At 73.9% G+C, this 227231-nt stretch carries 205 protein-coding genes, 13 pseudogenes and 1 riboswitch (1 of these 219 running past the window's edge); of the genes and pseudogenes, 122 read left to right on the top strand and 96 right to left on the bottom strand.

What is annotated here, in order from left to right:
• The 4 genes and pseudogenes from ABEA77_RS04755 to ligD form a co-directional block, all read left to right on the top strand.
• On the top strand, positions 1–51 hold the end of the coding sequence (locus ABEA77_RS04755) for a transketolase (RefSeq protein ID WP_345641572.1). It extends 1794 nt beyond the left edge of the window; the window shows 51 of its 1845 coding nt (coding positions 1795–1845); its start codon lies beyond the left edge, outside the window; the stop codon is at positions 49–51.
• A 236-nt stretch (positions 52–287) separates the two neighbouring features.
• The gene (locus tag ABEA77_RS04750) at positions 288–1685 is read left to right on the top strand and encodes an NADP-dependent succinic semialdehyde dehydrogenase (protein ID WP_345641569.1); all 1398 of its coding nucleotides are present in this window, start codon (positions 288–290) and stop codon (positions 1683–1685) included.
• Between the two features lie 56 nt (positions 1686–1741).
• Positions 1742–4123: a phosphoketolase family protein gene (locus tag ABEA77_RS04745; RefSeq protein WP_345641566.1), complete on the top strand. Its 2382-nt coding sequence runs from the start codon at positions 1742–1744 to the stop codon at positions 4121–4123.
• A 37-nt stretch (positions 4124–4160) separates the two neighbouring features.
• A pseudogene (gene ligD, locus ABEA77_RS04740) lies at positions 4161–5094 on the top strand (non-homologous end-joining DNA ligase).
• Here the strand turns inward: ligD and ABEA77_RS04735 are convergent.
• Positions 5095–5418 (bottom strand): tetratricopeptide repeat protein, encoded by a 324-nt coding sequence (locus ABEA77_RS04735; protein ID WP_345641666.1) that lies wholly within the window; start codon positions 5416–5418, stop codon positions 5095–5097. It abuts the pseudogene before it with no gap.
• Between the two features lie 184 nt (positions 5419–5602).
• Here ABEA77_RS04735 and ABEA77_RS04730 point away from each other — a divergent pair, with 184 nt between their 5' ends.
• Positions 5603–6568 (top strand): pirin family protein, encoded by a 966-nt coding sequence (locus ABEA77_RS04730; RefSeq protein WP_345641563.1) that lies wholly within the window; start codon positions 5603–5605, stop codon positions 6566–6568.
• A 45-nt stretch (positions 6569–6613) separates the two neighbouring features.
• Here ABEA77_RS04730 and ABEA77_RS04725 read toward each other — a convergent pair whose 3' ends face one another.
• From ABEA77_RS04725 to ABEA77_RS04710, 4 genes are all read right to left on the bottom strand, one after another.
• Complete coding sequence (locus ABEA77_RS04725) at positions 6614–7306, bottom strand: aspartate/glutamate racemase family protein (RefSeq protein ID WP_345641560.1); 693 nt, start codon at positions 7304–7306, stop codon at positions 6614–6616.
• A 77-nt stretch (positions 7307–7383) separates the two neighbouring features.
• Positions 7384–8157 carry an AroM family protein gene (locus ABEA77_RS04720; protein ID WP_345641557.1) on the bottom strand — a complete coding sequence of 258 codons (774 nt, stop codon included), beginning with the start codon at positions 8155–8157 and terminating at the stop codon, positions 7384–7386.
• 65 nt (positions 8158–8222) lie between these two features.
• On the bottom strand, positions 8223–9956 hold the full coding sequence (locus ABEA77_RS04715) for an OPT family oligopeptide transporter (RefSeq protein WP_425588192.1): 1734 nt from the start codon (positions 9954–9956) through the stop codon (positions 8223–8225).
• A 135-nt stretch (positions 9957–10091) separates the two neighbouring features.
• Positions 10092–11105: a DUF1177 domain-containing protein gene (locus tag ABEA77_RS04710; protein ID WP_345641554.1), complete on the bottom strand. Its 1014-nt coding sequence runs from the start codon at positions 11103–11105 to the stop codon at positions 10092–10094.
• Between the two features lie 253 nt (positions 11106–11358).
• Here ABEA77_RS04710 and ABEA77_RS04705 point away from each other — a divergent pair, with 253 nt between their 5' ends.
• Both ABEA77_RS04705 and pepE read left to right on the top strand, forming a co-directional pair.
• Entirely contained in the window at positions 11359–12201 is an 843-nt protein-coding gene (locus ABEA77_RS04705) for an IclR family transcriptional regulator (protein ID WP_345641551.1), read from the top strand.
• A 67-nt stretch (positions 12202–12268) separates the two neighbouring features.
• The gene (gene pepE / locus ABEA77_RS04700) at positions 12269–12994 is read left to right on the top strand and encodes a dipeptidase PepE (protein ID WP_345641548.1); all 726 of its coding nucleotides are present in this window, start codon (positions 12269–12271) and stop codon (positions 12992–12994) included.
• Between the two features lie 44 nt (positions 12995–13038).
• Here pepE and ABEA77_RS04695 read toward each other — a convergent pair whose 3' ends face one another.
• The 3 genes from ABEA77_RS04695 to ABEA77_RS04685 form a co-directional block, all read right to left on the bottom strand.
• Positions 13039–13950, bottom strand: coding sequence for a LysR family transcriptional regulator (locus ABEA77_RS04695; RefSeq protein ID WP_345641545.1), 912 nt, complete (start codon positions 13948–13950; stop codon positions 13039–13041).
• A gap of 126 nt (positions 13951–14076) precedes the next feature.
• The gene (locus ABEA77_RS04690) at positions 14077–14712 is read right to left on the bottom strand and encodes an NADPH-dependent FMN reductase (protein WP_345641542.1); all 636 of its coding nucleotides are present in this window, start codon (positions 14710–14712) and stop codon (positions 14077–14079) included.
• 109 nt (positions 14713–14821) lie between these two features.
• Positions 14822–16153, bottom strand: coding sequence for an NtaA/DmoA family FMN-dependent monooxygenase (locus ABEA77_RS04685; RefSeq protein WP_345641539.1), 1332 nt, complete (start codon positions 16151–16153; stop codon positions 14822–14824).
• Between the two features lie 259 nt (positions 16154–16412).
• Between ABEA77_RS04685 and ABEA77_RS04680 the strand changes: the two genes are divergently transcribed.
• From ABEA77_RS04680 to ABEA77_RS04670, 3 genes are all read left to right on the top strand, one after another.
• Complete coding sequence (locus ABEA77_RS04680) at positions 16413–17435, top strand: iron-siderophore ABC transporter substrate-binding protein (RefSeq protein WP_345641536.1); 1023 nt, start codon at positions 16413–16415, stop codon at positions 17433–17435.
• Entirely contained in the window at positions 17375–18472 is a 1098-nt protein-coding gene (locus tag ABEA77_RS04675) for an erythromycin esterase family protein (RefSeq protein WP_345641534.1), read from the top strand. The genes ABEA77_RS04680 and ABEA77_RS04675 overlap by 61 nt, the downstream gene beginning before the upstream one ends.
• Positions 18473–18545: 73 nt before the next feature.
• Positions 18546–19028: a hypothetical protein gene (locus tag ABEA77_RS04670; RefSeq protein ID WP_345641671.1), complete on the top strand. Its 483-nt coding sequence runs from the start codon at positions 18546–18548 to the stop codon at positions 19026–19028.
• A gap of 96 nt (positions 19029–19124) precedes the next feature.
• Here the strand turns inward: ABEA77_RS04670 and ABEA77_RS04665 are convergent.
• The 3 genes and pseudogenes from ABEA77_RS04665 to ABEA77_RS04655 all read right to left on the bottom strand — a co-directional run.
• Positions 19125–19452 (bottom strand): annotated as a pseudogene (locus ABEA77_RS04665) (uracil-DNA glycosylase family protein); the annotation flags it as partial.
• A gap of 45 nt (positions 19453–19497) precedes the next feature.
• Positions 19498–20331: an Fpg/Nei family DNA glycosylase gene (locus ABEA77_RS04660; protein WP_345641532.1), complete on the bottom strand. Its 834-nt coding sequence runs from the start codon at positions 20329–20331 to the stop codon at positions 19498–19500.
• A gap of 68 nt (positions 20332–20399) precedes the next feature.
• On the bottom strand, positions 20400–20954 hold the full coding sequence (locus ABEA77_RS04655) for a Dps family protein (protein ID WP_345641530.1): 555 nt from the start codon (positions 20952–20954) through the stop codon (positions 20400–20402).
• 188 nt (positions 20955–21142) lie between these two features.
• On the opposite strand from ABEA77_RS04655, the gene ABEA77_RS04650 reads away from it, so the two are divergent.
• The 14 genes and pseudogenes from ABEA77_RS04650 to ABEA77_RS04590 all read left to right on the top strand — a co-directional run bounded on the left by ABEA77_RS04650 (position 21143) and on the right by ABEA77_RS04590 (position 29899).
• On the top strand, positions 21143–21685 hold the full coding sequence (locus tag ABEA77_RS04650; protein ID WP_345641527.1) for a cysteine hydrolase family protein: 543 nt from the start codon (positions 21143–21145) through the stop codon (positions 21683–21685).
• Between the two features lie 125 nt (positions 21686–21810).
• Positions 21811–21987, top strand: coding sequence for a hypothetical protein (locus tag ABEA77_RS04645; protein WP_345641525.1), 177 nt, complete (start codon positions 21811–21813; stop codon positions 21985–21987).
• 138 nt (positions 21988–22125) lie between these two features.
• Positions 22126–22353 carry a DUF2267 domain-containing protein gene (locus ABEA77_RS33910; RefSeq protein ID WP_425588191.1) on the top strand — a complete coding sequence of 76 codons (228 nt, stop codon included), beginning with the start codon at positions 22126–22128 and terminating at the stop codon, positions 22351–22353.
• A pseudogene (locus ABEA77_RS33905) lies at positions 22350–22648 on the top strand (DUF6328 family protein). The gene ABEA77_RS33910 and the pseudogene ABEA77_RS33905 overlap by 4 nt, the downstream one beginning before the upstream one ends.
• Before the next feature lie 248 nt (positions 22649–22896).
• The gene (ctaD, locus tag ABEA77_RS04635) at positions 22897–24576 is read left to right on the top strand and encodes an aa3-type cytochrome oxidase subunit I (protein WP_345641660.1); all 1680 of its coding nucleotides are present in this window, start codon (positions 22897–22899) and stop codon (positions 24574–24576) included.
• The gene (gene ctaF / locus ABEA77_RS04630; protein WP_345641522.1) at positions 24573–24962 is read left to right on the top strand and encodes an aa3-type cytochrome oxidase subunit IV; all 390 of its coding nucleotides are present in this window, start codon (positions 24573–24575) and stop codon (positions 24960–24962) included. The genes ctaD and ctaF overlap by 4 nt, the downstream gene beginning before the upstream one ends.
• Positions 24963–25022: 60 nt before the next feature.
• Complete coding sequence (locus ABEA77_RS04625; protein WP_345641520.1) at positions 25023–25295, top strand: hypothetical protein; 273 nt, start codon at positions 25023–25025, stop codon at positions 25293–25295.
• A 92-nt stretch (positions 25296–25387) separates the two neighbouring features.
• A complete protein-coding gene (locus tag ABEA77_RS04620) occupies positions 25388–25564 on the top strand; it encodes a hypothetical protein (RefSeq protein WP_345641518.1) in 177 nt (58 codons plus the stop codon).
• Positions 25561–26043, top strand: a complete 483-nt coding sequence (locus tag ABEA77_RS04615; protein WP_345641516.1) for a monovalent cation/H+ antiporter complex subunit F — start codon at positions 25561–25563, stop codon at positions 26041–26043. The genes ABEA77_RS04620 and ABEA77_RS04615 overlap by 4 nt, the downstream gene beginning before the upstream one ends.
• Positions 26036–26377, top strand: a complete 342-nt coding sequence (locus ABEA77_RS04610) for a Na(+)/H(+) antiporter subunit B (protein ID WP_345641513.1) — start codon at positions 26036–26038, stop codon at positions 26375–26377. Before ABEA77_RS04615 ends, ABEA77_RS04610 begins: the two co-directional genes overlap by 8 nt.
• Positions 26374–27156: an MnhB domain-containing protein gene (locus ABEA77_RS04605; RefSeq protein ID WP_345641510.1), complete on the top strand. Its 783-nt coding sequence runs from the start codon at positions 26374–26376 to the stop codon at positions 27154–27156. The genes ABEA77_RS04610 and ABEA77_RS04605 overlap by 4 nt, the downstream gene beginning before the upstream one ends.
• 10 nt (positions 27157–27166) lie before the next feature.
• Positions 27167–27514, top strand: coding sequence for an NADH-quinone oxidoreductase subunit K (locus ABEA77_RS04600; RefSeq protein WP_345641507.1), 348 nt, complete (start codon positions 27167–27169; stop codon positions 27512–27514).
• Positions 27511–29286: a complex I subunit 5 family protein gene (locus tag ABEA77_RS04595; protein ID WP_345641504.1), complete on the top strand. Its 1776-nt coding sequence runs from the start codon at positions 27511–27513 to the stop codon at positions 29284–29286. Before ABEA77_RS04600 ends, ABEA77_RS04595 begins: the two co-directional genes overlap by 4 nt.
• A 76-nt stretch (positions 29287–29362) precedes the next feature.
• Positions 29363–29899, top strand: a complete 537-nt coding sequence (locus ABEA77_RS04590) for a GNAT family N-acetyltransferase (RefSeq protein ID WP_345641501.1) — start codon at positions 29363–29365, stop codon at positions 29897–29899.
• A 37-nt stretch (positions 29900–29936) separates the two neighbouring features.
• Here ABEA77_RS04590 and ABEA77_RS04585 read toward each other — a convergent pair.
• The 3 genes and pseudogenes from ABEA77_RS04585 to ABEA77_RS04575 all read right to left on the bottom strand — a co-directional run bounded on the left by ABEA77_RS04585 (position 29937) and on the right by ABEA77_RS04575 (position 32167).
• Positions 29937–31005 (bottom strand): annotated as a pseudogene (locus tag ABEA77_RS04585) (cytochrome P450).
• A gap of 210 nt (positions 31006–31215) precedes the next feature.
• The gene (locus tag ABEA77_RS04580; protein WP_345641498.1) at positions 31216–31590 is read right to left on the bottom strand and encodes a hypothetical protein; all 375 of its coding nucleotides are present in this window, start codon (positions 31588–31590) and stop codon (positions 31216–31218) included.
• A 154-nt stretch (positions 31591–31744) separates the two neighbouring features.
• On the bottom strand, positions 31745–32167 hold the full coding sequence (locus ABEA77_RS04575) for a PPOX class F420-dependent oxidoreductase (protein ID WP_345641495.1): 423 nt from the start codon (positions 32165–32167) through the stop codon (positions 31745–31747).
• 272 nt (positions 32168–32439) lie between these two features.
• Between ABEA77_RS04575 and ABEA77_RS04570 the strand changes: the two genes are divergently transcribed.
• A complete protein-coding gene (locus tag ABEA77_RS04570) occupies positions 32440–32877 on the top strand; it encodes a hypothetical protein (protein ID WP_345641492.1) in 438 nt (145 codons plus the stop codon).
• Between the two features lie 34 nt (positions 32878–32911).
• On the opposite strand, the gene ABEA77_RS04565 is transcribed toward ABEA77_RS04570, so the two are convergent.
• Together ABEA77_RS04565 and ABEA77_RS04560 are read right to left on the bottom strand one after the other, a co-directional pair.
• A complete protein-coding gene (locus ABEA77_RS04565; RefSeq protein ID WP_345641489.1) occupies positions 32912–34594 on the bottom strand; it encodes an ABC-F family ATP-binding cassette domain-containing protein in 1683 nt (560 codons plus the stop codon).
• Between the two features lie 356 nt (positions 34595–34950).
• Positions 34951–35808 carry a chitosanase gene (locus ABEA77_RS04560; protein WP_345641487.1) on the bottom strand — a complete coding sequence of 286 codons (858 nt, stop codon included), beginning with the start codon at positions 35806–35808 and terminating at the stop codon, positions 34951–34953.
• A 426-nt stretch (positions 35809–36234) separates the two neighbouring features.
• Here ABEA77_RS04560 and ABEA77_RS04555 point away from each other — a divergent pair, with 426 nt between their 5' ends.
• The gene (locus tag ABEA77_RS04555; RefSeq protein ID WP_345641485.1) at positions 36235–38010 is read left to right on the top strand and encodes a M4 family metallopeptidase; all 1776 of its coding nucleotides are present in this window, start codon (positions 36235–36237) and stop codon (positions 38008–38010) included.
• A gap of 266 nt (positions 38011–38276) precedes the next feature.
• A pseudogene (locus tag ABEA77_RS04550) lies at positions 38277–38639 on the top strand (BlaI/MecI/CopY family transcriptional regulator); the annotation flags it as partial.
• 397 nt (positions 38640–39036) lie between these two features.
• On the opposite strand, the gene ABEA77_RS04545 reads toward ABEA77_RS04550, so the two are convergent.
• The gene (locus ABEA77_RS04545; protein ID WP_345641483.1) at positions 39037–39906 is read right to left on the bottom strand and encodes an LLM class flavin-dependent oxidoreductase; all 870 of its coding nucleotides are present in this window, start codon (positions 39904–39906) and stop codon (positions 39037–39039) included.
• 140 nt (positions 39907–40046) lie between these two features.
• On the opposite strand from ABEA77_RS04545, the gene ku reads away from it, so the two are divergent.
• Positions 40047–41264 (top strand): non-homologous end joining protein Ku, encoded by a 1218-nt coding sequence (ku, locus tag ABEA77_RS04540; RefSeq protein WP_345641480.1) that lies wholly within the window; start codon positions 40047–40049, stop codon positions 41262–41264.
• Positions 41265–41513: 249 nt separating this feature from the next.
• Here ku and ABEA77_RS04535 read toward each other — a convergent pair whose 3' ends face one another.
• The 5 genes from ABEA77_RS04535 to ABEA77_RS04515 all read right to left on the bottom strand — a co-directional run bounded on the left by ABEA77_RS04535 (position 41514) and on the right by ABEA77_RS04515 (position 47861).
• A complete protein-coding gene (locus ABEA77_RS04535) occupies positions 41514–42896 on the bottom strand; it encodes an NtaA/DmoA family FMN-dependent monooxygenase (RefSeq protein WP_345641477.1) in 1383 nt (460 codons plus the stop codon).
• The gene (locus ABEA77_RS04530; RefSeq protein ID WP_345641474.1) at positions 42893–44158 is read right to left on the bottom strand and encodes an LLM class flavin-dependent oxidoreductase; all 1266 of its coding nucleotides are present in this window, start codon (positions 44156–44158) and stop codon (positions 42893–42895) included. Before ABEA77_RS04530 ends, ABEA77_RS04535 begins: the two co-directional genes overlap by 4 nt.
• Positions 44159–44228: 70 nt before the next feature.
• Positions 44229–44795: an NADPH-dependent FMN reductase gene (ssuE, locus tag ABEA77_RS04525; RefSeq protein ID WP_345641471.1), complete on the bottom strand. Its 567-nt coding sequence runs from the start codon at positions 44793–44795 to the stop codon at positions 44229–44231.
• A gap of 7 nt (positions 44796–44802) precedes the next feature.
• Entirely contained in the window at positions 44803–46875 is a 2073-nt protein-coding gene (locus ABEA77_RS04520; protein ID WP_345641468.1) for an FAD/NAD(P)-binding protein, read from the bottom strand.
• Positions 46872–47861, bottom strand: a complete 990-nt coding sequence (locus ABEA77_RS04515) for an amino acid ABC transporter permease (RefSeq protein WP_345641465.1) — start codon at positions 47859–47861, stop codon at positions 46872–46874. The genes ABEA77_RS04520 and ABEA77_RS04515 overlap by 4 nt, the downstream gene beginning before the upstream one ends.
• Before the next feature lie 731 nt (positions 47862–48592).
• On the opposite strand from ABEA77_RS04515, the gene ABEA77_RS04510 reads away from it, so the two are divergent.
• From ABEA77_RS04510 to ABEA77_RS04495, 4 genes are all read left to right on the top strand, one after another.
• Complete coding sequence (locus tag ABEA77_RS04510; RefSeq protein WP_345641463.1) at positions 48593–49726, top strand: LLM class flavin-dependent oxidoreductase; 1134 nt, start codon at positions 48593–48595, stop codon at positions 49724–49726.
• Positions 49726–50733 carry an ABC transporter substrate-binding protein gene (locus ABEA77_RS04505; RefSeq protein WP_345641461.1) on the top strand — a complete coding sequence of 336 codons (1008 nt, stop codon included), beginning with the start codon at positions 49726–49728 and terminating at the stop codon, positions 50731–50733. The genes ABEA77_RS04510 and ABEA77_RS04505 overlap by 1 nt, the downstream gene beginning before the upstream one ends.
• Before the next feature lie 9 nt (positions 50734–50742).
• Positions 50743–51531 (top strand): amino acid ABC transporter ATP-binding protein, encoded by a 789-nt coding sequence (locus tag ABEA77_RS04500; protein WP_345641458.1) that lies wholly within the window; start codon positions 50743–50745, stop codon positions 51529–51531.
• 128 nt (positions 51532–51659) lie between these two features.
• Positions 51660–52724: an LLM class flavin-dependent oxidoreductase gene (locus ABEA77_RS04495; RefSeq protein WP_345641455.1), complete on the top strand. Its 1065-nt coding sequence runs from the start codon at positions 51660–51662 to the stop codon at positions 52722–52724.
• A 40-nt stretch (positions 52725–52764) separates the two neighbouring features.
• Here ABEA77_RS04495 and ABEA77_RS04490 read toward each other — a convergent pair whose 3' ends face one another.
• The 8 genes from ABEA77_RS04490 to ABEA77_RS04455 form a co-directional block, all read right to left on the bottom strand.
• Positions 52765–53616, bottom strand: a complete 852-nt coding sequence (locus tag ABEA77_RS04490; RefSeq protein WP_345641453.1) for a glutathione S-transferase family protein — start codon at positions 53614–53616, stop codon at positions 52765–52767.
• A 416-nt stretch (positions 53617–54032) separates the two neighbouring features.
• Positions 54033–54512: an acyl-CoA thioesterase gene (locus ABEA77_RS04485; protein WP_345641450.1), complete on the bottom strand. Its 480-nt coding sequence runs from the start codon at positions 54510–54512 to the stop codon at positions 54033–54035.
• 192 nt (positions 54513–54704) lie between these two features.
• Entirely contained in the window at positions 54705–55634 is a 930-nt protein-coding gene (gene rbsK, locus ABEA77_RS04480; protein ID WP_345641447.1) for a ribokinase, read from the bottom strand.
• 452 nt (positions 55635–56086) lie between these two features.
• The gene (locus ABEA77_RS04475; RefSeq protein ID WP_345641444.1) at positions 56087–56338 is read right to left on the bottom strand and encodes a hypothetical protein; all 252 of its coding nucleotides are present in this window, start codon (positions 56336–56338) and stop codon (positions 56087–56089) included.
• Positions 56339–56441: 103 nt separating this feature from the next.
• On the bottom strand, positions 56442–57596 hold the full coding sequence (locus ABEA77_RS04470; protein ID WP_345641442.1) for an NAD(P)/FAD-dependent oxidoreductase: 1155 nt from the start codon (positions 57594–57596) through the stop codon (positions 56442–56444).
• Between the two features lie 284 nt (positions 57597–57880).
• Positions 57881–58900 carry an ABC transporter substrate-binding protein gene (locus ABEA77_RS04465; protein ID WP_345641439.1) on the bottom strand — a complete coding sequence of 340 codons (1020 nt, stop codon included), beginning with the start codon at positions 58898–58900 and terminating at the stop codon, positions 57881–57883.
• Positions 58901–58927: 27 nt separating this feature from the next.
• Positions 58928–59755: an ABC transporter permease gene (locus ABEA77_RS04460; RefSeq protein WP_345641436.1), complete on the bottom strand. Its 828-nt coding sequence runs from the start codon at positions 59753–59755 to the stop codon at positions 58928–58930.
• A 1-nt stretch (position 59756) separates the two neighbouring features.
• Positions 59757–60671 carry an ABC transporter ATP-binding protein gene (locus ABEA77_RS04455; protein ID WP_345641433.1) on the bottom strand — a complete coding sequence of 305 codons (915 nt, stop codon included), beginning with the start codon at positions 60669–60671 and terminating at the stop codon, positions 59757–59759.
• A 150-nt stretch (positions 60672–60821) separates the two neighbouring features.
• On the opposite strand from ABEA77_RS04455, the gene ABEA77_RS04450 reads away from it, so the two are divergent.
• From ABEA77_RS04450 to ABEA77_RS04425, 6 genes are all read left to right on the top strand, one after another.
• A complete protein-coding gene (locus ABEA77_RS04450; RefSeq protein ID WP_345641430.1) occupies positions 60822–62282 on the top strand; it encodes a UbiD family decarboxylase in 1461 nt (486 codons plus the stop codon).
• Positions 62279–62881 carry a UbiX family flavin prenyltransferase gene (locus ABEA77_RS04445; RefSeq protein ID WP_345641427.1) on the top strand — a complete coding sequence of 201 codons (603 nt, stop codon included), beginning with the start codon at positions 62279–62281 and terminating at the stop codon, positions 62879–62881. Before ABEA77_RS04450 ends, ABEA77_RS04445 begins: the two co-directional genes overlap by 4 nt.
• A gap of 82 nt (positions 62882–62963) precedes the next feature.
• Entirely contained in the window at positions 62964–63413 is a 450-nt protein-coding gene (locus ABEA77_RS04440) for a cupin domain-containing protein (RefSeq protein ID WP_345641425.1), read from the top strand.
• Between the two features lie 90 nt (positions 63414–63503).
• Positions 63504–64184 (top strand): ABC transporter permease, encoded by a 681-nt coding sequence (locus ABEA77_RS04435; RefSeq protein WP_345641422.1) that lies wholly within the window; start codon positions 63504–63506, stop codon positions 64182–64184.
• Positions 64181–64855 carry an ABC transporter permease gene (locus ABEA77_RS04430; protein ID WP_345641419.1) on the top strand — a complete coding sequence of 225 codons (675 nt, stop codon included), beginning with the start codon at positions 64181–64183 and terminating at the stop codon, positions 64853–64855. The genes ABEA77_RS04435 and ABEA77_RS04430 overlap by 4 nt, the downstream gene beginning before the upstream one ends.
• Complete coding sequence (locus ABEA77_RS04425; RefSeq protein ID WP_345641417.1) at positions 64852–65844, top strand: ABC transporter substrate-binding protein; 993 nt, start codon at positions 64852–64854, stop codon at positions 65842–65844. The genes ABEA77_RS04430 and ABEA77_RS04425 overlap by 4 nt, the downstream gene beginning before the upstream one ends.
• A 22-nt stretch (positions 65845–65866) precedes the next feature.
• Here the strand turns inward: ABEA77_RS04425 and ABEA77_RS04420 are convergent, their stop codons facing one another.
• Positions 65867–66838 carry an acetylxylan esterase gene (locus ABEA77_RS04420; protein ID WP_345641414.1) on the bottom strand — a complete coding sequence of 324 codons (972 nt, stop codon included), beginning with the start codon at positions 66836–66838 and terminating at the stop codon, positions 65867–65869.
• Positions 66839–67283: 445 nt separating this feature from the next.
• Positions 67284–68447, bottom strand: a complete 1164-nt coding sequence (locus ABEA77_RS04415) for an ABC transporter ATP-binding protein (protein ID WP_345641411.1) — start codon at positions 68445–68447, stop codon at positions 67284–67286.
• Positions 68448–68627: 180 nt separating this feature from the next.
• Between ABEA77_RS04415 and ABEA77_RS04410 the strand changes: the two genes are divergently transcribed.
• The 5 genes from ABEA77_RS04410 to ABEA77_RS04390 all read left to right on the top strand — a co-directional run bounded on the left by ABEA77_RS04410 (position 68628) and on the right by ABEA77_RS04390 (position 72666).
• Entirely contained in the window at positions 68628–68888 is a 261-nt protein-coding gene (locus ABEA77_RS04410) for a DUF5133 domain-containing protein (protein ID WP_425588190.1), read from the top strand.
• A gap of 150 nt (positions 68889–69038) precedes the next feature.
• On the top strand, positions 69039–70004 hold the full coding sequence (locus tag ABEA77_RS04405) for an NADPH:quinone oxidoreductase family protein (RefSeq protein ID WP_345641408.1): 966 nt from the start codon (positions 69039–69041) through the stop codon (positions 70002–70004).
• Positions 70004–71209, top strand: coding sequence for an acyl-CoA dehydrogenase family protein (locus ABEA77_RS04400; protein WP_345641406.1), 1206 nt, complete (start codon positions 70004–70006; stop codon positions 71207–71209). Before ABEA77_RS04405 ends, ABEA77_RS04400 begins: the two co-directional genes overlap by 1 nt.
• Positions 71206–72330: an acyl-CoA dehydrogenase family protein gene (locus ABEA77_RS04395; RefSeq protein ID WP_345641654.1), complete on the top strand. Its 1125-nt coding sequence runs from the start codon at positions 71206–71208 to the stop codon at positions 72328–72330. Before ABEA77_RS04400 ends, ABEA77_RS04395 begins: the two co-directional genes overlap by 4 nt.
• A gap of 141 nt (positions 72331–72471) precedes the next feature.
• Positions 72472–72666, top strand: coding sequence for a hypothetical protein (locus ABEA77_RS04390; protein ID WP_345641403.1), 195 nt, complete (start codon positions 72472–72474; stop codon positions 72664–72666).
• 52 nt (positions 72667–72718) lie between these two features.
• Here the strand turns inward: ABEA77_RS04390 and ABEA77_RS04385 are convergent, their stop codons facing one another.
• From ABEA77_RS04385 to ABEA77_RS04375, 3 genes are all read right to left on the bottom strand, one after another.
• Positions 72719–73255, bottom strand: coding sequence for an EF-hand domain-containing protein (locus tag ABEA77_RS04385; protein WP_345641400.1), 537 nt, complete (start codon positions 73253–73255; stop codon positions 72719–72721).
• 264 nt (positions 73256–73519) lie between these two features.
• A complete protein-coding gene (locus ABEA77_RS04380; protein WP_345641397.1) occupies positions 73520–73894 on the bottom strand; it encodes a DUF779 domain-containing protein in 375 nt (124 codons plus the stop codon).
• Between the two features lie 151 nt (positions 73895–74045).
• Entirely contained in the window at positions 74046–74303 is a 258-nt protein-coding gene (locus ABEA77_RS04375; RefSeq protein WP_345641395.1) for a hypothetical protein, read from the bottom strand.
• A gap of 296 nt (positions 74304–74599) precedes the next feature.
• On the opposite strand from ABEA77_RS04375, the gene ABEA77_RS04370 reads away from it, so the two are divergent.
• The 5 genes and pseudogenes from ABEA77_RS04370 (at position 74600) to ABEA77_RS04350 (ending at position 79851) form a co-directional block, all read left to right on the top strand.
• Positions 74600–75718 carry a polyprenyl synthetase family protein gene (locus tag ABEA77_RS04370; RefSeq protein WP_345641392.1) on the top strand — a complete coding sequence of 373 codons (1119 nt, stop codon included), beginning with the start codon at positions 74600–74602 and terminating at the stop codon, positions 75716–75718.
• Between the two features lie 111 nt (positions 75719–75829).
• Positions 75830–76753, top strand: a pseudogene (locus ABEA77_RS04365) (ABC transporter ATP-binding protein); the annotation flags it as partial.
• Between the two features lie 381 nt (positions 76754–77134).
• Positions 77135–78088, top strand: a complete 954-nt coding sequence (locus ABEA77_RS04360; protein WP_345641389.1) for a MetQ/NlpA family ABC transporter substrate-binding protein — start codon at positions 77135–77137, stop codon at positions 78086–78088.
• Between the two features lie 34 nt (positions 78089–78122).
• Positions 78123–79190, top strand: coding sequence for a methionine ABC transporter ATP-binding protein (locus ABEA77_RS04355; RefSeq protein ID WP_345641386.1), 1068 nt, complete (start codon positions 78123–78125; stop codon positions 79188–79190).
• A gap of 1 nt (position 79191) precedes the next feature.
• The gene (locus ABEA77_RS04350; protein ID WP_345641383.1) at positions 79192–79851 is read left to right on the top strand and encodes an ABC transporter permease subunit; all 660 of its coding nucleotides are present in this window, start codon (positions 79192–79194) and stop codon (positions 79849–79851) included.
• Positions 79852–79855: 4 nt separating this feature from the next.
• On the opposite strand, the gene ABEA77_RS04345 is transcribed toward ABEA77_RS04350, so the two are convergent.
• Complete coding sequence (locus tag ABEA77_RS04345) at positions 79856–80293, bottom strand: MarR family winged helix-turn-helix transcriptional regulator (protein WP_345641380.1); 438 nt, start codon at positions 80291–80293, stop codon at positions 79856–79858.
• 62 nt (positions 80294–80355) lie between these two features.
• Here ABEA77_RS04345 and ABEA77_RS04340 point away from each other — a divergent pair, with 62 nt between their 5' ends.
• On the top strand, positions 80356–81162 hold the full coding sequence (locus ABEA77_RS04340; RefSeq protein ID WP_345641377.1) for an alpha/beta fold hydrolase: 807 nt from the start codon (positions 80356–80358) through the stop codon (positions 81160–81162).
• A gap of 29 nt (positions 81163–81191) precedes the next feature.
• Here ABEA77_RS04340 and ABEA77_RS04335 read toward each other — a convergent pair whose 3' ends face one another.
• From ABEA77_RS04335 to ABEA77_RS04295, 9 genes are all read right to left on the bottom strand, one after another.
• Entirely contained in the window at positions 81192–82148 is a 957-nt protein-coding gene (locus ABEA77_RS04335) for a LysR family transcriptional regulator (protein WP_345641374.1), read from the bottom strand.
• 111 nt (positions 82149–82259) lie between these two features.
• Positions 82260–83501 (bottom strand): vWA domain-containing protein, encoded by a 1242-nt coding sequence (locus ABEA77_RS04330; RefSeq protein ID WP_345641371.1) that lies wholly within the window; start codon positions 83499–83501, stop codon positions 82260–82262.
• Positions 83498–84460, bottom strand: a complete 963-nt coding sequence (locus ABEA77_RS04325; RefSeq protein ID WP_345641368.1) for an SRPBCC family protein — start codon at positions 84458–84460, stop codon at positions 83498–83500. Before ABEA77_RS04325 ends, ABEA77_RS04330 begins: the two co-directional genes overlap by 4 nt.
• Positions 84457–85380, bottom strand: a complete 924-nt coding sequence (locus ABEA77_RS04320; protein WP_345641365.1) for an AAA family ATPase — start codon at positions 85378–85380, stop codon at positions 84457–84459. Before ABEA77_RS04320 ends, ABEA77_RS04325 begins: the two co-directional genes overlap by 4 nt.
• Positions 85377–85961 (bottom strand): nucleotidyltransferase family protein, encoded by a 585-nt coding sequence (locus ABEA77_RS04315; RefSeq protein WP_345641362.1) that lies wholly within the window; start codon positions 85959–85961, stop codon positions 85377–85379. Before ABEA77_RS04315 ends, ABEA77_RS04320 begins: the two co-directional genes overlap by 4 nt.
• Positions 85962–85963: 2 nt before the next feature.
• Complete coding sequence (locus ABEA77_RS04310) at positions 85964–86944, bottom strand: XdhC family protein (RefSeq protein WP_425588194.1); 981 nt, start codon at positions 86942–86944, stop codon at positions 85964–85966.
• Between the two features lie 82 nt (positions 86945–87026).
• On the bottom strand, positions 87027–89423 hold the full coding sequence (locus ABEA77_RS04305; protein WP_345641357.1) for an aerobic carbon-monoxide dehydrogenase large subunit: 2397 nt from the start codon (positions 89421–89423) through the stop codon (positions 87027–87029).
• Positions 89420–89974: a (2Fe-2S)-binding protein gene (locus ABEA77_RS04300; RefSeq protein ID WP_345641354.1), complete on the bottom strand. Its 555-nt coding sequence runs from the start codon at positions 89972–89974 to the stop codon at positions 89420–89422. The genes ABEA77_RS04305 and ABEA77_RS04300 overlap by 4 nt, the downstream gene beginning before the upstream one ends.
• 2 nt (positions 89975–89976) lie before the next feature.
• Positions 89977–90876: an FAD binding domain-containing protein gene (locus ABEA77_RS04295; protein WP_345641352.1), complete on the bottom strand. Its 900-nt coding sequence runs from the start codon at positions 90874–90876 to the stop codon at positions 89977–89979.
• A gap of 287 nt (positions 90877–91163) precedes the next feature.
• Here ABEA77_RS04295 and ABEA77_RS04290 point away from each other — a divergent pair, with 287 nt between their 5' ends.
• Both ABEA77_RS04290 and ABEA77_RS04285 read left to right on the top strand, forming a co-directional pair.
• Entirely contained in the window at positions 91164–92261 is a 1098-nt protein-coding gene (locus ABEA77_RS04290; RefSeq protein ID WP_345641350.1) for an XdhC family protein, read from the top strand.
• Positions 92262–92363: 102 nt separating this feature from the next.
• Positions 92364–93140 carry an SAM-dependent methyltransferase gene (locus ABEA77_RS04285; protein WP_345641347.1) on the top strand — a complete coding sequence of 259 codons (777 nt, stop codon included), beginning with the start codon at positions 92364–92366 and terminating at the stop codon, positions 93138–93140.
• A 69-nt stretch (positions 93141–93209) separates the two neighbouring features.
• Here ABEA77_RS04285 and ABEA77_RS04280 read toward each other — a convergent pair whose 3' ends face one another.
• On the bottom strand, positions 93210–93860 hold the full coding sequence (locus tag ABEA77_RS04280; protein WP_345641344.1) for a TetR/AcrR family transcriptional regulator: 651 nt from the start codon (positions 93858–93860) through the stop codon (positions 93210–93212).
• Positions 93861–94080: 220 nt separating this feature from the next.
• On the opposite strand from ABEA77_RS04280, the gene ABEA77_RS04275 reads away from it, so the two are divergent.
• Positions 94081–94857, top strand: coding sequence for an SDR family NAD(P)-dependent oxidoreductase (locus ABEA77_RS04275; protein ID WP_345641341.1), 777 nt, complete (start codon positions 94081–94083; stop codon positions 94855–94857).
• A gap of 97 nt (positions 94858–94954) precedes the next feature.
• Here ABEA77_RS04275 and exaC read toward each other — a convergent pair whose 3' ends face one another.
• The 6 genes from exaC to ABEA77_RS04245 form a co-directional block, all read right to left on the bottom strand.
• On the bottom strand, positions 94955–96478 hold the full coding sequence (gene exaC / locus ABEA77_RS04270; protein WP_345641651.1) for an acetaldehyde dehydrogenase ExaC: 1524 nt from the start codon (positions 96476–96478) through the stop codon (positions 94955–94957).
• A 109-nt stretch (positions 96479–96587) separates the two neighbouring features.
• Positions 96588–98183 carry a GMC family oxidoreductase gene (locus ABEA77_RS04265; RefSeq protein WP_345641339.1) on the bottom strand — a complete coding sequence of 532 codons (1596 nt, stop codon included), beginning with the start codon at positions 98181–98183 and terminating at the stop codon, positions 96588–96590.
• Positions 98184–98313: 130 nt separating this feature from the next.
• On the bottom strand, positions 98314–99879 hold the full coding sequence (locus tag ABEA77_RS04260) for an APC family permease (protein ID WP_345641336.1): 1566 nt from the start codon (positions 99877–99879) through the stop codon (positions 98314–98316).
• Positions 99876–101345, bottom strand: a complete 1470-nt coding sequence (locus ABEA77_RS04255) for an aldehyde dehydrogenase family protein (RefSeq protein WP_345641333.1) — start codon at positions 101343–101345, stop codon at positions 99876–99878. The genes ABEA77_RS04260 and ABEA77_RS04255 overlap by 4 nt, the downstream gene beginning before the upstream one ends.
• Positions 101346–101548: 203 nt before the next feature.
• Positions 101549–102802 (bottom strand): GAF domain-containing protein, encoded by a 1254-nt coding sequence (locus tag ABEA77_RS04250; RefSeq protein ID WP_345641330.1) that lies wholly within the window; start codon positions 102800–102802, stop codon positions 101549–101551.
• A gap of 100 nt (positions 102803–102902) precedes the next feature.
• Positions 102903–103919: an acetamidase/formamidase family protein gene (locus ABEA77_RS04245; RefSeq protein ID WP_345641328.1), complete on the bottom strand. Its 1017-nt coding sequence runs from the start codon at positions 103917–103919 to the stop codon at positions 102903–102905.
• A 326-nt stretch (positions 103920–104245) separates the two neighbouring features.
• On the opposite strand from ABEA77_RS04245, the gene ABEA77_RS04240 reads away from it, so the two are divergent.
• Together ABEA77_RS04240 and ABEA77_RS04235 are read left to right on the top strand one after the other, a co-directional pair.
• Positions 104246–105346, top strand: a complete 1101-nt coding sequence (locus ABEA77_RS04240; protein ID WP_345641325.1) for a fatty acid desaturase family protein — start codon at positions 104246–104248, stop codon at positions 105344–105346.
• 62 nt (positions 105347–105408) lie between these two features.
• Entirely contained in the window at positions 105409–105591 is a 183-nt protein-coding gene (locus tag ABEA77_RS04235; protein WP_345641322.1) for a hypothetical protein, read from the top strand.
• Between the two features lie 113 nt (positions 105592–105704).
• Here the strand turns inward: ABEA77_RS04235 and ABEA77_RS04230 are convergent, their stop codons facing one another.
• From ABEA77_RS04230 to ABEA77_RS04220, 3 genes are all read right to left on the bottom strand, one after another.
• Entirely contained in the window at positions 105705–106613 is a 909-nt protein-coding gene (locus ABEA77_RS04230) for a hypothetical protein (protein WP_345641319.1), read from the bottom strand.
• Positions 106614–106747: 134 nt separating this feature from the next.
• Entirely contained in the window at positions 106748–107404 is a 657-nt protein-coding gene (locus ABEA77_RS04225; RefSeq protein WP_345641317.1) for a class I SAM-dependent methyltransferase, read from the bottom strand.
• Positions 107405–107458: 54 nt separating this feature from the next.
• Positions 107459–107842: a CGNR zinc finger domain-containing protein gene (locus ABEA77_RS04220; protein ID WP_345641315.1), complete on the bottom strand. Its 384-nt coding sequence runs from the start codon at positions 107840–107842 to the stop codon at positions 107459–107461.
• On the opposite strand from ABEA77_RS04220, the gene ABEA77_RS04215 reads away from it, so the two are divergent.
• Positions 107835–108155: an SDR family NAD(P)-dependent oxidoreductase gene (locus ABEA77_RS04215; RefSeq protein WP_345641312.1), complete on the top strand. Its 321-nt coding sequence runs from the start codon at positions 107835–107837 to the stop codon at positions 108153–108155. The genes ABEA77_RS04220 and ABEA77_RS04215 overlap by 8 nt on opposite strands.
• A gap of 138 nt (positions 108156–108293) precedes the next feature.
• Here ABEA77_RS04215 and ABEA77_RS04210 read toward each other — a convergent pair whose 3' ends face one another.
• Positions 108294–108722, bottom strand: a complete 429-nt coding sequence (locus tag ABEA77_RS04210; RefSeq protein ID WP_345641309.1) for a PPOX class F420-dependent oxidoreductase — start codon at positions 108720–108722, stop codon at positions 108294–108296.
• Between the two features lie 144 nt (positions 108723–108866).
• Between ABEA77_RS04210 and ABEA77_RS04205 the strand changes: the two genes are divergently transcribed.
• The gene (locus ABEA77_RS04205) at positions 108867–109277 is read left to right on the top strand and encodes a roadblock/LC7 domain-containing protein (protein ID WP_345641306.1); all 411 of its coding nucleotides are present in this window, start codon (positions 108867–108869) and stop codon (positions 109275–109277) included.
• A 163-nt stretch (positions 109278–109440) separates the two neighbouring features.
• Positions 109441–110280 (top strand): DUF6397 family protein, encoded by an 840-nt coding sequence (locus ABEA77_RS04200; protein ID WP_345641302.1) that lies wholly within the window; start codon positions 109441–109443, stop codon positions 110278–110280.
• A gap of 12 nt (positions 110281–110292) precedes the next feature.
• Here the strand turns inward: ABEA77_RS04200 and ABEA77_RS04195 are convergent, their stop codons facing one another.
• The gene (locus tag ABEA77_RS04195) at positions 110293–111264 is read right to left on the bottom strand and encodes an NADP-dependent oxidoreductase (RefSeq protein ID WP_345641299.1); all 972 of its coding nucleotides are present in this window, start codon (positions 111262–111264) and stop codon (positions 110293–110295) included.
• Positions 111265–111455: 191 nt separating this feature from the next.
• Here ABEA77_RS04195 and ABEA77_RS04190 point away from each other — a divergent pair, with 191 nt between their 5' ends.
• Together ABEA77_RS04190 and ABEA77_RS04185 are read left to right on the top strand one after the other, a co-directional pair.
• Positions 111456–111848, top strand: coding sequence for a winged helix-turn-helix transcriptional regulator (locus tag ABEA77_RS04190; RefSeq protein WP_345641297.1), 393 nt, complete (start codon positions 111456–111458; stop codon positions 111846–111848).
• 181 nt (positions 111849–112029) lie between these two features.
• Positions 112030–112824, top strand: a complete 795-nt coding sequence (locus ABEA77_RS04185; protein WP_345641294.1) for an SDR family NAD(P)-dependent oxidoreductase — start codon at positions 112030–112032, stop codon at positions 112822–112824.
• Positions 112825–113051: 227 nt separating this feature from the next.
• Here ABEA77_RS04185 and ABEA77_RS04180 read toward each other — a convergent pair whose 3' ends face one another.
• Positions 113052–114071, bottom strand: a complete 1020-nt coding sequence (locus ABEA77_RS04180; RefSeq protein ID WP_345641291.1) for a LacI family DNA-binding transcriptional regulator — start codon at positions 114069–114071, stop codon at positions 113052–113054.
• 264 nt (positions 114072–114335) lie between these two features.
• The gene (gene rhaI, locus ABEA77_RS04175) at positions 114336–115505 is read right to left on the bottom strand and encodes an L-rhamnose isomerase (RefSeq protein WP_345641288.1); all 1170 of its coding nucleotides are present in this window, start codon (positions 115503–115505) and stop codon (positions 114336–114338) included.
• A gap of 314 nt (positions 115506–115819) precedes the next feature.
• On the opposite strand from rhaI, the gene ABEA77_RS04170 reads away from it, so the two are divergent.
• From ABEA77_RS04170 to ABEA77_RS04135, 8 genes are all read left to right on the top strand, one after another.
• A complete protein-coding gene (locus ABEA77_RS04170; protein WP_345641285.1) occupies positions 115820–117340 on the top strand; it encodes a sugar ABC transporter ATP-binding protein in 1521 nt (506 codons plus the stop codon).
• The gene (locus tag ABEA77_RS04165; RefSeq protein WP_345641282.1) at positions 117337–118380 is read left to right on the top strand and encodes an ABC transporter permease; all 1044 of its coding nucleotides are present in this window, start codon (positions 117337–117339) and stop codon (positions 118378–118380) included. The genes ABEA77_RS04170 and ABEA77_RS04165 overlap by 4 nt, the downstream gene beginning before the upstream one ends.
• Positions 118370–119434 carry an ABC transporter permease gene (locus ABEA77_RS04160; RefSeq protein WP_345641279.1) on the top strand — a complete coding sequence of 355 codons (1065 nt, stop codon included), beginning with the start codon at positions 118370–118372 and terminating at the stop codon, positions 119432–119434. Before ABEA77_RS04165 ends, ABEA77_RS04160 begins: the two co-directional genes overlap by 11 nt.
• A 101-nt stretch (positions 119435–119535) precedes the next feature.
• Entirely contained in the window at positions 119536–120621 is a 1086-nt protein-coding gene (rhaS, locus tag ABEA77_RS04155; RefSeq protein WP_345641276.1) for a rhamnose ABC transporter substrate-binding protein, read from the top strand.
• A gap of 298 nt (positions 120622–120919) precedes the next feature.
• A complete protein-coding gene (locus ABEA77_RS04150) occupies positions 120920–122344 on the top strand; it encodes an L-fucose/L-arabinose isomerase family protein (protein ID WP_345641273.1) in 1425 nt (474 codons plus the stop codon).
• Positions 122344–123378: a LacI family DNA-binding transcriptional regulator gene (locus tag ABEA77_RS04145; protein ID WP_345641271.1), complete on the top strand. Its 1035-nt coding sequence runs from the start codon at positions 122344–122346 to the stop codon at positions 123376–123378. The genes ABEA77_RS04150 and ABEA77_RS04145 overlap by 1 nt, the downstream gene beginning before the upstream one ends.
• A gap of 139 nt (positions 123379–123517) precedes the next feature.
• Positions 123518–123994 carry a tyrosinase family oxidase copper chaperone gene (locus tag ABEA77_RS04140; RefSeq protein ID WP_345641268.1) on the top strand — a complete coding sequence of 159 codons (477 nt, stop codon included), beginning with the start codon at positions 123518–123520 and terminating at the stop codon, positions 123992–123994.
• A gap of 23 nt (positions 123995–124017) precedes the next feature.
• On the top strand, positions 124018–124884 hold the full coding sequence (locus ABEA77_RS04135; RefSeq protein ID WP_345641266.1) for a tyrosinase family protein: 867 nt from the start codon (positions 124018–124020) through the stop codon (positions 124882–124884).
• A 126-nt stretch (positions 124885–125010) separates the two neighbouring features.
• Here ABEA77_RS04135 and ABEA77_RS04130 read toward each other — a convergent pair whose 3' ends face one another.
• The gene (locus ABEA77_RS04130; protein ID WP_345641263.1) at positions 125011–125307 is read right to left on the bottom strand and encodes a chaplin; all 297 of its coding nucleotides are present in this window, start codon (positions 125305–125307) and stop codon (positions 125011–125013) included.
• 294 nt (positions 125308–125601) lie between these two features.
• On the opposite strand from ABEA77_RS04130, the gene ABEA77_RS04125 reads away from it, so the two are divergent.
• From ABEA77_RS04125 to ABEA77_RS04100, 6 genes are all read left to right on the top strand, one after another.
• Positions 125602–126090 carry an Lrp/AsnC family transcriptional regulator gene (locus tag ABEA77_RS04125; RefSeq protein WP_345641260.1) on the top strand — a complete coding sequence of 163 codons (489 nt, stop codon included), beginning with the start codon at positions 125602–125604 and terminating at the stop codon, positions 126088–126090.
• A gap of 120 nt (positions 126091–126210) precedes the next feature.
• Positions 126211–127056 carry an oxidoreductase gene (locus ABEA77_RS04120; protein ID WP_345641257.1) on the top strand — a complete coding sequence of 282 codons (846 nt, stop codon included), beginning with the start codon at positions 126211–126213 and terminating at the stop codon, positions 127054–127056.
• Between the two features lie 34 nt (positions 127057–127090).
• Complete coding sequence (locus ABEA77_RS04115) at positions 127091–127696, top strand: TetR/AcrR family transcriptional regulator (protein ID WP_345641254.1); 606 nt, start codon at positions 127091–127093, stop codon at positions 127694–127696.
• Positions 127697–127895: 199 nt separating this feature from the next.
• Positions 127896–128870, top strand: coding sequence for a PAS domain-containing protein (locus ABEA77_RS04110; RefSeq protein WP_345641251.1), 975 nt, complete (start codon positions 127896–127898; stop codon positions 128868–128870).
• Positions 128792–129517 (top strand): PP2C family protein-serine/threonine phosphatase, encoded by a 726-nt coding sequence (locus ABEA77_RS04105; protein ID WP_345641248.1) that lies wholly within the window; start codon positions 128792–128794, stop codon positions 129515–129517. The genes ABEA77_RS04110 and ABEA77_RS04105 overlap by 79 nt, the downstream gene beginning before the upstream one ends.
• 211 nt (positions 129518–129728) lie before the next feature.
• Entirely contained in the window at positions 129729–133181 is a 3453-nt protein-coding gene (locus tag ABEA77_RS04100) for a phosphodiester glycosidase family protein (RefSeq protein WP_425588189.1), read from the top strand.
• 26 nt (positions 133182–133207) lie between these two features.
• Here the strand turns inward: ABEA77_RS04100 and ABEA77_RS04095 are convergent, their stop codons facing one another.
• The 4 genes and pseudogenes from ABEA77_RS04095 to ABEA77_RS04080 all read right to left on the bottom strand — a co-directional run bounded on the left by ABEA77_RS04095 (position 133208) and on the right by ABEA77_RS04080 (position 136070).
• Positions 133208–133777 (bottom strand): DUF1349 domain-containing protein, encoded by a 570-nt coding sequence (locus tag ABEA77_RS04095; RefSeq protein WP_345641646.1) that lies wholly within the window; start codon positions 133775–133777, stop codon positions 133208–133210.
• 69 nt (positions 133778–133846) lie between these two features.
• Positions 133847–134516, bottom strand: a pseudogene (locus ABEA77_RS04090) (GNAT family N-acetyltransferase); the annotation flags it as partial.
• Between the two features lie 109 nt (positions 134517–134625).
• Complete coding sequence (locus tag ABEA77_RS04085) at positions 134626–135597, bottom strand: dioxygenase family protein (protein WP_345641245.1); 972 nt, start codon at positions 135595–135597, stop codon at positions 134626–134628.
• Between the two features lie 35 nt (positions 135598–135632).
• Positions 135633–136070 (bottom strand): response regulator, encoded by a 438-nt coding sequence (locus tag ABEA77_RS04080; protein ID WP_345641242.1) that lies wholly within the window; start codon positions 136068–136070, stop codon positions 135633–135635.
• A 689-nt stretch (positions 136071–136759) separates the two neighbouring features.
• Here ABEA77_RS04080 and ABEA77_RS04075 point away from each other — a divergent pair.
• The 7 genes from ABEA77_RS04075 to ABEA77_RS04045 all read left to right on the top strand — a co-directional run bounded on the left by ABEA77_RS04075 (position 136760) and on the right by ABEA77_RS04045 (position 143687).
• Positions 136760–137893, top strand: a complete 1134-nt coding sequence (locus ABEA77_RS04075) for a type III polyketide synthase (RefSeq protein ID WP_345641239.1) — start codon at positions 136760–136762, stop codon at positions 137891–137893.
• 1 nt (position 137894) lies between these two features.
• Positions 137895–139127 carry a cytochrome P450 gene (locus ABEA77_RS04070; RefSeq protein WP_345641236.1) on the top strand — a complete coding sequence of 411 codons (1233 nt, stop codon included), beginning with the start codon at positions 137895–137897 and terminating at the stop codon, positions 139125–139127.
• Positions 139128–139164: 37 nt separating this feature from the next.
• Positions 139165–139722 carry a cupin domain-containing protein gene (locus ABEA77_RS04065; protein WP_345641233.1) on the top strand — a complete coding sequence of 186 codons (558 nt, stop codon included), beginning with the start codon at positions 139165–139167 and terminating at the stop codon, positions 139720–139722.
• A gap of 173 nt (positions 139723–139895) precedes the next feature.
• Positions 139896–140840 carry a methylenetetrahydrofolate reductase [NAD(P)H] gene (gene metF, locus ABEA77_RS04060; protein WP_345641230.1) on the top strand — a complete coding sequence of 315 codons (945 nt, stop codon included), beginning with the start codon at positions 139896–139898 and terminating at the stop codon, positions 140838–140840.
• A gap of 54 nt (positions 140841–140894) precedes the next feature.
• Positions 140895–141887, top strand: coding sequence for an aldo/keto reductase (locus ABEA77_RS04055; protein WP_345641227.1), 993 nt, complete (start codon positions 140895–140897; stop codon positions 141885–141887).
• 256 nt (positions 141888–142143) lie between these two features.
• Entirely contained in the window at positions 142144–142347 is a 204-nt protein-coding gene (locus ABEA77_RS04050; protein ID WP_345641225.1) for a cold-shock protein, read from the top strand.
• A gap of 245 nt (positions 142348–142592) precedes the next feature.
• Entirely contained in the window at positions 142593–143687 is a 1095-nt protein-coding gene (locus ABEA77_RS04045; protein ID WP_345641222.1) for a hypothetical protein, read from the top strand.
• Between the two features lie 81 nt (positions 143688–143768).
• Here the strand turns inward: ABEA77_RS04045 and ABEA77_RS04040 are convergent, their stop codons facing one another.
• Both ABEA77_RS04040 and ABEA77_RS04035 read right to left on the bottom strand, forming a co-directional pair.
• Positions 143769–145256, bottom strand: coding sequence for an MFS transporter (locus ABEA77_RS04040; RefSeq protein ID WP_345641220.1), 1488 nt, complete (start codon positions 145254–145256; stop codon positions 143769–143771).
• A 204-nt stretch (positions 145257–145460) separates the two neighbouring features.
• Positions 145461–146105, bottom strand: a complete 645-nt coding sequence (locus tag ABEA77_RS04035; RefSeq protein WP_345641218.1) for a histidine phosphatase family protein — start codon at positions 146103–146105, stop codon at positions 145461–145463.
• 301 nt (positions 146106–146406) lie between these two features.
• On the opposite strand from ABEA77_RS04035, the gene rpmG reads away from it, so the two are divergent.
• The 8 genes from rpmG to ABEA77_RS03995 all read left to right on the top strand — a co-directional run bounded on the left by rpmG (position 146407) and on the right by ABEA77_RS03995 (position 155278).
• Positions 146407–146571: a 50S ribosomal protein L33 gene (gene rpmG, locus ABEA77_RS04030; RefSeq protein WP_345641216.1), complete on the top strand. Its 165-nt coding sequence runs from the start codon at positions 146407–146409 to the stop codon at positions 146569–146571.
• Positions 146572–146641: 70 nt separating this feature from the next.
• The gene (locus tag ABEA77_RS04025) at positions 146642–146914 is read left to right on the top strand and encodes a type B 50S ribosomal protein L31 (protein WP_345641214.1); all 273 of its coding nucleotides are present in this window, start codon (positions 146642–146644) and stop codon (positions 146912–146914) included.
• A 387-nt stretch (positions 146915–147301) separates the two neighbouring features.
• Complete coding sequence (locus ABEA77_RS04020) at positions 147302–148750, top strand: acyl-CoA synthetase (RefSeq protein ID WP_345641643.1); 1449 nt, start codon at positions 147302–147304, stop codon at positions 148748–148750.
• A gap of 51 nt (positions 148751–148801) precedes the next feature.
• The gene (locus ABEA77_RS04015; RefSeq protein ID WP_345641211.1) at positions 148802–149791 is read left to right on the top strand and encodes a DUF2510 domain-containing protein; all 990 of its coding nucleotides are present in this window, start codon (positions 148802–148804) and stop codon (positions 149789–149791) included.
• Between the two features lie 85 nt (positions 149792–149876).
• The gene (locus ABEA77_RS04010) at positions 149877–150836 is read left to right on the top strand and encodes an SDR family NAD(P)-dependent oxidoreductase (RefSeq protein ID WP_345641209.1); all 960 of its coding nucleotides are present in this window, start codon (positions 149877–149879) and stop codon (positions 150834–150836) included.
• A gap of 136 nt (positions 150837–150972) precedes the next feature.
• Complete coding sequence (locus ABEA77_RS04005) at positions 150973–151329, top strand: VOC family protein (RefSeq protein ID WP_345641206.1); 357 nt, start codon at positions 150973–150975, stop codon at positions 151327–151329.
• 199 nt (positions 151330–151528) lie between these two features.
• On the top strand, positions 151529–152974 hold the full coding sequence (locus ABEA77_RS04000) for a GH1 family beta-glucosidase (protein ID WP_345641203.1): 1446 nt from the start codon (positions 151529–151531) through the stop codon (positions 152972–152974).
• A 345-nt stretch (positions 152975–153319) separates the two neighbouring features.
• Positions 153320–155278, top strand: coding sequence for a S53 family peptidase (locus ABEA77_RS03995; protein WP_345641200.1), 1959 nt, complete (start codon positions 153320–153322; stop codon positions 155276–155278).
• A gap of 155 nt (positions 155279–155433) precedes the next feature.
• On the opposite strand, the pseudogene ABEA77_RS03990 reads toward ABEA77_RS03995, so the two are convergent.
• From ABEA77_RS03990 to ABEA77_RS03980, 3 genes and pseudogenes are all read right to left on the bottom strand, one after another.
• Positions 155434–155898 (bottom strand): annotated as a pseudogene (locus ABEA77_RS03990) (anion permease); the annotation flags it as partial.
• 389 nt (positions 155899–156287) lie between these two features.
• Positions 156288–156914 carry a hypothetical protein gene (locus ABEA77_RS03985; protein ID WP_345641197.1) on the bottom strand — a complete coding sequence of 209 codons (627 nt, stop codon included), beginning with the start codon at positions 156912–156914 and terminating at the stop codon, positions 156288–156290.
• A 387-nt stretch (positions 156915–157301) separates the two neighbouring features.
• Complete coding sequence (locus ABEA77_RS03980; protein WP_345641194.1) at positions 157302–158030, bottom strand: class I SAM-dependent methyltransferase; 729 nt, start codon at positions 158028–158030, stop codon at positions 157302–157304.
• Positions 158031–158559: 529 nt separating this feature from the next.
• On the opposite strand from ABEA77_RS03980, the gene hemC reads away from it, so the two are divergent.
• The 9 genes and pseudogenes from hemC to ABEA77_RS03935 all read left to right on the top strand — a co-directional run bounded on the left by hemC (position 158560) and on the right by ABEA77_RS03935 (position 169528).
• Entirely contained in the window at positions 158560–159495 is a 936-nt protein-coding gene (gene hemC / locus ABEA77_RS03975; RefSeq protein WP_345641191.1) for a hydroxymethylbilane synthase, read from the top strand.
• A gap of 108 nt (positions 159496–159603) precedes the next feature.
• A pseudogene (gene mptB, locus ABEA77_RS34065) lies at positions 159604–160064 on the top strand (polyprenol phosphomannose-dependent alpha 1,6 mannosyltransferase MptB); the annotation flags it as partial.
• 825 nt (positions 160065–160889) lie between these two features.
• On the top strand, positions 160890–161858 hold the full coding sequence (locus ABEA77_RS03965; RefSeq protein WP_345641642.1) for an aldo/keto reductase: 969 nt from the start codon (positions 160890–160892) through the stop codon (positions 161856–161858).
• 56 nt (positions 161859–161914) lie between these two features.
• Positions 161915–162571 carry a peptide deformylase gene (locus ABEA77_RS03960; protein ID WP_345641187.1) on the top strand — a complete coding sequence of 219 codons (657 nt, stop codon included), beginning with the start codon at positions 161915–161917 and terminating at the stop codon, positions 162569–162571.
• Between the two features lie 85 nt (positions 162572–162656).
• Positions 162657–163532 (top strand): helix-turn-helix domain-containing protein, encoded by an 876-nt coding sequence (locus ABEA77_RS03955; RefSeq protein WP_345641184.1) that lies wholly within the window; start codon positions 162657–162659, stop codon positions 163530–163532.
• A 108-nt stretch (positions 163533–163640) separates the two neighbouring features.
• Positions 163641–164528: a carbon-nitrogen hydrolase family protein gene (locus ABEA77_RS03950; RefSeq protein ID WP_345641181.1), complete on the top strand. Its 888-nt coding sequence runs from the start codon at positions 163641–163643 to the stop codon at positions 164526–164528.
• On the top strand, positions 164525–165910 hold the full coding sequence (locus ABEA77_RS03945) for an APC family permease (protein ID WP_345641178.1): 1386 nt from the start codon (positions 164525–164527) through the stop codon (positions 165908–165910). Before ABEA77_RS03950 ends, ABEA77_RS03945 begins: the two co-directional genes overlap by 4 nt.
• 100 nt (positions 165911–166010) lie before the next feature.
• On the top strand, positions 166011–167312 hold the full coding sequence (locus ABEA77_RS03940) for an MFS transporter (protein WP_345641176.1): 1302 nt from the start codon (positions 166011–166013) through the stop codon (positions 167310–167312).
• A 671-nt stretch (positions 167313–167983) separates the two neighbouring features.
• Positions 167984–169528, top strand: a complete 1545-nt coding sequence (locus tag ABEA77_RS03935; RefSeq protein WP_345641173.1) for an alkaline phosphatase D family protein — start codon at positions 167984–167986, stop codon at positions 169526–169528.
• Positions 169529–169593: 65 nt separating this feature from the next.
• Here ABEA77_RS03935 and ABEA77_RS03930 read toward each other — a convergent pair whose 3' ends face one another.
• The gene (locus tag ABEA77_RS03930) at positions 169594–170631 is read right to left on the bottom strand and encodes a peptidoglycan-binding domain-containing protein (protein WP_345641172.1); all 1038 of its coding nucleotides are present in this window, start codon (positions 170629–170631) and stop codon (positions 169594–169596) included.
• Between the two features lie 244 nt (positions 170632–170875).
• Between ABEA77_RS03930 and ABEA77_RS03925 the strand changes: the two are divergent.
• Positions 170876–172759, top strand: a pseudogene (locus tag ABEA77_RS03925) (Na+/H+ antiporter NhaA); the annotation flags it as partial.
• A gap of 57 nt (positions 172760–172816) precedes the next feature.
• Here ABEA77_RS03925 and ABEA77_RS03920 read toward each other — a convergent pair.
• The 3 genes from ABEA77_RS03920 to ABEA77_RS03910 are packed head-to-tail and all read right to left on the bottom strand — an operon-like array spanning position 172817 to position 176767.
• A complete protein-coding gene (locus ABEA77_RS03920) occupies positions 172817–174310 on the bottom strand; it encodes an ATP-binding protein (RefSeq protein ID WP_345641641.1) in 1494 nt (497 codons plus the stop codon).
• 14 nt (positions 174311–174324) lie between these two features.
• Entirely contained in the window at positions 174325–175986 is a 1662-nt protein-coding gene (locus ABEA77_RS03915; protein ID WP_345641170.1) for an NAD(P)/FAD-dependent oxidoreductase, read from the bottom strand.
• Positions 175987–176041: 55 nt separating this feature from the next.
• Positions 176042–176767, bottom strand: a complete 726-nt coding sequence (locus ABEA77_RS03910) for a glycoside hydrolase family 16 protein (RefSeq protein WP_345641167.1) — start codon at positions 176765–176767, stop codon at positions 176042–176044.
• 174 nt (positions 176768–176941) lie between these two features.
• Between ABEA77_RS03910 and ABEA77_RS03905 the strand changes: the two genes are divergently transcribed.
• A complete protein-coding gene (locus tag ABEA77_RS03905; RefSeq protein ID WP_345641164.1) occupies positions 176942–177442 on the top strand; it encodes a metallophosphoesterase family protein in 501 nt (166 codons plus the stop codon).
• Between the two features lie 68 nt (positions 177443–177510).
• On the opposite strand, the gene ABEA77_RS03900 is transcribed toward ABEA77_RS03905, so the two are convergent.
• Together ABEA77_RS03900 and ABEA77_RS03895 are read right to left on the bottom strand one after the other, a co-directional pair.
• Complete coding sequence (locus ABEA77_RS03900; RefSeq protein ID WP_345641162.1) at positions 177511–177798, bottom strand: DUF6295 family protein; 288 nt, start codon at positions 177796–177798, stop codon at positions 177511–177513.
• A complete protein-coding gene (locus tag ABEA77_RS03895; protein ID WP_345641159.1) occupies positions 177798–178535 on the bottom strand; it encodes a dienelactone hydrolase family protein in 738 nt (245 codons plus the stop codon). Before ABEA77_RS03895 ends, ABEA77_RS03900 begins: the two co-directional genes overlap by 1 nt.
• Positions 178536–178764: 229 nt before the next feature.
• Here ABEA77_RS03895 and ABEA77_RS03890 point away from each other — a divergent pair, with 229 nt between their 5' ends.
• Positions 178765–179568, top strand: a complete 804-nt coding sequence (locus ABEA77_RS03890; protein WP_345641158.1) for an HAD family acid phosphatase — start codon at positions 178765–178767, stop codon at positions 179566–179568.
• A 37-nt stretch (positions 179569–179605) separates the two neighbouring features.
• On the opposite strand, the gene ABEA77_RS03885 is transcribed toward ABEA77_RS03890, so the two are convergent.
• The 4 genes from ABEA77_RS03885 to ABEA77_RS03870 form a co-directional block, all read right to left on the bottom strand.
• Positions 179606–179815 (bottom strand): hypothetical protein, encoded by a 210-nt coding sequence (locus ABEA77_RS03885; protein WP_345641157.1) that lies wholly within the window; start codon positions 179813–179815, stop codon positions 179606–179608.
• Between the two features lie 57 nt (positions 179816–179872).
• On the bottom strand, positions 179873–181237 hold the full coding sequence (locus ABEA77_RS03880) for an NAD(P)/FAD-dependent oxidoreductase (RefSeq protein ID WP_345641155.1): 1365 nt from the start codon (positions 181235–181237) through the stop codon (positions 179873–179875).
• A gap of 168 nt (positions 181238–181405) precedes the next feature.
• On the bottom strand, positions 181406–182005 hold the full coding sequence (locus tag ABEA77_RS03875) for a class F sortase (protein WP_345641152.1): 600 nt from the start codon (positions 182003–182005) through the stop codon (positions 181406–181408).
• A gap of 142 nt (positions 182006–182147) precedes the next feature.
• Complete coding sequence (locus ABEA77_RS03870) at positions 182148–182741, bottom strand: hypothetical protein (RefSeq protein WP_345641149.1); 594 nt, start codon at positions 182739–182741, stop codon at positions 182148–182150.
• A gap of 245 nt (positions 182742–182986) precedes the next feature.
• Here ABEA77_RS03870 and ABEA77_RS03865 point away from each other — a divergent pair, with 245 nt between their 5' ends.
• Entirely contained in the window at positions 182987–184144 is a 1158-nt protein-coding gene (locus ABEA77_RS03865; RefSeq protein ID WP_345641148.1) for a sialidase family protein, read from the top strand.
• On the opposite strand, the gene ABEA77_RS03860 is transcribed toward ABEA77_RS03865, so the two are convergent.
• From ABEA77_RS03860 to ABEA77_RS03840, 5 genes are all read right to left on the bottom strand, one after another.
• On the bottom strand, positions 184119–184937 hold the full coding sequence (locus ABEA77_RS03860) for a GNAT family N-acetyltransferase (protein ID WP_345641146.1): 819 nt from the start codon (positions 184935–184937) through the stop codon (positions 184119–184121). The genes ABEA77_RS03865 and ABEA77_RS03860 overlap by 26 nt on opposite strands.
• Positions 184938–184939: 2 nt before the next feature.
• Positions 184940–185749, bottom strand: a complete 810-nt coding sequence (locus ABEA77_RS03855; RefSeq protein WP_345641143.1) for a class I SAM-dependent methyltransferase — start codon at positions 185747–185749, stop codon at positions 184940–184942.
• Between the two features lie 139 nt (positions 185750–185888).
• Entirely contained in the window at positions 185889–187034 is a 1146-nt protein-coding gene (locus tag ABEA77_RS03850; protein WP_345641140.1) for an aminotransferase class V-fold PLP-dependent enzyme, read from the bottom strand.
• A 48-nt stretch (positions 187035–187082) separates the two neighbouring features.
• Positions 187083–188411 (bottom strand): pyridoxal-phosphate dependent enzyme, encoded by a 1329-nt coding sequence (locus ABEA77_RS03845; RefSeq protein WP_345641137.1) that lies wholly within the window; start codon positions 188409–188411, stop codon positions 187083–187085.
• Entirely contained in the window at positions 188408–189934 is a 1527-nt protein-coding gene (locus ABEA77_RS03840; RefSeq protein ID WP_345641134.1) for a type III PLP-dependent enzyme domain-containing protein, read from the bottom strand. The genes ABEA77_RS03845 and ABEA77_RS03840 overlap by 4 nt, the downstream gene beginning before the upstream one ends.
• Before the next feature lie 182 nt (positions 189935–190116).
• Between ABEA77_RS03840 and ABEA77_RS03835 the strand changes: the two genes are divergently transcribed.
• The gene (locus ABEA77_RS03835; protein WP_345641131.1) at positions 190117–190842 is read left to right on the top strand and encodes a ribonuclease H family protein; all 726 of its coding nucleotides are present in this window, start codon (positions 190117–190119) and stop codon (positions 190840–190842) included.
• A 48-nt stretch (positions 190843–190890) separates the two neighbouring features.
• Positions 190891–191469, top strand: a complete 579-nt coding sequence (locus ABEA77_RS03830) for a helix-turn-helix transcriptional regulator (protein ID WP_345641128.1) — start codon at positions 190891–190893, stop codon at positions 191467–191469.
• A 19-nt stretch (positions 191470–191488) separates the two neighbouring features.
• On the opposite strand, the gene ABEA77_RS03825 is transcribed toward ABEA77_RS03830, so the two are convergent.
• Entirely contained in the window at positions 191489–192097 is a 609-nt protein-coding gene (locus ABEA77_RS03825) for a TetR/AcrR family transcriptional regulator (protein WP_345641125.1), read from the bottom strand.
• A 165-nt stretch (positions 192098–192262) separates the two neighbouring features.
• Here ABEA77_RS03825 and ABEA77_RS03820 point away from each other — a divergent pair, with 165 nt between their 5' ends.
• Positions 192263–193396 (top strand): FAD-dependent oxidoreductase, encoded by a 1134-nt coding sequence (locus tag ABEA77_RS03820; RefSeq protein WP_345641122.1) that lies wholly within the window; start codon positions 192263–192265, stop codon positions 193394–193396.
• A 995-nt stretch (positions 193397–194391) separates the two neighbouring features.
• Here the strand turns inward: ABEA77_RS03820 and ABEA77_RS03815 are convergent.
• Positions 194392–194739, bottom strand: a complete 348-nt coding sequence (locus tag ABEA77_RS03815) for an SH3 domain-containing protein (RefSeq protein WP_345641119.1) — start codon at positions 194737–194739, stop codon at positions 194392–194394.
• Positions 194740–194945: 206 nt separating this feature from the next.
• Entirely contained in the window at positions 194946–195950 is a 1005-nt protein-coding gene (locus ABEA77_RS03810; protein ID WP_345641116.1) for a glycoside hydrolase family 16 protein, read from the bottom strand.
• 1048 nt (positions 195951–196998) lie between these two features.
• Between ABEA77_RS03810 and ABEA77_RS03805 the strand changes: the two genes are divergently transcribed.
• The 12 genes from ABEA77_RS03805 to ABEA77_RS03750 all read left to right on the top strand — a co-directional run bounded on the left by ABEA77_RS03805 (position 196999) and on the right by ABEA77_RS03750 (position 212351).
• A complete protein-coding gene (locus ABEA77_RS03805; RefSeq protein WP_345641113.1) occupies positions 196999–199125 on the top strand; it encodes a DUF8189 domain-containing protein in 2127 nt (708 codons plus the stop codon).
• A 144-nt stretch (positions 199126–199269) separates the two neighbouring features.
• On the top strand, positions 199270–200562 hold the full coding sequence (locus ABEA77_RS03800) for an ABC transporter substrate-binding protein (protein ID WP_345641110.1): 1293 nt from the start codon (positions 199270–199272) through the stop codon (positions 200560–200562).
• Position 200563: 1 nt separating this feature from the next.
• Positions 200564–201463: a carbohydrate ABC transporter permease gene (locus ABEA77_RS03795; protein WP_345641107.1), complete on the top strand. Its 900-nt coding sequence runs from the start codon at positions 200564–200566 to the stop codon at positions 201461–201463.
• Complete coding sequence (locus ABEA77_RS03790) at positions 201463–202368, top strand: carbohydrate ABC transporter permease (protein WP_345641104.1); 906 nt, start codon at positions 201463–201465, stop codon at positions 202366–202368. Before ABEA77_RS03795 ends, ABEA77_RS03790 begins: the two co-directional genes overlap by 1 nt.
• Positions 202365–204491, top strand: a complete 2127-nt coding sequence (locus ABEA77_RS03785) for an alpha-galactosidase (protein ID WP_345641102.1) — start codon at positions 202365–202367, stop codon at positions 204489–204491. The genes ABEA77_RS03790 and ABEA77_RS03785 overlap by 4 nt, the downstream gene beginning before the upstream one ends.
• 59 nt (positions 204492–204550) lie before the next feature.
• A complete protein-coding gene (locus tag ABEA77_RS03780; RefSeq protein ID WP_345641639.1) occupies positions 204551–205309 on the top strand; it encodes an SDR family NAD(P)-dependent oxidoreductase in 759 nt (252 codons plus the stop codon).
• Between the two features lie 129 nt (positions 205310–205438).
• Positions 205439–206197: a FadR/GntR family transcriptional regulator gene (locus ABEA77_RS03775; protein WP_345641099.1), complete on the top strand. Its 759-nt coding sequence runs from the start codon at positions 205439–205441 to the stop codon at positions 206195–206197.
• Positions 206194–207339, top strand: a complete 1146-nt coding sequence (dgoD, locus tag ABEA77_RS03770) for a galactonate dehydratase (RefSeq protein WP_345641097.1) — start codon at positions 206194–206196, stop codon at positions 207337–207339. The genes ABEA77_RS03775 and dgoD overlap by 4 nt, the downstream gene beginning before the upstream one ends.
• On the top strand, positions 207333–208148 hold the full coding sequence (locus tag ABEA77_RS03765; protein ID WP_345641094.1) for a hypothetical protein: 816 nt from the start codon (positions 207333–207335) through the stop codon (positions 208146–208148). The genes dgoD and ABEA77_RS03765 overlap by 7 nt, the downstream gene beginning before the upstream one ends.
• Positions 208149–208218: 70 nt before the next feature.
• Complete coding sequence (locus ABEA77_RS03760) at positions 208219–208860, top strand: bifunctional 4-hydroxy-2-oxoglutarate aldolase/2-dehydro-3-deoxy-phosphogluconate aldolase (protein WP_345641091.1); 642 nt, start codon at positions 208219–208221, stop codon at positions 208858–208860.
• A gap of 62 nt (positions 208861–208922) precedes the next feature.
• Positions 208923–209840, top strand: coding sequence for a sugar kinase (locus ABEA77_RS03755; protein WP_425588193.1), 918 nt, complete (start codon positions 208923–208925; stop codon positions 209838–209840).
• Positions 209841–209897: 57 nt separating this feature from the next.
• On the top strand, positions 209898–212351 hold the full coding sequence (locus ABEA77_RS03750) for a glycosyl hydrolase family 95 catalytic domain-containing protein (RefSeq protein WP_345641086.1): 2454 nt from the start codon (positions 209898–209900) through the stop codon (positions 212349–212351).
• Between the two features lie 48 nt (positions 212352–212399).
• Here ABEA77_RS03750 and ABEA77_RS03745 read toward each other — a convergent pair whose 3' ends face one another.
• The 3 genes and pseudogenes from ABEA77_RS03745 to ABEA77_RS03735 all read right to left on the bottom strand — a co-directional run bounded on the left by ABEA77_RS03745 (position 212400) and on the right by ABEA77_RS03735 (position 214985).
• Positions 212400–213209, bottom strand: coding sequence for an SAM-dependent methyltransferase (locus ABEA77_RS03745; RefSeq protein ID WP_345641084.1), 810 nt, complete (start codon positions 213207–213209; stop codon positions 212400–212402).
• A 125-nt stretch (positions 213210–213334) separates the two neighbouring features.
• A pseudogene (locus tag ABEA77_RS03740) lies at positions 213335–214120 on the bottom strand (discoidin domain-containing protein); the annotation flags it as partial.
• Positions 214121–214229: 109 nt separating this feature from the next.
• Positions 214230–214985 (bottom strand): SDR family oxidoreductase, encoded by a 756-nt coding sequence (locus ABEA77_RS03735; RefSeq protein ID WP_345641081.1) that lies wholly within the window; start codon positions 214983–214985, stop codon positions 214230–214232.
• 143 nt (positions 214986–215128) lie between these two features.
• Between ABEA77_RS03735 and ABEA77_RS03730 the strand changes: the two genes are divergently transcribed.
• Entirely contained in the window at positions 215129–215563 is a 435-nt protein-coding gene (locus ABEA77_RS03730; protein ID WP_345641079.1) for a hypothetical protein, read from the top strand.
• A gap of 69 nt (positions 215564–215632) precedes the next feature.
• Here ABEA77_RS03730 and ABEA77_RS03725 read toward each other — a convergent pair whose 3' ends face one another.
• The 4 genes and pseudogenes from ABEA77_RS03725 to ABEA77_RS03705 all read right to left on the bottom strand — a co-directional run bounded on the left by ABEA77_RS03725 (position 215633) and on the right by ABEA77_RS03705 (position 220454).
• Positions 215633–216565, bottom strand: coding sequence for a glycoside hydrolase family 18 protein (locus ABEA77_RS03725; RefSeq protein ID WP_345641076.1), 933 nt, complete (start codon positions 216563–216565; stop codon positions 215633–215635).
• A gap of 248 nt (positions 216566–216813) precedes the next feature.
• Entirely contained in the window at positions 216814–218064 is a 1251-nt protein-coding gene (locus ABEA77_RS03720; RefSeq protein ID WP_345641073.1) for a chitinase, read from the bottom strand.
• A 143-nt stretch (positions 218065–218207) separates the two neighbouring features.
• Entirely contained in the window at positions 218208–219227 is a 1020-nt protein-coding gene (locus ABEA77_RS03715) for an LLM class flavin-dependent oxidoreductase (protein WP_345641070.1), read from the bottom strand.
• A gap of 118 nt (positions 219228–219345) precedes the next feature.
• A pseudogene (locus ABEA77_RS03705) lies at positions 219346–220454 on the bottom strand (Rieske 2Fe-2S domain-containing protein).
• Between the two features lie 374 nt (positions 220455–220828).
• On the opposite strand from ABEA77_RS03705, the gene ABEA77_RS03700 reads away from it, so the two are divergent.
• Positions 220829–221764, top strand: coding sequence for a glycosyl hydrolase family 18 protein (locus ABEA77_RS03700; RefSeq protein WP_345641063.1), 936 nt, complete (start codon positions 220829–220831; stop codon positions 221762–221764).
• Positions 221765–221829: 65 nt separating this feature from the next.
• Here the strand turns inward: ABEA77_RS03700 and ABEA77_RS03695 are convergent, their stop codons facing one another.
• Complete coding sequence (locus ABEA77_RS03695) at positions 221830–223236, bottom strand: purine-cytosine permease family protein (RefSeq protein ID WP_345641061.1); 1407 nt, start codon at positions 223234–223236, stop codon at positions 221830–221832.
• A riboswitch (TPP riboswitch) is annotated at positions 223228–223322 on the bottom strand. It overlaps the preceding gene by 9 nt.
• A 55-nt stretch (positions 223323–223377) precedes the next feature.
• Positions 223378–224229: a helix-turn-helix transcriptional regulator gene (locus ABEA77_RS03690; protein ID WP_345641058.1), complete on the bottom strand. Its 852-nt coding sequence runs from the start codon at positions 224227–224229 to the stop codon at positions 223378–223380.
• Positions 224230–224332: 103 nt separating this feature from the next.
• Between ABEA77_RS03690 and ABEA77_RS03685 the strand changes: the two genes are divergently transcribed.
• The 4 genes and pseudogenes from ABEA77_RS03685 to ABEA77_RS03670 all read left to right on the top strand — a co-directional run.
• Positions 224333–225025, top strand: coding sequence for an SDR family NAD(P)-dependent oxidoreductase (locus tag ABEA77_RS03685; protein ID WP_345641055.1), 693 nt, complete (start codon positions 224333–224335; stop codon positions 225023–225025).
• A 71-nt stretch (positions 225026–225096) separates the two neighbouring features.
• Positions 225097–225717 (top strand): L-threonylcarbamoyladenylate synthase, encoded by a 621-nt coding sequence (locus tag ABEA77_RS03680; protein WP_345641052.1) that lies wholly within the window; start codon positions 225097–225099, stop codon positions 225715–225717.
• Between the two features lie 109 nt (positions 225718–225826).
• Positions 225827–226012 (top strand): hypothetical protein, encoded by a 186-nt coding sequence (locus ABEA77_RS33900; RefSeq protein ID WP_425588188.1) that lies wholly within the window; start codon positions 225827–225829, stop codon positions 226010–226012.
• 75 nt (positions 226013–226087) lie between these two features.
• Positions 226088–227231, top strand: a pseudogene (locus ABEA77_RS03670) (IS256 family transposase); the annotation flags it as partial.

Below are 227231 nucleotides of genomic sequence, written 5' to 3'. Positions count from 1 at the left end.
GAGTCCGTCGCCGCGGGCGTACGCCTGCTCGCCGAGAAGATCATCCGCTGACACCGGGACGCGCCGCCGGTGTCCGCGCCGCGCGGTGTCCGCGCCGACAGGTGAGAAGCCCGGCCGAGTGGATACCCGTCCCGTGCGGGCGCGGCTCCCAACCCTTCCCGGGAGGGTTCGGCAGTGAGCCCCCGCTCCGCCGCCCCTCGGCCACGCCGGTGGGCGGCGGAGTCCGTGTTGCGCGGCCCACCGGCGCACCCCAGGCTCATCACCATCGACTCCAGGAGGAATCGGCCATGCCGATCGCAACGGTGAACCCCGCCACGGGGGAGACGCTCAGGACGTTCGACCCGATCGGCCCTGAGGAGACCGAGCGCAGGCTCAGCACCGCGTACGCCACCTTCCGCACCTACCGCACCACCTCCTTCGAGGAGCGTGCCGCGCTCCTCGGCCGCGCCGCCGACCTGCTCGACAAGGACGCCGAGGAGATCGGGCGCACCATCACGGAGGAGATGGGCAAACCCCTCGCGCAGGCCCGCGCCGAGGCAGCCAAGTGCGCCAAGGCGATGCGCTGGTACGCGGCGCACGCCGAGGAACTGCTCGCCGACGAGCACCCGGCGCAGGCCGACGTGCGGGACTCGGGCGCGGACCGGGCCCGGGTGGTGTACCGGCCGCTCGGCGTGGTGCTCGCGGTGATGCCGTGGAACTTCCCGCTCTGGCAGGTCGTACGGTTCGCAGCCCCGGCCCTCATGGCGGGCAACACCGGCCTGCTGAAGCACGCGTCGAACGTGCCGCAGACCGCCCTCTACCTGGAGGACCTCTTCCGCCGCGCCGGCTTCCCCGAGGGCTGCTTCCAGACCCTGCTGGTCGGCTCCGGCGCCATCGAGGGCATCCTGCGGGACCGGCGGGTCGCGGCCGCCACCCTCACCGGCAGCGAGCCCGCCGGGCGCGCGGTCGCGTCCGTGGCGGGCGACGAGATCAAGAAGACCGTGCTGGAGCTCGGCGGCAGCGACCCGTTCGTCGTGATGCCGTCGGCCGACCTCGCCGGGGCCGCGAAGACCGCGGTGACCGCGCGCGTGCAGAACACGGGCCAGTCCTGCATCGCCGCGAAGCGGTTCATCGTCCACGAGGACGTGTACGACGCGTTCGCCGCGCTGTTCACGGACGCCATGCGCGCCCTCACCGTCGGCGACCCGCTGGACGAGGGCACCGACGTCGGCCCGCTCTCCAGCGAGCAGGGCCGCGCCGACCTGGAGGAGCTCGTCGACGACGCGGTCCGCCACGGCGCCGCCGTGCTGTGCGGCGGGCGCCGCCCGCCCGGCCGCGACGCGGGCTGGTTCTACGAGCCCACGGTGCTCGCGGGCATCACCGGGTCGATGCGCATCCACCGCGAGGAGACGTTCGGACCTGTCGCCACCCTCTACCGGGTGGCCGACGTGGACGAGGCCGTCGCCGTCGCCAACGACACCTCCTTCGGCCTCAGTTCCAACGTGTGGACCCGCGACGCGGGCGAGACGGAGCGGTTCACCCGCGACCTGGAGGCGGGCGGCGTCTTCTTCAACGGCATGACGGCCTCCCACCCCGCCCTCCCGTTCGGCGGCGTCAAGCGCTCCGGCTACGGCCGCGAACTGGCGGGCCACGGCATCCGGGAATTCATGAACGCCACCACGGTCTGGTACGGCCCGGCAGACTGACACCCGTCGCGCGGCCCGGGGCGGCCGGGCGCCGGGAGACGAGCAGGGAGAGGCACATGCGCAAGGCGAAGACCGCGGCGGGGCAGCTCACCGACGCCGACCTGGCGGCACTCGACGCGCACTGGCGGGCCGCCAACTACCTGGCGGTCGGCCAGATCTACCTGATGGCCAACCCGCTCCTGCTAGAGCCGCTCGCGCCCGAGCACATCAAGCCGCGGCTGCTCGGGCACTGGGGCACCTCGCCCGGCCTCAACCTCGTCCACACCCACCTCAACCGGGTCGTGCGGGACCGGGGTATCGACGCGCTCGCCGTCTGGGGGCCCGGCCACGGCGGGCCCGCCGTCCTCGCCAACTCCTGGCTGGAGGGCTCCTACTCGGAGACGTACCCGGACGTGAGCCGGGACCGGGCGGGCATGGAGCGGTTGTTCAAGCAGTTCTCCTTCCCCGGAGGCGTGCCCAGCCATGTCGCGCCCGAGACGCCGGGCTCCATCCACGAGGGCGGCGAACTCGGCTACTCCCTGGCCCACGCCTACGGCGCCGCGCTCGACCACCCGGGGCTGCTCGTCACCTGCGTGGTCGGCGACGGCGAGGCCGAGACGGGCCCACTCGCCACGTCCTGGCACGCCAACAAGTTCCTCGACCCCGTACACGACGGCGCCGTCCTGCCCGTCCTCCACCTCAACGGCTACAAGATCGCCAACCCGGCCGTCCTCGCCCGGCTGCCCGAGGAGGAACTCGACGCGCTCCTGCGCGGCTACGGACACGAGCCGATCCACGTCACGGGCGACGAGCCGATGGCCGTCCACCGCGCCCTGGCCGCCGCCATGGACCGCGCCCTCGACACGATCGGCGAGATCCAGCGCGCCGCCCGCGAAGGCGGCGAGACCGTGCGCCCCCGCTGGCCGATGATCGTGCTGCGCACCCCCAAGGGCTGGACCGGCCCTGCCGAGGTGGACGGCCTGCCGGTCGCGGACACCTGGCGCGCCCACCAGGTGCCGCTCAGCGAGGTCCGCACCAACCCCGACCACCTGCGCCAACTGGAGGGCTGGCTGCGCTCGTACCGCCCGGAGGAACTGTTCGACGCGACCGGCGCGCCCCGGCCCGAGGTGCTGCGCTTCGTGCCCGAGGGCACCCGGAGGCTGGGCGCCACGCCCTACGCCAACGGCGGCCTGCTGCTGCGCGAGCTGCCGCTGCCGCCGCTGACCCGGCACGCCGTGCCCGTCGAACGGCCCGGGACCGTGATGCACGAGCCCACCCGGGTGCTCGGCGCGCTCCTGGAAGACGTGATGGCGGACACCGAGGGGCGCCGCGACTTCCGCGTCGTCGGCCCCGACGAGACCGCGTCGAACCGCCTCGAAGCGCTGTACGGCGCCACCGACAAGGCGTGGGACGCGCTCACCCGCCCCACCGACGAGCACCTGGCGCGCGGCGGCCGGGTGATGGAGGTGCTCTCGGAACACCTCTGCCAGGGCTGGCTTGAGGGCTATCTGCTGACGGGCCGCCACGGCCTGTTCTCCTGCTACGAGGCGTTCGCGCACATCGTCGACTCGATGGTCAACCAGCACATCAAGTGGCTGCGCACCTCGCGCCGGCTCGCCTGGCGCCGGCCCATCGCCTCGCTCAACTACCTGCTCACGTCGCACGTGTGGCGCCAGGACCACAACGGCTTCTCCCACCAGGACCCCGGGTTCGTGGACCACGTGCTCAACAAGAGCCCCGAGGTGGTGCGGGTCTACCTGCCGCCGGACACCAACACGCTGCTGTCGGTGGCCGACCACGCCCTGCGCAGCCGCGACTACGTCAATGTGATCGTGGCGGGCAAGCAGCCCACGTTCGACTGGCTCACCATGGACGAGGCGATCGCCCACTGCACGCGCGGCGCCGGCGTCTGGGAGTGGGCGGGGACCGAGGACGGCACCCGCGAGCCGGACATCGTCCTCGCCTGCGCGGGCGACGTGCCGACGCAGGAGACGCTGGCGGCGGCGGGACTGCTCCGCCACCACCTTCCGGAACTCGCCGTGCGCGTGGTGAACGTGGTCGACATGGCCAGGCTGCTGCCGCACGAGGAGCACCCGCACGGCATGACCGAGTCCGAGTACGACGCGCTGTTCACCCGGGACAAGCCGGTGATCTTCGCCTACCACGGCTACCCCTGGCTGATCCACCGGCTCACCTACCGGCGCCTCGGCCACGCCAATCTCCACGTGCGCGGCTACAAGGAGGAGGGGACCACCACCACGCCGTTCGACATGGTGGTCAGGAACGACCTGGACCGCTACCGGCTGGTGATGGACGTGCTCGACCGGGTACCCGGCCTCGGGGTACGGGCGGTGTCGGTGCGTCAGGCCATGGCGGACGTCCGCACCCGGCACCATGCGTGGATCCGCGAGCACGGCACCGACCTGCCGGAGGTCGCAGACTGGACCTGGCAGGGCTGAGGCCCGGCCCGGCACGTACGGCGGAAGGGAGCACGCGGTGAGCGGTGGACGCACGGGCGGCGACGTCCGCACGGTACGGGCGGGACGCAGGAACATCGGCGTCCACCGCCCGGACAAGGTCCTCTTCCCCGACCACGAGCCCCCGCTGACCAAGGCGGACCTGGCCGGGCACTACCGGGACCTCGCCCCGCACATGCTGCCCGAGCTCAGGGGGCGGCCGCTGATGCTTGAGCGCCACCCGGACGGCGTCGGCGGGCCGCGCTTCATGCAGAAGAACACGCCGGAGTCGTACCCGGAGTGGATCCGCCGCGCCGAACTCCCCAAGAAGGGCGGCACGGTCACCCATGCGGTCTGCGACGACACGGCGACCCTGCTCTACCTCGCGGACCAGGCGTGCGTGGCCTTCCACCGCTGGCAGTCGCGCGCCGACAGGCCCGACCACCCCGACCGGCTCGTCTTCGACCTCGACCCCGCCGAGGGCGGCGGTTTCGAGCAGGTCAGGGTGGGCGGCCAGGCGGCTCGGCGAACTCCTCGAAGAGATCCGCCTGCCCGCCGCCCTGATGACCACGGGCTCCCGCGGGCTGCACGTCCTGGTGCCGCTCGACCGGGGCGCCGCCTTCGACGAGGTGCGCGCCTTCGCGGGCGAGGCGGCCGAACTGCTCACCACGCGCGACCCGGACCACCTCACCACCGAGATGCGCACCGACGCGCGCGGTGGGCGCCTCTACCTGGATCTCCAGCGCAACGCCTACGCGCAGACCTCGGTCGCCCCCTACTCCGTGCGCGCGAAGCCGGGCGCCCCGGTCGCCACCCCGCTGACCTGGGACCAGCTGGACGACCCCACGGTCCACGCCGGGCGCTGGAGCGTGGGCGACGTGCTGGAGCAGGCCCGCAGCGGCCCCTGGTCGCACCTGCCGACCAGGGGCCGCGGCCTCGGACCCGCCGCGCGCCGGCTGCGGGCCCTGCGCTGATCAGCGCACCGTGACGCCGGCCGGCGCGGTGCCGGGCCCGTCAGGCGGCTCGCCCGCGAACGCGGCGGCGATCCGCAGGTGCGTGGCGGCCTCCCCGTCCCGGCCCTGGCGCTCCAGGGTCCTGCCGAGCATGAGGTGCGCGTACGCCTCGACCGGGTCGCGCTCCAGGACGGTGCGCAGCTGCTCCTCGGCCCTGCCGAGCCGGGCGGAGTGGTAGTAGGCGCGCGCCAGCAGCAGCCTGGGTCCCACCTGCTCGGGCGCCTCCTCGACGAGCCCCAGCAGGATGCGGGCGGCCGTCACGTACTCCTTGGCGTCGAAGAACATCTGCGCCCGGTCCCAGCGCTGCGCCGGGGTGCCGTACTCGAAGTAGCTCGACTCTTCCACGGGGCCTCCTCACGGGCCGGGTTGCTCGGACGTGCGCGTCAACCCGCATGGTTAGTTGAATATTCCACAAGCTTTGGGCGGGTGCCGGTGCGCGGCCCGCGCCCCCGGGCTTACGTTGGGCGCCATGAGTAATCTGGAGCGCCGGGCGACCGTCACCACCTGCGGCGGCCGGCAGGACGTGGGCGCCGCGCCGGTCCGTGAACTGCTGAGCCCGCGCCGGGTACGGCTCGGCGAGTCCACCGAGGTCCGCAGGCTGCTGCCCAACCTCGGGCGCCGCATGATCGGAGCCTGGGCTTTTGTCGACCACTACGGCCCCGACGACATCGCGGACGAGCCCGGCATGCAGGTGCCGCCCCACCCGCACATGGGCCTGCAGACCGTCAGCTGGCTGCACGAGGGCGAGGTACTGCACCGCGACAGTCTCGGCAGCCTGCAGACGATCCGGCCGCGCGAACTCGGCCTCATGACCTCGGGCCGGGCCATCGCGCACTCCGAGGAGAGCCCCCGCGACCACGCACGCCTGCTGCACGGCGCCCAGCTCTGGGTGGCGCTGCCCGACGCGCACCGCCACGTCGAGCCGCACTTCGAGCACCACGCCGAGCTCCCCGCCGTCACCGCACCGGGCCTCGCGGCCACCGTGGTCCTCGGGAGCGTCGACGGTGCCGCGTCGCCCGGCACCACCTACAGTCCGCTGATGGGCGCCGACCTCACCCTCGCCGCGGGCGCCGCGCCACGCGTCCCCGTCGAACCCGACTTCGAGTACGGCGTGCTCGCCATGGCGGGCGAGGCGGAGGTCGACGGGGTCACCGTGCTGCCCGGATCGATGCTCTACCTCGGCGCGGGCCGCCGCGAACTGCCGCTGCGGGCCGCCACGGACGCGTCCCTGATGCTGCTGGGCGGCGAGCCCTTCGAGGAGAAGCTGCTGATGTGGTGGAACTTCGTCGGCAGGACCCAGGATGAGATCGCGCGGGCCCGCGAGGACTGGATGGCGGGCGACCGCTTCGGCGAGGTCCGCGGCTACGACGGCGCACGCCTGCCCGCCCCCGCGCTGCCGCCCACCCCGCTGAAGGCGCGCGGCCGGGTGCGCTGAGCGCGCACCCGGCCCGGTACGGCGCGAGGACCGGCGCCCGGCGGCTCAGGCCGTACGGCGGTAGGCGGCTACCAGGCCCGCCGCCAGGACCGGGTCCACGACCGGCACCCCGAGCGCGGCCTCCAGGCGGCTCCTGACCCCGATCGAGGTCAGGCCCGTGCAGGCGAGGAGCAGGGTGTCGGCGCCGCGCTCCACCAGACGCGCCGCGGCCGCCACCGCGGCCTCCGCGCCCTCGGGGGTGCGCAGGTCCCGCGTGCCGCGCACGCCCTCGGGCCGCGCCGACCCGGCGAGCCGGGTCCCGAGCAGCGCGGCCACGGCGGGCGGCGCCTCCTCGCGGATGCCCAGCACCCCGATGCGCCGCCCCAGCCCCAGGGCGAGCGCGGCCGCGGCCGAGCCCGCGCCGACGACCGGCACGCCCACGGCCGCGCGCGTCTCGTCGAGCGCCGGATCGGCGGCGCAGCTGATGACGATCGTGCCGACGCCCTCGGCGGCCAGCTCGCGGGCGAGCGCGACGATCTTGGGCTCGGCCGTCCGGTGGGTCGCGTCGTCGTGGATGCCGTCGGGCTGGTCCGGGATGCAGCGGGAGACGGTGGGGAAGCCGTACCGCTCGGTCAGCAGCCGCCCGTGGTCGTTGACGAGGGCCGGGTCGCCGCTGGTGAGCACGCGGATCACCCCGACGGGCGCGGTGCGTTCCCCGGTGTCTGCCGACGGGGCCTGGAAGGGGCGTGCTGTGGTCACGGGCATCTCCTGCATGCGGGCCGGGAACCCCGGCGTGCGGGTCGGTTGTGGGCGGGTGGGGGACCGGGCGGTACGGGTCAGCCGTGGGCGGCGACGGCCTCGCCCGCGGCCCTGACCGCCAGCGAGCGGGCGAGCAGGACGGGGCGGCCCGCGGCGCGCGCGGCGGCGCGCCGCATCTCCTCCGTGTAGCCGATGCAGTCGAGGACCAGCCAGCGGGCACCGGCGCCCACCAGCTCTCCGGCGGCCTCCGCGACCAGGCCGACCGCCTCCTCGCGCGGCGCGTACGGGTCCGCGCCCGCGGCGGACACCCGGCCGGGCAGCAGCCCGGCCCAGCGCTCGCCCACGTCCAGGGCCTGGTCGTCACGCGGGCAGACGAGCCCCACAGGGTCGCCGCCCACGAGGGCGGCCACGGCGTGCTGCACCAGCGGTTCCGCGTACAGCAGCGGCCGCGCGGAGGGCACGGAGGGGAAGTGCCCGGTGCACAGCACCAGGGTCGCCGCGGCCCCGTCCCGCTCGGCGCGCGCGACGGCGCGCGCGATCCTCGGCACCACGGCGCCGTGGCCGAGCACCACGGAGCGGCCGTCGCGCAGCCGCGAGACGAGGGGCGCCTCGCCGGGCTCAGGGGCCAGCGCCCTGCGGGTCTCCGCCTCCGCGTTCCCGGAGAACACCTCCTCGTCGAGCGCGCCGTGCTCGATCAGCCGCACGCCGGGCAGCAGCGGCTCCGCGTCGGGGCGCAGGTCGTCGCGGGGCGCCTGGCCGATCGTCACCAGGCCGAGCGCGGCGCCGGGGCGCCGTGCGCACCCGGCCGCCGCGGCGGCGTGTTCCCGCTCGGGGTCTTGCACGGTCTTCATCGGGACCTCTCCAGGGGGCGGCGGCCGGTGGTGCGGGCCGGCCGGGTACATGGTCTGCGCCGTTGTCACAGGGCCTTCGTCAGCTGGCCCAGGTCGTTGAGCGAGCTGCCCGCCACAAGACCCGCGCCGACGAGGGACAGCTCGTTGTCGGCCTCCTCGTCACTGCGGCGCCGCTCGGCCGCGTCCCGGGCGCCGCGGCGGCGCCAGCGCACATAGCCGTAGCGCACGGCGAGGGCGCCCAGCACCATCCAGCCCGCCTGCGGCGTCGCCACCAGCAGACCGGTGGCGAGCAGCACGCCGAGCTGCCGGGACGAGCCGCCGGCCAGCTGGATCAGCGCGCCGGGGATCGCCCACAGCAGCAGGGTGCGCATGACGTCGGGGTCGAGGCCCGTCGTGATGGTCGTGACGTAGACCTTGGAGACCGGGGGGACGCGGCCGTCGGTGAAGAACGAGTGCCAGGCGACGGCGACCACGACGAGCGCCACGCCGAAGCCGAGCAGCTGGGCGATGTACTGCTGGCGCCGCCCGTCGAGCTCGAACGGCTGCCACGGCACGGCGTCCCTGCGCAGCAGCCAGCCCGCCTTGAAGTCGTAGCCGAGGTCGGCGAAGGCGGGCCCCGTGGAGGCCGTGTATCCCACGAGCAGCGCGAGCGGCACGGTGGGGATGTGCAGGAACAGGCCGACGATCAGCACGATCAGGGTCACCGCGAACGCCGGGAACCACCCCGAGTGCATCGCGGCGAGCCCCACGATCAACTGGTGCGCGACAGCGGCCACCCCCGCGAGTGCCACCCAGCCGGCCAGGGCGGCGGGCGCCATGCCGCCCATGAGCCCGCCGGTCAGGGCGACCACCAGCGCGCCGACGAGGAAGAGGCCCATCCCTTCGAGCAGCCCGCGGCGCAGCCGCCCGGTGCCGACCGTGGGCCCCGGCAGCCCTGCGGCGCCCGCCCCGGGAGCCGCGGGGGCGCCGTCCGCGCCCGCATCCTCCGCGCCCGCCCCGCCGCCCTGCACGTCCGGTTGCTTGCCGCGGCCCCCGCGCATCAGCCTGATCGCCTGGCCCAGCGCCACGAGGCCCGCGCCGATCATCAGCCCGTGCGGCACGTGCGCCGCCGACAGGTCGGTGTGCAGCACGGTGGGCGCGTACTGGGCGACGAGGAGCCCGACGCCGAACATCAGCAGCGCCCAGATGTTGCCGAGGAACGCGACGCCCGCCGCGCTGGTCGGCAGCTTGAGGGCCGCGCCGACGAGTCCGACGAGCGCGCTGACGCCCAGCACGGCGGCCTTGCGCCCGCCCGAGTCGCCCGCCTTGATGGTCTCGGCCGCCGCGATCCCGGCGGGCCAGGCGTTGGACGCGGGCAGCAGTCGGGAGTCGAAGACCCGGTAGAGCACCCAGCTGTCCACCGCGAGGCCGATGACCGCGCCGCCCAGCATCGGCCACACCAGGTCGGTGCGGCCCAGGGCGAAGGGCACCGCGATCGGCGTCATCAGCGAGTTGGCCGCGGCGAACGTGGATCCTGAGACCGCGGACTGCACGAGGTTCTGCCGGTGCGGCGAGCGCATGCCCCGCAGCACGCGCAGCGGCACGCGCCCGATGACCATCGCGACCAGGGCGCCGATCACGGCCGTGTTGGGCGAGACGCCGAGCGAGGTGATCAGCACGACGCCGATCAGCGCGCCGAGCACCGACAACAGGACGGTGAGCACGGCGGTGACCGGTTCGAGCGCACGCGGATGCCTGGGGGGCACCGCCGCGTCGGTGTCGGACGCGGCCGGCGGGCCGGTCGGGGCTGTGGGTCGCACGGGTGCCTCCTGGGCCTGGTCGGTGGATGCGGGGGTGTGCGGGCGCCGCCCGCGGAAGAGGGTCCTGTGGCCGAGCGGCGGAAACCCCCCGGCCGGTCGCGGGACGAGGGCGCCCTCGCGGGCGGCCCCAGGGCGTCAGCCGGCCGCCGCCTGGAGCCGGGTCATCGGCCCGTACAGCTCGACGAGCCGCGCGAACTCGGCCGGGTCGAGGAAGCGCGCCGCGCCCCTGCCGAACTCCTTCGCCGTCTCGACGGCGAAGCGCGCCGCCGCCGCGATGTCCGTCTCGTGGCTCGCGCCGGTCGCGCATCCCGCCACCGCCGTGCCCGCCGTGACGGCGAGCCCGACGACCGGGGCGGCGGTGGCGACCGCGGGCTGGAGCAGCGAGTTGATGTGGTGCACGCCGTTGCCGTACGGGGTGATGTCCTGTGTCGTCACCGCGAGGACCCTGGCCTGCTCTCCTGTGACCGTCTCCAGCACGGAGAGCAGATCCTCGCTGACCCGCAGGATCCAGCCCTGGCAGACGGTCGGCGTCAGCGCCACGCCCCGGTGGCTGAGCAGCCTGTTGCCCTTGGTGGTGTCGATGGACACGATCGCGTCCATCGCGTCCGAGACCTCCTCGCGGTTGCACGTCAGCACGTCGACGGGGGAGTCCATGAAGGGCACCGGGTCGTGCGGCCGGGTGGGTGCCCAGCCGCTGACGTGCGTGGAGACGACCACGTCGCCGTCGAGCACATCGCCCCGCGCGTGCATGTCGAGCAGCTTCGCCGCCGAGGCGAGGGCCGCCACCGCGCCGTCCGCGTCCGAGACCAGGCCGATCCGCTCGGGGCGCGCGCCCACGCCGCCGAGCCGGCCGAGGACGCCGAGCGTGGGCGCGTCGCCGCCGGCGAGCCGGCCGCGGCTGCCGGGGACCGTCACCGAGACGAAGTCCGTGCCGCCCTTCTCGCCCGAGACCTCCCGCACCTCGATCACCGGCTCGCCGCGGCCCGCCCGTACGGCCTTCGCTGCCCCGGGGACGGTGCCGGAACCGACCGCCTCCGCCGTCTCCTGGCGGGCCGCGGCGAGCACGGAGCGCAGATGGGCGGCGAGCAGTTCGCCGCTGGTCTGGGGGCGGTCGAGGAGCCGGATGACATCGAGGACGTGCTGCAACAAGGGAAACGCCTTTCTGAGGGACCGGACCCGCCGGGTACGGCCGCCGCGGTGGAACGGCCGGGCGGACCGGTGTGCGGCGCCGGACAGGGAGGGCACTCCCGCCCGCCGCCGCGCCGGGCACGGCCGTGGACCGCGCACACGGCGGCCTACCACAGATGGCCGCTCTCCGGTTCGCCGGTGCGCCCAGAGTTCCCCGGGCAGCGCGCTGAGCGCAATTGATTCCCGATATACGAGAACTGTTACGCTGCGTGTCATGTCCGACAACCGCCCCGCAACGTCCGGGCCGCCGCCGGGGGCCGCGCAGGCCCCGCGCCCCCCGCTCCAGACCGCCGACCGGCTGCTGAGCCTGCTCCAGTCGTTCGACCGCGACCGGCCGGAGTGGGGCGTCTCCGACGTGGCGAAGGAGTTCGGCCTCGACAAGTCCGTGGCGCAGCGGCTGCTCGCCGCCCTCGCCTACCGCGGCTTCCTCGTCTCCGACCCGCGCTCGCGCCGCTACCGGCTCGGCCCGGCGGTGTGGGACCTGGCCAGGGGCTGGGAGCGGGACGGGGGACTCGCCGGGCTCGTGATGCCGGTCCTCCAGAGGCTGGCCGACGAGTCGGACGCGAGCGCGCTGTTCGCGGTGCCCGACGGCATCCACCTGCGCTGCGTGGCCGCGGCCGACGGCGTGCACGGCCCGCTCAGGGTGCACGGCCTCGCGGGCGAGCTGTACCCGGCGCACGCGGGCGCCACCTCCCGCGCCTACTTCGGCATGCTCCCGCCCGAGGACCGGGCCGCCCTGCTCTACAGCCGTCCCATGGGCCGCTTCGGCGGGCGCACGCTCACCGACCCCGCCGCGCTCGAGGAGCGCTTCGCCGAGGTCAGACGCGTCGGCTACGCGTACTCGGAAGGGGAGTACGACCCGGAGACCGCGGCGCTCGCCGCGCCCGTCGCGGTGGGCCGCCGCGCCGTGGGCACGCTCTCCGTCGTCGGCTCCCACGAGGCCCTGCGCAGCCGCCGCGCCGGCCTGGTCGCCCCGCTGCTGCGCAGCGCCGCGGACCTCGGCAGACTGCTCACACCGCGCCGGCCCCGCACCGTACGCGGCGGCGAGGCGCGCTGAGCCGTCCGCTCGCGGCCCGCCGGCCCGCCCCCTCGCCCACCTATCCGCACCACGACACAAGGACGCCATGAAGCTGCTGCTCCTCTCCAACTCGACCGCACCCGGCCGCCGTTACCTGGACCACGCCAAGGAGGAGATCCGCGACGCGCTCGGCGGCGCCGCCGACCTCCTCTTCGTGCCGTACGCGCTGGCCGACCACGACGCGTACACCGCGCAGGTCGCCGCCGCGCTCGAACCGCTCGGGATCCGCGTCACGGGCGCCCACACCGCGGCCGACCCGGCGGCCGCCGTCCGCGCGGCGGGCGCGGTCTTCGTCGGCGGCGGCAACAGCTTCCGGCTCCTCAAGGCGCTGCACACGTTCGGCCTCGTGGCCGCGATCCGGGAGCGCGTCGGGGCAGGCGCCCCCTACCTGGGGTCGAGCGCGGGCACCAACATGGCCTGCCCGACGCTGCGCACCACCAACGACATGCCGATCGTGCAGCCGCCGTCGTTCGACGCGCTCGGCCTGCTGCCGTTCCAGATCAACCCGCACTACCTGGACGCCTCGCCGGACAGGGCCCACATGGGTGAGACCAGGGCCCAGCGGCTGGCGCAGTTCCTGGAGGAGAACGACGTGCCCGTGGTGGGCCTGCGGGAGGGCACCTGGCTGCGCCGCACGGACGGCAGCCTGACCCTCGGCGGCACACCGGCGGGCGCGGTCGTCTTCCGGCGGGGCCGGCAGCCCGAGGAGGTGCCGACCGGCCACGACCTGAGCGAACTGCTCACCTACGAGGCCCGCTTCGACCGCCGCTGAGGGCGCGGGCGGTGGTACCCGGGGCGGTGCGCGCCCCCGGGGTGTCACCGCCCGGCGAGCAGCGAGCGCGCCGTGTCGTCCAGGATCTCCAGCAGTTCCCGCAGCGGCGTCCCCGCCCCGGGGTCCGTGAGCGTCAGCGCGGTCACCCGGCGCGCGGGGGCCGGCGGCGCGAGCCGCACCACGGCGATGTCCTCGCGGTGCGGAAGCAGTGAGAGCGCGGGGGCGAGGCTGATGCCCATCCCCGCGGCCACCAGCCCCTGCAGCGACTGGTAGTCGTCGGTCCTGAAGGCGACGGCGGGCGCGAACCCGGCCGCCGCGCACATCGTCTCGTACGCCTCCGCGTACGGCGCGCGGTGGGCGCGCACCACCCAGCGCTCGTCGGCGAGGTCCGCGAGCGGGATCTCGTCCCGGCCGGCCAGCGGGTGCCCGAGTGGCAGGACCGCGCGCAGCGGGTCGTCCGGCAGGTGCCACTGGACGAGCGCCCGGTCGGCCGTCTGCGGCGAGAAGTCGTACTCCCAGGTCAGCACGGCCTGGAAGAGACCGTCCCGCAGCCCGGCCTGCGGGGCGTCCGCGTGCACGGAGTTCAGCAGCACCCGCACGTCGGGGCGGCCGGCGCGGAAGGTGCGCAGCGCCAGCGGCAGCAGCTCCACCCCGGCGCTGGCGAACGCGCCGAGCCGGATCTCCCTGGACCCCCCGGCGAACGACCTGATCTCCTCCTCCACGGTGGTGAGCCGTCCGAACAGGTCCCTGGCGTGTCCGGCGAGCGCCGCGCCCGCCGGGGTGAGCCGGACCCCGCGGGCCACCCGGCGCAGCAGCGGCACGTCCAGTTCCCGCTCCAGCGCCTGCACCTGCTGGGAGACGGCCGACTGGGTCAGGTAGAGGCGCTGCGCCGCGGCCGTGACGGAACCCTCCTCCGCGACCGCGAGGAAGATCTGCAGACGGCGTACGTCGAGCACGCGGCTCCTCCCTTTCCGCTCCGGCGCCGGACCGCTCCATCATCGCCGGTCGGCGCCTGGCCCGGCAGGGGCGGTACCCGGTCCGGCCGCGCCACCGCGAGGCGGTGCGGCCGGACCGGGTACCGCTCACACCAGGTGCGCGGCCCGCATCCTGGCGAACGACGCGACCTGCCCGCCGAGCGCGGCGAGCTGGCCCGCGACCTTCGGGTCGGTGCTCTCGCCGTCAGGACCGAAGGGCTTGTCGGAGGAGTTGACGACGACACCCAGCGGTGTCGGCCAGCCGCGCAGCGCGTGCACGGTCGAGCGCAGCGACGTCAGCGTGGTGGCGCCGGCCTGCCAGCCCGCCGTGGTCACGACGCAGCCGACCGCCTTGCCGTCCACGTAGGGCACCGGGTCGCCCGCGAGCTCCTGGAGGTAGTCGAGGGCGTTCTTGAGGAGGCCCGAGGTGCCGCCGTGGTAGCCGGGGCTCGCGATGACGATGCCGTCGGCCCTGCGCACCGCGTCGAGCAGGCGGTGCGCCCGCGCGGTCAGCGGCCGGTGGCCCGGGTCGTACATGGGAAGTTCGAGCTCCGTGGCCGTGATGACCTCCGTGCGGGCGCCGTGCTCCCCGGCCGCGCGCAGCGCGAGGCGGAGCGCCTGTTCCGAGGTGGAGCCGGGGCGCAGCGTGCCGCCGAGTCCGAGGACGGTCGGGGTGTACGCGGTGTCCGTCAGGGTCGGTGTCCCGCTCGGGGCCAGGTCGTTGGTCATGTCGGTCCTCGTCATCCGTTCCGTCCTCGTCGTCCGTCCGGTCGTCAGTGTCCGTGCGGCCTGTGTCTTTCCGGTGGTTCGGCTGGTTCGGGTCGTGCGCGCCGCCTGGCGGACGGACGGCGCGTCACGCGGCGGCCGTGGCCGGGGCGGCGGCCTTCGGGGCGGGGGCGGCCGGGCCGAGGCCCAGCGTGTCGCGCAGGGTGGTGTGTTCGTACTCCTGGTGGAACAGGCCGCGCCTGCGCAGTTCCGGCACCAGCAGGTCGACCACGTCGTGCAGTCCTGAGGGCAGCATGTCGATCATCAGGGTGAAGCCGTCGGCCGCGCCCGCCGCGAGGCGCTCCTGCATGTCGTCCGCGACCTCCTCGGCCGTGCCCACGACCTGGTGGTGGCCGCCGCCGTACTGGGCGATCAGCTCCCGGACCGTGAGGTCCTCGGTGACCGCGAGGTTGACGATGCTGCGGCGGAAGCCGATGGACCCCTTGAACTCCTCGTCGGGGCCGAGCAGATGGGCGGGGAACTTCTCGTCGAGCACCAGCGCCTCGACCGGCAGGCCGACCCGCTTGGCGAGTTTGCGCAGGTTCGGGCCCGTGCCGAAGACCTCGTCGAGGCGGTCCTTGCGCCGCTGCGCCTCGTCCCGGGTGCGCCCGAGCACCAGGGAGATGCCGGGCAAAATCTTGAGGGAGTCGGGGTCGCGGCCGTACGCGGCGGCGCGCTCGCGCATGTCCGTGCGGAAGTCGACGGCGTCCTGCAGGACGTGCTGGGCGGTGAAGACGACGTCCGCGTACTTGGCCGCCTGGTCGCGCCCGCGCGGCGAGGAGCCGGCCTGGAAGATCACCGGCCTGCCCTGCGGTGTGCGGGGGAAGGGCAGCGGTCCGCGCACGGAGAAGTACGGGCCGACGTGGTCGATCTCGTGGACGAGGTCCTCCCGGGCGAACACACCGGACTCCTTGTCGCCGACGAGCGCGCCCTCCTCCCAGCTGTCCCACAGCCGCAGCACCACGTCGATGAACTCGTCGGCGCGCGCGTAGCGCTGCTCGTGGTCCAGGCTCTCGCCGCCGCCGAACTGCTCGACGACGGTGGGGTTCTGGGTGGCGATGGAGTTCCAGCCGACCCGGCCGCCCGTGAGGTGGTCGAGCGTCGCGAACCGCCGCGCCAGGTCGTAGGGCTGGTTGTACGTGGTGGACGCGGTGCCGACCAGGCCGATGCGCTCGGTGACCCCGGCCATCAGCGCGAGCACGGTCGCGGTGTCGAGGGCGCCGCACGGCCGCTCGGTGCCGACCTCCTGATTGGTCATCTGCTCGGCCAGGAACAGCGCGTGGAGGCCACCGGACTCGGCGGTGCGGGCGATCTCCTTGTACATCGCCGCCGACAGGTAGTCGGACGCCGCGCCGTCCCGCGCCAGCCAGGCGCCGGTGTGCATGCCGAGTCCGTGCATGAGTGCGGCGGTCAGGATCATCGGGACCTCTTCCCTCGTGGGTCGTGGACGGCCGTGGGCCGCGGGGGTCCGGGACCGCTCACGGGCGTCCCGGCCGCGCTCGTACGGCCTTTCGGGACACGACGCTACGAGCACCGCGGGCACCTCACCAGGGACGGCTTCCTACTGCCACTCTTCAGCAGAACTGATGCATGGGAAACGGCCCGGCAGGGCAGCGGCCCTGCCGATGACCGGCGGGCCGGTCTCGAAAGCCCACTATAACTTAGGTAAGGTTTACCTTATGAGAATCGGGCTCGGTCGTATCCTTCCCGCCGTCGCGGCGCTCTGCCTGACTCTCGCCGGGTGTTCCGGCGGGGCGCGCGAGTCCCCGGGGCCCGCCGGCTCCCCGCCGGCGTCCGGCGGGGGTGCGGGCTTCCCCGTCACCATCGGCTCCGCCGTGGGCAGCGCCACCGTCCCCGCGCGCCCGAAGCGGGTGGTCACGATCGGCTGGGGCAGCCAGGACGTCGCGCTCGCCCTCGGCGTCGTGCCCGTGGGCATGCAGGACATGAGCGACAACACCGCGGACGGATCCGGCGTCCTGCCCTGGGACAAGCAGAAACTCCGGGGCGCCACACCGGAGTTGCTCAAGTACACCACCGGCGAGGTCCCGTACGAGCGGATCGCGGCGCTGCGTCCCGACGTCGTCCTCGCGGTGGACTCGGGACTGACGGCAGAGCAGTACAAGCAGCTCAACCGGATCGCCCCGACGGTGGGCTACCCCGGCAAGCCGTGGCTGACCTCCTGGCAGGACCAGCTGCGCCTGGTCGGAAAGGCGCTGGGCAGGGTGCCGCAGGCCGCCGCGCTCGAACGCTCCACCGACCGGCTGATCGCCGGGGCGAAGGCCGAGCACCCGGAGTTCGCCGGCCGCACCGTCGCCTTCGGCTCCGGTACCACCGCGGGCAGCTACAACCTCTACCTGGCCTCCGACTCCCGCGTGCAACTGCTGCGCCGGCTCGGCTTCTCCGTCTCGCCGAGCCTGCCCGCCACGGCCTCCTCGTTCGCCGCCCAGGTCAGCCTGGAGAAGCTGGACACGATCGACTCGGACGTCCTGGTCTCCTGGTACGCGGGCAAGCCCGTGCGGCGGAAGCTGGAGTCCAGCGCGCTGTTCCGCCGCATGCCCGCCGTGCGGCGCCATGGATACGTGCCCCTGACCGACCCCGCGATGGTGTACGCGACGAGCGCCGTGTCCGTGCTCAGCCTGCCGTGGATGCTCGACCGGTATCTGCCCCTGCTGAGCGCCGCGGCGCGGGGGGAGGCATCCTGAGCGGCCACGGCGGCTCCCCCGCGCGGACGGCCGCCGCCGTCGCGGACGGAGAGGTCCCCGCGCTCGGGGGACCGGCCGCGGAGCTGGTCGACCGACTCGCCTCGGGTGCCAGGGTGCTCGGCTGGTCCGAGGGCGTCCACCTGCGCCGCGAGTACCTGGTCGCACGCAACGCCGTCCTCCGTCACCTCATCGGCCACCACCGCGTCGCGGCGGTGGCCGCGGAGTCCCACTTCGGCCGCTCCCGCGCCGCCGACGCCTACATCCTCGGCGCAGGACCCGACGAACCCCCGCGCGCCGCGGTCGGAGGCGTCTGGTCCTGGGCGCGGTCGGCCGCCCTCGCCGACAACCGGGCACTCCTGCGGCTGCTGCGCCGGCACAACGCCGGCCGCGCGCCGGCCGAGCGGGTGCGGTTCTACGGCCTTGAGATGTACGGCTCGGGCACGGTGGAACCGGCGCACGGCGGCCCGGCGTTCGAGGGGCCGGCCGGCCCGGACGACACGCGGCACGCCGAGTGGCTGGGCCGCAGGCTCGCGGAGCACCGCGCGGCCGGCGGCGACCACCGCGACCTGGCGGGACGCGACGCCGCGCAGTACGCCACCCTGTGCGAGGTCGCACGCCGCCACCCGGAGGGGCTGATTCTCCTGTTCGAACAGGTGGAGCACCTCGACCGGCGCGTGCCCCACGCGCTCGGCGCGCGCCTGGCGCGCGGCGGTCTCGGCGCCTGCCGCACAGTCGGCGCCGTCTGGCGCGACGGCGACCCCTCGGTCGCCTACCCGCTCGGCCGCTACCGGGACCTGAGCCGGCACCTCGCGGAGCGCGCGGCCACCGGCGGACCCGGGCTGCTCGCGGCGCCCGGCGGCACCTCGCTCCTCGACCTGCGGCCGTGGCGCACCGCGCGGCCCCCTGCCCAGGGCGGCAGGGCGCCCGGTGCCGGTGAGCCGCCGCTCGACGCGGTGTTCGCCGACGCCGCGTCGGCCTTCGACGCCGTCCTCTACGCGCCCTCCCTCACCCCGGCGGCGCGGATCGCGCCCTCTTGACGAGTACGCGACTCCCACGGTCTCGTTGCGCCTAGATTTTGCTATTGCGTAAAACTTGCAGAAAGGAGGCGCGGTGCCGGCCACAGCCAGTCGACGCGCACTCCTCGGCCCGGCAGGCGCCCTGGCAGCGACGGCCGCACTGGGCGCCTGCGCAGGGCAGCCCGGGAGCGGCCCCGCGGCCGCGCCGCGCAGGGGCGGCACGCTCGGCGCCGCGTTCCCTGGCTTCGGCGCACGGCAGACCATGGCCCCGCAAGTCGGCCGCCTCGGCCTCAACCTCCTCGCCGACCGGCCCCGCCTCGTCGACGTGGTGCCCGGCGGACGCGGCGCCGTCGCCAACGACATGCACGGCAAGGGCTTCGCCTACTACCCCGAGGGAGTGCCCCAGCGGGAACGCGGCGGTCCGCTGGGCGGCGCACCGGCGTCCCGGGGGCCGCCCGCCCCGGTGCGCTTCAGGAGCGTTCGCGCCGGTGCGCCGCCGGGCGCCTGCGCGGCGCGCGGGGCTCGTCGGCCGCCCGGTCGCGGGCCACGGGACGTGGCCCGGCCCCGCGGCCCGTAAGACCCGCCAGGGCGGGGCAGGCGCCCGTCGTTCTCCGCCATGTCCGTGAGCAGGCCGGTGGCGCGGGTGACCGCACCGCTCACCCGGTCGGCGAGGCCTCCCGTTGCCCGGGCCGCGCCGCTCGTCCTTGGAGTGCTTGACGGCGTTGGTGAGACAGGCGCCCTCCACAGGCAGCCACGCGTCCGCCATGGCGCGGCGCGGCAGACGGCCCGCGGGACCCCGAAGGGGAGCCCCTGCCGGTCCTCCTGATCACCCGGCTCCTCGCCGACCACCATCAGCCGCGCCGTCGACGTGCCCGTGCCGAACACGGTCTGCGTCGCGGGCCCGTACAGGGGGCAGCCGCGGCACTCGGCAGCTGCGCTGCGTGCGCGGGCAGTCCGCCGCGGCCTGGCAGATACGGCCGGGCGTCGTACGGTCCGTCCATGGCGACCTCCCGGGGGTCGGGCCGACCCGGCCCTCCATCGTGTGGTCACGGCTGGCACACCGGGCACCACACGGTTCTGCGGCCCGAGACCCGGCCCGAGCGCAGACGGCTGCCGCAGCGGGGGCAGTGCGGGTCGCCGTCGTCCCTGCGCCCGGTCAGCCACCCGCGGCGCGGCGGCACGCGACGGTCGTGCACGGACGTCTTGAGCACGCGGCCCATCGCGGTGTGCACACCGCGCAGCGTCCGCTCGTCCATGTCCCGTGCCGCGGTGCGGGGAGCGACGCGGGCCCGCCAGAGGATCTCGTCGCGCAGCAGGTTCCCGAGGCCCGCGATCACCGACTGGTCCATCAGCTCGCTCTTGACCGTGCCGCGCCGCCCCGCCAACGCGTCCCTGAACTCCGGCTTGTGCACACTCAGGGCGTCGGGGCCGAGCCCTTCACATATCCGGTCGACGCCCGCGGCGTCCGTCAACCTGACGCCCTGCAGCTTGCGTTGGTCCCGGTAGCGCAGGGACCTCGGGCCGTCCAGCGTGAACACGATGCGGTCGTGCGGTGCGGGCGCCTCGTCCCGTGCGCAGCAGCGCAGCGACCCCGTCATGCCGAAGTGGAAGGCGAGCACGGGCCCTTCGGCCCCTGCAGCGCCCTCACGCCGAGGCGCCACGCCCCGGGCCGGCCCGCCGTCCTCCACCGGCACGAACAGCCACTTGCCGTGCCGCCACGGGGTACCGAGCCGCCGTCCCTCCAGCACGCTCCGCAGCCGCGGCGCGCTCACACCGCGCAGCACTCCCGCGTCCCGCACCCGTACACCGGTCACCCGGCACCCCCGGCCGCAGGACAGCAGCACCTGCCGGAAACCCTCGACATCGGGAAGCTCGGGCATGGCCTCGTGCCCTCTCTCGGGGTGGAGCGGTGGTGCGGGCCGCCGCGGCCGGCGGCTGCGCCACCCGGTCAGCCGGCCTGGCGCGCGGCGTCGTTCTCGGTGTGCGCACCTGCGGTGCGCAGGTCACCGCCGGCCGTTTCGAGGTGGGCGCGGACGAACCACTGGAACTGTTCGAGGTCGCGCAGCTGCCCGATGAGCAGGTCCTCGGTGGCGGTGTCGAGCGGGCCGATGTGGTCGATGGCCTTCCTGAGGTCCTCGACGATGCCCGTGTACACGAGGTCGAGTGCGCCGAGGTGGGCGATGGCGTCGGCGCGTCCGACGCTGTAGTCCTCCCAGGTGCGCTCGGCCACCAGGGTCCCTGGCGTGCCCTGGGCGACACCGCCGAGTGCCGCGATCCGCTCCGCCACGTCGTCGGCCATGTCGCGGACGCGGTCGACCTGCGGGTCGAGCATCTCGTGCACGGCGATGAAGTGCGGACCGACCACGTTCCAGTGGATGTGCTTGAGGGTGAGGTGCAGGTCGTTCAGGGCGTGGAGGCGGGTCTGCAGGTGGCCGATGATGTCGCCGGCCTGCTCGACGCCGACGCCGGGGACGGTGTAGCTCGGAGTGCGATTCTTCGTCACGGTGTGCCTCCTGTCGCACGGTGTGCTCGGTCTCCCCGCCGAGTACCCGACTGCTCCCTGTTCATGACGCGTCCCTCGCGGCGGTTCACCCGGCCGTGGCCGGTCTCACACGGGGCGGGGCCGCGCGTCCGCGTCCGCGCAGGTGGCGCGGGAGGGGCCGGAGCGGCGCATGGGGCACCATGGAAGCCATGCGCAAGACGGCCGTCATCGTCATCGACATGATCAACACGTATGACCACGCCGACGCGGAGCTGCTGCTGCCCTCGGCCCGCAGGGCCGTGCCCGCGGTGGTGCGGCTGATCGAGCGCGCGAGGGAACGCGGCGCCCCCGTCATCTACGCCAACGACAACTTCGGCGAGTGGCGCTCGCACCACGGCGAGATCGTCGACACGGCGCTCTCCGGCGCCCACGCGGACCTGGTCGAGCCGCTGCGCCCCGACGAGCAGTCACTGTTCGTGATCAAGGCGCGCCACTCGATCTTCTACGAGACCCCGCTCGCGTACCTGCTCACCCAGCTCGGTGTCGGCCGCGTCGTGCTGTGCGGCCAGGTCACCGAGCAGTGCGTGCTCTACTCCGCGCTCGACGCGCACATCCGCCACCTCGACGTCGCCGTGCCCAGGGACGCGGTCGCGCACATCCACCGGGAGCTCGCCGACCCCGCCCTGCACATGATGGAGCGCAACATGGCCGCCGAGATCACGACGGCCGAGGCCGTGACCCTCGCGGACTGACCCCGGCGGCGGGGCCGCGCCCTGCCCCGCGTCCCGCCCCGCCCCGCGCGACGCACCGGCGGTCATGACGGGCGCCTTCCGGGGTACTGGGACGGGGCCGCGCACCACCAGTGGGGAGTGGACCCGTGACACCCAAGGACGACTTCTGCACCCACGACCGCCCGCAGCACCCGACGCTCCCCGAGGACCGTCCACGCGGCGGCCCCGCCCAACCCGCCAAGGGCCGGAAGGGCTGGGGTGTGGTCGCGGTCGTCGTGGTGGCGGTCGTGCTCGTGGTGCTCGGGATCGCCCTGTTCCCGTGACCTGCGGCCCCGCGCGCCCGGGGTGCTCCCGGGCCCCCGCACGCCCGGGTTCCCCGGCCGCCGTACCCGCCCGTTTCGGCGGACAGCGGCCGGTTACCCGACGGGGGCGGCAGTGCAGGAAGGGAGCACACGCCGCTCATGCGGTACGACGAGTTGATCGGCCACGTACAGGCGGGAGCGGCCCTGCCGGACCGGCGGGCGGCCACCCGGGTGACGCGCGCCGTCCTCGCCACCCTGGCGGAACGGCTGCCGGACGGCACGGCCCGCCACCTCTTCGCGCAGCTCCCCGCCGACCTGGTGGCCCTCATCGAGGGCGCTTCGGTCAACTCTCCGACGGTGAAAGGACGTTGTACACCGTCACCGTGACGCTTGGCGCGGCGGCCACCGGTGCCCTCGCGGGCCCCGTGTCACTGCACCGGATGCTGACAGCCGCCGGCTGAAGCCGGAGACGGTCCTCTGGGCGTCCCGCTTCACCGTGGCGGGACTCGTCCTGCTGGTCTGCACGATGGCGTCGGCCCTGCTGCTCGTGCTGCGGGTGGCGGGCAGCGACACCGTCGCCGTGTGGCTGGTGGTGGCGATGGCCGTCTGGTTCGGCTTCGCCTGGTTCGTGCTGCCCGCGGTGGCCTGGCACCGCGCCGTCACTCCCAAGAACCGTGAATGAGCCCCGGCGCGTGAGCGGGCCGCGTCCGAGGGGGCCGATCGTGTCCCCGCACGGCCCCGCGTCCTTGTGCCGGCCGCACCGGAGGCGGACACTCCGACACCCGGGAGGCGGGACACCGGCCCCGCAGGGGCGCCCCGGGCGGGCCGGCGGCCGCGTACCGGGCCTTGAAGCAAGGGAGTACGGCTGTGACGGAAGCCGACCAGCGGTCAGGCCTCCCCGAGGGCGGGGCCCCGCCGCGCACACCGAGCGTGCCGGGCCGTGCGGCCCGCCTGCCACCCACCCGCGTCGGCGGGCGGCTCGCGGGCTGGCTCACCACCACCGACCACAAGACGATCGGCCTGATGTACCTGGCCACGTCCTTCTGCTTCTTCCTCGCCGCCGGCCTGATGGCCCTCGTGATGCGGGCCGAACTGGCCAGGCCGGGACTGCAGATCGTCTCCCAGGACCAGTACAACCAGCTGTTCACCGTCCACGGCACCATCATGATGCTGCTGTTCGCGACACCGACGTTCGTCGGGTTCGCCAACGTCGTCATGCCGCTGCAGATCGGCGCGCCCGACGTGGCCTTCCCCCGGCTCAACGCCTTCACCTACTGGCTGTTCCTCTTCGGCGGCCTGCTCGTCGTGGCGGGCTTCCTCACGCCGGAAGGGGCCGCGTCCTTCGGCTGGTTCGCCTACGCGCCCCTCAACAGCGCTGTCCACAGCCCCGGCATCGGCGGCGACCTCTGGGCGATGGGCCTGGTCGTCTCCGGCCTCTCGACCATCCTCGGCTCGGTCAACTTCATCACCACGATCATCTGCCTGCGGGCCCCCGGGATGACGCTGTTCCGCATGCCGATCTTCACCTGGAACACGTTGTTCACGTCGATCCTGGCGCTGTTCGCCTTCCCCGTGCTGACGGCCGCGCTGCTGGCCCTGGAAGCCGACCGCAAATTCGGCGCGCGCGTCTTCGACGCGGCGAACGGCGGGGCGCTGCTGTGGCAGCACCTGTTCTGGTTCTTCGGCCATCCCGAGGTCTACATCGTCGCCCTGCCGTTCTTCGGCATCATCTCGGAGATCATCCCGGTGTTCAGCAGGAAGCCGATCTTCGGGTACGTCGGCCTCATCGGCGCCACCGTCTCCATCACGGGCCTCTCCGCGATCGTGTGGGCGCACCACATGTTCGCCACGGGCGCGGTGCTGCTGCCTTTCTTCTCGCTGGCCTCGTTCCTCATCGCGGTGCCCACGGGGGTGAAGTTCTTCAACTGGATCGGCACCATGTGGCACGGCTCCCTCTCCTTCGAGACGCCGATGCTCTGGTCGATCGGGTTCCTCGTCACCTTCCTCTTCGGCGGGCTCACCGGGGTTCTGCTGGCGTCCCCGCCGGTCGACTTCCACGTCACGGACTCGTACTTCGTGGTGGCACACCTGCACTACGTGCTGTTCGGCACGGTGGTGTTCGCGATGTTCGCCGGCTTCTACTTCTGGTGGCCGAAGTTCACCGGCAAGATGCTCGACGAGCGCCTCGGGCGCGTCCACTTCTGGACCCTCTTCACCGGCTTCCACCTGACCTTCCTCGTACAGCACTGGCTCGGCGCCGAGGGCATGCCGCGCCGCTACGCCGACTACCTGGCGGCCGACGGCTTCACCGGGCTCAACACCCTGTCGACCATCGGCGCGTTCCTGCTCGGCACGTCGATGCTGCCGTTCCTGTGGAACGTCTGGCGCACCGCCCAGTACGGGAGACCCGTCGGCGAGGACGACCCCTGGGGCTTCGGCCGCTCCCTCGAATGGGCGACGTCGTGCCCGCCGCCCCGGCACAACTTCACCTCCCTGCCGCGCATCAGGTCCGAGTCGCCCGCCTTCGACCTGCACCACCCGCAGGTGCGCGGCGTCGAGGAGGCCACGCGCGCCCGGATCGACGCGGCGGACGAGGGGGGTGGCCGGTGAGGCGCGAGGCCCTGCTGTTCGCGGGCGTGACCCTGTTCTTCGCCGTCGCGGCGGCGGTCTACGGCGGGTGGTCGCGCGAGCCCACCGGCACGGCCGCCCTGATCGTCGCCGCGCTGATGGCGGCGCTGATCACCTTCTACCTCTGGTACCAGTACCGGCACACGGGGCTGCGGCCCGAGGACCTGCGGGACGCCGAGGTGGTGAACGGCGCGGGTCCCGTGGGCTTCTTCCCCCCGGACACCGCGTACCCGGTTTTGACCGCGGCGGGCATGGCCGTCACCGCCGCGGGGGTGGTGCTCGGCCTGTGGCTGTTCCTGATCGGGGCCGGGGTGCTGCTGGCCGGGGTGTGCGGCTTCGTCTTCCAGCCCGTCGACCACGGGAACTGACGCCACGTCAGGTACGCGCCGCCCGTCCGAAGGACGCCGTTGCTCCGACACGCCCCCCGCGTGGTTTCGCGACCGCGTATCGGCTACCCCAGATCGGTTCCCCATGACCAGGGCGAACGTTCCGAGGGCCCCGCGCCCGGGGACGACGCCTTCGGCGCGCGCGACGCCAAGGCGGGGGGCGGCGGCGGAGCCGTCGCCCCCCGCGTCGTGCTGATGGTCAACGAGGCGTACCGCCACGCGAAGCCGATCGGCGGCTGGTCGGGCGCGGACGCAGTGCTCGACGCCGCGGCCCCGGGCCGCCGCCGCCCCCGGCGCGGCCCGGCCGGCCGGTGAACACGGCGCCCCGCGCGCGTCACTCGTCCCTGCCCGGTCTCCGCGATGCTTTCATGGCCGTTCCCCGGGTAGCCGCGAGCTGAGGTGAGGGCATGGGCCGCAGAGGTGCGTACGCCGCGGAACTCGCGGCCTGGTGGGCGGTGCTCGTCGCGCTCTGGCTGACACTGGTCAGCCGTGTCGACCGGGTCGAGTGGGCCGTCGGAGTCCCGGCCGCGCTGCTCGGCGCCCTCGCCGCGTGCGGGGCCAGGCGCGCGGTGGCCCGGCGGTGAACGGCTGGCTGCTCGCCGCGGCCGCCGGCCTCGTGGGCGGGGTGGCCCCCGCGCTGTGGGGAGCCGCGACCGGTCCCGTACGCCGCAGGGTCGGTGCCCAGAACACCGCCACCCTGCTCGTGTGCCTCGTGCTGATGCTGCTCGCCCAGGGGTACGCGAGGCCGGGCGCCTACCTGGACGCCGCGCTGCTGCTCGCGCTCCTCGGCCCCGCGGGCACCCTGATCTACGCCCGGCTGTTCGCCGCGGAACTCGCCGGGGACCCGCCGCGCGGCCGGATCACCGGCGCCCTCTCCGTGCTCGCCGCGGCCGCTGTCGTGACCGCGCTGTGCGCGGTGACGCCGCCGGGCCGGGCGACGGTGAAGACCGTGCTGATCGGCGCGTTGCTGGTGGCGGGCAACCTGGTCTCGACCGCCGCGCTGCGCCACCCGCCGGGCGGCCCGGACCGCGCAGGCGAGGCGGAGCGGGTGCGCCATGGCTGACACGGTGATCGTGGTGGCGCTGCTGCTGGTCGCCGCCGCGGCGACGGCCGCCGTCCTGGTCCGCGACCCGGCCAGGCAGGCGCTGGTCCTTTCGATGCTCGGCCTGTGCCTCGCGGTCGTCTTCCTGGTGCTCCAGGCCCCCGACGTCGCCCTGTCCCAGCTCGCGGTCGGATCCGCCCTGACCCCGCTGCTGTTGCTGCTGTCCGTGCGCAAGGTCCGCCACGGCGTGCGCCGCGCCCCCCGGGAGCGCGCCGGCGCCCGGGGGGAGACCGGGAAGACCGGAGGAACCGGGCGGCCCGGGGGGACGGGGGACGACCCGGGCGGGGCCCCGTGAGCCGCGCGGCCAGGCTGCGGCTGCTCGCTTTCGGCGCGCTCGGCGTCGCGGCGCTGCTGGTCTGGGCGTACACTGGCCTGCCGCACTTCGGACAGCCCCACCACCCCTACGGCGACCGTGCCGTGCACGCCGCCCTCGCCCGGCGCACCGCCAACGTCGTCTCCGCGGTCAACTTCGACCAGCGTGCCTTCGACACCATGGGCGAGGAGTCGATCCTCTTCGGCGCGGTCCTCGGCACCGTCGTCCTGCTGCGGCAGACCCGCGACGAGCGCGAGGCGCCGCCCCGGCCCGCCCTGGTGCGCCCCGCGGTGCGCCGCTACGCGCTGCGCCTGCTGCCCGTCACCCTGGTCGCCGGCCTCTACATCGTCGCCCACGGGCAGCTCAGCCCCGGCGGCGGCTTCCAGGGCGGCGTGGTGGTCGCCACCGGACTGCACCTGCTGTACATCGCCGTCGACTACCGCGCCCTGGAGAAGATCAGACCCCGGGGCCCCTACGAACTCGCGGACGCCGTGGGGGAGGGCGCCTACCTCGTGGTCGGCCTCGCGGGGTTCGTCGCAGCGGGCTCGTTCCTCGCCAACGCCCTGCCGTACGGCACGTTCAACAGCATCGCCTCCGGCGGATCCGTGCCGCTGCTCAACGCCGCGGTCGGCATGGAGGTCGCCTCCGCGGTGGTCGTGCTCCTCGCCTGCTTCCTCGACCAGGCGGTGGAGATCGCCCGGCGGCCCGCCGGGCCCGGGGCGGGCCGCCGGAGACCCGCGCCCGGGGACAACGGAAAGTGAGCGGTGCCCCATGACCCTGCTGCCCTACCTGATCGCCGCGTGGATCTTCCTCGTCGGCGTCCTCGGCCTCGCCACCAGCAGGAACCTCATCCACGCCGTGGGCTGCCTGAGCGTGTGCCAGGCGTCCACGTATGTGCTGCTGCTCGCGGTCGGCTACCGCGGCGGGGGCACCGCCCCGGTCTTCTCCGATCTGAAGCCGGGCAGCCGGCCGCTCGTCGACCCCGTCGTGCAGGCGCTGGCCCTCACCGACGTCGTCGTCGGCGCCACCCTCACAGCCCTGCTGCTCGCACTGGTCATCCAGATCGACAAGCGCGCCGGCACCGTCGACCCCGACCGCCTCTCCGAGCTGCGCGGATGAACGGACTCCTGCCGCTGCTCGTCGCGGTGCCGCTGCTCGGGGCCGCGCTGCTCGTCTCCCTGGGGCGGCGGCTGCCCAGGCGGGCCGCCGAGCCCCTCGCCCTCGCCGTGGCCGCGGTGCCCGCCGTCCTCGCCGGGCTGCTGCTCGCGGGCTCGCGGGCCGGAGCCCCGCTGACCGCGTGGGTGGGCGGCTGGACCCCGGTGCGCGGCCACAGCGTCGGCATCGTGCTGCGCGGCGACCACGCGGGCCTCGGGCTCACCGCCCTGGTGTCGCTGCTCGTCGTCGCCGTGCTCGTCTACTCCTGGCGGTACTTCGCCGAGCCGCCCGGCCGGCACGCGGGGGCGTTCCCCGCGCTCGTCCTGCTGTTCCAGGCGGGGATGTGCGGGTTCGCGATCACCGGCGACCTCTTCAACGCATTCGTGTTCTTCGAGCTGATGAGCGTCGTGGCGTACGCGCTGACCGGCTACCGCGTCGAGGAGGCGCGGGCCGTGCAGGGCGCGTTCACCTTCGGCGTGGTCAACTCTCTCGGCGCGTACGCCACCCTGACCGGCATCGTGCTGCTGTACGCCCGTACCGGCGAGCTCGGCATGCGGGCCGTGGGCGCCGCGCTCGACCGCCAGGGCCGCCCCGACGGGCTGGTGCTCGCGTCCTTCGTGCTCGTCCTGACCGGCTTCCTTGTGAAGGCGGCCGCCGTACCGTTCCACTTCTGGCTGCCCGACGCCCACGCCGTCGCCCCGACCCCCGTCTGCATGCTGCTCTCCGGCGTGATGGTCGAACTCGGCGCGTACGGCGTGTGGCGCGTGTACTGGACGGTCTTCGGCGGCCCCGGCGGGGTGCCGCACGACGACGCCCGGCGGGCCCTGGTGACGCTCGGCGTGCTCTCCGCGCTCGTCGGCGCCGTCATGTGCTGGCAGCAGCGGCACGTCAAGCGGCTGCTCGCCTTCTCGACCGTGTCGCACACCGGCGTCTTCCTGATCGGCCTCGGGATCCTCACCCCGGCCTCGGGCACCGGCGTCGCGCTGTACGTCGTCGGGCACGCGGGCGCCAAGGCAGCGCTGTTCGCCTGCTCGGGCATCCTCCTCGACCGCTACGGCAGCGTCGACGAGCGCGAACTCCACGGCAAGGGACGCGACGTCCCGGTGGTGGCCGGGCTGTTCACCGCGGGCGGCCTCGCCCTCGCGGGTCTTCCGCCGTTCGGCACGGCGCTCGGCAAGGCGCTCACGGAGGAGGCGGCGGGGCCCTGGCTCACGGCCGTCCTCGTGGCGGCGTCTGCCGTCACCGGCGGCGCGGTGCTGCGGGTCGCCGCCCGCGTCTTCGGCGGCTGGGGCGCGCCGCCCACCGGCGGGGAACCGTACGAGACCAGCGGCGAGGACGAGGAGCCCGAGTCCGCCACCGTCCTCGCCCGGGTCCCCGCCACCATGGGGGCGGTGCCCGCGGCCCTGCTGCTCGGTTCTCTTCTCGCCGGGGCGCTCCCCGTCGCGGCGCGCGCCGCGGGCAGCGCCGTCGAGCGGGCCCAGCCGCACACCGGCGGCGCCGGGGCCGCCGGATGGGCACCGCCCGGGATGCTCCTCGGCCTCCTTTCGGCGGGCCTCGCCGCCGGGCTCGCCCTCTACGCCGTGTACGGGCTGCGCGGCCGCACACCGGTACGCGACGCGACCACCGCGCTGCGCCGCCTGCACTCGGGCCACGTCGGCGACTACGTCACCTGGATGCTCGTCGGGATGGCCCTGCTCGCCGCCCTCGCGCTGCCCGGCGTGGTGCGCGGCAGCTGAGGCGCGGGTGGCACCGCGCCCCTGACCTGCACGGCGGCCGTCCGGTGCCGATCCGGGGGAGCGTACCATGGCCCGCGTGGACATACGTCACGCCTCCTTCGGGGACCCGGACGCCGTACGGCTCAACGACCGCGTGCAGCGGGAGTACGCCGAGCGGTACGACGACGAAGGCGACCTCACGCCGCTCGACCCGGGCATGTTCGAGCCGCCCCGCGGCCTCTACCTGATCGCCTACGACGGCACCGGCACCCCGGTCGCCACCGGCGGCTGGCGCGCCAAGGACGCCGACGGATGCGGCTACCGGGACGGCGACGCCGAGATCAAGCGCATGTACGTCGTCCCCGAGGCCCGCGGCAGGGGACTCTCCCGGACCCTGCTGGCCGCGCTTGAGGACGACGCGCGCGCCGCGGGCCGCACCCGGATGGTGCTGGAGACCGGTACCAAGCAGCCCGAGGCCGTCGCGCTGTACGAGTCGAGCGGCTACGAGCCCTGCGAGAAGTTCGGCTACTACCGCTTCCACGAGGAGAGCCGCTGCTACGCCAAGCCGCTGGCCCGCCCCGCCGCGGCTCCCGCCGTACGCCCCGCGGACGCGGAGGGCGCCCCGGTCGCCTGAGCGCGGCCCGCGCGTCACACCGCGGCGGCCCGCGCTGTCACACCGCGGCTGCGCCTTCCCGCGAGCGGACCACGCGGACCTCGGAGACCTCCATCAGCCCGTCGAGTTCGACGGTGCCCGCACTCCGCCCGGGGTCGACCGTCAGGCCGTCCCTGCGGACGAGGCCGAGCAGCCGCTCGGCCGGCGGAAGCACCATGTGGCGCCCCCAGCAGCGCTCGTTCACATGGCCGAACGGCAGATAGCCGGGGTGGGGGCTCCGGATCGAGCTCCGCCCACCGCTCGGGAAGGAAGGCGTCGGGCTCCTCCCGCAGTCGCGGATCGCGGTGGCTGAGCAGCGGCAAAAGCAGCAGGTCGTCCGCCGCGCCGATCCGCGCGTCCACCGCGGGGAACACGGGGGACGCGGTGCGCAGGATGTTCCACGACACGGGCAGCAGCCTCCTCGTGGATGATGTGCCGGTTCGGCGTCGCGTCGTCGAACGGCGCGCCCGGCCACATCGCGTTGCTGACGGGCGCCGCCACGGTGAAGCACACCGGCGCGGCCACCCGGCGGTGGAGGTACATCGCGTAGCGCCGGTTCTCGTAACCGGCCGCGTCGAGGACCAGCGAAGCGAGCTTCGACAGCGGCACCTCGCGCCCCGGCCTGCGCAGCAGCGCGGCGCCCGAGGTGACGGCCGACCAGGTGAGCCTGGGGGTGAGTTCGAGGCTCCGGTCCACGAGGACGCGGAAGCGCAGCCGCTGCCTGCGGCACACGAGGTCCCTGAGGCAGGTGTGCGGCACCCCGCGGCCAGGGACCGGTCAGGTCGACGTCGTCCTCCAGGGGCCGCCGCAGGGCGACGCGTACGTCGGCGGACACCGTCTGCATGAACGTCGAGGCGTCGGTCCTGGTGACCCGGCGCGCGCACGGGCTTGAAGGCGGGCCGCTCCTTCGCGTCGGCCGGCCTGCTGCGCAGCAGCGCGTCCAGGAGCGCGGGCCCCGCGACGCCGATGGTGTCGGGTGCGAGGCGGAACAGGTCCGACCCGGTGTGCCGGGTCAGCAGCGCGTCGATCCCGGGCGCGAACCGCACCGTCCTGCCGCCGTGGCCTGCGACACCCGAGCGCTCGGCCAACGCATACCTCGGTGGGCGGGGAGGCGGCCGCGTGGCGGGCCGTCGCCGGCCCGCCACGCGGGCTGCTCTGGGACGGGGGGTCGGTGCGTTCTGGGTGGATCGCGGCGGGTGCGGGCGGGAGGCCGGCGCGCGTCGACGGCACCGGCGGGCAGCCCTCGGTCTGCCAAGAACTGACGGCCCGTTGACCCGGGGGCCGCGGCGGGGTGCGGCCTACTCGCCACCGTATCCGCCGCCGGTGGCCGCGGTGCCCCGGGGCGGGTCGGGGACCCGGGAGACGCCGGCCGACGCGCCTGCGCCGTCGTCGCCGCGGACCGTGGCTCCCGACGGGTGCTCCTCCTGGCATTCGGCGTCGAAGAGATTGCACGTCGGCTGTGCGGAGGCGGGACCGGCCGAAGCGGCAGGGGAGGCGCCGGACGGCGGTACGGCGGGGGCGGTCGGCGCGCTGCGGGGGCGCGGCGCCTTGGAGTCGGTGGTGCCTGCGCGGCCGTCGAGGGCCGTGTAGGTGGCGAACAGGACGGCGGCGACGGCGAGCGCGGAGCCGACGGTCAGACCGACGGAGCGTGCCGTGGGGGACGAAGCAGACATGGGGGGATCTTCCCGCAGCAGTGCGGCGGGGAGGCGCAGCGAGCGCCGTCCCGCGCCCCTCGTGTCGCGGGGGGCCTTCGTTCGGGGGACCCGTACACCCGCGGGCGGCGCGACGGGCCCCCGGCGCGGCGCGGGACGCGGGCGGCCCGCCGGGTCAGCCGGTCTGGTCGCTGTCCTTGAGGCTGCCCCAGCCGTGCCAGCGCTCGACCTCGATCCACGCGTTGTACCGGGTCCTGTCGCGGCGTGGGTACTCCTTGCCGGTGTAGTGGCGCGACAGCCGGTCGATGCCCGCGAGAGCGGTGTCCTCCGTGACGCCGGTGACCCGCCCGATGAGGCTGACGTGGGTGTACCAGTCGTCGCCCGCGAGCACGGTGAGGCTGACGCGCGGGTCGTTGCGCAGGTGGCGCAGCCGTACCCGCCCCTCGTCCAGGTTGATCAGCACGCGGCCGTCGTCCTCCCACAGGTACCAGGTCGCGGTGGACACCGGATGGCCGTCCGACCTGAGGGTGCTGATGACCGCGGGGTTCGGCTTCCGCAGCAGGCTCACGGCGGTCTCGGGCAGCGGGGGCTGGGACACGGTTTCTCCTTCTCGTCCTGTCACGGCGTGGCGTGGCGTGGCGCCGCCTCCGCGTCCTACCCGTGCGGGCGGCGGTGACACGGCCACCGTAGTGCGGGGGAGCACCCGCCCGGCCGAGCGCCGCCCCGAGGCCGCGCGGGGACGCCCGTACGGGACGACCCGGAGAAGCCCCCCAGCCGTGGGACGCCCCGGTTCGTCCCAGCGGCCGAAGAACCCCCGCCCCGGCGCCCCGACGATGGTGGACGACCGCATCCGACGAGAGAGGGGCCGGCATGGACGCGCGCGGCGACACCGAAGGCCCGTACCCCATCGCGCAGCCAGGCGCCGCCGCCGCGCTGCGCGCCGCGAAGCTGCTGACGGGCTGCTACCTCGCGGTGAGCGCGCTCACCCTGTCGGCCGTCGTCCTGCTGCGCCACGACAGCGCGGCGGTCGACGACGCCGTGTGGGTGCGCGGCACCCTCGTCCTCGTCAGCTCCCTGGTGGCGTTCCTGTGCGCGGTACGGGCCGCGCGCGGCGAGCGCGGCGCCTACCGCAGACTGCGGATCATCTCCGCGGTGACGGTCGTCGCGATCGCCGTGATCATCGCGCTGCCCGGCACTCTCCCGCTGTGGATGAAGATCGACCAGGGTCTCAGCGGGGTCCTGCTGATCGGGGTCCTCATCGCCTCGGGGGGCCGCCGGGTGCGCGGGTCGTTCGCGCCCCGCAGCTGAGGCCGCGCGGCGGGGCGCCGTCGGGCGCGGCGGGTCAGTGCCCGCCGTCCTCCGCCCGGCGCCCCCCGCTCCCCGCGAGCAGGTCCGCCACCCCGTCCTCGTCCGTCTCCCGCAGCTCCTCGTCGAGCAGCAGCCAGCGGGTGACCCCGACAGACCGCAGGAACGCCAGGTCGTGGGCGGCGATCAGCAGCGCGCCCCGGTACGCGTCGAGCGCGCCGGTGAGCCGGCGGACGCTCGCCATGTCCAGGTTGTTCGTCGGCTCGTCCAGCATCAGCAGCTGGGGCGCGGGCGCGGCGAGTACGGCCGCCGCGAGTGCCGCCCTGAAGCGCTCGCCGCCCGAGAGCGTGCCGGCCGGCTGCTCGGCCCGTGCCCCCTTGAAGAGGAAACGCGCGAGCTGCGCCCTGATCTCGTTGTCCGGCACACCGGGGGCGGAGCGCGCCGCGTTCGCCGCGACGCTGAGCCCGTCGTCCAGCACGTCGAGCCGCTGCGGCAGGAACCGGAGCGGTACGTGCGCCCTGGCCTCGCCCGCGCGCGGGGCGAGTTCACCCGCGAGGATGCGCAGCAGCGTCGTCTTGCCCGCGCCGTTGCGGCCGACGAGCGCCACCCGTTCGGGGCCGTGCACCGTGAGGGTGGCCTCCCGCAGCCGGCCGTACGGGAGCCGCAGCGCGTCGAGGGTGAGGACCGTACGGCCCGCGGGCACCGCGGTGCCCGGGAGCGAGACGCGGATCTCGGCGTCCTCGCGGATCGCGTCCGCGGCCTCGGCGCGCCGCTCACGCGCCGCGTCGAGCCGGTCCTCGTGCAGCCCGCGGAGCTTGTCGCCCGACTCCTGCGCCGACCGCTTGCGCGCGCCCGCCACGATCCGCGGCGCGCGGCGCTGCGCGTCCAGCTTGCCGCTCTGCCGCCGCCGCTTCGCGACCTTGGCCTTCGCCTCCTCCAGCTCGCGCCGCTGCCGCTGCACGTCGGCCTCCGCGGCGCGCAGCGCGCGGCCGGCCGCCTCCTGCCCGGCGGCCAGCGCCTCCTGGTACGCGGACCAGCCGCCGCCGTACCAGGTGACGGAGCCCGAGCGCAGTTCCGCGATCCGGTCCACGCGTTCCAGCAGCTCTCGGTCGTGGCTGACGACGAGGAGGATGCCGCCGCGCCAGGTGTCCACCGCCTCGTACAGCCTGCGGCGCGCGAACAGGTCGAGGTTGTTGGTGGGTTCGTCGAGGAGCAGCACGTCGGGGCGGTCGAGCAGGAGGGCGGCGAGCCGCAGCAGGACCGTCTCGCCGCCGGACATCTCCCCGACGCTGCGATCGAGGCCGAGGCCGCCGAGGCCGAGCGAGCCCAGGGTCGCGAGGGCGCGTTCCTCGACGTCCCAGTCGTCGCCGACCGCCTCGAAGTTCGTCTCGCTCGCGTCGCCCGCCTCGATGGCGGCGACGGCGGCCCTGCGCCCGGCGATGCCGAGTGCCTCGTCGACCCGGAGCGCGGTGTCGAGTGTGACGTCCTGCGGCAGGTGGGCCAGGCGGCCGCCGGCGGAGACCGAGCCCGCGGCGGGCCGCAGCCCGCCCGCGAACAGCCGCAGCAGGGTTGACTTGCCGCTGCCGTTGCCGCCGACGAGGCCGGTGCGGCCGTGGCCCACGGCGAGGGAGAGCCCGTCGAAGAGCGTGGTGCCGTCGGGCCACCTGAACGACAGGGCGGAACAGGTCAGAAAGGCGCCGGGGGCGCTGTGGTCGTGCATGGCTTCTCGCAGTCGGGAGCGCGGTGGGAAGGGAGCTTCGTGTGCGAGCACCACGCGGCAACCGGACCGGGGGAGAACCGGCGAGAAGGCGAGGGGGCCGGGACCGGGGAAGGGGATCCGGTCGGAGCAAAGGAGGGACGGCTCCCGCGCCGAGGTCGCGTTCCACACGGGCGTCACCGGCGGCACAGGGGCCTGCTCGGGTGTGACGTACGTACGGCCGCACGGGCCGTACCGCGTGGTGGTCGCGGACCTCAGATGCGCAACGTCCACCTCGATCGGAGACGACAGGGACACCGGCAAGGTAGCGCCCCCGGGCGGGGGAGGCAAAGCGGTTTGCGCCCGGGGGCGCGGCGCGGTCAGCCGCCGATGTGGTAGCTGTCGCCGTAGACCTTCCAGTCGAGGGGCGGGTCGAGGTCCAGGTTGCCCTGCTGGAGGAAGACGCGCTGCTCGGTGTCGACGCGGCTGGTGTCCTCGTGGGCCTCTTCCTGCTTCATGGCCCACACGCGGGCGTCGAGGAAGGCGTTGAGGTACGCCGTCTCGTCGCCGCCCTGCGACGGCGGCTTCGCCTGCCCGAGCGCCCGCTCGCGGATGCCCCCGAAGCTGGTGCCGTCGTCGCCGGGGCCGTGCATCACGATGGCGTCGTAGTAGATGAACTGGCCCAGCGTGCCGAGGCCGTCCGACTCCGCCTGGCTGACGGCGGGGTTGAAGTACACCCGGTCCCGCTCGTCGTTCTGGGCCGTCTGGAAGGCCGGGTCGGCCCCCGCCTGCTGCCAGGCCGAGGTGAAGGCGGCGCCGAGGCCGCTGTGCGAGTCGGTGCCGTTCACCTTCCTCAGCGCGGGCAGGAACGGCGCGAGGGGGTTGTCAGGCTCGCGGTCCGTGTAGAGCTGGACGAGCTCAAGCATGTCGCCGGTGCCCGAGCAGAACCCGATGATGCCCGCGGTGTAGCCGCGGCCGTCGCCGATGTCCTCGATGTACGTGTACTGGGCCTTCCAGTCCAGTGAGGAGTTCTCCGCGCTGGAGACCAGCTCCATCGCGATCTCCTTCTTCGCCGGGTCGTCGAGGCCGGCAGCCGCCGCGGGGACCGCGGCGTGGCGGGCGGCCCCGGCCGGTGCGGGGACGGCTCCCTGGGCACCGGCGACGGCGGGTACGGCGGCGAGCGCCAGGCCGAGCAGCGCGGCCGGCACCAGGCGCAGCGCGCTCTTACGGGGGTTCATCGGGCCTCCAGTGGGGTGGCGGCAATCTGTTAGGAAGCTTTCCTATCAGGGGTCGATGCCGCCGTACACCCTTGCGGCGGCGGGAAGTCGGGGCGCGCCGCGTGCTGCTCCTTCCGCTCGCGGTGGGGCGCGGGGGGCCGACGGCCCCGCACCCCCACCGGGCCGAGGAGGCGCCGGGCGCCGGGCGGGCTTGCGGGGTGGGGGGTGCTCCGCGATCCAGGGGGTTCGCGGTGTTCGGCGGAACGCGCCGGGCGGGGCCGGTCGAGAGGCCCTGCGGGACGCCCCGGTGGCGGCGGACGGAATGTTCCTTTGCTGATTCGTGATCAGTGAGGGCGCGCATGCATGTCATGCTCATGTCGAGATCAAGCGGGGCGGCCCGGATGCGGGGCCCGCCCCGCTCAGCATGCCCCCCAGGAAGGACCTTCCATGCGCGCACCGCTCATGTCCAAGCTGGCCATGGCAGTTGCCCTGGCGACCGCGGCCTCGGCGTCCGTCGCCGGAACCGCCTTCGCCGGGCCGGCCGGGAGCGGCTCCACCCCGGCCGCCGCCCCCACGGCCTCCGCCGTCGTGGCCGCCGCGCGGACGGCGGCGACCCGCCACGCCGCCGCGACCGGCGTCGGCCCGGCGACCGGACTCGTCCCCACCGACGTCATGGCCGACCCCGACGGCAAGCGGCACGTGCGGTTCTCGCAGACGTTCCACGGGATCCCCGTCGTCGGTGGTGACATCGTTGTCCACCTCAACTCCGCCTCGCAGTACCTCGGCGTGACCCGTGCCGCGAGCGGCGCGGTGTCCGTGCCCGCCGTCACCGCCAGGCTGACGGCGGGCCAGGCGGAGGCCAAGGCGAGAGGCGCCGTCACGGGCGGCACCCCGGCGCACGCGCGGCTGGTCGTGCGCCACCAGGGCAGCACCTCGAAACTCGCCTACGAGATACCGGTGGCCGGGGCCAAGGGCGACATCGAGAAGGCCCGTACGGTCCTGGTCGACGCCGCCTCGGGCGCGGTCCTCAGCAGCACCCCGGTCGCGGACGACTTCATCTCCCCTGAGGTCATGGCCAAGCTGCGCGCCCAGGGCAGGCCCGCCACCCCGACCACGGACGGCACCGCCGCCCCCGCCGCCCCGGAGGCGCGCCCCGCCGCGACCTTCCCCGCGCCCGCCACCGGCACGGGCGCCTCCCTGTTCTCCGGGACCGTCACGCTCAACACCACGCAGACCGCGGCCACCACGTTCACCCTGGTCGACACCACCCGCGGCAAGAGCGAGATCAGGGACGCCAAGCACTCAAGCAGCCTCGGCACCTCCACCTTCGCCAACGCGTCGGTGCTCAGCGACAGCGACGACAAGTGGGGCGACGGCACCACCTCCGACAGCGTCACCCCGGCGGTCGACGCCCAGTACGGGCTGACGTCGACGTTCGACTTCTACAAGAAGACCTTCAACCGGCTCGGCACCGACGACGACGGCGCCGGCCCGCACGGTGTGGTCCACTTCTCCACGGGCTACGCCAACGCCGCCTGGGTGGACGAGTGCCACTGCATGATCTACGGCGACGGCGACGGCCAGACCTTCACCAAGCCGCTGGTGCAGCTCGACGTCACGGGCCACGAGCTCACCCACGGCGTGGTCTCCGCGACCGCCGGCCTGGAGACCCAGGTCGATCCGGCCACCGGCAACCAGATCGGCGAGCCCGGCTCCCTCAACGAGTCGCTCGCCGACATCTTCGGCAGCGCCGACGAGTTCGCCACCGCCAACCCCAAGGACCCGGGCAACTACCTGATGGGCGAGCAGCTCGGCCTCGCCCAGGGCTTCCTGCGCCGCCTCGACCACCCGTCGCTCGACAAGCTGGAGGGGACCGTCGACTACTGGTCGGCAGACGCTCCCAAGACCGAGGTGCACGCCGGTTCCGGCGTCTCCTCCCACGCCTTCTACCTGCTGGCCGAGGGCAGTGGCGCCAAGACGGTCAACGGGGTCTCGTACAACTCGCCGACGGTCGACGGCTCCACCGTCACCGGTATCGGCAGGGACAAGGCCATCAAGATCTTCTACCAGGCCCTGACCCGGTACATGGTCTCCACCACGGACTTCCACGACGCCCGCGAGGCCACCCTGAAGGCCGCGGCCGACCTCTACGGCTCCGACAGCACCGAGTACACCACCGTCGACAAGGCGTGGGCTGCCGTGAACGTCACCGCCTCCAACTGACGCCCCGCCCGGGGCCGGCAGGACGCGCGCCACGCGTCCTGCCGGCCCCCGCGGCCGTGCGCGGCCCCGCGGGGGCCGGCCCCCGCTCACCCGCTCCGAAGCAGCGCGCAAGACGGCGCGCGCGAGGAGGCACCGACCCGTGACGACGTGCGGACCACTCGCGCCCACCGGCCCGTCCGGCACACCGCGTGGCCGATAATGGGGCCCCGTAAGGTTGCGGCACAGCCGGACCCGGCGACGCGGCCGGCGGCACGAAGGGGGTCCCCTTGTCTGGAACGAGCCCGGAGCGGCGCCCCATGGGGGAGCTTGAGGCCGCCGTCCTCGCGGTGCTCTGGGCCGCGGACACCCCGCTGACCGCCCGCCGTGTCCAGGACGCCCTGCCCATGCGGCTGGCGCGGACCACGGTCGCCACGCTCCTCGCCCGCCTGCACGACAAGGGCGCCGTGGTGCGGGAGCGCGCGGGCCGCGGCTACGCCTACGCGGCGGCCCAGGACAGACAGGGGCTGACCGCCCGCCGCATGCACCACGAGCTGGACAAGGACGCCGACCGCGAGGTGGTACTGGCCCGCTTCGTCTCCCAGCTCGGCCCCGAGGACGAGCGCATCCTGCGGATACTGCTCGATGCCGATGCCGATGCCGATGCCGATGCCGACGCTGCGCGGGGCGGTGGGGACGCGCGGCCCTGCGGCGAACGGGAGGAGACCGGCGCCGCAGCCGACGGCGCCGGGCGCGGTGGCGGGACCGGTGACGCCCGGCAGGACGGGGCCCCAGGCGCCTGGCCCGGTGGCCGGGAATGACCGTCCTGCTCGTCCTGCCGCTGCTTCTGCCGTTCGGCGCGCCCCTGCCCGCCCGCTGCCTCGTCCGGCGGCCACCGCCGCGTTCTGCGCGCTGCTGCTCCTGTGCTCGGGCGCGTCCACGGCAGCGGCGCTCGCCGGCACGGTGGACCTGCACAGCGGCGTGCAGACGGCGCGGGGCCAGACCGGCGGTCACCACCGCCCTGCGGGCTGAGCACGGCGCGCACCGCGCTCAGTCGATCCGGGGCGGCCCCTGCTCCACCCGGCGCAGGACGGGATCGAGCCTGTCGATCACCTCGTCCTGGACGCGCCGCTCGTCCCACCAGGTCGCGCCCGCCTCGGCGAGCGGCCCGAGCACGTCGCGGGCGCGCGCCGGATCGGCCGGGCTCGCCCCGCCCACCACGATGTCGAACGGCTCCGACTCCCTGCCGAGCGCGCCGCGCTGTTCGCGCAGGAAGGCGGTCAGGTCACGCACCTCGTCCACGGGCGGTGTGTGGCCGTGCCGCGCCGACTCGAACAGCGGGGCCGCGCCGTCCCAGCGGGCCGCCCGCCGCATCGGCCGCCGTTTCGGCCAGTAGCCCGCGATCAGGACCGGCGGCCTCGGCCGCTGCACCGGCGCGGGCAGCAGCTCGACGTCGTCGGCGTGGAAGTGGCGGCCGTGGTGCGTGACGGGCTCGCCCGCCCAGTAGCCGGCCAGCAGGCCGAGCCCCTCGTCGAGGCGCTCCGCGAGCACCACCGGGTCGGTCGGCTCGCCGAAGCTCCCGTACTCGTCGTCGATGGGGCCGCCGAGCCCCGCCCCGAAGACCACCCGGCCCCCGCTGAGCCGGTCCAGGGTGGCGACCTGCCGCGCCAGTTGCTCGGGGCGGCGGCGGGGCACCGGGGTGACGAGCGTCCCGAGCCGGATCCTGCTGGTCGCGAGGGCCGCGGCCGTCAGCAGCATCCACGGGTCGCCGAACACCCTGCGGTTGCGTTTGACATGGACGACGTGGTCCCAGACGAACAGCGCGTCCCAGCCCGCCTCCTCGGCGGTGACGGCCAGGGAGGCCACGGTCCTCGGATCGGCGAAGTCGCCGAAGTTGGGGATGTTGACGGAGTAGCGCACGCGGAGATCCTCCGCCACGGCGCGCGGCGCGGCAAGGCGCTGTCCACCGTACGGCCTCGCGCGCACCGTGCCCGAGGTGCCGCCGCGTGGCGCCCGCCCTACGCTGGCGACGTCGTGGGGGGTGAGCTGGAGGTGCCCGCATGCCCCGCCCCATCTGGACCGGAGCCGTCTCGTTCGGGCTCGTGACGATCCCGATCCGGATCACCGGCGCGTCCGAGAACCGCGGCGTACGCTTCCACCGGATCCACCTGGAGGACGGCGGACGCGTCCGCAACCAGAAGCGCTGCGAGATCGACGACGAGATCGTCACGGACGACGACATCGGCAAGGGCTACGAACTCGGCAAGGACCACATCGTCCCCGTCACCGACGAGGAGCTCGACGCCATCCCGCTGCCCACCGCGAAGACCGTCGAGATCCTCGCCTTCATGGACCGCGACGCCATCGACCCGGTACGCCTGGGCCAGAGCTTCTACCTGGAGGCCGCGGGCGACGCGGCGACGAAGCCGTACGTGCTGCTGCGGCGCGCCCTGGAGCGCGGCGGGCGGGTCGCCGTCACCAAGCTGGCGCTGCGCGGGCGCGAACGCCTCGCGGTCCTCGACATCCGCGACGACGCCCTGACCCTGCACACCATGCACTGGCCCGACGAGGTCCGCTCACCCGACGAACTCGCCCCCCGCCCCGTGGAGCTCTCCGAGGACGAGATCGCCCAGGCCATGTCGCTCGTCGACGGCATGACCACCGACGACCTCTCGGCCTTCCACGACGAGTACCGCTACGCCGTCGAGGAACTGCTCGCGGCGAAGGCCGAGGGGCGGGAGCCCGCGGCGGCTGAGGAGGGCGAGAAGCCCGGCACGGTGGTCGACCTGATGGCGGCGCTCGAACAGAGCGTGCGGAAGGCGCGTGCGTCCCGCGGCGACGAGGAGGGCGAGGGCGGCGCCACGGTCCACGCGATGGGCGGCCGCGGCCGGAAGACCGCCCCGGGCAGGGAGCCGGCCTCGGGGAAGGCGGCGCGGGGCGGCGCGAAGAAGGCCGCGGCGAAGAAGGCCGCGGGGAAGAAGACGGCGAAGAAGTCCGCGGCCGAGGGGTCCGGTGCGAAGCGGGCGCCCGCGGGGCGGAGCGCGACCGGCTCGGCCGGGGCCGGGAAGGCCACCGCGAAGAAGACGACGGCACGGGGTACGGGCGGCTCCGCCGCGGGGAGGACCACGGCGAAGAAGTCCGCCACCAAGAAGGCCGCGGACGACAAGAGCACGCCGGCGTCGAAGCAGACGACCGCGAAGAGGACCACCGCGAAGCAGACGACCGCGAAGAAAACCACCGCGAAGCAGACGACCCAGCCGCGCCGCAAGGCGTCCTGAGGCCCTGCCCCTGACACGGGCGGCGCCTGCGGGCGGCGGGACCGAGGCGCCCGCGCGGTGCGTATGGCAGGGCGGTGCGGCCAAGAGGGACCGGTGCGCGCCCGCCCGAGCGGCGGAAGAGACCGGCGTGCCGCGGCTCACATGCGGCAGCCGGGCCCGAGGCGCCCGGACCGCGGCGAGCCGGTCCCGGCACGCGCGGGCCCGCCGCCGGGCGGTGCGGCGGAACCCGCGCGAGCCGGTGCCCGGGGCTCAGCGGGTCGGGGGCTCCGGGGGGTCGGCGAGGCCCAGGTTGTCCCTGAGCGTGGTACCGGCGTAGTCCGTGCGGTACACCCCGCGCTCCTGGAGCAGGGGGACCACGGTGTCGGCGAAGCCGTCGAGGCCGCCCGGGGTGATGTGCGGGACGAGGATGAAGCCGTCACTCGCATCGGCCTGCACGAAGGCGTTGATGGTCTCCGCGACCGTCGCGGGCGAGCCCACGAACGACTGGCGGCCCGTCGTCTCGATCACCAGCTCCCTGATGGAGAGGTGCTCCGCCTCCGCCCTCTCCCGCCACTCCTTCGCCACGGCGACCGGGTCGCGGTGCATCCGCACACTGGCCCGGCCCCTCGCCACGGTGTTCTCGCCGGGCGCGGGATCGATGTCGGGCAGCGGCCCCTCGGGGTCGTACGCGGACAGGTCGCGGTTCCACACGTGCTCCAGGTACGCGATCGCCGTGGCCCCGCTGACCTGCTGCCTGCGCACCTCGTGCGCCTTCTCGCGCGCGTCCGCGTCGGTGTCGCCGAGCACGAACGTCGCGGCGGGCAGGATCAGCAGCTCGTCCCTGCGCCTGCCGTGGTGCGCGAGGCGGTCCTTCACGTCGGTGTAGAACGCCTGCCCCGCGTCGAGCGTGGCGTGCCGGCTGAAGATGGCGTCCGCGCTCGACGCGGCGAACTCCCGGCCCTCGTCCGAGTCGCCCGCCTGGAAGATTACCGGGCGGCCCTGCGGGCTGCGCGGCACGTTGAAGCGCCCGTGGATGTCGAACTCCTCGCCCCGGTGCTCGAACGCGCCCGCCCGAGCGTCCCGCAGGAACACGCCCGTGGCCGGGTCGGCGACGAGGTCGTCCCGCCGCCAGGAGTCGAAGAGTTCGTTCGCGGTGGCGAGGAACTCCTTGGCGCGCGCGTACCGCCGGTCCTGCGGCAGGAACCCGCCGCGCCGGAAGTTCTCCCCGGTGAACGCGTCCCACGACGTCACCACGTTCCACGCGGCGCGCCCGCCGGTGAGGTGGTCGAGGCTCGCGAACTGCCGCGCCACCTCGTACGGTTCGTTGAACGTCGAGTTGATCGTCCCGGTCAGGCCGAGATGTTCCGTGACGGCGCCGAGCGCGGCGAGCACGGTGAACGTGTCGGGCCGCCCCACCACGTCCAAGTCGTAGATCTTCCCGCCTTGTTCGCGGAGCCTCAGCCCTTCCGCGAGGAACAGGAAGTCGAACTTCGCGCGCTCCGCGGTCAGCGCGAAGTGCTCGAACGACGCGAAGTCGATGTGGCTGCCCGCCTCCGGGTCGCTCCACACCGTCGTGTTGTTGACGCCGGGGAAGTGTGCCGCCAGGTGGACCTGCTTGACGGGCTTGCCCGACGTGCTGCGGGGCTGGGTCATGACGCGGACACCTCTGTGGCTTCTGCGGTGGCGTAACGGTTGGCGGGGCGCGGGAGCCCCAGCAGGCCGCGCAGCGTGCCGGCCTCGTAGGAGCGGCGGAAGACGCCCCGCCGCTGGAGCTCGGGCACCAGGCCCCTGACGATCGCGGGCAGGTCGTGACCGTGCACCCCCGGGCGCAGCCGGAAACCGCTCAGTCCGGCCTGCCGCCGGTCGAGGAGGAGTTCCGCGAGGCCCTCGGGGGTGCCGGTGAACACCTCGGCGTCACTGCTGTACGGCGCCCCCGCGAGGTCGTCGAGGCGCGCCCTGCGCTCCTCGGCCGCGGGCTGCGACGAGCCGAGGAAGACGACCAGGTCGCCGAAGACGTGCAGCGGTTCGGCCGCGCGCCCCGCCGCGGCCTGCGCCTCCCGCACCTCGGCCACGATCGCGCGGGCCTCCCCCGTGCTGTGCGGGGTCACATAGCCGACGTCGGCGGACTGCCCGACCAGCGCGTACGGGACGCTGCTGTGGGCGAGCGCGGTCACCACGGGCTGGCCCTGCGGCGGGCGCGGCGTGATGGAGGGCCCCTTGACGCTGAAGTAAGGACCTTCGAAGTCGATGTAGTGCAGCTTGTCGCGGTCCACGAAGCGGCCCGTCGCCGCGTCGCGGATCTCCGCGTCGTCCTCCCAGCTGTCCCACAGCCGCCGCGCCACCTCGACGTAGTCGCCCGCTTCCTGGAACAGCCCGCCCACGGCCCGCTGCCCCTCGGCCGTGTTGATCGTCTCCGGGCTCAGGCGGGGCAGCGTCCTGCGGCCGAAGTGGTCCGCCTCGTCCTGCCGTACCGACACCCGTACCCGCACCCCGGCACGGCCGCGGGAGACATGGTCGAGGGTGGCGACGGCCTTGGAGAGGTGGAACGGCTCCGTGTGGGTGACCACCGCGGTCGGCACGAGGCCGATGTGCCGGGTCAGCGGCGCGACCCGGGCGGCGACGAGCACCGCGTCGAGCCGTCCCCGCACCCGGTCGGTGCGGTCGTCCGGCGCCTCGAACCGGGAGGACTGGGGCGCCAGGCCGTCCTCGAACGTCACGAAGTCCAGCAGCCCGCGCTCCGCCTCCGCGACGAGCCCGGCCCAGTGACGGGCCTCGAACAGCTCACCGGGCCGGGAGGCGGGGTCGCGCCAGGCCGCGGGGTGCCAGCCGGCGTCGTCGAGCGCGACGGCGAGGTGCAGCGGGCCGCCACCGGGGGGCGCGGCGGGGGACAGGGGATCGGACGAGGGGGCCGGCATGGCGGGTTTCCTTCCGGTACGGGCGGGACTGCTGAGTGCGCGGCGCGGGCGGGTCCGTGCGCCGGGGAGGTCACACGGCGCTGGACACGCGCGGTCCCGGCGCGGCGGCCCGCTCCACGGCCGCGGCGAAGGCGTCCGCCACGTCGTAGAGGCCTTCGCGGGCCGCCTCGTCGACCACCACGGAGCCGTCGTCCCGCGCGACGATGTGCCGGTCGAGCACGAACGCGCCCCGCACGACGTGTTCGGCGCTCATCGACGACAGCACCGGGCGCAGCGCGTAGTCCACCGCGAGGGTGTGCGCGGTGGAGCCGCCCGTCGCGAGCGGCAGCACCGTACGGCCCGCGAGCGCGTCCTGCGGCAGCAGGTCGAGCAGCGACTTGAGCAGCCCCGAGTACGCGGCCTTGTAGACGGGGGTGGCGACCACCACGCCGTCGGCCGCCTCGAACAGCTCCCTGGCCCGGACGATCCCCGGGTGCCCGAAGTCGGCGCCGAGCAGCGCCCGCGCGGGCAGGGTGCGCACGTCGAGGGGGACCGTCAGGTGGCCGCGGGCGGCGAACCTGGCGTCCAGGTGCCGCAGCAGCCCCGCGGTGCGGGACGTCGCGGACGGGCTGCCGGAGACGGAGAGGATGGTGGCCATGCGGGTGTCACCTCGGTACGTGTCGGTACGGCTTGACGGGCTCTGCGGTGCGGGCCGGCTCCGCGCGGCGGCCCGCACCGGCCGGAGGGGCCGCGCCGCGTGGCTGCTCGGGCACCGCCGTGGGCCGTGCGGGCGCGGGTGGCCGTACGGGCGCAGGGCGCGCGGCCAGGGAGCGCAGCAGGTCCCGGGCGACGGCGTCGTTCTGCCGGAACGCGGGGGCGTTGGTGCCGGGCCGCGCGAACGCCGCGACGGCCCGGCCCCCGGTGTGGTGCCCGAGCGCGATCCTGCGCGGGTGCGGGCCGCCGAGCGCGGGGTCGAGGACGTGGCCGTCCGGCGCCACGGCGAGCCGCCCCGACTCCTCGATCGCCCCGCCCGCCGCGTACAGGTCGCGCAGCAGCCGGTCCTCGGAGCGGGACAGCGACGGGCTCGGCAGATACGCCTCCACCAGCGCCGTCGCGATGACCGTGCGGCCCGGCACGGTCGGGCTCGACGCGCGGAACGCCCCCGTCTCCTCGTCCGCCTCGACCCGCAGGTCCGCCCCGAGGAAGCGCACCACCCCGGCCCGGGACAGGGCGTGCAGCTGGCGCAGCCGGAAGCCGGGCGGCCCCGACGCGAGGAAGCTGAAGAACCCCTGCCACCAGCCGTCCAGGTGCTCGCGCACCGAGGCGTGGTCGAGGCCGCGGGGCGCGCCGCCGGACGCGGCGGCGTCCGGCAGGTACTGCGGCAGCTGCCCGTAGACGGAGAGCAGCGCGAGGAACGCCCCCAGGTCCGCGCTGTACCCCGGGTCCGCCCTGCGCGCCCGGTCCGCCTCGACATAGCCGCGCATGTGCTCCTGGAAGGACTCCGCGTCGGCGAACACCCGGCCCCTCAGGGGCCGGTCGAGCGCCTCGAAGTCCAGCCGGTCCGCCGGGTCCTGCACCGCGGTGCGCACCAGCTCCGCCATCGCCGGCGCGTACCAGTGCAGTGTGTCGTACGCCGCCCTGAACTCCTCCCAGCCCCCGGCGGTCCGCTCGGGGTGCGCGTGGAACAGCTCGTGGTAGTGGCCGTAGCCGATCTCCTTGGCCATCAGCGGCCACAGGTCGCGCCGCAGGTCGAGCGGCCGCCCCTCGGCCAGCAGCCGGTCCGCCTGCGCGGGGCCGAAGTAGCGCGGCAGGTCGGGCCGCGGCCCGAGAAGCCGGTAGCCGGTCTTGGAGTGGTAGGGGACGCCCCGCCGCGACCCCGCGTGCACCACGGGCTCCCGGCCGGAGGGCAGATACGTGAGCGACCCGTCCGACTCCTCGCGGTACCGCCCGCCGCGCCCCTCCGTGAGCATCACCACCAGGTCCACGAAGGCGAGGCCGAGGCCGCGCAGCACCACGTGCTCGCCCGGGGCGATCGCGTCGAGTTCGTCCGCCACGTCCGCGGAGAACGCGGGCGGCACGTAGCGGCGGCCGTGGCGCGCTGCGAAACGCGCCAACTCCTGGTGCTCGACTGCGGGTTCGGAACCGAGGTGGCCCTGGGTGAGAAACACGAGGTCGGCGGCGAGCGGCGCCGTCCCGCCCGCGAGGTGCACGAACTGCGTGCCGTCGGCCGGGCCGTGCACCGCCGTGGCCGTGGTGGCGTGCGTGTGCACGGAGATGTGCGGCGGCAGCGCGGCCAGGGTGTGCCGGTACGCCCAGTCGAGGTAGGCGCTCTGCGCCCGCCGGGTCGGGAAGGCGTCGGGGGCGAGCCCCGCCAGTTCGGCCCGTACCGACGCGTCGGGGGCCGGCTCGTGCGGCGCGTACGGCTCGGCGCCCGCCGTCGCCGCCGCCCACGCGGCGAGCGAGGGCCCCGGCCGCACCGGGCCCTCGATCACCGAGCTCTCGTCGGTGAACAGCGTCACGTCCTCCGCCATGGAGTTCATCCGCAGCAGCGGCGACTGCGCGCGGCGCCACACCCGGCCCGCGCCCGGCGGATGCGGGTCCACCAGGTGGAACTCCAACGGCCGGTCCGACGGCCAGAGTTCGGGCGCGTTCGCGGCGACCCGCTCCAGCAGCCCGGTGGCCCGCGGACCCGCCCCGACCAGCACCACCACGGCGGGCGCCGCCGCCGGGCCGCTCACGCGGCGCTCCGGGCGACGGCCGCGCGCAGCCGTTGCAGAGGTGTCGGCGGCAGGGCGCGGCTCGCGCCGCGCGCGTAGTGCCGCTCCACGTAGTACTGGCCGAAGGACAGCACGCTCGTGACGACCACGTACCAGATCGTGGCGACCATCAGCAGCGGGATCACCTGGTACGTGCGGTTGTAGACCAACTGGACCGAGTACAGCAGGTCCTGGACGGCGAGCACGCTGACGATGCTGGTGCCCTTGAGGGTGCCGATCAGCATGTTTCCCGCCGTCGGCACGATGGACCGCATCGCCTGCGGCACCACGATCCGCCGCAGCACCCGCCATCTGCTCAGCCCGAGCGCGGCGGCGGCCTCGCTCTGGCCGGGGTCGACGGAGAGGATGCCGCCGCGCACCACCTCGGCTGCGTACGCGGACTCGTGCAGGGTGAGGCCGACCAGCGCGGTCAGGCTCGCCCCGAACAGGTTCACCGTCTTCACCGTGACGAACTCGGGGCCGAACGGGATGCCGAGGCCGAGCCGCGGGTACAGCGCCCCGATGTTGAACCAGAACAGCAGCTGGACCAGTACGGGCGTCGACCTGAAGATCCACACATACCCCCAGCTCAGCGTGCGCAGCACCGGGTTGGCGGACAGGCGCATCACCGCGAGCAGGGTGCCGAGCAAAAAGCCGAGCACCGTCACCGCGGCGGTCAGCCACAGCGTCAGCACCAGCCCGTCGAGTACGGCCCTGGTGGTGAAGTACTCGCCCACGACCTGCCACTGGAAGCGCCGGTTGCGTACGACCGAGTTCACCACCATGGCGAGGACCAGCAGCGCCACCGCCGCGGACAGCAGCCGGCCCGGGTGGCGGCGGGGCACGATGCGCACCGGCGGGCCGCCGTCCTCCACGGGAGCGGGGACGGGCTCGGGCTCCGGACGGTCGTCGTCTGCGGCGGGGGAGCGGGGCGCACCGGCGGGTGCGGCTTCTGGGGAGGCGCTCATGGGAGGGGACTCCGGCGGGGTTCGCGGGCGGCGGTGGTCGACGGCTTCCCCGGGGCACGCGCGAGCGCGGGCACCCGGACCTGCCGGTGTCATCACACGAACCGCGTCCCTCAACACGGCTGGCCCGGCCCGGGGCACCCCGGGCCACAGGCCGCCTTCGACTGTACGTGCGACGACCGCCGAACTGTCAAGCGGCGTCCGGACTGTGGCCGAAAGCACCCGCGGCACCCCGCTCGCCCCGCGGGCCCCCGGCGCGACCCACCCTTGACTTCCGGAAGGCGCCGGTGTCGACTGAGGGCATGCAGAAGCAGCTGCCGCTGGTCATCAGGGGCCACATCGACTTCGGTCGAGTGTGGTCCTCCTCGTGTTGCGCCTGAACCGGCAGCGGGCCGCCTGACCGGCCCTCCCTCCCTCGGTGACCCCGTCGCGGGCCGAGTCCCACGCTCCATCCGGGCGCACGCTGCCGCCTCGCACCGCTCCCCACGTCGCCGACGACGTGCCGTCATCACGCACACCGCACGGAGCAGACACCCCGCACGGCACGGCGCCGCCCGCCGTACCCCGCAGGAACAGCGCACGCCCGCACCGCACCTGAGCGGCCGCCCCCGCACGCGGCGGGGCGCGCGGCACCGCGCCCCGCCCGCCACAACCACGCCGTCCCTGCGCCCGCCGCGCCGCGCGCCGCCGCGGCCACCTCCACCTGCATCCGCTCCATCCGCGAAAGGCCCGCCATGCCCGTCGAGTTCCTCGGCATCGCCGCGACCAACAACGGCTCCGAGACGGAGGCCCGTACGGGCGCCGCCTTCGACAAGGACTACACACTGCGGCTCGCCCGCGCCCACGAGGAACACGGCTGGGACCGGGTCCTGTTCGCCTACGGCTCGGGATCGCCCGACCCGGCCCCCGCCGCCGCGTACATCGCGAGCCGGCTCGACACGCTGAAGATCCTGCTCGCGCACCGGCCGAACGTCTCGTACCCCACCTTCGCGGCCAAGACCTTCGCCACGCTCGACCAGATCAGCGAGGGCCGTCTCACCGTCCACTTCATCACCGGCGGCAGCGACCACGAGCAGGGCAGGGAGGGCGACACCCTCACCAAGGACGAGCGCTACGGCCGCACCCGCGAGTACATCGAGATCGTCAAGAAGATCTGGACGACCCGCGAGCCCTTCGACCACGAGGGCGAGCACTACCGCTTCCACGACTTCGTCAGTGACGTCTTCCCCGTCCAACAGCCCCGCCCCGGCGTCTCGTTCGGCGGCTCCTCGCCCGCCGCGCTCGCCGCGGGCGGCGCCGAGGCCGACATCTACTGCCTGTGGGGCGAGCCCCTCGCGAAGACCGCGGAGCAGATCGAGGCGGTGCACGCCGCCGCACGGGCCGCCGGCCGCACCACCCCGCCGCGCATCCAGGTCGCGTTCCGGCCGATCATCGCGCCCACCGAGGAGCTGGCCTGGGAGAAGGCGCACCGCACCGTCGCGGCGATCAAGGAGCGGCGCGCGAACGGCGACCCCGTGCTGTCCAGGCGCCACCGCACCAGCGCCCCCGAGAACACCGGTTCGCAGCGGCTGATCGCCATCGCCGAGTCCGGTGAGCGCTTCGACCGGGCCCTGTGGACCCCGACCGCCGCCGCCACCGGTGGCGCCGGCAACTCCAACGCCCTCGTCGGCACCCCCGAGACCGTGGCGCAGGCACTCCTCGACTACTACGACCTCGGCGTCGACATCCTCTCCGCCCGCGGCTACGCCCTGCTGGACGACGCGATCGACTTCGGCAGGTACGTCATCCCGCTGGTGCGCGCCGAGGTCGCCAAGCGCGACGCGGAAGGCCGGGCCCGCGGCCCCCAGACCCTGGCGGAGGCCGGCTGATGCCCGCCCAGGACCGCACCAGGCCGCGCGCCCCGCGCCCCCGCGCGCTCCTCGCCCTCACGGGCGCCGCCGCCCTCCTGCTGCCCGCCCTCGCCTCCTGCGGCGAAGGACCCGCGGGCTCGGGGCCGGGCGCCGGCGGGGCCGCGGGCGCCGCCTCACCGGCTCCCACGGGCGACGTCCTCGCGGCCGTGGGGAAGAAGCCCGCCCTCACCAAGCTGCTGCCCGCGGAGATCCGCGCCCGCGGCACGCTCCGCATCGCCTCCTCGGTCGGCGCCCCGCCCTCCGCCTACTTCCCCGACGCCTCCGCCAAGCAGCCCGTCGGCCTCGACATCGACATCGCCGACGCCGCGGCCAAGGTGCTCGGCGTCCGCCTGGTGCGCCAGGAGGCCGGCTTCGACGCGATCCTGCCCGCGCTCGGCAGCGGCAAGTACGACCTCGGCACCGGCAACTTCGGTGTCACCGACGAGCGCCGCAGGACCATCGACTTCGTGACGTACATCAACGACGGCCAGGGCTTCGCCGTCAGCAAGCAGAACACCGGCCAGAAGAAGATCACCAGCCTGCTCCAGCTGTGCGGCAAGAACGTCGGCGTCGGCGCGGGCACCACCTTCGAGGCCACCCTCAACGCGCGGAAGGCCCAGTGCGGCAGGGCCGGCAAGAAGCCGTACCAGGTCAAGGTGTACTCCGACAACGGCTCCGCGCTCACCAGCCTCCAGCAGGGCCGCATCGACATCACCATGTCCACCATCAACGGCCTGCGCTACCAGGCGTCGCAGCCCGCCGCAGGCGTCAGGTTCCTGGGCGAGTTCCAGCGGCTCGACGTCGGCTTCGCCCTCAAGAAGGGCTCGCCGCTCGCCAAGCCCCTGAAGGCGGCCGTCGACGAGCTGATCGCCGACGGCACGTACGCCAGGATCCTCGACAAGTGGGGCGTCAGGGGCTCGGCCATCCGCCACTCGCAGATCAGCCCGCCGGAACTGGCGGCCGAGCACCCCGCAGCGGCACGGTAGGAGACACACATGGCCACCTCCGCACCGCCCGCGGTCGCCCAGCTGATGGTCGACGTGCACGGCGTGCACAAGAAGTTCGGCTCCCTGCACGTGCTGCGCGGCGTCGACCTCAAGGTGCCGCCCGGCGGCGTCACCGTCGTGCTCGGCCCCTCGGGCTCCGGCAAGTCGACCCTGCTGCGCACCATCAACCACCTGGAACGGGTGGACCGCGGGTACGTCAGCGTGGACGGCGAACTGATCGGCTACCGCCGCTCGGGCGACGCGCTGCACGAACTGCCGGAGCGCGACGTGCGCAGGCAGCGGCGGCAGATCGGCTTCGTCTTCCAGAACTTCCACCTCTTCCCCCACCTGACCGTGGTGGAGAACATCATCGAGGCGCCCGTGGCCGCCCTGCGCAGGCCCCGCAAGGACGCCGTCGAGACTGCCCGCAGGCTGCTGGCGCGCGTCGGCCTCGCCGACAGGGCCGACGCCTATCCGCGCCAGCTCTCCGGCGGGCAGCAGCAGCGCGTCGCCATCGCACGGGCCCTCGCCCTCGAACCGAAGGTGATCCTCTTCGACGAGCCGACCTCCGCGCTCGACCCCGAACTCGTCGGCGAGGTGCTCGACGTCATCAGGGACCTGGCGCGCGGCGGCACCACCATGGTGGTCGTCACCCACGAGATCGGCTTCGCCCGAGAGGTCGCCGACACCGTCGTCTTCATGGACGGCGGCACGGTCGTCGAACAGGGCCCGCCGTCGCAGGTGCTCGACCACCCGCGCCACGACCGCACCCGCGCGTTCCTCGCCAAGGTGCTCTGAGCGCGCGGGGGCCGCCGTCGCACCGGCCTCCGCGCCCGCCCGCACCCGTGGTGAGCCGCCGCCCCTGTGCCCGCCCGCGCTCGCCGTGAGCCGCTCGCCCCGTCCCCGCCCGCCGTCCCGGAGCCGCCATGAAGTTCTCCGTCCTGACCATCGTCAGCCACGCGCCCCACCCCGTCACCGGCGAACTCCGGTCCGCCGCGGACCGGCTGGCCGACGTGGTGGAACTCGGCACCGAGGCGGAGCGCCTCGGCTTCGACGCCTTCGCCGTGGGGGAGCGGCACGCGGGCGCGTTCCTCTCCTCCAGCCCGACCGTGCTGCTCGGCGCACTGGCCGCCCGCACCAGCCGGATACGGCTGCTGACCGGGGTCACCGTCGTGGCCATCCTCGACCCGGTGCGCGTCGCCGAGGACTACGCGACCCTCGACCAGCTCTCCCGTGGCCGTGTCGAACTCGTCATCGGCAAGGGCGCGGAGGCCGGCCACTTCTCCCTGTTCGGCCTCGACGAGTCACTCCAGTGGGAGTACCAGGCAGAGAAGTACGAGCTGCTGCGGCGGCTGTGGCGCGAGGAACACGTCGACTGGGACGGCCGGTTCAGGCCGCCGCTCAAGGGCGTCACCACCGTCCCCCGGCCCTACGCGGGACCCCCGCCCGTCTGGCACGGCTCGGCGACGAGCCTCAACTCGCCCGAACTCGCCGCACGCCACGGCGATCCGCTGTTCACCGCCAACGCCATCCAGCCGCGCGAGGCGTACGCGCGCCTCATCCGCCACTACCGCGAGAAGTTCGAGGAGTACGGCCACGACCCGGCGGACGCCCATGTCGCCGCGGGCTCCGGCGGCCTGTACATCGCGGACACCACCGAGCGCGCCATCGCCGAGTACGGGCCCCTCTACGAGGCCCGCGTACGGCAGAACTTCAAGCCGCACCTGGCGGGTCGCGCCGGGTACAACACGCCGTTCCGCACCATCCGGGACGCCGTCGAGGACGGGCCCCAGCTCATCGGCAGCCCGCAGCAGGTCATCGACAAGATCCTCGGCTACCGGGAGGCGTACGGGCACGACCTCCAGTCCGTCTCCGTGGACGGCTTCGGCCTCGGGCTCGCCGCGCAGCGCGAGCAGCTCCAGCGGTTCGCCGAAGAAGTCGCGCCCGTCGTGCGCCGCGAGGCGCCCACCACGCTGTGGGCCGCCCCCTGACACCCGCGCCCGGCGCGCCCGCTCCCTGAGGGCCAGCGGCTCAGCGCGCGTACGCACCGCGCGGGATCAGCGCGGCCCGTTTCGCGTCCCGCGTCCCGCACCCCGCGTGGTGGCGGCGTGCGATGCCGTCCAGGTCGGGCGCGCCGCCGAAGGCAGGATCGCCCGCGAGCCGCCGTGCGTACGCCCACAGGCGCGGATGGTCCGCGACGCGGCGCGCGAGCGCCTCACCGAGATGCGGCAGGTGCACCCTGTCGAGCATCAGCAGCGTGACCCAGGCGTGCACGTCCGCCGTGGAGAGCTCGGCCCCCAGCAGGAACGGGCCCTTGCCGAGCCGGTGTTCGAGATCGTCGAGCGCGCCGAGCAGCGTGCCGGCGGCGGCCTGGTCCGCCCCGGCGCCGCCCGCGCGCGCGGCCGCCCCCTCGACGTCCCGGTCGCACAGCCCGGCCAGGGCGTCGATCTCCGTGGCCGCCGCGCACGGCCGCAGCGACCGGTTCCCTTCACCGAACCGCGCGGCGAGGTCCCGCACGATCTCCGGGGCGTACGTGCTGACGACACGGCCCGCCCAGGTGTCGCTGAGCACGGGCGCGGCGGACGGCCCGGGATGCTGGTGCGAACTGGCCTCGTACAGGCCGTCGAGCGCCGCGTACCCGCCGTCGGGGCGGTCGGGCACGGGCGGCAGCAGGGTCATGGGCACGGTCTCGGCGAGGCCGAGCACGCTGTGGGTGACGGCGATCCGCAGACAGTGCGGACAGGTCGCCGACAGGTAGAGGCGGTAGCGGCGCGGCACGGCGTAGTGCCCGTAGCGCGGGTCGGTGCCGATCCGGCCGCGCATCGGCGGAACGGCGGCCGGCAAAGCGGCGGAGGCGGCGGACACGGGCATGGCGGTGGCCATGCCGGGAAATCCCGAAAAGGCGTTCGCGGTGGCGGACATGCGTCTCCCTGCGGTCCTGGGGTGGTGGTGCGGCGGAGCGCTCGTGGCACACGGACGCGCGGGAGGCGCGGGAAGGCGCCCGCCCCGGGGCCGTGTCGTACGGGATCAGACGGAGGGGCGGACGGCGCTGCAGACACGCAGCAGGTCGATGTGGCGCCGGGAGGTGAGCAGGGGAAGCGCGAGGACGGCAGCGGCGGCAGCCGCCCGACCGGTCCGCGTCCCTGAAAGCCTCATGCCCACCCGCCTGTTCGCCGGTTCGTGCCATGAGTCTCTGTCGGCCCACGGGGGGCGTCAAGAGGTGTTTCACCAGATGGCCTGAGCCGTGCGCCGCCCGGCGGCACGCACCGGCCTGGCGCCCGCCCCCGCGCGCCGTGGCCTCAGGCGCCGTCCGACCGGGCCGCCGCGCGCCGCGCCCGCCGTTCCGCCGCCCGCCGGTGCCGCTCCTTGTCACGCGGGGTCACCGGTTCGAGGGCCGGGACGGCGTGCGGCGTGCCGTCGGCGTCCACCGCGACGAACGTGAGGTGCGCGGTGACGACCTCGGTGCCGGGGCCCGAGGTGTTCCAGCGCTCCGCGGTGACCCGCACGCCCACGTCCATCGAGGTGCGGCCCGCGTACTCGACCTGCGCGCTCACCGTGAGCAGGTCGCCGACCCTGGCGGGCGCGAGGAAGCTCATGCCGTCCACGGAGGCGGTGACGGCGGGACAGCCCGCGTGCCGGGCGGCCGCGGCGCCCGCCGCGTCGTCGACGAGCTTCATCACGACGCCGCCGTGCACGGTGCCGTACAGGTTGGTGTCGTGGGCGGACATGATGTGGGCGAGCGTGACCGTGGATTCAGCCGGGGTCTTCTTGTCGTCCATCGTCTCTCTCTGCCGGTGGTGGTCCGGGTTCTCCTGCCGGTGGCGGACCCGCCGGATGCGCGGCCCGCGGCGTCCCTGCCGGGCCGCGGGTCGCGGCCCCTCCGTCCAGTCTCCCAGCGCCCCGCCGGCCCGGCGCCGCCGCCCCGCCCGCCGCGGGCCCACCCGTCAAGCGGCGCGCCGCGTGCGGCGCGGTCACGAGGCGCTCGCCGCACGGCGGTCGATGGCGGCGCGCTCGGGCATGGACGACGACGCGCCGTGCCGCTCGACGGAGAGCGCGGACGCGGCCGTCGCCCAGGCCAGCGCGTCCGCCGCGGGCCTGCCCTCGCCCAGCGCGACGGCGAGCGCCCCGACGAAGGTGTCGCCCGCCGCCGTCGTGTCCACGGCCCGCGTCCGCCGCGCGGGTACCGCGAGCGGCTCGGCGCCCCGCCGGGCGTACAGGCAGCCCCGCGCGCCCAGCGTCACCACCACCTCGGGCACCCGGCAGAGCAGCGCGCGGGCCGCGTCGCGCGGGTCGTGGGAGCCGGTGAGGGCCGCCGCCTCGTGCTCGTTGGGCACCAGCAGGTCCACCAGCGAGAGCAGCTCGTCGGGCAGCGACCGTGCGGGCGCGGGCGTCAAAACCGTGCGCACCCCGTGGGCGCGAGCGGCCCGCAGCCCCGCGAGCACGCCGTTCAGCGGCAGTTCGAGCTGGAGCAGCAGCACGTCCGCCGCCGCCACCACGCGCTCGTCCGACGCGGTCAGCGAGGTCACGGAGGCGTTGGCGCCCGGCACCACGACGATCGCGTTGTGCCCCTCGCCGTCGACGACGATGTGCGCCGTCCCGCTCGCGCCCTCCACCGTGCGCAGCGCCTCCGTCCGCACCCCCGCGCCGCTGAGGACGGCACGCAGCCGTGGCCCGAAGTCGTCGTCGCCGACCGCGCCGATCATGGCGACGTGGCCGCCCGCGCGGGCCGCGGCCACCGCCTGGTTTGCGCCCTTGCCGCCCGCGACCGTACGGAACGACTCGCCGGTGACCGTCTCGCCGAGGCCCGGCGCGACACGCGTGTACGCGACGAGGTCCATGTTGGTGCTGCCGAGCACCGCGATCCTGGCGCGCGGGCGTCCGGCTGCGGGTGTGCTGTTCACGGGGAGGCCTCCTGGGTCCTGCGTACGGGGGTGTCTGTTCCCAGGATTCCCGGTGGTCACGTGTTTCCTGTGTTTCCGGCGTCCTCAGCGTTCCGCACGTCCCGCGCAATCTCTGTGTTCTCTGTGTTTTCCATGTGTCCCGGGGCCGTCGGCGTGCCGAAAGCCGGACGGAACTCCAGGGCGGCGGTGCGGCTCGCCGGTGTGTCGAAGCCGATGCCGTCGAGCCCGGCGAGGGCGCAGCGCCCTGTCCCGGGGACTGCCGGGTACGGGCGGCGGCAGCTGCCGCACGCCGTGCGGCACGGTGAGGGACGCGGGGCCCAGGGGGTGGTCGTCGAGGGCGGGGAGGGCGGATGGTGCGCTCATGCCGTGCCGTTCCTGGTGCGTGGTGCCGTGCGGGAGGTGACCGGGACGGGCCGCCGGCGGCTGGGCGGTCGGTGCGGGCCGTCGGCGGCTCAGTCCCGGTAGCGGTCGAATATCCGGTTGCCGTCCCCGACCAGCTGCTCGTGCAGCTCGCCGAGGCCCGTGGCGCCCCTGTAGTACTGCTGGAACGCGGGTGTGGCGATCTTGTCCTTCCATTCGGGGCAGCCGCGTATCGCGAGCACCGGGGAGGGCGTCAGGCGCCGGGCCACCGCGACGCCGGTCGCCCAGCCGTCCTCCGCCGCGGTGAGCGACGGATCCCGCAGCGCCGCGTCCCCGGTCGGCACCAGCCAGTCGCCGCGCGCCAGTCGGACGAGGTGCGGGTCCTGGGTGAGGAAGGCGATGGAGGCGGCCGCCTCCTCCGGGTGTCGGACGGGCGGGCGGGGCCCGTCAGGGCGCGGGCGTGCCGAGCGAGGAGCGCAACTGCCGCGTGGCGCGCGGCATGTTCCACCCCAGGGCGCCGGTGACGACCCCGTCCTCGTGGTAGAGGGCGGTGAACCTCCCCTCCTGCGGGGCGCCTTCGACGACGGTCAGCACGGCCGCGTCCGTCCACGAGCCGTACGCCTGGATCTTCACGTCGTACTGGTCGGTCCAGAAGTACGGCACCGGCGCGTACGGCGTCCCCCTGCCGAGCAGGGTGCGCGCGGCGGCGACCGCCTGCTCGGTCGCGTTCATCCGGTGCTCGACCCGCAGCCGCCGCCCGCCGAGGCCCGGGTGCGGCCAGCTGGCCACGTCCCCGGCGGCGACCACACCGGGCGCAGCCCTGCACAGCTCGTCGCAGTCCACGCCGTTGGCGAGGGAGAGGCCGCTGCCCGCGAGCCAGTCGGTCGCGGGCACGGACCCGATGGCGACGAGCACCACGTCGGCGTCGAGGACGGCGCCGTCGGTCAGCGTCACGCCCGTCACCCGGCCGTCCTCGCTGTTGAGACCGGTGACTCCGGTGCCGGTGCGGACGTCGACCCCGTGGGCGCGGTGCAGGTCGGCGAGGAGGCCGCCCACCCGCGGCCCGAACTGCCGCACCATGGGCGCGGGCAGCGGGTCGACCAGCGTCACGGCGAGCCCGAGCGTGCGGGCCACCGCCGCGGTCTCCGCGCCGAGGAAGCCGGCGCCGACGACCACCACCGAGGACCCGGCGAGCAGCCCCGCGCGCAGGGCGAGCGCGTCGTCCGCGGTGCGCAGCAGGTGCACACCCGCCAGGTCATGGCCGTACGGCAGGGGTCGCGGCACGACGCCGGTCGCCAGCACCAGGCCGTCGTAGCCCAGGCGTTCGCCGTCCCCGAGCACGAGCGTGCGGCCCGCGACGTCGAGGGAGGCCGCGGGCACGCCGAGCCGCCAGGCCACGTCGGGCGCCGCGGGCAGATCGACCCGCTCGGGCGCCCACCGGCCGTCGAGGACCTGCTTCGACAGCGGCGGCCGGTCGTACGGCATCCGCTCCTCGGCGCCGACGACGGTGATCCTGCCGTCGAACCCCTCGCGGCGCAGGGTCAGCGCCGCGGTGTTGCCCGCGGCCGAGGCGCCGACGACCACGACCTCGCGCAGGCTCATGACGCGTCCGCCGCGCGGCGGGGCGCGCTGCCGGTGCGCCGGGGCGGGCGGGGGCCGGGAAGTCCCGGGCCTGAGGGGAGTGCCGGGCGCGGTGCGTCCTGAGGGGCGTGGGGTATGCGCATGGGGCGGAGTCCTTGTCCGTGGGTGCCGGAGCCGACGGTGATCACTCCCGTCCCGGATTACCACGCCGCGGGGGAGGGGCGCCAGAGCGCCTCCGCCCGCCGGCCGCCCGGCCCGGGGACCGGCGGGCGGGGCGCCGGCCCCGGACCCGCCGTCCCACCAGGTCAGTTGGCCGGTGGGAAGTACGAGTCGTCCACGATCTCCGTCAGGTCGAGCCTGGAGACGCCCGGCGTCTTCGCGAGCGCGTCCTTGGAGGTCTGGAGCTGCGCCGTGGTCGGCGTGGGCCGGGCGGGCAGCACCTCCTTGGCGAAGTACTCCCAGGTCTCCTTGAGCGCCTTCGGGTCGCTGATCTTCAGGTGCTTCGACAGCTCGCCCTCCGCGTACTTCTCGTCGGACTTCTCGCGGGCGATGGCCTGGCTGAGCGCCGTCATGAACTTCTTGATCTGGCCCTTGTGGCTCTTGGCGTACGCCGTGGTGGTCGCGAGCCCGACGTTCGAGGTGGGGATGTGCTGCTTCGCGAGGTCGAGGATGCTGTGGTAGCCGGCGGCCTCGATCTGTGTGGAGGCCGGCGGGTGGGAGAGCGCCGCGTCCACACTGCCCGCGATGAGCGCGTTGTTGACGTTGGTGACCGAGCCGAGGGACACCAGGCGCACGTCCTTGGGCGTCAGGCCCAGCTGCTTCAGCGCCGCGAGCGTCGCCACGTACACGGAGCCGCTGCTCGTGGTGATGCCGACGCGTTTGCCCCTGAGTTCGGCCGCGGTCCTCGCCTTCGTGTAGAACTGGTAAGGGAACACCGGTGTCAGCGTCGCGAGGTAGTTGACCTGCGCTCCCGACGCGGCGCCCGAGATCATCTCGGACGCGCCGATGGACGCCATCTGCGTCTGGCCCGAGATCAGCGCGGGGAACCCGTCGGAGCCGCTGAGGCTCGTCAGGGAGACGTCGAGGCCCTGCTTCTTGAACAGGCCCGAGTCCACGGCGATCCACAGCGGCAGCTGGTCCGCGACGAGCTGGCTGTAGCTGACCGTCATCTTGGCCGTGCCTCCGGTGCCGTCGCCCGCGCCGGCCGCGTCCACGCCGGGCGCGCACGCCGACACGGCGAGGGCCAGGGCGCCCGTGGCCGCGGCGAGTCCGTAGGTCGTGCGCCGTGAGCCGCGCCGTCCGCCGTGCTTCGTGGTGTCGCGCATCGTGCCTCTTTCGGGTTCGGTCGTGCGTCAGTCGGAGGGGTTGCGCCAGGAGTCGAAGTGCCGCTCCACGCGCTGGAGCAGGGCGTTGAGGGTCACACCGGTGAGGGCGAAGATGAAGAGGCCCGCGAAGACGACGGAGGTCTGGAACTGCTGGCCCGCGTTGTTCATCAGCATGCCGACGCCCGCCTGCGCGCCGCTGAGTTCGGCGACGAACACACCGATCAGCGCCTGGCCGACGGCGAGCCGCAGGCCGCTGACGATGAAGGGGACCGTGCCGGGCAGGGCGATGGTGCGGAAGATCTGGAGGTCGGTGCCGCCGAAACACCTGGCGACGCGCAGCACCGCGGGGTCGAGGTTCTGCACCCCGCTCGCCGCGTTGATCAGGATCGGGAACACCGCCATCAGGAAGACGATCATGATCTTCGAGGAGTCGCCGATGCCGAGCCAGATGATCAGCAGCGGGGTCAGGGCGATGCGCGGAGTGGCGTAGAGGAAGCTGACGAACGGGCTGAGGATCCAGGAGAGTTTGCGGTACCAGCCGATCAGCATCCCGATCGGCAGCCCCACCACGGCGGCGAACACCAGGCCGAGCAGGAGCTCGCGCCCGCTGGTGAGCAGGTCCGTCCAGATGGCGCTCGTGCTGAAGAGGTTCTGGAAGGCGGTGATGACGTCCCCCGGGCCCGGCAGGACGATCGCGGGCCGCACCCGCAGCAGCGCGAGAACCTCCCAGACCGCGAGGGCGACGACGACGGCGACGGTGCCGTACACGTACTTGAGGTGGGGTCGCCGCCTGGTGCGGACGGGGCGCGCGCCCGGCAGGGGTTTCGGCGGCTCGACGCGTGTGGTGACGGCCATGTCAGGCGGCTCCTCCGTTCGCGGCGGCGGCGTCGGGCCGGCCCGACGCCGCACCGTGCAGGGTGTCGGAGATGTCCTCCACCAGCGCCTGGAACGCGGGGAGTTTGCGGATTTCCTGGCCGCGAGGCCGGGGCAGCGGTACGTCGATCTCCCGGACGATGCGGCCGGGCCGCGGGCTGAACACGCACACCCGGTCCGACAGGAACGCGGCCTCGGTGATGTCGTGCGTGACGAACAGCGCGGTCACACTCTTCTCGGCGCAGATGCGGGCGAGCTCCACCTGCATGACCTCGCGCGTCTGCGCGTCGATGGAGGCGAAGGGCTCGTCGAGCAACAGTACTTCGGGTTCGACCGCGAGGGCCCTCGCGAGGTTGACCCGCTGCTGCATGCCGCCGGAGAGCTGTCCCGGGTGCCGGTCGGCGGCGGCCGAGAGGCCCACCAGGTCGAGCAGGTCGCGGGCCCGCTCACGCGCCTCGGCCCGCTTGACGCGCTTGCCGAGTTCGAGACCGTAGGTCACGTTGTCCAGCACGCTGCGCCACGGCAGCAGGCTCGCGTGCTGGAACACCATGGCCCGGTCGGGTCCGGGGCCGGGTACGGCGCTTCCGTCGACGGTCAACGAGCCGCCGGTGATCGGCAGGAACCCCGCGACGGCGTTGAGGAAGGTGGTCTTGCCGCAGCCGGAGGGACCGACGATGCAGACGAAGTCCCCCTTGTGCAGTGTGAGATCGACCCGGTCGACGACGGTGCCGGACCCCGGCTCCTCGGCGGAGCCCGGCTTCCGGTAGTCGACGATGACGCCGGCCGCCCGCAGGTGGGCGGGGCGAAGTCCCTGGTCCGCGCCGTGCTGTGACGCCTCTTCGACAAGACCTGACCGCGGCGTCGAGTCCTGCGGGGAGCGATGGGTGCTGGGAGACATGGCGCTGGAGTCTAGGTCTGAACATCAGACCATGCAATGGATACGCACCCTTGAAATGGTCAGACGGTTAGCCCCAATATCGGGACCACCACTGCGAGTCGCCCGACCGGCCCGGCACAGGGGCCGAGGCACTAGAGGAGGACCACCGTCATGCCGAATCACCCCAGCGATGTCATCCAGAGCGATCTGCGCAGCTTCATCGAGGCCGTCGACGACGGCGGTGAGCTGGAGGTCGTCTCGGGTGCCCACTGGGACAAGGAGATGGGCGCGGTCACCGAGGTGCTCTACCGGCAGAAGGTGGAGAAGTCCCCGATGCTGGTGTTCGACAAGGTGCCCGGCTACCCGGACGAGAACCGCTGCCTCTACGGCATGTTCGGCTCCCCACTGCGCCTGGCGCTCGCGCTCGGCATGGAGCCGGGCATCTCCGCGAGCCGCGCCGACATGCTCACCAGCTTCCGCAAGGTCATCAAGAAGGGGTTCAACCAGATCCCCCCGAAGACCGTCGCGGAGGGCCCGGTCCTGGAGAACGTCGTCAGCGGCGACGACATCGACCTGCTGTCGATGTTCCCCGTTCCCGTGCACCACGAGCTCGACGGCGGCCGGTACATCGGCACGGCCTGCGGCGTCGTCACCCGCGACCCCGACACCGGCCGCGTCAACCTCGGCACCTACCGAGTCCAGGCCAAGGGCAAGAACACCTGCGCGTCGTACATCTCCAACGGCAAGCAGGGCCGCATCCACCGGGACAAGTACCTTGCGGTGGGCAAGCCCTGCCCCGTCGTCATCATCGTCGGCATGGACCCCGTCACCTACCTCGCCTCCGGCTACACCCTCGCCGACGGCGTGCCCGAACTCGACTGGTGCGGCGGCCTGCTGGGCCGGCCGCACGAGGTGATCGAGGGCGAGGAGACCGGGCTGCCGTTCCCCGCCCGCTCGGAGATCGTCCTGGAGGGCGAGATCCTGCCGACCGAGATCACCGAGGAGGGCCCGTTCGGCGAGTGGCACGGCTACTACGCGGGCGAGGCCAAGGACGAGCCCGTCATCCGCATCAACCGCGTCTACCACCGCAACGACCCCATCCTCACCTGCGCGGCCAGCCAGAAGCCCCCGCACGCCCACCTCTTCGAGCGCTGCTTCCTGCGCTCCGCCGCGCTGCTGGACTCCCTGGAGGGCGCGGGCGTGCCGGACGTGGTGAGCGCCTGGACCCACCAGGCGGGCTCGGGGCGCACGTTCGTGGTGGTCTCGGTCAAGCAGCGCTACTTCGGCCACTCCACCCAGGTCGGCCTGGTCGCCTCCCAGGTCAACCCGGTCGGATACGTGGGCCGGTGGATCGTGGTGGTCGACGACGACATCGATCCGAGCGACATCCACGACGTCATATGGGCGATGGGCACCCGGTGCGATCCGAAGACCATGACGACCACACTGGACCGGACCTGGTCGTCCCGGCTCGACACACTGGTCACCGACTACGACCGGCTCTACAACTCCCGCATGGTGATCGACGCCTGCATCCCCTACGAGCGCCGCGACACCTTCCCCACGGTCGCCCAGACCTCCCCGGAACTGGCCGCGGACGTCCGCGCCAAGTACCCGCACCTGTACCGGTGACCGGCCCCGCACGCGAGCGCGCCGGGGCGAACGGCGCCAAGCAGCGCCTCGTCGTCGGCGTGTCCGGTTCGAGCGCGCCCCAGCTCGCGGTGAAGTTCCTCGAACTCGCCCGCGAGCTCGGCACGGTCGAGACCCACCTCGTCATGTCGCAGGGCGCCAGGCTCAGCATCGAGCTCGAACTGCGCAAGGACCCCGCCGAGGTGGAGAAGCTCGCGGACGTCGTCCACGACCCGCGCGACCTCGGCGCGGCCGTCTCCTCCGGCTCCTTCCCCACCCTCGGCATGGTCGTGGTGCCCTGCTCGATGCGTACCCTGGCCGCGATCGCCACCGGTAACTCCGACAACCTGGTGGCACGCGCCGCCGACGTCACACTCAAGGAGCGCCGCCCCCTCGTGCTGGTGGCGCGCGAGACCCCGCTCAACTACATCCACATCGAGAACATGAAACGGGTGACACTGGCGGGCGGCACGATCCTGCCGCCGGTGCTGTCCTTCTACCACCAGCCGCGGACCGTCGACGACCTGCTGGGGCAGGTGTGCGGGAAGGTCCTCGACCAGTTCGGCATCGCCAACGACGCGTACCGCCGCTGGACCGGCTGACCCGCGGACGGCACACCCCCGCACGGCCACGGGGCCGCCACCGCACCGCGGCGGCGGCCCCCGCGCGTGCCACAATGCCCACGTGAGCGACGACATCTCCCCCCTCGTGGCCCAACTCGGCCTCCAACCGCACGTCGAGGGCGGCTGGTTCCGCGAGACCTGGCGTACCGGCCCCACCGCGACCCCCGACGGCTACCCCGGCCCGCGCGCGTACGCGACGGGCATCCACTACCTCCTCCACCCCGGCGAGCGCTCCCGGTGGCACCGGGTGCGCTCCGACGAGCTGTGGCTGTGGCACGGCGGCGGCCCGCTGCGCCTGCGCCTCGGGGGCACCGGTGAGACGCCGGAGGAGCACACCGCGCCCCTGCTCGGCATGGCCGTCGCGGACGGCGAGCTCCCGCAGGTCCTGATCCCCGCGGGGGAGTGGCAGGCGGCGGAACCCGCGGGGAGCGAGCCGGTCCTCGTGTCCTGCGTGGTCGCCCCCGGCTTCGACTTCGCCGACTACTCCGAGTACGCGGGCGACCCGGCCTGACCGCGTCCGCCCCGGCCCCTGCCGGGGCGGACACCCCCGTACGGGCCAGTCCAGGGCGCGCGCCGGACCGCACGCCACTGGAATGGCAGGATGACGGCCGCACCGCACGACTGCCTCGCCCGCAACGAGTGGATCTGCGGCACCTACCTCTCCACCCGTCGCCACGTACTCGCCGACGCCGTCGTGCAGCACCTCGAACTCACCGCGGCCTCCGTCGGCATCGCCCTGGTCATCGCGGTACCGCTGGCGCTCGCGGCCCGCCGCAGGCGCTGGGCCGCGGGACCCGTCCTCGGCGTCACCACCGTGCTGTACACCATCCCCTCGCTCGCGATGTTCTCGCTGCTGCTCCCGCTCTACGGCCTGTCCGCCTCGCTGGTCGTCGCCGGGCTCGTCCTCTACTCGCTCACCCTGCTCGTACGCAACATCCTCGCCGGGCTGCGGGCCGTGCCCGAGGAGACCCGGCAGGCCGCACGCGGCCTCGGCTACGGGCCCTGGCGGCTGCTGTTCACCGTGGAGCTGCCACTCGCGCTGCCCGCGGCCATGGCCGGGCTGCGCATCGCCACGGTCTCCGCGGTCTCCCTCGTCACCATCGGCGCGATCGTCGGCCACGGCGGTCTCGGCAACCTCATCTACGCGGGCATGAACACCTTCTTCAAGGCCCAGGTGCTCACCGCGTCCGTGCTCTGCGTGGCCATCGCCGTCGCCGCCGACCTGCTGCTCCTCGGCGTGCAGTGGCTGATCACACCGTGGGTGAGGAGGCAGCGCCCATGACCGTCCTCGCGCACTCCTGGACCTGGCTCACCAGCGCGGACCACTGGAGCGGACCCGACGGCATCGGGCACCGGCTCGTGGAGCACCTCTGGCTCACCGCGGCCTGCCTGGCGCTCAGCTGCGCCCTCGCCCTGCCCGTCGCCCTCGTCCTCGGCCACCTCGGCAGGGGCGGCGCGCTCGCCGTCAACATCTCCAACGCGGGCCGGGCCGTCCCCACCTTCGCCGTCCTCGTGCTCCTGCTGCTCACCCCCATCGGCTCGTACGGGCAGTGGCCCACCGTCATCGCGCTCGTGCTGTTCGCGGTGCCGCCGCTGCTCACCAACGGCTACGTGGGGATGCGCGGTGTCGACCCGGATGTCGTACGGGCCGCCCGCGGCATGGGGATGACGGGGAGCCAGCAACTGCTGCGGGTGGAGCTGCCGCTCGCCCTGCCGCTGATCCTCACCGGCGTGCGGATCGCAGCCGTCCAGCTCATCGCGACCGCCACCCTCGCCGCCCTGGTCGGCGGCGGCGGACTCGGCCGCATCATCACCGCGGGCTTCAACCTCGCCTCCACACCGCAGGTGGTCGCGGGCGCCGTCCTGGTCGCCGTCCTCGCGCTCCTGGTGGAGGGCGCCTTCGCGCTCGTGCAGCGGCTGGCCGGCAGACGTGGCGGGGGCGAGGCCGCATGAGCCGCGCCTCGCGCCCGCCCGCGCGGCCCGCCCCGCGCCCCGCCCACCGCCGCCCGCTGCTCGCCGCGCTCGCCGTCCTCCTCCTCGCGGGCTGCGCCACAGGACCGTCCCTGGAGAACCAGGGCCAGGTCACCGCGCCGCCCGGCGACGCCACCCACCTCACCATCGGGTCGGCCGGCTTCACCGAGAGCGACCTGCTCGCCCAGATGTACGCGGTCCTCCTCGGCCACGCCGGCTACCACACCCGCATCCTGTCGGTCACCAACCGCGAGATCTACGAACCGGCCCTGGAGAGCGGCCAGATCGACGTCGTACCGGAGTACGCGGCGACCTTCGCCGACTGGCTGAACGCCAAGGCGCACGGACCGGACGCCAGGCCGGCCGGCGCCCCCAGCCTCACCCGCACCATGGCGGCGCTGCGCCCGCTCGCCGCCCGCCGCGGCCTCACCGTCCTCGCGCCGGGCCGCGCCGTCGACCAGAACGCCTACGCCGTCCCCCGCGCCTACGCCGCCCGCCACCGCCTGCGCACCCTCGGCGACCTCGGCAGGTCCCGCCTGCCGGTGCGCCTCGCGGCGGGCGACGAGTGCGCCACCCGTCCCTACTGCGCGCCCGGCCTGCGCAGGACATACGGCATCCGGCTCACCGGCATCGACCCCACCGGCATCGGGACCACCCCGTCCAAGCGCGCCGTGCAGCGCGGCCGGGACCAGATGCTCGTCACCACGACCACCGACGCCACCCTCGACGACTTCGGACTCGTCATCCTCCGCGACGACCGGCACCTCCAGAACGCCGACCACGTCGTGCCCGTCGTCAACCGCGCACGCGCGGGCGGCGCCAGGATCGCCGCCGTGCTCGACCGCCTCGGGCGCGTCCTGACCACCGCCGACCTCGCCTCCCTGAACGAGCAGGTCGACAGCTGGCGCAGGCTGCCCGAGGACGTCGCGCGCCGCTACCTGGAGTCCAAGCGGCTGGTCCCGGCGCGCTGACCGCGCGCAGGCCGTGCCGAGCTCAGGCCGTCAGCCGCGCCGGGAGCCACCTGAGCTGCACGGCCTCCTGGTACGGTCCGCCGCCCTCGTGCCCGTTGAAGTCGTACACCTCGATCGACTTGTCGGCGCTCCCGTACGCGTTGAACGCGGCGAACACCGTCGACGGCGGACACGTCTGGTCCTCAAGCGCCGTCGAGAAGAGGGCCGGCGCCCGGCCGCGCGCCGCGAAGTGCACCCCGTCGAAGTACGAGAGCGTCTCGCGCACCCGGTGCGTACGGCCCCGGTAGGTGCTCAGGTACGCGCCGATCTCCCGGTACGGCGGCCTGTCGGTGAGCGTGATGGCGCGCGGGAAGTCGCACAGGAACGGCACGTTCGGCGCGACCGCCGCCAGATCGTCCACCAGGCCCGCGACCGCCAGGGTGATGCCCCCGCCCTGGCTGGTGCCGGTGACGGCCGTGCGCGCCGCGTCCGCCAGCGGATGCGAGCGCGCCGCCTCCACGGCCCGCACCCCGTCCGCGAGCAGCCGCCGGTAGTAGTAGTCCTCCGGGCTCTCGACGCCCCTCGTCATGAACCCGGGGAACGCGGAGGCGCTGCCCACGGGATCGGGCGTGTCGCCGCCGCCCCACGCCCCGCCCTGGCCCCGCGTGTCCATCACGAAGTGCCCGAAGCCCGCCGCCGCCCACAGCAGGTGCGTGTGCGGGAGGCCGCGCCCGCCGCCGTATCCGAGGTACTCCACCACCACGGGGACCGGCTCCCGCACCCCGGCGGGCAGCACGAACCAGCCCTTCACGGGGTGGCCGCCGAAGCCCGAGAAGGCCACGTCGAACACGTCCACCGCGGCAAGGCCCGTGTCCACCGGCTCGAAGCGGGCGTCCAGGGCGTGCGCCCGCGTCTCCGCCAGCGTCCGCGCCCAGAAGTCGTCGAAGTCGGCCGGCTCCCGGGACGCGCTGCGATACGCGCGCAGCCGGTCGAGGTCCAGGTCGAACAGGGCCATCGGGCACCACCTTGATCTCCGTGAGAGGGGGGTCGTGAGAGAGGGGCGGGGACACCGTACGTTCCCGGGGAGCGGGCCCGGGAACGCGGCCCCGGCGGAACCCACCGGCCGCCCGGCAACCCTGCACAGTGCCCCCGGCCCGCCACGGCGCGGCCGCAGCGACCGCGTCACCGCTTCCAGGGGGACCAGGACCAGGCGGCCACGGCGTGCGGCCTCGGCGAGGCCGCACCGCCCCCGGCGGGCCACAGGGGCCCGGTGGTCCTGCGGGCGGCCGACGTGGACCGGTGCGCCGCCCCGGTCGCCACGCGCGGCGCGGGACCCGTCCACGGGCCCGCGCCCGTGAAGGACAGGACGCCCGTCACCCCTTCGCAAACCCCGAGGGCAGCACCGGCGGACTCGGCAGTGGCTCGCGCCACGCGGCTGAGCCGCCGCGCGCCGGGCCCGCTCAGGCGTCGGACACCGAAGAGAAGTCGACCTCGCCGCGCGGCACGCCCCGCGCGTCCGCGTCCACGGACCTGCGCAGCGCCTCGTGGAGCCTGGCCGGGGTCAGCACCCCGGCGAAGCGGTCCCCTTCGAGCACCGCGACCCATCCCGCGTCGTGCTGGAGCATCTCGCCGAAGGCCCGCTTCAGCGGCGCGCCGAGCGCCACCCACGCCTCCATCCGGCGCGCGAGGCCGCCCACCAGGGCCGCGCTGCCGGCCGCGTCGAGCTCCCGCGCCGCGACCCAGCCGTGCAGGGCCCCGTCCGCGCCGAGCACCACCGCCCACCGCGCGCCGGAGCCCCGCAGCCGCGCCGCGACGGCCCCGGCGGGTTCGTCCACCCGGGCGACGGGCGGCTGTTCGAGGTCCGTGGCCTCCACCGCCGTCACGGAGAGCCGTTTCAGCCCCCGGTCGGCGCCGACGAACTCCGCGACATAGTCGGAGGCGGGCGTGCCGAGCACCGCGGCCGGCGTGTCGAACTGGGCGACGCGCCCCTGCCCGTACACGGCGATCCGGTCGCCAATCCGCACCGCCTCCTCGATGTCGTGCGTCACCAGCAGCACGGTCTTGCGCACGGCCGCCTGGAGGGCGAGGAACTCGCTCTGCAGCCGCTCCCGCACCACCGGGTCCACCGCGCCGAACGGCTCGTCCATCAGCAGCACCGGCGGGTCGGCGGCGAGCGCGCGCGCCACCCCGACCCGCTGCCGCTGGCCGCCCGAGAGCTGCCCCGGATAGCGGGGACCGTACGTATCGGGGTCGAGCCCCACCAGTTCGAGCAACTCCGCCGCCCTGGCCCTGGCCCGCCGCCGCGACCAGCCGGCCAGCAGCGGCACCGCGGCTGCGTTGTCGAGGACCGTGCGGTGCGGGAAGAGGCCGCCCTGCTGGATCACGTAGCCGATGCCCCGCCGCAGCCGCACCGGATCCGTGCGCGCGACGTCCTCACCGCCCACCAGGATCCGCCCCGACGTGGGGTCGGTCAGCCGGTTCACCATCATCATCGTGGTCGTCTTGCCGCACCCCGAGGGACCGACCAGGGTGACGAGTTCGCCCTCGCGCACCTCGAAGGACAGCCCGTCGACGGCGGTCGTGCCGTCCGGATACACCTTGCCGACCTGCTCGAAGCGGATCACGTCTCCACCGTAGGAGGCCCCGGCCCCGGCCGCCGCTTCTCGACAGGCGCAGACGCGGCGACCGGGTGACAATGGAGGCGGGGAGAGGGGCGCCGCTGCGCGCGGCGCGGGATCCCCTCCCCGCCCGCGTCGCCGCGTCCAACGGTGCACGGCTCGTACGGCGAACGGGAACGACCGACCATGCTGGAAGGGGTAGAGATGCTGCTGCCCGACCGACACCTGGTCGCCGACCTGCTGGGCCGCTACCGGGCATGGGAGCGGCTGGTGCTCGCCGACCCGCACGACGACGCCGCACGGCGCCGCTTCGAGGACGTGGCCTACACCCTCTGCGTCCTGATGGGCCAGCGCACGGCGCGCGAGGCGATCCTCAAGGCGGAGTCCTACCTCCGCCACATCCGCCCCGTACCGCTGTTCGCCGAGGTGGAGGGCGGCCGCGCCTGACACCGCCCCCGCACCGCCCTGCCAGGAGCCCCGCGCACACCGCGCGGGGCTCCGGCGCGTCTGGCCCTTCCGTCGGGGTTTCCGGCTTCCCCCAGATGCAAGCGACCGCTTAGTATGCGCCGGTACCGCCCATCGTGTGTGGAGGCCCGAATGCAGGCATGGCACGTGCACAGCAACGGCGAGCCGAAAGAGGTCATGCGGCTCGCCGAGACCGAGCCGCCGGAGCCGGGACCCGGGCAGGTCAGGGTCGCCGTACGCGCGGCGAACGTGAACTTCCCCGACGCCCTGCTGTGCCGAGGCCAGTACCAGATCAGGCCGCCCCTGCCCTTCACGCCCGGCGTGGAGATCTGCGGCAGGACCGAGGACGGCCGCCGCGTCATCGGCACCGTCGCGCTGCCGCACGGAGGCTTCGCCGACCACGCGCTCGCCGACGAGGCCGCCCTGCTGCCCGCGCCCGCCTCCCTCGACGACGCGCAGGCCGCGGCCCTGCACATCGGCTACCAGACGGGCTGGTTCGCCCTGCACCGCCGCGCCCATCTCCAGGCGGGCGAGACCCTCCTCGTCCACGCGGCGGCCGGGGGAGTGGGCAGCGCGGCCGTCCAGCTCGGCAGGGCGGCGGGCGCCCGCGTCATCGGCGTCGTCGGCGGCCCGGCGAAGGCCGGGACCGCCCGCGCGCTCGGCTGCGACCTCGTACTCGACCGGCACACCGACGACATCGTCGCCGCCGTCAAGGACGCCACCAAGGGGCGCGGGGCCGACGTCGTCTTCGACCCGGTCGGCGGCGACGCCTACGCGAAGTCCGCCAAGTGCGTGGCCTTCGAGGGCCGCATCGTCGTCATCGGCTTCACCAGCGGCCACATCCCCGCCCCCGCCCTCAGCCACGCCATGGTGAAGAACTACTCGGTCCTCGGCCTGCACTGGGGCCTGTACGCGGCGAAGGACCCCGCCGCCGTGGCCCGCTGCCACGACCGCCTCACCGACCTGGCGGACCAGGGCAGGATCGCCCCGCTCGTCAGCGAGCGCGTCGCCCTCTCCGGCGCCGCGGACGCCGTGCAGCGCGTCGCCGACGGCACCACCACGGGCCGCGTCGTCGTCATGGCGGAAGGAGCCGCGTGATGCCGGCCGCAGCCACCCCGCCAGGCGCCGAGGACCTGCGCGCCCGCACCCGCCGCCTGCTCGCCCAGCACCCGCCCGGGACCACCGCGCCCGCCGACTTCCTCGACGCACGCTTCGACGCCGGACTCGCCTGGGTGCACTTCCCCGAGGGCCTCGGCGGACTCGGCGCGCCCCGCGCCCTCCAGCCGGTCGTCGACGCCGAACTCGCCGCGGCCGGCGCACCCGACAACGACCCCCGCCGCATCGGCATCGGCCTCGGCATGGCCGCCCCGACCCTCCTGCAGTACGGCACCCCCGGGCAGCGCGAGCGCTTCCTCAAGCCGCTGTGGACCGGCCGCGAGGTGTGGTGCCAGCTGTTCAGCGAGCCGGGCGCGGGATCCGACCTGGCCGCGCTCGCCACCCGCGCCGTACGGGACGACGCCACGGGCGACTGGATCGTCAGCGGCCAGAAGGTCTGGACGTCCAGCGCGCACCTCGCGCGCTGGGCCATCCTGATCGCCCGCACCGACCCCGACGTGCCCAAGCACCGCGGCATCACCTACTTCGTCTGCGACATGACCGACCCAGGCGTCGAGGTGCGGCCGCTGCGCCAGATCACCGGCGAGGCCGAGTTCAACGAGGTCTTCCTCACCGGCGTCCGCATCCCCGACACCCACCGCGTCGGCGATGCCGGGGAGGGCTGGCGCGTGGCCCAGGCCACGCTCATGAACGAACGCGTCTCCATCGGAGGCGCCCCCGTCCCGCGCGAGGGCGGCATGATCGGGCCCGCGGCCGCCACCTGGCGCGAGCGCCCCGAACTGCGCACCCACGACCTCCACCAGCGTCTCCTCGACCTGTGGGTCGAGTCAGAGGTGACGCGCCTGGCCGGCGAGCGGCTGCGCCAGCAGCTCGCCGCGGGCCGCCCGGGCCCCGAGGGCAGCGGCACCAAGCTCGCCTTCGCCCGCCTCAACCAGGCCATCAGCGGCCTCGAGGTCGAACTCCTCGCCGACGAGGGCCTGCTGTACTCCGACTGGACGATGCGCCGCCCTGAACACGTCGACTTCACCGGCCGCGACGCCGGATACCGGTACCTGCGCTCGAAGGGCAACTCCATCGAGGGCGGCACCAGCGAAGTGCTCCTCAACATCGTCGCGGAACGCGTCCTCGGCCTGCCGCAGGAGCCGCGCACCGACAAGGACGTCGCATGGAAGGACCTGACGCGATGACAGGCGAGGACGCCCCCGCGGCCACCGGCGACCTGCTGTACACCCAGACCGAGGAGGACCTGCGCGCCTCGGTGCGCTCCCTGCTCGCCGACCGCGCCGACCCGGCCGCCGCCCTCGCGCGCGCCGAGTCGGGCGACCCCTACGACGCGGGCCTCTGGGACCGGCTGGCGGTCTCCGTGGGCGCGGCGGGCCTGCTCGTGCCCGAAGATCTGGGCGGCGCGGGCGCGACCCACCGCGAGGCCGCCGTCGTCCTGGAGGAGCTGGGCCGCGCGGTCACCCCCGCGCCCTTCCTCACCAGCTCCGTCGTGGCCACCGAGACCCTCCTCGGCTGCGACACAGGTCTGCCCGACGTGGCGGGACTCCTCACCGCGCTCGCCGCGGGCGCCTGCACCGCGGTGCTCGCGCTGCCGCTGACCACCGCGCCCTACGGCGACCCGCAGCCCGCCGGGGAGCGGGTACGGCCCGTCGCCGACGCGGTACGCGCCGACGTGCTCCTCGTACCGCGCGAGGACGGCCTCCACGCGGTCGAGGCCGCAGACCAGGCCGTCACCCGCACGCCGCTCACGCCCCTCGACCTGACCAGGCCGCTCGCCGAGGTCACCGTCGGACCCGGCGCCGGGCTGCGCCTCGCGGACGCCGCCACCGCCCGCGCCGCGGTGCGCCGTGGCCTGCGCGCCGGTGCCGGACTGCTCGCCTCCGAGCAGCTGGGCATCGCCGAGTGGTGCCTCGCCGAGACCGTCCGCCACACCGGGGAGCGCCACCAGTTCAACCGGCCGGTCGGTTCCTTCCAGGCGCTCAAGCACCGGATGGCGCAGCTCTGGGTCGACGTCGTCTCGGCCCGCGCGGCCGCCCGCAACGCCGCCGCCGCCCTCGCGGCGGACAGCCAGGAGGCCGACCTCGCGGTCGCCGTCGCCGGGGCCCACTGCGGCCGGGTCGCGGTGCGCGCCGCCGAGGAGTGCGTCCAGCTGCACGGCGGCATCGGCATGACCTGGGAACACCCCGCGCACCTGGCACTCAAGCGCGCCAAGGCGGACGAGGCGGCCTTCGGCACCGCGGGCCGCCACAAGGAGGCCATCGCCCGCCTCGTGGACCTGCCCGCCCCGACCGGCCCCCTGCCGTAGGGCGCGCCATCGCCGCACCGTAACGGCACACGGCCCGTCATCACCCGTACGGCGGACACGTCGTGCGGCCGGGCGGTGCTCCTCCTCCGCCACACTGGCGCCCATGCGCCGCGACACCCGTGCGGCGGAGGAGGGTGCACGATGGCGATCTCGGTCTCTCTGTTGCTGCTGCTCGCGGTCCTCGCGGTGGTCTTCATCCGCAGCGGCGGGCTGAAGATCTGGCACGCCGTGGTCTGCGTACTGCTGGGCTTCCTGCTGGCGAGCACCAGCATGGCGTCCACCATCGACCACGGGGTGTCCGCGACGGCCGACATGGTCAGCAGCATCCGGCCCTGAACGGACCGAGGGGCGGGACCGGGCGCGGTGCCCGGCCCCGCCCCTCGTGCGGTCAGACCGTCGCGACCCCGCCGACCAGCCGGTCCCCGGGGATGCCCGCCTTGTCGGGCGCGTAGTAGTCCCTGATGCCGGCCGCCCAGGTCGCGACCGGGACCCGGTCGTCCTCCGTCGGCCCGAACTCCTCGAACAGGGCGTGGATGTTCGGCAGCTGGAAGCCGATGGCCGTCATCAGCGCCACGAACACCGGACGCGTCACGAAGCCGTCTCCCGCCAGGTCGCCGAGGCCGGCCAGGGATGTCGCGAAGTCGTCGAGCGCCTCGTCGAACCGCTCGGGCGCGAGGACGCAGGCCGTGTACTCCTCGAAGCTGATCCGCCCGTCGCCGTTGGCGTCCAACTCGCGCTCCAGCGCCGACCAGTACGTGCCGAACGCCGCGACCATCGCCGCCTTCGCGTCCTCCTCCGCGTCCGGCACCGCCTGGACGACGCGGTCCGCCATGAGGTCGAAGTCGTTGGGTTCCAGGTATCCGTTGCCGTCCACGTCGAACAGCTCGAAGACGAGTCGGACCCGGTCGATCGCTTCCTTGCGCATGGTCTGTGGCCACCCTTCGTGAGACCCTGCCGGCCGCCCGGCGGCCCGCGGTCCCACTATGCGGAGGCCGCACGGCCCCCGGCGGCCCCGAGGCGCCGGTTCACCGGAAGGAATGAAGCGGTCGCCACCCGTGCATGATCGCCGCCCGACCCGCCCACCAGCGCCCCTCACCGGCCCGCCGCGGCTGCGCGCGGGGCCGGCGTCCGCGGGGCCCCGAGCGGCGCGCGGTCACACGCGCCGGGCGCACGGAGGGCGCACGTGCCCTCAGGCGCCGATCACCCGCGACCTGATGAGGAACCGGACGCCCTCGGGCGCTTCGAGCGAGAAGCCGCTGCCCCGCCCGCGCACCACGTCCACGATCAGTCGCGTGTGCCGCCACGCCTCGTACTGGCTCGCCGACATCCAGAACGGAACGGCCTCCGCGACGCCCTCGACCTCCAGCGACTGGAGCAGTACGTCGGAGCCGCCGGTGCGGAACTCCCCGGCGGGGAAGCACATCGGCGCGCTGCCGTCACAGCAGCCGCCCGACTGGTGGAACATGAGCGGCCCGTGCTGCGCGCGCAGCCGCCTGATGAGATCCGCGGCGGCGGGCGTCACCTCCACCAGGGGGACCCCGCGTGCCGTCTTCTGCTGATCCATGGTGCCGCCTTACTCCCGGACGGGCGGAACCCCACCGATTGTCCAGGACCGCCGTGCGGCGGTCCAGGGACCTGCACGCACCGGTCCGAGTCCGGCCGGCCTGAGCGCGCACCCGCCGGCCCGACCGGTACGCCGCGGCCCGCGCCCCCGGTCAGGGCCGTTCGGCCAGCTTCCCGATCCCGCCCGAGCGCAGCGCCGCGGCGATCCCGGCCGCGTCGGTCAGACCACGCTCCTCGATCTCGCGGGCGATGCTGCGCCGGTACACGGTCTCGAAGGTGCGGAACAGCTCCGCGCCGCTCACGTCGGCTTCTGCGGACACCCGGTCGACGATCCGGTCGCGCCAGAACTCGGGGGTGCGCGCGGCCTCCCGCAGGGCGGGGGAGGGCGTGTCGTCTGCGGGCTCGCTCATGCCCCGCATGGTACGGGGCGCCCAGGCCGGGAGGCGGTGGCGGCCCAGGCGGCTCGTTCGGATCACCGGGCAAACGATCGTGGAGTCGACGGGGACCGCCCGGGGCAGGTCCTCCTCGGCGCCCGCTCCCACCGCCAGCGCCCGGGGACAGCTTCCGCGCGCCCGCGGATCACCACCGTGAGCCGGAACTCGTCCGCGTGCGGGTCGGTGGCCGGGGAAGGTTCCCTGCCCGATGGCCAACGGCCGGTCCGCACCGGTGACGGCCGGTCCGCGCCGGTGACAAGGGGTGTGCTGGAATGGAACCTTCGGCTCTCGACTCACCGGATCACGTCGTCTCCGCCGCGCGCGACATGCTCATGCCCCAGTTGCGTGAGGTCGTCGGGCGGATCCCTCCGCCGCTCCACACGCCGTGTGCCTACCAGTTCGGGTTGGTCGACGCGACAGGCCAGGAAGTGGCCTATCGCGGCCCGACCTACCGGGTCGTCGCACTCGTCCTCCTGAGCGCCGGCGCCGAGGAGGACACGTGGCAGCGGGCACGGGAGGTGGCCCTCGCGTGCGCCCTGATCCATGGTTACGCCTTCATCTGCGACGACATCATCGACGGGGATCTCACCCGGCGAGGCTTTCCCTCGGTGTGGAGAACGTTCGGCACGGCGACCGCGATCCTGGCCGCGGACCTGTTGCTGACCACCGCCTTGTCCAGGCTGGCCGAGCTGGAGACACCCGCGTCCCGGGCGGCGGCAGGGCTGCTGTCCGGCGCGCTGCAAGGGGGCCTGCGCGCGCAGGCCCTGGAAGGGCAGTACGAGCAGCGCGGGGATGTCTCCCTTCAACAGGCGCTGGACGTCGTCGACGGCAAGACATCCGACTGGGTGGCGGCCTGCTGCGAAGCAGGGGCCTTGCAGGCCGGCACCGGTGCGGAGCGGGCGCCGCTCATGAGGTCCTACGGATGGCATGTCGGCCGGGTCATCCAACTGCGCGACGACGTTGTGGACGTGTTCGGGGAAAAGCGGACAGCCGCTCCGCCCAAGCGCGACGATCTCAGGACCCGCAAGAAGTCGAGCATCGTGTGCGCGGCCCTGGAGTCGGGTCACGCCCTCCAGGACGAGCTCGCCTCCTACTACCGGCGCCCGCACGGGCCGCAGGACAGCGAGATCGACCGCATGGCCGCCCTCGTCGACCAGTGCGGCGGGCGCGACTGGGCCGAGCGCCAGATCACCCGTCACCTCAGGCAGGCGCACTCCTGCGCGCACCGCGCTGCCGACGACCCGCGAGCAGCCGAGCTGATGTGCGACTACGCCGATATGTTCGCTGACCAGTCCGTGGGCGACCGGACCTTTCACGCGCCGGCCCGAGGTCAGCGCGTCGACCACGACGCCCCGCGCCGGGGGACGCACCGATCCGGAACGGGCGGGTGACCCTCCCGCCTCGGGCAGCGCAACCCGATCGCGCTTCGGGACATCGAGATCGACCGTGCACCGCCGGTGCCTCGTCTGGTCGCGAGCAGGGTCGTGGGGCCGGCCGCACCGGTCCACGCGGTCGACGGAGTCGAACCGGACATCCGCGCGGGGGAGACGCCCGGCCTCGTCGGCGAGTCGGGCTCGGGCAAGTCCACGACGCTCTACGAGATCCTCGGGCTCGGCCGGCCCGAGCGGGGCGAGGTGGAGATCCTCGGCAGGTCCACCGCGCGCCTCGGACGCGGGGAGGCCGGACGGCTGCGCTCCAGGGTGCAGATCGTCTTCCAGGACCCGCTCGCCAGCCTCGACCCGCGGATGCCCGTCGGGGACATCGTGGCGGAGCCGCTGCGCGCCCAGGGCGCGGGCCGCGCGACCGTCGCCCGGCGCATCTCCGAACTGCTCGCCCTCGTCGGCCTCGACGCGGCCCACGCCGCCCGCTTCCCGCACGAGTTCTCCGACGGTCAGGGCCAACGGATCTGCATCGCACGGGCGTTGTCCGTCGAGCCCCGGCTGCTGGTACTCGACGAGCCGGTCTCCGCGCTCGACGTGTCGATCCAGGCGGGCATACTCGGCCTGCTCCAGCAGCTGAAACACCGGCTGGGCCTCGCCTACCTCTTCGTCTCGCACGACCTGTCCGTCGTGCGGCACATCGCCGACCGGGTCAGTGTGATGCACCTCGGCGGGACCGTCGAGGCGGGCTCGGTGGCGGAGGTCTTCACCGCGCCGCGCCACCCCTACACACAGGCGCTGCTCTCCGCCGTACCGCTGCCCGACCCGCCGCGCGAACGCGCCAGGAAGCGGATCCTGCTGGCGGGCGACCCGCCGAGCCCCACGCACCGCGAGTCCGGCTGCCGCTTCCGGGGGCGCTGCCCCGTCTTCGCCGCGCTGGAAAGCGGGGACCGCGAGCCCTGCGTCAGCACCGTGCCGCCCCTCACGCCCCACGGCACGGACCAGGCGGCGGCCTGCCACCACCCCCGCGCGCGTGCGGTGCTGTGAGCGCGGCGGCTGATCCCTCCGGGGCCGGTGCGGCGGGGCGAACGGGGCTGTTAGGGTGTTCCGCATGGACCCCGTGCTGCTGACGAGTCGACGTGTGATCGACTACGCGCGCGTCGCCAGCTGCCTCTGTCACTGACGGGCAGCCCCGCGGCCACCCGGTGAGAAACGCGCCCGCCCCGCGGGCTGCCCGCCGGAACGAGGGCCGCCACCAGCGCCGTTGAATCCGGTCCGTCGGTACACACCGGCGGCCCGCGGTACGCCGGCCCCGGCGGTCCGCCTCCCCGCCGTGTCACACCGCCGCCCTGTGCTGCTCCGTTCCCGCCGCACACCACAACACCCCCGACCGCTCAGCCGCGCCCGCGGCCATCCGAAGGTATTGTCATGCCCACATCTCCAGAGAATGAACTCCCCTCCAAAGAACCGCAGTTGCCGCCGCGCCACCGGAGCCGCCGCCGCATCGTCTGGCTGGCCTCCGCCGCCGTGGTCGTGGTGGCTGCCGTCGTCGTCGGCCTGGTCCTCTCCGCGGGCGGCGGCTCCGACAGCAAAGCCGTCACCATCGGTGTCACGGACGGGTCCCAGCCGTACTGGAAGACCTACGCGTCGCTCGCCCGCAAGAAGCTCGGCATCACCGTGAAGTTCGTCAACTTCACGGACTACAGCCAGCCCAACCCGGCGCTCAAGGAGAAGCGCCTCGACCTCAACGAGTTTCAGCACATCCAGTACCTGGCGAACTACAACGTGACGGCGCACGACGACCTCCAGCCGATCGGAGCGACCGCCGTCTACCCGCTGCCGCTCTACTCGCTCAAGTACCACACACCCGCGGCGCTCCCGGCGGGCGCCAAGGTCGCGATCCCCAACGACGCGATCAACGAGGCACGGGGCCTGCTCGTGCTCCAGGCCGCCAAGCTCCTCACCCTCAAGGACGGCGGTACCGCGTTCTCCGCGACCTCGGACATCACCACCCACAAGGTCGACGTCGTCACACTGGACGCCTCCCAGACGGCGAACGCGCTGCAGAGCGGGTCGGTGGCCGCGGCCGTTGTGAACGACAACTACGCGACGAGCGCGAAGCTGCCCCGGTCGGCCGCCGTCTTCCAGGACGACCCGTCGAGCGCCATCGCCGCCCCGTACGTCAACGTCTTCGCCGCCCGCGCGGCGGACAAGGACGATCCCACGTACCGGAAGCTGGCCGCCCTCTACCAGGACCCCGCCGTCCAGAAGGGCGTGCAGAAGGCCAACAGCGGCACCGCGGTCTTCCGTACGGTGTCGCCCGAGCGGCTGCAGGCGGAGCTGGCCACCGTCGAGAAGCAGGCCAGGGCGGCGAAGAAGTAACCGTGACCGAGGGGAGGAAGCCGAGAGGAGAGAGATGACCGGCAGCGAGCCGGCCGTACGGCCGGACGAAATCCATGTCCGGCTGGAGGACGTGCGCAAGACGTTCCCCGGCACGAAGGGGCGCACCGCCCCGTTCGTCGCGCTCGACGGCGTGAGTGCGGAGATCCGCAGGGGCGAGGTCTTCGGGATCATCGGGCAGTCCGGCGCGGGCAAGAGCACACTGGTGCGGCTCGTCAACGGCCTGGAGACCCCGACCTCGGGGACGGTGCGGGTGGGCGACCTGGACCTCACCGCCCTCGGCGAGCGCGAGCGCAGGCAGGTGCGGCGCGACATCGGGATGGTGTTCCAGCAGTTCAACCTCTTCAGGTCGCGGACGGTGGCGGGCAACGTCGCCTACCCGCTGAAGGTCGCGGGGGTGGCGCGGGCCGAACGCGACCGCAGGGTCGCCGCCCTGCTGGACTTCGTGGGCCTGCTCGGACGCGCCCACGACCATCCCGAGCAGCTGTCGGGCGGGCAGAAGCAACGGGTCGGCATCGCCCGCGCCCTGGCCACCGAGCCCTCCCTGCTGCTGGTGGACGAGGCGACCAGCGCGCTCGACGCGGGCACCACCGCCGAGGTGCTCGCGCTCCTGCGGCGCGTCAACCGCACCCTCGGCGTCACCGTGGTGATGATCACGCACGAGCTGGACGTCATCCGCGCGGCCGCCGACCGGGTGGCCGTGCTCGACGCCGGCCGGATCGTCGAACAGGGCACGGTCTACGACGTGTTCGCCCGCCCGCAGACCGAGGCGGCCGCACGCCTGGTGGGCACCGCGCTGCGCGAGCGGCCCTCCGCCGCGACCCTGGCGCGGCTGCGGCAGCGGCACCCCGGGCGGATCGTCTCCGTCAGGGTGCGCGACCGCGCCGGCTTCCAGACCGACCTCGCCCGGGTCTTCCTCGACCACCAGGTGGCCGCCGAGATCGTCTTCGGAGGCATCGGCGAACTCCAGGAACGGCCCGTCGGCAGCCTGACCTTCGAACTCGTCGGCGACGGCGCCGCCGTGGACACGGCACTCGCGCAGCTGCGCGCCGACGGGTTCGACCTGACCGAGGAGGATTCCTGACGTGCACGAGTTCGTCGCCAACCTGTCGGTCTACCGGGAGGCGATCCGGCAGACCTTCTACATCGTGCTCATCTCCGTCGCCGCGGGCGGTGTGCTCGGACTCGCGCTCGGCCTGCTGCTGTACGCGACGAGGCCGGGGAACCTGTTCGGCAACCGCGCGGTCTTCGTCGTGGCCAACATCGTCGTGAACGTGGTGCGGCCGGTGCCGTTCGTGATCTTCCTGACGGCCATCCAGCCGCTCATGCTGCACACCATCGGCACCACGATCGGCACCAACGCGGTCACCTTCGCACTGTCCCTCGCGGCGGCCTTCGCCGTGAGCCGCATCGTCGAACAGAGCATGCTGACAGTGGACCCCGGGGTGGTCGAGGCGGCCAGGGCGGCCGGCGCGCGGCGGCTCGGCATCCTGGTGACCGTCCTGGTACCCGAGGCGCTCGGCCCGATCATCCTCGGCTACACGTTCATCTTCGTCGCGGTGGTCGACATGTCCGCCCAGGCCGGCCTGTTCGGCGGCGGCGGGCTCGGGGACTTCGCGATCACCTACGGCTCCCAGCGGTACAACTGGCCCATCGTGTACATCACCGTCGCCACGATCGTGGTGATCGTCCAGGCAGGCCAGTTCCTCGGCAACTGGCTCGCCCGACGCGCCCTGCGCCGCTGAGCCCCTACCCGCTGGTGCCGGGGCCGCCCCGGTCGTCCGGGGCGAGGCGGCCGAGGAGCGCGAGCAGCGTCGTGCGCTCGGCGGCCGTGAGCGGGGCGAAGCACTCGGCGAGCACCTCGTCGGCGACGCGGTGCCCGGCCGCGAGGACCCGACTGCCCGCAGGGGTGAGGTGGTGGCCGAGCGCGCGGCCGCGGCCCGCCCTGCGCTCGATCAGGCCCCGTGCGGTTAGCCGCCCCGCGAGCGTCCCGAACGCCTGCTCGCTCTGGAACGTGGCGGCGGCGAGCGCCCGCCCCGAGGCCCCGGGCGAACGGCCGACCGCGCGCAGCGCGTCCCACTGCGCGAGCGTCGTGCCGACGCCCGCCAGCGCGGTGTCGAGCGCACGGTGCTGCCGGTACTGGACCTGCTTGACGGCTCTGCCGAGGATCTGGAGTTCGCCGGGCATGGCCCCATCCTAGCCCATGACTAAGCTTGTTTATATCAACATGCTTAGTTACTGTGCTCCGCATGACGGCTTCCGGCACGCACTCCCCGTACGACGACCTCGACCTCACCCTCGCCGAAGCGGGCGGGGGACGGCCCGTGCTCCTCCTGCACGGCGGCGGGGGACCCGCCACCGTCGCGGGCCTCGCACACCACCTGGCGCGCACCGGACACGTCCTCGCGCCCGTACACCCCGGCTGGAACGGCACCCCGCGCCCGGCGCGGATATCCGGCGTGACCGACCTCGCCGACGCCTACCTCCGCCTCCTCGCCGACCGCCGGCTGCGCGACGTGCTCGTCGTGGGCTCCTCGCTCGGCGGCTGGATCGCCGCGGAGATGGCGCTGCGCGACACCGCTGGAGCCCTCACCGGCCTCGTCCTCATCGACGGTGTCGGCGTCCACGTCGAGGGCGAGCCCGTCCTCGGCGTGGACGGTCTCGACCCGCGCGAGTTCGCCGCGCGCGCCTGGCACGACCCGAGCCGTGCCCTGTTCGATCCCACCACGACGAGCGCTGAGCAACGCGCCGCGCAGCAGGCGAACATGGCCACCCTGCGGGCCGTCGCACCCGTCATGCACGACCCGCGGCTGCTGCCGCGCCTACGCGAAGTACGGGTGCCCGCGCTGGTGGTGTGGGGGGAGAGCGACCGGGTCGCGACCCCCGCCTACGGCAGGGCGTACGCCGCGGGGTTCGCCGACGCGGAGTTCGCCGCCGTCCCCGAGGCGGGTCACCTTCCCCAGGTCGAACAGCCGGACGCCGTCCATGCACTGATCGACGCCTATGCCCGCCGTACCGCGACAGCCGCGCGAGCCGGTCGCGCAGGCACCGCCTGACCCGGGCGCCCGCGGCGCCGGTCGCGCTGTCAGCTCCAGAGCGTCACATGGATGGCGGGGCGGAAGCGGCCCGCGGTCACGCCCGCGCCGCGCAGCATCGCCTGCGTGGCACGCGGCGTGGTGACGAAGCGGGCCAGCTCCGCCGCGGCGGGCGGCGCGTCGCGCTCCGTGAGAGCCAGCAGGTTCCACGAGCCTCGCGCGGGCAGCGAAGGACCCGTCACCTGTTTGAGGGACCCGTCGGCGAGGTCCTTCGACACGGCGAACGCCACACCGAGGGCGATCCCCCCGCCGTGCTTGGCCTCCTCGACCGCCGCGGTATGGCTCTGGAAGATCCGCTGCTGCTCCTCCGGGACGCCGATCCGGCGCAGGATCGCGGGCACCATGCCGAGCCTGCCCACGGCGGAGGGGCCGAGCAGCCAGTTCTGGGCCCGCAGATCGGCCGTCCCGAGGCGGCGCCCGGCGAACGGATGATCCGGCGAGACGACCGCGAACACCTGGTAGTTGAGGAACGCCGTGCAGGTCAGCGACGAGTCGACCGTGGCCGGCGGCGGGCCCATGGCCACGTCCACCGCGCGCGAGGACAGCAGCCGCGCGAAGTCCTGGGGATTCTGCACGCTCAACTCGACGTCCAGGTCGTCCGCGCGGCTCGCGAACAGTTCGAGCAGGCCGGGCGCCGCGTACTCGGCGAACAGGCTCGACGCGGCGACCCGCAGCAGCCTGCGCCCGCCGCCGGCCTGGCTGACCTCAAGGATCGTCTGGTTCTGCAGGCCCAGCATCTCGGCGGCCCTGCTGGCGAGCCGCAGACCCCCCGGGGTGAAAGCGAGACCGCTCGCCGTCCGCGCGAACAGCCGGTCGCCGAGCTCCTTGCGCAGATGCGCGACATGCATCGATACCGCGGCCTCCGAGACGTCCAGATCGGCCGCGGCAGCCTTCACCGATCCGCCGCGTACGGTCGCAAGGAAAGCCCGCAGTTGCGCCGGGGTCACGCTGCCTCCACCGAAAGATCGTCCCGGCCCCAAGCTATCCCAACGGCGCCCGGAACGGCTACAGATCGCGACGCGGCGGTCCCTGAGGGTACGGCCGCAGGGCGTGCCGGGTCAGACGGCGCGCCGGTCCCTGCGCGGCGGCGCACACGCCCGTCCGCAGACCTCGTCGAACACCGTGCGCAGCGAGGCGAACGTGGCGGCGGGCAGCAGCGCGTCACAGTACGGCAGCGCCGCGGCCATGGTCGTGGTGCGCGGCGCGAAACCGGGAGCCGACGCCCGCGGATTGAGCCACACCACCTGGTGGGCACGTCTGCGCACCCGCGCCATCGTGCCCGCGAGCAGCTCCGGCGCGTCCCCGTCCCACCCGTCCGAGGCGACGATCACCACAGCGCCGCGCAGCAGGCCGCCGTGGTGCGAGGCGAGCAGGGAGCGCAGACACGTCGCGATGCGCGTACCGCCGAAGCGGTCCACGACCTTCGCCGACGCCTCCGCCACCGCGACCTCGGCCGACCGGTGCGCGAGCACCGTGGTCAGCCGGGTCAGCGATGTCGCGAAGGCGAAGACCTCGGCGTCGGCCGCGAGCGTCAACGCCCGCATCAGATGGAGGTACGCCACCGCCTGTGGCTGCATCGAGCGGCTCACGTCGCACACCATCACCACGCGCCGCGGCTTGGCCACGGGACCCGCGCGCACCAGCCGCACCGGCTCCCACCCCGTGCGCCGCGAGCGGGCCATCGTGGGGCGCAGCAGCACCCGCGGGCCGCCGCGCCGCGCGGAGAAGCGCCGCGAACGCCGCGTCGGCCAGGTGCGCAGCGCCGCCTCTAGCCACCGCCCGAGCAGCGCAGCCTCGGCCGCTCCCAGCTGCTCGAAGGGCGTGTCGAGCAGTCCCGCGACGGCCGTGGGGAGCCGCTCGGGCACCGCCACGACCTGGTCGTCCGCCGCGTCGGCCGCGGTCACCGAAGGCGGCAGCGTCAGCCACGGCAGTCCCGCGCCCTCCTGTTCCTCCCGTTCACCACCGGGCACCGAGGCGTAGGTGTCGTCCTGCCCGCCGCCCGCGGCGCCCAGGCCGTCGCGCCGCGCGTGCGGGTCGAGGGAGAGCATGGCGTCGCCGAACACCGCCTCGAAGACGTCGTCGAACTCCGCGAGGCCGTCGTGGTCGCGGATCAGGCAGACCCGCGCCGTCCAGTAGAGCGTCGTACGGGTGAGCTCGGCTACGGTTCCGAGGGCGCGCACCAGGTCGCCCGCCGCGGTCAGTCCGACCCGCACCCCGCGTGCCCGCAGCCGGCCCGCCAGCGCCATGGCGAAGGCGGCCCGGTCGACCGCGGGCAGCAGGGAGGGGGCCTGGCGGATCACCGGACGACGAAGTAGATGATCACACCGACAACCACGGCTCCCGCGACGCCGGCCGGGATGAGGCGCTTGTACACGGAGCTGCCCGCGAGGCCCATCAGGTCGAGGGCCTCCGGCTCCTCGCCCTGGTCGAAGCTGCGCGAGGCGGCCGCCCCTGAGCCGGCGTCCGCCGTGGCGGCGGAACCGGCGGGCGCCGCGGACTCCGGCTGCGGTGCGGTGTGCTCCGGCTCGCTCGCGGGCGCGTCCTGTGCCGGCCGCGCCGACGCCGCGGCCCCGTTGACGTGCGGGACCTCTTGGGCCGGAGGGGTCTCCGCCCAGCTCTGCGACGGCGCGGAGAGCCGCCCCGTGTCCCCCGCGGCGGACACCGCTCCCGTACGGGCAGGCGTCTGCTCGCGGGCAGGCGCCGCGGAGGCCGTCGGGGCCGGGGCGCTTGAGCCGCCCGCCGATCCCGCGGCGGCGCTCCCGCCGCCCCCGGACGCCGGGGTGTCCGACGCGCCGCTGCCCGTCTCCTCGGCGCCGGGCGTGTGCAGGCGTTCCTCCAGGTTGCGTACGAACTGGCCGAGCAGCTTCTCCGAGATCTCCTTGATCATGCCGCTGCCGAACTGGGCCAGCTTGCCGGTGATGTTGAGGTCGGTGAGCACGGCCACGGCCGTGCTGTCGCCCTCGGGAGTCAGCTGGAGGTCGATCGTCGCGGACGCGTTGCCCGCGCCCCGCGAGTCCTTGCCCTTCGCGCTGACGACCGCATGGTGGGCGGCCTCGTCCTTCTCGACGAAGTGGGCCGTGCCGGCGAACTGGCTGATCACCGGCCCGACCTTGACCTTCACCTTGCCCTTGTAGACATCGCCCTCCACACCGGTGAGCTGGGCCCCCGGCATGCACGGGGCGAGCCCCTCCAGGTCTGTCAGGGCCTCCCACGCCCTGTCGACGGGGACACTGACCGCGAACGCGTTCTCGATCTTCATTGCTTCGTCGCTTCCTCTCTGTGCGGCTCGTCGTGGCCGGCCTGCCCCGGACAGCCGAGATCGTCCAGCGCTTCGGTGATCGTGACGTGGTCGTCGGGGCTCTTGGCGATGGTGCTGAGCGTGCGCACCACATCGGCCCGCACCAGCCGGGTGACCTGGAGCGCCGTGAGCGCGGACACCCAGTCGATGGTCTCGGCCATACCGGGCGCCTTGTCGAGGTCCAGCGTGCGCACCCGGCCGATGAACGCGGCGGCCGAGGCGATCAGCGGCTCGCCCGCGCCGGGCACCGCGCGGCGCAGGATCTCCGTCGCGCGCTCGGGGCTCGGGAAGTCGATCCAGTGGTACAGGCAGCGGCGGCGCAGCGCGTCGTGCAGCTCCCGGCTGCGGTTGGACGTCAGGACCACCACCGGCGGCACGGCCGCGGTGAACGTCCCCAGTTCGGGGACGGTGATGGAGTTCTCGCCGAGGAATTCGAGGAGCAGTGCCTCGAACTCGTCGTCGGCCCGGTCGATCTCGTCGATCAGGAGCACCGGCGGCACCGGGCCGCGGTGGCGGACCGCCCGCAGCAGCGGCCGGTCCTGCAGGTACTCCTCCGTGAACAGGTCGGCGTCGCTCAGCTGCTCCCGGCGCGCCTCGGTGAGGCGGATCGAGAGCAGCTGGCGCTGGTAGTTCCACTCGTAGAGCGCCTCCGTGGCCGTCAGGCCCTCGTAGCACTGGAGGCGGATCAGCGGGGTGTCGAGCGCCATGGCGAGCGAGGTGGCGGAACTCGTCTTGCCGACACCCGGCTCGCCCTCGACGAGCAGCGGCCGGCGGAGTGCCGTGGCGAGGAAGAACGCGGTGGCCGTGCCCTCGTCCACCAGGTGGCCGACGGCGTCGAGCCGCTCACGCACTTCACCCGCGTCGCGGAACAGCGGACTCACCGGCCCACCTCCGCGACGAGAGCCCGGTAGTCGTCCCAGGTGTCCACGTCCCGCGGCACGGGCAGGTCCACCGGGTGCTCGACCACCGGGAAGCGACCGGAGTCCAGCAGTCTCCACACGGCCTTGTCGCCGTGCAGCGCGGCCAGGTCCCCGAACAGCTCACGGCCGAACCAGAGCGGGTGGCCAGGACCGTCCCGGTAGCGGCACAGGCCCGCGGGCCGGCCCGCGACGGCGCCGAGCAGCCCCGCCACGTCCTCGGGCCGCACCCCCGGCTGGTCGCCGAGGAGCAGCACGACGCCATCGGCCCGCGGGTCGACCCGGCCCATCGCGGCGGTGACGGACGCGCCGCACCCGTCGCCGTGCCGCTCCACGTCGAACTGCTCGGCGCCCGAGGTGTCGACCTTGTCCCGTACGGCGTCGGCGGAGCCGCCGAGGGGCAGGAGGAGCTGGTCGAAGCGGCAGGCGCGCGCGGTGGCGAGCGCCGCGTCCAGCAGGGTGGCCCCGCGCAGCGGCAGCAGCTGCTTGGGCTGCCCGAGCCGCCGAGAACTGCCCGCGGCCAGGAGGATGCCGGTGACGAACACGCCTAGTCCACCAGTCCTTCCGCGTAGTGCTTCCTGCAGTGGGGCGAGCAGAACCAGACGTCGGTCCCGTCGGCGGACAGGTGCGGGGTGTCCGGCATCACGGTCACCGTCATCCCGCACACCGGGTCCTCCGCCTGGCGGGGCAGCGCCTGCGCGGTCGGCTCCGCGGCGTCCTCCGCAGGGCCCCGCGCTCTCGGCCCGGCGCCGGACGCGGCACCGGCCGCCCCGGTGGGAGACCCCGGGGCAGCGGCGCCGGAGCGCACCGACGCCACGACCCCGGCCAGGATCGACAGCGCGATCTCCGGGGCCGTTCTCGCCCCGATGTCGATGCCCGCGGGCGTGACGACCCGCGCCCGCTCCGCCTCGTCGAGGTCCAGCTCGTCCAGGACGGCCGCGCCCCTGCGGTGGCTCGCCACCAGGGCGACATGGGGCACGCCCGCGTCCAGCGCGGCCCTGATCGACTCCTCCTCGTCCCGGCCGTGCCCCGCCACGACGACCGCCGCGGTGTTCTCGGAGACCGAGGCGGGCAGCGAACGCGCCGTCGCGTAGCCGAGCACTCCGGCGAGCGCCACCACCGCGTCCGCCACCGGGGTGTGCCCGACGACCTCGATCAGCGGCGGCGGCAGCACCGGCCTGAGGAAGATCTCCAACGCCCCTCCGGACAGACAGGGGTTGACCACCACTCGGGCCCCGGGCGACTCCGGGAAGGCGGTCTCGCCCTCGGGCAGCACCCGCAGCAGCAGCGGCCCCCCGTCGCTCAGCGCGCCGAGGGCGGCCGTGCGCACGGAGCCCTCGGCGCACACCCCGCCGACGAAGCCGTCGATGGTGCCGTCCTCGTACACGATGGCCTCGTCGCCCGGGTGCGCCGAGGTGGGCACCTGGGCCCGCACCACCGTCGCGTGCACGAACGGCACGCGCCGCGCCGCGAGGTCGAGCACCCGCTCGCTCACCGTCCTCGACACGGGTGTCACGGACGTCGACATCACCGCGGCCACCTCCTCAAGGTCCCCACGCTCCACACTCTCCTCGACGCCTTCACCGGACTCGACCCGACCGCACCGCCCGTCAGATCGGCGGAGTGGCCTGCCCGTTCATGGCCTCCCACACCCGGGACGGGGTCAAGGGCATGTCGGCGTGCCGCACGTTATACGGCTTGAGCGCGTCGACCACCGCGTTGACCACGGCGGGCGGCGAGCCGACCGTCGCGGACTCACCCACGCCCTTCGCCCCGATGGGGTGGTGCGGGGACGGCGTGACGGTGAACCCGGTCTCCCAGTCGGGCACTTCGAGCGCCGTCGGGATCAGGTAGTCCATCAGCGAACCGCCCAGGCAGTTCCCGTCCTCGTCGAACGAGATCATCTCCATCAGCGCCATCCCGACGCCGTCGGTGAGTCCGCCGTGCACCTGGCCCTCGATGATCATCGGGTTGATGCGCGTACCGCAGTCGTCCACCGCGACGAACCTGCGGACCTTCACCACGGCCGTACCCGGGTCGATGTCCACGACGCAGATGTACGCGCCGTGCGGATACGTCAGATTCTCCGGGTTGTAGCAGATCTGCGCCTCAAGGCCGCCCTCGATGCCCTCCGGCAGGTCCGCCGCGCCGTGCGCCCGCATCGCGATGTCCTGGATGGTGACGGACGCCGTCGGGTCGCCCGTGACGTGGAAGGACCCCTTCGACCATTCGAGGTCGGCGACGGAGACCTCCAGCATGCCGGAGGCGATGATCTTGGCCTTGTCCCTGACCTTCCGTGCGACCAGGGCGGCGGCCGCGCCGGAGACCGGGGTCGAGCGGCTGCCGTACGTGCCGAGCCCGAAGGGCGTCTGGTCGGTATCGCCGTGCACCACGTCGATGTCCTCGGGCGGGATGCCCAGCTCCTCGGCGACGATCTGCGCGAACGTCGTCTCGTGCCCCTGCCCCTGCGACTGCACGGACAGCCGCACGACGGCCTTGCCCGTGGGGTGGACGCGCAGCTCGCAGCCGTCGGCCATGCCGAGCCCGAGGATGTCCATGTCCTTGCGCGGGCCCGCGCCCACCGCCTCGGTGAAGAACGCGACACCGATGCCCATGAGTTCGCCGCGTGCGCGCTTCTCGGCCTGCTCGGCCCGCAGCTGGTCGTAACCGACCAGCTCGGTCGCGAGCTTCATGGTCGGCTCGTAGTCGCCCGAGTCGTACACCCAGCCGGTCTTGGTCTTGTACGGGAACTGCTCGGGCCGGATGAAGTTCTTCATCCGGAGGGCCACCGGGTCCATGTCCAGGTCGTAGGCGAGGACGTTGACCATCCGCTCGACCAGGTACACCGCCTCGGTGATGCGGAACGAGCAGGCGTACGCCACGCCGCCCGGTGCCTTGTTGGTGTAGACGGCCGTCATCTTGCAGTGCGCGGCCTCGATGTCGTAGCTGCCGGTGAACACGCCGAAGAAGCCGGCCGGGTACTTCACCGGCGCCGCCGTTCCGTTGAACGCGCCGTGGTCGGCGAGGACATGGGTGCGGATCGCGAGGATGCGGCCGTCGGACGTGGCGGCGATCTCCCCGCGCATCACGTAGTCGCGCGCGAAACCGGTGCTCGTCAGGTTCTCCGAGCGGTCCTCCATCCACTTCACCGGCTTGCCGAGCAGCAGCGAGCCGACGATCGCGCACACGTACCCCGGGTAGATGGGCACCTTGTTGCCGAAGCCGCCGCCGATGTCCGGGGAGATCACCCGGATCTTGTGCTCCGGCAGTCCCGCCACGATCGCGTACAGGGTGCGGTGCGCGTGCGGGGCCTGGGTGGTGGACCACAGGGTGAGCCGGCCGTCCACCGCGTCGTAGTCGGCCACCGCGCCGCACGTCTCCATCGGCGCTGGGTGCACCCGCGGATAGACGATGTCCTCGCTGACGACCACGTCCGCCCTGGCGAACACCGCGTCGGTGGCGTCGGCGTCGCCGGTCTCCCAGTCGAAGCAGTGGTTGTCGCTCTTGCCCTCGATGTCGTCGCGGATCACCGGCGCGTCGGGCGAGAGTGCCGTGCGCACGTCGACCACCGGGTCGAGCGGCTCGTACTCGATGTCGATGAGCTCCAGCGCGTCGCGCGCCGCGTAGCGGTCCTCCGCGACGACGAACGCGACCTCCTGGCCCTGGAAGCGCACCTTGTCGGTGGCAAGCACGGCCTGCACGTCGTTGGAGAGCGTCGGCATCCACGCCAGGTTCTTCTCGGCCAGCATCGCGCCGGTCACGACGAGTTTCACCTTCGGGTGCGCCTCGGCCAGGCTGGTGTCGACGGAGACGATCCGCGCGTGCGCCATCGGCGAGCGCAGGATCGCCAGGTGCAGCATGCCGGGCAGCTGTACGTCGTCGACGTAGCGCCCCTTGCCGCGTACGAAGCGCGGGTCCTCCTTGCGGAGCATCCGGCCGTGGCCGACCGGCTTGCGGTCGTTGTCCTCGAAATCGGTGACGGTGCTGTGCTGCGTGACGGTCGTCATGACGTGCTCCCCGACGCGGCCGCTGATGTGGTCGCCGGCTCGCCGGCGGGTGCCGCGCCCGCCTCGTCCGACGTGACGCTCCTTCGGGTACCCGCCTCTTCGGCGGCGGCCCACTGCACCGAACGCACGATGGTGGCGTAACCGGTGCACCGGCAGATCTGACCGGAGATCGCCTCGCGGATCTCCTCCTCCGACGGGTGCGGGGTGCGGTCGAGCAGGGCACGCGCCGTCATCATCATGCCGGGCGTGCAGAACCCGCACTGGAGTCCGTGGCACTCCATGAACCCGCGCTGCACGGGGTCGAGTTCGCCGTCCTGTTCGAGCCCCTCGACCGTGCGCACGTCGTGCCCGCCGGCCATCGCGGCCAGCACCGTACAGGACTTGACGGGCTCGCCGTCCAGCCACACGGTGCAGGTGCCGCAGTTGCTGGTGTCGCACCCCCAGTGGGTGCCGGTCAGGGCGAGGTGGTCGCGCAGGAAGTGGACGAGCAGGAGCCGTCCCTCGATGTCCCGGGTGACCTCTTCGCCGTTGACGGTCATGGTGACCTGCATGATCACACTCCCTGTCCGTTGACGGGCGCCGTCGCGGCGCCGATCCTCTCGACCGACGTGCGCAACACCCGCGCGGTCAACTCCCGTGCCAGATGGCGCTTGTATGCGGCGCTGCCCCTGCGGTCGGTGACCGGGTCGGCGGCCTCCGCGGCGATCTCGCCCGCCCGCGCGTACAACTCCTCCGACGGCGGGCGGCCACGCAGCTCCTCGGCGATGCCGGGGATGCCCGCGGTGTTCGGACCGACCGCGGCGAGGCCCACGCGGGCGTCCGTGACCAGCCCGTCCTCCAGCCAGACCGCCGCGCCCGCGGAGACGACCGCCCAGTCGCCTGCGCGCCGCTCCACCTTCTCGTAGGCGCTGGAACCACCGGGCCTGATGGGGAAGCGGACCTCCGTCAGCATCTCCGCGTCCCCGACCGCCGTCTCGTAGGGGCCGCGGTGGAAGTCGGTCATGGAGACGACGCGCTCGCCGTCCTGCCCGCGGATGACGCAGGACGCGTCGAGGGTGGTGCACACGGCCGACAGGTCCTCGGAGGGGTCGGCCTGGCACAGCGAACCGCCGAGCGTGCCGCGGTTGCGCACCACGGGGTCGGCGATGACGCGCTCCGCGTCCCGGAAGATCGGGAAGGCCGCGGCCAGTTCCTCGGACTCCAGCAGCTCGCGGTGGCGGGTGAGCGCGCCGATACGGATCTGCCCCGGCTCCACGACGATGTAGCCCAGTTCCTCGTGCAGATCATTGATGTCGATCAGATATTCGAAATTAGCCAGGCGCAGCTTCATCATGGGCAGCAGGCTGTGCCCGCCTGCCACCAGGCGGGCGGTGTCGCCCAGCCTCTCCAGCAGCCCGACCGCCTGGTCGACACTGCTGACGCGCTGGTACTCGAACGGTGCGGGAACCTGCATGCGTGACTCCCTGGGTGATGGGTCGTGGGCACATTGGGCTCCTCCCCGCCGTTCAAAGTCAACAGTGAGTTAAGAGAGTGCTTAACTCGTCTGAAACGCTCTGACCTGCCACCTTGTCGCCGCGCTCCGGAGTTAAGGGAACGCTTAAGCCGGTGTTGACCTTCGACCGCGGCCGTTTGCATGCTCATACCGTGGAGCGGCCCGGGGGCCGCCATGGCCGCTGCCCGGAAGGAGCGGACGCCGCCGGGCGCGGCGCGGCTCAAAACCGGGACGGGAGAGGAGCACGCGTGTGGGACATCGCGAACGGCATCGCTTCCTGGCAGGCGGCGGACACCCCCTTCGCGCTGGCCACCGTCGTCGGGACGTGGAAGTCGGCCCCCCGCAGGCCGGGCGCCTCGATGGCGGTCTCCGCCGACGGTGACGTGGTCGGCAGCGTCTCGGGCGGCTGTGTCGAGGGCGCCGTCTACGAGCTGGCCAAAGAGGTCATCGAGACCGGGACGCCCGCACTGACGACCTACGGCATCAGCGACGACGACGCCTTCGAGGTCGGACTGACCTGCGGCGGCATCATCGACATCTATGTGCGGCCGGCGGGCGGCGCACACCACCCGCACCTGCCGCAGGTCCTCGACGCGGTCCGCGCCTCCCGGCCCGTCGCGGTCGCCTCCGTGATCTCGGGCGAGCCGCCCCGCGAGCGCGACCTGGTCGTCACCCTTGACGGCACGGCGGGCACCCTCGGCGACGGGCGCCTCGACACCGCCGTGGCAGAACGCGCGCGCGGCCTGCTGGCGCGGGGTGAGAGCGCCGTCGTGCGCATGGGCCGGCACGGCGAGCAACTGGACGAGGACGTCTCCGTGTTCGTGCACTCCTTCGCGCCGCCGCCGCGGCTGCTCGTCTTCGGCGCGATCGACTTCGCGGGCGCGGTGGCCCGGATCGGCAAGTTCCTCGGCTACCACGTCACGGTCTGCGACGCACGGCCCGTCTTCGCCACGCACAAGCGCTTCCCCGACGCGGACGAACTGGTGGTCTCCTGGCCCCACGAGTATCTGGAGAGCACCACCGTCGACGAGAGCACCGTCATCTGCGTGCTCACCCACGACCCCAAGTTCGACGTGCCGCTGCTTGAGCGTGCCCTGCGCACGCCCGCCTGCTACGTCGGTGCCATGGGCAGCCGCCGCACCCACGAGGACCGGCTGGAGAGACTCCGCGAGATCGGTGTCGACGAGAGCGCGCTGCGCCGCCTGGCCTCGCCGATCGGTCTCGACCTCGGGGCCAGGACCCCCGAGGAGACCGCCGTCGCGATCATGGCCGAGATCATCGCGCTCCAGTGGGGCGGCACGGGCCGGCGCCTCACCGAGACCACCCCGCAGCCCATCCACCACTGAACCGCCGCGCGGCACTTCGGGTCTCCGCGGTCGCTCACGCCCGCCCCCGGCGCATCGCGCCGGGGGACTAGCCTGTGCGCAGCGACAAGGCGGAGGATGATCATGACGTACGGCCCCAAGCGCCAGGTGGACACGAGCAGGCCGCATCCCGCACGGGTCTACGACTGGCTGCTCGGCGGCAAGGACAATTACGAGGTGGACCGGCACGTCGGCAGGGAACTCCCCGCCGACGGAAGGGATTCTGCCCGGCAGAACCGCGCCTTCATGATCCGGGCCGTCTCCTGGCTCGCGGAGTCCGGCACGGACCAGTTCCTCGACATCGGCACCGGCATCCCCACGGAGCCCAACCTCCACCAGGTCGTCCAGCGGATCAGGCCCTCGGCCCGGATCGTCTACACCGACAACGACCCCATCGTGCTGCGGCACGCGGAGGCACTGCTCGTCAGCACCCCCGAGGGCACGACCGACTACGTCGAGGCGGACGTACGCGACCCCGAGTACATCATCGAACACGCCGGCCGCAGCCTGGACTTCGGCCGGCCGATCGCGCTCTCCCTCATCGCCCTGATGCACTTCGTCCCCGACGAGGAGGCGTACGGCATCGTGCGCACCCTGGTCGACGCGCTGCCCTCGGGCAGTCATCTGGCCCTGTCGAACGCGTCGTCGGACCTGCGGCCCGAGCGCGCGGCCCGCATCACCGCGCAGTACGCGCAGGCGGGCATCGAGCTCGCCTTCCGCACCCGTGACGGCGTGGCACGCTTCTTCGAAGGACTCGACCTCGTCGAGCCCGGACTCGTCACCGCACCCCGCTGGTACCGCGGCGCCGCCCCCGAGCGGGAGGACAGCACGATCTACGCGGCCGTGGCCCGCGTCCCCTGACCCGACCGGCGGGCTGCCGGGGCGGAGCGGCGCGGGCGCACTGGCGGCGGGCGCGCCGTGCGGCGCGGCTCAGAGCCGCAGGTGGGCGCTGAGCTGCTCGGACGTCGGCCCCGGCGGCAGCGTCCTGGTGCCGTCCGGGCGCAGCCCGTCGAGGAAGACACGCACATGCCGGGAGGCGAGCGCGGCCGCCTGGTCCGCGGGCAGGAGGGGCAGCGGCCGGCAGGCGAGGACGGCCGCGGTGATCAGGTCGACGGGGGTGACGTCCGCCCTGACGGTCCCCTGGGCGCGGGCGTGGGCGAGGAGTTCGGCCAGCGCGGGGGCGATCTCCCGCTGTACTTCGAGTGCCTCGGGCGAGTCGGTGGAAGGGCCGCCGATCAGCGGGAGCACGAGTTCGTCCCGTGCTTCGATCGCCCTCAGCAGGAAGTCCTCAAGAGCGCCGAGCGCATCCTGCGGGGCTCTGTCGCGTGCGTCGCGCGCGGCCCCGAGCACCAGGGTGAACCCGTCGATCAGGACCTGCGCGACCAGGGCGTCGCGGTCGGGGAAGCGCCGGTAGAGCGTGGCGATGTTCACCCCGGCGCGGCGCGCGATCTCCTCCATGGGGACGGCGGTGCCCCGTTCGCGAAAGGCGGCCCTTGCGGCCCGGAGGATCTGCGCGCGGTTGCGGGCCGCGTCGGCGCGCAGCGGTGCCCGCCCGTCCGCCTCCGCTCTGTGTGCACTCACTCCGGGTCCGTCCCTTCCCGCCTCTGCCGCCCCGTTCTCGCGCCCGACGGCTTCGCTCCCCGGGCACGGCCGAGCGTACGGGAGATTCCCGCGGACTAAGTGAAGGATTTACTGCACTTGGCCTACGATGGGCGCACAACGCCTACCGAGGGCGCCCGGCAGGCGCGGCCCCCCGGGCGCCCCTGTCCCGGTCCCCGGACCCCGCAGAGTGGAGAACCTCGTGCGCGAGACACGTTTCGAAGGCAAGACGGCGGTCGTCACCGGCGGCAGCCGCGGCATCGGCGCGGCCGTCGCCCGGCGCCTGGCGGCCGAGGGCGCGTCGGTGGTGATCGGCTACCGCGGCAGCGAGCAGGCGGCCGGCGCGCTCGTCGACGAACTGGCCTCGGCCGGAGGACGGGCGACGGCAGTGCGGGCCGACGTGGCCGACCACGAGCAGACCGGGGTGCTGTTCGAGCGCGCGGAGGCGGAGTTCGGCCGACTCGACGTCCTCGCCTCGTGCGCGGGCATCGAGCACTTCGGCGCGCTGGAGACCATCACGCCCGAGGACTTCGACCGGGTCTTCGCCGTCAACACGCGCGGCCAGCTGTCCGCCGTCCAGCACGCCGTCCCCCGCATGCGGGAAGGCGGCCGGATCGTGCTGACCTCGTCGGTGAGCGCGTCGAAGTCCGTCTTCCACCACACCCTGTACGCGGCGAGCAAGGCGGCCGTCGAGGCGATGGCGCTCAACCTCTCCGCCGAGCTCGGGCAGAAGGGTATCGCCGTCAACGCCATCGCCCCGGGCGGCACCGCCACGGACATGGCCGCGGAGAACGCGGCCCACTACGTCCACCCCGGGCTCGCCGCCACCCAGGACACGGCCCGGTGGCTCGACACCGCCATCGCGCTGCGGCGGCTCGCCGAACCCGACGAGATCGCCGCCGCGTACGCCTTCCTCGCCTCCGAGGACGCGGCCTACATGACGGGCCGTACGCTCCAAATCGACGGCGGCATGTTCTGAGGCACAGCCGGCGCGGCGGAAGGCGCCCGACGGGCGGTCCGCCGCGTCAGGCGCCTCCCCGGGCGTCCCGCCCCGGACGCGACGTCGCGGAGACGGCCTAGAACAGCCCCAGCTTCTTCGGGGAGTAGGACACCAGCAGGTTCTTCGTCTGCTGGTAGTGCTCCAGCATCATGCGGTGGTTCTCGCGCCCGATGCCCGACTGCTTGTAGCCGCCGAAGGCCGCGTGCGCGGGGTAGAGGTGGTAGCAGTTGGTCCAGACGCGGCCCGCCTGGATGGCGCGGCCCGCGCGGTAGGCGGTGGCGCCGTCGCGGGTCCACACGCCCGCCCCGAGGCCGTACAGGGTGTCGTTGGCCGTCTTGATCGCGTCGTCGAAGTCGGCGAACGGCGTCACCGCGAGGACCGGACCGAAGATCTCCTCCTGGAAGATCCGCATGCGGTTGTCGCCCTCGAAGACCGTCGGCTGGACATAGTAGCCACCCGCCATGTCCCCGCCGAACTCGGCCCGTTCACCGCCCGTGAGCACCTTCGCGCCCTCCTGCCGGCCGATGTCCAGATACGAGAGGATCTTCTGGAGCTGGTCGTTGGAGGCCTGCGCGCCGATCATCGTCTCCGTGTCGAGCGGGTGCCCGGGGACGATCTGCTCCGTGCGGGCCACGCCCGCCTCCAGGAACTCGCCGTAGTGACCGCGCTGGATCAGCGCGCGCGACGGGCAGGTGCACACCTCGCCCTGGTTGAGCGCGAACAGCGTGAAGCCCTCAAGCGCCTTGTCGCGGAAGTCGTCGTCCGCCGCCGACACGTCGTCGAAGAAGAGGTTGGGGCTCTTGCCGCCGAGCTCCAGGGTGACCGGTTTGATGTTCTCCGAGGCGTACTGCATGATCAGCCGCCCGGTCGTGGTCTCCCCGGTGAAGGCCACCTTGGCGACCCGCGGGCTCGACGCGAGCGGCTTGCCCGCCTCCACGCCGAAGCCGTTGACGATGTTGAGGACGCCCGGTGGCAGCAGGTCCGCCACCAGGCTCATCCACAGGTGGATCGACGCGGGCGTCTGCTCGGCCGGCTTGAGGACGACTGCGTTGCCCGCGGCGAGCGCCGGAGCCAGCTTCCATGTCGCCATCAGGAGCGGGAAGTTCCACGGGATGATCTGCGCCACCACGCCGAGCGGCTCGTGGAAGTGGTAGGCGACGGTGTCGTCGTCCAGCTCGCTCACCGACCCCTCCTGGGCGCGCAGCGCGCCCGCGAAGTACCGGAAGTGGTCGATCGCCAGCGGGACGTCGGCGGCCAGTGTCTCCCGCACGGGCTTGCCGTTCTCCCAGCTCTCGGCGACCGCGAGCTCCTCCAGGTGGGCCTCCATCCGGTCGGCGATCCGGTGCAGCGCGAGCGCCCGGTCGGCGGCCGACGTCGCGGCCCAGCGGTGCGCGGCCCCGTGCGCCGCGTCGAGCGCCCGCTCCACGTCCTCCGCGGTGCCGCGTGCCACCTCCGTGAAGGGCTGCCCGTTGACCGGGCTCGGGTTCTCGAAGTAGCCGCCGCGCGCGGGCGCTACGTACTCCCCGCCGATCCAGTGGTCGTAGCGGGGCTGGTAGGAGACGACAGCGCCTTCGCTGCCGGGGTTGGCGTAGCGGGTCATCGCGGAGACCTCCCGGTGTCCGTGCCGTCCGCCGTCGGGCGGCACGGATCCGAGGTTAGGGACCGCTACGTTGCAACCGGGTTGCGAGCGGGCCGGGGCGGATTGCGCGTCAACGCGCCGCGGCCTGATCCGACATGATCATGTCGGCGCACTTCTCGCCGATCATCATGGTGGTGATGCACGGGTTCACCGCGGGCAGGAAGGGCATCACCGAGGCGTCCGCCACCCGCAGGCCGCTGACGCCCTTCACCCGCAGCCGCGGGTCGAGCGGCGAGTCGGGGTCCGAGGGCGCGCCCATCCGCACCGTGCCCGCGGGGTGGTACACGGTGTTGTGCGTCTCCTTGATGTACGCAAAGAGCTCGTCGTCGCTCTGCGCCTCGGGCCCCGGGGCCAGTTCGGCGCCCGTCCACTCGGCGAGCGGAGCCTGCGCCGCGATCGTGCGCGCGAGCCGCAGCCCGTGTGTCATGACCCGGACGTCGTGCTCGTGGGTGAAGTAGCGCGGGTCGACCTTCGGCTTGTCCCGGAAGTCCCGGGTGCGCAGCCGGACCGTGCCCGTCGAGCGGGCCCTGGTCACGTTGGGCGTCAGGCAGAACGCGTTGTCGGTGGTCGGGTAGCCGCGCCGGTACGTGTTGAGGTCGAACGGCACGGAACCGTAGTGGAACATCAGGTCCGGCCGGTCGAGGCCCTCCTCAGTGCTGGTGAAGATGCCGATCTCCCACCACTGGGTGGACGAGGTCACCATGGGGCGCTTGGCCTCCCACATGATCACGCCCTCCGGGTGGTCCTGGAGGTGCGAGCCGACGCCGGGGGAGTCGACCCGTACCTCGACCCCCGACTCCCGCAGGTGCTCGGCAGGGCCGATGCCCGAGAGCATCAGCAGCTTCGGCGCGTCGATGGCACCGCAGCACACGACGACCTCCCGGCGCGCCAGCACCCGGCCGCGGTGCACGGTGTCGGGCAGCAGGAACTCGGCGCCGGTGCAGCGCCCGCCGTCGAACAGCAGCCGGGTCGCCTGGAGTCCGGTGCGGACCTCCAGGTTGGGCCGCTTGCCGAGGATCGGGTGCAGATAGGACACGGAGGCCGAGGAACGGGTGCCGTCCTCCCGCGCGTTGATCTGGAACCAGTTCGCGCCGTGCGTCACCGTGGTGCCGGTGTTGAACGGGGTGGTGGGGATGCCCGCTTCCGCGCAGGCCGCGAGCAGGGCCCTCCCGCAGGGGTCGGCGGGCGGCACGGTACGGATGGTGACGGGGCCCGAGCGGCCGTGGTGGTCGCCGGGCGCGTCGTTGGTCTCCAGGCGCCGGTACAGCGGGAAGCAGTCCGCCGCGCTCCAGCCCGAACAGCCCAGCGCACCCCACTCGTCCAGGTCCTCTGCGGGCGCCCAGAAGGCGATGCACGAGTTGTGCGAGGAGCAGCCGCCGAGCACCTTGGCACGCGCGTGGCGCATGAAGCTGTTGCCGGACTCCTGCGGCTCGACGGGGTAGTCCCAGTCGTAGCCGGACTCCAGCAGGGCCATCCACCGGTCGAGTCGGAGGATGTTGTCGTCCCCGACGTCCGACGGTCCGGCTTCCACGACGCACACGGTCACATCGGGGTCCTCGCTGAGCCGGGCGGCCACGACGGCACCCGCTGTGCCGCCGCCGACCACCAGGTAGTCGTAGACGGGCACGGAGGAGTCGGCGGGCGAGTCGGCGGACTGAGCGGGCATCACTGCTCCAGGGGTGAGGGAATGTACGGGGAAGGGGCGGGGCGGCCCCACGGCAGGGTGCGTTCCCGCGGTGGGTGTTGCGCGGCCCGCCGCGACCGGCGGAGGGGCGGGGCGGGCCGCGCACGCGGCGTCAGGGGGAGGCGGCGGTCTCGGGGCCGGGACCGGGCTCGGGCTCCGCGGCGGCTGCCCTGCTGCCCTCGATCACGTCGATACGGCCCCGCTTGCGGAACCAGTAGTACGCGAATCCGGCGACGGCGATCACGCCGATGTACAGGAAAGCGCCCCACTTGAGGTACCAGTGGTGAGGGGAGGTCGCGTTGTAGACGCTGGCGCGGGGCCAGGCGAGGTTGACCGCCATGGCGCCGCCCCACAGGACCGCGACGATGTTCACCGGCAGGCCGAACTTCCCGAGCGAGAAGCGGCCTTCGGCGGGCTGCCACCGCCCGCGCAGCCGCTGCCACAGCATCGGCGCCGTCACCGACAGGTAGGCCAGGTAGATCATGATGATCGCGATGCTGGTGACCACGGAGAAGATCTGCGGCTGGTCGATGTTGAGGACGAGGATCCCGATGGCGACAAGACCGATCACCACCGCGGGCACGATCGGCGTCTGGAACCGCGGGCTGACCCTGGCCACCGCGGACGACGCCGGCAGTCCGTTGTCGCGCGCCATCGCGAAGGCGAGCCGGATGCCCGCGGTGTGCACCGCGAGCTCGCAGACGGTGATGGCGATGAACACGCACCACAGCACGGCCTGCCCGACCGACGAGCCGAGCGTCGAGAGGACCACGAACTGCAGTCCGTCCGTGGAGAGTTTGGAGGAGTTCAGGTCCGGCACCGCGAGCAGCGCGAACAGCAGGATCAGACCGCCGATGACGAACGAGGCGACCAGCGCGCGCAGGATGGCCCGCGGCGCGTTGCGGCTCGGGTTGCGCGACTCCTCGCCGAGCGAGGACGCCGTGTCGAACCCGTACATCACGTACGCGGAGGCGAGTGACGCGGTGAGGAACGCGCCGAAGTAGCCCATCGACTGGCCCTGCCCGAGGCCGTGGGTCTGGGTGATCGTGGCGGGTCCGCGCGTGACGTGCACGGCCAGCAGGACGATCAGGACCACGGCCGCGACCAACTCGACCAGCACACCCGCCGAGTTGATGCGCGCCATCAGCTTCACCCCGAACGCGTTGACCAGGGTGGTGAAGACGATCAGGCACGAGCCGAGGAACACCGCGTTCTTCGCCGCGTCCGTGGGGTGGCTGCCGTCGCCGATCACCCAGAACACCGACGAGATCTGCGGCAGCGTCTGCTGGTAGGCCAGGGCGACGGCCGAGAGCGACACCATCGTGGCCGTCACCATCATCCAGCCGCCGAGCCAGCCCAGGTGCGGACCGCCCAGTTTCTTCGACCAGTTGTAGATCGATCCGGCGACGGGGTAGCGGGCGGCCAGCTCGCAGAAGCACAGCGCCACCATCAGCTGGCCGACGAACACCATCGGCCAGGACCACCAGTAGGCGGGCCCGCCGAAGCCCACACCGAAGTAGAACAGCTGGAAGGTCCCGGTGAGGATCGAGATGTAGCTGATGCCCGCGGCGAAGGTGTGGAAGTTGCCCAGCGTGCGCTTGAGCTGGGGCTTGTAGCCGAAGTCCGACAGCGACTCGTCGTCGTCGCGGTCTCCCTGCCCGGGAGCGGCGGCGGTCACTCGAACCACCTCAGCGGGGCCGGTTGCAGATTGCGCCACACGTGCTTGGCCTCCTGGTACTCGGCGAGGCCGGAGGGGCCCAGTTCTCTGCCGAAGCCGGACTGCTTGTAACCGCCCCATTCGGCCTGGGGGACATAGGGCTGGAAGTCATTGATCCACACGGTGCCCGCCCGCAGCCGCGACGCCACCCGGTGCGCCTTGCCGACGTCCCGGGACCACACGGCGCCCGCGAGACCGTAGACGGTGTCGTTGGCGAGGGCCACCGCCTCCTCCTCGGTGTGGAAGCGCTCCACGGTCAGCACAGGGCCGAACGACTCGTCCCGCACGACCGACATGCCGGCGGCGCAGTCGTCGAGCACCGTCGGCAGGTAGTAGAAGCCGTCGGCGAACTCCGGGCCGTCGGGGCGCTTTCCGCCGCATCGAAGCACCGCGCCCTCCGCGAGGCCTGCCGCCACGTACCGCTCGACCTTCTCGCGGTGCGCGGCCGAGATCAGCGGCCCCGTCCGCGCGTGCTCGTCGAACGGGCCGCCCAGCGGGATGGCCCTGGCGCGCTCCACCACGTCGTCCACGAAGCGGTCGTGCAGCCCGTCCTCCACCAGCAGACGCGCGCCCGCGGAGCACACCTGGCCCGAGTGGAGGAAGACCGCGGTCAGCGCGTAGTCGACGGCGGTCTCGTAATCGGCGTCGGCGAACACGATGTTGGGGTTCTTGCCGCCGAGTTCGAGCGCGACCTTCTTCACCGTCGGCGCCGCAGCCGCCATGATGCGGCGGCCGGTGACGAGTCCGCCGGTGAAGGAGACCATGTCGACGCGTGGGTCCTCGGTGAGCGGCGCGCCGGTCTCCGCGCCCGTGCCGAGCACCAGGTTCGCCACCCCGTCGGGCAGCCCCGCCTCGGTCAGCAGCCGCATCAGGTGGATCGCGGTGTGCGGAGTCAGCTCGCTGGGCTTCAACACGAACGTGTTGCCCGCGCCGATCGCGGGCGCCACCTTCCACGCGGTCTGCAGCAGCGGGTAGTTCCAGGGTGTGATGAGCGCGCACACGCCCACCGGCTCGTGGACGACGCGGCTGTCCACGGCCGGGTTCCCGGTGTCCACGAGGCGGTCGGTGCCGCCCGCCGCCACCAGGTTGCCGAAGTACCGGAAGCAGTTCGCGATGTCGTCCATGTCGAACTCGCTCTCGACGAACCGTTTCCCCGTGTCGAGGGACTCGGCACGCGCGAGCGCCGCCTTGTCGCGCTCCAGCAGCTCGGCGACCCGCAGCAGCAGCCGGCCGCGCTCGGCCGCCGCCGTGCGCGGCCAGGGGCCGCTGTCGAAGGCCTCCCGCGCGGCGCCGATCGCGGCGTCCGCGTCCCGGGGCCCGGCCTCGTCGACCGTCGCGACCAGGGTGCCGTCCGCGGGACACCGGATCTCCCGGAGTCTCCCCTCGACCGCCGACCTCCACTTACCGCCGATGAACAGCTCAGGCATGCACGCTCCTCCCATTGGGTCGAGGTGCCTACCCGGATGATCGTCCGGCACACCTGACATGTCCCGACCGTGTCCTCGGGCCGGTGGCTCGCGCCCGGGGCCCGCCATGAGACGACCGTAAGGAGAGCCCGCAGGATCCGCAGCACGGGGTGGGCCGTACAGCCCGGCGTATGACCGGGGAGCGGGCGGACCGGGCCGGCGGCTCAGCTCCGCTGGGCGCGGTCCAGCTCGCGCAGGCGCGCGAGCGCCGGGGCGCGGCGCTCGCCGGGCAGCGCGGCGGCGAGCGCGCGCCACGCCGCGAGGTCCTCCTCGCCCCACGGGCTGTGCACCCAGTCGGCGAGCAGCACCGGATCCGCCCTGGCCACCAGCGCGGCCCGCAGCTGATCGGCCAGCCGCCGCCGCAGGCGGGCCACGGCGGGCGCCTGCGAGGCGGGCAGCAGCGGGCCCGCGTACGCGTTCGCCGCCGCCGTCACCGCGCCGGACGCCAGCAGCCGCTCGACGGCCGCGAAGTCCGTGTCGACCCGGGCGGCCAGCCGGTACGGCCGCGACCGCAGCAGCTCGGGTCTGAGGACCGACCGCAGCCGGGAGAGCTCCGCGCGCAGCGTGACGGGCGTGACCGACTCGTCCTCGTACAGCTCCACCAGCAGCTCGTCGCCCGACACGCCCTCCGGCCGCGCGGCCAGGACCGTCAGGATCTCGCTGTGGCGGCGGCTGAGCACCGTCCTGCGGCCGCCCGCGGCGAGCAGCGCCTCGTCCCTGCCGAGCGCCGTCAGCCGTGCCGCCTCCGGGGGAGCGGCGGGGGTGAGGAGCGCGAGGTGCGCCTGCGCCGCCCTGGCCACCGCGCCGACGAAGGCCAGGCTGTGCGGGTGCGCGAGACGGTCCCCGCCGGTGACGTCGACCGCGCCGAGCAGACGGCCCGTACCCGGGTCGTGCACCGGCGCGGCCGCGCAGGTCCAGCGGTGTACGCGGCGCCTGAAGTGCTCGGCGGCGAAGACCTGGACCGGCCGGTCCTCGGCGATCGCGGTGCCCGGCGCGTTGGTGCCCGCGACCGCCTCGGCCCAGTCCGCGCCCGGCACGAAGTTCATCGCGTCGGCCCGCTTCCTGACCCCGGCGTGGCCCTCCACCCACAGCAGCCTGCCGCGCGCGTCGCAGACCGCCACCAGGTGCTCGCCGTCGGTGGCGTATCCGCCGGTCAGCTCGCGGATCAACGGCATCGCACGGGCCAGCGGGTGCGCGTCGCGGCAGGCGGCGAGCGCCTCCTCGGACAGCTCGACGGGCGGGGTGCCCTCCGGGCTGACCCGGGCGCGCGCCGAGCGCAGCCAGGACGCGGCGACCACCGGCCGCACCGGCCGCTCCACCCGTCCCGCCGCGGCGAACGACTCGTACGCCGTGCCCAGTTTCCTGCGCCGCTCCGCCGGGTCGGCCCCGGCGCCGAGCGCCACCCATGACTCGGTCAACACGGCCTCCCGGGGCCCCGATCCACCGGACACCGGCCATCGTCGCGCCGCCGGGAGAGCGCGGCAAGCACCGTGCACGGACGCGGCCGTACCGGGCGCCTCAGTGCCCGGGGAGCAGCGCTGCCGTCTCCCGCAGGTGGCGGTGGACACCGCGGTGCGGCTCGCCCGCGGGCAGCCACTCCTTGCGGATCTTCGCCACGCACGTGTAGTTGGTGTCGCAGACGTTGGCGACGGGCGCCTCCCCGGCCTGCGAGACCAGCTGGTACGCGTCCAGCTCGGACAGCCCGTAGTCCCGGGCCAGCCACCGCACGAGGTCGAGCTGCGAGACCCGGAACGCGTCCTCGAGCGGCTTCGCCGACCCCGTCGACATGATGTGCGTGTCCGACTCGATGCGCGGCCACGGCGTGGCGACGCCCTTGAGCAGCTCCACCACGACGACCGTGTTCATCGCGCACTCCACCGCGACCCCGCACGTCTCGCCCTCGCCCTGCCGCGCGTGCCCGTCGCCGAGGCTGAGCAGCGCGCCCTCGACGTTCACCCCCAGGTAGCAGGTCACCCCGGCCCGCATCTCCGGCGTGTCCATGTTGCCGCCGTGGGCGTCGGGCACCAGCGCGGAGCGCACCTCCAGGTGGGCGGGCGCGACGCCGACGGTGCCGTGCATCGGGTCCATCGGCAGGTCGACCGCGAACGCGCTGTCCCGCGCGTCGAACCGGCAGGTCCCGCGCTCCCGGTCCAGCTGCCACATCCACACCACCTCGGGCAGCGGCGACTGGAGCGTCGCCGTCGTGGGCGTCGACGTCAGCGCCCCGAACAGCGGCACCGTCGTCGACACGGCCCAGTCGCGCGCCGGCTCGATCGACACGAAGTGCACCGCCACGGTGTCGCCGGGCTCCGCCCCCTCGATGTGGAAGGGGCCAGTCTGCGGATTGAGGAAGGGGAACTCGCACACCTCGGAGACCAGGTGGTCCACCGACCGCACCCGGCCCGCGAAGCAGTCCTCGGTGAACAGGTCGAGGACGGTGCCAGGCGTGATCCGTGCCACCGGCGCGCTGCCGCCGAACGTCCAGGCGTAGTCCCCCTGCTCGGGCCGTACGGTCAGGATCCGCGGGTCGCTCATGGGCGTGCTGCTCCCGTCTCGGGGTGGCGCGCCGCGGGCGCGGCGCCGGCCCACCGTACGAGCACCGCCCGCCCGTGCGGAAGGCGCCCGGCCGGGGCGCGCGCCCCGGACCCGCCGGTCAGGCGGTCACCGGATGCGGCCGGCCCCCGGGGCGGGATGCGGCCGGCCCCACCCCGCCCCGGGGGCCGGCCGCCGCGGGTCCTGGTGGTGCCGCCATGGCCGCCCAGCGCCCCCGAAACCTAAGTTCTCTGAGGTCAGCGTGGGCGTCGCGCCCGCCGTCCGTGCGGTGCGGAGGAGTCCGCCCGCCCACAGACCGGAGTCCTCTCATGTCCCAAGCCGTCGCCTCCGCCGCTGAGGCCCCGCCCGGGCGGGCGCCCGCGTCCGCCGCGGCGCCCCGCACGACTACCGGCAGCGAGTTCGCGCCGCTGCTGCGGCAGGTCAGGGAGCAGGGGCTGCTCGAGCGCAGGGCCGGCTGGTACACGCGCACCGTCACCACGGGCCTGATGGCGCTCGGCGCCATCGTCTACGGGCTCGTCGCGCTCGGCCCCACCTGGTGGGCGCTGCTGCTCGCGCCGCCGTTCGCCGTCGTCACCGCGCGCATGGCGTTCATCGGGCACGACGCCGGACACTCCCAGATCACCGCGAACAGGTCCACGGGCCGGCTGGTCCAGCTGGTGCACGCGAACCTGCTGCTCGGCATGAGCCAGGAGTGGTGGAACGACAAGCACAACAAGCACCACGCCAACCCCAACCACGTCGGCAAGGACCCGGACGTCGCCCCCGACGTGATCGTCTTCACCAAGGACCACGCGGCGGGCCGCACCGGCTTCGCCGGCCGGCTCACCCGGCACCAGGCATGGCTGTTCTTCCCGCTGACGACGCTGGAGGGCGTCGCCCTCAAGATCCACGGATTCCGCGCCGTCTTCTCCCGCGGCGGCCCCGTGCCGCCCGCGCGCAGGACACGGGAGGCCACGCTGCTGCTCGTCCACGTCGCCGCGTATGTCTCCCTGCTGGTCACGACGCTGTCGCCGCCGCAGGCGCTGGTGTTCCTGCTGATCCACCAGATGCTGCTCGGGCTGCACCTCGGGATGTCCTTCGCGCCCAACCACAAGGGCATGCAGATGCCGGAGCCCGAGGTCTACGAGACACTCGGCCACCTGCGCAAGCAGGTCCTGACCTCGCGGAACATCCGCGGCGGCGTCCTGACCGACTGGTTCCTCGGCGGGCTGAACTACCAGATCGAGCACCATCTCTTCCCGAGCATGCCGCGCCCGCACCTGCGCCTCGCCCAGCCGCTGGTGCGCGCGTACTGCGGCTCGCTCGGCATCCCGTACACGGAGACGGGTCTCGTCGACTCCTACCGGCAGGCGCTCGCGCACCTGCACGAGGTCGGCGAACCGCTGAGGGCGGACGCACAGGGGAACTGATGCGCGTGTCCACGCGTTGTACCAGGCAGTGAGCGGCGACAGCCGCAGAGGAGGCGTCGTAGATGTCGAGAAGGGCAAAGATCGCTGTCGGGGGAGTGGCCGTCGGCCTCGTTCTGTGGATCATGACCAGCTTCTGGATCGCGCTGATCGTCATGGTGGGGGTGCCCGCCGTGGCGTACCTGGCGCTGGACTCGTCGCAGCGCAAGCGGCTGCGGAGGATCAGCAGGCGCGAACTCGGCCGCTGACCTCTCGCGCCCTCCCAGGACCGTCCGGGCCGCCGGCCCGGCGCACGGCACCGCCCGTCTGTCCACGGCGGGCGGTGACGCGCGCCTACGGGCCTGCCGCTCGCGCGGATCTGTCACACGGGGCGTACGGCGCCGGCGTCGAGCGCGCTGAGCAGGCCCGGCAGCGCGGCGCCGCGCCCCACGGGCAGCACGGTCCCCGGCTCGTCGTCGAGGAGGACGAAGGCCATGTCGTCGGTGCGCGCGACGAACGACCAGCCGGGCCCATCGGCGCGCAGCGTGCGCGCCCCTTCGGGGGCGAAGCTTGAGCGCACCCTGCCCACGGGCGGCGGCTGCTCCACATAGCCGTGCAGGCTCCTGAGGACCCGCCGCACGGCGGGATGGCTGACCGCGGGGGGAGCGGCGCCCGCGCCGTCGTCCCGCGCCTGTGCGCCCGACGGCTCCCCGCCAGAACCCTCGACCTCTACTCCAGGGTGCGACTCGGGGTCGCGCGCGCCGGTCTCTCCCTCGGCCTGAGGTGCGGACCCGGATCCCGTGACCGGCTCCGCGGAGTCGAACGCCGCGCGCCAGGCCGGCCACTGCGCCGCGATCTCGTCGGCGCCCAGCCGGCGCTGCGCGGGGCCCCAGCTGCCGGTGTCCGGGGGCGAGAGCGGCTCGGCGGGCCCCGCCGGGTCGTGCGGCTCGGGCAGGCCGGGGGCCGAGACCGTCAGGGCCAGCGGCCAGCCCGGCAGGGCCGCGATCACGGTCTCCTCCCGGGGCGAGAGGTCGTGCTCCATGCCGCAGTCCCACGCGGCGATCGCCACGGCGACCACCGACGCGTCGTCCACGACCACCGTCCACCGCGCCCCCGCGCCGTCCTGGCCGAGCACCAGCCCGTACCCGCGCTCGTCACAGGGCAGTCCCAGGGCCGCGCACGCCTGGGGGAAGTCGTCGCCGAGCACCGAGGGGAACTGGGCGGGCGTCAGCAGCGCCGCCGTCAGGACGTACAGCGCGTCCTCGTCGGCTGACTTCTCCGTGGTGGCCACCTGCAACTCCCGTCCTGTCGGCTGCCGGAGACCTTAACCAGTCGGTAACCCGGACGTCGAGGGGCCTGCGGTGCAGGTGCCGTGACGGTTCCGGGGCTCCCCCGGTGCGTCTCCGGGGCTGCCCCGGACTGTCTTCAGGGCTGTCGCTGTGCCTCCGCGCCACCCGGGTCCCGGCCGTACGCCGCGGCTCCGTCCACCCCGCGCGCCGCGAGCGCGAGGAACCGGTCGTCCTCGTCCGTGTACGAGGTGAGGCGCCACCCGGAGCGCGCGAGCAGCGGCCGGAGCCGGGGCTCGGCCCGCAGGTCGTCCGGCGTGAGCCGGCGTCCCTGCCGGGCCGCGAGCGCCGCGCGGCCCACCGGGTGGAAGAGGGCGAGCACGCCACCGGGCCGCACCACGCGGGCGAGTTCCCGCAGGTTGCGCACCGGCTCGGGCAGATGCGCGACGAGGCCCGCCGCGAAGACCGCGTCGAGCGCCCCCGCGCACAGCGGGAGCGCCGCCACGTCGGCGAGGAGCAGCGTGCCGCTCGACCGCCTGCCGAGCCGCGCCGCCTGCGCCAGCATCTCGGGCGTGATGTCCGCGCCGAGCACGGTACCGCCGGGGCCCACGGCCGCGCGCAGCGGCGGCAGGGCCCGGCCCGTGCCGCACCCCGCGTCGAGGACCCGGTCGCCCGGGCGCAGGCCGAGCGCGTCCACCGCGGCCGCGTACGCCGGGCCGTCGTCAGGGAACTTCGCCTCCCAGCCGGCCGCCCGCTCGCCGAAGAACTGCCGTACCTGCGCGAGATCGCGTGTCATGCGCCCATGATGCTCCCGGCCCGCGCTGGGCTGCCTCGGCGGTGGGGGTTCAGTTCAGTCCCCCTGCGGCTCCGGGGCGTGCGCGTCCCCACCCCGCGGCCGCTGTCCACGTCTGCGGGCCCGCGAGGCCCGCAGGTCGGCCGCGTTCCCGCAGGTGCGCACGGAGCGCCGGACGCCGCTGTTGTTCCGGGACGCGTCGTAGAAGGCGGAGCCGCCCGCCTCGTTCCTGCAGAGCTTGAGCCGCGGCCACACCCCTCGAACTGTGCGCGCATGACCTCGGCCCAGACCGCGGACTCGACCCACGCGGCGCCGCTGCCCACCGGTACGACCGCCACCTCGCCGTCCGGTGCGGGGGCGAGCTGCACGGACGTGGAGGGGATGCCCGGAGTGGGAGGGCGCGGCCCCGCGCCCGCGGGCAGCAGCGCGCCTCGTGGACATCCACTTGGTGTTGTCGTGGCTTCCCGGCCACGGCGCCTACAGCGCGTCCAAGGCCGCCTTCTGGTCCCTGACGAACTCGCTGAGGCTGGAGCTGGCGCCCGCGGGCACCCAGGTGCTTGGCGTGCACCTCGGCTACGCCGACACGGACATGGCCAAGGCTCTCGACGTGCCCAAGATCGCCCCTGCGGCGGTGGCGTCCGCCGTGATGGAGGCCTTGGAGAACGGGGAGAAAGAGGTCCTGGTCGACGACGTCAGCAGGAGGGGCAAGGCCGCCCTCTCGGGCCCCGTGGAGGCGCTGACACTCGGCCGCTGACGCGCGCCCCGGCCGAAGGCCGTGCGGGAGGTGGAGGCCGTGTTGGGTCGGGCGCGGCCGGAGGCCGTGCGGGGGCGGAGGCCGTGCGGGGGCGGAGGCCGTGCGGGGGCGGGCGCCACGGCGCCCGCCCCCGGCCGTTCAGTCGGCCACCGCGGCGTACGCCGTGACCTTGTCGAGGCGCAGCCGCACGACGAGTTCGCCCGGCACCGCGTTGCGCTCACCGAACGCCCTGGCCTGTTCCGCCCCCATGTACCGCCCGGCGACCCCGGTCGCGACGGACAGCAGCTCGTCCGGGTCCTCACTGACCGTCACAGGGCCCCGCACCAGCACGAAGGCGAAGGGCGGGCGCTCGTCGTCCACGCAGAGCGCCGCCCGTCCCTCGCGCAGCAGATTGCGGCCCTTCACGGTCTCCTTCCCCGTGTTGAACACCAGGTCGTCTCCGTCCACCAGGAACCAGATGGGCGCCACGTGCGGCGCACCGTCCGCCCCCACCGTCGCCAGCTTCCCGGTGCGCGTGCCCTCGGAGAGGAAGGCCCGCCACTCGTCCTCGTTCATTCGATCGCTCATGCCCGCCATCATCGGCCGCCGCGCCCTCCCGCGGGGTGCGACGCCCCGGACGCGGGGCACTCCTTGCCCAGGGGTGGGCGGTGCGCCACGCTTACGAGCACGGTCGGCGGCACACTCCGAGCGGCGGGACACGAAGGGGCGGGAATGGCGGCGGACAAGGGACTCGACTGGCTGCTCGACGATCTGACGGAGCGGGTCGACCACATACGGCACGCGCTGGTGCTGTCCAACGACGGCCTGGTGACGGGGGCGAGCTCGGGCCTTCTGCGGGAGGACGCCGAGCATCTGGCCGCGGTCTCCTCCGGCCTGCAGAGCCTGGCGCGCGGCTCCGGGCGCCACTTCGGGGTTGGCGAGGCGCGGCAGACCATGGTCGAGTTCGACGAGGCGCTGCTGTTCGTCACCGCGGCGGGCGACGGCAGTTGCCTGTGCGTACTGAGTACGGCGGAGGCGGACGTCGGCCAGATCGCGTACGAGATGACACTGCTGGTGAACCAGGTCGGCGAACACCTCGGTGTCTCCGCACGTGAGCGCGGTACCTCCCTCGACGGCGGCTGACGCTCGGCCGGCTCCCTCACCCGTGCTCCCGCGGCACCCCCGGCGCGTTGTCCACAGGGAGTTGTCCACAGGCGTCGCGGAGAGTCGCGGAATCCGGCTACGGTGACCACCGGGCGTAGTCGCGGTGGCCGCAGCGGGCGGCCTGTCACGGGGGAGTACGGATATGTCGGAGCGCAGACCGCGTGCGCTGGACGGCGGCGCCGACGGTGACGGACCGCTCGGTGCGGACCGCGCCGCTCGGCAACTGGGCTTGACGCGCGGTGAGTTCGGGCTCGCCGTGGACCTCGGTCACGTACGGGCGGCGGCCCGGGGACTGCTCGGCGCCCCACGGGTCGCGCGGAGCGAGATCGGCAGGCTGCGGGCGGAGGAGGGCTTCCCCGACGCCCTGCGCGAGCGGGTGCGGACGGTGGACGCGGCGCGGGGTGCCGAGCTGATGGACATCAGCCCCGGCCGGTTCCTGCGGCTGGCGCGGGCGGGCGCCCTGGTGCCGGTCCGCTTCTGTCTGAACCGCTACCGGGCGGTCGTGTGGCTGTATCTCGTGCAGGAACTGCTCGCGTTCGCGGCCGCGGAGCCGCTCCTGCTCCGCGGCCGGCTTCCCCTCCCGCTGCGCCTGGGCACGGAGAGCGGGGACCGCCGCGCGCCCGGCTGGCGGGCGCGCAGGACCGCCGGCCTGCTGCGGCAGGCGACGGGAGCCTGGGAGCGCGCGGCAGCGGCCTCGGCCGCACTCCCGGAGGAGGAGTTGGAGCGTCTGCTTCCGGACGCGGCGGAGAGGGCCGGGCTGCTGGCCCTGCGCCCCCGTATGGCCGCCGCAGGACCGCGGACGGAGCGGGCCCGCGAGGCGCAGGAGGGCGTGACCACGGCCCGGGACCCGGAGGAGATCCGCTGGTACGGGACGCACGCCCGGGCTCTCCTGGGACTGGCGAGGGCGCTGGAGCGGGAGGCGCCGGTGTGCGCGGCGCCGCGTGGCCTGCCTCCAGGTCCCGGCGCGCGGAGCCGGACCTGAAGGCAGGCCGGTTCAGTCCCTGACGTGCAGGACGATCTTGCCCTGGGTCCTGCCCTGCTCGCCCCGGCGGTGGGCCTCGGCGGCGCTGTCGAGCGGCAGCACGTCCGCGACCTCGACCCGGATCGCGCCCAGGTCGATCAGCTCGGCGATCCGGGCCAGAGCGGGCCCGTCCGGCTCGACGAGGAAGGCGTTCGCGCGCACCCCGCGCGCCGCCGCCCGCTCGGCGAGGTCGGGCGACGCGCCGGACGGCACGGCCACAAGGATGCCGCCCCTGCGCAGGGTGGCGAGCGACCGGGTGCTCGTAGCGTCGACCTCGTCGCCGACCAGGTCGATCACGGCGTCCACGTCGGAGACGGCGTCCTCGAAGCGGACCGAGGTGTAGTCGACCACCTCGTCGGCGCCGAGTGCGCGGAGCCAGTCGTGCTTGGCGGCGCTCGCCGTGCCGATGACGTACGCGCCCAGGTGCTTGGCGATCTGCACGGCGAAGTGCCCGACGCCGCCGGCGGCCGCGTGGACGAGGACGCGCTGTCCCTTCTCGACGTGGGCCGTGTCGACGAGGATCTGCCAGGCGGTGAGCGCGGCCAGCGGCACGGCGGCCGCCCGGTCGTGGTCGATGCTCCGCGGCTTGAGGGCGAAGTGCCGGGAGGGCGCCGTCACGTACTCGGCGTACGCGCCGGCCGGGCGGGGGAACCACGGCATGCCGTAGACCTCGTCACCGACCTTCAAGGTGTGCACGCCGAAGCCGACCTCGCTGACGACGCCCGAGACGTCCCAGCCCAGGACGAACGGCGGTTCGCCCAGCAGTCCGGCGACGCCGCCGTCGGCCCGCGACTTCCAGTCGACGGGGTTCACCCCGGCCGCGTGCACCTCGACCTGGATCTCCGTCGGCAGGGGGCTGGGCTTCGCCACCCGGCCCGGGTGGAGGACCTCGGGGCCGCCGAGGGCGTCCTGGACGACGGCGCGCATGGTTTCTTCGCTGCTCATGACGGTTTCTCCCGGAAAGGCACGAACGGATGGAACGGACGGGCGGACCGGCGGGACGGACCCAGGAGTCCGCCCGCCGGACCGCGGCTTCAACGCTATCTTCGGGGTACTGGTATCCCGCAACGGTGGCTACTATCCGAGGGGAAGTAAGCGGCCGGTGCGAGGCGCCCGGCGCACGAGAGGACGAGACCATGGCGGTCGCCTGTACGACGGGAAGCCACGCGGACCACGACGTCTACGCGGCCCTGTGCCCCTGCCGGGACGTCCTGACGCTGCTGGCCAACAAGTGGGCGGCGCTCGCCATCGGCGCGCTCGAGGACGGGCCGCAGCGCTTCGGGGCCCTGCAGAAGAGGCTTCAGGGCGTGAGCCCGAAGGTGCTGACGAACACGCTGCGGCGGCTGGAGGACTTCGGCTTCGTGGACCGCACGGTCTATCCCGCGGTGCCGCTCCACGTGGAGTACGCGCTCACCGCGCTCGGTGAAAGCGTCGCGGTGCCGCTCGGCGCCGTGCGTACCTGGGTCGAGGACCACCTCGACGACATCCGGGGCACGGCCGCGGAGTCCGCCGGGTGTGGAGCGGAGTGAGGTGTGGACAGGGTGAGGGCGCGGACGGCGGACGGGCCTCCGCCCCGCGCCTCCCCACCGTGCGGACGCCCGCCCGGACGACACACCGGCCGGGGCGGGGGCCGCGGAGCGGGGCCCTCGGCCCCACAATGGGCACGACCGCACGGACACGCCTGACGAACTCAGTCGGAAGGACCGGAACTTGCGTATCGACCTCGCGGGAAAGACCGCTCTCGTGACCGGCTCCACCCGGGGCATCGGGGCCGCCATCGCCACCGGCCTGGCCAGGGCGGGTGCCCGGGTGGCCGTCAACGGCCGCACCGAGGAGTCCGTCGACAAGGCGCTCGACCAACTGCGCGACGGCACGCCGGGCGGGGACTTCGTCGGGGTGCCGGGCGACGTGGCGACCGAGGACGGCACCCGCGCCGTGCTGGGCGCGCTGCCGCGCACCGACATCCTCTGCAACAACCTCGGCATCTTCGGCGTGCAGCCCGCCCTGGAGATCAGCGACGACGAGTGGCGCCGCTACTTCGAGACCAATGTGCTCTCCGGCATCCGGCTCACCCGCGCCTACCTGCCCGGCATGACGGAGCGCGGGTTCGGGCGGGTGCAGTACATCGCCAGCGACTCCGCCGTGGTCATCCCCGCCGAGATGATCCACTACGGCGTCTCCAAGACCTCGCTGCTCGCCGTGGCGCGCGGGTTCGCCAAGGCGGCCGCGGGCACGGGCGTCACGGTGAACTCCGTACTGGCCGGGCCGACGCACACCGGCGGGGTCGAGGAGTTCGTCTACCAGCTGGTCGACGCCGACCTGCCCTGGGAGGAGGCGCAGCGTGCCTTCATGCGCGAACACCGGCCGCAGTCCCTGCTCCAGCGGCTGATCGAGCCCGAGGAGATCGCCAACATGGTCGTCTACCTCAGCTCGCCGCTCGCCTCCGCGACCACCGGCGCCGCGGTCCGCGTCGACGGCGGCTACATCGACTCGATCGTCCCGTGACCCCCACGGCGGCGGCCCGCTGAGGCCCGCGCCGACACGGGCGGGCGGGCCGACCGATTGCCGGCCGACCGATTGCCGGCCGACCGATTGCCCGCCGACCGATTGCCCGCCGACCGGGACCGTCCGCCCGGGCGGGCGCCTCCGCGAGAATTTCCAGCACCTCGGAGCAGGCGGCGGAGCGCCTCGGCGCGGTCGCCTGAGCGCCCCGGCGCGGCCGGCGGTGCGCCTCAGCGCAGACGGCGCGTCGAGCTGCGGACGACCAGTTCGGGCTGGAGGACCACCGCGCGGTGGGTGTGCTCCTCGGCCCCCTCGCCCGTCTCCTCCATCAGCATCCCGGCGGCCGTACGACCCATCCGCTCCGCGGGCTGGCGCACCGAGGTCAGCGGTACGACGGCCGCGGCGGCGAACTCGATGTCGTCGTAGCCGACGATCGAGACGTCGCCCGGCACGTCGACACCAGCGCCGTACATGGCCTGGAGGACGCCGAGCGCCAGCAGGTCGTTCGCGCAGAACACCGCGGTCGGCCGCTCGGGCAGGCCGAGCAGCCGCGCCCCCGCGTCGATCCCCGAAGCCACGTCGAGGCGCCGGGCCTCGACCTGCCGCAGCGCGTCGTCCGGCAGCCCCGCCTCGCGCAGCGCCCGCAGCGCGCCCGTGCGCCGGTCGCGGCACTGCGCGAGCTGCATCGGGCCACTGATGTAGGTCACCGAGCGGTGGCCGGCCGCCAGCAGATGGCGTACCGCGAGGGTCCCGCCCGCCACGTCGTCCACCGAGACCGAGCACCCCTCGGCCCGTGGCACCGCCCGGTCCACGTGCACGTAGGGGATACGGCGGCGTGCGAAGTCCCGTAGGTTGCGGCCCGTCGGATCGGCGGGAGATACGAGGACGCCCCGGACCCGCTGCTCGGCGAAGAGGGAGAGGTACTCCGCCTCCTCCGCCGCGCTGCCCGCGCTGTTGCAGAGCATCACCCCGAGCCCCGCCTCGCGGGCCGCGCGCTCGGCGCCCTTGGCCATGGCCACGAAGAACGGGTTCGCCATGTCGAGCACCAGTATCGCCAGGATCCTGCTCGTACCGACCCGCAGCTGCCGCGCGGTCTCGCTGCGCACGAAGCCGAGCTCGTCGATCACGGCGCGCACCCGCACCCGGGTGCTCTCCGCGACCTTGTCGGGCCGGTTGAGCACATTGGACACGGTGCCGACCGAGACACCGGCGAGCCGGGCCACGTCCTTGATGCCCACCGTCCGCGCCACGCCGTCCGCCCTCACTCGCCCCGTCCCGCCACCACCCCGTGCCGTCCGCGGACCGGGGTCCGGACACCGGACCCGGGCCCACCATCATATGCGCGACACGCAGGGAGGGACGGTGCGCACCGGCCGCGCCGGGCGGCCGTCCGGCGGCGGCCTTCCTCCCCGCCGCCCGGGCGGGACCCGGCGCCCGGGCCCCCGCCCCACGCCGTGGCGAGCCACGCGCCCCGCCCCGCGAAGGGCCCGCGCCCGCCGCGGGCCGCGGGGTCGTCAGGCGCCCCAGCCCGCCTGCGTGCCGCCCACCCGGTCGGCGACGACCTTCTGGCCGTAGCCGGACGCGCGGTAGGCGGCGAGCGGGTCGGCGTCCGCGCCGAGCTCGTCGCGCACCTCGGCCACCAGCGGGCGCACGTCGGTGTTGTAGGCGTCCATCAGTACGGCGTTGGCGCCCAGCACGTCGCCCGCGCGCTGCGCCGCGGCCAGCGCCTCGCCGTCGACGAGCAGCGCCTTGGCGGTGGCCTCCTGCACGTTCATCACCGAGCGGATGATCGCGGGGATCTTCTCCTCGATGTTGTGGCACTGGTCGAGCATGAACGCGATGCCGGAGTCCAGGCCGCCGCCGTGCACCACCTCGTACATGATCCGGAACAGCTGGAACGGGTCGGCTGCCCCCACCATGAGGTCGTCGTCCGCGTAGAAGCGGGAGTTGAAGTCGAAGCCGCCGAGCTTCCCCTCCCGCAGCAGCATCGCCACAATGAACTCGATGTTCGTGCCCGGCGCGTGGTGGCCGGTGTCGACCACCACCTGCGCCTTCGGGCCGAGTTTGAGGCAGTGCGCGTACGCCGTGCCCCAGTCCGGCACGTCGGTGGCGTAGAAGGCCGGCTCGAACAGCTTGTACTCGAGCAGCATCCGCTGCCCCTCACCGAGCCGCTCGTAGACCGCGGACAGCGCCTCGGCGAGCCGGCCCTGACGGGCGGCGATGTCGTCCTGCCCCGGGTAGTTGGTGCCGTCCGAGAACCAGAGCTTCAGGTCCCGGGAGCCCGTGGCGTCCATGATGTCGACGCATTCCAGCAGGTGCCCGAGCGCCTTGCGGCGCACCGCCGGGTCCGGGTGGGTGACGGAGCCGAGCTTGTAGTCGTCGTCCTGGAAGACGTTCGAGTTGACGGCGCCGAGCCGCAGCCCGAGGTCGCCCGCGTACGCGGCCAGCACGGAGTAGTCCTCGACCCGGTCCCAGGGGATGTGCAGGGCCACCGTCGGGGCCACCCCCGTGTGCGCGTGCACCCGCGCCGCGTCCGCCAGCTTCTCCTGCGGCGAGCGGGGCACCCCGGGCTGGGCGAACACCTTGAAGCGCGTGCCGGAGTTGCCGAAGGCCCACGAGGGCAACTCGATCGCCTGCGACTTCAGCGCGGCCTTGGCCGCGGACACAGCGGACTGACCTGTCATCTCTCGGAGCTCCCGTGGTGGGGACCCGCCGCGCGGGCCGTTGCGGCAACGCAGCCCCCGTCCAACGCATCGAACGAGATGCTGAATCGTTTCATTCGACGTTCAACGTAAAGGACGCCCCACGGGCAGTCAAGACTTCTGCCGCGCGCGGCGGATCCCGCCCGGAGTGGCACGCTCCGCAGCCATCTCCTGGGTGCGCGCCGGAAAATGTCGAGCACACCCGTTGACGCCGTCGGGCGGCGGCGTCTAGCTTCCCTGGCATCTTCTTTGAAACCTTTCATGGCCAGGAGTCCGGCCACGCCGAGGAGCCTTCGATGAACCAGCCCGACACGGGCGGAGCCCCTGTTCTCGCACTGAAGGACGTGAGCAAGTCCTTCGGCGCGGTGCGGGCCCTGGAGGGCGTGTCCCTCCAGCTCTTCCCCGGCGAGGTGCACGCGCTCGCCGGGGAGAACGGCGCGGGCAAGTCCACCCTGATCAAGACGCTCGCCGGGGTGCACCGGCCGGACGGCGGGCAGGTGCTGCTCGACGGACGGCCCGTCACCTTCGGCGGACCCGCCGACGCGCGCGACGCCGGAATCGCCGTCATCTACCAGGAGCCCACGCTCTTTCCCGACCTCTCCGTCGCCGAGAACATCTTCATGGGCCGTCAGCCGCGCCGCGCGCTCGGCAGGATCGACCGCGCGGCCGTGCGCGCCACCACCGAGGCGCTGCTGAAACGGCTCGGCGTGCCGCTCGACCCCGACCGCCCGGCACGCGGCCTGTCCATCGCGGACCAGCAGATCGTGGAGATCGCCAAGGCGCTCTCCTTCGACGCGCGCGTGCTCGTCATGGACGAGCCGACCGCCGCGCTCACCGGCAGCGAGACAGCCCGCCTCTTCGCCGTCGTACGGGCCCTGGAGGCGGAGGGCGCCGCCGTCCTGTTCATCTCCCACCGCCTTGAGGAGATCTTCCCGCTCTGCTCGCGCGTCACCACCCTGCGCGACGGCCGGCTCATATCCTCCGAGCCGCTCGACGGGCTCACCGAGGACGACCTGGTGCGCCGGATGGTCGGCAGGGACCTCGGCGAGCTCTACCCCAAGCAGCGGACGAAGCTCGGCGAGACCGCCCTGACGGTCCGCAGGCTGACCAGGGAGGGCGTCTTCCACGACGTCTCCTTCGAGGTGCGGCGCGGCGAGATCGTCGCCCTCGCGGGGCTCGTCGGGGCGGGCCGCAGCGAGGTCGCGCAGGCCGTCTTCGGCGTGGACCGCGCGGACGCGGGCGAGGTAGAGGTGGCGGGCCGGATCCTGCCGAAGGGCTCGCCGACCGCCGCCATGGCCGCTGGACTCGCCCTCGTGCCCGAGGACCGCAGGCAGCGGGGCCTGGTGATGGAGATGTCCATCGAGCGCAACATCGGCCTCACCGGGCTCGGCGCCCTCGGCCGGGCCGGACTCGTGCGCCGCGTACTCGAACACGGCCGCGCCGCCGACTGGGCCGTACGGCTGCAGCTCAAGTACAACCGGCTCGCCGACCCCGTCGGCGTCCTCTCGGGAGGCAACCAGCAGAAGGTCGTCCTTGCCAAGTGGCTCGCCACCGAGCCCGCCGTCCTCATCGTCGACGAACCCACCCGCGGCATCGACGTCGGCACCAAGGCCGAGGTGCACCGCCTGCTGTCCTCGCTCGCCGCGGACGGCCTCGCCGTCCTGATGATCTCGTCCGACCTGCCGGAGGTCCTCGGCATGGCCGACCGGATCCTCGTCATGCACGAGGGCCGCGTCGCGGCCGAGATACCCCGCGCCCAGGCCACCGAGGAGTCCGTGATGGCCGCCGCGACCGGGCGCGAGAGGGCGGCGGCATGACCACCCTGACCGACGAACCCACCGCGGCGGCCCGGGCGCCGCGCTCCGCGCGCTCCCTCGTCGACACCGTCTTCCGGGCCCGCGAGATCAGCATCGCCGGCGCCCTCGTCCTGCTGATCCTGGGCACCTGGATCGCCAACCCGCGCTTCCTCGACAGCCAGGGCGTCAAGGACCTGCTGCTCAACGCGTCCATCCTGGTGCTGCTCGCGATCGGGCAGTCGGTGGTCGTCATCACCCGCAACATCGACCTGTCCGTGGGGTCCGTCACCGGCCTCTCCGCCTTCGCCTGCGGCAAGTTCACCGCGGACAGCCACCACGGCGTGCTGGTCACCCTGCTGCTCGGCGTCCTCATCGGGCTCGCCTGCGGGCTCGTCAGCGGATGCCTCGTCAGCTTCGGCCGGGTCCCCGCCCTCGTGGTGACCCTCGGCATGCTCTACGTCATCCAGGGCCTCGACTACTGGTGGGCGCACGGCGACCAGATCAACGCAGCCCAGGTGCCGGGACCGCTGCTTCGCCTCGGCAGCGGAAGCGTCCTCGGCATCCCCTACCTGCCGCTGATCGCGGTCGTGCTGCTCGCCCTCACCACGTACTTCCTGCGCGGCTACCGCGCCGGGCGCGAGCTGTACGCGATCGGCTCCAACCCGGAGGCGGCGCGCCTCGCCGGCATCCCCATGCGCCGCAGGGTCCTGGGCGCCTACCTGTTCTCCGGCGCCGTCGCCGGATTCGCCGGGGCACTGTGGCTCGCCAGGTTCGGCACCGTCGTCGCGGACAACGCGCACGGCTACGAGCTGACCGTCGTCAGCGCCGTCGTCGTCGGCGGGGTCGCCATCACCGGCGGCACAGGCACGGCCTGGGGCGCGGCGCTCGGCGCCCTGCTGGTGACCACCATCGGCAGCGCCCTCGTGGTGCTGAAGGTCAGCTCGTTCTGGCAGGGAGCCATCACCGGTGCCCTCCTGCTCGCCGCCATCAGCATCGACCGCGTCGTCAACCTGCGGATGACCGCAGCACTGAGGAAGAGGAGCGCCCGCCATGGGGCCTGACACCCGCAGCCCCGCGACCGGCTCGGCACCGGCGACGGAGCCCCGGTCCGCCGCTGCGGCCCGGCTGCGCTCGCTCGGCCTGCGCTGGGACACGGCCGTCGTCGTGCTCCTGGTCGCCGTCTTCCTCGTCGGCCTCGGCACGACCAGCGGCTTCACCGGCAGCGGCAACCTCGCCTTCGCCTTCAACGACATCTCCGAGGTCGCGCTGATCGCGCTGCCGATGACGCTGCTCGTGGTCGCGGGCGAGATCGACCTGTCCGTGGGCTCCATGCTCGGCCTCAGCAGCGCGCTCGCGGGGGCGCTGTGGAACGCGGGCTGGGCCTTCGAGGCCATCGTGCCGCTCGTCCTCGTCGTCGGCGTGCTCGGCGGCCTGCTCAACGGATGGCTCGTCACCCGGGTCGGACTGCCCTCGCTCGCCGTGACCATCGGCACCCTCGCCCTCTACCGCGGGCTCGCCTCGGTGGTGCTCGGAAGTGACGCCGTCACCGGCTTCCCCCAGAAGTACGCCGACTGGACCGCCAACACCACGACCGTGCCCGGCACCTTCCTGACCTATCCGGTGGTGCTGTTCGTGGTGCTCGCCGCCGTCACGGCCTTCGTACTGCACTCCACGTCCTTCGGCCGGGCCCTGTTCGCGATCGGCGCCCAGGAGGAGGCCGCCTTCTTCGCGGGCATCCGCGTCAAGCGCTACAAGCTGCTGCTGTTCGTCCTCACCGGCCTGCTCTCCGCCTTCGCCGGCATCGTCTTCACCCTGCGCTACGGCAGCGCGCGCGCCGACAACGGCACCGGATACGAACTCCTCGTCATCAGCGCCATCCTGCTCGGCGGCATCGACTTCGACGGCGGCAAGGGCACCCTCGCGGGTGCCGTCGCCGGCACCCTGCTCGTCGGCGTGCTGCGCAACCTGCTCACCCTGAACGACGTGCCCAACGAGGTGCAGACCGTCGTCACCGGCCTGCTCCTCGTCGCCTCCGTCCTCACCCCGCGCGTCATCGGTGCCGTCACCGAGCGGCGGCAGCGACGCGCCGCCACCCTGCGCACCGCCGCCACCTGAGGCCCCCGCCTCCCCACCCTGCCCCGCCCCACCACCCGCGGCCGGCCGCCCGGCCCCGCGCACCCGCCCTCCCGAGCGACCCTTCCGAAAGGCCACGACCCATGACGATCCGTACCACCGCCCGCGGACGGGCCGCCGCAGCCGCCGCCGTCTGCGCCCTGGCCGTCTCGCTCGCCGCCTGCTCAGGCACGACCAAGAACGACGCGCAGAGCGACTCGGCGGGGGCCGCCGCGAGCTCCGCCAAGGCGGATCCCGACGCCCCGCTGAAGAAAAACCTCAAGCTGGCGTTCCTGCCGAAGCAGATCAACAACCCGTACGAGAAGATCGTCGACGACGCGGGCATCGCCGCGGCCAAGGGCTTCCAGGGCACCGCGAAGGAGGTCGGGCCCTCCGACGCCAGCGCCTCCTCCCAGGTCTCCTACATCAACACGCTGATCCAGCAGCGGCAGAACGCGATCCTGATCGCCGCCAACGACCCCAACGCGGTCTGCGGCCCCCTGAAGCAGGCCATGAAGCAGGGCATCAAGGTCGTCTCGTACGACTCCGACACTGCCAAGGACTGCCGGCAGATCTTCATCAACCAGGCGAGCTCCGAGGACATCGGGCGCAGTCTCATCCAGCACATGGGCAAGCAGATCGGCTACAAGGGCAAGATCGCGATACTCTCCGCGACCCAGAACGCCACCAACCAGAACACCTGGATCGACTACATGAAGAAGGAGCTGAAGGACCCGAAGTACAAGGACATGCGGCTGGTCAAGGTCGCCTACGGGGACGACGACGACCAGAAGTCCTTCCAGCAGACGCAGGGCCTGCTCCAGGCGTACCCCGACCTCAAGGGCATCATCTCGCCCACCACCGTCGGCATCGCGGCGGCCGCACGCTACCTCGACGACTCCTCGTACAAGGGCAAGGTCGTGCTCGGCGGCCTCGGCACACCCAACCAGATGCGCAAGTACGTCAAGGACGGCACGGTCGCCGAGTTCTCCCTGTGGAACCCGGAGAACCTCGGCTACCTCGGCTCGTACGCGGCCGCCGCGCTCGCCTCGGGACAGATCACCGGCGCGCAGGGCGACACCTTCACCGCGGGCAAGCTCGGCAAGTACACGGTCGGCAAGGACGGCGAGGTCATCCTCGGCGCGCCCACCGTCTTCACCAAGGCCACCATCGACCAGTTCCACTTCTGAGCGGGCGGCGCGCCGAGCGGCGCGGGCCAGGGCGCGTTGCGCGGACGGGTACCGCGCGCCACGCAGGGGTCCGGCCCGGGACGCTCCACGGCCCGAGCGGGCCCGGCTGGCACAATGACGCGCCTTCCCGCGCGGGGACGGGCAGCCCGGCGGACGGGACGAGGCGGCGGTCCCGCAGGCAGGGACGGCGGTCCCGCACGCCGGGACCCTCCGCCTCGCCCGAGGGACCGCGGCGTGTCGCGCGCCGTCCCGCCGCGACACGCCGCCCCACCTGCCTGCCCACACCGATGGAGCCGCCATGATCCCCCGTACCCCAGCCGTCGCCCGCAGGCCCCGCGTCGGGCTCGTCGCCGGAGGTCTCGGCGCCTACTGGCCGCAGTTCCCCGACCTCCTGCCCCAGCTGCGGAAGTCCGCGGCGCGCGTCGCCGAGCGCATGGGCGCCTTCGACGCCGAGGTCGTGGACGCCGGGTTCGTCTCCGACGCGCAGGAGGGCGCGACCGCCGCCGAGAAGCTGCGGGCCGCGGACTGCGACCTCATCGTCGGCTTCCTGACGACGTACATGACCGCGAGCATGCTGGTGCCGGTCGCGCAGCGCAGCGGCGCGCCCGTCCTGCTGGTCAACCTCCAGCCCACCCCCTCGATGGACCACGCCACCTTCGACACCGGGCAGTGGCTCGCCTACTGCGGGGCCTGCCCGCTGCCGGAGATGGCCAACGCCTTCGAACGGGTCGGCGTCCCCTTCCGCTCCGTCTCCGGCCATCTGGAGGACGAGCGCGCCTGGGACCGTATCGGCCGCTGGATCAGGGCGGCGGGCGTGCGCTCCGTGCTGCGCCACGGCCGGCACGGCCTGATGGGCCATCTCTACCCCGGCATGTACGACGTGTCGACGGACCTCACCATGGTCACAGGCAACCTCGGCGGCCACCTTGAGGTCCTGGAGTTCGACGATCTCAGGGTCCGGGTGGAGAAGGTCTCCGACGCCGAGACCGACGCGAAGCTCGCCGAGGCGCGGGACGTCTTCGACCTCGCCGACTCGGTCGCCGAGGACGACCTGCGCTGGGCCGCCCGGGTCGCCGTGGGCCTCGACTCCCTCGTCGCCGACTTCGACCTCGACTCCCTCGCGTACTACCACCGAGGCCTCGACGGCGAGACGCACGAGCGGCTCGGCGCAGGCATGATCCTCGGGGCCTCCCTGCTCACCGCGCGCGGCGTGCCCACCTGCGGTGAGTACGAGCTGCGCACGTCCCTCGCCATGCTGATCGCCGACCGGCTCGGCGCAGGCGGCTCCTTCACCGAGCTCCAGGCCCTCGACTTCACCGCGGGCGTCGTCGAGATGGGCCACGACGGCCCAGGACACCTCGCCATCAGCGAGCGCAAACCGCTGCTGCGGGGGCTCGGCGTCTACCACGGCAAGCGCGGCTGGGGCGTGTCCGTCGAGTTCGACGTACGGCACGGACCCGTCACCCTCGTCGGGCTCGGGCAGCGCCGCGACGGCCGGTACCGGCTGATCGCCGCCGAGGGCGAGGTCGTCGGCGGCCCGCTGCTGCGGATCGGCAACACCACCTCGCGGGTCGACTTCGGACGCGACCCGGGGGAGTGGACCGACGCCTGGAGCGCGAGCGGTGTCGGCCACCACTGGGCCCTCGCCACCGGCCGCCTCCTGCCCGACCTGCGCGCCCTCGCCGACCTCACGGGGCTCGACCTGGTGGAGGCCGGCGCCTGATGGACCGGGCCCGGCCGGCGGGGATCAAGGACGTCGCGGACGCGGCCGGCGTGTCGGTCGGCACCGTGTCCAACGTCATCAACCGCCCCGACTCCGTCACGGACGGCACCCGCCGCCGGGTCCTCGCCGCCATCGCCCGCCTCGGCTACGTCCGCAGCGAGTCGGCGCGCCAACTGCGCGCGGGCAGCAGCCGCATGCTCGGACTGCTCGTCCTCGACATGGCCAACCCCTTCTTTGTCGCCGTCGCGTCGGGAGCCGAGCGCTCCGCGCGGGCCGCCGGGCTCGGCGTCATGCTGTCCGACAGCGCGGAGAGCGCCGAGGAGGAGGCCGCCTATCTGACGCTCTTCTCGGAGCAGCGGGTGCGCGGCGTCCTCGTCACGCCCGCCGACCGCACCGGCGCCACCCTCGGCATCCTGCGCCACCACGGCATCCCCTACGTGTGCGTGGACCGGGTGCTGCCGAGCCGCGAGGGCTGCTCGGTCTCCGTGGACGACCTGGCCGGCGGCGCCCTCGCGGTGCGCCACCTGCTCCTGGGCGGCCACCGCTCCCTCGCCTACATCAGCGGCCCCCCGCACCTGACCCAGTGCCAGGAGCGGTACGAGGGCGCCCTCGCCGCGGTCGCCGAAGGCGGACTGCCGCCGTCCGCGCTGCGCCGCATAGGCGCCGCACGCCTCGACGTCGCCTCGGGCCGCGACGCGGGCGCCCGCCTCCTCGGCACCCTGCCGCTGCCCACCGCCGTGTTCTGCGCGAACGACCTCCTCGCACTCGGTGTGCTCCAGGCGCTCTACGAGGCGGGTGTGCGCGTCCCCCGGGACGTGGCGCTCGTCGGCTACGACGACATGGAGTTCGCCGCAGCGGCCGCCGTGCCGCTCACCTCGGTGCGCCAGCCGGCCCGCCGGATGGGGGAGCTCGCCGCCGACCTGCTGATCGAGGAGACGGGGGAGCGGGCCGGAGCCCACCGGCACCGCGCGATCGTGCTGGAGCCCGAACTGGTCGTACGGGCCTCGACCCTGCGGCCGCGGCGCGCCGCCTGACGTCGCGCCGCACACCGCGGGCGCCCCGCGCCGCCACGCGGACCATCACACTACTGCCGCAGCAACCGTTGCCCCGCGCTCTCGTTGGGGATGCGGGACGCCGTATCGGTGTCCCGTACACCGACGAGCGGAGGACTGCATGGCGGACGCGGCACAGCACGGCGGACGGACCCGGCGCACCTTGCTGCGCACCGTGTTCGGCCTCGGCATGGCGGGCGGCACCGCCGCCGCCCTCGCCCCCCTGGCGCGGGCAGGGCGCACACCGGAGCCCGGAGCGTACGCCGCTCCCGCGCCCGGCCCCGCCGCGCAGGCGGCGCCGGGACGGGTCACGGAGGAGACGTACCGGGGGCGGCACATCCAGGTGCGGCACGCGCCGAAGGAGGCACCGGTCGAGGCGGCGGCGCTGCCCTCGGGCCCGTACCCGGCGACGCCGTCGCACGACGTGCTGATCGACGGCAGGCCGCTGCCGGTGATGCGGCGGGCCGACGGCAGCTACATGACGACCGTCAACCACTACGAGTCGTTCCCCACGCTCACGGCCGCCGCGCGCGCCGCGGTGGACGACCTGCGCGGAGCGCAGCTCGCGCTCGACGACCCGATGCTCCACCACGCCTGACCCTCCGGGAGGACAGCCACCGCATGTACACGAGGAAGAACCAGCGCGACCTCACGGCCGCGGAGAAGCGGGCCTTCGTCTCCGCCGTGCTCGAACTGAAGCGGCGCGGCGACTACGACGGCTTCGTCCGAACCCATGTCGAGTTCTACACGCCGGACGGCGAGACGGGGCTGCGCTCAGGCCACATGGCCCCGACCTTCTTCCCCTGGCACCGCAGGTTCCTGCTGGAGTTCGAGCAGGCGCTCCAGTCGATCGACCCGAAGGTGTCGGTGCCGTACTGGGACTGGACGGTCGACAACACCCCGGCGGCGGCCCTGTGGCGGGACGACTTCCTCGGCGGCACGGGCCGGGAGCGCGACCAGCAGGTGATGACGGGGCCCTTCGCCTACTCCGCGGGCAACTGGACGATCCGCGGCAACGTCACCGACGACCCCTTCCTCACCCGCAACCTCGGCCGCCCGGGGCGCGACCCGATCGCCCTGCCCTCGAAGCAGGAGCTGGAGCGCGCCATGAGCGAGAGCGTCTACGACGTGGCGCCGTGGAACTCGACCTCGGCCAAAGGGTTCCGCAACGGTGTCGAGGGCTGGGTGAAGCCGACCGTCGACCAGCCGTGGCGCAACCACAACCGGGTCCACCGCTGGGTGGGCGGCGAGATGCTGGGCGCGGCCTCGCCCAACGACCCGGTGTTCTGGCTGCACCACGCCTTCGTGGACCTGGTCTGGGACCGCTGGCAGGCGCGCCACCCCAAGGCCGGGTACCTGCCGGCGCGGAAGCTGCCCGCGAGCGACGAGCAGGCGGGCCGGGTGATCAGCCTGGACGAGCCGATGCCGCCGTGGAACGTCAAGCCGTCGGCGATGCTCAGCCACGCGGGGACCTACCGCTACGCCTGACGCGCCGCGACACAGAAGATGCCTCCCGCGCACTGCGCGGGAGGCATCTTCCACGAGGGGGAAAACGGGTGGGCGCCCGCCGGGCGCCCACCCGGGGTGCGGGCCGAAGAGGGCCCACGCGGGGTGTCAGCCGCCGTAGCCGCCGCCGTAGCCGCCGTCGTCGTGGCCGTGGTCCTGGTGGCCGTCCACGTTGGCGCAGGTGTTGCCGAAGCTCGGGTTCAGCAGGCCCACCACGTCGATGGTGTTGCCGCAGAGGTTGACCGGGACGTGAACCGGAACCTGGAGGATGTTACCGGACAGGACACCCGGCGAACCGACCGCGGCGGCACCCGCGCCGGCGTCGGCGGAGGCCATACCGGCACCGGCGGCCAGCACGGCACCGGCGCCAGCCAGAACGGCGGTGGCCTTCGTGATACGCGACATCGAGAATCTCCTTGAACGTTTGTTGCACAGCCGCACGATGTGCGGCCTCACGCACCTTCAACGCCGCAACTCACTGCGGGTAACGGATACGCCGCAGATGGTTGCCGAATGTGTATCGAATGGGTGCACCCCCGCGGAACCCGCGAACCGTTCGGGCGTTCTGTGCGCGTTCGTTCCCCCGGGTCTCGTGCGACAGGCGGCCCCCGGCCGGCCCCTGGGGGGCGGGTCTACGCTGAGCGCACGTTCCGGACCTGTGGCCAGGTGCCGCATCTCGTACGCCGAGAAGGAGATCCGATGAAATTTGATGCGGTCGACCGCGCGCTGCTGCGCGCGTTGCAGGAGGACGCCCGGCAGACCAACCGCGATCTCGCAGCCAAGACGGGCGTCTCGCCGTCCACCTCGCTGGAGCGGGTCAGGCTGCTGCGCGAACGCGGCGCGATCACCGGCTACCACGCGGCCGTGGACCTGGACGCCGTCGGCCGCCCGGTGCAGGCGCTCATCTCGGTGCGCATCCGGCCGCCCGCCCGGCCGGCCATCGAGGGCTTCCGCAACTGGGCGGTGCGGCTGCCCGAGGTCATCGGCCTCTTCGTCACCTCCGGCAGCCACGACTTCCTGCTCCATGTCGCGGTGCCCGACGTGAACGGCGTCTACGCCTTCGTCATCGACCGGCTGACCGAGCGCCGCGAGGTCGCCGACGTCCAGACGACCCTGGCCTACGAGCACGTCAGGACCGCCAGGATCGACCCGGTTCCAGGGGCGGACGAACCCCGCGGGAATAAGTGAGAGCGCCACTGTCATTTAGCTCTGCAGTGGCCCCGCGGCAGCCGGGAGACCGGCCCCGGGCGGACAGGCGCGGCCCCGGGCAACCGGGCGCGGCGCACACCGCAGAGAGAAAGTACGGACATGACACAAACGTGGCTCATCACCGGCAGCTCGCGCGGCTTCGGGCGGGAGCTGGCCGTCGCGGCGCTTGAGGCGGGCGACCGCGTCGTCGCCACGGCGCGCCGCCCCGGGCGCCTCGACGACCTGGCGCGCGCCTACGGCGACCGCGTCCGCACGGCCGCCCTGGACGTGACCGACGCGGCGGCGGCGCGCGCCGCGGTCGGGACCGCGGTCGACGCCTTCGGCCGCCTCGACGTCGTCGTCAACAACGCCGGCTACGCGAACTCGGCACCCATCGAGGAGATCGAAGAGGCGGACTTCCGCGCCCAGTTCGAGGCCAACCTGTTCGGCGTGTTCCATGTGACGCGGGCCGCCCTGCCGGTGCTCAGGGCCCAGCGCTCCGGCACCTTCGTGCAGTTCTCCTCGGTCGGCGGCCGGGTCGGCGGCTCGCCGGGCCTGAGCGCGTACCAGAGCGCCAAGTTCGCCGTCGAGGGCTTCTCCGAGGTGCTGAAGAACGAGGTCGCCCCGTTCGGCGTGCGGGTCGTCATCGTGGAGCCGGGCGCCTTCCGCACCGACTGGCAGGGCTCCTCCATGCGGCGGGGCGCCGTCGGCGCCGACTACGAGGAGAGCGTCGGCGCCATGCACCGCCTGCGGGCGAAGACCGAGGGCGCCGAACCCGGGGATCCGAAGCGCGCGGCGCGTGTCATCCTCGACGTCGTACGCCATCCGCAGCCGCCCACCCGGCTGCTGCTCGGCGCGGGCGCGGTCGCCCTCGCCGGGCGGGCGGACGCCGAGCGCGCCGCCGAGACCCGCGCCTGGGCCGAGGTGAGCAGGTCGGCGGACTTCCCCGACGCCGGGAGCCAGTAGGCTCCCGGCTCACAGGACGAGGGGGTACGGGGCGATGGGCAAGGGACTGCGGCGCGACGCGGCCGACAACCGCGCGCGGATCGTCGAGGCGGCGGCCGCCGCCTTCGCGGAGCGCGGGCGCGCCGTACCGATGGAGGACATCGCGCGCCGCGCCGGTGTCGCCCCGGCCACGCTGTACCGCCGCTTCCCCACGAAGGAGGCGCTCCTCGCGGAACTGGTCGCGGGCTTCTCCGCGGAACTGGCCGCCCTCGCCGAGGGCGCGCTGCGGCTGCCGCCCGCCGAGGGCCTCGACCGGCTGCTGCGCACGGTCGGCCACCGCATCGCCGCCGCCCGCGGCTACCTGCCCCTCGCCTGGGGTGAACTCGCCTCCTCCGAACAGGTCGGCCACCTGCGGGAAATCACTGCCGCTGTCCTGGAGCGCGCCAGGGCTGCGGGGGCGGTGGACCCCCGGGTCACCGTCTCCGACGTCGCCACCGTCGTCTGGGCGCTGCGGGGCGTCATCGAGACAGCGGGCGACATCGCGCCCGCCGCCTGGGAGCGCCACCTCGACTTCGTCGCCGCGGGCCTGCGCCGGGGCCCCGAACGGCTCTCGGCGCCCGCACTCGCCCTCGACGACGTGGACCGCATCACCGGGCCCTGACCACCGGGTCCGCCCTGCGGGGTACCCCGGGCACCACGCGGCGACCGGGCCCGTGCCCACGGGGGACGAGCGCCGGGAAGTGCGCGGGCCCGGATGGCGAGATGGTGGCTGCATGGCCGATGGGGGAGCGCCCGGCGATCCCCCGCACGGGGCGCACAGTGCGACCGCCCGTCCGACCCAGGCGCACGTGCCGGGCCGCATGAACAGTTTCGACTGGGACCTGCGCGCGGGACGGCTCGACCTCGACCCCGCGGCGCTCGCCGTCCTCGGCCTCAGCCCCGACGGGTACGACGGCAGGGCGACCACCGCGACCGGCATGATCCCGCCCGAGGAGGCCGCGAGGCTGCGCGTCAGGGCCCGCCTGGTGCTCAGGCAGGGCGTGGACGGCTTCGGCGCGTACTACCGCGCCCGCGGACACGACGGCGTCCTGCGCACCCTGCACGCGCAGGCGCAGATCCGCCACGACAGCAGGGGCCGCCCGAACCGGCTCGTCGGCGTGGTCCGCGAGGCGGGCAGCGCCGGCAGTCCGGCGGGTGAGATCCCGGGCCGCAGCGGGCTCGTCGAGCGGCTCAGCTTCCTGATGGCCCGTGCGGTGTCCCTCGACGACGTCACCGCCGCGCTCAACGACCCCGAGGTGCTGGGCGGCCTCGGTGCCCTCGGCATGATCCTCGGCGTGGTCGAGGGCGGGCGGATGCATGTGCCCGTCCACCCCGAGACCGGCGTGGACCTGCCGATCCTGGAGCGGTCGTGCCTCGACGAGCCGCTGCCCATGGCGCGGGCCGTCACGGCACGCAGGCCGCTGTTCGTCCGCTCCCCGAAGGAGTACCGCACCGGCTATCCGACGATGTGGCCGCAGATCGAGCCGTTCCCGCCGGGCGCCGGCGCCTACCTGCCGCTGGTCGCCGAGGGCCGGTTCCTCGGCGTGCTGGGGTCCTCTTCCCCGGGCCGCGCTTCTTCCACGAGGGCGAGCGCAACCTGCTGCTCACCCTGGCGGGCGGCATCGCGCAGAGCCTCCAGGGCGCCCTCCTGCACGGCCAGGAGCACGACCTCGCGGAGAACCTCCAGCGAGCGATGCTGCCGCGGGTCGTCCCCGACGTGCCCGGCGCCGTCGTCGCGGTGCGCTACCGCTCCGCGCGGCTCGGCGGGAGCGTCGGCGGCGACTGGTACGACGTGATCCCGCCGGCCGACGGCGGCGTGGGCCTGGCCATCGGCGACGTGCAGGGTCACGACACCGACGCGGCCGTCGTGATGGGCCAGGTGCGCATGGTGCTCTCCGCGTACGTGGCGGAGGGCCACCCGTCGGCCACCGCCCTGGCGAGGACGTCCGTGTTCCTGCGCGAACTCGACACCGACAGGTTCGCCACCTGCACCTATGTGCACGCCGACCTCGCCACGGGCCTGCTGCGCATCGTCCGCGCGGGACACCTCGACGCGCTCGTGCGGCACCGGGACGGCACCTGCCGGTGGATCCCCTCGGCCGGCGGGCTGCCGCTCGGCCTCTCCGCCGAGTTCGCGGGCTCGGGCGCGATCGACTACCCGGTGACCCGGGCGGTGCTGGCACCCGGAGAGACGCTGCTGCTGTGCACGGACGGGCTGGTGGAGGTTCCGGGCACCGACCTGGGCACCCCGATGGGCCTGCTCGCCGGGAGCGTCGCCGCGGGGCCCGAGGGAGTCGAGGACCCCGAGGCCCCCGAGGCCCCCGAGGACATCGACGCGCTCGCAGCCCGGCTGCTCGACAGGGCCGACGACGTCCACGGCGGCGACGACATGGCCGTGCTCCTGCTGCGCCGCGACGACCCGCCGCACCCGGCCACCCGCTGACGGCTGGCGCGGGCCCCGCACGGACCCGGCGCGCCCCGCGCGGTGACGCGTCGTCACCGCGCCGCCGGGGTATCGGCCGGTACGGTCGAGACGCGTCACGGCCTGTTCTTCCCGATGTTCCCCCGGCGCCTGGTTCATTGGCGTGTGCACGGCAATGCTGGCGCGTGACCCCGCCCGACCCGGGGGCGGGGCGCCACTCGCAGGAGGACGCGTGGGACCACGTACCGCAGGCCGGTGTGCCGTCGTCTTCGCCGCCGTGACCGCGCTCGCGGCGGGCACGGCCGCGCCCGCACTCGCCGGCACCGGAGACGATCCGCGCCCCCGCGGCGCCGCCGAGATGCTCAGACCCGTCGCGCCCCCGCCCGCGAGCGCGCTCGCCCCCGGCGGCGCGGGACCCGGCGTCCCCGGGGCGGACGGCATCGTCACCGGCTCCGTCTCCCACCCGGTCGCGCCGGGCGTCGAACTCACCTCGTACGACCGCCTCGAAGCCGACAAGTGGCTGCGGGTCTCCGCCCTCGACGTCGACCTCGACGGTACCGGAGCCCGCGCCGACTACCTCTCCTCCGGCACCGTCACGGGACGTGACACCGTGTCGGACATGGCGTCCCTGCACGACCCGGGGCCCGGCCGCCGCACCGTCGCCGCGATCAACGCGGACTTCTTCGACATCGACGAGACGGGCGCCCCCGAAGGCGGGGGCGTCAGCGGCGGCTCGGTCGTACAGTCCGCGAGCGCGGGCTCCTCACCGGCCCTCGCCTTCGGCCCGGACGGCGCGGGACGCATCCTCCAGCTGTACTTCGACGGCACCCTCACCCTCCCCTCGGGCAAGCGGCCCCTCGCCGCCTGCAACGCCGCCGACGTACCCGCCGACTCCATCGGCGTCTACACCCCCGCCTGGGGCACCGCCGACCGCGCGCTCACCGTCAACGCCTCCACGGGGCCGCTCGCCGAGGCGACCGTGCGCGACGGCCGCGTCGTCTCCGTCAGCGACAGGCCGGGCAGTGGGCCCGTCCCCGAGGGCACCACCGAACTCGTCGGCCGCGAGTCGGGCGCCACCGCGCTCGCCGCGCTGCGCCCCGGCGACCCCGTCTCCCTCACCTACCGGCCCCGCACCGCCACCGGGCCCGTGCCCCGCACCGCGGTATCCGGCCGCGAACCCCTCGTCGTCGACGGCGTCCCGCAGAACCACGAAGGCGAGGGCAACAACACGGCGGCCCCGCGCACCGCGGTCGGCTTCTCCCGCGACGGCAGCCGCATGCAGGTCCTCACCGTCGACGGCCGCCAGGCCGACAGCGCGGGCGTCACCCTCACCGAACTCGGCGCCATGATGAAGAAGGCAGGGTCGTACAGCGCGCTCAACCTCGACGGCGGCGGCTCCACCACCCTGGTCTCCCGCGACCCCGGCAGTGACGCCCTGCACGTCGACAACACCCCGTCGGACGGCAGCGAGCGCGCCGTCGCCAACGGGCTCGCGCTGACCGCCCCGGACGGCAGCGGACGGCTCAGGGGCTTCCAGGTCGGCACCCGCACGCCCGCCGCCGCCGCGCCCACCGCCGACCCCGTCGCCGGCGGCCACCCCGACCGGGTCTTCCCCGGCCTGACCCGCCGACTCACCGCCGCGGGCTACGACGAGACGTACGGCCCCGCCGCCGGCGCACCTTCCTGGCACACCTCGCGGCCGGCGGTCGGCGGCGTCGACCGGCACGGTCTGTTCACCGCCCGCTCCGGCGGCACCGTGCGCGTACGGGCCGTACACGGCGCGGCGCACGGCGAGACCACCCTCCACGTCCTGGACCGGCTCGCCACCCTGCGCCCCACCACTCCGCGGATCGGCCTCGCCGGCGCAGGAGCCACCGGCACCTTCGGGCTCGTCGGCCTCGACGCGCACGGCGACAGCGCGCCCGTCGAGCCGCGTGACGTCCGCCTCGACTACGACCACGCGCTGTTCGCCGTCGCCGACGACGGCGAGGGCTCCTTCACCGTGCGGGCACGCACCGGCGGGGGAGGGGGACGCATCACCGCCACCGCCGCGGGAGTGCGGACCGTGCTCGCCGTCACCACCGGGCTCGAACAGCGGCAGGTCGCCTCCTTCGACGACGCATCCTCCTGGACGTTCAGCCAGGCACGGGCCGCGGGCTCTGTCGCCGCCGCGCCAGACGGCCACACCGGCACCGCCCTCGCCCTCAGCTACGACTTCACCCGCTCCACGGCCACCCGCGCCGCCTACGCCGCGCCGCCCGCGCCCGTCCCCGTGCCGGGGCAGCCGCAGTCCTTCACGCTGTGGATCAAGGGCGACGGGCACGGTGCCTGGCCCACCCTGCACCTCAGGGACGCGGAGGGCACCGACCAGCTGCTGCGCGGCCCCTTCGTCACCTGGACCGGCTGGAGACAGGTGACCTTCACGGTGCCGCCCGGCGTGGCGGCCCCGGTGAGCGTGTACCGCCTCTACCTCGCGGAGACGGACGCCACCAAGGCGTACACCGGCAGGATCGAGATCGACGACCTCTCGGCGCAGGTGCCGCCCGCCGTCGGCCTCCCCCCAGCGGCCGCCCCGCCCGACCCGCTGATCAGCACGGCCGCCGACGCCCGCGGCAGGAGCTGGCGGTTCGCCGTGCTCTCCGACGCGCAGTTCGTCGCCGCCGCGCCGGACAGCGCGATCGTCGCGCAGACCAGGCGCACCCTCCGCCAGATCAGGGCCGCGCGGCCGGACTTCGTGGTCATCGACGGCGACCTCGTGGACGAGGGGTCGCCCGCCGACCTCGCCTTCGCGCACCAGGTGCTCGACCAGGAGCTCGGCGGCGCCGTCCCCTGGTACTACGTACCGGGCAACCACGAGGTGATGGGCGGCTCCATCGCCGGTTTCACGGCCGAATTCGGCCCGGCCCACCGGGTCTTCGACCACCGGGGCACCCGCTTCGTCACCCTCGACACCTCGAGCCTGACCCTGCGCGGCGGCGGTCTCGGCCAGGTCGAGCAGCTCCGCGCCCAGCTGGACGCCGCGGCGGACGACGACCGCGTACGGTCCGTCGCGGTGATCGAGCACGTACCGCCGCGCGACCCCACCCCGCAGCAGGGCAGCCAGCTGAGTGACCGCAAGGAAGCGGCCCTGCTTGAGCGGTGGCTCGCGGACTTCCAGCACCGCACCGGCAAGGGCGCGGTGTTCATCGGCGGGCACGTCGGCGTCTTCGACGCCTCCCATGTCGGCGGCGTCCCCTACCTGGTCAACGGAAACACCGGCAAGGCCCCGGCTGCCCCCGCGGACCGGGGCGGATTCACCGGCTGGTCGCTGGTCGGCGTCGACACCGTGTCGCACGCGGCCCAGGCCGCCGCGCGGCGGGCGCCCTGGCGCGGCGGCCCCGACTGGATCTCCGTCCAGACCCGGCCGCGCGCCGACGCCCTCAGCCTCTCGGCGCCCGCCGCCGTTTCCGCCGGCGGCACGGCCGCAGTGCGTGCCACCCTCACCCAGGACGGCAGGGACGTGCCGGTGGCGTTCCCCGTCAGCGCGGACTGGCGGGTCACGGGCCCGGCCCGCCTCGACCCGGCCGCGGGCACCCTGAAGGCCGCCGGCCGGCCGGGCACCGTCCGGGTGTCGGTGACGGTGAGCGGCACGACGCGCAGCGCGGTGATCCGTGTGACCCGGAGCCGGGCGGCGGCCCGCAGATGAACGGCCCGGGGCGGGTGGGGCCGGTCTCAGTCCCCGTACGGCCCGGGGCCCTCAGCGAGCCGCAGGCCGGAGAAGCGGATGGTGAAGCCCGTGCCGTCCGGCGACGCGCACATCGGTCCCGCCTCCGCCACCGCGTCCGGCGGGAAGTACGCGAGCCGCAGCAGCGTCCCCGGCTCCGCGCCGCCGGTCGCGTACCGCACGGTCACGGTGTCGCCGTCCCGCGCCACTTCTACCGTCACCGGCCCCGCCACCGGGCCGTCCAGCGGCGCCACGCTCCAGTCGGAGGCGCCCCGGGTGACGACGGCGCTGATCTGCCGGTGGCCGTCCACGAACTCGACCCCGGCCTTGATCCAGTCCGCCGCGCCGGCCCGCAGCAGCAGCCCCGCCTGGTCGTACTGGTCGCGATAGCCGCCCGCGAAGGTGACGCGCAGCCGGAAGGCATCCGGCACGGGCCGCAGCAGGGCGTGCCCGGTGTCCCGGACGAAGCCGTAGTGCGTGCGCACCCAGAAGTCGGTGTCGCGGTCCGTGGTGACGGTGAGCCCGCCGCCGGAGGGGGCCGAGCTCGCGGGCGGGTTGAGCCACTGCCAGCCGCTCATGCCGAGCAGCTCGCCGGGGACGTCGGCCCGCGGCGGCGCCTCCCCGGCCGGGACGGCGGGCTCCGCCGCCCGGGTGGAGCGGCCCAGATAGGTCAGCGGACCGGGGTCGGGCACCGCGAGGACCGTGAAGCCGAGCCGGTCGTAGAAGGCGCGCGCGGCCGTGTTGGCCGTGACCGTCGCCAGATGGACGCCCGCCACGCCCCGGGCGCGCAGCGCCCCGAGGAACGTGTGCAGCAGCGCCCGCCCGTGCCCCCTGCGCTGCCACCGGGGGAGGATGTCGATGTGCAGGTGGGCGGGGTGGCCGGCCAGCTCGGGCAGCACCATCCGCTCGGGCGTGTGCAGCAGTTCCGCCACCTCCTCGGCGGGCGTGGCGGGCGCCGCCGCCGGCCGCGGGTACCGGTGCGCGACCCGGGGGGAGCCAGTGCTGCCTGAAGTCCCGTGCGAAGGCCGCGGTGTCGGCCGCGCCCAGCACATGGCCGACGGCCCGGCCCGTGCCGTCGTCCAGAACGAAGGCGAGGCCGGGTTCGAGTTCCGCGTAGGGCGCCGCGAAGACCGAGGGCAGCAGCTCCGGGTCCGCGTACAGGTGCCGGGAGTCCCCGCCCTCGTGCCCGGTGCGCACGCAGACGTCGTACAGCGCGTCGCGGTCCCCGGGCCGGTACGGGCGCACGAAGGCACCGCCGGTGCCGGGCGCGCCGGAAGCACCGGAAGGGGAGGCGGAGGCGGCGGCGGAGTGGGGCATGGCGACCATTCTGCGTTTCTGAGAGCGCTCTCACAAGGGATGTTCCGACGCCTCGCGGACGGCGCAGGACCCCGCCGGGAGGGCGTGGGGCCGGGCCCGCGGGGATGGTTCAGCCCCGGTCCGCCGCGCTCCGCTCCGACGCTCCCTCGGGCGCGAGCACCAGGTCGAACTCGATCAGCTGGAACGGCGCGGCGACCCCGAACCCGGCCGCCCGCTCCGCGTCGTCCACTTCGCGCACCGGCGTGACCAGCTCGCGCTTCACTCCGAACACGGCGTCCGAGTCGAGGTACGGGCTGCCCTCGACGAACAGGTGTGTCGTCACGGGCTGGTGGCCCGCGGCCCCGCCGATGAAGTGGATGTGCGCGGGGCGGTACGGATGGCGGCCCGTGGCGCGCAGCAGTTCGGCGACCGGGCCGTCCTGCGGCACCGGGTAGTGGCGCGGTACGACGCTGCGGAACCAGTACCGTCCTTGGGCGTCCGTCGTGAACAGCCCGCGCAGGTTCAGGTCGGGCTGCACACCCGGCTGCTGCACGTCGTAGAAGCCGTCCCCGTTGGCCTGCCACACGTCGACGAGCGCGCCGGGCAGCGGCGTGCCGTCCAGGCTCCTGACCGTGCCCGCCACCACGCACGGGGTACCGACGTGGTCGAGGGAGATCTCGTCGCCCAGCGGGCGGGGCGGCGAGTCGACCATATGGAAGGGGCCGAGCACCGTGGAGTCCGTCGCGCCCCGGGGCTTGCGGTTGTTGATCGCGTCGACCAGCATCGACACGCCCAGCACGTCCGAGAGCAGGATGAACTCCTGCCGGGTGTCGTCGCACTTCTGACCCACCGCTGTGAGGAAGCGCAGCGCCTTCTCCCACTCCTCGTGGGTGGGCTCCGTGTCCCGGACGAACGCGTGCAGGTGCGTGACGAGGCTGGTGAGCACCTCCCGCAGCCGGTCGTCCCCGGTCCCCGCCCAGGACGCGTTGACCAGAGCGGCCGAGCTCTCCTCGGTGAAGTCGGGGAGAGCGGGAGGGGCGTCACGCCCTGCCGGGGGCGCGGTGCGTGCGGACGGTCCTTGCGCCGCGGCGGTGTCAGCCATGCAGGTGCTTCCTTCCTCCGCCCGCGGGCCGGGGCTCAGCCGCGGGGCGGGATCGCTGCCGTGTCCAGGAAGAACGCGTCGATGTCCTGGACGGAGCGGATGAACTCGTCCAGATTCATCGGCTTGGTCACGTACGCGTTCGCGTGCTGGCGGTACGCGTCCTCGATGTCGTCGGGCGCGGCCGAGGTGGTCAGGACCACCACGGGGATGCTGCCCAGCTCGCCGTCCTCCTTGAGTACCGCGAGCAGCTCGCGCCCGTTCATCCGGGGCATGTTGAGGTCGAGCACGATCAGGTCGGGGCGTTCCTTCTCGGGGTCGCGCAGGTGTTCGAGCGCCGCGAGACCGTCGGTGACGTGCGCGATCTCCCGCGCCATCCCGCGCTCCACCAGCGCGTCCTCGATCAGCAGCGCGTCCGCCGGGTCGTCTTCCACGAGCAGGAGGCTGTACGTACGGTCGTCGGTGAAGGCGTTCACGGCGGGTCTGCTCCTGCGCGGGAAGAGGGAAGGCACGAGGCGGCCGTGCGTGGCCAGGGGCCCAGCTTACGTGGGGCGGCGGCCCACGCGCCAACACCGCGCGCGCCGGGGCCCGGTGGCCGGCCACGGTACGGGCCCAGGGCGCCGCACGCGCCCACGCCCGGCCGAGCCCCCGGGGAACCCGGGCCACGGCCCCGCCCTCCGGCGCGACCGGGTTCCGCGCCGCCGCGTCGCCTGACACGCCGTCACCCGTGCGGCCCGCCCCGCACGCGAACGGGTGCACCCGCCGGGCCGGCCGCCCCGCAGGACACCCCCGGGTGACGGTCTGCGGACCCGGCGGGCGCGCGCCACGCCGGTGCGCCGCCCGCCGCCCGAACCCGCCCCGCGGGCCGCTCGGGCACGGCCCCCGCGCCGCCTGCCGGCGTCCTCCACGGTGCGGCCGGCGCGGCGGCCCGGCCGGAAGACCGGCCCGCACACCGCGGTGGGGCGGGGGTGGCCCACCCCGGGCGCACCCGGTCCAGTGCGCCGTCGCGCGCCCGCTGAACGGCCGACACACCACCCCGCGGGACACGCCGTACGACACGCGTCCGGCCGCCACTCTCATCGGATTCTCAGGTTGCGGAGCCGTGGACCGCCCCGGAACGTGGGCCGCAGTTGCCGCCCCCGGCCGATCGGAAGAGGAGTGTGTCGTGGCGACCCTGTGCAGACCAGCCGTCTCGGTGCCCGAGCATGTGATCACCATGGAGGACACCCTCCGCATCGCCCGGACACTCCATCCGGACCATCCCCAACTCCCGCTCGCGCTCAGGCTGATCGAGAACACCGGTGTCGCCAGGCGGCACCTGGTGCGCCCCATCGAGGAGACCCTGGAGCACCCCGGCTTCGAGGTGCGCAACGCGCGCTACGAGGCGGAGGCGAAGGCCCGTGTCCCGCAGGTCGTCCGGGAGGCCCTGGCCCACGCCGAGCTGCGCGCCGCCGACATCGACATGATCGTCTACGTGTCCTGCACCGGCTTCATGATGCCGTCGCTCACCGCCTGGCTGATCAACACCATGGACTTCCAGGGCCACACCAGGCAGCTGCCCATCGCCCAGCTCGGCTGCGCCGCGGGCGGCGCCGCGATCAACCGCGCCCACGACTTCTGCGCGGCGTATCCGGACGCCAACGTCCTCATCGTCGCCTGCGAGTTCTGCTCCCTGTGCTACCAGCCCACCGACCTCGGAGTGGGCTCCCTGCTGTCCAACGGCCTGTTCGGCGACGCGGTCGCCGCCACCGTCGTACGCGGCAGCGGCGGCACCGGGATCTCCCTGGAGCGCAACGGCTCCCACCTGGTGCCCGACACCACCGACTGGATCTCCTACAGCGTCCGCGACACCGGCTTCCACTTCCTGCTCGACAAGCGGGTGCCCACCACCATGGAGCCGCTGGCGCCCGCGCTGCGCGCCATGGCAGCTGAACACGAATGGGACGCCGGCGACCTCGACTTCTACATCATCCACGCGGGCGGTCCGCGCATCCTCGACGACCTGAGCCGCTTCCTCCACGTCCCCGCCGAAGCGTTCCGCTTCAGCCGCGCCACCCTCACCGAGTACGGCAACATCGCGAGCGCCGTGGTCCTCGACGCCATCCGCCGCCTCTTCGACGAAGGCGGGGCCGCAGACGGCGCCCGCGGCATCGTCGCCGGCTTCGGCCCAGGCATCACCGCCGAGATGAGTCTCGGCCGCTGGAGCAGCCCACCGCCGGGCACGCGGCGCCGGGTCATCGCCGCCACCGTGCGCGGCAGCGGCACCGACCCCGACATCGCTCCGGAACCGGTGGCCTGACATGACGACACACACCCCCGCTCCCGAGGCTGCGGACCCCGGCGAGGTCCGCTTCTGGGACGTCCCCGACCTGCCGGGACTCGAATTCGACCCGTTCCTCGACGAACTCCTGCGCGAGGACCCCGTCTCCCGCATCCGGCTGCCCAACGGAGAGGGCTTCGCCTGGCTGGTCACCCGCTACGAGGACGTCAAGCAGGTCACCAATGACCTGCGCTTCAGCAGGCGGGCCGTCGTCGGGCGGTCCGTCACCCGGCTCGCCCCGCACTTCATCCCGCTGGAGGGCGCCGTCGGATTCGCCGACCCGCCCGACCACACCCGGCTGCGGCGCTCCGTCGCCAAGGCGTTCACCTCGCGCGCGGTCGCCAGGGTCGAGGAGCGAGCCCGCGAGATCATGGAGGGCCTCGTCGACGCCATGCTCGCCGAGGGCCCGCCCGCCGACCTGATGGCGCACGTCAACGGCCCCTTCCCGCTCGCGGTCGTCAGCGAGGTGGTCGGCGTCCCCGCCGACGACGCCCCCCTGATGAAGGGCTGGACCGCGTCCATCCTGTCCGCCGCCCACGGCAAGGAGCACAGCGACCGCGCCAAGGAGGAGATCGGCGCCTACTTCACCGATCTGCTGTGCCGCGCGCGGCCCGGCGAGGACACCCTCGCCGCCCTGCTGTCGCGGGCCGTCGCCGACGACGAGCTGACCCTGCCCGAGGCGGTCGCCCTCGCCGTCCTCATCCAGGTCAGCGGCGCCCACGCGGTCACCAACAACAGCGCCAACATGCTGTACGCGCTGCTCACCCACCCCGGCCATCTGCGGCGGCTGCGCGACGAGCCCGCGCTGATGCCCGCAGCCGTCGAGGAACTCCTGCGGTTCATCCCGCACCGCAACGGCGTCGGCCTCTCCAGGATCGCCCTGGAGGACGTCGCCGTCGGCGGCGTGACCATCCGGGCGGGCGACGCCGTCTACGCGTCGTACCTCACCGCCAACCGCGACCCCGACGTCTTCGCCGACCCGCACACCCTCGACTTCGACCGGGAGCAGCCGCCGCACCTGGCCTTCGGCCACGGCCCGCACTACTGCGTCGGGCCGATGCTCGCCAGGCTGGAGTCGCGCATCACCCTCGACACCCTGCTGCGCAGACTGCCGGGCCTGCGGCTCGCCGTCCCGGCGAGCGAGGTCCGCTGGCGGCGCGGCGCCCTCATCAGAGGCCCCGAGAACCTGCCCGTGACCTGGGACGCCGTATGACCGTTGCTGCCGAGGAACCCGAGAGCAGGAGCACCCCGTGACCGAGCTGACCGTGCCCGCGGAGGACCGCGGCGCCACCCCCGCCGAGGGCCTCGTCGTGCCGCCGGGCGGCGGCAGGACCGTACGCACCGCCGCCCAGGAGGTGACCTACAAGGTCACCGGCGCGCACTCCCGCGTCTCGTCCAGCTTCGAGGTGGTCGTGCCGCCGGGCTTCGACGTCGGCGCCCACCGGCACACGCACAGCGAGGAGCTGTTCTACGTGCTGGAGGGCGAGCTGGACGTCATGGCCTTCGAACCGCGCGTGCTGACCGGCGACTGGCGGCACTGGGAGTCCGCGTCGGGGCTCACCGCCGTACGGGCGCAGCCGGGCACCGTCATCGTCGTACCGCCCGGCTGCCCCCACGCCTTCGCCAACCGCGGCGCGGCGCCCGCGAAGATGTTCTTCCAGGCGTCCCCGCCGTCCGACCACGAGCGCTACTTCGACGAACTGCTCGACATCCTCCAGCAGGACGGCCCGCCCGACCCGGCGGCCATCGACGCGCTGCGCGTGCGCTACGACATCGAGCAGCTCACCCCGCTGCGGCACGACGCCTGAGCCGCCCCCCTGCGGCCGGGCCCCTCCCGGCTCGGCCGCAGGCCCGGGGCGCGCCCCCGGCGCCGACCGGGCCCCGGGGCCTCCCCGGCGGGGCGGACCCCGGGTCCCGCACGCCGCTAGGCTGGGGGATCCACGGCGGCGACGCCGTACCGAGCCCCGAGGAGGGACCCCGCATGGCGGCCACGACCGCAGACCGTCCGCAGCCCCGGGCGCAAGGGCTGCGCAGTCTGCTCGCCTCCGGCCGGCCCTCGTTCTCCTTCGAGTTCTTCCCGCCGAAGACGGAGGCGGGCGAGCGGACCCTCTGGAAGGCGATCCGCCGCATCGAACCCCTCGCGCCGTCCTTCGTCTCGGTGACCTACGGCGCCGGCGGCTCCTCCCGCGACCGGACCGTCGAGGTCACCAAGCGCATCGCGGCCGAGACCACGCTGCGGCCCGTCGCCCACCTGACGGCCGTAGGCCACTCCGTGGCCGAACTGCGGCACATCATCGGCCAGTACGCCGACGCCGGCATCCGCGACGTGCTCGCGCTGCGCGGCGACCCGCCGGGCGACCCGAAGGGGGAGTGGGTCGCCCACCCCGAAGGCCTCACCCAGGCCCATGAGCTGGTCACCCTGATCAAGGAACTGGGAGACTTCAGCGTCGGTGTGGCCGCCTTCCCGGAGATGCACCCGCGCTCGGCCGACTGGGAGACCGACATCCGCCACTTCACGGCCAAGTGCCGGGCGGGCGCCGACTACGCCATCACCCAGATGTTCTTCGACGTGGCGGACTACCTCAGGCTGCGCGACCGGCTCGCCGCGGCGGGCTGCGCCACCCCGATCATCCCGGAGATCATGCCCGCCACCGACGTACGGCAGATCCGCAGGTTCGCCGAGCTCAGCAACGCGCGGTTCCCCGACGACCTCGCACGGCGCCTCGACGCCGCACGCGACGACCCCGCGGAAGGGCACCGCGTCGGCGTCGAGCACGCCACCGCGATGGCCGAGCGGCTGCTCGCCGAGGGCGCGCCGGGGCTGCACTACATCACTCTCAACCGCTCGACGGCGACGCTGGAGATCCACCAGAACCTCGGCATCAGGGACGGCGCCGCCGGGCGGCTCGCGGCCCTGCCCCGCTGACCGCGGGCCCGGCCGGGCAGCCGGGGACCGGCGCCGTCGGCGGGGCCACGTAGCATGCACCTCATGGAGCAGCGTGTATTGGGCAGGACCGGCCGCGAGGTGTCCGTGGTCGGACTCGGAACCTGGCAGCTCGGCGCCGACTGGGGCGATGTGGCGGAGGCCGACGCGGCCGCCGTCCTCGACGCCGCGGTCGGGTCGGGCGTGACCTTCTTCGACACCGCCGACGTCTACGGCGACGGACGCAGCGAGCAGCTGATCGGCCGCTACCTCAAGGGCCGCCCGGACGCCGGCGTGTTCGTCGCGACCAAGATGGGCCGCCGGGCCGAGCAGGTGCCGGAGAACTATGTGCTGCCCCACTTCCTCGCCTGGAACGACCGGTCGCGCGCCAACCTCGGCGTCGACACCCTCGACCTGGTCCAGCTGCACTGCCCGCCGACCGAGGTCTTCGGGTCCGACGAGGTCTTCGACGCCCTCGACACCCTCGTCGAGCAGCAGCGGATCGCCGCGTACGGGGTGAGTGTGGAGACCTGCGCCCAGGCGCTCACCGCGATCGCGCGGCCCGGTGTCGCCAGTGTGCAGATCATCCTCAACCCGTTCAGGCTCAAGCCGCTCGACGAGGTGCTGCCCGCGGCACGCGCCGCCGGGGTCGGCATCATCGCCCGCGTCCCCCTCGCCTCCGGCCTGCTGACCGGCAAGTACACCAAGGACACCGTGTTCGCGGCCGACGACCACCGGTCGTTCAACCGCCACGGCGAGGCGTTCGACCAGGGCGAGACCTTCTCCGGGATCGACTACGAGGAGGGGCTCGCCGCCGCCGCGGAGTTCGCCGCGCTCGCACCCGCCGGCGCCACCCCCGCCCAGACGGCGCTGCGCTGGATCGTGCAGCAGGACGGCGTCACCAGTGTGATCCCCGGCGCCCGCTCGGTCACCCAGGCCGAGGACAACGCGGCGGCCGCCGCCCTGCCCCCGCTGCCGCCCGAGGTGCTCGACGCCATGCGCGACCTGTACGACCGGAGGATCCGCGCCTCCGTGCACGGCCGCTGGTAGCGCCCGCTGGGCCACGGGAGTGAACTCCCGGGCGTGGTACACGACACGGGGTGCGCCACACGCACCGGCTTCCGTGGCTGTACCGCGCCCGGCGATGTAGCGTCGGCGACAGCTGTCGTGGTTCCGAAGTACCGCTCGCCCGTGACGCTTCGTTACGGGCGTTTCTGCTGGTCAGCGTGGACAGGACCAAGGCGATCACCTCCGGGCTGTCGCGCCCCGCGGCGGCCCTCGCTTCCCGGAACAACGGAGAATCGGCATGGCCAGTGGCACCGTCAAGTGGTTCAACTCGGAAAAGGGCTTCGGCTTCATCGCGCAGGACAGCGGCGGTCCTGACGTCTTCGCGCACTACTCCAACATCGCGATGACCGGCTACCGCGAGCTGACGGAGGGGCAGAAGGTCACCTTCGAGGTGACCCAGGGCAACAAGGGCCCCCAGGCGGAGAACATCCTCCCCTCCTGACCCGCACCGGGTCGGCCCCTCGGCGGGCCCCGCGCGACGGACCAGGGCGTGGCCCCGGCGGCACGGCCGCCGGGGCCACGCCCCCGTCGTGCCCGCGCGGCCGGCGTCCCCCTTCTGCGCCACCCCGATGGCGGCATATGCCCAGGCGGGCTCTCATGGAGCGAAGAGGGCGCCGTAGCGGCGTCCGGTGACCAACACGGTGTGTGCCCCACCGTTGTTGCTGTTCGGCAAAGGGAGCCGCGCCCATGTCACGAGATCCGCAGACCGTACGACAGGACGATCCGCGTCCCGAGGAGGCGGAGGAGACCCAGGAGCCCATACGCACACTCCTCTGGACGGCGGCCACGATCCGGCCGCTGGACGAGGTGGCCGCTCTGGTGAGCCTGCTGCGCAGGACCGGCGAGGTCCCGAGCCCCGCGGACGAGGCCCTCAAGGCCGCGGCCGTCGCCCGGCCGCTGGACGAGGTGCGGCAGCTTGTCCTCATGCTCAACGAGCCGCCCGAGCAGCTGGAGGAGGCCGACGCCACCTTGCGTGCGGCCGCGGTGGGCCGCCCGATCGAGGACGTCGCCGAGCTGGTGAACATCCTCGGCACCGAGGAGGGCCAGGAGGCCCCGGCCCCGGTGGCGCAGAAACCGGCGGCCGTGCGCCCGCCCGCGCCGGAACCCGTCACGGCGGTGGCGCAGGAGAAGCCCGCGCCCGCACCGCAGGCGCCGGTGGAGACACCGGCCGCGGCTCCGGCCCAGGCCCCGACGGCGGCTGCTCCCGCTCCGGCAGCACACCGGCAGGACACGGAGCGGTCCGAGGAGGCGGAGCCGCGCACGGACACCTTCCGCTTCGTGCCGCCCACCGTCCAGCGCCACCACGCGCCGCCCGCGCACAGCGCACCCCGCACGGCACGGCAGGACCCCGTGCGCCGCGCGCCCGCGGGCACCGGCGGCCTCCAGGCCCTGCGCTCCGTGCTGCGCTGGCCGGCCGGCGCGGCGCTGATCGCCATCGGCCTTGTGCACCTGCCCAAGGACCTCACCGAGCTGCGCTCCGGCGGCTACGCCGACGCGGTCTCGCTGGTCGTGACGGTGCTGTGCCTGTTCGTCGCGGTCTGGCTGATGGTGCAGGACATGGTGTGGACATGGGCCGCGGCGGCGGTGGCGTCCGCCGCCGTGCTCGTCATCCACTCGATGGTCGGCTTCGGCAGCATCGACCTGCCGGAGAGCAGCCTCGGTGGCTCCTACGCCTGGGCCCGCGCCGTCGCGCTGGTGTGCGCCATCGCGGCGCTCGCCCTGAGCGGGTCCGCGCTGATGCGGCGCCGGGCTGCCGTGGGCGCGAGGGGCGTGCGCTCCTGAGGCGCGCCCCGACCGTACGGCGTCGGTGCCCCCGGCCGGCGGGCCGGGGCACCGACGTGCGTGTCAGCGGACTGCCGGGGTTCAGGTGGCGGGGGCGCCCGTACCGCCGCCCCCGGCGCCCCGCGCCGACAGGGGAGTGGCGATGTCCTCCAGCGACTTGCGCTCGGCCGCCACCGCGAGGAACACCGCGACGAGGCCCGCGGCCACCATCAGGGACGCGCCGATGCAGAACGCGACGACCGCGTCGCCGACGTTCCCGCTGCCGGTCAGCGACGAGAAGACCAGCGGGCCCGAGATGCCGCCGGCCGCGGTGCCGATCGAGTAGAACAGCGCGATCGCCAGCGCGCGCGTCTCCATCGGGAAGACCTCGCTCACCGTGAGATAGGCGGAGCTGGCGCCCGCGGAGGCGAAGAACAGCACGACGCCCCAGCTCACCGTCATCGTCGTGGCGGTGAGCCAGCCCTCGTTGAACACCCAGGCGGTGGCAAAGAGCAGGAGTCCGGAGAGGATGTACGTACCGGAGATCATCTTCCGGCGGCCCACGGTGTCGAACAGCTTGCCCAGCAGGAGCGGGCCGAGGAAGTTGCCCACCGCGATCGCGGCGAAGAAGTAGCCGGTCGAGCCGCTGGAGACGTCGAAGAAGTTGACCAGGATCGACCCGAATCCGAAGGTGATGGCGTTGTAGAGGAACGCCTGTCCGACGAAGAGGGAGAAGCCGAGCACCGCTCGTTTCGGATACCCCGCCACCAGGGTCTTCGCGATCTCCCAGAGGCTGATCGTGCGGTGCTGCTCGACCGTGATGGAGCCGGTCGCCTCGGGCAGGCGCGTCCCCTTTTCCTGCTCGACCTCTCGCTCCACCCCGGAGACCAGGTCCTCGGCCTGCCGCTCGTAGCCGTGGATGAACATCCACCGGGGGCTCTCCGGCACATGCCTGCGCACCAGCAGGATCACCAGGCCGAGTACCACACCGAGCGCGAACGTCAGGCGCCAGCCGAGGTCCTTGGGGAAGATGCCGGTGTTGAGCGCCACCACGGACAGCAGCGCGCCGCCGACCGCGCCGAGCCAGTAGCTGCCGTTGATGATCAGGTCCACGCGGCCGCGGAACTTGCTGGGGATCAGCTCGTCGATGGCCGAGTTGATCGCCGCGTACTCGCCGCCGATGCCGAACCCGGTGAGGAAGCGGAAGAGGAAGAACCACCAGGCGGCGAAGGACAGCGCGGTGGCCGCGGTGGCCGCGAGGTAGACCGCGAGAGTCACCATGAACAGCTTCTTGCGGCCGAACCTGTCGGTGGCCCAGCCGAAGACCAGCGCACCCGCGCAGGCTCCCGCCACGTAGAGCGCCGCGCCGACCCCGGTGACCTGGCTGTCCGTGATGGGCAGGCCGCTGCCGCTCTCGGAGAGGCGGCTCGCGATGTTGCCGACGACGGTCACTTCGAGGCCGTCGAGGATCCACACTGTGCCGAGCCCGATGACGATCATCCAGTGCCACCGGGACCAGGGCAGCCGGTCAAGTCTCGCCGGGACCCTGGTGGTGACCGTCCCGATCTCTGGTTCCGCGGTGTGACTCATGGACCCCAACTCCTGCCCGGCGGCGCCTGCTGTTGTGCGTCGGAGCCGGCGCGCGGGGGGCGCGCCGGTGACGGTTGGCTGCGGTTACCCGATGATCAAAGTGGATAAACCGCCGGAACGCGCGCCTTGTTGGGGCGCGTCGCGGTGTGCGCGACGCGGTGCGGGGCCGATCGGGTGACGCCGCGCGGTGGCTGCGGGCCGGGGTCAGGCTTCGGCTGCCTCCCGGGCGCGGAGCTCCGCACGCAGGACACCGTCCGGGATCTGGAGGTTCCAGGCGGTGATCACCGGCCTGTCGTGCTCGGTGCCGAGCCGCGAGACCGTACCGGTCTCCAGCTTGAACAGGCGCCCGTCCGCGGGCGCGAGACCCAGGTGACGTGCGGTCAGCACCCGCAGGAAGTGCCCGTGCGACACGAGGACCACGTCGTCGTCCGTCTCCGCCCGTGCCTTGCGCACCTCGGCGAGCACCCGGTCGGCGCGCGCCCCCACCTGCTCGGGGCTCTCGCCGGGGTGGGCCGCGTCACCGGGAACCACTCCGTCCGTCCACAGATACCAGTCGGGCCGCTCGCGATGGATCTCGTCGGTCGTGACGCCCTCGTACCCGCCGTAGTCCCACTCGTGCAGGTCGGTGGACACCCGGTAGTCCGTGAGACCGGCCAGCTGGGCCGTGCGCTCCGTACGCCCCAGGGGGCTCACCAGCACCAGGCCCACCGCGCGGTCCGCGAGCAGCGGCGCCACGGCACGCGCCTGGTCCTCGCCGCGTGCCGTCAGGGGGATGTCGGTGTTCCCGGTGTGCTGTCCGGACAGGGTCCACTCGGTCTCCCCGTGCCGTACCAGGATCAGCTCACCCATGGGTCGTGCCACCCGCTTCCGCTCTCGTCTTCCCGTGACCGGGCCGTTTCCGGGAGCGACAACCCGGCGGGCCGCCGCGGCATTCCGGTCCGCCGGGGCCACCCGCCTCCCGGGCCGGGACCGCGGCGCCCTCCCAGTGTCTCCCGCCCCGGCCCGCCGCACAGGGCGGGAATGTCACGCGGAGGGGGCGCGTTACACCGGTCGGCACCACTTGGTGAACATGACATCCATACCGCACCGGCTCGCGGGCGCACCGCAGGCGCCGCGGGTACGGAGCCCGAGCAGGCCGTCAGGAGCACACATGGCACGCAGCGGGACACGCCCCGTCATCACCCTCAGGTCCACCGCGGGGACCGGCCACACGTACGTGACGCGCAAGAGCCGCAGGAACCACCCCGACCGCCTCGAACTGCGCAAGTTCGACCCCGCGGCCGGCGCGCACGTGCTGTACCGCGAGTCGCGCTGATCCGCGGGGGTACCCGACCGCATCCGTCCGCACGCCGCATCCGTCCGCACACCGATGGAAGGAACACGCCATGAAGTCCGGAATCCACCCCGAGACCCGTCCGGTCGTCTTCCGGGACACCGCCACGGGCGACGCCTTCCTCACCCACTCGACGCTCGACTCCGACAAGCGGATCGAGTGGGAGGACGGTGCCACCTACCCGCTCATCGACGTGGAGATCTCCTCCGCGAGCCACCCCTTCTACACCGGCAAGGGCCGGGTCGTGGACACGGAGGGCCGTGTGGAGCGGTTCGAGCGCAAGTACGGCTCGTACCGGGGGAGTGGCCGCGGCGAGAACGCCTGAGCCTCCGGGCCACTGCCACTGCCACTGCCACTGCCACTGCCGCCGCCCCGCCCATGGCGCGGCTCACGGCCGGTGCGGTGACGGCGGCGGAACATGCCCGAGTGGTTGAGCGTTCACCTGTACGTGGCTGCGGAGGGGACAGGGTCACCGGGCCTCACCTCCCCGCCCATGGGGAAGATCGTTCGGCTGAAGCCCCATGGTGCCTTTCGCCGCGAGGCGACCGCTCTCCGCAACCACCCCCGATCGGCCCCGGCCGGCCACCCCCGAACCGGCCGGGGCTTTCCCCTGCCCGCACGGGCACGGCGCCCCGGGCCGCGCAGCCGCGACCGGTGAGGCGGCCGTGTGCCGGGCATACTGCCCGTCATGACGCAGCCGACCGGTCCCCGTGTGTCCCCCCTCTTCCCCGCGCTCGCCGCGCCCGACGGGCGCCCCGCCCTCCGCTTCGGCGAGCGCACGATCGGGTACGCGGAACTCGCCGCGACGGCGACCGCGCTCGCCGCGCGCATCGACGGCGCCCGGCGCATCGCCGTCTGGGCCACCCCGAGCGCGGACACCGCGCTCGGCGTGGTCGCCGCCCTGCTGGCGGGGGTGCCCGCCGTGCCGCTCAACCCCAAGGCGGGGGAGGGCGAGCTCGCCCATGTGGTCGGGGACAGCGAACCCGAGCTCGTCGTCGCGGAGCCGGACGCCGCCCTGCCCGCGGCGCTCGACGGCATCGAGCGCGCCGAGGTCCCCGTCGTACCGGAGACCGGCGGGCCCGCCGCGCCGCTGCCCCGCGAACCCGACCCCGAGAGTCCCGCGCTGATCATCTACACCTCCGGCACCACGGGCCCGCCGAAGGGAGCGATCCTGCCCCGCAGGGCGCTGGCCGCGAACCTGGACGGCCTGGCAGACGCCTGGCAGTGGACCGCGGACGACGTCGTCGTGCACGCCCTGCCCCTCTTCCACGTCCACGGCCTGGTGCTCGGCGTGCTGGGGCCGCTGCGGCGCGGGGGCTCGATGCGCCACCTGGGCCGTTTCGACACGGGCGCCGTGGCGCGCGAGCTGTCGGACGGCGGGACCGTGCTGTTCGGCGTGCCGACGATGTACCACAGGATCGCGCAGGCACTGCCCGGCGACACCGCCCTCGCCTCCGCGCTCTCCGGCGCCCGGCTGCTGGTCTCGGGTTCCGCGCCCCTCCCGCTGCCGGACCACCGCAGGATCACCGAGGCGACCGGCCGCCACGTCGTCGAGCGGTACGGGATGACCGAGACGCTCATGAACACCAGCGTGCGGGTGGACGGCGAGCCGCGGCCCGGCAGTGTCGGCGTCCCGCTGCCCGGGGTCGAACTGCGGCTCGTGGACGACGAGGGCGTCGTCCTCGACGCGGACGACGGCGAGACGATCGGGGAGATCCAGGTGCGCGGACAGCACGTGTTCACCGGCTACCTCAACCGCCAGGACGCCACCGAGGCCGCGTTCTCCGCGAGCTGGTTCAGGACCGGGGACATGGCGACCCGCGACGCCGACGGCTGTGTCCGCATCGTCGGCCGCCGCGCCACCGACCTGATCAAGAGCGGCGGCTACAAGATCGGCGCGGGCGAGATCGAGAACGCGCTCCTCGACCATCCCGCGGTCGCCGAGGCCGCGGTCACCGGCGAGCCGGACGAGGACCTCGGCGAGCGGATCGTCGCCTGGGTCGTGCCCGCCGACCCGGCGCAGCCGCCCGCCGCCGAGGAGCTCCGCGACCATGTGGCGGGTCAACTCGCCCCGCACAAGCGCCCGCGCGACGTGCGCTTCCTCGACGCGCTGCCGCGCAACGCGATGGGGAAGATCACCAAGCGGGCCCTCGGCCGCTGATTCTCATCCCCCTCTCACCAGCCGGTACGACAAGCTGCATAGAGTGGTCGGGTGACCAACTCGACCCCTCCCGGCTGGTATCCCGACCCGGGGCAGCAGACTGGCGACGGCCCCCCGCGGCACCGGTGGTGGGACGGCTCCGCCTGGACCGACCACCTGCGGCCCGCCGCTTCCGAGGCGTGGAACGCGCCCGGGCACCCGCCGGTGCCGGGCGCCGCGCCGCCCACCGGCCGCGGGCGCAAGGTCGCCGTCTCGGTCACGGCGGGTGTCGTCGTCCTCGCGCTCGCCGGCGGCTTCTACCTGCTCGGCAAAGGCGACTCCGGCAGCTCGGCGGCCCCGGCCCCGGCCCCCTCGGCCTCCACCCGGTCGGACCAGGGCGGCGGCCCTCAGGAGGGCCAGGACGGCGGCGGCCTCGGCGGCGGACTGCCGGGCCAGGACGGTGGTTCGGAAGGTGGCGGCTCGCAGGACGGCGGCGGTTCGGGCGGACTCCCGCAGACCGAGAAGGGGTTCGCCACCGACGCGGCGAGCGGCATCGACCTGCCGGTGCCCACGGGTTGGAAGGGCCAGTCGGGCCTGGCGGGCGCGGGGGTGACGACCGGCGAGTACCAGTGCCCCGGCGACACGGCCCAGACGTGCGTGCGGGGCGGCGTGTTCTCCGCTCCCGCGACCGCGCTCAAGGACACCGCCACCACGCCGAAGGCCGCGGCGCAGCAGGACATCGCCGCCAACGCCAAGCAGTCCTACGGCGACGGCGGCGTCTACGGCAGCATCACCTCGCACCGGCAGCTCAAGTCCGAGGCCGTGAAGGTCGCGGGCAAGGACGGCTACCTGGTGCTGTGGAAGGTCGTCACCAGCAAGGGGGACGACGGCTACGTGGAGTCGCTCGCCTTCCCGTCCCCCGCCGCCGAGGGGCAGTTGGTGATGGTGCGCGCGGGCTTCGACGTCAGCTCGAAAGCGCCGTCGCTCAGTGTCCTCGACACCATCGTCAAGGGCATCAAGGCCGCGCCCGGCGGAACCGGGGACAGCGGCAAGGGGGTCTGACCACGGGGGAGGCCCGGCGCCCGGCCGGCGGCGCGCCGGGAACCGGTGTTGACTTCGAGTGCTCTCTCATTCGTAGCCTGACCGCATGAACACGCCTCAGCACAGCATCAAGACGGGGTTCGGCGCCGGCACTACCGCGGCCGAAGTCCTCAGGGGGATCGACCTCACGGGCAAGCTGGCCATTCTGACCGGGGGCTACTCGGGCATCGGCATCGAGGCGGCAAAAGCGCTCACCGGGGCAGGCGCGCGGGTCGTGGTCCCCGCACGCCGCCCCGACCGGGCCGGGGAGGCGCTCGCGGACCTGCCGGGCACCGAGGTCGAGGAGCTCGACCTCGGCGACCTCGACAGTGTGCGCGCCTTCGCCGAGCGCTTCCTCGCCTCCGGCCGGCCCATCGACATGATCATCACCAACGCGGCCGTCATGGCCTGCCCCGAGACGCGGATCGGACCCGGCTGGGAGGCGCAGTTCGCCACCAACCACCTCGGCCACTTCGCCCTCGTCAACCGCCTCTGGCCGGCCGTGGCGCCCGGCGCGCGGGTGGTCGCGCTCTCCTCGACGGGCCACCGCCGCTCGCCGATCCGCTGGGACGACATCAACTTCGAGCGGGGCTACGACAAGTGGCTGGCGTACGGACAGGCCAAAACGGCGAACTCGCTGTTCGCCGTCGAACTCGACCGCCTCGCCGCGCCGTCCGGCGTCCGCGCCTTCGCCGTGCACCCCGGAGGCATCCTCACCCCGCTCCAGCGCCACCTCCCCCAGCAGGAGATGGTGGACTTCGGCTGGATCGACGAGGAGGGCAACCTCCTCAGCCCCTCCTTCAAGACGCCCGAGCAGGGCGCGGCCACCGAGGTGTGGGCTGCCACCTCGCCGCAGCTCGACGGCGCGGGCGGCGTCTACTGCGCGGACTGCGACATCGCCGAGCTCGACAACGACCCGGAGGGCGGCGGCGTGCGCGGCTACGCGGTCGACCCCGAGCAGGCCACCCGGCTGTGGCGGCTGTCCGCCGACCTGACCGGCGTCAACGCCTTCGCCGCGGCCTCCTGACGCCCCGGCAGCCGACCAGGGCACGGCCGCGGGCACGGGGCGCGCCGCGCCCGCGGCCGCCCCGTGCCGGGGGATACGAACCCCGCCCGCACCTCTCGGAAGGGAGCCAGGCCATGGCAGCGCGCCCGCCCTGCGCATGACGGGACCCGTACTCAGCACGCCGGAACCTGCGCGCCTCGCCGCCTTCTACGCGGGGCCGCTCGGCTGGCAGACGCGGACCGCCGAGGAGGACTGGGTGAAGCTCGGGCCGCCCGAGGGGGAGGGCAGCCTGGCCTTCCAGCGCGACCCCGGCTTCGTGCCGCCCGAGTGGCCAGACGCCACGGGGCGGCCCCGGATGACCGCCCACCTCGACATCGAGACCGACGACCTCGACGCGGGCGCCGCCCGCGCGGTGGAACTCGGCGCGCGCGTCGCCCCGCACCAGCCGGCGGACGACGTCCGGGTGTGCCTCGATCCCGCGGGGCACGTCTTCTGCCTGTGGACGCGCACCTGAGCCGGTCCCCGCGGGGCGCGCACGGGGGCGTCCCCGGCGCGGCGGCTCCGTGCGCCCGCCCTTGACGCGGTCGGGGACCTGCGGCGAGGCTTGGGCCATTCTGAGAGCGCTCCCAGCGCCGCTCGACGCGCTGAGAGCGCTCTCAGCGGCCCGGCCAGGGCCGGGCGTCAGCGAACGACGAACCTCCGGAAGGACCTCCGTGGCCACCTCAGCACCCATCACAGGCCAGGCCCCCGACCCCGCACCGGCGCTCACCTTTCCGCCGGGCTTCCTCTGGGGGACGGCCACCGCCTCGTACCAGATCGAGGGCGCCGCGCGGGAGGACGGCAGGACACCGTCCATCTGGGACGTCTACTCCCACACCCCGGGCCGGGTGCTGAACGGCGACACCGGCGACGTCGCCGACGACCACTACCACCGGTGGCGCGAGGACCTCGACATCCTCGCGGACCTCGGCGTCGGCGCGTACCGCTTCTCCGTCGCCTGGCCGCGCGTCCAGCCGACCGGCAGCGGCCCCGCCAACGCCAAGGGCATCGACTTCTACAGCAGGCTCGTCGACGGCCTGCTCGAACGCGGGATCAAGCCCGTCGCCACGCTCTACCACTGGGACCTCCCGCAGGAGCTAGAGGACGCCGGCGGCTGGCCCGTGCGCGAGACCGCCCACCGCTTCGCGGAGTACGCGGGCATCGTCGCGGACGCGCTCGGCGACCGCGTCCCCACCTGGACCACCCTCAACGAGCCCTGGTGCAGCGCCTTCCTCGGCTACGGCTCCGGCGTGCACGCCCCCGGCAGGACCGACGCTGCCGACTCGCTGCGCGCCGCCCACCACCTCAACCTCGCGCACGGCCTCGCCGTCCGCGAGCTGCGCGACCGGCTGCCCGCCGGGGCCGAGGTGTCGGTGACGCTCAACCTGCACCAGGTCAGGCCGGTCAGCGACAGCCCCGAGGACGTCGACGCGGCCCGCCGCATCGACGGCACGGCCAACCGCGTCTTCACCGGACCGATGCTCGACGGCGCCTACCCGCAGGACGTGCGGGACGACACCGCGCACCTGACGGACTGGTCCTTCGTCCAGGACGGCGACACCGCGCTCATCCACCAGCCGCTGGACTTCCTCGGCGTCAACTACTACTCGCCGACCCTCGTCGCACACGACCCCCAGGGCGCGGAGCACGGCTCCGACGGGCACGGGGCGAGCGAGCACAGCCCCTGGCCGGCCGGCGACGGCGTGGCGTTCCACCAGGCGCCGGGCCCGCGCACCGCGATGGGCTGGGGCATCGACCCCACCGGCCTCTACGACCTGCTCGTCCGCGTCGGCCGGGAGCACCCGGGCCTGCCGGTGGTCATCACCGAGAACGGTGCGGCCTTCGACGACCGCGTCGGCGACGATGGCCGTGTGGACGACCCCGAGCGCGTCGCGTACCTGCGCGGACACCTGTCCGAGGTCCACCGGGCCATCGAGTCGGGCGTCGACGTGCGCGGGTACTTCCTGTGGTCGCTGCTCGACAACTTCGAGTGGGGGTACGGCTACAGCAAGCGCTTCGGCGCGGTGTACGTGGACTACGCGACGCAGCGCCGCATCCCGAAGTCGAGCGCGCACTGGTTCGGGCAGGTCGCGCGCACCGGCACACTGCCCCGGGGGTGACCCCGGCGCCGGGCCGTCCGCGGACGGCCCGGCGGGTGGCCCGCGAGGTGCGGGCAATGTGCGACGGTCGCGTCGATTACGTGGCTTGTCCGTCTCATCCACCCTCGCGGGTGATGTACCGGTGCGGCCTTCTTCGTCCCCAACTCGCCCTGACTGAAAGCCGTCTGAGGCGCCGACGAGGGAGCGGCCCTGACCTGCGGATTGACCTGAACATGCGCTTCCTTTGGGATTCCTTTGGTCTACGCGTGTTCCCCCTGAGAACACTTGATCGCCAGAGTGTGTTCTGCGTGTGGCCCGAACGTCCCAGTAACGCCACACGCGTTCACTCGCAAAGCAGGGGGTTCCATGAGATCCAGCCGACCGCGCCTGCGCACCGGTGTGGCCGTGGCAGCGACACTGTCCATGGTCACCGGTGCCCTCGCACTCGGCGTTCAGGCGGCCGGGGCCGACACCGGCCCTGCCGGACGTTCCGTGCTGCACGGCACCAAGCCGCTGTGGGCCACCGCCAAGGCGGACAAGGGCAGCACGGCTGCTTCCAACAAGGTCTCCGCACGCGTGTACCTCGCGGGGCGGGACGCGGCGGGCCTCGCCGCGTACGCGAAGGAGGTCTCCGACCCGTCCTCCGCGCACTACGGCGCGTACCTGAGCGCCCGCCAGGCCAAGGCGCGCTTCGGGGCGACGAAGCAGCAGATATCCGACGTCACCGCGTGGCTGACCGGCGCCGGCCTCAAGGTCACCGGCACCAACGCCCACTACCTCTCGGTCTCCGGTGACGCGCGCGCCGTGGAGAAGGCGTTCTCCACCACGCTGCACAACTACGCCAAGGGCGGCAGGACGTACCACGCGCCCGACTCGACGGCCTCCGTGCCCGCCTCGCTGCACGGCGCGGTCCTGACCGTCACGGGCCTGGACAACGCGCCCAAGGCCGCGCAGCACGCCGACACGCTGCCGCCGCCGGACGCCGCGTTCCTCAACGCCGGGCCGTTCTCGACGTACTACGGCTCGAAGGTCAACAAGAAGCTGCCGAACGCCTACGGTTCGAAGGCGCCTTACACGATCAAGGGCTACACCGGGAAGCAGCTCCGCGCCGCCTACGGCGCGAAGAACTTCACCGGCAAGGGCGTCACGGTCGCCATCACGGACGCCTACGCCTCGCCGACGATCGAGAAGGACGCGGCCACCTACGCCAAGCGCAACGGCGACAAGAAGTACCGGCCCGGTCAGCTCTCGCAGGTGCTGCCCGACGACTTCACCGTCGACGACGGCAACTGCCCCGACCCGGCGGGCTGGTACGGCGAGGAATCCCTCGACGTCGAGTCGGTGCACGCGGTCGCCCCGGACGCGGACATCACCTACGTCGGCGGCAAGTCCTGCCTGGACGACGACCTGCTCGACGCGCTGAACAAGGTCGTCGACAGCCACCTCGCCGACATCGTCTCCAACTCGTGGGGCGACATCGAGGCCGACCAGACCCCGGCGTCGCAGGCCGCCTACGACCAGGTGTTCCAGACGGGCGCCGTCGAGGGCATCGGCTTCTACTTCTCCACGGGCGACGACGGCGACTTCAAGGCGGCGACCGGCACCAAGCAGGTCGACACCCCGGCCAACTCGGCCTGGGTCACCGCGGTCGGCGGCACCTCGCTCGCCGTCGGCAAGAACGACACGTACAAGTGGGAGACCGGCTGGGGCACGCTCCAGGCGTCCCTGTCGGCAAGCGGCAAGGACTGGGCCGGGTTCCCCGGCGCCTTCACCTCCGGCGCGGGCGGCGGCACCAGCACCACCGTGCCGCAGCCGTTCTACCAGAAGGGCGTCGTCCCCACCTCGCTCTCCGAGGCGAACGGCACGACCTCCCCGATGCGCACCATGCCCGACATCTCCGCGGTCGCCGACCCCAACACCGGCTTCCTCATCGGCATGACGCAGACCCAGAAGAACGGCAAGCTGAAGTACAGCGAGTACCGCCTCGGCGGCACCTCGCTCGCCTCGCCGGTCATCGCGGGCGTCCAGGCCCTGGCACAGCAGGCCCGGCACGGTGTGCCGATCGGCTTCGCCAACCCGGGCATCTACCAGCGGTACGGCACCCCGGCGCTCCACGACGTCACGGACCACCCGCTGGGCGCGGGCCAGGACATCGCGGTCGTCCGCAACGACTACACGGACACGCAGGACCCGACCTCCCCGGTCAAGACGTCGATCCGCACCCTCGGCCACGACAGCTCCCTGTCGGCGACCGTCGGCTACGACGACGTGACCGGTGTGGGCAGCCCCGCGGACTCGTACGTGCAGTCGTACAAGACGCGCTGAGCCGGAGCACCACCGCCGCACGGCACACCGGCGACGGCCCCCGCAATGCCCCGGGCGGAGCAGTCTCCGCCCCGGGCCCGCGGGGGCCGTCGCCCGTTGCGCCCGCGCGCAGGGCCCGGGCCTGTCGCCCTCAGTGCAACCGGGGGATGATCAGAGTACGTCGCGATCAGCGCGGCGACCCCGGCGACGACCGGCGAGGCCACCGCGGGAATGACGATCTTCTGGACGACCTGGCCGAAGTGGACGCCGTGGGTGCCCGCGCCCACCCACACGGCGCCGATCAGGCCGCCGAACAGGGCGTGGGAGGAACTCGACGGCAGGCCGAGCAGCCAGGTCGAGTGATTCCAGACGATGGCGCCGATCAGTCCGGCGAAGATCATGCCGGGCGTGACCAGTCGGTCGTCGACGATGCCGCCGGAGATCGTCCGCGCGACCTCCGTGGAGACGAAGGCGCCGACGAGGTTGAGGACTCCGCTGATGAGGACCGCGGCCCTGGGGCGCAGCGCCCCGGTCGCGATGGACGTCGCCATGGCGTTGGCGGTGTCATGGAAGCCGTTGGTGAAGTCGAAGGCCAGGGCCGTGACGATCACCGCTGCCACAAGGAAGGTGATGTGGTCCATGCGGCCGGTCAAAGCGGCCCGGGACGTACGCGGGGCAACGTCGGCGTGAAGACACCAGGTGCGTCCCTCCGCGGAAACGGCGACGCGCCGGGAGGCCCGGCCGCGCCCACCCGGGCCCGGGCGACGGCCGCTCGGGACCCGGGCACGGCCGGCCCCGCGGTCACCGTCGCTGCGCGCACCCGTCCGCCTGTCCCGGTGGCCGGGGCACGGCGGCCGGGTGCTTGCGGAATCAACACCCCTGCCGGGCAAGGGGAAAAGAGACCCGGGAGCGGTCCGGAGCGGGCGGGCCGCCGCCTGGCACCGCACCGGAGCGCCGTCCCGCCACCGCGCCGTCCGCGGTCCGGTGGCAGGACGGCACACCGGAGGTTCCAGCAGGCGTACCGCTCCGATCAGGCGCGCTCGCGGTAGAGCCCGCGGCCCGCGCGGTCGGCGCGGGAGGTCGCCACGAGGCGGTCGAGTGTGCTGCGCACGGCGTTGATGTCTCCGGGGCTGCCGTCACGGCCGAGGACCTTCGCCACATCACGCGCCCTGACCGTGCCCCCCTTGGCGTCCGCGAGGATGTCCAGCACCTGCCGGGTCAGGCCGCTCGCCTGTTCCTTGGCCCCGCCCTTGGTCTCCGCCTTGGCCTCCGCCTTGGTGTCGGCCTTCTTCGCGGCGGCGGGCTTCGCGCCGCGCGCCGGCTTCTTCGCCGCGCCGCGCTTCTTCGGCGCGGCCTTCTTCGCGCCGCCACGGCGCGGCGCGGGCACCGAGGCGGCGGGCTCCGCCGCCGGCTCCTCGGCAGCCTCCGCCGCGGCGGGAGCCGCCTCCTCGGCCTGCCCGGACTCCGCGAGCACATGCGGCACACCGGACAGGGCCGTCAGCGCCGTCAGCGCCGAACGCACCGACTCCAGACGCTCGGTGACCGCTGCGAGCTCCTTCTCCAGGGACTGCTGGTGTGCCTCGAGGCGGGGAAGTTCCGCCTTGAGGAGCGTGGTTGTCGCCTCGACACTGCTCGGAGAGGCGGGTGCGGATGTCATGGGTATCCCTTTCCGTCAGGAGCCACCGACCGTTGTTCCCGTCGGTGGCCTGTGCCAACAAAGCCTAGGCTCTCCACGGCGCCACGTGGGCGGCAGGTGATCTTTCGGCGTCACACGCATGCACAACGACTCGGGCCCGACACCGGTTCCGGTACCCGGCGAACGCATCGGCCACCACCGTACACACCCTCCCTGACGTGCGTGAACGCGCCCTCCACCGAAGGCTTTTCGGCTCCCTCGTCGTGTGCGGCCCGGCAGAGGGGCCGGGCCGGACCCGTGTGTGTGACCAAAGCGTAGATCGCACACGGCAGTTGACGCGCGCTTTCCCGCGTCCTCCAGGTCGTTTTCCGCGTCCCCGCCCGCCGTGTGGGGACGCCGGTGTACGGTTCAGGCCGCGCGGGCCAGCACGGTCACGCACCGGGGAGCGCCGTCGGCCCGTCTGCCGAACGACTCGGCGGGCCGCAGCTCCACGGAGAACCCGCAGTCGGCCAACTCCGCCAGGACGTCGGCGAGCCCGAACGTCCGGTAGTACATGACGAACCGCGGCCGCCACACCGCGTTGCGCACCCGCATCGCCGCGTCGAAGCAGGCCGTCGCCCAGTAGGCGGGCGAAGTGGCGCGCGCAGGCGCGGGGAGGGGGAAGGCGAACAGACCGCCGGGCCGCAGCGCCGCCCGCACACCGGCGAACACCGCGGGCCGCTCGGCCGGAAGGAAGTGCCCGAACGCACCGAAACTCGTCACGATGTCGAACGCACCGTCGAAGGGGAGTGCGCGCGCGTCCGCCCTGACCCACTCCACCGCGGGCGGCCCGGCCGCGTCCGCGAAGCGCGACGCGGCCCGCGCGAGCATGCCCGCGCTGAAGTCCACGCCGGTCACCCGCTCGCCGCACACGCGCCGCAGCGCGCCCACCCCCGCGCCCGTCCCGCAGCACAGGTCGAGGCCCGCGCGGAACGGCCCGAGCGGACCCACCGCGGCCACCACGGCGTCGAGGAACGCGTCGGGCGTGCGGAACGGCGTCGCGTCGAACGTCGGCGCCAGCAGGTCATAGCCGCGTTCCACGGAAGACAGCGCCTGCACGGCCAGTTCGGTGAGGGAGGGCCCGCGGTCGGAGAACATCGCCTCAAGCGTAGGCCCACCGCGGCGCGTACCCGGCCGCCCCGCCCGCACGGGCGGGCAGGACCGCCACACCGGACGCGCCGCGGCGTTCGCACGGCGGAAGCGGAAGCGGAAGCGGAAGCGGAAGCGGAAGCGGAACAGGACAGGCGGAGACCGCCCGCGCCCACGCACCCGCCGCCCGTCCGCGCTTCGTGCGTCGCTCCCCGGGGGCGCCCCGCCGTCCCTCCGTCCAGCCTCGGCCCCGCCTGTTCAGACCCGGCCGCGCCTGCGGCCGGCTCCGGCCGTACGGCCGCGTGTCCCGCGCGGCGCCCCCCAGGACCGGTCCCGCCGGGACCGGTCGCCGAAGGCCCCGGGGCCTTCGCGGAGCGCCCGGTGCCGGAGCGCCCGGTGCCGGAGGGCCCGGTGCCGGAGGGCTGCGCGATGGCCGGTGCCGGGCGTGGACCGGCGGGTGCGCCGGGACGCCGCGCGGCGGGCCGTACGGGCGGCCCGGGCGCCGGTGGGGCGGCGGGAGCGGCTATCGTTGGTCGACATGTCCGCCCCTGAGATCGTCCGCATCGTCTCCCGCGACTCGCCGATGGCCCTGGCCCAGGTGGAGCGCGTCCGCGCCGAGCTGAGCGCGGCCCACCCCGGCGTCGCCACCGAGGTCGTCCCGGTGAAGACGACCGGCGACAAGTGGCTCGGAGACCTCGCCAAGGTCGAGGGCAAGGGTGCGTTCACCAAGGAGGTCGACGCGGCGCTGCTCGCCGGCGAGGCCGACCTCGCGGTGCACTGCGTGAAGGACATCCCCGCCGACCGGCCGCTGCCCGCAGGCACCACCTTCGCCGCGTTCCTCAAGCGCGACGACGTGCGCGACGCACTGATCCACCCCGGCGGACGCACGCTCGACCAGCTGCCCGACGGCACCAGGATCGGCACGTCGTCCGTGCGCAGGGTCGCCCAGCTCGCCGCGTCCCACCCGCACCTGGAGTGCGTCCCGCTGCGGGGCAACGCCAACCGCCGCCTGGACAAGCTCGCCGCGGGCGAGGCCGACGCGCTGCTGCTCGCCGCCGCGGGCCTTTCCAGGATCGGCCGCGAGGACGTCATCACGGAGATCCTCTCCACGGACACCATGTGCCCCCCGATCGGCGCCGGCGTGCTCGCCCTGCAGTGCCGCGAGGACGACACCGACCTCATCGACGCGATCAGCGTCCTCGGCGACCCGGACACCCACCGCGAGATCACCGCCGAGCGCATGTTCCTGCACGTGCTCCAGGGCCACTGCAACTCGCCCGTCGCGGGCTTCGCCAGGGTGCACGGCAACGGCGACCTGTCGCTGCGCGCCTGCGTGTTCACCCCGGACGGCAAGACCGTGCTCAACGCCCACGAGTGGGCGGGCCCCCTCGACCCGGCGACACTCGGCACCTCCGTCGCCGTCAGCCTCCTCCGCCAGGGCGCACGCGAACTCATCGACGGCATCGCCCACTGACCCCGGGGCCCGCGCCACCCGGCCGGGCGCGGTGCCCGCCAGATCCGCGCCAGCCGGGCGTGGCGCGGCCGTTCCCCCGCGGCCACCCGCGGCTGAGACCGCCCACGGATGCATGCCCCGCACGTGGACCTCGGCCCGGGGCCGGTGCCGCATCCCGGGTTCGCCGGGTCCTTCGCGCCGACGGTGGGCGGCCTCACCGCCGGCGCCCTGCCGACGCACGACACCCTCCCGCACGCGTCGGGCCGGACCGCCCTCGGCGCCCTCTGCGTCTACTTCGGCCTCGTGCTGCTCGTGGCCGCGTGGTGGTGGCTCGGCACCGCGCTGCGCGGGCCGCGCCCGCCCGCCCCGCACTGCCTGCTGCTCACCCTGTGCGTGTGGGCAGCCCCCTGATGTGCGGGCCGCCCCTGTTCAGCAGGGACGTCTACAGCTAGCTCGCCCAGGGCGCGATGGCCGACGCGGGCACCGGCGTCTACCACCACGGCCCCGACGACCTCGGCGGGCCGCTTGCCGCCGAGGCGGCGCCCGTATGGGGCCGCACACCGGCGCCGTACGGCCCGGTCTTCCTCGCGCGGGTGCCGCTGTTCCGGCACTTCTTCGACCTCGGCGTCTACTACGGCACCGTCGACGCGTGGCTCCACCACGGCGGCCACCTCTACGACTGCACCAGGCCCGGCTCCCACTACGGCCTCACCTACCCGCCGTTCGCCGCTCTCGCCGTGGCGCCGAGGGCCCTGGTGTCCTGGCCCGCGGCTGTCGCGATCGGCCTCGCGCTGTCCGCCGCCGCGTCCTGCCTGCCGGTGTACTGGCTGCCCGGCGGCGTCGTACGGCGCCAGGGCCGGCCCGCCTGGTTCGCGCCCACTGCCGACACCCGCGCCGCGTGGCTGCTGTGCGCCGCCGCCGTCCTCGCGCTCTGGTGGGTGCGGGCACGGGCCGCGGCGGCGGTCGGGGACGTGACCGCGGGCTTCGCCCTCACCGGGCTCGCGGCCTGCCTGGTGTCGCCCGTCACCTGGGTGCACCACCTCGTGTGGGCGCTGCCCGCGCTCGCCGTCCTCCTCGACACCGGCCTCGGGCGCCGCTCCCGGGCGGCCCTCGTCCTCTGCGCGGTCCTGCACGTCCCGCTCTCCAGCGACGTGGTGTGGCTGTGGAGCGACGGTGCCGGGGGACCGGTGGCCATCGCGGGGTCCAACGCCTTCGTGTGGGTGGCGCTCGGGCTGCTCGCCGGCCTGCCCGTCCGCGCGCACACGTCGGGCGGGCACCGGTCCGGGCCCCCTTGTCCGCGGGCGGCGCCCCTCGTTAGGGTCGTGGGTCGGCCGGTGGCACCTTCGCGGCGCCCCGGCACACCGGCACAGGGGGCCGCCCCGGCGGCCCTTGGCAACGCACTGAAAGAAGTGGTCGTGCGCTACACGAGGTTGGGCAACACGGGTCTGGAGATCTCGGCCGTCACCCTGGGCTGCATGAGCTTCGGGGACCCCGAGCGCGGCAAGCACTCCTGGAGCCTCGGCGAGGACGAGAGCAGGGCCCTCATCAAGCAGGCCCTGGAAGCGGGCATCACCACCTTCGACACCGCCAACGTCTACTCCGACGGGTCGAGCGAGGAGATCACCGGCCGTGCGCTGAAGGACTTCGCCCGCCGCGACGACGTCGTCATCGCCACCAAGGTCTACAACCGCATGCGCCCGGGCCCAGGCGGCGCCGGGCTCTCCCGCAAGGCGATCCTCTCCGAGATCGACAACAGCCTGCGGCGGCTCGGCACCGACTACGTGGACCTCTACCAGATCCACCGCTGGGACGACGCCACGCCCATCGAGGAGACCCTCGAAGCACTCCACGACGTCGTCAAGGCGGGTAAGGCCCGCTACATCGGCGCCTCCTCCATGCACGCCTGGCAGTTCGCCAAGGCGCTCTACACCGCGGACCTGCACGGCTGGACGCGGTTCGTGTCCATGCAGAACCACTACAACCTGATCTACCGCGAGGAGGAGCGCGAGATGCTCCCGTTCTGCGCCGACCAGGGGGTGGGCGTCATCCCGTGGAGCCCGCTCGCCCGCGGCAGGCTCACCCGCCCGTGGGACGCGCAGACGGCGCGCTCGGACACCGACGAGTTCGGCAAGACCCTCTACCACCCGGAGGACCGCACGGTCGTCGAGCGGGTCATCGACCTCGCCGCCAAGCACGGTGTGCCGCCCGCGCAGATCGCCCTCGCCTGGGTGGCGCAGCGGCCCGCGGTGACCTCGCCCATCGTCGGCGTCACCCGCCCCCAGCAGCTCACGGACGCGGTGGCCGCCCTCGACCTGGAGCTCGGCGAGGACGAGACCGCGCTCCTTGAGGAGCCCTACCAGCCGCACGGCGTGGCGGGCTTCTGACCCGCCGGCAGGGGACGCCGCTCCGGCCCCGGGGCGGCGTCTGGCAGGCTTGATCCATGCGAACTCCTTCCCTGGCCGCGCTCGTCGACGCCCTCCTCGACGGCGAACGCCCCGCGCCCGTCGTCGCCGCGGGCGAGCCGGTCCTGCGCCGCCCCCTCCCGCCGTACGAGGGAGAGCTCGGCGCCGACCGGCTCGCGCGGCTCGTCGCGGCGATGCGGGAGACCCTGCACGCGGCCCCCGGCGTCGGCCTGGCAGCCCCGCAGATCGGGATCCCGCTGCGGCTCGCCGTCATCGAGGACCCGGCCGAGGTGCCCGCCGAGGTCGCCGAGGCCAGGGAACGGGTGCCGCAGCCCTTCCGCGTACTCGTCAATCCCCGCTACGAGGCGCTCGGCCCCGGCCGCGCCGCGTTCTTCGAGGGCTGCCTGAGCGTGCCGGGCTGGCAGGCCGTGACCGTACGCCACCGCACGGTGCGGCTGCGCGCGCAGGACGAGCAAGGGCGGGAGAGCGACGAGGAGTTCACCGGCTGGCCGGCCCGGATCGTCCAGCACGAGACGGACCACCTCGACGGCAGGCTCTACCTCGACATCGCCGAGACCCGCTCGTTGTCCAGCACCGCCGCCGTGCTCGGGCACTGGAACCAGCCCACCCCCGAAGCGGCGGCGCGCGCCCTCGGGTTCGACCTGCCCGGCGGCGGCGCGGGCGCGGAAGCATGAGCCCGGTCACGGCCGGAACCTGGCCGTCCGGACAGGCGGCTGGCAGACTCGACCGGGTGAAAGGGTGTCAGGTGGTGATCGCGCGATGAGCGAGATCCGTCCGGGAGGCTCCGGCGGCAGCGCGCCCACGGTTCTGCGCATGGTGATCGGCAAGCGGCTCCTCGCGCTGCGCGAGCGCGCCGGCGTGACCAGGGAGAGCGCGGCGGCCCTGCTCGACGTCACCCCGCTGACCATCCGCAGGATGGAGAACTCCGAGGTCAGCTTCAAACTGCCGTATGTGCGGCTGCTGCTCCAGCTGTACGGCGTCGACACGGCCGAGGCCGACCAGTTCGTCGAACTGGTCAAGGCGGCCAACCTGCCAGGCTGGTGGCACCGCTACCGCGACGCCGTGCCCGACTGGTTCGGCGCCTACGTCAGCCTGGAGGACGAGGCCAGCCTCATCAGGACGTACGAACCCCACTACGTACCCGGCCTGTTGCAGACCGAGGAGTACGCGAGGGGTGTGCTGGGCGCGGGCGCGCCCAAGGACCCGGAGGCGCTGGACCGGCGGGTCGCGCTGCGCATCAAGCGCCAGCAGCTGCTGGCCAAGGCCGACGCGCCCATGCTCTGGATCCTGATGGAGGAGGCCGTGCTGGGCCGCCCGGTCGGCGGCCCCGGCGTGATGGGCGGGCAGCTCGACCGCCTCATCGAGGCGACCACGACGCCCAATGTGACGCTGCAACTGCTGCCGTTCGCCATCGGACCGCACCTCGGCGCGTTCGGTCCCTTCACCCTGTTCAGGTTCGACGTGGTCGAACTCCCCGACATCGTCTACACGGAGAACCTCACCGGCGCCGTCTACCTCGACCGCAGGCCCGACAGCGCCGCGTACCTCGAAGTCCTCGACAACCTCTCGGCGCGCGCCCTGTCCGTCCGTGAGACCCGCGAGGAGCTGCGGAGCATACGCGCCGAACTCACCTGACCTGCGCCGAACTCACCTGACCTGCATCGGGCGAGCCCCGGCGCGCCCGGGAGGAGGGGCAGCCGCGCCGCCTGGCCCCGATGATCGTTCTGATCTATTTTCGAGCGCATGTCCCGACCCCTTCCCCTCGCACTGGTCCAGGCGGCCCCTCACCCGGCGCAGGCCCCCCTCGCCGGCTTCGCCTCGGACACCGAGCGCCTCCTGCGCCGGCTGCCCGGCACGCGCATGGTGGTCCACCCCGAACTCCACCTGTGCGGCGTCGAACCCGGCGCGGCCGACGCAGACGAGCGGCTCCGCGCCGCGGCGGAGCCGCTCGACGGCCCCCGCGCCAGGGCGCTCGCCGAGCTCGCCGGCGATCTCAAGGTGTGGCTGCTGCCCGGTACGGTCTGCGAACTCGGCCCCGGCGGCGAGCTGTTCAACACCGCACTTGCGTTCTCCCCGGAGGGCAGGCTGGCCGCCTCCTACCGCAAGGTGTTCCCCTGGCGGCCCTACGAGCCGTACGACCCCGGCGACCGGTTCGTCGTCTTCGACGTGCCGGGCACCGGCAGGATCGGCTTCGCCGTCTGCTACGACGCCTGGTACCCGGAGGTCTCCCGCCACCTGGCGTGGATGGGCGCGGAGGTGATCGTCAACCCGGTGATGACGACGACCGCCGACCGGGCGCAGGAACTCGTCCTCGCCCGCGCCAACGCCATCGTCAACCAGGTCCACGTCGTGAGCGTGAACACCGCGGGCCCCGCGGGCACCGGACGCAGCGTCGTCGTCGACCCCGAGGGCCGGGTACGGGTTCAGGCGCCGTCCGAGGCGCCCACCGTGCTCACCGACGTGCTCGACCTGGACGACGTCACCCGCGTGCGGACCCACGGCACGGCCGGGGTGACCCGGGTGTGGGACGTCTTCCAGGAGGGCGACGCGCCCCTCGAACTCCCGCTGTACGAGGGGCGGATCGACCCGCGCAGCTGGCGTCCGGGGCCGGCGGAGGAGGCCACGCGATGAGCACGGAACCCGCCAAGGACGGCGCACAGGCCCCGGGGCTCGACAGGACGCTGGGACTGCGCTCCGTCGTCCTGTTCGGCCTCGCCTACATGACCCCGCTGATCGTGCTCGGCACCTTCGGAGTGGTCGCCGACGCGACCCACGGGGCCGTGCCCGTGGCGTACGCGCTGGCGCTCGTCGCCATGCTGTTCACCGCGCACAGCTACGGACGGATGGCCGCGACCCACCCCGTCGCGGGCTCCGCCTACACCTATGTCACCCGCGCGATCGACGGCCGCGTCGGCTTCCTCGTCGGCTGGGCCACCCTGCTCGACTACTTCTTCCTGCCGATGGTCATCTGGCTGATCGGGGCCTCCTACCTGAAGGCCGAGTGGCCCGGCGTACCGCTGTGGGTGTGGGTCCTGGGCTTCATCGTGCTCACCACCGTGCTGAACGTGCGCGGCATCAGGACCGCGGAGCGCGTCAACGACCTGCTGATGGTCTTCCAGGTCCTGGTGATCGCGGCGTTCGTGGCGCTGTCCGCGCGGCACGTGGTGGAGCTGCACGGCGGCGGCGGACTCGCGGACGCGACCCCGTTCTGGAACAGCGCGAGCACCGTCTCGGCGGTCTCGGCGGGCGCCGCGCTCGCCGCGTACTCCTTCCTCGGCTTCGACGCCGTCACCACCCTCACCGAGGAGACGCTCGAACCCCGGCGCACCATGCCCCGCGCGATCCTGCTGATCGCGCTGATCGGCGGCGGCATCTTCGTCCTCGTCGCCTACGTCACCCAGCTCGCCCACCCGGGCAGCCGCTTCGAGGACACCGGCTCCGCGGCGTTCGAGATCGCCAAGGCCGTCGGCGGCGACGTCTTCTCCTCGGTCTTCCTCGCCGGGCTCGTCGTCGCGCAGACCGCCTCCGGCATCGCCGCGCAGGCCAGCACCTCCCGGCTGCTGTACGCGATGGGGCGCGACGGCGCCCTGCCGAGCCGGGTCTTCGGCCGCATCCACCGCCGCTTCCGCACCCCCGCGTTCAACGTGCTGCTGACCGGCGCGGTCGGCCTGATCGCGCTGACGCTCGACGTGGCGACCTCCACGTCGTTCATCAACTTCGGTGCCTTCACCGCCTTCACCTTCGTCAACCTGTCCGTGCTCGCGACCTTCGTCAGGGAGCGCAGGGCCGGGCGCGCCCCCGGGGTCGCCGGACACGTCGTCGCGCCGCTGATCGGCGCGGGCGTCGACGTGTGGCTGCTCGCCCACCTGGACAGCAGCGCCGTCGAGCTCGGCCTCGCCTGGCTCGTCCTCGGCATCCTCTACCTCGCGTGGCTGACCCGGCTGTTCCGCAGGCCGCCCCCGACCCTCGACTTCAGCGAGGGGGACGAGCCCCGGGCCGCCGCCGACGTGTGAGCGTCCAGAGCCTGGGACACGGTGCCGGAGCGCGGGGAGCGTCTGGTTATCTGGTAGGACCACTCATCCTTGCCCACTTCCGGAAATGAGGCCGCGTACGGTGTCCTCCCGCCCCGTGACCCTGCTCAGCCTGGTACCCGCGGTGTTCCTCCCGGCGCTCACCTTCGAGACGGGCATGGGGGCGCTCGCCCCCGTCCTCGCGCTCAGCGGCCGGGCGCTCGGCGCGTCCGTGGGCGCGGCGGGGCTGGTGCTCGCGCTGCTCGGCGTCGGGCAGATCCTCGGGGACGTGCCGGCGGGCGCGCTCGCCGCGAGGCTCGGCGACCGCAAGGCCATGCTGGTGGCGGCGGGCGTGGCGGCGCTCACCCTGTGCGGCTGCGCGTTCGCCCGTACGGTGTGGGAGCTGGCGCTCGCCGTCACGGCCACCGGCGCCACGAACGCGGTGTTCATCCTGGCCCGGCAGTCGTACCTCACGGAGGTCATCCCGATCGGGCTGCGGGCGAGGGCGCTGTCGACGCTCGGCGGGATGTCGCGGGTCGGCGCGTTCGTCGGCCCGTTCATCGGCGCCGCCGTGCTGCGGGACCGGCCCGTGCACGACATCTACTGGCTCGCGCTCGCGTTCACCGCGGTCACCGCGGGCGTGCTGCTGTTCGTACCGGACGTCGCCGACCCGTCGTCCGCGCACGCCAGGGGCGACAGGAAGCCGGTGTCCGTGCGGACCGTGGTCCGCGACCACCGGCGCGTCTTCCTCACCCTCGGCATGGCCGTGCTGCTCGTCGGCTCGGTGCGCGCGACCCGTCAGACCGTGCTGCCGCTGTGGGCGGAGCACCTCGGCCAGAACGCGTCGACCACCAGCGTCGTCTTCGGCATCGCGGGCCTGATCGACATGCTCACCTTCTACCCCTCTGGCCAGGTCATGGACCGCCTCGGGCGGCTGTGGATCGCCATCCCCTCGATGCTGGTCCTCGGCCTGACCCAGGCGCTCCTGCCGCTCACCCACGGCCTGGTGTCACTGACCGTGGTGGCGATGCTGATGGGTTTCGGCAACGGCATCGGCAGCGGCATCCTGATGACGCTCGGCGCGGATGTCGCGCCGCCCGAGACCCGCACCCAGTTCCTCGGCGTGTGGCGGCTGTGCGCGGACTCGGGCAGCGCGGGCGGCCCCCTCGTGGTCTCCGCCGCCGCGTCCCTCGGCAGCCTGGCCGCGGGCATCGTCGCCATGGGCGCGGTCGGCATCGTCGCCGCGGGCGCGCTGATGCGGTGGGTGCCGCGCTACTCCGAGTTCGCCACCACGGGCACCCGCAACCGCCGCTCCACGGTCGCCGCGGTCTCTCTGCCGCAGACACCCGCCCCGCGCCCCGGCCCCGGGGCGCCGGAACCCGCGGACCGGGTCGAGGAGTCCTGAGCCGCAGCCGAGGAGACCTGGACCGGCACTCCGCCGGAGCCCAGCAGGACGTCCCGCGCCGCCCTGGGGCGCGACAGGGCCCGGCCGGCCGGGCCCTGTCACACCGCGGCGGACGGGCCCCGGCACCCTTCAGACGCGTCCGCGGACCGGTTTCCCGACGCGCGGGCTGACGAGGGCCCCCGCGGGGAAGCGTCAGGTCCGGACGGCCGAGCCGGGCAGCCCCGCACCGGGCGGGCCGAACGGCCGCCAAGGCGGCGCGCCGGCCCCCGGCACGCGGACGCGCAGGCCCCGTCGCTCCCGGCCGACACGGCGCCGGGGCCCGCGGAGCAGGACGGCAGCCCGTGCGTCCCCGGGCCGCGCGGCGCACCGCAGGGCACCCCTGGCCGGGGCCCGCACCGGGGGATGTTGGCGTCCGCCCGCGCCGCGTTCCCCGATCATCGGCCCGGGGCATGGTAGGCACAGGGCATGCCTTCTGACGCCGTGTCACCCGGCCGGCCGCGCCCCCACGGCCCCCGCCGCGCAGCGTGGAGCCGGCGCGCCCGCCGGATATGACCGATGCGGGACCGCTCGACACGCCAATGTCATGGCCCTGTCGATGGAATGTCGGGTTCCCACCCCTGTCCGCCTGCCATCTTGCCTGCGGCCCTGCCGCCACCAGAAGGGACCACGCCATGCCAGAAATCACCCGCCGCCGGCTGATCGCCGCAGGCGCCGCCGCGTCCGGAGCCCTCGCCGCAGGACAGATCCCCCTCGCACCTGCCGCCTCGGCGGCCCCGCGCTCCGCCTCAAGACGCGCCGCCGCCGACCCCTTCACCCTCGGCATCGCGTCGGGCGACCCCCTCACCACGGCCGTCGTCATCTGGACCCGCCTCGCCACCGACCCGCTGCACGGGGGAGGCATGCCGGACAGCGCGGTCGACGTCAGCTGGCAGGTGGCCGAGGACCAGAAGTTCCGCAGGATCGTCCGGCAGGGCACCGCCCAAGCCGAACCGGCCTTCGGCCACAGCGTCCACGTCGACGTGCGGGGACTGCGCCCGGGGCGCGACTACTGGTACCGCTTCCGCTCCGGCGACCACCTGTCCGCCGTCGGACGCACCCGCACCGTGGACACCTCGCCCTCCAAGCTCCGCGTCGCGCTCGCGTCCTGCCAGAACTGGCAGCAGGGCTACTTCAACGCCTACGCCGACATGCGCGAGCAGGACCCCGACTTCGTGCTGTTCGTCGGCGACTACATCTACGAGTCCGCCCCGACCGCGTCGTCGGTCCGCGTCCACGAGGGCAGCGGCGAGCCCGTCACACTCGACCAGTACCGCAACCGGTACGCCCAGTACCGCACCGACCCCGACCTCAACGCGATCCACGAGACCACCCCCTGGATCGTCACCTTCGACGACCACGAGGTCGACAACGACTTCGCGGGCGAGGTCCCCCAGGACCCGGACAAGCAGTCGCACGACGCCTTCGTGCAGCGGCTGACCGCCGCGTACCAGGCGTACTACGAGCACATGCCGGTCCGCGCCACCGCCGTCCCGAACGGCCCCCACATCCAGATGTACCGGCGCTTCGACTTCGGCAGCCTGATGCGGCTCAACGTCCTCGACACCCGCCAGTTCCGCAGCAACCAGGTCACCTCGGACGCTGCCGCCGAGGACCCCAAGCTGACGATGCTGGGCGCCACCCAGAAGTCCTGGCTGCTGAACGGCCTCGAACGCTCCTACGCCCGGTGGAACGTCGTCGCCTCGCAGATCATGATGGCCGAGACGGACAACGTCGCGGGGCCGGGCAAGAACTGGTTCTACGACGCCTGGGACGGCTACCAGGCCGAGCGCAACGAACTGATGGCGCGCTTCCAGCACATCCGCAACCCCGTCGTCCTCAGCGGCGACCGCCACCTGACGATGATCAGCGACCTGAAGAAGGACTTCTCCGACCCCAGGTCAGCCGTCGTCGGGGCCGAGTTCGTCGGCACCTCCATCAGTTCCAACGGCGACCAGGACGTCAGCGCGTTCAACGCCCAGTGGGACCCGCTGCGCAAGGACAACCCGCACTGGAAGTTCATCGACTGCCACCGCGGCTACCACCTCTTCGACATCGACCGCCGCGGCATCGACGCCCAGGTGCGCGTCGTGGGCTCCGTGCTCAAGCCCACGTCCACCAGCAGCGCCCTCACCCGACTCCGCGTCGACGAGGGCAGGCCCGGCGTCCGCACCGTCTGACCCCGTCCGCCCCGAAGAGGCCTCCGCCGCCCGGTGCGGGGGCCCCGGGCGTGCGGCACCGCGGCTCAGGGCTCGTGGGTGCGGGACTCCAGGTCCTCGCGAGTGGCGGGGCCGTAGACGCCGGAGGGGTCTGCGGTGATGTCGTGGGACCGCTGGTAGCGCGCGACGGCGTCCTCGACGTCCGCGTCGTAGACGCCGTCCGCCGGGCCGAGGTAGACGAGGAGCAGCTGGCCGAGCCGCTTCTGGAGCTCAACGACCTCGGGGCCGCTGTCGCCCTCCTTGAGGACCGGCGGTGCTGTGGGCGCGCTCGCCGCGCCGCTCGGCGTGTCCGACGCGGCGGGGGAGCCCTCGCCCGAGGCGGTGGGGGAGGCGGCGGCCTCCGTCGCCGCCGCGCTGCCCGGGGAGGCGGCCGGGTGCGCGGCTCCGGCGTGGCCTGCCTTGGCGGCGCCGCCCGCCGACCGGCCGGGGGAGGGCGCGGTCGCCGTGTCCGAGGCGATCGCACCGGTGGCCGCGCCGGACGGGCGAGCGACGAGCCGGCCGCCGGGGAGCGCCGCGGCAGGCGTGCCGGCGGCGGTCCCCCGGGCCGTGTCCGCGCCGTCGCCGCCGAAGGCCCCCGTGCCCGCCGCGACGGCGACCGCCGCGACGACGGCGCCCGCGGCCGCCGCGATGAGCATCCCCTTGCGCCTGCGGCGCGGAGCCGACGGCGCGGCACCCGGGGCTCCCGCGGCCCCCGCCTCGATCACGGACCCCGCGAGCGGGGCGCCGCCCTCCGCGCCGCCCTCGGCCGGCGTGGCCGCGGACTCCGGGGGCGGGGGTGATGAGGCCGTGCCGGTCCCGGGTCCCCCGCCGCCCGCCGGAAGGTCCAGGGGCGCTACGGCGCCGGGGGCGTCGGAGGCTTCCTGGCCGGACGGCAGGCCGGGGGAGTCCGGCGCCTCAAGGCCGGACGCCGCGCCGGGGGCCGCGTCCCCGGCGCCGGCGCTGTCCCCGGCGGCGCTCCCGCCCGCCGTCGCCCGGAGCGCGGCCACGGTGACCGCGCAGGCGCAGTCCGGGGTGCCGTCCTCGCCCGCGGGAGCGAAACAACGGGGACAGGGTTCTGGCTTCACCGACGTTCCCTTCGTGGATGCGGTGTGCGCGCACGGAGCCGAATGGGCATGCGGTGCGATTCTGCCGTGTGCGCCGCTGCGGCTTTTCGGTCATAAGGGGGCATCAACTGCCTGAAAGGGCAAAAAAATCGCGGTGGTTGCGTTTCCGTCCCGATCATGACCGATCGCCCGCCGCGCCTGCGGCACACCCGGGCCGCGCAGGTCGCGGGCGGTGTGTGCGGGGTGCAGGAGGCAGAATTGCCGCGTGACGGCATCCGGGGCAGGCAACGCGTACACGGGCAGGACCGAGTGCGGGAACCGCGTCAGCTCCCCGTGGCGCGACTTCCTGCGCACCGAGACGGGCGGCGCGGCCGTCCTCCTCGCGGCCGTGGTTGCGGCACTGGTGTGGGCGAACACGGACCCCGGCACGTACCGGGCGGTCTGGGACACCGTCCTCTCCGTACGGGTCGGGTCCCTCGGCGTCTCGCTCGGCCTGCGCGAGTGGGTCAACAGCGGTCTGATGGCGCTGTTCTTCTTCGTCGTCGGCCTTGAGGCGCGGCGCGAGTTCGACATGGGCGAGCTGCGCGACCGGCGCCGCGTCGCGCTGCCGCTCGTCGCGGGCGCGTGCGGCCTCGCCGTGCCCGCGCTGGTCTACCTCGCCCTCAACGCGGGACACGGCACGGAGCACGGCTGGGGGGCCGCCATGTCCACGGACACCGCCTTCGCCCTCGGGATCCTCGCCCTGCTCGGGCGCCGCAGGCTGCCGCCAGGGCTGCGCACCTTCGTCCTCTCGGTCGCCGTGGTGGACGACTTCGTCGCCCTCGCCGTGATCGCCTTCGCCTACAGCGGCCACATCGCGCTGCCCGCGCTGCTGACCGCCGTCGGCCTCCTCGCCCTCGTCCTGGCCGTCCGCGCGGCCGGGCTGCGGCAGGGCGCCGGGTACGCGGTCCTGGCGCTCGCCATCTGGGTCGCCCTCCTCGAATCGGGCATCGACCCCGTGGTCACCGGCCTCGTGATGGGACTGCTGACCTACGCCTACCCCGCGGCCCGCGACGACCTCGAACGCGCGAGCGGGCTGTTCCGGCGCTTCCGCGAGCAGCCCACCCCCGAGCTCGAACGCACCGCCCGGCGCGGCCTCGCCTCGGCGATCTCCCCCAACGAACGGCTCCAGCGCGCCTTCCACCCGTGGACCAGCTATGCCGTGGTGCCGCTGTTCGCCCTCGCCAACGCGGGCATCGGGATCGGCGCGGGCGAGCTGCACCGCGCCTTCTCCTCGACCGTCACCTGGGGCATCGCCTGCGGACTCGTCCTCGGCAAGCCCGCCGCCGTACTCGGCTCCACCCTCGCCGCGTCCGCCGCGACCCGGGGCCGGGTCCGCCCGCCCGTCGGCTGGGGCGCGGTCGGCGCGGGCGGCACCGTCGCGGGTGTCGGATTCACCGTGTCCCTGCTGATCGCGACGCTCGCCTTCCACGGCAGGCACCTCGCCGAGGCGAAGATCGGCATCCTCACCGCCCTGCTCGGTGCCTCCCTGCTGACCTGGGCGGTGACCGCCGCACTCGGCCGCCTCCCCAAGCCGCAGCGCGGCCGGGCCCTGCTCGGCAGCGCGGAACCCCTGATCGACCTCGCGGTGCCCGTCGACCCCGGACGCGACAAGGTGCGCGGGCCGCACGACGCCCCCGTCACCGTCGTCGAGTACGGCGACTTCGAATGCCCCTACTGCGGGCGCGCGGAGTCCGCCATCCGCGCCCTGCTCGCCGACTTCGGCGACGACGTCCGCTACGTGTGGCGGCACCTGCCGCTCACCGACGTCCACCCGCGGGCCCAGATCGCCGCCGAGGCCTCGGAGGCGGCCGCCGAGCAGGGCGCGTTCTGGGCCATGCACGACCTGCTCCTCGACCACCAGGGCGGGCTGCGCGTCGCCGACCTGCGCGGGTACGCCGAGCGGCTCGGCCTCGACCTGGAGCGCTTCGACCGCCACGTGCGGCGCCACGCGGGCGCCGCACGCGTCGCGGAGGACGTCGAGTCCGCCGACCTCAGCGGCGTCTCCGGCACGCCCACCTTCTTCGTCAACGGCCGCCGCCACACCGGCGCGTACGACATCGGCCACCTGTCGAAGGCGGTCCGCACAGCGCGCCAGCGCGCCCTCCTCGGCCTCGGCGGCTGGCCGCCGAGGGCCGGCCCCGGCGGGCGCCCCCGGGCGCGGCCCCTACGCGGAGCCCGCCCAGGTCCCCGGCGCGCCCGGCACCGCGCCCGGCCCGCCGTCGCCGCCGGGGTCCTCCGCCGCGCCGCCGTCCGGCTCCTGGACCATCGGCAGGCACACGATGAACCGGGTGTCGCCCGGACGCGACTCCACCCGGATGTCGCCGTGGTGCTTGTTGACGACGATGCGGTACGAGATGTCCAGGCCGAGGCCCGTACCCTCGCCGACGCCCTTCGTGGTGAAGAACGGCTCGAAGATCCGCGGCCTGACCTCGGGGGCGATGCCCGTGCCCGTGTCGCCGATCTCCACCAGCAGCCTGCGCCCGTCCTCCGCCCAGGTGCGCACCGTCAGGGTGCCCGAGGCGCCCATCGCGTCGACCGCGTTGGCGATGAGGTTGGTCCACACCTGGTTCAGCTCCGCGCCGTACGCGGGGATCTCCGGCAGCGTCCTGTCGTACTCCTTGACGATGCCGATGCCCGGCGGGACCTTCGCGCGGAGCATCGTCAGCGTCGCGTCGAGCAGCTCGTGCACGTCGACCGTCTGCTGCGGCGCCCGGTCCAGCTGCGAGTACTTCTTCGCCGCCCCCACCAGGTCCGACACCCGGGTGACCGCGTCGTCGATCTCGCCCATCAGCAGCTCGGTGTCGATGGCGTACGCCAGCCAGCGCACCGCCGAGTCCAGGTACGCCTCGCCCACGGTGTCCGCGACCGTCGCGAGCCACGGCACCCCCACGCCGCCCGCGACCAGCGTCGGCGCGATGTCCCACGGCTTCGCGACGCCGCGGTCCTCCAGCCAGTCCGAGAGCTCGTCCTCGGCGTCCGAGGTCTGCATCGCCGACAGCGCGGGCGCGGCCGCCGCCTGCTTGACCGCCGTGTCCTGCAGTTCCACCAGCTGGTGCAGCCGGGTGCCGTCGAGGCGTCCGTCGGCGATGAGCGCCAGCTTGTGCCGCATGCCCGCCACCCGGTCGCGCAGCGCCTCCGTGGCGCGCACCGCGGCCGCCGCCGGGTTGTTGAGCTCGTGCGTCAGACCCGCCGAGAGCGACCCGAGCGCGAGCAGCCGTTCCCGCTCGTTGACCAGGGAGTTGGCGGCCCGGGACCCGAAGAACAGCCCTTCGAGCAGGTGCAGCGCCATCGGGAACCACGTACGCACCGCCGTCGCGAACTCGTCCGCGGGCAGCACGAAGAACTCCGCGTCGCTGACCGCGCGCAGCGAGTTCTTGTACACCTGGTCGACCCGGTCCCCGAGATACGCCTGCGTCGCCCCCGCGTACACGCCGCGCTGCTCGGTCCTCGACACCTCGACATCGTCGCCGTGCAGCACCCGGCTGAGCGCCACCGCGCCGCTCAGCAGCACGTAGAAGCAGGTGGCGGGCTCGCCCTCCCGGTACACTGCGGTGCCGCCCGGCCGCCGCTCCCTGCGCCCGCGCTCGGACAGCCAGCGCAGCTGCTCCACGTCGAGCTTCTCGAAGAGGAACAGCTCCCGCAGCTCCCCGGGCGCCATCCGATCCGCCGTGCTCACTGTGCCTCCAGATAACGATGGGCCAGCGAGACCGCCATCGCGCCCTCGCCGACCGCCGAGGCGACCCGCTTGACCGAAGCGGCCCGCACGTCGCCCGCCGCGAACACGCCGGGCACGCTGGACTCCAGGTGGTAGGGGTCGCGGGGCAGCGGCCAGCCCGCCACCCGCTTCCCGCCCGCGACCAGGTCGGGACCCGTCACCACGAACCCGCGCGGGTCCCTGGCCACCACGCCGTCGAGCCACTGGGTGCGCGGCGCGGCGCCGATGAAGACGAACAGCCACGACGCGTCGACGGTCTCCGTCGTGCCCGACCGCACGTCCCGCAGGGTGAGCTGCTGGAGATGGTCGTCGCCCTTCGCGTCGGCCACCTCCGTGTGGGGGTGGACGACGATGCCGTCGATCGCGGCGATCTGGTCGATCAGATAGCTCGACATGGAGCGCGTCAGATCCCCGGAGCGCACCAGGACGTGCACCCGGCGCGCGTACCGCGAGAAGTAGACGGCCGCCTGGCCCGCCGAGTTGGCGCCGCCGACCACGTACACGTCCTCACCCGAGCAGTTCTGCGCCTCGGTGACGGCCGAGCCGTAGTAGACGCCCGCGCCGGTGAACTCGTCGAGGCCGGGCGCCGGCAGCCGCCGGTACGAGACGCCCGTGGCGAGCACCACCGTGTGCGCGCCGATCGACTCGCCCCCGCCGAGCCGCAGCACCCGGGCGGAGCCCGCCGCCTCCAGCGCCACGACCTCCCGCGCGCTGAGGATCTCCGCGCCGAACTTCAGCGCCTGCCGCCGCGCCCGCTCGGTGAGCTGGGAGCCGGAGACGCCGTCGGGAAACCCCAGATAGTTCTCGATGCGGCTCGACTGGCCGGCCTGCCCGCCCGTCGCCTCCCGCTCCACCAGGACCGTGCGCAGCCCCTCCGAGGCGCCGTAGACCGCGGCGCCGAGTCCCGCGGGCCCGCCGCCGATCACGACCAGGTCGTAGAAGTCGGACGCGGGTGTCGTGGACAGCCCGACCCGCGAGGCCAGTTCGCTCTCCGCCGGCGCCACGAGCGAGCTGCCGTCGGCGAGCACCACGAGCGGCAGCGGCGTGCCCTCGGGCACGCCGGCGGCGGCGAGCAGCCGCTCGCCCTCCGGCTCGTCCACCGGCAGCCACTGGTACGGCACGAGGTTGCGGGCGAGGAAGTCCCGGACCGCGAACGAGGGCCGCGACCAGCGGTGGCCCACCACCCGCGTCATCTGCGCGGCCGGGTCGGGCGTCGCCAGCCAGGTCTCTAGCAGCGTGTCGATCACCGGGTAGAGGTGCTCCTCCGGCGGGTTCCACGGCTTGAGCAGGTAGTGGTCGAGGTCCACGACGTTGATCGCGTCGATCGCCGCGTCCGTGTCCGCGTACGCCGTCAGCAGCACCCGCCGCGCCAGCGGGAACAGGTCCATCGCCTGTTCGAGGAACTCGATCCCGTTCATCTGCGGCATCCGGTAGTCCGCGAGCATCACGGCGAGCTGCTCCCCGCGCAGCTTGATCTCGCGGAGCGCGTCCAGGGCCTCGGTGCCCGACCCGGCGCGCACCACGCGGTACCGCTCGCCGTAGCGGCGCCTGATGTCCCGGGCGACGGCGCGGGACACCGTGGGGTCGTCGTCGACGGTCAGGATCGTCGGATTCGTCATGGCACCATCATCCGGGCAGCCCCCGTGGTCTTCGAACGGTGCTTCGTACCCCAGTCTAGGGACGGCGCACCCGAAGCCGCCCGACGTCGAAGCGGAGAGCGCTCTGCGAGCGCTCGGGCGCGGGGTGGTAGCGGCCGGCGGACACCGAAAGGTTCACGATCAGATACGCCTGCCAGCCCCGCCCCACGCCCCGGCCGTCCGCGAAGACCCGGCTGCCGTTCACCCACCACACCACCGACCCGGCGCCGAACTCGGTGCGCACCGTCACCCACGCCCCGGGCCGCAGCGCGGGGTCCCTGTGGTCGTGCCCCGCGCCGCCGACGTGGTTCGACAGCTCCAGCACGTCCGGGTTGTCGGGGTGGTATTCGAAGACGTCGACCTCGTTGCCGCCGTCCCGCCAGGTCCACACCGCGGGCCACGCGCCCAGCCCCTCCGGCAGCCGCGCGCGGACCTCCAGCACGTCGCCGGTACGCACCATGAAGGCGCCCTCGCTGCCCTCGGTGGTGAGCAGCCCCGTGTTCCACAGCCCGTCCGGCCGCCGCCGCGCGAGGAAGGCGCCGTCGCGGCAGTAGGCGGGATCGGTCACCAGGTGGTCGAGCTTGTTGTCGCCCGGGTTGACGGGCCCGCCGTCCGGATAGGCCCAGGAGCGGCCCTGGACCCACTGCCTCGTCGAGCCGAAGTCGGCCTCGAAGCACACCGGGCCGGACCTGCGCGGGCCGGACGCGCGGGGACGGGAGCGCTGGGAAGGGAAGAACGACGCGAACCACTGCTTCACGGACATCCGGGCACCTTAGGGAGTCAGGCCGCCCGGCCGCCCGAAAACGGCGGGGGAGACACCCCGCGTACGCGCGTACGAGCCCGGTACGGCGCCGCCGCCCGCGCCCCGACCGCACGCCTCCCGCACACGCGTACGCCGGCCGCGCGCGTGCCCGGCCGCGGGGCCTAGCCTGGGTCCATGCGGCTGCTGCTGACCTCCGACACCCACGTGCCCCGGCGGGCCAGGGCGCTGCCCGGGGAACTGCTCGACGCGCTCGGCGAGGCCGACGCGGTGCTGCACGCGGGGGACTGGGTGGACGAGCCGACGCTCGACCTCTTCGAGAAGCGCTGCCGCCGCCTCGTCGCGGTGTACGGCAACAACGACGGCCCGGGGCTGCGGGCCCGCCTGCCCGAGGTGGCGTACGCGGAACTGGGCGGCCTGCGGTTCGCCGTCGTCCACGAGACGGGGCCCGCGCAGGGCAGGGAGCGCCGCTGCGCCGAGCGCTTCCCCGACGTGGACGTGCTGGTCTTCGGCCACAGCCACATCCCCTGGGACAGTACGACGCCCGGCGGGCTCCGGCTGCTGAACCCGGGCTCGCCCACCGACCGCAGGCGCGAGCCGCACTGCACCTACGCCACCGTCGAGGTGGCGGACGGCCGGCCGGCGGACGTGCGCCTGCACCGGCTGCCGCTCCGCTGAGCGGTTCCGCCGCGCCCCGCGGCGCGGCGGTGTGCACGGGCCGGGGGCGCCCGCACACACCGGCCGGGTCAGGCGGCCGTCTTCGCGGGGGCCGCCGAGGTCAGCCCGGGAGGCGCGGCGGCGAGCGCCGAGCGGATCGCGTCGATCAGGGCGAGCGCCGACTCCTCGGTCAGCTCCACGGCCACCCGCGACGAGGGGCCCTGCGACGGGTTGAGGAAGTCGATGTTGACGGTGTGTTCGTACGGGGCGTGCTGCGGGTGGTCCACGTAGACCATCGCCTCGGTGAGCGCGAAGTAGCCGTCCGCGCCCTTGCCGCTGCCGTCGAGCGCGAACTTCTCGGTGAGGTAGGTGCACATCAGAGGTGCTTCCCGTAGAAGCGGAGGATCTTCTGCCAGCCGTCCGTCGCGGCCTGCGGCCGGTAGCTCGGCCGGTCGACCGCGAAGAACGCGTGCCCCGCGTCGTCGTAGCGGTGGAACTCGTACGGCTTGCCCTGCGCCTTGAGCTCCTCCTCCAACTCGTCGACGTGCTCGGGCGAGGGGTACTGGTCGTCGTTGCCGAACAGGCCGAGCAGCGGGCCGCGCAGGTCCTTCACCCGGTCCTTGAGCGGAGAGACCTGGAGCGGGAAGCCCTCCGGCGGCGTGCCGGTGACGAACGCGCCGTAGCAGTCGACGCCCGCCTGCACGTCGACGTCGGCGAGCGCGAGGAACGACTGGCGCCCGCCGGAGCAGTAACCGATCGTGCCGACCTTGCCGTTGGACGACGGCAGGCCGCGCAGGTAGGCGGCGGCACCGGCCACGTCGCCGACGAGGCGCTCGTCGGGCACGCCGCCCGCGGCCCGCGCGGCGGCGGCCGCGTCGTCCGGCTCGGCGCCGGGCGCCTCGCGGCTGTAGAGGTTCGGGCAGACGGCCGCGTAGCCCTCGGCCGCGAACCGCCGGACGATCTCCTTGGTGGGAGCGTCGTACCCGGGCATGTGGTGGATCACCACGACACCGCCGAACGGTCCCGCGGCCATCGGGCGGGCGGAGTACGCCTCGATGGTGTCCCCGCCGTGACCGGTGATGCTGATGGTCTCGGCCAGCACTGCGTCGTACATCGAAGTCCCTTCGGTGCGGATTGCTGGCTCGTACACTAAGCCTCTTTCCCGGGCCCCCCGGCACCGGCCCGCCCTCCCGGAGAACCCCCTTCCGACGGCCGCTGCACACCGCCGGGAGACGGTGAGGTGTCAATACGGCAACACCGCCCCGCCGCGGGTGAACCTGTGGTGTGATGCGCGTAGATACAGGGTGGACATGACATGTCCACCAGAGGGGAGAAGCACCTTCATGCGCACGTTCCACCAGGCCGCCGCCGCCACGGTCGCGGCCGGCGCGCTCGCCGCCGGCATCCTCTACGGGACCGGCGTCGCCGGCGCCGACAGCGGGAGCCACGGGCACGCCGGCTCGGAACCGGAGAACATCGGCCTGCTCACCGGTCAGATAGACGACTACTACGGTGCGACCCAGGCCGCGGACGGCACCTGGCACGCCTCGCCCGACAGCCCCTACGCCCGCGACCTCGCCCGGGTCGAGGCCCGCGCGGAGCACGACATCGCCCGCGCGAGCGCGGCCCGCCACGGCGGGCACCACGGCAAGCCGGCCATCGTGCTCGACGTCGACGACACCGCGCTGCTCAGCTTCACCTACGAGCGCGACACCCACTACGTCTACTCGGACGCCACCTGGAACGCCTTCGTCTCGAAGGCCGACAGGCCCGCCGTCTACGGGATGCCGAAGCTGGTCTCGTACGCCAAGAAGCACGGCGTCACCGTCTTCTTCCTCACCGGCCTCGCCGAGGAGCTGCGCGACCCCGCGGTGAAGAACCTCAGGAAGGCGGGGTACGACACCGCCCTGGACACGGCCCACTTCTTCACCAAGGACAAGGCCCACCCGCCCGCCTACCTCGCCGACTGCGCGACCGCCGCGGCCTGGAACTGCTCCACGGTCGAGTTCAAGGCCGGCACCCGCGCCCACATCGAGGCGAGCGGCTACGACATCGTCGGCAACATCGGCGACCAGCAGTCCGACCTGACGGGTGGCCACGCCGACCACGCGTACAAGCTGCCCAACCCGACCTACTTCGTCGAGTGAGGCATCCTCCGCGGCGGCGCCGGATGCCGGTCCGGCGTCAGCGCGCCGCCGCGGAGGCCGGCGACGGGCCCGCGGCGGCGGTACGGCGCACCGCGCGGGGCGTGGGCAGGGACACGGGGGCCGGCGGCTCGGCCTCCCGCACCACCGCGGCGGCGGCCCTGAGCGCACCAGCGGCGGCGGCCCGCTCGCGGAACCCGGGAACGCTGGGTTCCATGTCCTCGGACGCGGCACCGCCTGAGAGCATCATGGGCTGAGGTCCCCTTCCCCTCGGAACGCCGGCGCGCGCGCGTCGGCCTCCGCCCGCCTACCCCCTCAGCGCCGTTTCACCCCTGACGTGTTCGCGCACCTGCTCGGGTGAGAGGTACGAGTCGGTGTACTCGAAGTCGCGGAGGGTGGCGCGCTTCTGCGACTGGAAGCCCGTACGGACGAAGTCGTCGCCGGCCACCGCGTTGAGCATCCAGTTGGTGAACACGCGCGTCCTGGCGACATTGGTGCGCAGCGCCTGCCAGTGGTAGCCGCGCGCCACCGCCTGGGCCGGCATGCCGCGCAGCTCGATGCCGAGCGGCTTCGAGACGGCGTCGCGGCCGCCGAGGTCCACGACCAGGCCGAGGTCCCTGTGCTCGTAGGGGCGCAGCGGCTCGCGCCGCAGCGACGCGACGATGTTCGCGGCAACCTTGCGTCCCTGGCGCGTCGCGTGCTGCGCGGTCGGCGGGCAGACGGCGCCGTCGCCCGCGGCGAGGTCGGGCACGGCGGCCGCGTCGCCCAGCGCGAACACCCCGTCGATACCGGGCACCGTCATCTCCGGGGTCACCACGAGGCGGCCCTTGACGGTCTCGGTGCCGAGCGTCGCCATCAGCGGGCTGGCCGCCACACCCGCCGTCCAGATCAGGGTCCTCGAGGGCACCACGCGCCCGTCGGTGAACGTGACCTCCTCGGGGGCGGCCTTGGCGACGGACACCCCGAGCGACACCTCGATGCCGCGCCCGCGCAGGATCTCCAGTGCGCTGCGGCCGAGCTTGTCGCCCAGCTCCGGCATGAGCCTCGGCGCGATGTCGATGAGGTGCCACTTGATGAGTTTCGGGTCCAGGCGCGGATAGCGCCGCGCCGCGTTCGTCGTCAGGCGCTGGAGGCACGCGGCCGTCTCGGTGCCCGCGTAACCGCCGCCGACCACCACGAACTGGAGCCGCGAGGCACGCTCCGCCTCGTCCTGGCTGGCATCCGCGAGGTCCAGCTGAGCGATGACGTGGTCGCGGATGTACGCGGCCTCGGCCAGCGTCTTCATGCCGCGCGCGTGCTCCACCAGGCCGGGGATGTCGAAGGTCCTGGTGATGCTGCCGGGCGTGAGGACCAGGTAGTCGTACGGCTCGTTGACGGTCTCGCCGGTGATCTTGCGGACGACGCAGACCTTCGCCTCGTGGTCCACGCCGATGGCGCCGCCGGGGATGATCCGGGTGCGGTGCCTGCTGCTGCGGCGCAGCGACACGGCGACCGACTGGGGGGTGAGCACGCCGGAGGCGACCTGGGGGAGCAGGGGCAGGTAGAGCTGGTAGGAGAAGGGGGCGACGAGGGCGACGTCCGCCTCGCCCGGGGCGAGGCTGCGTTCGAGACGGCGTACGCACTCGACACCGGCGAAGCCGGCGCCCACCACGAGGATCTTCGGTCGTGCCACGGTGTCGGTCCCTTCTCGGTACTGCGCGGTCGTCACTCGACTGCCCCCTGATCCCGGTCCATCACCCCCATCTTCGCGACGCTTTTCCCGCGGCGCCACGCAGTGGAGGCGCCCGGGAGAGCGCTGCGGGCCGGGGGCGGCGCCGGCGAGGGCGCGCCCCCGGCCCGGTCAGGCGCCGGTCACCGAGGTGAGGTGCGCGAAGACGACCACGTTGGCGGAGTAGCCCTTCGCGCGGTCGAACTGCCCGCCGCAGGTGAGCAGTCGCAGTTCGGGCCGCCCGGTGTCCCCGTACACCTTCTTGTCGGGGAAGCCGCCGCGGCCGTAGGTGTGCACCGCGTCGACGGTGAACACCGCGGTCCTGCGGTCCTGCCGGGTGACCTTCACCGCGTCACCCGGGTGGAGGACGCCCAGGTTGAGGAAGATGGCGGGCCCCGTCCTCGTGTCGCGGTGGCCCACGATGACGGATGTCCCCTGCTCACCGGGGGACGGGCCCCCGGCGTACCAGCCGACCAGGTGGGGCCGGCTCATCGGAGGGGTGCCGAGCCTGCCGTGGGCGTCGAGCCGCAGCCGCATCACCGGCGCCTCGATCACGATGCGGGGGATGGCGAGCTTCACCGGCGGGGAGGCCGGCAGAGGCGCGTGGGACGCGACAGGGGCCGGCCGCCCCGCCCCGCCGCCGGCCCCGTCGGACGCGGCGACGGCGACCTGGGAGCCGTCGTCGGGCCCGCCGCACGCCCGCACCACACCGAACAGCAGCGTGGCCGTCACGCTCAGGGTGAGCGTGAGGCGGACGGCGCGGCTCGGGCCGCGGCGGCGACGACGGCGGCGGCGGGGCGGCGGTGGCCGGTGGGCCACCGGCCTGGGGCGTGGGCGGGGTTGCGGGTGCGGTCGGGGACCGGGCCTCGGCGCGTTACGCGACGCCATGGACGCGACGGCGGGCCCTGCGCACGAAGACCAGTCCCGCGGTCGCGACGGCGCCCGAGACGAGCAGCGGCGCGGCGACGGACGAGCCGCCGTCGCCGCCGGCGGTCGGGGGCACACCGCCGCCGCCCGCGTGCACCGCGCCGTGCGGCTTGTTGTCCGAGGCCCCGCAGTTGACCTCGAACTTCTTCTGCTTGGGGACACCGCCGGGGAAGGTCCAGGCGAGCGTGTACGTGCCGTTCGGCAGCGACAGCGTGCCGGTGGCGCCCTTGCCCTGCTTGAGCGTCAGCTGCCCCGTGAGGGTCGGCTTGTTGGGGACCTTGGGCAGCGGGGTGACGGTCCACGTCAGGGAGGTGAGCGTCTGGAAGTTGGTCCCGGCCAGGGTGAACGAGCAGACCTGCGGGGCGTCGCTGGTGTTCGACGCGGGGACACCGGCCGGGTGGACCTTGAGGTCGCCGCTGTCGCCGGGGGCGGCGACGGCGGCGGAGGCACACAGCAGGGTCGTGCCGGTGAGGGCCGCGGCGGCCAGGGCCACTGCCCCCGTGCGGGGACGACGAAGGCGGGGAGATGCCGAGAGGGACATGCGAGGCTCCTTCAAGCCGTGTGATTGTCATACGGATCGGCCGAACGCCCCACTAGATGTCATGGTCGCGGAACGAAAATATGAAGAAACTCTGAGGGGGTGCGACATCTCACCCGGACGGCCCAGCCGCCGCCCCCGCGAGCGCGCTCGTGGCGCTCACCCCGACCGGCCCTGCGACGGGCTAGGGTCGCTGCGGACCGGCTGCCCCGGCCCGGCAGGCCGGGCCGGCGACCCCAAGGGACACGATGAAACGCCAGCTCCGTCGTCGCGCCGCCCTCTCCCACTCCCTCGCCCTGCTGATGCCGCTCGTTGCGGGCGGCCTCGCCCCGCTCGCCGCCGCCCCCGCCGCACGCGCCGCGGACGGCTCCTGCGGCCCCAGCGTGCCGTACCGCTCAGGCACCTCGGGCTACCACACCTTCCGCATCCCGGCCGCCGTCGCCGCCCCCGGCGGCACCCTCCTCGCCTTCGCCGAGGGCCGCCGCGACTCGGCGGCGGACGACGGCGACATCGACATCGTCCTGCGCCGCTCCACCGACGGCGGCTGCACCTGGGCGCCGCTCCAGGTCGTCGCCGACGCGGGCGGCGGCACCGCGGGCAACCCCGCGCCGGTCGTCGACCCCGCCACCGGAGACGTCGTGCTGCTGTCCTGCGGCACGGTCGGCGGCGCCACCGAGCAGGAGATCGTCGACGGCGCGGTCAGCCCCGCCGCCCGGCGCGTCTACGTCCAGCGCTCCACCGACGACGGGGCCACCTGGTCGCCGCGCCGCGACATCACCGCGGACGTCAAGCGCCCCGGCTGGAACTGGTACGCCACAGGGCCGGGCCACGCCGTGGCGCTGCGCGGCGGCCCGCGCCCCGGCCGGCTCCTCGTGCCCGCCAACCACTCGCTCGCCTCCGGCGGCAGCAGCGGCGGCCACGCCCTCTACAGCGACGACAGCGGCGCGACCTGGCACATCGGCTACGTCGCCGACGAGCCCGGCACCGTCAACGAGAGCACCCTCACCGAACTCGCCGACGGCACCGTCTACGTCAACGCCCGCGACATGGGCGGCGGCGCCACCGCCCGCGACAGCGCGTACAGCACGGACGGCGGCCGGAGCCTCGCCGCGCCGTTCACCGCGCAGCCCGACCTGGCGGGACCCCAGGTGCAGGGCAGCGTGCTGCGCGCCGACGACGGGCGCCTGCTGTTCTCCGGGCCCGCCGACCCCGCGTCCAGGCGCCGCATGCAGGTCCGCACCAGCCCGGACGGCGGCAGGACCTGGCGGCCGCTGTGGACCGTCTCCGAGGATCCCGCGGGCTACTCCGACCTGGTGCAGCTCACCCCCTCCGAGGTCGGCCTGCTCTACGAGACCGGCACGGCCGACTCGCGGGAGACCATCACCTACCGCCCGCTGCCCGCCTGAGCCGCCCGGGCGCGCCTCGGACGGGCGGCACATACCGCATGCGGTGCAGCAGGCCCGCGTCCTCGAAGCCGAGGGCCCGGTACATCCCGGCCGCCCCCGGCTCGGCGCCGAGGACCGCGCGCGGCGCGCCCCGCTCGCGCGCTGCCGCAAGCGCGGCCCGCGCAGCCGCCGTGCCGAAGCCCCGGCCCCGCGCGCCCGGTACGGTCGCCACGTTGTACAGACCCGCCACTCCGTCATGCAGGAACACCGACGCCACGGCGACCGGCGCGCCCGCCGAGCGCACCACCACGTGCTGCATCGGCGCGTCCTCGGCGAGGGACAGCGACGCGAGGGCGCGGTGGAAGAACCGGGCGGCGGCCGGCCGGGTGCCGTACGCAGCGCCGTGCACGGCCGTGAAGTCCGCGAGGGCGTCCGCCGAGCGCACCGGCCGGGCCTCGGCCGCGGCGGCCGGGTGGGCCCCCCGCTCCTCCCCGGCCAGCGGCGCCGCCATCATCCGCACCGGAGCCAGCGCGCGGAACCCCAGCGCCGCGAGGCATGCGGCGAGCCCGGACGGGCGGGCCGAGGGGCCGATCCACCAGTCCTGGGCCCGGCCGGGCACCGCCGCCCCGCGACGGACGTCCCGCACGCGCTCCGCGAGCCCCTCCGGTGCGAAGTCGGGCGCGAAGACCGTGTTGAAGGGGCGCGCGTCGGTGTCGGCGCTCACCGACCAGCAGTCCGCCGCCACATCGAGACGCACCAGCGGGGACGCGCCGTGGTGGCTCAGGTAGGCGTACGGGTTGGCCTCGATCCGCACTGTCAGCGCACCGCCACCAGCACGCAGCTGTTGCCGACCTGCCACACCGGGCCCGCCTGCGCGAAGCCCGCGGCCCGCAGCATCGCCGCGTGCCGGTTGAGCGTCAGGCCGTTGTTGCCCGCGCTGCGGCCGTCCGCGCGCCGGCTCTCGGCGTGGCCGCCCGCGGCCGGCGCGCCGTGGCGCCGCCTGCGCTCCGCGAACAGGTCGGTCAGCTCCGGGTCCCGCTCGGCCGCCGCCCACCAGGACTCCCAGTCCTCGTGGGCGAACGCCCGCTGCCGCCGCGCCCGCCTGCGCCCGACGTGCACGGCGATGTCGGCGGCGTCCTCCGGCACCAGGTGGTCGGCGTTGACCAGGACACCGCCGGGCCGCAGTATCCCGGCGAGCTGCGTGTAGACGCGCTGGAGCCGGTGGCCCGGCAGGTAGTGCAGCGCCGTCGTGGAGACGGCCGCGTCGAGCGGCCCCTCGATGCCGAGCGCCGACGTCCAGTGCGCGGCGCCGATCTCCGCCTCCACGTACCGCACCCGGCCCGCCGCAGCCGCAAAACGCGCGTGGGCGCGCGCCAGTTCGAGCAGCACCGGGTCCATGTCCACGGCGACGATCCGCGCCCGCGGCAGCCGCCGGGCGAGCCGCACCGCGAGCGACCCGGGACCGCAGCCCAGGTCCACCACCACGGGGCGCCGCCGGCCCGCTGCCACGTGCTCGACCACGTCCGCTACCACCGTGAACCGCTCCTCGCGGTCGATGGCGTACCGCTGTTGCTGCCGCTCCCAGCGCTCCACCCACCGCGCCGCCGTGGTCGTGCTCAGGCCCATCGCGCTCGGTCACCTCTCGTTCTCGAATCCCGCGTCCCGGGGAGGTGACAGAAATCTACACTCGAAAACGGTTTTCATCTGCATTGGCCTCCGCGGCGGGCCCCCGCGCGCGGGCACCCCGCGCGCCCGGCCGGGGAACTCACAGTGTGTCAAGGACCGCGAGGAGCCGGTCGATCTCCTCCGGCGTGTTGTACACGTGCAGGCTCACCCGGACCGAGGCGCGCGGCTCACCGTCCCGCGCCTGGCAGTGCCCGTCCGAGCGGACCATGAAGCCGTGGCTGTAGAGGATGAAGCCCAGGTCCGCCGCGTCGATCCGGTCGTGACGCAGCGTCACCAGGGCGCGCCGCCGCTGTACCTGGCTGTCCGCCGCGAGGCTGAGCGCGCAGCCCAGCACCTCGTACGGCCGCATCCGGTCGAGGCCGTCCGTCAGCCGCGCCGCGAGACCCACCGTCCACTCCTCGATCCGCTCCACTCCCGCGGCGTCCAGCCAGTCGAGGGCCGCCTCCAGACTCGCGATGCCCACCGTGTTCGGTGTCCCGGCCCAACCGCCCGGCTCGAACGCGGGGCCGCGCAGCCCCCGCGACCACACCGCGCCCGTGCCGGGCAGCGCCAGCGCCTTGTGCCCGGAGAAGACCGCGAAGTCCACGTCGAGCGCGGCCAGGTCCACCGGCACGTGACCCACGCTCTGCGCCGCGTCCAGGCAGATCACCGCGTCGGGACCCACCGCCCGGCGGATCCGGTGCACGTTCATGTCGCCGCCGTACACGTGGTGCACGTGCGTCGCCGCCACGAACCGGGTGCGCGGGCCGGCGAGCCCCGCCAGCGCCTCGGTGTCGTAGTCCCGCGACCCCGCCTGGTACGGCATCTCCCGCACCGCGATCCGCACCCCCTGCCGGGCCAGCAGGTCCCGCGCCTCCAGCCACGGCATCGCGTTGGCCTCGTGGTCGCCGAACGGCACCACGATCTCGTCGCCGTCCGTGAGGAACCGCGGCAGCCAGTCCAGCGCGACCGCCCGCAGCCCCTCGCTCGTGCCGCTGGTGAAGTGCACCCGCGACCGCTCGGGCACCGGATCGCCGAGGAACGACTTCACCCGCTCACGCACCCGCTCCACCATCGCCGTCGTCGCGTTCGCCCACGGGTACGTGCCCCGGCCCGCGTTGGCGTTGGACTCCGTCACGTACGCCCTGGCCGCCTCCAGCACAGCGGCGGGCTTCTGTGCAGTGGCGGCGCTGTCCAGATAGGCGAGGCCGGGGTGCGCCGTGATGATCGGGAACTGCGCCCGCAACGGCTCCTGCCACGCCCGCAGATGTTCGGGAAAGGGGCCCACCGCACGTCACTCTCTGACCAGTTCGCCGCCGCCGTCCCGCCAGGCGACGATCCCGCCCGCGAGGCTGCGCACGTCCGGATGGCCGAGCCGCGTCAGCAGCGCCGCGAACCCGGCGGACCGCTCGCCCACGGGACATGCCAGCAGCACCGGGCGGCTCTTGCTGAACGGCAGCCCGTCCCGCACCAGTTCCTCGAACAGCTCGTCCACGATGTTGACGGAGCCCTCGATGTGGAGCGCCGCGTAGGCGAACGGGCTGCGCAGGTCCACCACGAGCGGGTCCTCCGCCGCGATCCACCGCCGCGCCTCCGCCACGTCGAGCGACACCGCCTTCGCCACCTCGTCCTCGGAGAGCGCGGCCACCGACGCGCCCCGCGCCTCGGCGCCGAACAGGTCGGGCCGCCGCTTGCGCACGTACCCCAGATAGCTCTCGATCCGGTCGCACACGATGAACACCGCCGTGGCGCGCCGCCCGGAAGCCGTCAACTCGGCGTCGTAGGGGCGCAGATGGCGCACCGCGCCGAAGTACGCCGCGCCGCCTGTGGGCCCGGAAAGCACCCCGCACCTGCGGGCCAGCGTGAGCATCCCCTCGATGGCCTCGCCCGAGGTCACCGCGTCGATGCGCCCGTACGCGCCGGGGTCGAACAGCCCCACCTCCTGCACCTCGTCGATGGTCCGGATACCCGGCACGAAGTCCGACTTGTGCGCGACCAGGCCCACCACCTCGACCTCCGGGTTGTGCGCGCGCAGCACCCGCGCCACCCCGGTCGACGAGCCCGCGGTCCCCACGCACGCGACGAAGAAGTCCGGTGCGCGCCCGTCCAGGTCGCGCACGATCTCCGGGCCCGTGCCCGCCGCGTGCGCGTCCGCGTTGCGCGCGTTGAAGTACTGGTCCGTGTGCAGATAGGCGCTGCCGGGCTCGGACAACTCCTGGTGGAAGCGGGTCAGCGGGTCCTCGGTGTCGGTGGGGTCCAGGCACTCGCTGCGCCCCGGCAGCTCCTCGATCTCCGCGCCGAGGAGGAGGAGCAGCTCCTTGATCTCCGGCACCTTCATCCGGTTGGTGACGCTCTTGAAGCCGAGGCCGTGCATGCCGGCGATCAGCGCCAGCGCCTTGGCGGTGTTGCCGCTGGACAGCTCCACCAGCGTGCTGCCGCGCTCCACCGCGTCGGGCAGCCCGGGACGCGCCATGTTCCAGGCGGCCCGGTCCTTCACCGATCCGAAGGGGTTGAACAGTTCGAGCTTCGCGTACAGGTCGACCGAGGCGAGACCGTGCACGGCCGGGTCGATGCGCAGCAGCGGTGTGTCGCCGATGATGTCCGTGACGCTGTCGTATCTCATGCCCTCGCCTCTTCCCGCGGGTCGGATCCGCCGCCGTGGGCCGGGGCGGCGGCCTCGGACGGCCAGTAGTGGGTGTCGAGGCGCCACCGCCAGGCGCCTCCGTCCTCTTCCACGGCCACCTTCCGTGCCCTGGGCCGCCGTTGGGCCTCGTGTGCGCCGAAGTCCATGCAGTACGCGGCGGTGTTGGCGAAGCACAGCAAGTCACCGGGGGAGGGCAGCCCGGGCAGGGTCACCAGGCGCTTCGTGATCAGGTCGGACTCCAGACACAGATTGCCGAAGAGATAGGCCCCGACCGGCTCCCGCGCCCCCTCGCCGGCGTCGCCGCGCGGCACGAGCAGCGGGTCCACCAGGATGCCGTGGTCCTCCAACGGGCAGTCGCCCGCGTTGAGATCGAGCCGTACGGCCCAGGCGCCGCCGTCCTGCGCGGTGTCCCAGCGCCGCACTTCGAGCACCCGCGCCAGCGTCACACCGCACTGGTCCGCGAGGGCGCGGCCCGGCTCGGCGTACACGTCGTAGAGGTTCTCGAGGAGCAGGGTCGACAGCGTCCGGCCGAGCGAGGGCGCCCGCATCGAGAGCAGCTCGTCCAGGTACGCGGGACCCGCCACCTCGCGGTACCCGGGGTACAGGGCGAGGCCGCCGGCCAGGGTGCCGCCCTCGTTGCGCAGGCCGTACCCGTGGTTCCCCCAGGTCAGCGGCGGCCGGTCGGCCAGCACCGCGCGGATCAGCTCCGTCGTGTACGCCTCCCACTGCCCGGCCTCGGCCAGATAGCTGACGCCGAACCCGCCGCCGATGTCGACCACCCGGGGCCGCAGCCCCCGCGCCCGGCAGGCGTCCATGGCCTTCACGCAGCCCTCCAGCGCGAGGGCCTTCTCGTCGAGGCTGACGGTGTCCAGGTGGTAGCCGACCCCCAGCAGCTCCACGGCGTTCCCGCAGCGCTCCAGCGCGTCCAGCAGCACCGGCAGCCCGGCCACCGGTGTGCCGAATCTGCTGCGCCGGGTCAGCCGTCTCACCCCGGAGGAAGGGAACCCGGAAAGGCGCAGCAGCACCCGCACCGGCCGCAGGGCGTGGGCCCGTACGAGGGCGGCCAGCGCTTCGAGCTCCTCCTGGCCGTCGACGTGGAATGTCACGCCGACGCGGGCCCCGAGCCACCGGAACGCGGGATCCTTCGGCCCGGTCGCCGCGATACGGTCGGCGGTGAAGCCGCAGGCCAGCGCGTGCTGCAACTCCTCGACCGACGCCACGTCCACCGACGAGCCGGTCGCCGCGAGCCGCCGCAGCAGCGCGCTCGACGCGGACGCCTTGTGGGCGAAGAAGACCCCGCCCCCGAGCCGGTGCCGGCGCAGCACGGCCTCGAAGCGCGCCGCGTTCTCGGCGATCTGCTCGGGCAGCACGGCGTTCAGCGGCGTGCCGAGCCCGTCGGCGAGCGTGTGCAGGAACGGCGCCGCCCGGGTCAGCGACGCGGCGCGCGGTGCGAGCGCCGGCCGCAGACAGAGCGGATTCGGCTGGTTCTGCGGGCCCCCCACGGCGTCCTGACCTCCTAGCGGAGCGGCTGTTCACCACTCGTGATCGGCTGTGTGCCCGATGCAGCCTTTCCAGCGCGCCATGCCTTCATGCAATGAAAACCGTAATCATTCGCCCTGGTTGAGGCGGGGACCGCACTGGGGACGCGCCTCGGGCCCGGCCCGGGAGGCGCTCGGGAGCTGGCATGATCGGAGGCATGGTGGAACGTGTGGTCGCCGCGTGCGACGGGGCATCGAAGGGCAATCCCGGACCGGCGGCGTGGGGCTGGGTCGTGGCCGACGCCGAGGGCAGGCCGGAGCGCTGGGAGGCGGGGCCGCTCGGCACCGCCACGAACAACGTCGCGGAACTGACCGCTCTCGAACAGCTGTTGACCGCCACGGACCCCGCCGTGCCGCTGGAGGTCCGGATGGACTCCCAGTACGCCATGAAGGCCGTCACCGAGTGGCTGCCCGGCTGGAAGCGCAAGGGCTGGAAGACGGCGGCGGGCAAGCCCGTCGCCAACCGGGAACTCGTCCAGCGCATCGACGACCTCCTGACGGGCCGCCCCGTCGAGTTCCGCTATGTGCCGGCCCACCAGGTCGGCGGCGACCCGCTCAACGACTTCGCCGACCGCGCGGCCAGCATGGTCGCCCAGCGGCAGGAGGCCGCGGGCAGCGCATACGGCTCCGACGCCCCGCCGCCGAGCGCGACGGGCGAGGGCTCGGCCGCCGCCGGCCGCGCACGCCGTACGGGCACCGGCATGGGCCAGGGGGCCGCGCCCCGCAAGCGCACCGGGTCGGCGGCCGGCCGCACCCTCAAGGCCAAGTTCCCCGGCCGCTGCCGCTGCGGCCGCTCCTACGCGGCGGGCGAGGAGATCGCGAAGAACGACGACGGCTGGGGGCACCCGGCCTGCCGTACCGCGACCGCCTGACCGGCTAGGGCTCAGGGGCAGAGGAGCAAGCGGTACGCGGAGGTGGCAATGCCGGAGCTGTTCGACGTGGTCGACGCCCTGATCGAGGACCACGCCCCGCTCCCGCCCCCGGCCGGGCGCAAACGGCTCCGCGAGGCGCACGGCCTCAGCCAGGAGCAGGTGGCGAAGGCGCTGCGGGTCCGGCGGACCACGGTGATGTCCTGGGAGAACGGCAGGACGGAGCCGCGCTCCTGGTGCTCACCGCGCCCGCGGCGGCCCGCTTCGGCGGCCTGCCCGCCGAGCTCGCGGACCTGGCCGCCCTGCGCCTGCCCGAGTCCCGTCCCGCGGTCAAGGCGCTCGGCCGCGCCGGCTGGCGGCTCACCCGGCGCGGCTTCGGCCCCTGGGTCCGCGTCTGCCGGCCGGCGGAGGGCGGCCGACGCCGCAGCGTCCAGCTCGCGGTGCTCCCCTGGGACGCGTTCGATTCCCGCGCCTGGCGCGGCGCGGCAGGCCTCCCGCCCGCCAGAGCAGCAGCTCCGGGACATCGCCGCGGAGGGCCTCCAGGAGGTCTGCTTCCGGCACAACGGCCGCCGGGCCGACGGCCTCCTGGTCGGGTTCACCGACATCGACTACCTGGAACTCGACTACTGATCCGTCCTCTCGAAGCGCGTCAGGCGAGGCTGCGCCAGCCGCCGTCGAGCAGGTCGAAGGCGCGGTCGATCACCTGCCGGCGATCACCGCGGGCACGGGCGGCGTGGGGTGCTTCGAGGGCGAAGTGGGCCAGGGCGGCGCAGGCGGCGTCGTCGGCGGGGCGACCGCTCTCCTCGGCGATGACCCGGGCGAGCGCGGTGGTGTGGCGCAGCCACATGGCCTGGTGGTACTCGCGCAGGGCGGGCGTACTGTCGACCAGTTCGAGGAAGGCCGCGAAGCGGGGATCGCCGTCAGGATCCGCCCTGCGGCAGCGCAGGGCGTGCTCGCGCAGGGCGTTCGGCACCGACCGGCCCGGCGGCCGGTCGCGCACGGCGGCGAGCAGGCCGGCCTCCAGATCGGCCTCCTCGTCGAAGACGAGTGCCTCCTTGACGGGAAAGTGCTTGAACAGCGTGGTGGTGGAGACGTCGGCGGCATCCGCGATCTCCCGGATGCCGACGTCGTCGTAGCCGCGCTCAAGGAACAGGCGCAGTGCGGCGTCGGCGATCGCCTGGCGGGTGGCGGCCTTCTTGCGCTCACGGCGTCCCACGGGCGCGGGCGCCGTACCGCCTCGGTGCGTGTTGTCGGGCATGGGGGTACCCTACCGCAATGGTTGACTCGATAAAAAAGTTGAGTTGTTGCACTTATGGATCGAGTCTGCTTTTCTGGTGAGGAGGCCGCGAGGCGCTGCCCGGCCCCCTCCCCGCGACCGGTGCGACGGCACCGCGACGCGCCGCGACACGAACGGAGCACCACCATGAACCCCGCACCCACCCCGCGCATCGCCGTCGTCGGAGCCGGCCCCGGCGGCCTGACCTGCGCCCGCATCCTCCAGCGGCACGGCATCCCCGTCGCCGTCTACGACCACGAGACCGGCCCGGACGCCCGCAACCAGGGCGGCACCCTCGACCTGCACGAGGACAACGGCCAGATCGCCCTGCGCGAAGCGGGGCTGCTGGACGAGTTCTTGCGCGTCTCCCGACCGGAAGGACAGGAGATGCGCCAACTGCACCATGCGACAGGCGCCGTCATGTTCCACCACGTCCCCGAGGACGGGGAGCGCCTGAAGCCCGAGATCGACCGCGGACAGCTGCGCGACCTCCTCCTGAACTCCCTCAGGCCGGGGACGGTGCGCTGGGGCCGCACCCTGCGCGCCGTCGAAGGGCCCACCGAGGGACCCCGCCGCCTGCGCTTCGCCGACGGCACGAGCGCTGAGGCCGACCTCGTCGTCGGGGCCGACGGAGCCTGGTCGCGGGTGCGGCGCGCCCTCTCCGGCGCGACCCCGCAGTACACGGGGATCAGCTTCCTGGAGGCGTGGTTCCACGACGTCGACAAGCGGCACCCCGACATCGCCGGCCTCGTGGGCCAGGGCAGCGCCGCCGCCGCCGACGGCGAGCACGGGCTGTTCGCCCAGCGCAACGGAGGGGACCACATCCGCGTCTACCTCATCCAGCGCGTCCCCGCCGACTGGATCACCGTCCAGGGCCTGGCGGCCGACGACACCGAGGGCATCCGCGGCGTCCTCCTTGACCGGTACCGAGGCTGGTCACCCCGCCTGCGGCGGATGCTCAGCGACAACGAAGGCGGCTACATCGACCGCCCTCTCTACGCGCTGCCCGTCCCGCACGTCTGGGAACACAGCCCCACCGCCACCCTCCTCGGCGATGCCGCCCACCTCATGCCGCCACTCGGCGTCGGCGTCAACCTGGCCATGCTCGACGCTGCCGAACTCGCCCTCGCCCTCGCGCATCACGACACCGTCGACGACGCCCTGCTCGCCTACGAGAAGACCATGCTGCCCCGGTCCGCCGACATGCAGCACGCGCTCGACGGGCGAGCCGCAGACCTGCTCTCCGACGAACCGCATGTCCCCGAAGCCGACCGCCACTGATCCCTGCGCGCCGGTCGGACGCCGGTCCCGGCCGCCGGACCCCGGCCCCGTGGCGCCGCCCCCAGCGGGTGTCCCGGCGCAGGCGCACCGGAGGCCAGTCGCTCCGCCGCGCAGAGCGGCGGCCCCGTGCCCAGTGGCGCACTGGTGTCCCTGGTGTCTGCCCCGGCTGCCGCCGCGTTCCGCGCGGTGTCCTCCGCGCTGTCGGTCCTGTCGATTCGAGGGACCGGTCGCAGCGAGCCCCTCTCGGGGTGCCGGGAGCACCCTTCTCGGGCCGGCAGGCGGATCCACGAGAGTCCGCGCTTCGTCGCCGGTGGCACATCGCTGCGCGTCCTGTGCCCTCGCGTCCGCCGCCTTCCCGTTCTTCTCCTCGGCTCTGACGACCGTCCATCTCCCGTTCCCGCCCCGCGACCTGCGTCTGTCGGGGACCGACGCCTGACCGGTACTGGCCGCGGGCGGGCGGCGCGCGCTCGTCGGCACGGTGCCGGCAGCCCGCCTGCCGGGCCGTCCCGGGCACGGAGCGCTGGTGTCCGGACGCGTACCGGCCTCCTGGCCACAGCCGCGGGCACGCTGCTGTCACCGGCGGTCATGGCCCTGTCCCCGCAGGCCCGGCGGGGGCGTACGCTGCCCGCCCGTCCGAACGCCTCCGGCCCGGCCGCGTGATGCGCCCCGGACAGCAGCCCTACCCCCCTCGTCGCGAACACGCGACGGGCCTCTCGCCGATGATCTCACGGCGCCTCAGCAGCGTCGGCCGCTGCCGCTGTAGCACGGGGAGCAGCCGGGGCTCGGAGGTGCGGCCGGGTGCGGGCGTGGTCGTGGTGGGCCGCCGGGACGAGCAGAGCCGGCAGCGCGGCGGCGAGGAGTTGGAGGCAGACCGCCCGAGGCGATGTCGGTGCCCCGCGCGGTGCCGCTCGACCAGGGTGGATGCCTTGCGGCCGACTGCCGGCCGGTCCGCGGGCCGCCTGAGTACGCGCACTCAGGCGGCACCACGGGTGCGGTCAGCAGGTGGCGTAGGCCGGGAGCCCGCCGTACCGGTCGCCCTTCAGGTAGACCGCGCTGACGTAGCCCTCGGCGAGGCGTACCCACACGTCGTTGGTGTAGCCGTTGTCCTTGATGGTCTGGCCGTGCGTCCAGCAGGACGCGCCGCGCGGCTCGCCCGCGGTGACGTGTCCCGTGATGCTGTACGAAGTGGCCGGTCCTGAGCGGACGTTGGCGTTCTCGTACGGCGTGACCCCGTACGGCAGCCCCGCGGGTGCTGCCTGGGCGGCCGCGGCCCCGGTCGCGAGCAGCCCCGCGGTGGCGACGGCGACGCCGGTCGCGGCGAGGGCCCTGGTCCTCATGCCCATGATGGTGTTTCCTTCCCCGTTGGTCGTGCGCGGTCGTGAGCGCGGCCACTGGCCGCCTCTCCCCTCTGGACGCGCCACGGGGCTGTTCGGTTCATCCCGCCGACCGGTGCGCCGCGCCCGCGCACGGCGGATCCCGCCCGGCGCAGACGCGCGGGGCGGGATCCGGGGCAGGGCGGGCGGTACGCCCGCCGGAGCGGCGCCCCTGGTCAGGGTGCCTTGTTGTAGACGGCCACGTAGTCGATGTCCATCTGCCCGCCGGACACCGTGTTGGCGTTGGGCCCGCCGCCGAACGCGCCGGGGAAGCCCCCTCCCATCGCCAGGTCGTAGATGATGAAGAAGGGGTGGTCCACCGCCTTCGTCCACGTGTCGGAGTCGACCTGCGTCGAGTCGAGCGTGAAGTAGTTCTGCCCGTCCAGGTACCAGCGGATCTGCTCGGGCGACGTCGACCTGTCGATCTGCACCGCGTACGTGTGGTAGTCCGACTGACAGCCGGGGCAGGCGTGTTCGCCGCTTCCGATGCCGCTGGACTCGTTGCACGGGCCGCCCGGGCTCACCCCGCAGTGGAGGGTGCCGAAGACCGAGCTGCGGCCGTTGACGTCCTCCAGGATGTCGACCTCGCCGGACGTCGGCCAGGTCGTGCCCGTGCGCAGCGGCTGCCCGAGCATCCAGAACGCGGGCCAGTAGCCTGCCCCGTTGTCCGTCGTCACGTCGGGCTGCTTGATCGACGACTGCATCATGACGACACCGCCGGGCGGTGCGCCGAAGGAGTCGTCCTGTGTCTCCACCCGGCCCGACGTCCAGCCCGCCCCCGGGTCGCTGCCGGAGTGCAGCGCCTTCAGGACGAGATGGCCGTTGCCGTCGAGGAAAACGTTGTCGGTCGAGTCGGTCATGGTCTCGATCTCACCGGTGCCGAAGCTGCTGCCCGGACCGGTGTCGTACTTCCACGTGCCGGTGTCGAGACCGCTGCCCGCCGCGCCGTTGAAGTCGTCGCTCCAGGTGGTGGTGAAGCCCGCGGGCGGCGCGGGCACGTCCGCGGGCGCGGCCGCGGCGGCCCGCGTGTCGGCGGGCGCCGCCACGGCGCCGTGCTGCGCGGTGACCGTGAGACCGGCGAGGGTCAGGGCGCCGACCGAGAGCCCTACGAGGGTCCGGCGGAACCTGGACCCGCGTGAGCGGCGGCGCGTTGATGGCCTGGGAATGTCTCCAGGGGCCATGGGTTCTCCTGTTCCGTATGAGCCCGTTGTGGGGGTCTGCCCATACACGGTGTGCTGCCGGAGACTCCTTCCATCGCCTCTCCTGACGGGGTGGGGGACCGTGCAGGGCGGGGACTCCGACTGAGAGCGCTCTCTCAGTCAGGGAGTTGTCTACCCCCGCCCCGGAGCGCCGTCAAGGCACCCGCCGATATCGAAGCGGCGTATGCCCGCCCGCCGTGGAGCGGCTGACCGGACTGTGGACGGGGCACGGCCGTGCCGGCGCCTCCTCCGGGACGCTCGCCGGCCGGCTCGCCAGGGTCGTGCGCAGCGGGGGTACCCGCTCCACTCCGCCGAACCGCTGCGCGAACTGGCCGCGACAGTGCGCACGGGGCCGGTGACACCGGCCCGGCGCGGGCGCCGTCGCGTTCGCGCTGCTCTACCCGGTGGCCGACGTGACCGGCGCGCTGGTCGCCCCCGCACACCGGCTGCGCCGGCAGGCCCGGTCGACGCGCGCGCGGACGGGTGCGCCGACCCCGCCGCGTACGCCGAACGCCCGGCCGCTCCGCCCGCTGTGCCGCGCCGCGACCCGCGCGCTCGGCCTGCGACCGCACATCGCGCGGCGCCGTGCCGCACCCGGGCGGACACCGCGCGACACGCCCTGACGGGGGCTCCTGGGGCCGCGCGACACGGCATGGCCAAGGCCCCGAAGGCCGCGTGCCCCGCCGGTCAGGGGCCGGCGTCGCGCGGGCGCCGGACCGTGGCGGCCCCGGCGGCCCCGGGCCCGTCCTGGTGCTCGTCGAGCGGGCCCGGATGGGCGCCTGGACGGGGAGCACGCCGAGGTCGCCGGACCTGGTCACACCGGCACACCGGCACACCGGCACACCGGCACACCCCTGCAGCCATGTGTCCATCGCGGACACCTGCCACCCGGCAACTCTCATTAAATTAGGAATAAATATTGACACCGTGCGTGCGCGGACACAGTCTTCTCCTGGTCCGCTCGCCCCTCCCCGTGCGGCGGGCCTCCAGCCACCCCCATTCCACCCGCCTCAACCCCGGGAAGGTACCCATGACTTCATCCCGTGCAGGGACGGTCCGCGCCCGCCGGCTCGCCGCTGTGCTCGGTGCGGCCGCGCTCGTCGCGGTCACCGCGCCCGCCGCCCAGGTGTCGGCCGCGCCGCGGGCCGCGCACCGGTCCCATGCCGTGGCGGCCACCCCGTACATGGGCTGGAACACGTATTACGGACTCGGCGCCCCCACCGAGCAGCAGGTCGAGAGCGTCGCGCGGTACCTCGTCAAGAGCGGCCTGAGCAAAGCGGGTTACGACATCGTCTGGCTGGACGGCGGCTGGCAGGCCGACACGCCGCGCGACGCCTCGGGGCGGCTCGTCGCCAACCCCGAGCGCTTCCCCTCCGGGATCCCCGCCCTGGTGGACCGGTTGCACCGGCTCGGCCTGCGCGTCGGCATCTACACCGACGCGGGCGACTACGACGGCGGCAAGAGCTGCGGGCTCGGCAGCCGCGGCCACTACCGGCAGGACGCCCGGCAGTTCGCCGACTGGAAGGTCGACGCCGTCAAGGTCGACTTCCTGTGCGGCATCTCCGAGAAGCTCGACCCGGCCACGGCGTTCGGCGAGTTCAGCGCCGCGGTCGCCGCCACCGGCCGTCCCATGCTGCTCAACCTCTGCAACCCGCTCACCGACGACTGGGGCGTGCCGCACACCCCTGCGCAGGACGCCCACAACTCGTACGCGTTCGGCCCGCGCCTCGCGACGTCCTGGCGCACCGGCACCGACATCGCCTTCGGCACCCCGACCGCGGGGGAGTGGGCCGACGTCCTGCGCAACATGGACGCCAACGCCCAGCACCCGGAGGCCCAGAGCCCCGGCCACTACGGCGACCCCGACTACCTGATCCCCATGCGCACGATGCCCGACGGGTCGTACGAGCTCAGCCAGGAGGAGTCGACCACCCAGCTGGTGATGTGGGCCGAGATGGCGTCCCCGCTGGTCATCGGGTCGGACCCGCGCACCCTGACCAAGCCCATGCTCGCCGCGCTGACCAACCCCGAGATCCTCGCCGTCGACCAGGACCCGCTGGACATCCAGGGTGTACGGGTCGCCACCGACGCGACCGGCGACACCTACAGCAAGGTCCTCAGCGGGACGGGCAAGCGCGCCGTCGTCCTGCTCAACCGCTCCGACACGGCGCAGCGCCGCACGGTGACCTTCGCCGACACCGGGCTCGGTGGCCACGTCGCCGTCAGGGACCTGCGGGCCCGCGCGGACCGCGGCACGCACACCGGCTCGTACACCGTGACGGTCCCCGCCCACGGCACCGCCTTCCTCACGCTGTCCGGCACGGACGCGGCGCCCGGCACCCCGCTCGGCACCACCTCGGCCGACGACCCCGCGCTCGTCGCGGACGGCGCCCGCCTGACGGCCTTCACCCGCGGGCGGGACGGCTCGCTGCGCGTCCGGTCGGGCCGGGACGGCTCCTGGCGTACCGGTGCCACCGGCCTCGGAGGACCGACCCAGGGCCGGATCAAGGGCGCCCCCGCGGCCTACGGCTCGGCCGGCGGGCGGATCGACGTGTTCGTGCGCGGCACCGACGACGCCGCCTACCGCAGGACGTACGACGGGCACCGCTGGGGCCGCTGGCAGCGGCTCGGCGGCCGGCTCGCGAGCGCACCGTCCGCCGTCCGCCGAGGGTCCGGCGGCGGGACGCTGTTCGCCGCCGCGCCCGACGGGGGAGTGCTCTCCCTCGGCGAGGACGGCACGCACTCCGTGGGCGCCCCCACGGGCCTGACCGTCACCGGCCGCCCCGCGGCCGCCGTCGACTCCGCCGGCCGCCTCCACGTCGCGGTGCGCACCAACGACGACGCCGTCTGGGAGCGGGTGCGGGACGCCTCGGGCACCTGGTCCGCGTGGACCTCCCTCGGCGGCACGGTAGGCGGCGCCCCCGCCCTCGTCGCCACCGGCGACTCCGTGCGCCTCTACGCGCGCGCGGCCGACTACACGCTCTGGCAGCGCACCTACACCGCCACGGGCGGCGGCGCGTGGAGCGACTGGTCGAAGAACACCGCCTGGCCCAGCGGCGCCCTCGACGGGGCGCTCGGCACCGCGGCGGGCCCCGGAGGAGAGGTCCTCGCCGTGTACCGCTCCGTCGCGGGACGCGTCCGGGAAACGATGCTCTGACCTGATTCGCCGCCACCGTCGAAAAATAAATTCGTAATTAATATTGACGGTGGCACTCCGTTCCGACAGCCTGTTCCAGCCGAACGCAGGGGCCCGCGGCCGCGGGCGCGGGCCCCCGTCCGTGGGTACCAAAGGAGTCCACCCATGATCGCCACACCGCCAAGCCGCCGCCGGTTCCTCGCCGGAGCGGGCGCGGCCTCAGCCGCCGCCCTGCTCAGCGGATGCGTCACCTCCACCAGCTCCCCGTCGGGCAAGGGCGCCTCGGGCGGTCCGGTGACGCTCCAGTCGAACCTGTCCTCGCCGCAGGCCAAGGCGGCGATGCAGAAGCTCGTCGACGCGTTCGACAGGCGCGGCGGCGCGAAGGCGTCCCTCAACACCGTCGCCTCCGAGACCTTCCGCACCCAGCTGCCGACGTACCTCACCTCCGCCAACCCGCCGGACGTCCTCACCTGGTACCCGGGCTCCGTCGCCGACTCCTACGCCAAGCAGAACCTGCTCCTCGACGTGAGCGACCTGTGGACGAGCGGCGACCTCGCCACCTACTCCGACGCCCAGAAGAAGCTCTGCACGGACTCCGCGGGCAAGAAGGTCTTCGTGCCCGCCTCCTACTACTGGTGGGGTGTGTTCTACCGAAAGTCGAACTTCGCCAAGTGGGGCGTCGGAGAGCCCAAGACGTGGGACGAGTTCCTCGACCTGTGCGACAAGCTCAAGGCGAGGAAGATCGCCCCCATCGGCCTCGGCGCGGGCAACGGCACCACCTGGGTGGCCTCCTCCTGGTTCGACTACCTCAACATCCGCGTCAACGGCGCCCGATACCACCGCGACCTGCTCGCAGGAAAGCACCGCTTCGACGACCCCGAGGTCCGCCGCGTCTTCGACCGGTGGAGCGAGGCCCTGCCGTACTTCGACCCCAACGGCACCGCCCTCGCCTTCCAGGACGCCACCACCGCCCTCCTCCAGGGCCGCACGGGCATGATGCTGATCGGCACGTTCTTCGCCGACGCCGCTCCCAAGGACGCCCTCGACGACATCGACTTCTTCCGCTTCCCGATCATCGACCCCAAGGTCCCGCCTGCCGAAGAGGGCCCCACCGACGGGTACTTCGCGAGCGCCCGCACCCGCCACAAGGACGAGGTGAAGGAACTCATGCGCTACATGGCGACCGCGGAGGCGCAGGAGACCTACCTCAAGGGCTCGTCGGGCACCGCGATACCCGTCAACCCGAAGGCCGAGGACAGCGGGACGCCCCTGGTGAAGAAGGGCCGCGCGCTCATCGAGAACGCCTCCGACATCACCCAGTTCTTCAACCGCGACTCAAGCGACGCGCTCCAGCCCTCCGCCGACACCGCGCTCACCCACTTCCTGTCCAAGCCCAAGGACATCGGGAGCATCCTCACCACCTGGCAGCGCGACGCCCAGAAGATCTGGAACCGGTGACATGGCGCTCCTGACCGCACCGGCCCGCCGCAGGCGCGCCACCAGGGTGCCGCCCGTCGTCCTCGCCTTCCTGCTGATCCCGCTGCTCGCCGAGGCGTTCTGGGTGTTCTGGCCCGCGATCCAGGGCTTCTACCTCTCCCTCACCGACTGGAACGGCGTCGCCCCCGCGAAGTTCGTCGGACTCGGCAACTTCCGCGAGATGTTCGGCGACAGTGTCTTCCGCACCGCGCTCCTCGACACCGTGCTGTGGCTCGTCCTGTTCGGCGGGCTGTCCGTCGTCCTCGGCCTCGGCGCCGCCCTCCTGCTCCAACAGGAGCGCAGGGGCGTCGGGTTCTACCGCGCGGCGCTCTTTCTGCCCGTTGTCTTCTCCCTCGTCGCCACCGCCCTCGTCTGGCAGGCGATGTACCAGCCCGACGGGCTCATCGACAAGGCGCTCGGCGGCCTCGGCCTCGGCAGCTGGGCCCACCCCTGGCTCGCCGACCAGAACACCGCCCTGTACGCCGTCATCGTGCCCGCCCTGTGGCGCGAGATCGGCTACGTGATGGTGCTCTACCTCGCCGGACTCAAGGGCATCGACCCCGCCCTGTACGAAGCGGCCAGGGTCGACGGAGCGAACCGCAGGCAGCTGTTCCGGCACATCACACTGCCCCAGCTCAGCAGCGTCAACGCCGTCGTCGTCTCCGTCGTCATCATCGACTCCCTGCGCTCCTTCGACGTGGTGTGGGCGCTCACCCGCGGCGGCCCGTACCACTCCTCGGAACTCCTGAGCACCTACATGTACTCCACGGCCTTCCAGTCACTGCGGCTCGGCTACGGCTCCGCGCTCGCCGTGGTGATCTTCATCCTGGCTTTCGGAGTCATCGTCTCCTACCTCGTCCGCGCCTTCCGGGAGGCCGACTGATGACCGTCACCCACCCCCAGGTGCCCCCTGCGGAGAAGACGGCCGCCCCGCCCGGCAGGGCGGCGCGCCGCGACCCGGCGGCCCGCCGCCGCGCCGCCACCGCGGGCTTCCACACCGGGGCCGTGCTGCTGTCCGCGCTGTGGCTGCTGCCCGTCGCGCTCGTCCTCGTCACCGCCACCCGCTCCTTCGACGACATCGCGGGCAACGGCCTCGGCGCCCTGCCGCACTCCTTCACCCTGGACGGCTTCGCCCAGGCGTGGACGGACGGCGGCCAGGCGAGGGCCCTGCTCAACAGCGTCCTCGTCACCGTGCCCGCGGTCCTGCTCTCGCTGCTGCTCGCCTCCATGGCCGCTTTCGCCCTCAGCCGCTACGACCTGCCGCTGCGCCGCACCGTGCTGCTCGTGATGCTCGCAGGCAACCTGCTGCCCCCGCAGATCCTCCTCGTCCCGGTCTCCAAGCTCACCGAGATGCTCGGCCTGTACGACAGCCTGTACGCCGTCATCGGCGTCCAGGTCGGCTTCGGCGTCGGCTTCTACGTCTTCGTCCTGCACGGCTTCATGCGGTCCATCCCCGCCGAGATCCAGCAGGCCGCCGTCATCGACGGCGCGGGACCCTGGACGATCTACCGCCGGATCGTCCTCCCGCTGGCCAAGCCCGCGCTCGCCGCGCTCTGCGCCCTGTCGTTCACCTGGATCTTCAACGACCTGCTGTGGTCGATCACCGTGCTGCGCACCGACAGCAGGATGCCGATCACCGCCTCCCTCATCGGCCTTCAGGGCCAGTACGTGTCGGACTGGAACGTCATCGCGGCCGGGTCGGTCATCGCCGCCGCCCCCACCGTGCTCGTGTTCCTCCGGTTCCAGCGCCACTTCGTGGCAGGCCTCAACCTCGGAGCGGTCAAGTGACATCGCACGGCCCGTGGACCCTGCGCACCGGCACCACCGTGTACGCGGTCCGGCTCTCACCCGACGGCCCCTGGCCCGAACTCGCCGCCTGGGGACCTGACGGCACCGAGACCGGGCCGTCCCCGCTCGACTGGTCGCGCCGTACCCACTTCATCACCCCCGCCGACGCCGCGCCCGCCGAGTACATCCCCTACGGGCAGCGGCCGTTCACCGGCGCGGACCTCATCGCCTGCCGCCCGGGGGAGGAGCGCGGCACCTGGTGGGCCTTCACCGGAGCCGAGCAGGACGAGGACGACGACGGCACCCAGAGGCTGCGGCTCACCTTCGCCGACGAACACCTCGGCCTCACCACGGCCCTCGTCTACGCGACGGTGCCGGGCACCGACGTCGTACGGCGCCGCACCGAACACACCAACACCAAAGCTCAGCCCCTCCGCCTCGAACGGTTCGACTCCGGCGCCGTCACCGTGCCCGTCACCCGCGCCGCCCGCCTGACCTGCCTCACCGGGCAGTGGTCACGCGAGTTCCAGCTCACCCAGGTGGAGCTGGAGCGCGGCCGGTTCGAGATCGGCAGCACCCAGGGCGTACCCGGCCACGCCTACGCGCCCTGGCTCGCCGTGCAGGACGCCGCGGAACCCGCGGACGGCCCCGCCACCCCCACCTACGGCATCGCCCTCGCCTGGCCCGGCAACTGGCACATCACGGCGGACGCCGAACCCGGCGGCACCGTGCGCGTCCGGGCAGGACGGCTCCCGCACGAGGGCGCGGTGCTCCTCGGCCCCGGCGCCACCCTCACCGCCCCCTGGCTCGCCTGCGCGTTCAGCCCCGAAGGGCTCGACGGCCTTGCCCGGGCCTGGCACCGCTACGAACGCCGCCTCGCGGGCGAACGGCTGCACCGCCCCCGCAAGGTCCTCTACAACTCATGGGAGGCGACGGGCTTCGCCGTCGACGCCGCCACCCAGCTCGACCTGGCCCGCACCGCCGCCGGCATCGGCGCGGAAGTTTTCGTCGTGGACGACGGCTGGTTCCCCGGCCGCGACGACGACACCGGCGGGCTCGGCGACTGGACACCTGAACCCACCGCGTTTCCCGAGGGGTTCGATGCCTTCATCCACCAAGTACGCGCGCTGGGAATGGACTTCGGACTCTGGGTGGAGCCCGAAGCCGTCAGCCCCCGCTCCGCCCTCCACGCCCAGCACCCCGAGTGGGTCTACCGGATCGACGGCCGCCCCGCCACACTCGTACGCAACCAGCTGCTGCTCGACCTCGGCCGCCCCGACGTCCAGGAGTTCGTCCTCGCCACCCTCGACCGGCTCCTCGGCGACCACGACATCAGCTACCTCAAGTGGGACATGAACCGGCCGCCTACCGAGCGCGGCAGGCCGGGCGGCGGCCCCCCGGAAACCCGGGACCTCGACGCCGCGCACGTCGCCGGATACCTCCGCGTCCTCGACCACCTGCGCACCCGCCACCCCTCGGTCACCGTGGAGGGCTGCGCGGGCGGCGGGGCCCGCATCGAACACGCCACCCTCGCACGGACCGACGTGGTGTGGCCGAGCGACAACACCGCCCCGCTCGACCGGCTCGCCATCCAGCACGGCTACCTGCACGCCCACGCACCGCACACCATGAGCTCCTGGGTCACCGACGCACCCGGCGTCTTCGATCCCCGGCCGCGCTCCCTCGCCTTCCGCTTCGTCACCGCCGCGGCCGGCGTCCTCGGCGTCGGCGCCGACATCCGGCGCTGGAGCCCCGAGGAGCGCGCCGAGGCCGCCGCGTGGATCGCCCGCTACAAGGAGGTGCGCGACACCGTCCACCGCGGCGAGGCGCGCACACTCGGCGGGCCCACCGACGCCACCTGCGGCGTCCAGTACGAACACCCCGGCGGCGGACGCGTCGTCGTCACGGCCTGGAACACCGGGCCGCTCGACGGCGCGCCCCTCGTCCCCGGGCGGGCCGCCCGGCTGCGCCTGCGCGGCCTCGACCCGGCCGCCCGCTACCGCGACGCCCGCACCGGCACCGCCTACAGCGGCGCCCATCTCACCCACGCCGGGCTGGCGTTCGCCTGGACCGCGACATACGACGCCGACCTCGTCGTACTGGAAAGGGGCGTGACACCGTGACCCCGGCAGGCGCGCCCGCGCCCCGCCCCGCAGCCGACCCCGAGGAGACGACCCGCCCCATGCACCCCGCAGCACGCTTCACCGACCGGGTCGCCGTCGTCACCGGCGCCGCCTCCGGCATCGGCGCCGCCACCGCGCGCAGACTCGCCGCCGAGGGCGCGGCGGTCGTCCTCGTGGACGTCGCGGAGGAACACGGCGCGCGCACCGCCGACACCATCAACGCCGAAGGCGGGCGCGCCCTGTTCGCCGCCGCGGACGTCTCGGACCCGGCCGCCTGGGAACGTGTCGAGGCCGCCGCGCACACCCTCGGCCCCGTCGGCGTCCTCGTCAGCAACGCCTACACCGTCGACGTTGTCCCCGCGGGCGAGATGAGCGTCGAGTCCTGGCAGCGCCAGCTCTCCGTCAACCTGACCGGCGGCTTCCTCGGCTTCCGCACCCTCCTGCCCGACCTGCGCGCCCAGCGCGGAGCGGTCGTGCTGACCTCGTCCGTCCACGCCCACAAGGGCATCCCGGGACACCCCGCCTACGCCGCCTCCAAGGGTGCCCTGCTCTCCCTGAGCGGGCAGCTCGCCGTCGAGTACGGCCCCGACATCCGCGTCAACGCCGTACTGCCGGGCCCCATCCTCACCGCGGCCTGGGACCGCGTCCCCGAGGAGGACCGTGCCCGCAGCGTCGCGGAGACCGCGGCGGGCCGCTTCGGGACGCCCGAGGAGGTGGCCGCGGCCATCGCGTTCCTCGCCGCCGACGAGGCCGGGTACGTCACCGGGGCGAGCCTCCTTGTCGACGGCGGCTGGAGCGTCGTCAAGGCGTCGGCCTGAACAGGCCCCCGGCGTGAGTGCGCCCGGCGGCGCGAGAGCCTGGGACGAGACAGCGGTGGCCCGCCGCCGGCCGGTCGGCCACCGGCCCGCGGACCCACCACCACGAGCAGCAGAAAGGCAGAGAGCGACATGACGCCATACGCGCGCCGCGGAGTGCACGGGCAGACCGTGGAGACACTCGCGCGGCGGGTCCTCAGCGGCGAGTTGCCCGAGGGGGCGGTACTCGACCTCGTGGCGCTGCGGGACGAACTGGACGTCAGTCTGACCGCCCTGCGCGAATCCCTGAAGGTCCTCGCCGCCAAGGGCATGGTCGACGCCCGGCAGAAGCGCGGCACGTACATCACCGCACGCTCCGACTGGAACCTCCTCGACGCGGACGTGCTGCGCTGGCAGTTCGCCGGCTCCACCGACGCCGGCGCCGACCTCGCGCTGCTGCGCAACCTCGGCGAGGTCCGCGGCATCGTCGAGCCCGCGGCAGCCCGCCTGGCCGCCGCCCGCCGCGACGCCACCGACCTCGCGGCACTCGACGCGGCCATCGACGCGATGGCCGCGGAGAGCGGCGACCGCCCGGCCGCCGCCGTCGAGGCCGACCTCTCCTTCCACCGCGCCCTGCTGCGCGCCACCCACAACGAACTCCTCGAACGCATGGAGATGGTCATCGAGTCCGGCCTCGCCCACCGCGACGAGATCGTCCACTCCTCCCCGCACGGGGAGGACCCGGTCCCCAGCCACCGCGCCGTGCTCGACGCCGTGCGCGAGGGCGACGGCGACCGCGCGGAACACGCCATGCGCGCCCTGCTCGAACAGGCCCTGCGCGACCTGCACAAGGTCCACCGCGACACGGCCGCCCCCACGAAACCCCCGAAGAAGGGTGACGAGACCCGGTGAAGATCGTCCGAATCGAGACGTTCCTCGTACCGCCCCGCTGGCTGTTCTGCCGGGTCGAGACGGACGAAGGACTCGTCGGCTGGGGCGAACCCGTCGTCGAGGGCCGGGCCGAGGTCGTCCGGGCCGCCGTCGACGTCCTGGCAGAACACCTCCTGGGACAGGACCCGCTGCGCATCGAGGACCACTGGCAGGTGATGACCAAAGGCGGCTTCTACCGCGGCGGCCCCGTCCTGTCCAGCGCCGTCGCAGGACTCGACCAGGCCCTCTGGGACATCGCGGGCAAGGCGTACGAGGCACCCGTCCACGCCCTGCTCGGCGGTCCCGTGCGCGACCGCGTCCGCGTCTACGCCTGGGTCGGCGGCGACGACCCCTCCCGCATCCGCGAAGAGGTCACCGCGCAGGTCGAGGCGGGCTTCACCGCCGTCAAGATGAACGCGGCGGGCCGCACCCCGCCGATGACCACCCCCGCGCAGACCGCAGGCGTCGTCGCACGCGTCGCCGCCGCCCGCGAGGCGCTCGGCCCCGACCGGGACGTCGCCGTGGACTTCCACGGCCGCTTCACCGTCGCGGGCGCCCGCCGCGTCCTCGGCGAACTGGGCCCGCTGCACCCGCTGTTCGTCGAAGAACCGCTGCTGCCCGAGCACGGCCACGCTCTGCCCGCCCTCGTCGCTGCCAGCCCCGTGCCCATCGCGACCGGCGAACGCCTCTACGGCAGAGCCGAGTTCCTGCCCGCCCTCGCCGCGGGCATCGCGGTCGCCCAGCCCGACCTGTCGCACGCGGGCGGCATCTCGGAGGTCCACCGCATCGCGTCGCTCGCCGACGTGTACGGAGCCCAGCTGGCACCGCACTGCCCGCTGGGCCCGATCGCGCTCGCCGCCAGCCTCCAAGTGGCTTTCGCCACACCCAACTTCCTCATCCAGGAGCAGAGCAGGGGCATCCACTACAACAAGGACGCCGACCTGCTCTCGTACCTCGTCGACACCGAGCCCTTCCGCTTCGAGGCCGGCCACGCCCGCAGGACCACCGCGCCGGGACTCGGCGTCACCGTCGACGAGGCGGCCGTGCGCGCCGCCGACCGGACGGGGCACAGCTGGCGCAACCCCGTGTGGCGCCACCCCGACGGATCGTTCGCGGAATGGTGAGCGCCGCACGCACCGTGGGCCCCCGCGTCACCACGGACCCGGAGCACGGCGGGCGCTGGACCTCCCTGACCGCCCACGGCCGCGACTGGCTCTGGCACCGGCCGGAGCCCGCACGCGCCGACGCCCGCCCCGGCGCGCCGTTCGCCGACGCGGGCGGCCTTGAGGAGTGCGTACCGACGGTGCGCGGCCTGCCCGACCACGGCGACGTCTGGACCCGGGCCTGGCGGCAGGACACGGACGGCACGCACACGGTGACCTGCCCCGACTTCCGGCTGGCCCGGCGCATCCGCACCACCGAGGCCGGGACCGTCGCCGACTACCGGCTCACCGCACGCCCCGGCTACCGCTTCGTGTGGGCCGCCCACGCCCTGCTCGACCTGTCCGAGCGGGCCCGCGTGGCACTTCCGCACGGCACGCCCCTGCGGCTCTACCCGGGCGAGGGCTCCGGCTGGGTGCGCGGCCACTGGCCCGCGCCCGCCGGAACACCGCTTGACCGGCTCGGCCCCGCGGACGGAACCGCCGTCGGCGCCGTCGCCGAGACACACCAGGCGTCCGTCCACGACGGCCCCGACACCCTCACCCTGCGCGTCGAGGCCGAAGGGGCCCCCGTGTCCGTGGCCCTCTGGCGCAACCTCGGCGGCTTCCCCCGCGGCGCCCCCTACCGCTCCATCGGCGTCGAACCCATGCTCGGCCGTGTCTTCGACCGCGAAGGAGCCGATCCGGGCGACACCGCGCGCGTACCGGACACCGGCGAGCTGCGCTGGCGCCTCACCGTCACCGCGACCCGCCGCACGGACCCCGGCCCGTGAGCCCCACAGCCGCGCCCTCGGCGCACCACCCACCGCACCCGAACCCCCACCGCCGTAAGGACCAGCACCAGTGGACCTGTTGACCGCGCTGCGCACCCACCGCATTCTCGCCATCGTCCGGGGCGGCGACCCGGACGCCGCGCTCGCCGCGGTGCTCGCCCTCGCCGACGAGGGCGTCCACCTCATCGAGATCTCCCTGTCCGGCAACGACGCGCTCGGCGTCCTCGCCCGCGCCCGCGCCGCCCTCGGCCCCGGCGCCGCCCTCGGCTCGGGCACCGTGCTCACGGCCGACGACGCCCACGCCGCCCACCGCGCCGGGGCCGACTTCGTCGTCACCCCCGGCCTCGGCCACGGCGTCAGCGCCGCCCGCGCCCTCGGTTTGCCCGTGCTCGCCGGCGTCATGACCCCCACCGAGATCATCACGGCCCAGCGCCTCGGCGCCGCCGCGCTGAAACTCTTCCCCGCGTCCGAGGCCGGCGGGCCCGGATACCTCAAGGCCCTGTCAGGGCCGTTCCCCACCGCACCGTTCGTCCCCGTCGGGGGAGTGGGCGCGGAGGAGGCCGCAGCATACCTGGCCCGCGGCGCCGTGGCGGTCGGCGTCGGCTCGCCGCTCGTCGGCGACGCCGCGGACGGCGGCAGCACCGACGCGCTGCGCGCCCGCGCCCGCGCCTTCCTCGACGTTGTACGCCCGTACACCCGGGACGCCGGGTGACCCCCCGGGCGGCCCGGCCGCGGCCGTCCGGTACCGGGCCCGTCGTGTGCCTGGGCGAGACCATGGCCGCCATGGCCCCGGAACCTGTCGGCGCGCTCGACAGCGCCGGCCTGCTCCGCGTCGACGTCGCAGGCGCCGAGTCCAACGTCGCCGTGTACCTCGCCGACCACGGCATCCCGGTGCGCTGGGTCTCCGCGCTCGGCGACGATCCCTTCGGCCGCCTCGTGAAGCGGCACGTCGCAGCCGGGGGCGTGGACGTGGACGGTGTCAGGACCGACCCGCGGCACCCCACCGGCCTGCTGTTCAAGGACCCCGGCCCCGGATCGACCCGCGTCCACTACTACCGGGGGAACTCCGCAGCCGCCGCGCTCGGCCCGGCCCTCCTCGCCGACGACGCCCTGCGCGGCGCCCGGCTGCTGCACCTCACCGGCATCACCCCCGCGCTCTCGCCGTCCTGCCACGCCCTCGTGGAGCAGGCGCTGGCCGCCGACCGCCCCTGGCCCGTCAGCTTCGACGTCAACCACAGGCCCGCCCTGTGGACCGGCGCGCCCGAGCCCGCCGGCGACGTGCTGCGCACCCTCGCGGACCGTGCCGACCTCGTCTTCGTCGGCCTGGACGAGGCACGCGCCCTGTGGGGCGCCGGCCTCACCCCGGACGGCGTACGCGGCCTGCTGCCGCACCCGCGCACCCTCGTCGTCAAGGACGCCGACCGCGCCGCGACCGCCTACACCCCCGCCGGCCGCCACACCGTCCCGGCGCCCCGCGTCGATGTCGTCGAACCCGTGGGCGCGGGCGACGCGTTCGCCGCCGGATACCTCGCGGGCGTGCTGCGCGGCGACGACCCCGTACGCGCCCTGCGCCGCGGTCACCTCACCGCCGCCTCCGCGCTGCGCGTCACCGGGGACCACGGCACCCTGCCGCCGCCCGACACCACCGCGCGCCTGCTGGCGGCCGACCCCGCCACCTGGACCACCCACTGAACCCGCGCCCCCACACACCACCCCCGTCCGCACGTCATCCCCCGAGGAGGCACCACCATGACCTCTCACGACCCGCTGACGCCGGAACACCGCCCCCACCCGCCCCGCCGCCCCAGCAGGCGCGGCTTCCTCGCCGCCGCCGGGCTCGGAGCCCTCGCCACGGCCGGCGTCCCCGCCTTCACCGCGACGGCCGCCCCGCGCCGCCCCACCGGTGACCCCCGCGTCCCCGAGGACCGTGCCCTGACCCTCTGGTACCGCGATCCCGCCGATCCCGCCGACATGATCCAGACGGCGCTGCCCATCGGGAACGGCCGCATCGGAGCCCTCGTCGGCGGCGACCCCGCCGCCGACCTGCTCTACGTCACCGACGGCACGCTGTGGACCGGCGGCCTCAACGACACCCTCGACGACGACGGCCAGTTCCCCTACGAACGCGTCGAGTTCGGCTCCCTCACCCAGCTGGCCCACCTCACGGTCGCCGTCCCCGCCCACACCGCCGACCGGATCACCGGCTACCGCCGCACCCTCGACCTCAGCAACGGCCTCGCCACCGCCTCCTACACCCACGACGGCGTGGCCTACCGCCGCGAGGCGTACGCGAGCCACCCCGACAACGTCCTCGTCCTCAGCCTCACCCAGAGCGGCGGCGGCAGCTACACCGGAACCGTCGACCTCGCGGGCACCCACGGCGAGCACACCGCGGCGGCCACCGGGAGCGGACACGCGGAAGGCCCCCTCGCCGCCTTCGACGCCGCCTTCGCCAACGGCCTCAGATACGCCTCGGCCGTCACCGCCGCCACGACCCGAGGCACCGTGGCCGTCAGCGGAAGCCGGCTCACCTTCACCGACTGCGCCGACCTCACCGTCGTGTTCTGCGGCGGCACCGACTACGCGCCGGACCCCGCCCACGGCTACCGCGACCCGGCGGCCGACCCCGCCGCCCTCGCCGCCCGCACCGCGCGGGCCGCGGCCCGCGTACCGCACACCGCGCTGCGCGCCACCCATGTCGCCGACCACCGGCGGCTGTTCGACGGCCTCTCCCTCTCGCTCGGCGCCTCCGACGCCCGCCTGCGGGATCTCGACACGCCGAGCCGCCTCACCGCCCGCGCCGCGGACGGTGCCGCACCCGACCCCGAACTGGAGGCGGCCTACTTCCACTTCGGCCGCTATCTGCTGATCGCCTCCTCCCGCGACAGCGTCCCCGCCGGGCTCCAGGGCCTCTGGCTCGACGGCAACGACCCGGACTGGATGGGCGACTACCACACCGACATCAACATCGAGATGAACTACTGGCTGCCCGACCGGGCCGGCCTGCCCACCGCGTTCGACGCGTTCACCGACTACTGCCTCAGCCAGCTTCCGTCCTGGACCGACGTCACCGCGAGGACCTTCAACGACCCCCGCAACCGCTTCCGCAACTCCACCGGGAAGGTCGCGGGATGGGCCGTCGCCTTCTCCACCAACATCCACGGCGGCTCCGGCTGGTGGTGGCACCCCGCCGCCAACGCCTGGCTCGCCAACACCCTCTTCGACCACTACGCCTACACCGCCGACACCCGGCACCTCGAACGGATCTACCCCCTCCTCAGAGGCGCCTGCGCGTTCTGGGCCGCACGCCTCATCACGACCGCCGTCGACGACCCGGACGCCCCGGACGGCCGCCGCGAGGTCCTGGTCGACGACAAGGACTGGTCACCCGAACAGGGCCCCCAGGACGGCATCGGCAACACCTACGCGCAGGAACTCGTGTGGGCCCTGTTCGGCAACTTCCTCACCGCGAGCCGCGACCTCGGGCGCGACCGCGCGTACGCCCGTACCGTCGCCGCGCTCCGCGACCGCCTGTACCTCCCGCGGGTCAGCCCCACGACGGGCCGGCTCGAAGAGTGGATGTCGCCCGACGACCTCGGCGAGACCGAGCACCGCCACCTGTCCCCGCTCGTCGGCCTGTTCCCCGGCGACCGCATCCGGCCGGACACCACCCCCGGCGACATCCTCACCGGAGTGCGCAACCTCCTCACCTCCCGCGGCATGAACAGCTACGGCTGGGCCAACGCCTGGCGCGCCCTGTGCTGGGCCAGACTCGGCGAGGGCGAGACCGCGTACCGGCTCGTCACCACCAACCTCCGCCCGTCGAAGGACAACAGCAACGGCACCGCGCCGAACCTGTTCGACATCTATCAGGTCGACGCCGGCCGCAGCATCTTCCAGATCGACGCCAACTTCGGTACGCCCGCCGCCATCACCGAGATGCTCGTGCGGTCGCGGCCGGGCCGCGTCGACCTGCTGCCCGCCCTCCCGGCGGCGTGGGCCGCCGCCGGGCACATCAGCGGCGTCGGCGTGCGGGGCGGCTTCGTCCTCGACCTGGCCTGGCGCGACGGCCGCGTCACCACGGCGGTGCTGCGCAGCGTCGGCGGCCGTACGACGACCGTCGCCGCCCACGGGCGGACCAGGACGGTGCACCTCGCGCCGGGCCGCTCCACCACCCTGCACGGCCCCGGCGCCGGGCTCTGACCCCGCGCGGCCCGTCCCGCCGCCACCGGGGACGGGCCGCGCCATCGCTCAGGGCTTCACGCCGGCCCCGGCAAGACCGTGCAGCGTCGCGCGGTCGAACGGCTCGTCCGGCTCCGGGGGCCGCCAGTGCGGAAGCGACACGATACCCGGCTCCACCAGGTCGAACCCGGCGAAGAACGGGCGCAGTTCGGCCCTGCTGCGCATCACGAGCGGCGTCGGAGTCCGCGCGTAGACGTCCTGCACGGCCCGCTGCCCTTCCGGCGCGGGACCGTGGTCGAGCGTGGCGTGCGTGAGCACCAGGACGCTGCCGGGGGCGAGGGCGTCCCGCAGCGCCGCGATCACCTCGGCGGGGCGGTCCGCGTCGGACAGGAAGTGCACGACGGCGACCAGGAGCAGCGCCACCGGCCGTGCGAAGTCCAGGCGCCGCACCTCCCGGTCGCGCAGCAGGCCGACCGGGTCGCGCAGGTCCGCGGCGGCCACCGAGGTGTGCGGGTCGTCCGCGAGGGCGGCCCGGCCGTGCGCCACCGCCACCGGATCGTTGTCCACGTACACGACACGTGCCCGCGACTGCCCGGCCCGCACCACCTCATGGGTGCTTCCGAAGGTCGGAATGCCCGAGCCGATGTCCAGGAACTGCGTGATTCCGAGCTCAAGCGCGAACCGCACCGCACGCTGCAGCACCGCCCGGTTGGCCCGGGCGATCGCCCGGGCGCCCGGCAGGTGCCGCAGCGCGTCCCGGGCCGCCTCCCTGTCGACGGCGAAGTTGTGCGAGCCGCCGAGCAGGCAGTCGTAGATGCGGGCCGCGTTGGCCCGGGTGATGTCAACGCTGCGCGGGGCCAGGACGGGTCGGTCGGTCACGGCGGTGTCCCTCCGGGTCGTTCGTCGTGCGCGCTGCCGACGACCCTACTGACCACCGCCGCCCCGCGGGTACCTGACGGTGGCCCAGGACCGGCACCCCCGGCCCTGAGCCGCGCGTTCCCGCCTCAGCCCCGCGTCACCGTACGTGCCGCGTTGTACCCCTCGGTCCGCAGGGCAGGGCGGCCCGAGCGCAGCGCCGCCGCGGGCCACGACAGCGTCACCGTCCGCGACTCACCGGGCAGCAGCCACAGGTAGTTGTCGCCGTACAGCGTCGGCAGGACCCGCTCGCCGCTGCGCGCGTCGAGCAGCGAGAGCCGCACCATCGCAACCGAAGGCCGCACCCCGGTTGTGCACCACGGCGGTCACCTCCCCGTGCTCGCCCGCGGCCCGCCGCGCCTGCCCGAGAGACGCAAAGACCGTCGCACGCCCGGCGCGGCCAAGCGCCTTCATGTCGGCCGGGTCGCGGTAGCGCCAGTACGTATTGCGCGACAGCACCCTGCCCCGCGCGTCCTTGAGCGTCAGCCGTAGTGGGTGCAGGGCGGGCAGCCCGCCGGCCCAGCCCACGCTGAAGGAGGGCGCCGTGCGGCCGCCGCGACATCCACCGTCCCGGTCTGCGCGGCCCCCAGCGCGCGCCCCGCGAGGTCGTAGAGCCGCGCCGTCGCCCGCGCGCCCTTCAGCGCGGTCGGCGTGTGATGGACCGCGAGGACCCGCCACTCCTGCGGGTCCGCCTGCACATGGTGCGGCTCGCACGCCGAACGCGCCCCGTAGTACGTGCCGTTGGCATCGAAGTCGTATTCGTACGTCTGCCACACCGTGCTGTGCCACGCGGGGTGCGACATCCACAGCATCAGGCCGCTCGCGTCCTTCCACAGGTTCGCGTTCCACGCCTCGAACATCGCGCGTGTGTTCTCCTGTCAAGACCCGGCACAGAAAGGCCCCCTGGGCAGCACTGGGTCAGGACCGGCCCGGACGACGGCGCGGCGCGGGCCGCGCGGGCGCCGCCGCGGCGGCGCCCCCGGCTCAGCCGCCGTGGCGCCCGCCCGTCTCCGCCGCGACCCACGCGTCGAACGTCTCGGTGCCCCGTGGGTTCTCCTCGCGGGGCAGCAGCGCGCCGCCCGCCATGGCGCGTCCAACAGCCCCCGGTGCGCGGACCGGCAGGACCGGGCGGCGGCCGCCGCGTGCGCGCTGCAGCTGCCTGACCATGGCGCTCATCTCGCGGACCTCGGGTCCCGCGAACTCAGGCGCGTACCCGAGCGGGTCCCCGAGGGCGAGCCGGACGAGCTCGTCGGCGACCTCGCGCACGGCGACCGGCCTGCACCGCATGCGGGGCGCGAGGACGAGCGGCCCGCCGAGGGCCAGCATCTGGGCCGCGAACTCGTGGAACTGGGTCGTCCGCAGGATCGTGTACGGCACCCCGCCGCCGCGCACCAGCTCCTCCTGGCGGCGCTTGCCCGCGTAGTACCCGAGGCCGACCCGGTCGATCCCGACGATGGAGAGCACCACGTGGTGGCCGATCCCCGCGGCCTCCCCGGCGCGCAGCAGGTGCTCGGCCGCCGCCCCGAAGAACGCCACGGACTTCGACCTGTTCGTGGTGGTGACATTGCTCGCGTCGATGACGCGCGACACGCCGTCGAGCGCGGCGGTCAGGCCCCTGCCCGTGGTCAGGTCCACCCCGGCGGACCTGGAGAGCACTCTCGGCTCGTGCCCGGCCGCGGAGACGGCGGCCACCACGAGCTTGCCCGCCCAGCCGGTCCCGCCGGCGACTGCGATACGCATGACATGTGCCTTTCGGATACGTCGGTGATTCGGCCCCCGCGCAAGGGACGGCGTACCCGTACGGGATGTGACACGGCGCGGCCGGACGGATGGCACGCCCCGGGCGGACGTCACAGTCCGGCGCCCCGCGCCGTCCCGTGGGCATGACCGTCTCCGCACGCCGCGTGCTGCTCCTCGTCCTCGCCGCCCTCGGGGCCTACACCGGGGGCTGGGCGTACTTCCTGACCGGCTCCTGGTACCGCTCGTTCCCCGGCTTCGGCCTGAGCTGGCTGCCCGTGCTCGGCCCGTACAACGAACACCTCGCCAAGGACACCGGCGCGCTCTACCTGGCGCTCGCGGCCCTGAGCTGCTGCGCGGCCCGGTGGGCCGGCGACCGGCGGCTGACCGCGGTGACGGTCCTGACCTGGCTGGTCTTCAGCGTGCCGCACCTCGTCCACCACCTGCGGCACCTGGACATGTACGGCACGACCGACCAGGTGCTGAACGGCGTCGTCCTCGGCTTCTTCGCCGCGGCGGCGGCCGCCCTCGCCGTCCCCGCCCCCTGCGCGGTACGCGCACGGCCGCGCCCCCGCCGGTGAGGCCCGCGCGTGGGACGGGCGCGGGCGCCGGGCGGGGGCGCGGCCGGATCACCGGCGAGGGCGGCGGCGTCAGCCCATCGCCGCCGACATCCTCGCCGCCCACTGCCACGGCGCGGCCGTGCCGCCCGGGTCGGAGTTGAAGTACTCCCAGCCGGCCACACCGCCGAAGTCCGCGTACTTCGCCGCGAGCGAGGAGACGGTGGCGGTCAGTGTGTCCATGGGCACATAGCCGCTGCCGCAGTTCGCCGCGTTGGTGAGGGTGCCCGCCACCACCTTGGACGCGGGCACGACGCCGTGCTGGATGATCCCGTCGTAGCCACTGGTGCCGGAGAGGCTGCCCCATCCGCAGTAGAACTGCGTGTTGAACCAGCTGATCGACGAGGCCCGGTCGCGGTAGAGGGCGTCGTAGCTGAACCCGGAGAGGTTGCCGCCGCCGTTCAGCGCGGTCGCGACGGGCGCGAGCGTCACGGTGAACCCGGTGCCGAAGTCGGTGTGCAGCTGGTCGATGAGGCGTTCCACGCCACCCAGGGACATCGACTCCTCGACATCGAGGTCGACCCCGTCGAGGTGGTGTGTCGTGATGACGTTCTTCAACTTCGGATAGTACGTGCCGAAGTCGCTGTCGAGGCGCTGGAAGCTGCCCTGGGCGGCGCCTCCCACCATGCCCTCGACGCGGACACCCTTGGCCTGCATCGCCGACAGGTCGCTCCACATCTGGTCGAACCTCGCGTTGTCGGGCGAGTCGTCGTTGAGGGCGACGCTGCCGTCTCCGTTGAGGTGGATGGCGCCGACGACGACGTCGGTGACGCCCGTGTTGTTGTCGGTCATCGCGCGCGGGGAGACGTAGGTGCCGCCGTTGAACTGCGTCTGGTAGTAGACGACGACCCTTTTGCTCGCCGCCGCGTGCGGCGCCGCACCCGCGGGGGCGGAGGCCGCCAGCGGGGCGCCGAGGCCGACGGCGGCCACCAGCGCGAACGTACGGAACAGGCTTCTGATGCGCATCAACCGCTCCTTCGTGGAGCCGCGGTGCGGGGGACGACCGCGGTTGGGGGGCTCCTCAGGTATGAAAGCGCCGTTCCGGCACACCCCACAAGGCCGCGTGGCCCGCCGGCCCGTACGCGTACGCGGGCCGGGGCGGGCTGCCCGCGCCAGCGCGGGCCGGTCACGGCCCCGTGGCACGCCACGGGGCCGTGACCGGGGAGGAAGTCCCGTGTGGCGACGCGGTGTTCACCGCGCGGCGCCGCGCGCCCTCAGCAGGTCCCGAGGTCCTGCCAGACGCCCCACTCGCCTGTGGTCCCCGGCTGCTCGCCGGTCGTCCACCACTTGGCCTTCCAGGTGTGCCCGCCGTACGACACCGTGTCACCGCCGACGTACACCGCCGACGGCTGCCACGCGGTGGCCGGGCACGACCCGCCGCCGGGCGGAGTGGTGCTGTTGCCGCCGCCGTTGAACGGCTCGAAGGTGTGGCTGAACTGCCAGGTGCTCTGGGCCGTGCCGGAGCAGGAGTCGGAGCCGCCCTGCCCGGGGCAGTTGCCGTTGTCGCGCTGGAGCGCCCACAGGGAGAGCGTGTTGACGCCCTTGGCGACCGCCCAGTCGTAGACGGTGGCGGCGTTGGCCGTGGTGAAGGTCTCCGGGGCGCCGAAGTCGTCGATGCCGGGCATCTCCGTGACGCCGACCATGTTCCACAGCTGCGCGTCGCTCTTGGCCGGGTAGAGCGCGGCCAGTTCGTCGTGCAGGCCCTGGGCGGCGGTCTCGGTGTCCGCGGCCATGTCGTGCGCGGCGTTGTCGTAGTAGTCGAACGTCATCAGGTTCACGACGTCGAGTCGCACACCGTTCGACACGGCGTTCTTCAGGACGGACAGGCCGCTGCCGTCGCCCGCGGTGCCGTCGGTCAGTCCGTGGGTGGTGGTGGGCAGCGTGTAGGAGAACTGCACGGGGCGGTTGTCGGCCGCGGCCCAGTCCTGCACCATCTTCACGGCCTTGTTGCGCCGGTCGATGCCCGCGGCGTTCTTCAGCGAGTTGTCCTCGATGTCGAGGTCGATGCGGCTCACGTCGTAGGTCGTGATGACCTTCTCGTACGCGGCCGCGATCGGCGACACGTCGGTGCAACTGTCGGCGATCTCGGTGCCGCCGTTGTCGGCCGCGTAGCCGCCGAAGGACGGAATGACGTCGCCGCCGCCCGCCTGGATCGTGTCGATGTCGGAGCCGAACGTCGACTGGGCGACCGGCATGCCGCTGTCACCGTTCCAGTACGGCGTGCAGGAGCCGGCGGACGCGGTCTGGAGGAACGCCATCGTCAGGTACTTGTTGCCGGACTTTGCGGCGAGTTGGGCCGGGCTGTCGCCGGTGTACGCCTCGAAGTAGGGGGCGAACAGGTGCGAGGGCGGGGCCGTGGCCGCCTGGGCGGTACCGGTGCCGGTCACCGCCAATCCCAGCGCGGCGGCACCGGTGGCGAGGGCGGCGAGGAGAGTGCGGGCGGGTCTGCGAACGGGTCCTGGCATGGACCGTTCTCCCTTCATAGGGGACCGGAAGGGTTAATGGTCTGGACCATTAATCGCCCTGCTGGGCCCCCTGTCAAGGGCCCGCGCCACGACCGGGCTCCCGACTCCGCGCCACGGCACGCCGGTTGACGGGGCCGCGCGCCTCAGGCGGCAGGGGACCAGCCGAGCGCGGGCCCGAGCCGTGTGGCGATGTCGGTGAGGATCTGCACGTAGTCCTCGTGCTCGAAGGCGAACGGCAGCGCGAACGCCACCTCGTCGACCTCGCGGAACGCGGGCTGCGCGGAGAGCCGTTCGGCGATCTGCTCCGACGTGCCCACCAGGTCGGGCGCGAACAGCATGCGGGCGGGGCCCTGGGGGGCCGCGGTCCGCGGCAGCCGCTGCCGTGCGTACGCCTCGTACTTGGCGCGCTGCCCGGGGCTCGCGGAGTCGGTGGGCACCACGACGAGGCCCTGCGAGACCCGCGCGCGCTCGCCGTCCGGGTGGTGCGCGCGGAACTCCCGCACGTGGGAGAGCTGGATCGCCGCGAAGTCCTCGGACTCCTCGGCCCGTACGACGCTGCTCGTCAGGAAGTTCATGCGCTGCTCGCCGGCCCACCGCGCGGAGCGAAGGCTCGCGCCGCCGTACCACATGCGCCGCCCGAGCCCGGGGGAGTGCGGCTCCACGCGGTCCGAGTACGACTCGAACCCCTCCGTGCCCCGGAAGTCGGTCACCCGCTCACCCCGCACCAGGCCGAGCAGCCGGCTCACCCGCTCGTAGCCGAAGTCCTCGGCCTCGGAGGTGTCCGGGTACAGGGCGTGCCGCACGCGGTCGAAGTGCATGGGCGGACCGACGCTCACCCCGGGGTTGAGGCGGCCGCCCGACAGGATGTCCACGGTCGCCAGGTCCTCCGCGAGGCGCAGCGGGTTCTCCCAGCCCAACGGGATGACGGCGGTGCCCAGTTCGATCCTCGACGTGCGCTGTGTGGCCGCCGCGAGCACGGCCACGGGCGACGAGATGCCGTACTGGAGGTGGCGGTGGCGCACCCATGCGCTGTCGAAGCCCAGCCGCTCGCCGAGTTCGATGACGCCGAGCGTCGACTCGTGCCCGGCGCGGGGCTCGGCCGCGTCGAACAGGCCGATGGTCAGGAACCCAAGCTTCCGCAACGGACGCGAGGACTGTGGCACGGGGGCCTCCACATGTCAGCGGCGTGTTCGCCGTACACCTGTGCTGGCCGTGATTGTGTCAGGCCCCCCGTGCCGCCCCACGGGCGCCCTCCGCGCCGTGACCAGGGAAGGCCCCGGTTCACTTCGCGCGGCGTCCGGCCGCGGCGGGCGCGCACGCGCGGTCCCCGGCCCCCGCGCAGGGCAGCGGCGACGCGCCGTGCACCGCCGCCCCCGGCCCGATCGGCACGCCGTGCGCGCGCAGCACCCCGCGCACGTCCTTGATCAGCGGGAAGGTCTCCTGGTTCCAGGCCTCGCCCTGCTCGTCCCACGCCCGCTGCTCGGCCTCGACCGCCGTCCGGTCCTGCGCGAGCACCCGCTCCGTGAAGCGGCGGATCGGCGGCCAGGCCGCGTGCAGCGCCCCCGGTACCCGCGGCTTCTCGATCATCAGCAGGCCGTACGCGTGGCTGGTGCGCTGCTCCGCGTCCTCGGGCACGTACGCCACCCAGAGCGAGAACGCGGGCAGGTCGGCCTTCTCCGGCGCCGCCTGGAGGGTGGTAGGGGGTACTGCGTACGGATCGTGATCACGTCGGGCGACGACGAGCCGCCGACGCCCTCGGCGGAGAGCAGCCCCGCGCCGCGGTCCTTGCGGCCGCCCGCCGGGGTGAACAGGTACCGGGCCTCGACGAAGTCCGTCCCGCTCTCGTAGCCGAGGAGTGTCGGCCGGATGCGCCCCAGCACGCTGCGGTGCAGGAACTGGTGGTACATGTCGAGCAGGTTCTCGTGCATGAACGAGTAGTGGCAGCGCACCGTACGCGAGAAGGTCATCGTGCGGTGCCGCGGTGGGGCGAACTGCGGCAGGTCGGGCAGCGGGGCGGTCGCCGCCTTCTCGGGGCCGCCGGGGGGAACCCACACAAGCCCGTAGCGCTCCTTCGCCGGGTGCGCCCGCACACCGCGCGGCACGTCCTTGGCGCCCTTCGGCAGGGACGGGATCTGCGAGATGCGGCCGTTGCCCCTGTACACCCGGGCGCGGCAGCAGCAACGCAGCGCCTCGCCCTCCACCACGCCCATGCTCAGCGGGACGTGGCGGTGTGCGCACCGGTCCTCCAGGGCGTACACGGTGCCGCTGCCGCCCCGGTACAGCGCGATCCGCTCGCCCGCGCAGGACGCGGCGTGCGCCCTGTCCCGCCGCACGCTGCGGGAGGTCGCCACCGGGTACCAGAAGTCGGGCGCGACACCGATCCGCCGCAGGTCCCCGCCCGCCTGCGCGGCCCGCCTCCGCCGTCCGCCCCGGGCGGCGGAGGCGGGTCCGCGGCCTGCTGTGTCCCGGTCATGCGCTTCTCCCCTGCGCTCGTCGGTGGGGGAGCGGGCGGCGCCGACGGTGGCGCGCGCGCCGGCCGTGCCGCCCGGGGGCCTGTGCGCACGCGGCCCTCCCCGCCGTCCCTCCCACCGCGCCTGGCGCCGCACGACCGGGAGCGTCCTCGCGGGTGAAGCCGCCGGGCGGGCTGTTCCTTTACCCGCCCGTGGGCCGGGAGTCTTGACATGTGCGCGTCCCTCGGCGGAGCATCCTGGGCCAAGCGGTTAGGAAACCTTCCTAACATCCCCCCACGCTGCGAAAGGCCGTCATGCCCGCACCCCACCGCCGACCCCTCCTCGCGCTCGGCGCCGCCCTCTGCCCCGCTCTCGCCCTCCTCGTGGCCGCCCCCACCGCCCACGCCGCCGCGGCGCCCTTCCCCGCCCAGTACGCCGCCCCCTACCTCCAGGTCGACGACAACACCGTCAAGGACATGGCGGCCGACCAGCAGGCGTCCGGCGTGAACCACTACACGCTCGCCTTCCTCACCTCCCAGTCCGGCTGCACCCTCAACTGGGAGGACGGCGGCGACCCGGTCGGCGCCCACACCACCGAGATCAACGCGCTGCGCGCCTCGGGCGGCGACGTCGCCATCTCCTTCGGCGGCGCGGGCAGCGAGGAGCTCGCCCAGACCTGCACCTCGGTCTCCGACCTCACCGCCGCCTACCAGAACGTCGTCGACACCTACGGCGCCACCCGCCTCGACTTCGACATCGAAGGCGGCGCCCTCGGCGACAGCGCCGCCAACCAGCGCCGCGACCAGGCACTCGCCGCACTCCAGCAGCAGAACCCCGACGTGCAGATCTCCTGGACCGTCGCGGTCGGCCCCGACGGCCTCCCGTCCGACGTCACCGGCATGCTCTCCGGAGCCCAGTCGGCCGGCGTCAAGACCACCCTGGTCAACATCATGACCATGGACTTCGGCGACGGCGAGAACGCCCTCGACGACGCCGAGTCCGGTGCCAACGCCGCTGTCGGACAACTCGGCTCCCTCTACGGCGGCTCCACCGCCGACAACTGGGCCCGCATGGGCCTGACACCCATCGCGGGCCAGAACGACGACGACGAGAACTTCAGCCAGTCCGACGCCGCCACCCTCGAAGCCTTCGCCGCGGACAAGGGAGTCCAGGAACTCTCGTTCTGGGAGGTCGACCAGTACGACAAGCCCACGGGCTACGCCTACTCGAAGATCTTCAACAAGATCTGACAGGACACCCGCGCGGGCCCAACCCGCCCCTGGGACCCCGCACCCGACCGGGGCGCTGCGGCGCGTCAGCCACGAGCGGCGCGCCGCAGCCGCAGCGGGGCGTACACCGCCAGCGCCGCCGCGAACGCCGCGTAGTACGCGAGGTCCGCGCCGTGCAGGGCCCGCGCCACGGGACCCTCGTACACTGACGTGTCCATGAACGGCACCGCCGCGCCGAACCCCGCCGCGAACGCCACCGCCGCAGGCCACCACGGCACCCGCACCGCCTCCTCGGCCGCCAGGTCGAGCGCCGCACCCCCGCGGGCACGGCCCCGCGCCCACCAGTCCACCGAGACCACCGCGACGAATCCCGGGATCCAGTACCCCACGAACAGCAGCACGTTCTGGAACCGCGCCGCCGTGTCCGCCGCGTGCATCCACAGCACCAGCGGGAACCCGAGAGCCGCCGCGAGCAGCGCCGCCACCGGCCGCGCGAGGCGCACCCCGACCGTCTGGAGGGCCAGCGAACCGCTGTAGTCGTTCATCGCGTTGCTGCACAGCGCCGCACACGCCACCGCGAGCAGCCCGAACGCCCCCAGCACCCCGCCCCCCAGCAGCCGGTCCACCCCGCCCGCCGTCTGGTCCGTGAACACCGAGGCACCCCACAGCCCCAGCGCCTGCACCGCCGTGAACGACACACTCACCCCGAGCAGCGTGTACCAGAACATCCGTGCACGGGACGTCGCCCGCGGCAGATAGCGGCTGAAGTCGCTCGCGTACGGCGCCCACGACAGCGAAAGACTCAACGCGACCGTGCTCGTCAGCACGAACGCGCCGAACCTGTCGGCACCGTGCACGTGCGAGACCGCCGCGGGACGCACCCCGCCCAGGAGCTCCACGGCCAGCAGCGCGAACGCCGACGCCAGCGCCAGCGTCATCACCTTCTGGAGCCGGTGGATCGCCTCGTACCCCAGCGCCCCGACGAGGCCCTGCCCCGCCATCATCACCAGCACCCCCAGCCAGAACGGCCAGCCGCACAACCGGGCCAGCGCGTCCCCGCCGAACAGGCCGACCAGCGCGTCCCACGCCACCGACGACAGCCACTGCAACACCCCCGGCACCACCACCGAGCTGCCGAACGCCAGCCGGGCCAGCGGCAATTGGCCCGCACCTGTCCTGCTTCCCCAGATACCGAGCCCCGCCACCGGCACCGCCCCGAGCACCGTCCCGACGACCACCGCCACCAGAGCGGACCCGAAGTCGAGCCCCAGCGCCGCACCGAGGGTCCCGGTGAACACCCCCGTCATCGTCAGGTTCGGCGCGAACCACACACTGAACAGGCGGGACGCGCTGCCGTACCTGTTCTCCTCGGGCACCGGCGCGATGCCCCGCGTCTCGATCCGCAGATCACCCGCCGCCGACGGCATCCGCCCCCCGAAGGCGCCGGAGCCGCCGGCCGCCCGCCCGGACAGGAACACACGTGAACGCGCCATGGAAGACATCCCTCCGCCAGTACGAGCTGGGTCAGGTTCGACGGGTGTGATCTCAGCCCCGCGGCGGGGCACCCCGTGTCCGGTGGAGTGCCACCCTAACGCCCCCCGCACCGCCCCCGGCAACCGGCCCTTCCCCGCCGCTCACCGCCCGCGCACGGCCTCCGCGCCCGCGGGCAGCGCCTCCGCGGGCAGGGCGAGGCGCGCCGCGTCGGGCGTCCCGGGCTCCGCCGTGTACAGCATGATGCGCAGATCGTCCCCGGCCGCCCGCAGCACGTCGCAGTCGAGCGTCAGCGCGCCCACCCGAGGATGGTCGACCGTCTTGCGCGACACCTCGTGCCGCCCCACCGCCCCCGACTCCCACAGCTGCGTGAACCGCTCGCTCCGCGCCCGCAGGTCCGCCACGAGCGCCCGCAGCCGCCCGTCCGCCGGATACCGGCCGACCGTGGCCCGCAGATCCGACACGAGCGCGGTCTCGAACGCCCGCCGAGCCTCGGGCGTGTGCCTGACCCGGCCCGCGGACCCCACCAGATTGCGCCAGACCGCGTTGCGCTCGTGCCCCTCCCACCCCGCCGGATCACCCATCAGCGCCGCGTACATCGGATTCGCGAGCAGCAGCGTCCACGACGCGTCGTACACCCCCACCGGCGTCCCGGAAAGCCGGTCCAGCAGCCGCCGCACACCCGGCGTCAGACACCCCGGCACGACCCCGGGCCCGGGCGGCGCCAGACCCGCCAGCCGGAACAGGTGCTCCCGCTCCGGCCCCGACAGCCGCAGCGCCCGCCCCAGCGCCTCCACCACCTGCTCGGAGGGGTGCGTGGCCCGGCCCTGTTCGAGCCGCGTCACATAGTCGGCCGACACCCCCGCAAGCAGCGCCAGCTCCTCCCTGCGCAGCCCGGCCGCCCGCCGCTGCCCCCGTACGGTCAGCCCGGCCGCCTCCGGCCCCGTCCCGTCCCGCCACCGCCGCACGGCCTGCCCGAACTCCGCACTCGCCATGCCCCCCCATCGTGCACTCCGCACCGACCGCCTGCCTGGTATCCGCAGTCCCAGGAAGACCCGTGTACTGGCACCGCACGCACCGGCCCCCGAGCCTGGAGCCATGACCACGACACTCATCACCGGAGCCAACAAGGGCCTCGGCCACGAGATCGCCCGCAGGCTCGTCGCCGAGGGCCACACCGTCTACCTCGGCAGCCGCGACCCGGAACGCGGCCGCGCCGCCGCCGAGCGGCTCGGCGCACGGCCGGTCGTCATCGACGTCACCGACGACGCGTCCGTCACCGCCGCGGCCAAGGCGATCGAGGCCGACGGCGGCCTCGACGTCCTGGTGAACAACGCGGGCATCGAAGGCACCCCCACCCCCGCGGCAGACCTCACGGCCGACCTGATGCGGCCGCTGCTGGAGACCAACGTCCTCGGTACCCTCCGCGTCACCCACGTCTGCCTGCCGCTCCTGCTGCGCTCGGCCGCCCCCGTGATCGTCAACGTGAGCAGCGGCCTCGCCTCCCTCACCGGCATCACGACGCCCGGCACCCCGGCGTACGCCTACCCCGGGGTCGCCTACCCGGCGTCCAAGACCGCCGTCAACATGCTCACCGTCCAGTACGCGAAGGCCTTCCCCGGCATCCGGATCAACGCCGTCGAACCCGGCTTCACCGCGACTGCCCTCAACGGGTTCCGCGGCACCCAGACCGTCGAGGAGGGCGCCGAGATCATCGTACGGACCGCCCTGACACCCCCCGGCGGCCCCAGCGGCGGCTACGCCGACATCAACGGTCCGATCCCCTGGTGACCCCCGCCCGCTTCCCCAGCGACCCCGGCCCGGCACCCCGAGACGCCCCGGGGCCGCCCTAGGGTGGGCACATGGCCAGGTACTTCGACGTGCACCCGCGAAACCCCCAGCGGCGCATCATCGGCAGCGTCGCCGACAGTCTCCGCTCCGGCGCCCTCGTGGCGTACCCCACGGACTCCTGCTACGCGCTCGGCAGCCGCCCCGGCAGCCGCGAGGGCATCGACCGCATCCGCTCGATCCGGGCGCTCGACGACCGGCACCACTTCACCCTGGTGTGCCAGAACTTCGCCCAGCTCGGCCAGTTCGTACGGATCGACAACGACGTCTTCCGCGCGGTCAAGGCCGCGACCCCGGGCCGCTACACCTTCATCCTCCCCGCCACCAAGGAGGTTCCACGCCGCCTCCTGCACCCCAAGAAGCGCACCGTCGGGGTCCGCATCCCCGATCACCCCGTCGCCCAGGCGCTCCTCGCCGAACTCGGCGAGCCGCTGCTGTCCAGCACCCTGCTCCTGCCGGGCGAGGAGGAGCCGATGACCCAGGGCTGGGAGATCAAGGACCGCCTCGACCACGCCCTCGACATCGTCCTCGACTCGGGCGACTGCGGTACGGAACCCACCACGGTCGTCGACTTCTCCGAAGGCGCCCCGGCCGTCCTGCGCCACGGCGCGGGCGATCCGACCCCCTTCGAGTGACCCCGCCGCGCCCGGCCCCTCGCGGGCGCGGGCGTCGCCGGCCCGGGGCACTCCTCGTAGCGTCGAAGACGAGGAGCGGGAAGGTTCATGGGCGAGGAGGCGGAGTTCCGTGGCGGAGATCCTGTTCGTACTGACCGGAGCGCGTCACTGGATGCTCAAGGACGGCCACCGGCACCCCACCGGCTACTGGGCCGAGGAGTTCACCGCCCCCTGCACCGTCCTCACCGATGCAGGCCACCGCATCACCGTCCCCGTCTGTTTGTGTGTCGAGGACCGCGGTGGGATTGTGAAGTGATTGGTGTAACTCCTGATCGGGGGGATGTGTTGGTGATCAGGATCAGTGTGAAGGAGGGCGAGTCTGTGAAGGTTTTTGTGCCGGGGTGGGCGGCGAGGGCGGGACGGCTGGTTGATTGACGGGTTGGTCGGCCGTGTTGAGGCCGGGGGTGTGTGGCTGACTGGTGTGGGTGGGCTGCTGCAGCAGCTGACCAAGCGGTTCCTGGGGGTCGCTCTGGGGGCGGGGTCACCGATCACCTCGGCTATGACAAGCACGATCCGGCAGGCAAGACCGGTGCCAACTCCCGCAACGGCAAACGCTCCAAGACCGTCCTGGCCGAGGTCGGCCCGGTAGGGATAACCGTGCCCCGTGACCGCGACGGCTCCTTCGAACCGAAGATCGTCAAGAAGCGGCAGAAGCGCCTGACCGGCGTCGACGAGGTGGTCATCTCACTCGCAGCGAAGGGCCTGACCACCGGCGAGGTCCAGGCGGATCTGGTCGAGGTCTATGGAGCCGAGGTCTCCCGCCAGACCATCTCCACGATCACCGGCAAGGTGCTCGGGGGCGTGGCCGGGTGGCAGAGTCGGTCCCTGGGCGCCGTGTGTCCGGTGGTCTTCATCGACGCGGTCCATGTGGAGGTCCGTGACGGTGCGGTCGCCAACCGGCCGATCCATGCGGCCTTGGCCGTCACGGCTGAGGGCCGGCGGGAGATCCTGGGCCTGTGGGCCGGTGACGGCGGCGAGGGCGCCGAGCACTGGCTGCACATCCTCACCGGGATCAAGAACCGTGGCGTGAACGACGTGCTCATGCTGGTCTGCGACGGGCTCAAAGGCCTGCCCGAAGCGGTGGAGACCGTCTGGCCGAGGACGATCGTGCAGACCTGCGTGGTCCGCCTGCTGCGGAGCTCTTTTTGCTATGCCGCCTGCCAGGACTGGGACAAGATCGCCAAGCTCCTCAAGCCCGTCTGTGCCGCTCCCACCGAAGAGGCCGCCCTGGACCGGTTCGCCGAGTTCGCCGATGCCTGGGGCCGGAAGTATCCGGCGATCGTGAAACTGTGGGAGAACGTGTGGGAGGAGTTCACCCTGTTCCTGCGGTTCGACACCGGGATCCGCCGCATCGTCTGCACGACGAACGCGATCGAGTCGGTCAATGCCCGCATCCGCCGAGCGGTCAAGGCCCGCGGACACTTCCCGAACGAGCAGGCTGCCCTGGAATGCGTCTACAGGGCGGTCATGTCCCT

The sequence above is a fragment of the Streptomyces tremellae genome (assembly GCF_039540215.1).
Classification (GTDB): Bacteria; Actinomycetota; Actinomycetes; order Streptomycetales; family Streptomycetaceae; genus Streptomyces; species Streptomyces tremellae.
Note: the sequence above shows the minus strand (reverse complement) of the source record. Positions and strands in the feature narration are given on the sequence as shown.

Coding starts and splice junctions, on each gene's coding strand:
- ABEA77_RS04750 (WP_345641569.1), top strand. CDS start 288: ATGCCGATCGCAACGGTGAACCCCGCCACGGGGGAGACGCTCAGGACG.
- ABEA77_RS04745 (WP_345641566.1), top strand. CDS start 1,742: ATGCGCAAGGCGAAGACCGCGGCGGGGCAGCTCACCGACGCCGACCTG.
- ABEA77_RS04735 (WP_345641666.1), bottom strand. CDS start 5,418: ATGTTCTTCGACGCCAAGGAGTACGTGACGGCCGCCCGCATCCTGCTG.
- ABEA77_RS04730 (WP_345641563.1), top strand. CDS start 5,603: ATGAGTAATCTGGAGCGCCGGGCGACCGTCACCACCTGCGGCGGCCGG.
- ABEA77_RS04720 (WP_345641557.1), bottom strand. CDS start 8,157: ATGAAGACCGTGCAAGACCCCGAGCGGGAACACGCCGCCGCGGCGGCC.
- ABEA77_RS04705 (WP_345641551.1), top strand. CDS start 11,359: ATGTCCGACAACCGCCCCGCAACGTCCGGGCCGCCGCCGGGGGCCGCG.
- pepE (WP_345641548.1), top strand. CDS start 12,269: ATGAAGCTGCTGCTCCTCTCCAACTCGACCGCACCCGGCCGCCGTTAC.
- ABEA77_RS04690 (WP_345641542.1), bottom strand. CDS start 14,712: ATGACGAGGACCGACATGACCAACGACCTGGCCCCGAGCGGGACACCG.
- ABEA77_RS04685 (WP_345641539.1), bottom strand. CDS start 16,153: ATGATCCTGACCGCCGCACTCATGCACGGACTCGGCATGCACACCGGC.
- ABEA77_RS04680 (WP_345641536.1), top strand. CDS start 16,413: ATGAGAATCGGGCTCGGTCGTATCCTTCCCGCCGTCGCGGCGCTCTGC.
- ABEA77_RS04660 (WP_345641532.1), bottom strand. CDS start 20,331: ATGCCCGAGCTTCCCGATGTCGAGGGTTTCCGGCAGGTGCTGCTGTCC.
- ABEA77_RS04650 (WP_345641527.1), top strand. CDS start 21,143: ATGCGCAAGACGGCCGTCATCGTCATCGACATGATCAACACGTATGAC.
- ABEA77_RS33910 (WP_425588191.1), top strand. CDS start 22,126: ATGCGGTACGACGAGTTGATCGGCCACGTACAGGCGGGAGCGGCCCTG.
- ABEA77_RS04620 (WP_345641518.1), top strand. CDS start 25,388: ATGGGCCGCAGAGGTGCGTACGCCGCGGAACTCGCGGCCTGGTGGGCG.
- ABEA77_RS04610 (WP_345641513.1), top strand. CDS start 26,036: ATGGCTGACACGGTGATCGTGGTGGCGCTGCTGCTGGTCGCCGCCGCG.
- ABEA77_RS04600 (WP_345641507.1), top strand. CDS start 27,167: ATGACCCTGCTGCCCTACCTGATCGCCGCGTGGATCTTCCTCGTCGGC.
- ABEA77_RS04595 (WP_345641504.1), top strand. CDS start 27,511: ATGAACGGACTCCTGCCGCTGCTCGTCGCGGTGCCGCTGCTCGGGGCC.
- ABEA77_RS04580 (WP_345641498.1), bottom strand. CDS start 31,590: ATGTCTGCTTCGTCCCCCACGGCACGCTCCGTCGGTCTGACCGTCGGC.
- ABEA77_RS04570 (WP_345641492.1), top strand. CDS start 32,440: ATGGACGCGCGCGGCGACACCGAAGGCCCGTACCCCATCGCGCAGCCA.
- ABEA77_RS04565 (WP_345641489.1), bottom strand. CDS start 34,594: ATGCACGACCACAGCGCCCCCGGCGCCTTTCTGACCTGTTCCGCCCTG.
- ABEA77_RS04560 (WP_345641487.1), bottom strand. CDS start 35,808: ATGAACCCCCGTAAGAGCGCGCTGCGCCTGGTGCCGGCCGCGCTGCTC.
- ABEA77_RS04555 (WP_345641485.1), top strand. CDS start 36,235: ATGCGCGCACCGCTCATGTCCAAGCTGGCCATGGCAGTTGCCCTGGCG.
- ku (WP_345641480.1), top strand. CDS start 40,047: ATGCCCCGCCCCATCTGGACCGGAGCCGTCTCGTTCGGGCTCGTGACG.
- ABEA77_RS04535 (WP_345641477.1), bottom strand. CDS start 42,896: ATGACCCAGCCCCGCAGCACGTCGGGCAAGCCCGTCAAGCAGGTCCAC.
- ABEA77_RS04530 (WP_345641474.1), bottom strand. CDS start 44,158: ATGCCGGCCCCCTCGTCCGATCCCCTGTCCCCCGCCGCGCCCCCCGGT.
- ssuE (WP_345641471.1), bottom strand. CDS start 44,795: ATGGCCACCATCCTCTCCGTCTCCGGCAGCCCGTCCGCGACGTCCCGC.
- ABEA77_RS04515 (WP_345641465.1), bottom strand. CDS start 47,861: ATGAGCGCCTCCCCAGAAGCCGCACCCGCCGGTGCGCCCCGCTCCCCC.
- ABEA77_RS04510 (WP_345641463.1), top strand. CDS start 48,593: ATGCCCGTCGAGTTCCTCGGCATCGCCGCGACCAACAACGGCTCCGAG.
- ABEA77_RS04505 (WP_345641461.1), top strand. CDS start 49,726: ATGCCCGCCCAGGACCGCACCAGGCCGCGCGCCCCGCGCCCCCGCGCG.
- ABEA77_RS04500 (WP_345641458.1), top strand. CDS start 50,743: ATGGCCACCTCCGCACCGCCCGCGGTCGCCCAGCTGATGGTCGACGTG.
- ABEA77_RS04495 (WP_345641455.1), top strand. CDS start 51,660: ATGAAGTTCTCCGTCCTGACCATCGTCAGCCACGCGCCCCACCCCGTC.
- ABEA77_RS04490 (WP_345641453.1), bottom strand. CDS start 53,616: ATGGCCACCGCCATGCCCGTGTCCGCCGCCTCCGCCGCTTTGCCGGCC.
- ABEA77_RS04485 (WP_345641450.1), bottom strand. CDS start 54,512: ATGGACGACAAGAAGACCCCGGCTGAATCCACGGTCACGCTCGCCCAC.
- ABEA77_RS04470 (WP_345641442.1), bottom strand. CDS start 57,596: ATGAGCCTGCGCGAGGTCGTGGTCGTCGGCGCCTCGGCCGCGGGCAAC.
- ABEA77_RS04465 (WP_345641439.1), bottom strand. CDS start 58,900: ATGCGCGACACCACGAAGCACGGCGGACGGCGCGGCTCACGGCGCACG.
- ABEA77_RS04460 (WP_345641436.1), bottom strand. CDS start 59,755: ATGGCCGTCACCACACGCGTCGAGCCGCCGAAACCCCTGCCGGGCGCG.
- ABEA77_RS04455 (WP_345641433.1), bottom strand. CDS start 60,671: ATGTCTCCCAGCACCCATCGCTCCCCGCAGGACTCGACGCCGCGGTCA.
- ABEA77_RS04450 (WP_345641430.1), top strand. CDS start 60,822: ATGCCGAATCACCCCAGCGATGTCATCCAGAGCGATCTGCGCAGCTTC.
- ABEA77_RS04435 (WP_345641422.1), top strand. CDS start 63,504: ATGACGGCCGCACCGCACGACTGCCTCGCCCGCAACGAGTGGATCTGC.
- ABEA77_RS04430 (WP_345641419.1), top strand. CDS start 64,181: ATGACCGTCCTCGCGCACTCCTGGACCTGGCTCACCAGCGCGGACCAC.
- ABEA77_RS04425 (WP_345641417.1), top strand. CDS start 64,852: ATGAGCCGCGCCTCGCGCCCGCCCGCGCGGCCCGCCCCGCGCCCCGCC.
- ABEA77_RS04420 (WP_345641414.1), bottom strand. CDS start 66,838: ATGGCCCTGTTCGACCTGGACCTCGACCGGCTGCGCGCGTATCGCAGC.
- ABEA77_RS04410 (WP_425588190.1), top strand. CDS start 68,628: ATGCTGGAAGGGGTAGAGATGCTGCTGCCCGACCGACACCTGGTCGCC.
- ABEA77_RS04405 (WP_345641408.1), top strand. CDS start 69,039: ATGCAGGCATGGCACGTGCACAGCAACGGCGAGCCGAAAGAGGTCATG.
- ABEA77_RS04400 (WP_345641406.1), top strand. CDS start 70,004: ATGCCGGCCGCAGCCACCCCGCCAGGCGCCGAGGACCTGCGCGCCCGC.
- ABEA77_RS04395 (WP_345641654.1), top strand. CDS start 71,206: ATGACAGGCGAGGACGCCCCCGCGGCCACCGGCGACCTGCTGTACACC.
- ABEA77_RS04390 (WP_345641403.1), top strand. CDS start 72,472: ATGGCGATCTCGGTCTCTCTGTTGCTGCTGCTCGCGGTCCTCGCGGTG.
- ABEA77_RS04385 (WP_345641400.1), bottom strand. CDS start 73,255: ATGCGCAAGGAAGCGATCGACCGGGTCCGACTCGTCTTCGAGCTGTTC.
- ABEA77_RS04380 (WP_345641397.1), bottom strand. CDS start 73,894: ATGGATCAGCAGAAGACGGCACGCGGGGTCCCCCTGGTGGAGGTGACG.
- ABEA77_RS04375 (WP_345641395.1), bottom strand. CDS start 74,303: ATGAGCGAGCCCGCAGACGACACGCCCTCCCCCGCCCTGCGGGAGGCC.
- ABEA77_RS04370 (WP_345641392.1), top strand. CDS start 74,600: ATGGAACCTTCGGCTCTCGACTCACCGGATCACGTCGTCTCCGCCGCG.
- ABEA77_RS04360 (WP_345641389.1), top strand. CDS start 77,135: ATGCCCACATCTCCAGAGAATGAACTCCCCTCCAAAGAACCGCAGTTG.
- ABEA77_RS04355 (WP_345641386.1), top strand. CDS start 78,123: ATGACCGGCAGCGAGCCGGCCGTACGGCCGGACGAAATCCATGTCCGG.
- ABEA77_RS04345 (WP_345641380.1), bottom strand. CDS start 80,293: ATGCCCGGCGAACTCCAGATCCTCGGCAGAGCCGTCAAGCAGGTCCAG.
- ABEA77_RS04340 (WP_345641377.1), top strand. CDS start 80,356: ATGACGGCTTCCGGCACGCACTCCCCGTACGACGACCTCGACCTCACC.
- ABEA77_RS04325 (WP_345641368.1), bottom strand. CDS start 84,460: ATGAAGATCGAGAACGCGTTCGCGGTCAGTGTCCCCGTCGACAGGGCG.
- ABEA77_RS04310 (WP_425588194.1), bottom strand. CDS start 86,944: ATGTCGACGTCCGTGACACCCGTGTCGAGGACGGTGAGCGAGCGGGTG.
- ABEA77_RS04305 (WP_345641357.1), bottom strand. CDS start 89,423: ATGACGACCGTCACGCAGCACAGCACCGTCACCGATTTCGAGGACAAC.
- ABEA77_RS04300 (WP_345641354.1), bottom strand. CDS start 89,974: ATGCAGGTCACCATGACCGTCAACGGCGAAGAGGTCACCCGGGACATC.
- ABEA77_RS04295 (WP_345641352.1), bottom strand. CDS start 90,876: ATGCAGGTTCCCGCACCGTTCGAGTACCAGCGCGTCAGCAGTGTCGAC.
- ABEA77_RS04285 (WP_345641347.1), top strand. CDS start 92,364: ATGACGTACGGCCCCAAGCGCCAGGTGGACACGAGCAGGCCGCATCCC.
- exaC (WP_345641651.1), bottom strand. CDS start 96,478: ATGACCCGCTACGCCAACCCCGGCAGCGAAGGCGCTGTCGTCTCCTAC.
- ABEA77_RS04265 (WP_345641339.1), bottom strand. CDS start 98,183: ATGCCCGCTCAGTCCGCCGACTCGCCCGCCGACTCCTCCGTGCCCGTC.
- ABEA77_RS04255 (WP_345641333.1), bottom strand. CDS start 101,345: ATGCCTGAGCTGTTCATCGGCGGTAAGTGGAGGTCGGCGGTCGAGGGG.
- ABEA77_RS04245 (WP_345641328.1), bottom strand. CDS start 103,919: ATGAGCGACCCGCGGATCCTGACCGTACGGCCCGAGCAGGGGGACTAC.
- ABEA77_RS04240 (WP_345641325.1), top strand. CDS start 104,246: ATGTCCCAAGCCGTCGCCTCCGCCGCTGAGGCCCCGCCCGGGCGGGCG.
- ABEA77_RS04235 (WP_345641322.1), top strand. CDS start 105,409: ATGTCGAGAAGGGCAAAGATCGCTGTCGGGGGAGTGGCCGTCGGCCTC.
- ABEA77_RS04225 (WP_345641317.1), bottom strand. CDS start 107,404: ATGACACGCGATCTCGCGCAGGTACGGCAGTTCTTCGGCGAGCGGGCG.
- ABEA77_RS04220 (WP_345641315.1), bottom strand. CDS start 107,842: ATGTCCACGAGGCGCGCTGCTGCCCGCGGGCGCGGGGCCGCGCCCTCC.
- ABEA77_RS04210 (WP_345641309.1), bottom strand. CDS start 108,722: ATGAGCGATCGAATGAACGAGGACGAGTGGCGGGCCTTCCTCTCCGAG.
- ABEA77_RS04205 (WP_345641306.1), top strand. CDS start 108,867: ATGGCGGCGGACAAGGGACTCGACTGGCTGCTCGACGATCTGACGGAG.
- ABEA77_RS04200 (WP_345641302.1), top strand. CDS start 109,441: ATGTCGGAGCGCAGACCGCGTGCGCTGGACGGCGGCGCCGACGGTGAC.
- ABEA77_RS04195 (WP_345641299.1), bottom strand. CDS start 111,264: ATGAGCAGCGAAGAAACCATGCGCGCCGTCGTCCAGGACGCCCTCGGC.
- ABEA77_RS04190 (WP_345641297.1), top strand. CDS start 111,456: ATGGCGGTCGCCTGTACGACGGGAAGCCACGCGGACCACGACGTCTAC.
- rhaI (WP_345641288.1), bottom strand. CDS start 115,505: ATGACAGGTCAGTCCGCTGTGTCCGCGGCCAAGGCCGCGCTGAAGTCG.
- ABEA77_RS04170 (WP_345641285.1), top strand. CDS start 115,820: ATGAACCAGCCCGACACGGGCGGAGCCCCTGTTCTCGCACTGAAGGAC.
- ABEA77_RS04165 (WP_345641282.1), top strand. CDS start 117,337: ATGACCACCCTGACCGACGAACCCACCGCGGCGGCCCGGGCGCCGCGC.
- ABEA77_RS04160 (WP_345641279.1), top strand. CDS start 118,370: ATGGGGCCTGACACCCGCAGCCCCGCGACCGGCTCGGCACCGGCGACG.
- rhaS (WP_345641276.1), top strand. CDS start 119,536: ATGACGATCCGTACCACCGCCCGCGGACGGGCCGCCGCAGCCGCCGCC.
- ABEA77_RS04150 (WP_345641273.1), top strand. CDS start 120,920: ATGATCCCCCGTACCCCAGCCGTCGCCCGCAGGCCCCGCGTCGGGCTC.
- ABEA77_RS04145 (WP_345641271.1), top strand. CDS start 122,344: ATGGACCGGGCCCGGCCGGCGGGGATCAAGGACGTCGCGGACGCGGCC.
- ABEA77_RS04140 (WP_345641268.1), top strand. CDS start 123,518: ATGGCGGACGCGGCACAGCACGGCGGACGGACCCGGCGCACCTTGCTG.
- ABEA77_RS04135 (WP_345641266.1), top strand. CDS start 124,018: ATGTACACGAGGAAGAACCAGCGCGACCTCACGGCCGCGGAGAAGCGG.
- ABEA77_RS04130 (WP_345641263.1), bottom strand. CDS start 125,307: ATGTCGCGTATCACGAAGGCCACCGCCGTTCTGGCTGGCGCCGGTGCC.
- ABEA77_RS04125 (WP_345641260.1), top strand. CDS start 125,602: ATGAAATTTGATGCGGTCGACCGCGCGCTGCTGCGCGCGTTGCAGGAG.
- ABEA77_RS04120 (WP_345641257.1), top strand. CDS start 126,211: ATGACACAAACGTGGCTCATCACCGGCAGCTCGCGCGGCTTCGGGCGG.
- ABEA77_RS04115 (WP_345641254.1), top strand. CDS start 127,091: ATGGGCAAGGGACTGCGGCGCGACGCGGCCGACAACCGCGCGCGGATC.
- ABEA77_RS04110 (WP_345641251.1), top strand. CDS start 127,896: ATGAACAGTTTCGACTGGGACCTGCGCGCGGGACGGCTCGACCTCGAC.
- ABEA77_RS04095 (WP_345641646.1), bottom strand. CDS start 133,777: ATGAGCGGCTGGCAGTGGCTCAACCCGCCCGCGAGCTCGGCCCCCTCC.
- ABEA77_RS04085 (WP_345641245.1), bottom strand. CDS start 135,597: ATGGCTGACACCGCCGCGGCGCAAGGACCGTCCGCACGCACCGCGCCC.
- ABEA77_RS04070 (WP_345641236.1), top strand. CDS start 137,895: ATGACGACACACACCCCCGCTCCCGAGGCTGCGGACCCCGGCGAGGTC.
- metF (WP_345641230.1), top strand. CDS start 139,896: ATGGCGGCCACGACCGCAGACCGTCCGCAGCCCCGGGCGCAAGGGCTG.
- ABEA77_RS04055 (WP_345641227.1), top strand. CDS start 140,895: ATGCACCTCATGGAGCAGCGTGTATTGGGCAGGACCGGCCGCGAGGTG.
- ABEA77_RS04050 (WP_345641225.1), top strand. CDS start 142,144: ATGGCCAGTGGCACCGTCAAGTGGTTCAACTCGGAAAAGGGCTTCGGC.
- ABEA77_RS04045 (WP_345641222.1), top strand. CDS start 142,593: ATGTCACGAGATCCGCAGACCGTACGACAGGACGATCCGCGTCCCGAG.
- ABEA77_RS04040 (WP_345641220.1), bottom strand. CDS start 145,256: ATGAGTCACACCGCGGAACCAGAGATCGGGACGGTCACCACCAGGGTC.
- ABEA77_RS04035 (WP_345641218.1), bottom strand. CDS start 146,105: ATGGGTGAGCTGATCCTGGTACGGCACGGGGAGACCGAGTGGACCCTG.
- rpmG (WP_345641216.1), top strand. CDS start 146,407: ATGGCACGCAGCGGGACACGCCCCGTCATCACCCTCAGGTCCACCGCG.
- ABEA77_RS04025 (WP_345641214.1), top strand. CDS start 146,642: ATGAAGTCCGGAATCCACCCCGAGACCCGTCCGGTCGTCTTCCGGGAC.
- ABEA77_RS04010 (WP_345641209.1), top strand. CDS start 149,877: ATGAACACGCCTCAGCACAGCATCAAGACGGGGTTCGGCGCCGGCACT.
- ABEA77_RS04005 (WP_345641206.1), top strand. CDS start 150,973: ATGACGGGACCCGTACTCAGCACGCCGGAACCTGCGCGCCTCGCCGCC.
- ABEA77_RS03995 (WP_345641200.1), top strand. CDS start 153,320: ATGAGATCCAGCCGACCGCGCCTGCGCACCGGTGTGGCCGTGGCAGCG.
- ABEA77_RS03985 (WP_345641197.1), bottom strand. CDS start 156,914: ATGACATCCGCACCCGCCTCTCCGAGCAGTGTCGAGGCGACAACCACG.
- ABEA77_RS03980 (WP_345641194.1), bottom strand. CDS start 158,030: ATGTTCTCCGACCGCGGGCCCTCCCTCACCGAACTGGCCGTGCAGGCG.
- hemC (WP_345641191.1), top strand. CDS start 158,560: ATGTCCGCCCCTGAGATCGTCCGCATCGTCTCCCGCGACTCGCCGATG.
- ABEA77_RS03960 (WP_345641187.1), top strand. CDS start 161,915: ATGCGAACTCCTTCCCTGGCCGCGCTCGTCGACGCCCTCCTCGACGGC.
- ABEA77_RS03955 (WP_345641184.1), top strand. CDS start 162,657: ATGAGCGAGATCCGTCCGGGAGGCTCCGGCGGCAGCGCGCCCACGGTT.
- ABEA77_RS03950 (WP_345641181.1), top strand. CDS start 163,641: ATGTCCCGACCCCTTCCCCTCGCACTGGTCCAGGCGGCCCCTCACCCG.
- ABEA77_RS03945 (WP_345641178.1), top strand. CDS start 164,525: ATGAGCACGGAACCCGCCAAGGACGGCGCACAGGCCCCGGGGCTCGAC.
- ABEA77_RS03935 (WP_345641173.1), top strand. CDS start 167,984: ATGCCAGAAATCACCCGCCGCCGGCTGATCGCCGCAGGCGCCGCCGCG.
- ABEA77_RS03920 (WP_345641641.1), bottom strand. CDS start 174,310: ATGGCGCCCGGGGAGCTGCGGGAGCTGTTCCTCTTCGAGAAGCTCGAC.
- ABEA77_RS03915 (WP_345641170.1), bottom strand. CDS start 175,986: ATGACGAATCCGACGATCCTGACCGTCGACGACGACCCCACGGTGTCC.
- ABEA77_RS03910 (WP_345641167.1), bottom strand. CDS start 176,767: ATGTCCGTGAAGCAGTGGTTCGCGTCGTTCTTCCCTTCCCAGCGCTCC.
- ABEA77_RS03905 (WP_345641164.1), top strand. CDS start 176,942: ATGCGGCTGCTGCTGACCTCCGACACCCACGTGCCCCGGCGGGCCAGG.
- ABEA77_RS03900 (WP_345641162.1), bottom strand. CDS start 177,798: ATGTGCACCTACCTCACCGAGAAGTTCGCGCTCGACGGCAGCGGCAAG.
- ABEA77_RS03895 (WP_345641159.1), bottom strand. CDS start 178,535: ATGTACGACGCAGTGCTGGCCGAGACCATCAGCATCACCGGTCACGGC.
- ABEA77_RS03890 (WP_345641158.1), top strand. CDS start 178,765: ATGCGCACGTTCCACCAGGCCGCCGCCGCCACGGTCGCGGCCGGCGCG.
- ABEA77_RS03885 (WP_345641157.1), bottom strand. CDS start 179,815: ATGATGCTCTCAGGCGGTGCCGCGTCCGAGGACATGGAACCCAGCGTT.
- ABEA77_RS03870 (WP_345641149.1), bottom strand. CDS start 182,741: ATGTCCCTCTCGGCATCTCCCCGCCTTCGTCGTCCCCGCACGGGGGCA.
- ABEA77_RS03865 (WP_345641148.1), top strand. CDS start 182,987: ATGAAACGCCAGCTCCGTCGTCGCGCCGCCCTCTCCCACTCCCTCGCC.
- ABEA77_RS03855 (WP_345641143.1), bottom strand. CDS start 185,749: ATGGGCCTGAGCACGACCACGGCGGCGCGGTGGGTGGAGCGCTGGGAG.
- ABEA77_RS03845 (WP_345641137.1), bottom strand. CDS start 188,411: ATGAGATACGACAGCGTCACGGACATCATCGGCGACACACCGCTGCTG.
- ABEA77_RS03835 (WP_345641131.1), top strand. CDS start 190,117: ATGATCGGAGGCATGGTGGAACGTGTGGTCGCCGCGTGCGACGGGGCA.
- ABEA77_RS03830 (WP_345641128.1), top strand. CDS start 190,891: ATGCCGGAGCTGTTCGACGTGGTCGACGCCCTGATCGAGGACCACGCC.
- ABEA77_RS03825 (WP_345641125.1), bottom strand. CDS start 192,097: ATGCCCGACAACACGCACCGAGGCGGTACGGCGCCCGCGCCCGTGGGA.
- ABEA77_RS03820 (WP_345641122.1), top strand. CDS start 192,263: ATGAACCCCGCACCCACCCCGCGCATCGCCGTCGTCGGAGCCGGCCCC.
- ABEA77_RS03815 (WP_345641119.1), bottom strand. CDS start 194,739: ATGGGCATGAGGACCAGGGCCCTCGCCGCGACCGGCGTCGCCGTCGCC.
- ABEA77_RS03810 (WP_345641116.1), bottom strand. CDS start 195,950: ATGGCCCCTGGAGACATTCCCAGGCCATCAACGCGCCGCCGCTCACGC.
- ABEA77_RS03805 (WP_345641113.1), top strand. CDS start 196,999: ATGACTTCATCCCGTGCAGGGACGGTCCGCGCCCGCCGGCTCGCCGCT.
- ABEA77_RS03800 (WP_345641110.1), top strand. CDS start 199,270: ATGATCGCCACACCGCCAAGCCGCCGCCGGTTCCTCGCCGGAGCGGGC.
- ABEA77_RS03795 (WP_345641107.1), top strand. CDS start 200,564: ATGGCGCTCCTGACCGCACCGGCCCGCCGCAGGCGCGCCACCAGGGTG.
- ABEA77_RS03790 (WP_345641104.1), top strand. CDS start 201,463: ATGACCGTCACCCACCCCCAGGTGCCCCCTGCGGAGAAGACGGCCGCC.
- ABEA77_RS03780 (WP_345641639.1), top strand. CDS start 204,551: ATGCACCCCGCAGCACGCTTCACCGACCGGGTCGCCGTCGTCACCGGC.
- ABEA77_RS03775 (WP_345641099.1), top strand. CDS start 205,439: ATGACGCCATACGCGCGCCGCGGAGTGCACGGGCAGACCGTGGAGACA.
- ABEA77_RS03765 (WP_345641094.1), top strand. CDS start 207,333: ATGGTGAGCGCCGCACGCACCGTGGGCCCCCGCGTCACCACGGACCCG.
- ABEA77_RS03755 (WP_425588193.1), top strand. CDS start 208,923: ATGGCCGCCATGGCCCCGGAACCTGTCGGCGCGCTCGACAGCGCCGGC.
- ABEA77_RS03750 (WP_345641086.1), top strand. CDS start 209,898: ATGACCTCTCACGACCCGCTGACGCCGGAACACCGCCCCCACCCGCCC.
- ABEA77_RS03735 (WP_345641081.1), bottom strand. CDS start 214,985: ATGCGTATCGCAGTCGCCGGCGGGACCGGCTGGGCGGGCAAGCTCGTG.
- ABEA77_RS03730 (WP_345641079.1), top strand. CDS start 215,129: ATGACCGTCTCCGCACGCCGCGTGCTGCTCCTCGTCCTCGCCGCCCTC.
- ABEA77_RS03725 (WP_345641076.1), bottom strand. CDS start 216,565: ATGCGCATCAGAAGCCTGTTCCGTACGTTCGCGCTGGTGGCCGCCGTC.
- ABEA77_RS03720 (WP_345641073.1), bottom strand. CDS start 218,064: ATGCCAGGACCCGTTCGCAGACCCGCCCGCACTCTCCTCGCCGCCCTC.
- ABEA77_RS03700 (WP_345641063.1), top strand. CDS start 220,829: ATGCCCGCACCCCACCGCCGACCCCTCCTCGCGCTCGGCGCCGCCCTC.
- ABEA77_RS03695 (WP_345641061.1), bottom strand. CDS start 223,236: ATGGCGCGTTCACGTGTGTTCCTGTCCGGGCGGGCGGCCGGCGGCTCC.
- ABEA77_RS03690 (WP_345641058.1), bottom strand. CDS start 224,229: ATGGCGAGTGCGGAGTTCGGGCAGGCCGTGCGGCGGTGGCGGGACGGG.
- ABEA77_RS03685 (WP_345641055.1), top strand. CDS start 224,333: ATGACCACGACACTCATCACCGGAGCCAACAAGGGCCTCGGCCACGAG.
- ABEA77_RS03680 (WP_345641052.1), top strand. CDS start 225,097: ATGGCCAGGTACTTCGACGTGCACCCGCGAAACCCCCAGCGGCGCATC.